General features: G+C 71.9%; 213 protein-coding genes, 2 pseudogenes and 1 riboswitch (2 of these 216 cut by a window edge). Of the genes and pseudogenes, 106 read left to right on the top strand and 109 right to left on the bottom strand.

Annotated elements, in window-relative coordinates:
* The 3 genes in view from CRP56_RS37850 to CRP56_RS37840 are tightly spaced (each overlapping or abutting the next) and all read left to right on the top strand, a layout consistent with a single transcriptional unit that may run on beyond the window.
* A protein-coding gene (locus CRP56_RS37850) for an MFS transporter (RefSeq protein ID WP_097271862.1) crosses the window boundary here: on the top strand, positions 1–472 show its 3' portion. The gene continues 722 nt to the left of window position 1, outside the view; the window shows 472 of its 1,194 coding nt (coding positions 723–1,194); the start codon falls outside the window, past its left edge; it ends in the stop codon at positions 470–472.
* Complete coding sequence (locus tag CRP56_RS37845) at positions 472–2,172, top strand: IucA/IucC family protein (protein ID WP_097271860.1); 1,701 nt, start codon at positions 472–474, stop codon at positions 2,170–2,172. The genes CRP56_RS37850 and CRP56_RS37845 overlap by 1 nt, the downstream gene beginning before the upstream one ends.
* Positions 2,169–3,371: a type III PLP-dependent enzyme gene (locus CRP56_RS37840; RefSeq protein WP_097271858.1), complete on the top strand. Its 1,203-nt coding sequence runs from the start codon at positions 2,169–2,171 to the stop codon at positions 3,369–3,371. The genes CRP56_RS37845 and CRP56_RS37840 overlap by 4 nt, the downstream gene beginning before the upstream one ends.
* On the opposite strand, the gene CRP56_RS37835 is transcribed toward CRP56_RS37840, so the two are convergent.
* Positions 3,368–4,828 carry an aldehyde dehydrogenase family protein gene (locus tag CRP56_RS37835; RefSeq protein WP_097274843.1) on the bottom strand — a complete coding sequence of 487 codons (1,461 nt, stop codon included), beginning with the start codon at positions 4,826–4,828 and terminating at the stop codon, positions 3,368–3,370. The two genes, CRP56_RS37840 and CRP56_RS37835, sit on opposite strands and share 4 nt — an antisense overlap.
* Before the next feature lie 185 nt (positions 4,829–5,013).
* The gene (locus tag CRP56_RS37830) at positions 5,014–5,304 is read right to left on the bottom strand and encodes a hypothetical protein (protein ID WP_097271856.1); all 291 of its coding nucleotides are present in this window, start codon (positions 5,302–5,304) and stop codon (positions 5,014–5,016) included.
* A 169-nt stretch (positions 5,305–5,473) separates the two neighbouring features.
* Between CRP56_RS37830 and CRP56_RS37825 the strand changes: the two genes are divergently transcribed.
* Together CRP56_RS37825 and CRP56_RS37820 are read left to right on the top strand one after the other, a co-directional pair.
* A complete protein-coding gene (locus CRP56_RS37825; RefSeq protein WP_097271854.1) occupies positions 5,474–5,827 on the top strand; it encodes a nuclear transport factor 2 family protein in 354 nt (117 codons plus the stop codon).
* 228 nt (positions 5,828–6,055) lie between these two features.
* Positions 6,056–6,139, top strand: a riboswitch (ZMP/ZTP riboswitch).
* 22 nt (positions 6,140–6,161) lie between these two features.
* The gene (locus CRP56_RS37820) at positions 6,162–7,010 is read left to right on the top strand and encodes a bifunctional 5,10-methylenetetrahydrofolate dehydrogenase/5,10-methenyltetrahydrofolate cyclohydrolase (protein ID WP_097271853.1); all 849 of its coding nucleotides are present in this window, start codon (positions 6,162–6,164) and stop codon (positions 7,008–7,010) included.
* A 1-nt stretch (position 7,011) separates the two neighbouring features.
* On the opposite strand, the gene CRP56_RS37815 is transcribed toward CRP56_RS37820, so the two are convergent.
* Both CRP56_RS37815 and CRP56_RS37810 read right to left on the bottom strand, forming a co-directional pair.
* The gene (locus CRP56_RS37815) at positions 7,012–7,905 is read right to left on the bottom strand and encodes a CU044_5270 family protein (protein ID WP_097271852.1); all 894 of its coding nucleotides are present in this window, start codon (positions 7,903–7,905) and stop codon (positions 7,012–7,014) included.
* The gene (locus CRP56_RS37810; protein WP_097274841.1) at positions 7,898–8,449 is read right to left on the bottom strand and encodes an RNA polymerase sigma factor; all 552 of its coding nucleotides are present in this window, start codon (positions 8,447–8,449) and stop codon (positions 7,898–7,900) included. The genes CRP56_RS37815 and CRP56_RS37810 overlap by 8 nt, the downstream gene beginning before the upstream one ends.
* 106 nt (positions 8,450–8,555) lie before the next feature.
* On the opposite strand from CRP56_RS37810, the gene ctaD reads away from it, so the two are divergent.
* Positions 8,556–10,157, top strand: a complete 1,602-nt coding sequence (gene ctaD / locus CRP56_RS37805) for an aa3-type cytochrome oxidase subunit I (RefSeq protein WP_097271850.1) — start codon at positions 8,556–8,558, stop codon at positions 10,155–10,157.
* A complete protein-coding gene (locus CRP56_RS37800) occupies positions 10,154–10,474 on the top strand; it encodes a hypothetical protein (RefSeq protein WP_097271849.1) in 321 nt (106 codons plus the stop codon). Before ctaD ends, CRP56_RS37800 begins: the two co-directional genes overlap by 4 nt.
* Here CRP56_RS37800 and CRP56_RS37795 read toward each other — a convergent pair.
* On the bottom strand, positions 10,471–12,438 hold the full coding sequence (locus CRP56_RS37795; protein WP_097271847.1) for an RICIN domain-containing protein: 1,968 nt from the start codon (positions 12,436–12,438) through the stop codon (positions 10,471–10,473). The two genes, CRP56_RS37800 and CRP56_RS37795, sit on opposite strands and share 4 nt — an antisense overlap.
* A 203-nt stretch (positions 12,439–12,641) precedes the next feature.
* Here CRP56_RS37795 and CRP56_RS37790 point away from each other — a divergent pair, with 203 nt between their 5' ends.
* On the top strand, positions 12,642–13,871 hold the full coding sequence (locus tag CRP56_RS37790) for a glycosyltransferase (protein WP_097271846.1): 1,230 nt from the start codon (positions 12,642–12,644) through the stop codon (positions 13,869–13,871).
* An 89-nt stretch (positions 13,872–13,960) separates the two neighbouring features.
* Here CRP56_RS37790 and CRP56_RS37785 read toward each other — a convergent pair whose 3' ends face one another.
* Positions 13,961–14,614, bottom strand: coding sequence for a TetR/AcrR family transcriptional regulator (locus CRP56_RS37785; RefSeq protein WP_097274839.1), 654 nt, complete (start codon positions 14,612–14,614; stop codon positions 13,961–13,963).
* Between the two features lie 191 nt (positions 14,615–14,805).
* On the opposite strand from CRP56_RS37785, the gene CRP56_RS37780 reads away from it, so the two are divergent.
* Entirely contained in the window at positions 14,806–16,053 is a 1,248-nt protein-coding gene (locus CRP56_RS37780; RefSeq protein ID WP_097271844.1) for a YncE family protein, read from the top strand.
* Positions 16,054–16,135: 82 nt separating this feature from the next.
* Here the strand turns inward: CRP56_RS37780 and CRP56_RS37775 are convergent, their stop codons facing one another.
* Positions 16,136–17,998 (bottom strand): cellulase family glycosylhydrolase, encoded by a 1,863-nt coding sequence (locus tag CRP56_RS37775; protein ID WP_097274837.1) that lies wholly within the window; start codon positions 17,996–17,998, stop codon positions 16,136–16,138.
* Between the two features lie 87 nt (positions 17,999–18,085).
* Positions 18,086–20,050: an elongation factor G gene (locus CRP56_RS37770; RefSeq protein WP_097271842.1), complete on the bottom strand. Its 1,965-nt coding sequence runs from the start codon at positions 20,048–20,050 to the stop codon at positions 18,086–18,088.
* 226 nt (positions 20,051–20,276) lie between these two features.
* Here CRP56_RS37770 and CRP56_RS37765 point away from each other — a divergent pair, with 226 nt between their 5' ends.
* On the top strand, positions 20,277–21,380 hold the full coding sequence (locus CRP56_RS37765) for an XdhC family protein (protein ID WP_097271840.1): 1,104 nt from the start codon (positions 20,277–20,279) through the stop codon (positions 21,378–21,380).
* Between the two features lie 19 nt (positions 21,381–21,399).
* Here the strand turns inward: CRP56_RS37765 and CRP56_RS37760 are convergent, their stop codons facing one another.
* Together CRP56_RS37760 and CRP56_RS37755 are read right to left on the bottom strand one after the other, a co-directional pair.
* A complete protein-coding gene (locus CRP56_RS37760; RefSeq protein ID WP_097271838.1) occupies positions 21,400–22,320 on the bottom strand; it encodes an aminoglycoside phosphotransferase family protein in 921 nt (306 codons plus the stop codon).
* Between the two features lie 56 nt (positions 22,321–22,376).
* Entirely contained in the window at positions 22,377–22,877 is a 501-nt protein-coding gene (locus tag CRP56_RS37755) for a metallophosphoesterase family protein (protein WP_097271836.1), read from the bottom strand.
* A 159-nt stretch (positions 22,878–23,036) separates the two neighbouring features.
* On the opposite strand from CRP56_RS37755, the gene CRP56_RS37750 reads away from it, so the two are divergent.
* Positions 23,037–24,992, top strand: coding sequence for a glycosyltransferase family 2 protein (locus CRP56_RS37750; RefSeq protein WP_097271835.1), 1,956 nt, complete (start codon positions 23,037–23,039; stop codon positions 24,990–24,992).
* Between the two features lie 70 nt (positions 24,993–25,062).
* Here the strand turns inward: CRP56_RS37750 and CRP56_RS37745 are convergent, their stop codons facing one another.
* From CRP56_RS37745 to CRP56_RS37730, 4 genes are all read right to left on the bottom strand, one after another.
* Positions 25,063–25,881 carry a class I SAM-dependent methyltransferase gene (locus CRP56_RS37745; RefSeq protein ID WP_143664968.1) on the bottom strand — a complete coding sequence of 273 codons (819 nt, stop codon included), beginning with the start codon at positions 25,879–25,881 and terminating at the stop codon, positions 25,063–25,065.
* A gap of 55 nt (positions 25,882–25,936) precedes the next feature.
* Positions 25,937–26,911 carry a dTDP-glucose 4,6-dehydratase gene (gene rfbB / locus CRP56_RS37740; protein WP_097271832.1) on the bottom strand — a complete coding sequence of 325 codons (975 nt, stop codon included), beginning with the start codon at positions 26,909–26,911 and terminating at the stop codon, positions 25,937–25,939.
* Complete coding sequence (locus tag CRP56_RS37735; protein ID WP_097271831.1) at positions 26,908–27,975, bottom strand: glucose-1-phosphate thymidylyltransferase; 1,068 nt, start codon at positions 27,973–27,975, stop codon at positions 26,908–26,910. Before CRP56_RS37735 ends, rfbB begins: the two co-directional genes overlap by 4 nt.
* A gap of 140 nt (positions 27,976–28,115) precedes the next feature.
* Complete coding sequence (locus CRP56_RS37730) at positions 28,116–30,554, bottom strand: SpoIIE family protein phosphatase (protein WP_179851215.1); 2,439 nt, start codon at positions 30,552–30,554, stop codon at positions 28,116–28,118.
* Positions 30,555–30,760: 206 nt separating this feature from the next.
* Between CRP56_RS37730 and lanKC the strand changes: the two genes are divergently transcribed.
* The 4 genes from lanKC (at position 30,761) to CRP56_RS49140 (ending at position 37,193) form a co-directional block, all read left to right on the top strand.
* On the top strand, positions 30,761–33,367 hold the full coding sequence (gene lanKC, locus CRP56_RS37725; protein WP_097271828.1) for a class III lanthionine synthetase LanKC: 2,607 nt from the start codon (positions 30,761–30,763) through the stop codon (positions 33,365–33,367).
* 50 nt (positions 33,368–33,417) lie between these two features.
* Complete coding sequence (locus CRP56_RS37720) at positions 33,418–33,534, top strand: SapB/AmfS family lanthipeptide (protein ID WP_059194604.1); 117 nt, start codon at positions 33,418–33,420, stop codon at positions 33,532–33,534.
* 85 nt (positions 33,535–33,619) lie between these two features.
* On the top strand, positions 33,620–35,320 hold the full coding sequence (locus CRP56_RS37715; RefSeq protein ID WP_097271826.1) for an ATP-binding cassette domain-containing protein: 1,701 nt from the start codon (positions 33,620–33,622) through the stop codon (positions 35,318–35,320).
* A gap of 25 nt (positions 35,321–35,345) precedes the next feature.
* Positions 35,346–37,193: an ATP-binding cassette domain-containing protein gene (locus tag CRP56_RS49140; protein ID WP_306459461.1), complete on the top strand. Its 1,848-nt coding sequence runs from the start codon at positions 35,346–35,348 to the stop codon at positions 37,191–37,193.
* Here the strand turns inward: CRP56_RS49140 and CRP56_RS37705 are convergent.
* Positions 37,116–37,676 (bottom strand): annotated as a pseudogene (locus CRP56_RS37705) (LuxR C-terminal-related transcriptional regulator); the annotation flags it as partial. The gene CRP56_RS49140 and the pseudogene CRP56_RS37705 overlap by 78 nt on opposite strands.
* Positions 37,677–37,943: 267 nt before the next feature.
* Between CRP56_RS37705 and CRP56_RS37700 the strand changes: the two are divergent.
* Positions 37,944–40,088 (top strand): SpoIIE family protein phosphatase, encoded by a 2,145-nt coding sequence (locus CRP56_RS37700; protein ID WP_097271822.1) that lies wholly within the window; start codon positions 37,944–37,946, stop codon positions 40,086–40,088.
* 69 nt (positions 40,089–40,157) lie between these two features.
* Here CRP56_RS37700 and CRP56_RS37695 read toward each other — a convergent pair whose 3' ends face one another.
* On the bottom strand, positions 40,158–41,549 hold the full coding sequence (locus tag CRP56_RS37695) for a S1 family peptidase (protein ID WP_179851214.1): 1,392 nt from the start codon (positions 41,547–41,549) through the stop codon (positions 40,158–40,160).
* Positions 41,550–41,748: 199 nt separating this feature from the next.
* Here CRP56_RS37695 and CRP56_RS37690 point away from each other — a divergent pair, with 199 nt between their 5' ends.
* The 5 genes from CRP56_RS37690 to CRP56_RS37670 all read left to right on the top strand — a co-directional run bounded on the left by CRP56_RS37690 (position 41,749) and on the right by CRP56_RS37670 (position 48,799).
* Positions 41,749–42,162 carry a PaaI family thioesterase gene (locus CRP56_RS37690; RefSeq protein WP_097271820.1) on the top strand — a complete coding sequence of 138 codons (414 nt, stop codon included), beginning with the start codon at positions 41,749–41,751 and terminating at the stop codon, positions 42,160–42,162.
* Positions 42,163–42,622: 460 nt separating this feature from the next.
* Positions 42,623–42,838: a hypothetical protein gene (locus tag CRP56_RS37685; RefSeq protein ID WP_059194609.1), complete on the top strand. Its 216-nt coding sequence runs from the start codon at positions 42,623–42,625 to the stop codon at positions 42,836–42,838.
* Positions 42,839–42,955: 117 nt separating this feature from the next.
* On the top strand, positions 42,956–43,762 hold the full coding sequence (locus CRP56_RS37680) for an HlyD family efflux transporter periplasmic adaptor subunit (RefSeq protein ID WP_097271818.1): 807 nt from the start codon (positions 42,956–42,958) through the stop codon (positions 43,760–43,762).
* Positions 43,759–45,981 carry an NHLP family bacteriocin export ABC transporter peptidase/permease/ATPase subunit gene (locus tag CRP56_RS37675; RefSeq protein WP_097271816.1) on the top strand — a complete coding sequence of 741 codons (2,223 nt, stop codon included), beginning with the start codon at positions 43,759–43,761 and terminating at the stop codon, positions 45,979–45,981. The genes CRP56_RS37680 and CRP56_RS37675 overlap by 4 nt, the downstream gene beginning before the upstream one ends.
* 1 nt (position 45,982) lies before the next feature.
* Complete coding sequence (locus tag CRP56_RS37670; protein WP_097271814.1) at positions 45,983–48,799, top strand: NHLP bacteriocin export ABC transporter permease/ATPase subunit; 2,817 nt, start codon at positions 45,983–45,985, stop codon at positions 48,797–48,799.
* Between the two features lie 3 nt (positions 48,800–48,802).
* Here CRP56_RS37670 and CRP56_RS37665 read toward each other — a convergent pair whose 3' ends face one another.
* The 3 genes from CRP56_RS37665 to CRP56_RS37655 are packed head-to-tail and all read right to left on the bottom strand — an operon-like array spanning position 48,803 to position 50,507.
* Positions 48,803–49,312 carry an SRPBCC family protein gene (locus CRP56_RS37665; protein WP_097271812.1) on the bottom strand — a complete coding sequence of 170 codons (510 nt, stop codon included), beginning with the start codon at positions 49,310–49,312 and terminating at the stop codon, positions 48,803–48,805.
* Between the two features lie 5 nt (positions 49,313–49,317).
* A complete protein-coding gene (locus CRP56_RS37660) occupies positions 49,318–49,650 on the bottom strand; it encodes an ArsR/SmtB family transcription factor (protein ID WP_097271810.1) in 333 nt (110 codons plus the stop codon).
* Positions 49,651–49,706: 56 nt separating this feature from the next.
* Complete coding sequence (locus tag CRP56_RS37655) at positions 49,707–50,507, bottom strand: alpha/beta fold hydrolase (protein ID WP_097271808.1); 801 nt, start codon at positions 50,505–50,507, stop codon at positions 49,707–49,709.
* Between the two features lie 124 nt (positions 50,508–50,631).
* Between CRP56_RS37655 and CRP56_RS37650 the strand changes: the two genes are divergently transcribed.
* Positions 50,632–52,137 carry an MFS transporter gene (locus CRP56_RS37650; protein WP_097271806.1) on the top strand — a complete coding sequence of 502 codons (1,506 nt, stop codon included), beginning with the start codon at positions 50,632–50,634 and terminating at the stop codon, positions 52,135–52,137.
* 140 nt (positions 52,138–52,277) lie between these two features.
* On the top strand, positions 52,278–53,285 hold the full coding sequence (locus tag CRP56_RS37645) for a Ppx/GppA phosphatase family protein (RefSeq protein WP_097271804.1): 1,008 nt from the start codon (positions 52,278–52,280) through the stop codon (positions 53,283–53,285).
* A gap of 91 nt (positions 53,286–53,376) precedes the next feature.
* Here CRP56_RS37645 and CRP56_RS37640 read toward each other — a convergent pair whose 3' ends face one another.
* Together CRP56_RS37640 and CRP56_RS37630 are read right to left on the bottom strand one after the other, a co-directional pair.
* Entirely contained in the window at positions 53,377–53,853 is a 477-nt protein-coding gene (locus CRP56_RS37640; RefSeq protein ID WP_097271802.1) for a hypothetical protein, read from the bottom strand.
* A gap of 388 nt (positions 53,854–54,241) precedes the next feature.
* The gene (locus tag CRP56_RS37630) at positions 54,242–54,664 is read right to left on the bottom strand and encodes a protease inhibitor (protein ID WP_097271800.1); all 423 of its coding nucleotides are present in this window, start codon (positions 54,662–54,664) and stop codon (positions 54,242–54,244) included.
* 324 nt (positions 54,665–54,988) lie between these two features.
* Between CRP56_RS37630 and CRP56_RS37625 the strand changes: the two genes are divergently transcribed.
* From CRP56_RS37625 to CRP56_RS37610, 4 genes and pseudogenes are all read left to right on the top strand, one after another.
* Complete coding sequence (locus CRP56_RS37625) at positions 54,989–55,561, top strand: hypothetical protein (protein ID WP_097271798.1); 573 nt, start codon at positions 54,989–54,991, stop codon at positions 55,559–55,561.
* A gap of 203 nt (positions 55,562–55,764) precedes the next feature.
* A pseudogene (locus CRP56_RS37620) lies at positions 55,765–57,221 on the top strand (purine-cytosine permease family protein).
* Between the two features lie 81 nt (positions 57,222–57,302).
* Positions 57,303–58,472, top strand: a complete 1,170-nt coding sequence (locus CRP56_RS37615) for a lactate 2-monooxygenase (protein ID WP_097271795.1) — start codon at positions 57,303–57,305, stop codon at positions 58,470–58,472.
* Positions 58,473–58,977: 505 nt separating this feature from the next.
* Positions 58,978–59,973, top strand: a complete 996-nt coding sequence (locus tag CRP56_RS37610) for a 2-hydroxyacid dehydrogenase (RefSeq protein WP_097274833.1) — start codon at positions 58,978–58,980, stop codon at positions 59,971–59,973.
* On the opposite strand, the gene CRP56_RS37605 is transcribed toward CRP56_RS37610, so the two are convergent.
* From CRP56_RS37605 to CRP56_RS37595, 3 genes are all read right to left on the bottom strand, one after another.
* Positions 59,948–61,564, bottom strand: coding sequence for an RICIN domain-containing protein (locus tag CRP56_RS37605; protein WP_097271793.1), 1,617 nt, complete (start codon positions 61,562–61,564; stop codon positions 59,948–59,950). The genes CRP56_RS37610 and CRP56_RS37605 overlap by 26 nt on opposite strands.
* A gap of 499 nt (positions 61,565–62,063) precedes the next feature.
* The gene (locus CRP56_RS37600) at positions 62,064–62,441 is read right to left on the bottom strand and encodes a hypothetical protein (RefSeq protein WP_059194623.1); all 378 of its coding nucleotides are present in this window, start codon (positions 62,439–62,441) and stop codon (positions 62,064–62,066) included.
* Between the two features lie 3 nt (positions 62,442–62,444).
* Positions 62,445–62,690 carry a hypothetical protein gene (locus tag CRP56_RS37595; RefSeq protein ID WP_097271791.1) on the bottom strand — a complete coding sequence of 82 codons (246 nt, stop codon included), beginning with the start codon at positions 62,688–62,690 and terminating at the stop codon, positions 62,445–62,447.
* A 135-nt stretch (positions 62,691–62,825) separates the two neighbouring features.
* Here CRP56_RS37595 and CRP56_RS37590 point away from each other — a divergent pair, with 135 nt between their 5' ends.
* Both CRP56_RS37590 and CRP56_RS37585 read left to right on the top strand, forming a co-directional pair.
* A complete protein-coding gene (locus tag CRP56_RS37590; RefSeq protein WP_097271789.1) occupies positions 62,826–63,347 on the top strand; it encodes a methylated-DNA--[protein]-cysteine S-methyltransferase in 522 nt (173 codons plus the stop codon).
* Between the two features lie 13 nt (positions 63,348–63,360).
* Positions 63,361–64,083, top strand: a complete 723-nt coding sequence (locus CRP56_RS37585) for a 2OG-Fe(II) oxygenase (RefSeq protein WP_097271787.1) — start codon at positions 63,361–63,363, stop codon at positions 64,081–64,083.
* On the opposite strand, the gene CRP56_RS37580 is transcribed toward CRP56_RS37585, so the two are convergent.
* Positions 64,080–64,691, bottom strand: a complete 612-nt coding sequence (locus tag CRP56_RS37580; protein ID WP_257041507.1) for a hemerythrin domain-containing protein — start codon at positions 64,689–64,691, stop codon at positions 64,080–64,082. The genes CRP56_RS37585 and CRP56_RS37580 overlap by 4 nt on opposite strands.
* Positions 64,692–64,863: 172 nt before the next feature.
* On the opposite strand from CRP56_RS37580, the gene sigJ (CRP56_RS37575) reads away from it, so the two are divergent.
* Positions 64,864–65,787 (top strand): RNA polymerase sigma factor SigJ, encoded by a 924-nt coding sequence (gene sigJ, locus CRP56_RS37575; protein ID WP_097271785.1) that lies wholly within the window; start codon positions 64,864–64,866, stop codon positions 65,785–65,787.
* Between the two features lie 48 nt (positions 65,788–65,835).
* Here the strand turns inward: sigJ (CRP56_RS37575) and CRP56_RS37570 are convergent, their stop codons facing one another.
* Positions 65,836–68,079, bottom strand: coding sequence for a glycoside hydrolase family 9 protein (locus tag CRP56_RS37570; protein ID WP_097271783.1), 2,244 nt, complete (start codon positions 68,077–68,079; stop codon positions 65,836–65,838).
* Positions 68,080–68,367: 288 nt separating this feature from the next.
* On the opposite strand from CRP56_RS37570, the gene CRP56_RS37565 reads away from it, so the two are divergent.
* A complete protein-coding gene (locus CRP56_RS37565) occupies positions 68,368–70,749 on the top strand; it encodes a SpoIIE family protein phosphatase (protein ID WP_097271780.1) in 2,382 nt (793 codons plus the stop codon).
* Between the two features lie 4 nt (positions 70,750–70,753).
* Here CRP56_RS37565 and CRP56_RS37560 read toward each other — a convergent pair whose 3' ends face one another.
* Positions 70,754–71,341 carry an RNA polymerase sigma factor gene (locus tag CRP56_RS37560; protein WP_179851213.1) on the bottom strand — a complete coding sequence of 196 codons (588 nt, stop codon included), beginning with the start codon at positions 71,339–71,341 and terminating at the stop codon, positions 70,754–70,756.
* 9 nt (positions 71,342–71,350) lie between these two features.
* Between CRP56_RS37560 and CRP56_RS37555 the strand changes: the two genes are divergently transcribed.
* The 3 genes from CRP56_RS37555 to CRP56_RS37545 all read left to right on the top strand — a co-directional run bounded on the left by CRP56_RS37555 (position 71,351) and on the right by CRP56_RS37545 (position 74,795).
* Positions 71,351–72,712 (top strand): serine/threonine-protein kinase, encoded by a 1,362-nt coding sequence (locus CRP56_RS37555; protein WP_097271776.1) that lies wholly within the window; start codon positions 71,351–71,353, stop codon positions 72,710–72,712.
* Positions 72,713–72,790: 78 nt separating this feature from the next.
* Positions 72,791–73,459, top strand: a complete 669-nt coding sequence (locus CRP56_RS37550; protein WP_097271774.1) for a DUF4232 domain-containing protein — start codon at positions 72,791–72,793, stop codon at positions 73,457–73,459.
* A 79-nt stretch (positions 73,460–73,538) separates the two neighbouring features.
* Complete coding sequence (locus CRP56_RS37545; RefSeq protein WP_097271772.1) at positions 73,539–74,795, top strand: arsenic transporter; 1,257 nt, start codon at positions 73,539–73,541, stop codon at positions 74,793–74,795.
* 12 nt (positions 74,796–74,807) lie between these two features.
* Here CRP56_RS37545 and CRP56_RS37540 read toward each other — a convergent pair whose 3' ends face one another.
* A complete protein-coding gene (locus CRP56_RS37540; RefSeq protein ID WP_257041506.1) occupies positions 74,808–76,706 on the bottom strand; it encodes a ricin-type beta-trefoil lectin domain protein in 1,899 nt (632 codons plus the stop codon).
* Between the two features lie 317 nt (positions 76,707–77,023).
* Positions 77,024–77,950 carry a helix-turn-helix domain-containing protein gene (locus CRP56_RS37535; protein WP_097271768.1) on the bottom strand — a complete coding sequence of 309 codons (927 nt, stop codon included), beginning with the start codon at positions 77,948–77,950 and terminating at the stop codon, positions 77,024–77,026.
* A 63-nt stretch (positions 77,951–78,013) separates the two neighbouring features.
* Between CRP56_RS37535 and CRP56_RS37530 the strand changes: the two genes are divergently transcribed.
* Positions 78,014–78,811 (top strand): phytanoyl-CoA dioxygenase family protein, encoded by a 798-nt coding sequence (locus tag CRP56_RS37530; RefSeq protein WP_097271766.1) that lies wholly within the window; start codon positions 78,014–78,016, stop codon positions 78,809–78,811.
* A gap of 7 nt (positions 78,812–78,818) precedes the next feature.
* Here the strand turns inward: CRP56_RS37530 and CRP56_RS37525 are convergent, their stop codons facing one another.
* The 3 genes from CRP56_RS37525 to CRP56_RS37515 form a co-directional block, all read right to left on the bottom strand.
* Positions 78,819–79,790, bottom strand: a complete 972-nt coding sequence (locus tag CRP56_RS37525) for an aldo/keto reductase (RefSeq protein ID WP_097271764.1) — start codon at positions 79,788–79,790, stop codon at positions 78,819–78,821.
* A gap of 70 nt (positions 79,791–79,860) precedes the next feature.
* Positions 79,861–80,376, bottom strand: a complete 516-nt coding sequence (locus CRP56_RS37520) for a flavoprotein (protein WP_097271762.1) — start codon at positions 80,374–80,376, stop codon at positions 79,861–79,863.
* A 9-nt stretch (positions 80,377–80,385) separates the two neighbouring features.
* On the bottom strand, positions 80,386–80,844 hold the full coding sequence (locus CRP56_RS37515) for a nuclear transport factor 2 family protein (RefSeq protein WP_097271760.1): 459 nt from the start codon (positions 80,842–80,844) through the stop codon (positions 80,386–80,388).
* Between the two features lie 122 nt (positions 80,845–80,966).
* Here CRP56_RS37515 and CRP56_RS37510 point away from each other — a divergent pair, with 122 nt between their 5' ends.
* Positions 80,967–81,524 (top strand): TetR/AcrR family transcriptional regulator, encoded by a 558-nt coding sequence (locus CRP56_RS37510; RefSeq protein ID WP_097271758.1) that lies wholly within the window; start codon positions 80,967–80,969, stop codon positions 81,522–81,524.
* Between the two features lie 11 nt (positions 81,525–81,535).
* On the opposite strand, the gene CRP56_RS37505 is transcribed toward CRP56_RS37510, so the two are convergent.
* Positions 81,536–81,724 carry a ferredoxin gene (locus tag CRP56_RS37505; protein WP_097271757.1) on the bottom strand — a complete coding sequence of 63 codons (189 nt, stop codon included), beginning with the start codon at positions 81,722–81,724 and terminating at the stop codon, positions 81,536–81,538.
* Positions 81,725–81,737: 13 nt separating this feature from the next.
* Complete coding sequence (locus CRP56_RS37500; protein ID WP_097271755.1) at positions 81,738–82,952, bottom strand: cytochrome P450; 1,215 nt, start codon at positions 82,950–82,952, stop codon at positions 81,738–81,740.
* Between the two features lie 303 nt (positions 82,953–83,255).
* Here CRP56_RS37500 and CRP56_RS37495 point away from each other — a divergent pair, with 303 nt between their 5' ends.
* Entirely contained in the window at positions 83,256–83,879 is a 624-nt protein-coding gene (locus CRP56_RS37495) for a LysE family transporter (protein WP_097271753.1), read from the top strand.
* A gap of 252 nt (positions 83,880–84,131) precedes the next feature.
* On the opposite strand, the gene CRP56_RS37490 is transcribed toward CRP56_RS37495, so the two are convergent.
* On the bottom strand, positions 84,132–84,566 hold the full coding sequence (locus tag CRP56_RS37490) for a nuclear transport factor 2 family protein (RefSeq protein ID WP_097271751.1): 435 nt from the start codon (positions 84,564–84,566) through the stop codon (positions 84,132–84,134).
* A gap of 157 nt (positions 84,567–84,723) precedes the next feature.
* Between CRP56_RS37490 and CRP56_RS37485 the strand changes: the two genes are divergently transcribed.
* On the top strand, positions 84,724–85,173 hold the full coding sequence (locus CRP56_RS37485; protein WP_097271749.1) for a nitroreductase family deazaflavin-dependent oxidoreductase: 450 nt from the start codon (positions 84,724–84,726) through the stop codon (positions 85,171–85,173).
* Between the two features lie 87 nt (positions 85,174–85,260).
* Here the strand turns inward: CRP56_RS37485 and CRP56_RS37480 are convergent, their stop codons facing one another.
* Positions 85,261–86,178: a cation diffusion facilitator family transporter gene (locus CRP56_RS37480; protein ID WP_257042059.1), complete on the bottom strand. Its 918-nt coding sequence runs from the start codon at positions 86,176–86,178 to the stop codon at positions 85,261–85,263.
* 210 nt (positions 86,179–86,388) lie between these two features.
* Between CRP56_RS37480 and CRP56_RS37475 the strand changes: the two genes are divergently transcribed.
* Positions 86,389–87,417, top strand: a complete 1,029-nt coding sequence (locus CRP56_RS37475) for a glutathione S-transferase family protein (protein WP_097271745.1) — start codon at positions 86,389–86,391, stop codon at positions 87,415–87,417.
* Positions 87,418–87,440: 23 nt separating this feature from the next.
* Positions 87,441–87,749 carry a DUF4235 domain-containing protein gene (locus tag CRP56_RS37470; protein ID WP_097271743.1) on the top strand — a complete coding sequence of 103 codons (309 nt, stop codon included), beginning with the start codon at positions 87,441–87,443 and terminating at the stop codon, positions 87,747–87,749.
* Positions 87,750–87,781: 32 nt separating this feature from the next.
* Here CRP56_RS37470 and CRP56_RS37465 read toward each other — a convergent pair whose 3' ends face one another.
* Entirely contained in the window at positions 87,782–88,174 is a 393-nt protein-coding gene (locus CRP56_RS37465) for a VOC family protein (protein ID WP_097271741.1), read from the bottom strand.
* Positions 88,175–88,403: 229 nt separating this feature from the next.
* On the bottom strand, positions 88,404–89,123 hold the full coding sequence (locus CRP56_RS37455) for a TetR/AcrR family transcriptional regulator (RefSeq protein WP_097271739.1): 720 nt from the start codon (positions 89,121–89,123) through the stop codon (positions 88,404–88,406).
* A gap of 126 nt (positions 89,124–89,249) precedes the next feature.
* On the opposite strand from CRP56_RS37455, the gene CRP56_RS37450 reads away from it, so the two are divergent.
* From CRP56_RS37450 to CRP56_RS37440, 3 genes are all read left to right on the top strand, one after another.
* Positions 89,250–90,752 (top strand): APC family permease, encoded by a 1,503-nt coding sequence (locus tag CRP56_RS37450; RefSeq protein ID WP_097271737.1) that lies wholly within the window; start codon positions 89,250–89,252, stop codon positions 90,750–90,752.
* A 79-nt stretch (positions 90,753–90,831) separates the two neighbouring features.
* Positions 90,832–92,472: an amidohydrolase gene (locus CRP56_RS37445; RefSeq protein ID WP_097271735.1), complete on the top strand. Its 1,641-nt coding sequence runs from the start codon at positions 90,832–90,834 to the stop codon at positions 92,470–92,472.
* A 183-nt stretch (positions 92,473–92,655) separates the two neighbouring features.
* Complete coding sequence (locus CRP56_RS37440) at positions 92,656–94,359, top strand: hypothetical protein (protein WP_257041504.1); 1,704 nt, start codon at positions 92,656–92,658, stop codon at positions 94,357–94,359.
* A gap of 58 nt (positions 94,360–94,417) precedes the next feature.
* Here the strand turns inward: CRP56_RS37440 and CRP56_RS37435 are convergent, their stop codons facing one another.
* The 6 genes from CRP56_RS37435 to CRP56_RS37410 form a co-directional block, all read right to left on the bottom strand.
* Entirely contained in the window at positions 94,418–95,668 is a 1,251-nt protein-coding gene (locus CRP56_RS37435) for a cytochrome P450 (RefSeq protein ID WP_097271733.1), read from the bottom strand.
* Entirely contained in the window at positions 95,665–96,270 is a 606-nt protein-coding gene (locus tag CRP56_RS37430; protein ID WP_097271731.1) for a GTP-binding protein, read from the bottom strand. The genes CRP56_RS37435 and CRP56_RS37430 overlap by 4 nt, the downstream gene beginning before the upstream one ends.
* Complete coding sequence (locus tag CRP56_RS37425) at positions 96,251–96,622, bottom strand: DUF742 domain-containing protein (RefSeq protein WP_059194658.1); 372 nt, start codon at positions 96,620–96,622, stop codon at positions 96,251–96,253. The genes CRP56_RS37430 and CRP56_RS37425 overlap by 20 nt, the downstream gene beginning before the upstream one ends.
* Positions 96,619–97,038 carry a roadblock/LC7 domain-containing protein gene (locus CRP56_RS37420; RefSeq protein ID WP_097271729.1) on the bottom strand — a complete coding sequence of 140 codons (420 nt, stop codon included), beginning with the start codon at positions 97,036–97,038 and terminating at the stop codon, positions 96,619–96,621. Before CRP56_RS37420 ends, CRP56_RS37425 begins: the two co-directional genes overlap by 4 nt.
* A gap of 6 nt (positions 97,039–97,044) precedes the next feature.
* Complete coding sequence (locus tag CRP56_RS37415) at positions 97,045–98,769, bottom strand: ATP-binding protein (protein WP_097271727.1); 1,725 nt, start codon at positions 98,767–98,769, stop codon at positions 97,045–97,047.
* A 222-nt stretch (positions 98,770–98,991) separates the two neighbouring features.
* On the bottom strand, positions 98,992–99,468 hold the full coding sequence (locus tag CRP56_RS37410) for a GNAT family N-acetyltransferase (RefSeq protein WP_097271725.1): 477 nt from the start codon (positions 99,466–99,468) through the stop codon (positions 98,992–98,994).
* A gap of 96 nt (positions 99,469–99,564) precedes the next feature.
* Here CRP56_RS37410 and CRP56_RS37405 point away from each other — a divergent pair, with 96 nt between their 5' ends.
* Both CRP56_RS37405 and CRP56_RS37400 read left to right on the top strand, forming a co-directional pair.
* Complete coding sequence (locus CRP56_RS37405; protein ID WP_097271723.1) at positions 99,565–99,927, top strand: DUF1304 domain-containing protein; 363 nt, start codon at positions 99,565–99,567, stop codon at positions 99,925–99,927.
* Complete coding sequence (locus CRP56_RS37400) at positions 99,924–100,481, top strand: TetR/AcrR family transcriptional regulator (protein WP_097271721.1); 558 nt, start codon at positions 99,924–99,926, stop codon at positions 100,479–100,481. Before CRP56_RS37405 ends, CRP56_RS37400 begins: the two co-directional genes overlap by 4 nt.
* Before the next feature lie 4 nt (positions 100,482–100,485).
* On the opposite strand, the gene CRP56_RS37395 is transcribed toward CRP56_RS37400, so the two are convergent.
* Both CRP56_RS37395 and CRP56_RS37390 read right to left on the bottom strand, forming a co-directional pair.
* A complete protein-coding gene (locus CRP56_RS37395) occupies positions 100,486–101,337 on the bottom strand; it encodes a hypothetical protein (protein WP_097274826.1) in 852 nt (283 codons plus the stop codon).
* A 60-nt stretch (positions 101,338–101,397) separates the two neighbouring features.
* On the bottom strand, positions 101,398–102,354 hold the full coding sequence (locus tag CRP56_RS37390) for a GlxA family transcriptional regulator (RefSeq protein WP_097271719.1): 957 nt from the start codon (positions 102,352–102,354) through the stop codon (positions 101,398–101,400).
* 71 nt (positions 102,355–102,425) lie between these two features.
* Here CRP56_RS37390 and CRP56_RS37385 point away from each other — a divergent pair, with 71 nt between their 5' ends.
* A complete protein-coding gene (locus CRP56_RS37385; RefSeq protein WP_097271717.1) occupies positions 102,426–103,376 on the top strand; it encodes an NADP-dependent oxidoreductase in 951 nt (316 codons plus the stop codon).
* Position 103,377: 1 nt separating this feature from the next.
* Here CRP56_RS37385 and CRP56_RS37380 read toward each other — a convergent pair whose 3' ends face one another.
* Both CRP56_RS37380 and CRP56_RS37375 read right to left on the bottom strand, forming a co-directional pair.
* Positions 103,378–104,484, bottom strand: a complete 1,107-nt coding sequence (locus CRP56_RS37380; RefSeq protein WP_097271715.1) for an NAD(P)-dependent alcohol dehydrogenase — start codon at positions 104,482–104,484, stop codon at positions 103,378–103,380.
* A gap of 40 nt (positions 104,485–104,524) precedes the next feature.
* Positions 104,525–105,979 carry an aldehyde dehydrogenase family protein gene (locus CRP56_RS37375; RefSeq protein ID WP_097274824.1) on the bottom strand — a complete coding sequence of 485 codons (1,455 nt, stop codon included), beginning with the start codon at positions 105,977–105,979 and terminating at the stop codon, positions 104,525–104,527.
* Positions 105,980–106,094: 115 nt separating this feature from the next.
* On the opposite strand from CRP56_RS37375, the gene CRP56_RS37370 reads away from it, so the two are divergent.
* Complete coding sequence (locus tag CRP56_RS37370; protein ID WP_097271713.1) at positions 106,095–106,532, top strand: MarR family winged helix-turn-helix transcriptional regulator; 438 nt, start codon at positions 106,095–106,097, stop codon at positions 106,530–106,532.
* Between the two features lie 205 nt (positions 106,533–106,737).
* Positions 106,738–107,118 (top strand): anti-sigma factor antagonist, encoded by a 381-nt coding sequence (locus CRP56_RS37365; RefSeq protein ID WP_097271711.1) that lies wholly within the window; start codon positions 106,738–106,740, stop codon positions 107,116–107,118.
* Between the two features lie 23 nt (positions 107,119–107,141).
* Here CRP56_RS37365 and tuf read toward each other — a convergent pair whose 3' ends face one another.
* A complete protein-coding gene (gene tuf, locus CRP56_RS37360) occupies positions 107,142–108,335 on the bottom strand; it encodes an elongation factor Tu (RefSeq protein WP_097271709.1) in 1,194 nt (397 codons plus the stop codon).
* Between the two features lie 55 nt (positions 108,336–108,390).
* Complete coding sequence (locus tag CRP56_RS37355; RefSeq protein WP_097271707.1) at positions 108,391–109,344, bottom strand: ribose-phosphate diphosphokinase; 954 nt, start codon at positions 109,342–109,344, stop codon at positions 108,391–108,393.
* Positions 109,345–109,543: 199 nt separating this feature from the next.
* On the opposite strand from CRP56_RS37355, the gene otr(A) reads away from it, so the two are divergent.
* Positions 109,544–111,400 carry a tetracycline resistance ribosomal protection protein Otr(A) gene (otr(A), locus tag CRP56_RS37350; RefSeq protein ID WP_097271705.1) on the top strand — a complete coding sequence of 619 codons (1,857 nt, stop codon included), beginning with the start codon at positions 109,544–109,546 and terminating at the stop codon, positions 111,398–111,400.
* A 9-nt stretch (positions 111,401–111,409) separates the two neighbouring features.
* On the opposite strand, the gene CRP56_RS37345 is transcribed toward otr(A), so the two are convergent.
* Complete coding sequence (locus tag CRP56_RS37345; RefSeq protein WP_097271703.1) at positions 111,410–112,600, bottom strand: cytochrome P450; 1,191 nt, start codon at positions 112,598–112,600, stop codon at positions 111,410–111,412.
* Positions 112,601–112,743: 143 nt separating this feature from the next.
* Here CRP56_RS37345 and CRP56_RS37340 point away from each other — a divergent pair, with 143 nt between their 5' ends.
* Entirely contained in the window at positions 112,744–113,406 is a 663-nt protein-coding gene (locus tag CRP56_RS37340; protein ID WP_097271701.1) for a DUF4230 domain-containing protein, read from the top strand.
* Here the strand turns inward: CRP56_RS37340 and CRP56_RS37335 are convergent, their stop codons facing one another.
* From CRP56_RS37335 to CRP56_RS37310, 6 genes are read right to left on the bottom strand one after another with little or no spacing between them, the layout of a single operon-like run.
* The gene (locus tag CRP56_RS37335; protein WP_097271699.1) at positions 113,407–115,170 is read right to left on the bottom strand and encodes a complex I subunit 5 family protein; all 1,764 of its coding nucleotides are present in this window, start codon (positions 115,168–115,170) and stop codon (positions 113,407–113,409) included.
* Positions 115,170–115,517, bottom strand: coding sequence for a sodium:proton antiporter (locus CRP56_RS37330; protein WP_097271697.1), 348 nt, complete (start codon positions 115,515–115,517; stop codon positions 115,170–115,172). Before CRP56_RS37330 ends, CRP56_RS37335 begins: the two co-directional genes overlap by 1 nt.
* Entirely contained in the window at positions 115,517–116,251 is a 735-nt protein-coding gene (gene mbhE, locus CRP56_RS37325) for a hydrogen gas-evolving membrane-bound hydrogenase subunit E (protein WP_097271695.1), read from the bottom strand. The genes CRP56_RS37330 and mbhE overlap by 1 nt, the downstream gene beginning before the upstream one ends.
* The gene (locus CRP56_RS37320) at positions 116,248–116,508 is read right to left on the bottom strand and encodes a Na(+)/H(+) antiporter subunit B (protein WP_097271692.1); all 261 of its coding nucleotides are present in this window, start codon (positions 116,506–116,508) and stop codon (positions 116,248–116,250) included. The genes mbhE and CRP56_RS37320 overlap by 4 nt, the downstream gene beginning before the upstream one ends.
* On the bottom strand, positions 116,501–116,953 hold the full coding sequence (locus CRP56_RS37315; protein ID WP_097271690.1) for a monovalent cation/H+ antiporter complex subunit F: 453 nt from the start codon (positions 116,951–116,953) through the stop codon (positions 116,501–116,503). The genes CRP56_RS37320 and CRP56_RS37315 overlap by 8 nt, the downstream gene beginning before the upstream one ends.
* Complete coding sequence (locus tag CRP56_RS37310; RefSeq protein ID WP_097271688.1) at positions 116,950–117,132, bottom strand: hypothetical protein; 183 nt, start codon at positions 117,130–117,132, stop codon at positions 116,950–116,952. The genes CRP56_RS37315 and CRP56_RS37310 overlap by 4 nt, the downstream gene beginning before the upstream one ends.
* 218 nt (positions 117,133–117,350) lie before the next feature.
* Here CRP56_RS37310 and CRP56_RS37305 point away from each other — a divergent pair, with 218 nt between their 5' ends.
* Both CRP56_RS37305 and CRP56_RS37300 read left to right on the top strand, forming a co-directional pair.
* On the top strand, positions 117,351–117,890 hold the full coding sequence (locus CRP56_RS37305; RefSeq protein WP_097271686.1) for a VanZ family protein: 540 nt from the start codon (positions 117,351–117,353) through the stop codon (positions 117,888–117,890).
* Positions 117,891–118,045: 155 nt separating this feature from the next.
* Positions 118,046–119,275, top strand: a complete 1,230-nt coding sequence (locus CRP56_RS37300; RefSeq protein ID WP_097271684.1) for a glycoside hydrolase family 16 protein — start codon at positions 118,046–118,048, stop codon at positions 119,273–119,275.
* A gap of 6 nt (positions 119,276–119,281) precedes the next feature.
* Here the strand turns inward: CRP56_RS37300 and CRP56_RS37295 are convergent, their stop codons facing one another.
* Complete coding sequence (locus CRP56_RS37295) at positions 119,282–119,518, bottom strand: hypothetical protein (protein WP_097271683.1); 237 nt, start codon at positions 119,516–119,518, stop codon at positions 119,282–119,284.
* Between the two features lie 141 nt (positions 119,519–119,659).
* Here CRP56_RS37295 and CRP56_RS37290 point away from each other — a divergent pair, with 141 nt between their 5' ends.
* The 3 genes from CRP56_RS37290 (at position 119,660) to CRP56_RS37280 (ending at position 122,672) form a co-directional block, all read left to right on the top strand.
* Positions 119,660–120,700 carry a PHP domain-containing protein gene (locus CRP56_RS37290; protein ID WP_097271682.1) on the top strand — a complete coding sequence of 347 codons (1,041 nt, stop codon included), beginning with the start codon at positions 119,660–119,662 and terminating at the stop codon, positions 120,698–120,700.
* A gap of 40 nt (positions 120,701–120,740) precedes the next feature.
* Complete coding sequence (locus CRP56_RS37285; RefSeq protein ID WP_097271681.1) at positions 120,741–121,415, top strand: HAD family hydrolase; 675 nt, start codon at positions 120,741–120,743, stop codon at positions 121,413–121,415.
* Positions 121,416–121,715: 300 nt separating this feature from the next.
* Complete coding sequence (locus CRP56_RS37280) at positions 121,716–122,672, top strand: SDR family NAD(P)-dependent oxidoreductase (protein ID WP_097271680.1); 957 nt, start codon at positions 121,716–121,718, stop codon at positions 122,670–122,672.
* Positions 122,673–122,678: 6 nt separating this feature from the next.
* Here the strand turns inward: CRP56_RS37280 and CRP56_RS37275 are convergent, their stop codons facing one another.
* Both CRP56_RS37275 and CRP56_RS37270 read right to left on the bottom strand, forming a co-directional pair.
* Complete coding sequence (locus tag CRP56_RS37275; protein ID WP_097271678.1) at positions 122,679–124,178, bottom strand: helix-turn-helix domain-containing protein; 1,500 nt, start codon at positions 124,176–124,178, stop codon at positions 122,679–122,681.
* Positions 124,175–124,480 carry a helix-turn-helix domain-containing protein gene (locus tag CRP56_RS37270; protein WP_079083292.1) on the bottom strand — a complete coding sequence of 102 codons (306 nt, stop codon included), beginning with the start codon at positions 124,478–124,480 and terminating at the stop codon, positions 124,175–124,177. Before CRP56_RS37270 ends, CRP56_RS37275 begins: the two co-directional genes overlap by 4 nt.
* A gap of 103 nt (positions 124,481–124,583) precedes the next feature.
* Between CRP56_RS37270 and CRP56_RS37265 the strand changes: the two genes are divergently transcribed.
* Positions 124,584–125,612: an SDR family oxidoreductase gene (locus tag CRP56_RS37265; RefSeq protein ID WP_097271676.1), complete on the top strand. Its 1,029-nt coding sequence runs from the start codon at positions 124,584–124,586 to the stop codon at positions 125,610–125,612.
* A gap of 70 nt (positions 125,613–125,682) precedes the next feature.
* Here CRP56_RS37265 and CRP56_RS37260 read toward each other — a convergent pair whose 3' ends face one another.
* The 3 genes from CRP56_RS37260 to CRP56_RS37250 all read right to left on the bottom strand — a co-directional run bounded on the left by CRP56_RS37260 (position 125,683) and on the right by CRP56_RS37250 (position 128,266).
* Entirely contained in the window at positions 125,683–125,919 is a 237-nt protein-coding gene (locus tag CRP56_RS37260) for a hypothetical protein (RefSeq protein ID WP_097271674.1), read from the bottom strand.
* A gap of 88 nt (positions 125,920–126,007) precedes the next feature.
* Complete coding sequence (locus tag CRP56_RS37255; protein WP_097271672.1) at positions 126,008–127,297, bottom strand: ROK family transcriptional regulator; 1,290 nt, start codon at positions 127,295–127,297, stop codon at positions 126,008–126,010.
* A gap of 75 nt (positions 127,298–127,372) precedes the next feature.
* Positions 127,373–128,266, bottom strand: a complete 894-nt coding sequence (locus CRP56_RS37250; RefSeq protein WP_097271671.1) for a DUF3626 domain-containing protein — start codon at positions 128,264–128,266, stop codon at positions 127,373–127,375.
* A gap of 103 nt (positions 128,267–128,369) precedes the next feature.
* Between CRP56_RS37250 and CRP56_RS37245 the strand changes: the two genes are divergently transcribed.
* Positions 128,370–128,864: an FBP domain-containing protein gene (locus CRP56_RS37245; RefSeq protein WP_097271670.1), complete on the top strand. Its 495-nt coding sequence runs from the start codon at positions 128,370–128,372 to the stop codon at positions 128,862–128,864.
* A gap of 1 nt (position 128,865) precedes the next feature.
* Here the strand turns inward: CRP56_RS37245 and CRP56_RS37240 are convergent, their stop codons facing one another.
* On the bottom strand, positions 128,866–129,867 hold the full coding sequence (locus tag CRP56_RS37240) for a quinone oxidoreductase family protein (RefSeq protein WP_097271668.1): 1,002 nt from the start codon (positions 129,865–129,867) through the stop codon (positions 128,866–128,868).
* Positions 129,868–129,974: 107 nt separating this feature from the next.
* On the opposite strand from CRP56_RS37240, the gene CRP56_RS37235 reads away from it, so the two are divergent.
* Complete coding sequence (locus tag CRP56_RS37235) at positions 129,975–130,556, top strand: CGNR zinc finger domain-containing protein (RefSeq protein WP_097271666.1); 582 nt, start codon at positions 129,975–129,977, stop codon at positions 130,554–130,556.
* Positions 130,557–130,565: 9 nt separating this feature from the next.
* Here CRP56_RS37235 and CRP56_RS37230 read toward each other — a convergent pair whose 3' ends face one another.
* Positions 130,566–131,150, bottom strand: coding sequence for a TIGR03086 family metal-binding protein (locus tag CRP56_RS37230; RefSeq protein WP_097271664.1), 585 nt, complete (start codon positions 131,148–131,150; stop codon positions 130,566–130,568).
* Between the two features lie 117 nt (positions 131,151–131,267).
* On the opposite strand from CRP56_RS37230, the gene CRP56_RS37225 reads away from it, so the two are divergent.
* Positions 131,268–132,503 (top strand): FUSC family protein, encoded by a 1,236-nt coding sequence (locus CRP56_RS37225; protein WP_097271662.1) that lies wholly within the window; start codon positions 131,268–131,270, stop codon positions 132,501–132,503.
* 82 nt (positions 132,504–132,585) lie between these two features.
* Positions 132,586–133,791, top strand: coding sequence for a lactonase family protein (locus CRP56_RS37220; RefSeq protein WP_097271660.1), 1,206 nt, complete (start codon positions 132,586–132,588; stop codon positions 133,789–133,791).
* Here the strand turns inward: CRP56_RS37220 and CRP56_RS37215 are convergent.
* Complete coding sequence (locus CRP56_RS37215) at positions 133,759–134,484, bottom strand: DUF2470 domain-containing protein (protein WP_097274822.1); 726 nt, start codon at positions 134,482–134,484, stop codon at positions 133,759–133,761. The genes CRP56_RS37220 and CRP56_RS37215 overlap by 33 nt on opposite strands.
* 96 nt (positions 134,485–134,580) lie before the next feature.
* Positions 134,581–135,189 (bottom strand): TetR/AcrR family transcriptional regulator, encoded by a 609-nt coding sequence (locus CRP56_RS37210; protein WP_097271658.1) that lies wholly within the window; start codon positions 135,187–135,189, stop codon positions 134,581–134,583.
* 129 nt (positions 135,190–135,318) lie between these two features.
* Between CRP56_RS37210 and CRP56_RS37205 the strand changes: the two genes are divergently transcribed.
* Positions 135,319–136,935 (top strand): cytochrome P450, encoded by a 1,617-nt coding sequence (locus CRP56_RS37205; RefSeq protein WP_097271656.1) that lies wholly within the window; start codon positions 135,319–135,321, stop codon positions 136,933–136,935.
* Between the two features lie 448 nt (positions 136,936–137,383).
* On the opposite strand, the gene CRP56_RS37200 is transcribed toward CRP56_RS37205, so the two are convergent.
* Positions 137,384–138,199: a pentapeptide repeat-containing protein gene (locus CRP56_RS37200; protein ID WP_097271654.1), complete on the bottom strand. Its 816-nt coding sequence runs from the start codon at positions 138,197–138,199 to the stop codon at positions 137,384–137,386.
* 140 nt (positions 138,200–138,339) lie between these two features.
* On the opposite strand from CRP56_RS37200, the gene CRP56_RS37195 reads away from it, so the two are divergent.
* Positions 138,340–138,540: a DUF5999 family protein gene (locus CRP56_RS37195; protein ID WP_097271652.1), complete on the top strand. Its 201-nt coding sequence runs from the start codon at positions 138,340–138,342 to the stop codon at positions 138,538–138,540.
* Position 138,541: 1 nt separating this feature from the next.
* On the opposite strand, the gene sigJ (CRP56_RS37190) is transcribed toward CRP56_RS37195, so the two are convergent.
* From sigJ (CRP56_RS37190) to CRP56_RS37145, 10 genes are all read right to left on the bottom strand, one after another.
* On the bottom strand, positions 138,542–139,435 hold the full coding sequence (gene sigJ / locus CRP56_RS37190; protein WP_097274820.1) for an RNA polymerase sigma factor SigJ: 894 nt from the start codon (positions 139,433–139,435) through the stop codon (positions 138,542–138,544).
* A gap of 55 nt (positions 139,436–139,490) precedes the next feature.
* On the bottom strand, positions 139,491–140,234 hold the full coding sequence (locus tag CRP56_RS37185) for a PIG-L deacetylase family protein (RefSeq protein WP_097271650.1): 744 nt from the start codon (positions 140,232–140,234) through the stop codon (positions 139,491–139,493).
* A gap of 15 nt (positions 140,235–140,249) precedes the next feature.
* Complete coding sequence (locus CRP56_RS37180) at positions 140,250–141,551, bottom strand: alpha/beta fold hydrolase (RefSeq protein WP_097274818.1); 1,302 nt, start codon at positions 141,549–141,551, stop codon at positions 140,250–140,252.
* A gap of 101 nt (positions 141,552–141,652) precedes the next feature.
* A complete protein-coding gene (locus tag CRP56_RS37175; RefSeq protein ID WP_097271648.1) occupies positions 141,653–142,678 on the bottom strand; it encodes a LacI family DNA-binding transcriptional regulator in 1,026 nt (341 codons plus the stop codon).
* A gap of 79 nt (positions 142,679–142,757) precedes the next feature.
* Entirely contained in the window at positions 142,758–144,170 is a 1,413-nt protein-coding gene (locus tag CRP56_RS37170) for a BNR repeat-containing protein (RefSeq protein ID WP_097271646.1), read from the bottom strand.
* A 23-nt stretch (positions 144,171–144,193) separates the two neighbouring features.
* Positions 144,194–144,514: an L-rhamnose mutarotase gene (locus CRP56_RS37165; RefSeq protein ID WP_097271644.1), complete on the bottom strand. Its 321-nt coding sequence runs from the start codon at positions 144,512–144,514 to the stop codon at positions 144,194–144,196.
* Positions 144,515–144,531: 17 nt separating this feature from the next.
* Positions 144,532–145,611, bottom strand: coding sequence for a rhamnose ABC transporter substrate-binding protein (gene rhaS / locus CRP56_RS37160; protein ID WP_097271642.1), 1,080 nt, complete (start codon positions 145,609–145,611; stop codon positions 144,532–144,534).
* Positions 145,612–145,731: 120 nt separating this feature from the next.
* Positions 145,732–146,706 carry an ABC transporter permease gene (locus CRP56_RS37155; protein WP_097271640.1) on the bottom strand — a complete coding sequence of 325 codons (975 nt, stop codon included), beginning with the start codon at positions 146,704–146,706 and terminating at the stop codon, positions 145,732–145,734.
* The gene (locus tag CRP56_RS37150) at positions 146,699–147,754 is read right to left on the bottom strand and encodes an ABC transporter permease (protein ID WP_097271638.1); all 1,056 of its coding nucleotides are present in this window, start codon (positions 147,752–147,754) and stop codon (positions 146,699–146,701) included. Before CRP56_RS37150 ends, CRP56_RS37155 begins: the two co-directional genes overlap by 8 nt.
* A gap of 40 nt (positions 147,755–147,794) precedes the next feature.
* On the bottom strand, positions 147,795–149,312 hold the full coding sequence (locus CRP56_RS37145; RefSeq protein WP_097271636.1) for a sugar ABC transporter ATP-binding protein: 1,518 nt from the start codon (positions 149,310–149,312) through the stop codon (positions 147,795–147,797).
* 272 nt (positions 149,313–149,584) lie between these two features.
* Between CRP56_RS37145 and rhaI the strand changes: the two genes are divergently transcribed.
* The 6 genes from rhaI (at position 149,585) to CRP56_RS37115 (ending at position 157,322) form a co-directional block, all read left to right on the top strand.
* The gene (gene rhaI / locus CRP56_RS37140) at positions 149,585–150,754 is read left to right on the top strand and encodes an L-rhamnose isomerase (RefSeq protein WP_097271635.1); all 1,170 of its coding nucleotides are present in this window, start codon (positions 149,585–149,587) and stop codon (positions 150,752–150,754) included.
* A 139-nt stretch (positions 150,755–150,893) separates the two neighbouring features.
* Positions 150,894–152,933, top strand: a complete 2,040-nt coding sequence (locus tag CRP56_RS37135; protein ID WP_097271633.1) for a bifunctional aldolase/short-chain dehydrogenase — start codon at positions 150,894–150,896, stop codon at positions 152,931–152,933.
* 8 nt (positions 152,934–152,941) lie between these two features.
* Positions 152,942–154,369: a rhamnulokinase gene (locus CRP56_RS37130; protein WP_097271631.1), complete on the top strand. Its 1,428-nt coding sequence runs from the start codon at positions 152,942–152,944 to the stop codon at positions 154,367–154,369.
* Positions 154,370–154,441: 72 nt separating this feature from the next.
* Positions 154,442–155,197, top strand: a complete 756-nt coding sequence (locus CRP56_RS37125; protein ID WP_097271629.1) for a (Fe-S)-binding protein — start codon at positions 154,442–154,444, stop codon at positions 155,195–155,197.
* Positions 155,194–156,669: a LutB/LldF family L-lactate oxidation iron-sulfur protein gene (locus tag CRP56_RS37120; protein WP_097271627.1), complete on the top strand. Its 1,476-nt coding sequence runs from the start codon at positions 155,194–155,196 to the stop codon at positions 156,667–156,669. Before CRP56_RS37125 ends, CRP56_RS37120 begins: the two co-directional genes overlap by 4 nt.
* Positions 156,666–157,322 carry a LutC/YkgG family protein gene (locus CRP56_RS37115; RefSeq protein WP_097271624.1) on the top strand — a complete coding sequence of 219 codons (657 nt, stop codon included), beginning with the start codon at positions 156,666–156,668 and terminating at the stop codon, positions 157,320–157,322. Before CRP56_RS37120 ends, CRP56_RS37115 begins: the two co-directional genes overlap by 4 nt.
* Here CRP56_RS37115 and CRP56_RS37110 read toward each other — a convergent pair.
* Complete coding sequence (locus CRP56_RS37110) at positions 157,295–160,357, bottom strand: alpha-L-rhamnosidase (protein WP_097271623.1); 3,063 nt, start codon at positions 160,355–160,357, stop codon at positions 157,295–157,297. The genes CRP56_RS37115 and CRP56_RS37110 overlap by 28 nt on opposite strands.
* Before the next feature lie 250 nt (positions 160,358–160,607).
* Between CRP56_RS37110 and CRP56_RS37105 the strand changes: the two genes are divergently transcribed.
* The 3 genes from CRP56_RS37105 to CRP56_RS37095 all read left to right on the top strand — a co-directional run bounded on the left by CRP56_RS37105 (position 160,608) and on the right by CRP56_RS37095 (position 163,632).
* Positions 160,608–161,762 (top strand): ABC transporter ATP-binding protein, encoded by a 1,155-nt coding sequence (locus CRP56_RS37105; RefSeq protein ID WP_097271621.1) that lies wholly within the window; start codon positions 160,608–160,610, stop codon positions 161,760–161,762.
* A 159-nt stretch (positions 161,763–161,921) separates the two neighbouring features.
* Entirely contained in the window at positions 161,922–163,157 is a 1,236-nt protein-coding gene (locus tag CRP56_RS37100; protein WP_097271619.1) for a glycosyltransferase, read from the top strand.
* A gap of 49 nt (positions 163,158–163,206) precedes the next feature.
* Positions 163,207–163,632 carry a DUF3224 domain-containing protein gene (locus CRP56_RS37095; RefSeq protein ID WP_097271617.1) on the top strand — a complete coding sequence of 142 codons (426 nt, stop codon included), beginning with the start codon at positions 163,207–163,209 and terminating at the stop codon, positions 163,630–163,632.
* A 76-nt stretch (positions 163,633–163,708) separates the two neighbouring features.
* Here CRP56_RS37095 and CRP56_RS37090 read toward each other — a convergent pair whose 3' ends face one another.
* From CRP56_RS37090 to CRP56_RS37070, 5 genes are all read right to left on the bottom strand, one after another.
* Entirely contained in the window at positions 163,709–164,593 is an 885-nt protein-coding gene (locus CRP56_RS37090; RefSeq protein WP_257041493.1) for a hypothetical protein, read from the bottom strand.
* A gap of 125 nt (positions 164,594–164,718) precedes the next feature.
* Positions 164,719–165,288, bottom strand: coding sequence for a hypothetical protein (locus CRP56_RS37085; protein WP_097271613.1), 570 nt, complete (start codon positions 165,286–165,288; stop codon positions 164,719–164,721).
* A 30-nt stretch (positions 165,289–165,318) separates the two neighbouring features.
* Positions 165,319–166,254: an ABC transporter substrate-binding protein gene (locus tag CRP56_RS37080; RefSeq protein ID WP_097271611.1), complete on the bottom strand. Its 936-nt coding sequence runs from the start codon at positions 166,252–166,254 to the stop codon at positions 165,319–165,321.
* Positions 166,251–166,922 carry an ABC transporter permease gene (locus tag CRP56_RS37075; protein WP_097271609.1) on the bottom strand — a complete coding sequence of 224 codons (672 nt, stop codon included), beginning with the start codon at positions 166,920–166,922 and terminating at the stop codon, positions 166,251–166,253. Before CRP56_RS37075 ends, CRP56_RS37080 begins: the two co-directional genes overlap by 4 nt.
* On the bottom strand, positions 166,919–167,599 hold the full coding sequence (locus CRP56_RS37070) for an ABC transporter permease (protein ID WP_097271607.1): 681 nt from the start codon (positions 167,597–167,599) through the stop codon (positions 166,919–166,921). Before CRP56_RS37070 ends, CRP56_RS37075 begins: the two co-directional genes overlap by 4 nt.
* 168 nt (positions 167,600–167,767) lie before the next feature.
* Between CRP56_RS37070 and CRP56_RS37065 the strand changes: the two genes are divergently transcribed.
* The 4 genes from CRP56_RS37065 (at position 167,768) to CRP56_RS37050 (ending at position 172,215) form a co-directional block, all read left to right on the top strand.
* Positions 167,768–168,553, top strand: coding sequence for an ABC transporter ATP-binding protein (locus CRP56_RS37065; protein ID WP_179851211.1), 786 nt, complete (start codon positions 167,768–167,770; stop codon positions 168,551–168,553).
* 3 nt (positions 168,554–168,556) lie between these two features.
* Positions 168,557–169,867, top strand: coding sequence for an FtsX-like permease family protein (locus tag CRP56_RS37060; protein WP_097271603.1), 1,311 nt, complete (start codon positions 168,557–168,559; stop codon positions 169,865–169,867).
* A gap of 141 nt (positions 169,868–170,008) precedes the next feature.
* Entirely contained in the window at positions 170,009–170,866 is an 858-nt protein-coding gene (locus CRP56_RS37055; protein ID WP_097271601.1) for an AAA family ATPase, read from the top strand.
* Positions 170,863–172,215, top strand: a complete 1,353-nt coding sequence (locus CRP56_RS37050) for a vWA domain-containing protein (protein ID WP_097271598.1) — start codon at positions 170,863–170,865, stop codon at positions 172,213–172,215. Before CRP56_RS37055 ends, CRP56_RS37050 begins: the two co-directional genes overlap by 4 nt.
* 35 nt (positions 172,216–172,250) lie before the next feature.
* Here CRP56_RS37050 and CRP56_RS37045 read toward each other — a convergent pair whose 3' ends face one another.
* From CRP56_RS37045 to CRP56_RS37030, 4 genes are all read right to left on the bottom strand, one after another.
* Positions 172,251–172,610, bottom strand: a complete 360-nt coding sequence (locus CRP56_RS37045; protein WP_097271596.1) for a cupin domain-containing protein — start codon at positions 172,608–172,610, stop codon at positions 172,251–172,253.
* 74 nt (positions 172,611–172,684) lie between these two features.
* On the bottom strand, positions 172,685–173,665 hold the full coding sequence (locus CRP56_RS37040; RefSeq protein WP_097271594.1) for a threo-3-hydroxy-L-aspartate ammonia-lyase: 981 nt from the start codon (positions 173,663–173,665) through the stop codon (positions 172,685–172,687).
* The gene (locus tag CRP56_RS37035; protein WP_097271591.1) at positions 173,662–174,330 is read right to left on the bottom strand and encodes a helix-turn-helix transcriptional regulator; all 669 of its coding nucleotides are present in this window, start codon (positions 174,328–174,330) and stop codon (positions 173,662–173,664) included. Before CRP56_RS37035 ends, CRP56_RS37040 begins: the two co-directional genes overlap by 4 nt.
* Before the next feature lie 80 nt (positions 174,331–174,410).
* Positions 174,411–175,376, bottom strand: a complete 966-nt coding sequence (locus CRP56_RS37030; RefSeq protein WP_097271589.1) for a pirin family protein — start codon at positions 175,374–175,376, stop codon at positions 174,411–174,413.
* Between the two features lie 108 nt (positions 175,377–175,484).
* On the opposite strand from CRP56_RS37030, the gene CRP56_RS37025 reads away from it, so the two are divergent.
* Genes CRP56_RS37025 through CRP56_RS37015 form a run of 3 tightly spaced genes read left to right on the top strand, consistent with a single transcriptional unit; the run spans position 175,485 to position 176,819 of the window.
* On the top strand, positions 175,485–175,976 hold the full coding sequence (locus CRP56_RS37025) for a MarR family winged helix-turn-helix transcriptional regulator (protein WP_097271587.1): 492 nt from the start codon (positions 175,485–175,487) through the stop codon (positions 175,974–175,976).
* Positions 175,973–176,422, top strand: coding sequence for a winged helix DNA-binding protein (locus CRP56_RS37020; RefSeq protein ID WP_097271585.1), 450 nt, complete (start codon positions 175,973–175,975; stop codon positions 176,420–176,422). Before CRP56_RS37025 ends, CRP56_RS37020 begins: the two co-directional genes overlap by 4 nt.
* A 49-nt stretch (positions 176,423–176,471) precedes the next feature.
* Positions 176,472–176,819, top strand: a complete 348-nt coding sequence (locus CRP56_RS37015; RefSeq protein WP_059194731.1) for a tetratricopeptide repeat protein — start codon at positions 176,472–176,474, stop codon at positions 176,817–176,819.
* 68 nt (positions 176,820–176,887) lie between these two features.
* Here CRP56_RS37015 and CRP56_RS37010 read toward each other — a convergent pair whose 3' ends face one another.
* Positions 176,888–178,273, bottom strand: a complete 1,386-nt coding sequence (locus CRP56_RS37010; protein ID WP_097271583.1) for a PepSY-associated TM helix domain-containing protein — start codon at positions 178,271–178,273, stop codon at positions 176,888–176,890.
* A gap of 136 nt (positions 178,274–178,409) precedes the next feature.
* Here CRP56_RS37010 and CRP56_RS37005 point away from each other — a divergent pair, with 136 nt between their 5' ends.
* Complete coding sequence (locus CRP56_RS37005) at positions 178,410–179,057, top strand: peptide deformylase (protein WP_097271581.1); 648 nt, start codon at positions 178,410–178,412, stop codon at positions 179,055–179,057.
* Between the two features lie 3 nt (positions 179,058–179,060).
* On the opposite strand, the gene CRP56_RS37000 is transcribed toward CRP56_RS37005, so the two are convergent.
* On the bottom strand, positions 179,061–180,476 hold the full coding sequence (locus CRP56_RS37000) for a dihydrolipoyl dehydrogenase family protein (protein WP_097271579.1): 1,416 nt from the start codon (positions 180,474–180,476) through the stop codon (positions 179,061–179,063).
* 122 nt (positions 180,477–180,598) lie between these two features.
* Here CRP56_RS37000 and trxA point away from each other — a divergent pair, with 122 nt between their 5' ends.
* Positions 180,599–180,985 carry a thioredoxin gene (gene trxA, locus CRP56_RS36995; RefSeq protein WP_097274816.1) on the top strand — a complete coding sequence of 129 codons (387 nt, stop codon included), beginning with the start codon at positions 180,599–180,601 and terminating at the stop codon, positions 180,983–180,985.
* A gap of 25 nt (positions 180,986–181,010) precedes the next feature.
* Here trxA and CRP56_RS36990 read toward each other — a convergent pair whose 3' ends face one another.
* Genes CRP56_RS36990 through CRP56_RS36980 form a run of 3 tightly spaced genes read right to left on the bottom strand, consistent with a single transcriptional unit; the run spans position 181,011 to position 183,994 of the window.
* Positions 181,011–182,189, bottom strand: coding sequence for a 4-hydroxybenzoate 3-monooxygenase (locus tag CRP56_RS36990; RefSeq protein ID WP_097271577.1), 1,179 nt, complete (start codon positions 182,187–182,189; stop codon positions 181,011–181,013).
* 39 nt (positions 182,190–182,228) lie between these two features.
* Complete coding sequence (locus CRP56_RS36985) at positions 182,229–183,275, bottom strand: LacI family DNA-binding transcriptional regulator (protein WP_179851210.1); 1,047 nt, start codon at positions 183,273–183,275, stop codon at positions 182,229–182,231.
* Between the two features lie 38 nt (positions 183,276–183,313).
* The gene (locus CRP56_RS36980; RefSeq protein ID WP_097271574.1) at positions 183,314–183,994 is read right to left on the bottom strand and encodes a TetR/AcrR family transcriptional regulator; all 681 of its coding nucleotides are present in this window, start codon (positions 183,992–183,994) and stop codon (positions 183,314–183,316) included.
* A 99-nt stretch (positions 183,995–184,093) separates the two neighbouring features.
* Between CRP56_RS36980 and CRP56_RS36975 the strand changes: the two genes are divergently transcribed.
* Positions 184,094–184,657 (top strand): NAD(P)H-dependent oxidoreductase, encoded by a 564-nt coding sequence (locus CRP56_RS36975; protein ID WP_097271572.1) that lies wholly within the window; start codon positions 184,094–184,096, stop codon positions 184,655–184,657.
* Between the two features lie 210 nt (positions 184,658–184,867).
* On the opposite strand, the gene CRP56_RS36970 is transcribed toward CRP56_RS36975, so the two are convergent.
* Positions 184,868–185,773, bottom strand: coding sequence for a LysR family transcriptional regulator (locus CRP56_RS36970; RefSeq protein ID WP_097274812.1), 906 nt, complete (start codon positions 185,771–185,773; stop codon positions 184,868–184,870).
* Positions 185,774–185,903: 130 nt separating this feature from the next.
* Here CRP56_RS36970 and CRP56_RS36965 point away from each other — a divergent pair, with 130 nt between their 5' ends.
* A complete protein-coding gene (locus CRP56_RS36965; protein ID WP_097271570.1) occupies positions 185,904–186,098 on the top strand; it encodes a hypothetical protein in 195 nt (64 codons plus the stop codon).
* Between the two features lie 13 nt (positions 186,099–186,111).
* Here the strand turns inward: CRP56_RS36965 and CRP56_RS36960 are convergent, their stop codons facing one another.
* Complete coding sequence (locus CRP56_RS36960; RefSeq protein ID WP_097271568.1) at positions 186,112–186,993, bottom strand: LLM class F420-dependent oxidoreductase; 882 nt, start codon at positions 186,991–186,993, stop codon at positions 186,112–186,114.
* Positions 186,994–187,066: 73 nt separating this feature from the next.
* Complete coding sequence (locus CRP56_RS36955) at positions 187,067–188,038, bottom strand: TerC family protein (protein ID WP_097271566.1); 972 nt, start codon at positions 188,036–188,038, stop codon at positions 187,067–187,069.
* A 239-nt stretch (positions 188,039–188,277) separates the two neighbouring features.
* Here CRP56_RS36955 and CRP56_RS36950 point away from each other — a divergent pair, with 239 nt between their 5' ends.
* The 3 genes from CRP56_RS36950 to CRP56_RS36940 all read left to right on the top strand — a co-directional run bounded on the left by CRP56_RS36950 (position 188,278) and on the right by CRP56_RS36940 (position 191,141).
* On the top strand, positions 188,278–189,252 hold the full coding sequence (locus CRP56_RS36950; protein WP_097271564.1) for an alpha/beta hydrolase: 975 nt from the start codon (positions 188,278–188,280) through the stop codon (positions 189,250–189,252).
* Between the two features lie 209 nt (positions 189,253–189,461).
* Positions 189,462–190,511: a helix-turn-helix domain-containing protein gene (locus tag CRP56_RS36945; RefSeq protein ID WP_097271562.1), complete on the top strand. Its 1,050-nt coding sequence runs from the start codon at positions 189,462–189,464 to the stop codon at positions 190,509–190,511.
* Positions 190,512–190,550: 39 nt separating this feature from the next.
* Complete coding sequence (locus CRP56_RS36940) at positions 190,551–191,141, top strand: S1 RNA-binding domain-containing protein (RefSeq protein ID WP_097271560.1); 591 nt, start codon at positions 190,551–190,553, stop codon at positions 191,139–191,141.
* Here the strand turns inward: CRP56_RS36940 and CRP56_RS36935 are convergent.
* A complete protein-coding gene (locus CRP56_RS36935) occupies positions 191,104–191,460 on the bottom strand; it encodes a hypothetical protein (protein WP_097271558.1) in 357 nt (118 codons plus the stop codon). The two genes, CRP56_RS36940 and CRP56_RS36935, sit on opposite strands and share 38 nt — an antisense overlap.
* 160 nt (positions 191,461–191,620) lie before the next feature.
* On the opposite strand from CRP56_RS36935, the gene CRP56_RS36930 reads away from it, so the two are divergent.
* Positions 191,621–192,448, top strand: a complete 828-nt coding sequence (locus tag CRP56_RS36930; protein WP_097271556.1) for an aldo/keto reductase — start codon at positions 191,621–191,623, stop codon at positions 192,446–192,448.
* 118 nt (positions 192,449–192,566) lie between these two features.
* On the top strand, positions 192,567–193,757 hold the full coding sequence (locus CRP56_RS36925) for a CaiB/BaiF CoA transferase family protein (RefSeq protein WP_097274810.1): 1,191 nt from the start codon (positions 192,567–192,569) through the stop codon (positions 193,755–193,757).
* 8 nt (positions 193,758–193,765) lie between these two features.
* Here the strand turns inward: CRP56_RS36925 and CRP56_RS36920 are convergent, their stop codons facing one another.
* Together CRP56_RS36920 and CRP56_RS36915 are read right to left on the bottom strand one after the other, a co-directional pair.
* Positions 193,766–194,341, bottom strand: a complete 576-nt coding sequence (locus CRP56_RS36920; protein ID WP_097271554.1) for a PadR family transcriptional regulator — start codon at positions 194,339–194,341, stop codon at positions 193,766–193,768.
* 25 nt (positions 194,342–194,366) lie between these two features.
* A complete protein-coding gene (locus CRP56_RS36915; RefSeq protein WP_097274808.1) occupies positions 194,367–195,152 on the bottom strand; it encodes an SGNH/GDSL hydrolase family protein in 786 nt (261 codons plus the stop codon).
* 159 nt (positions 195,153–195,311) lie between these two features.
* On the opposite strand from CRP56_RS36915, the gene CRP56_RS36910 reads away from it, so the two are divergent.
* Together CRP56_RS36910 and CRP56_RS36905 are read left to right on the top strand one after the other, a co-directional pair.
* Complete coding sequence (locus CRP56_RS36910; RefSeq protein ID WP_097271552.1) at positions 195,312–196,151, top strand: DUF2182 domain-containing protein; 840 nt, start codon at positions 195,312–195,314, stop codon at positions 196,149–196,151.
* A gap of 152 nt (positions 196,152–196,303) precedes the next feature.
* Positions 196,304–196,963, top strand: coding sequence for a DUF1326 domain-containing protein (locus tag CRP56_RS36905; protein ID WP_097271550.1), 660 nt, complete (start codon positions 196,304–196,306; stop codon positions 196,961–196,963).
* Positions 196,964–196,995: 32 nt separating this feature from the next.
* Here CRP56_RS36905 and CRP56_RS36900 read toward each other — a convergent pair whose 3' ends face one another.
* Positions 196,996–197,775 carry a sulfite exporter TauE/SafE family protein gene (locus CRP56_RS36900; protein WP_097271548.1) on the bottom strand — a complete coding sequence of 260 codons (780 nt, stop codon included), beginning with the start codon at positions 197,773–197,775 and terminating at the stop codon, positions 196,996–196,998.
* A 117-nt stretch (positions 197,776–197,892) separates the two neighbouring features.
* Here CRP56_RS36900 and CRP56_RS36895 point away from each other — a divergent pair, with 117 nt between their 5' ends.
* The 3 genes from CRP56_RS36895 (at position 197,893) to CRP56_RS36885 (ending at position 199,795) form a co-directional block, all read left to right on the top strand.
* Positions 197,893–198,261: a hypothetical protein gene (locus CRP56_RS36895; protein ID WP_097271546.1), complete on the top strand. Its 369-nt coding sequence runs from the start codon at positions 197,893–197,895 to the stop codon at positions 198,259–198,261.
* A gap of 67 nt (positions 198,262–198,328) precedes the next feature.
* Positions 198,329–199,009, top strand: coding sequence for a DUF3105 domain-containing protein (locus CRP56_RS36890; protein ID WP_097271544.1), 681 nt, complete (start codon positions 198,329–198,331; stop codon positions 199,007–199,009).
* 108 nt (positions 199,010–199,117) lie between these two features.
* Positions 199,118–199,795 (top strand): hypothetical protein, encoded by a 678-nt coding sequence (locus CRP56_RS36885; protein WP_097271542.1) that lies wholly within the window; start codon positions 199,118–199,120, stop codon positions 199,793–199,795.
* A 35-nt stretch (positions 199,796–199,830) separates the two neighbouring features.
* Here CRP56_RS36885 and CRP56_RS36880 read toward each other — a convergent pair whose 3' ends face one another.
* On the bottom strand, positions 199,831–200,574 hold the full coding sequence (locus CRP56_RS36880; protein WP_097271540.1) for a class I SAM-dependent methyltransferase: 744 nt from the start codon (positions 200,572–200,574) through the stop codon (positions 199,831–199,833).
* Positions 200,575–200,773: 199 nt separating this feature from the next.
* On the opposite strand from CRP56_RS36880, the gene CRP56_RS36875 reads away from it, so the two are divergent.
* Positions 200,774–201,691, top strand: a complete 918-nt coding sequence (locus CRP56_RS36875) for an NADP-dependent oxidoreductase (RefSeq protein ID WP_097271538.1) — start codon at positions 200,774–200,776, stop codon at positions 201,689–201,691.
* 10 nt (positions 201,692–201,701) lie between these two features.
* Here the strand turns inward: CRP56_RS36875 and CRP56_RS36870 are convergent, their stop codons facing one another.
* Entirely contained in the window at positions 201,702–203,081 is a 1,380-nt protein-coding gene (locus tag CRP56_RS36870) for a glycoside hydrolase family 43 protein (protein ID WP_097271535.1), read from the bottom strand.
* 235 nt (positions 203,082–203,316) lie between these two features.
* Here CRP56_RS36870 and CRP56_RS36865 point away from each other — a divergent pair, with 235 nt between their 5' ends.
* From CRP56_RS36865 to CRP56_RS36850, 4 genes are all read left to right on the top strand, one after another.
* Positions 203,317–204,741: an amidase gene (locus tag CRP56_RS36865; protein WP_097271534.1), complete on the top strand. Its 1,425-nt coding sequence runs from the start codon at positions 203,317–203,319 to the stop codon at positions 204,739–204,741.
* A 26-nt stretch (positions 204,742–204,767) separates the two neighbouring features.
* Entirely contained in the window at positions 204,768–204,986 is a 219-nt protein-coding gene (locus CRP56_RS36860; RefSeq protein ID WP_179851209.1) for a hypothetical protein, read from the top strand.
* Between the two features lie 133 nt (positions 204,987–205,119).
* Positions 205,120–206,604: a flotillin family protein gene (locus tag CRP56_RS36855; protein WP_097271532.1), complete on the top strand. Its 1,485-nt coding sequence runs from the start codon at positions 205,120–205,122 to the stop codon at positions 206,602–206,604.
* A gap of 38 nt (positions 206,605–206,642) precedes the next feature.
* A complete protein-coding gene (locus CRP56_RS36850; RefSeq protein WP_097271530.1) occupies positions 206,643–207,089 on the top strand; it encodes a type II toxin-antitoxin system PemK/MazF family toxin in 447 nt (148 codons plus the stop codon).
* Positions 207,090–207,152: 63 nt separating this feature from the next.
* Here the strand turns inward: CRP56_RS36850 and CRP56_RS36845 are convergent, their stop codons facing one another.
* On the bottom strand, positions 207,153–207,968 hold the full coding sequence (locus CRP56_RS36845) for a TIGR02452 family protein (protein WP_179851208.1): 816 nt from the start codon (positions 207,966–207,968) through the stop codon (positions 207,153–207,155).
* A gap of 277 nt (positions 207,969–208,245) precedes the next feature.
* On the opposite strand from CRP56_RS36845, the gene egtA reads away from it, so the two are divergent.
* Genes egtA through CRP56_RS36820 form a run of 5 tightly spaced genes read left to right on the top strand, consistent with a single transcriptional unit; the run spans position 208,246 to position 212,986 of the window.
* On the top strand, positions 208,246–209,682 hold the full coding sequence (egtA, locus tag CRP56_RS36840) for an ergothioneine biosynthesis glutamate--cysteine ligase EgtA (RefSeq protein ID WP_097271528.1): 1,437 nt from the start codon (positions 208,246–208,248) through the stop codon (positions 209,680–209,682).
* The gene (gene egtB / locus CRP56_RS36835) at positions 209,679–210,989 is read left to right on the top strand and encodes an ergothioneine biosynthesis protein EgtB (RefSeq protein WP_097271526.1); all 1,311 of its coding nucleotides are present in this window, start codon (positions 209,679–209,681) and stop codon (positions 210,987–210,989) included. Before egtA ends, egtB begins: the two co-directional genes overlap by 4 nt.
* The gene (gene egtC, locus CRP56_RS36830; protein WP_097271524.1) at positions 210,989–211,768 is read left to right on the top strand and encodes an ergothioneine biosynthesis protein EgtC; all 780 of its coding nucleotides are present in this window, start codon (positions 210,989–210,991) and stop codon (positions 211,766–211,768) included. The genes egtB and egtC overlap by 1 nt, the downstream gene beginning before the upstream one ends.
* Positions 211,765–212,727 carry an L-histidine N(alpha)-methyltransferase gene (gene egtD / locus CRP56_RS36825; protein WP_097271522.1) on the top strand — a complete coding sequence of 321 codons (963 nt, stop codon included), beginning with the start codon at positions 211,765–211,767 and terminating at the stop codon, positions 212,725–212,727. Before egtC ends, egtD begins: the two co-directional genes overlap by 4 nt.
* Before the next feature lie 43 nt (positions 212,728–212,770).
* Positions 212,771–212,986 carry a dodecin gene (locus tag CRP56_RS36820; RefSeq protein WP_059194767.1) on the top strand — a complete coding sequence of 72 codons (216 nt, stop codon included), beginning with the start codon at positions 212,771–212,773 and terminating at the stop codon, positions 212,984–212,986.
* Between the two features lie 10 nt (positions 212,987–212,996).
* On the opposite strand, the gene CRP56_RS36815 is transcribed toward CRP56_RS36820, so the two are convergent.
* Positions 212,997–213,488 (bottom strand): phosphatase domain-containing protein, encoded by a 492-nt coding sequence (locus CRP56_RS36815; protein WP_097271520.1) that lies wholly within the window; start codon positions 213,486–213,488, stop codon positions 212,997–212,999.
* A 95-nt stretch (positions 213,489–213,583) separates the two neighbouring features.
* Here CRP56_RS36815 and rpmF point away from each other — a divergent pair, with 95 nt between their 5' ends.
* The 4 genes from rpmF to CRP56_RS36795 are packed head-to-tail and all read left to right on the top strand — an operon-like array spanning position 213,584 to position 218,320.
* On the top strand, positions 213,584–213,754 hold the full coding sequence (gene rpmF / locus CRP56_RS36810; RefSeq protein ID WP_097271518.1) for a 50S ribosomal protein L32: 171 nt from the start codon (positions 213,584–213,586) through the stop codon (positions 213,752–213,754).
* A 7-nt stretch (positions 213,755–213,761) separates the two neighbouring features.
* Complete coding sequence (locus CRP56_RS36805; RefSeq protein ID WP_097271516.1) at positions 213,762–214,928, top strand: GTP-binding protein; 1,167 nt, start codon at positions 213,762–213,764, stop codon at positions 214,926–214,928.
* A 42-nt stretch (positions 214,929–214,970) separates the two neighbouring features.
* A complete protein-coding gene (locus tag CRP56_RS36800) occupies positions 214,971–215,978 on the top strand; it encodes an LLM class flavin-dependent oxidoreductase (RefSeq protein WP_097271514.1) in 1,008 nt (335 codons plus the stop codon).
* A gap of 11 nt (positions 215,979–215,989) precedes the next feature.
* Positions 215,990–218,320: an ATP-binding cassette domain-containing protein gene (locus CRP56_RS36795; RefSeq protein WP_097271512.1), complete on the top strand. Its 2,331-nt coding sequence runs from the start codon at positions 215,990–215,992 to the stop codon at positions 218,318–218,320.
* 52 nt (positions 218,321–218,372) lie between these two features.
* On the opposite strand, the gene CRP56_RS36790 is transcribed toward CRP56_RS36795, so the two are convergent.
* From CRP56_RS36790 to CRP56_RS36770, 5 genes are all read right to left on the bottom strand, one after another.
* The gene (locus CRP56_RS36790; RefSeq protein WP_097271510.1) at positions 218,373–219,182 is read right to left on the bottom strand and encodes a lysophospholipid acyltransferase family protein; all 810 of its coding nucleotides are present in this window, start codon (positions 219,180–219,182) and stop codon (positions 218,373–218,375) included.
* Entirely contained in the window at positions 219,182–219,949 is a 768-nt protein-coding gene (locus tag CRP56_RS36785) for a GNAT family N-acetyltransferase (protein ID WP_097271509.1), read from the bottom strand. Before CRP56_RS36785 ends, CRP56_RS36790 begins: the two co-directional genes overlap by 1 nt.
* Positions 219,950–220,105: 156 nt before the next feature.
* Positions 220,106–221,131, bottom strand: a complete 1,026-nt coding sequence (locus CRP56_RS36780; RefSeq protein WP_097271507.1) for a hypothetical protein — start codon at positions 221,129–221,131, stop codon at positions 220,106–220,108.
* A 184-nt stretch (positions 221,132–221,315) separates the two neighbouring features.
* Positions 221,316–222,065 carry a succinate dehydrogenase/fumarate reductase iron-sulfur subunit gene (locus CRP56_RS36775; protein ID WP_097271504.1) on the bottom strand — a complete coding sequence of 250 codons (750 nt, stop codon included), beginning with the start codon at positions 222,063–222,065 and terminating at the stop codon, positions 221,316–221,318.
* Positions 222,062–223,953 carry the 3' portion of a fumarate reductase/succinate dehydrogenase flavoprotein subunit gene (locus tag CRP56_RS36770; RefSeq protein ID WP_097271502.1) on the bottom strand. Its footprint extends 58 nt past the window's final position, so only the last 1,892 of its 1,950 coding nucleotides appear in the window; its start codon lies off the right edge, out of view; it ends in the stop codon at positions 222,062–222,064. Before CRP56_RS36770 ends, CRP56_RS36775 begins: the two co-directional genes overlap by 4 nt.

The following is a 223,953-nucleotide window of genomic DNA, read 5'->3' as shown; positions in this document are numbered from 1 at the left end:
CGACGACCGGCTGCCGGGCACCTCGCCCACCCTGTCCGGAGTGCTGTTCGCCCTCCCCCACCTGTGCTACCTGGTGGGCGCGCTGGCCGTGCACTCCGCCTTCCGGGACCGTCCCCGGGCCGGGATCGTGCTCGGGTTCGTCCTCATCGCCCTCGGTCTCGCCGGACACGGCCTCGCCGCGCATCTGCCCGCGCTGATCGCCGTACGGCTGCTGCTCGGCGCCGGTCTCACCCTCGGCCTGGTGTGTCTTCAGGTGCTGGCCGCGGAGTGCGCCAAAGGGCGGGCGCCCGGCGGCATGTTCGGTTCCCTGGAGTTCTTCTCCAAGGCCGGCGCGGTCCTCGCGGGCCTCGCCGCCGCCGCGGGCAGCGCCCGCTTCGGTCCGGCCGCTCCCGTGCTGACCGGCGCCGCCGCTGCCGCCGTCACCGCCGTGGCGACCCTCCTCCCCTCCATCACCCCCCGCTGGAGCCGCTGATGCCCCCGCTCGCCCCCACCCCCGAGCGCACCGCCCTGCCCACGGCCGACGAGGTGGTGGCCCACACCCTCCTCAACTGCCTGCTGCGCGAGGTGTCCGGGCCCGAACGCCAGAGTGTCGTCGCCGACGGCACGCTTCTGCTGCGGCTGCCGCGCCGCGGGGTCCTGCTGCGCATCGCCCTGCGCCGCACCTCGCTGCTCGGCGCGCACCGCTTCACCGGGCCCGTCCACGAACAGCGCGGCACCGACTGGGCCGAGGTCGACTGGCGGCGCCTCGCCGCGTACACGCACGACGAGTTGTCGCTGCGCACCGGCGTGCGCAACGAGGAGTTCCTGGAGCAGGTCGCCTCCAGCCACGCGTCCGTGACGACCGCGCTCAGCACGCCGAGCGCCGCACCAGCCACCGACGCCTACCTCGCCTCCGAACAGTCCCTGCTGTTCGGCCACCGCTTCCACCCCACCCCCAAGGCCCGCACCGGCGACCCGCGCGCCTGGTCCGCGTACGCGCCGGAGGCCGGGGCCGTCTTCCCGCTGCGGCACCTCGCCGTACGCGACCATCTGATCGCCGAGGAGGCCGTCGAGCCATCGGCCGTCGCTCCCCTGGACCGCCCGCGCGCCGACGTCCCGGACGGCTACCGGCTGCTGCCCGCCCACCCCTGGCAGTACGAGACGCTCCGAGACCAGCCGACCCTGCGCGCGGCCCTCGCGCGCGGCGACGTCCTCGACCTCGGCCCGGGCGGACGCCCGTTCGCCGCCACGGCGTCCGTACGCACGCTGTACGACGGGGAGACCTTCCTCAAGTTCAGCCTGAACGTGCGCATCACCAACTGCCTGCGCAAGAACAGCAGTTACGAGCTGTCCGGCGCGGTCGCCCTGACCCGCGCCCTCGCCCCGGCCCTGGCCGACCTCGCCCACCGCTTCCCCGGCAGCGCCGTGCTCCGTGAGCCCGCCTACCGCACCCTCGCCCTGCCGGGCCCCGACGGCACCCCGGACCAAGCGCTGTTCGAGGGCTTCGGCGTCATCGTCCGCGAGGGCCTGCCCGCCCGGCTCGCACCCGGCACCACACCGCTGCTGGCCGCCGCGGTGGCCGACGAGTACCCGACCAGCGCGGCACAGATCTCCCGCCTCCTCGGCACCCCGGACGCCCGCGCGGCCCTCGACTGGTGGTCGGCCTATCTCGACCTGTTGATCCCCCCGGTCCTGGCCGCCTACTTCGACCACGGCCTGGTCCTGGAACCCCACCTCCAGAACGTCCTGGTCTGCGTGGACCGCGCCGGGCTGCCCGCCCAGGTCCTCTTCCGCGACCTGGAGGGCACCAAGCTGGTCCCCGAGCACCACGCCGACACCCTGGCCGCGCTGCCGCCCGAGGTCGCGGCGCCGATGACGTACGACGCGCGGCGCGGCTGGGACCGGGTCGTCTACTGCCTGCTGGTCAACCATGTGGCCGAGCTGCTCGCCGCCCTCGCCGACCTGCACCCGCAGGCGGAGGCCGCGCTGTGGAACCGTGTGCGGGCGACGCTCCAGGCCTACGCGGACCGCCACGGCTGCCCGCCCCGCCTGGCCGCCCTCCTCGCCGGCGTCCCGCTGCCCGCGAAGGCCAACCTGCTCACCCGCTGGGAGCGCAAGGCCGACCGCGAGGCCGGATACGTCCGCCTGCCGTCCCCGCTCGCCGAGGACATCCTGACCGGGAGCACCCGATGACAACGACCCGGACGGTCCACGACCACGTCCGATCCCTGCCCGCCGAGGAACTCCCCGCCTACGTCTACGACTTGGCGGCCCTCCGCACCCATGCCGCGACCGTCCGGGACGCGCTCCCCGAACGCGTGGAGCTCTACTACGCGGCCAAGGCCAACCCCGAGCCGAAGATCCTCGCCGCGCTCGGTCCGTACGTCGACGGCTACGAGGTCTCCTCGGGCGGCGAACTCGCCCATGTCGCCAAGACCGTGCCCGACCGCCCGCTCGCCTTCGGCGGGCCCGGCAAGACGCCGGACGAGGTGACGGCGGCGCTGGAACAGGGAGTTGACCGCTTCCACGTCGAGAGCGCCTACGAGCTGCGGATGCTGGCCGAGCTGGCACGGAGCAGCGGACGGCGGGTCGCGGTGCTGCCGCGCGTCAACCTGCCCCTCTCGGAGGGCTCGTTGGCAAGCAGCTCGCTGGCGATGGGCGGGCGTCCCACCCCGTTCGGCATGGACCCCGCCCAGGCCGCCGACGTCGTGCGCACGCTCGCCGACGACACCTACCCGCACCTCGAACTCCGAGGCGTCCACGCCCACTTGGCGAGCGGTCTGGAGGCGCCCGAGCTTCTCGCGGCGGCCGAGGCGGTGGTCGCCTGGGCCACCGGCCTCGGTGTCCCGCTCGCCGAGGTCAACGTCGGCGGCGGCATGCACGTCGACTACACCGCCCCCGAGCGCCGCTTCGACTGGACGGCCTACGGCAGCGGGCTCGCCCGACTCACCGAGGCGCACCCGGAGTTGACGCTGCGGATCGAGCCGGGCCGGGCACTGACGGCGTACTGCGGCTGGTACGCCACCGAGGTGCTGGACGTGAAGCGCAGTCACGGCGAGGAGTTCGCCGTGGTCCGGGGCGGCACCCACCACCTGCGGACCCCGGCGACGAAGGGACACGACCAGCCCTGCTCGGTCCTCCCGGTCGAGGCGTGGCCGCATCCCTGGCCGCGCCCCGCCGTCGAGGGCGAACACGTCACGCTGGCGGGGCAGTTGTGCACACCGAAGGACACCCTCGCGCGTCGCGTGCCCGCCGCCGGGCTGCGGGCCGGTGACCGGGTGCTGTTCGCGCTGGCGGGTGCCTACGCCTGGAACATCTCCCACCACGACTTCCTGATGCACCCGCGGCCCGGCTTCCACTTCCTGGATGCCGGGCCGGGGCAGGACCGCTAGAAGGGGTAGTGCGCCTGCTGGGTGGCGATGGTCACCCAGCGGGTGTTGGAGAAGGCCTCGATGCCCCAGCGGCCACCGAAGCGGCCGTACCCGGAGGCCTTGAAGCCGCCGAAGGGGGCCTGCGGCTCGTCGGCCACCGACTGGTCGTTGATGTGCACGATGCCGGTGCGGATCCGACGTGCGACGGCGAGGCCGTGGGTGGCGTTCTCGGTGATGATGCCGCAGGTCAGGCCGTTGTCGGTGTCGTTGGCGATGGCCACCGCGGTGGCGTCGTCGGCGAACGTCTCCACCACGCACACCGGCCCGAACGCCTCCGCGTGATAGAGCTCGGCGTCCTTCGGCACGTCGGTGAGCACGGTCGCCGGGTGGACCGCGCCGTCCGGCTTGCCGCCGCCGGTGAGGACCTTGGCGCCCTTGGCGACCGCGTCCTCGACCAGCCCCGCCACGCGCTGCGCGGCGGAGGCGGCGACCAGCGGACCGACCACGGTGTGCGGGTCGGAGGGGTCGCCGGACGGGAGGGAGGCGGCCTTGGCGGCGAACTTCCGCGTGAACTCATCGGCGAGGGATTCGTGGACGAGGATGCGGTCGCCGGACATGCAGATCTGCCCGGCGTTCATGAACACGCTGAAGGTGACGGCGTCGACGGCGTAGTCCACGTCCGCGTCGGACAGTACGATCACCGCGTTCTTGCCACCCAACTCCAGGACGGCGGGCTTGAGATGACGTGCCGCGTGCTCGCCGATGATGCGGCCCACGTTGGTGGAGCCGGTGAAGTTCACGGCCCGGACCCGCTCGTCGGCTATGAGGGCCTCGGCGATCTCGGCGGCGTCCGCCCGGTCGTTGGTGATCACGTTCAGCACGCCGTCCGGCAGCCCGGCCTCGCGCAGCACGTCGGCCACGAACAGGCCGCAGGCCAGCGGCGCGTCCTCGCTCGCCTTGACCACGACCGTGTTGCCCGCGGCCAGCGGCGCCGCGACCGCCCGTACACCGAGGATGACCGGAGCGTTCCACGGCGCGAACGCGGCGACCACGCCCACCGGTTCGCGCACCGCGAGGCCGAGGGCGCCCTGCTCCTGTGCGGTGAGCACCTCGCCGCGCGGGGCCGTCACGGCGGCCGCCGACTCGCGCAGCATGTTGGCGGCGAGCGCCACGTTGAAGTACGCCCACGGCCGGGTGCCGCCGGCCTCGCCCGCCATGAGTTCGGCGACCTGGTCGCCCTTGCTCTCCAGCAGGTCGGCCGCCTTCAGCAGGATCGCGCGCCGGGCGAAGGGGGCCAGCGCCGCCCACTCCTCGAACGCCGCGTCGGCCGCGTCCACGGCCCGCCGTACGTCCTCGGGGCCCGCCGCCGCGACGGTCGCGTACACCTCCCCGGTGTAGGGGTTGAGGTCCTCGGCCGTCCGGCCGGAGGCGGCGGGCACGTCCTTGCCGCCGATGAGGAGTTCGCGGGTGATGGGCATGATGCGGACCTCTTCGTTCGCCACGACAATGTGTGCACTGCGAGAAATCGTTCGCCAAGTGAAGCAAGATTCACTTGCTACGCGCATGCTCCGCGCGGCTCCGGGCAATGTCAAGGGCCGCCCGGTTTGCCCGGACGGCCCTTGGTGTGGACGTGCGCGTACGACTCCGTACGCGGATCAGACGACTACTGGATGGCCGGCAGCAGCCCGGTGACGGGGGCGGCCAGGTCGGTCACCTGGCTCAGCTGGTTCAGGTCGTTGACGCGGTTGAGCTGGGCCAGCTGCTCGGACGGGCGCGGGATCTCGGCCTTGCGCTCCGCGGGGAGGTCGCTCACGGTCAGCGAGTCGAGCGTGGCCATCGGGCTGAGCCTGGCGGTGTCGGCGTCCGCGGGGGCCGCGCTCGCCATCGGGGCGGCGAGGCCGGTGACACCGGCGGCGAGACCGACGACGGCGACGATACGTCGAGTGGAGATCATGTTGTCTGCAACGGCGCCACGCCGGGCGTGGACACGGGTGCGGGGCGCCTCTCACCCGTCAGGCGCAGTACCGCCCCTGCGCTTGCCGAGACCGGCGGGGCGGAGGAGTCTCGAAGGTGAGACCCAGGCGGCCCCTCCCCTCGGGCCGCGGGCCTCACAGGAGGTCATCATGGGCGCGTTCAGCACGGAGACATTGCGTCAGGGCATCGAGGGAGACAAGGCCGCGAATCTGCTGTCGCTCTACGCGGACGACGCGGAGCTGCGCATCGTGGACCGCAACACCCAGCCCAGCAGTCCAAGGGTCCTGCACGGCCGGAGCGAGATAGGCGAGCTTCTGGAGGACGTCTACAGCCGCGACATCAAGGCGCACAAGCTGGAGAAGTGCATCATGCAGGGCGATCAGGTCGCGTACACCGAGTCCTGCGAGTACGCGGACGGGGTCCGGGTCTTCGCCGAATCCATGATCACGCTGCGCGACGGCAAGATCGCCGAACAGATCATGCTCCAGGCATGGGACGAGTAGGGAGAAGTCTGCCGAAGGTCCAGATCACGTCCAGGGTGACCTGGACCTTCTCGGCGCGTGCGGGCCTCGGCCGATCGTTCCCGGTGCGCTCCCGCCGCACCCTGCCGGCCTCGGCGGCAGCCCGCTTGGTGTCCGCCGCACTGATGCGGTCGGCGCTACGACGCACACGGCACCGCGCGCTGCCTCCGACCCCGCACGGCCTGCGCAGGCGGCGCCGGGGTTAGTCTGGGGGCGGGCCGTGACTGGCGCTGAGGTGGAGCACCACCGGGGAGCGGCCCGTACGACGTGAAGCCGTGCGCCTGGGCGAACCCTACTGTCAGCCCAGGAGTGGATCATGGCCCAGGCACGTCTCATGGACGGCACCGCGCTCGCCCGACGCATCGTCGAGGACACCGCTCAGCGCGCCGCCGACCTCACCGCACGCACCGGCACGACGCCCTGTCTCGCGACCTTCCTGGTCGGCGCGGACCCCGCCTCCGTGACGTACGTCCGCATGAAGCAGAACCGTTCCCGCAAGGCCGGGATCGCCTCCCGGCACGTGGAGCTGCCCGCGGCGACCACCACCGAGGAACTGGTGAACACGCTCCAGGAGCTCTCCGCCGACCCCGCCGTGCACGGCATCCTGCTCCAGCACCCCATGGGCGCCCACATCGACGAGCGCGCCGCGTTCGAGGCGATCGCCCCCGAGAAGGACGTCGACGGCGTCACGTTCGCCTCGTTCGCGACGATGAGCTTCGGCCTGCCGGGCTTCGTGTCCTGCACCCCCGGCGGCATCATGCGGCTGCTCGACGCGTACGACGTCGACCCGTCCGGCAAGCGGGCCGTGGTCGTCGGCCGCAGCGCGATCCTCGGCAAGCCCGCCGGCATGCTGCTGCTCGCCCGGGACGCGACGGTGACGTACTGCCACTCCCGTACGACGGACCTGTCGGCGGTCGTCCGGGAGGCGGACATCGTGGTCGCCGCCGTGGGCCGGCCGCAGCTCATCAAGGGCCAGGACATCAAGCCCGGCGCGGTCGTGATCGACGCCGGCTACAACCCGGGCAACATCGGCGACGTCGACTTCGACTCCGCCGTGGAGCGGGCCTCGCTCATCACCCCGGTGCCGGGCGGCGTCGGTCCGATGACGATCGCGACGCTGCTGGAGCAGACGGTGGACGCGGCCGGCCGGCAGCTCGGGGCGTGAGTCAGCGCGTCCAGGCGCTGTAGTCCATGACGTCACCGGCCTTCACGCCGTACTCGGGCTCCGCCTTCGTGAAGGTGGTCTCCAGGCCGAGTACGGCGCCGGTGGCCGGATCCATGATCAGCATCTTGCGGGTGCCGGACTCCTCGTACACGTACGCCTGTCCGCGCCGCCCCAGCCGGTCCGTCACCTGCCCGACGGGCTTCAACCCGTCGGTGTCCGCGAGGAGTTGGGCGAGCGCCGCCGACTCGCGGGCGCCGAAGTGCCAGGTGTCGAGAACGTAGTCGACGGCGTTCAGGAGCTCGCCCGTGGTGAGCGGCGTCTTGCTGTACGCGGCCTCCTGGAGGTAGGCGCGCAGCCGGGCCACGTCGTGCGGGGGGGGCGACTGCGGCGGGGCGTCGCTCCAACTGGGCGGGTACGTCCGGGTGGTGCGGTCGTGGCCGTCGTCGACGGTCTCCGTGTGGCTGTCGTCGGCGTTCCAGCGGACGATGCGCTCCTCCGGGTAGGTGATCGGCGGCTTGTCGTCACTCATGCCGAGGCTCCAGGTGCGCACGTGGGTGCCCTTGCGGAGCCCGGCCGCCGCACTGTCCACCGCCCGCGCCCGCTCGGCCAGGGTCTCCAGGGGTACGGGGGTGGAGCCGGCCCGCACCACCAGCGGGCGGGGCGCGGCGGCCGCCGGAGCGGTGGTCTGGCCGGTGAACAGCAGCGCCGACACGAGCGCGGTGACGACTCCGGTGGCCGCCAGCCCCCAGTACAGCCGGGGGCGGCGGGCGGTCCGCTGCCGCATCAGCGCGTCGAGCCGGCGCTCGGCGTGGTGGTCGAGGGGGCCGTCGCCGTAGTGGGGGCCGTCGGTGGGCACCGGGTTGGCGCGGCGCAGGAGGTCGAGTTCGTCAGCCATGGCCGTATTCCTTCGCGGGGATCGCGGGGCTCTCGGAGGTCGTGGGGCACAGCCGGTCGATCTCGGTTCTCAGCCGGCGCCGGGCCCGGTGCAGCCGCATCGACGCGGCGCGGCGGCCGCAGCCGAGGACGACGGCGACCTCCTCGATGCCGAGTTCCTCCCACGCGGTGAGCCGCAGCACCTCCTGGTCGGCCGGGGAGAGCCGGGCGAGGGCGTCGTGCACCCAGGCGCCGGGCGTCTCCGCGTCCGGCCCCGCCTCGATGTGCCGCCCGTGGGCCGTGTCGTCGTTGCCCAGCCGGTCCACCAGGCGCCGCCGGCGCCCGTGTCCGCGTACCGCGTTGGCCAGGCAGTTGCGTGCCACGCCGTACAACCAGGGCAGCGGGGTGGGCGGCAGGTCGGTGCGGCGCCGCCAGGCGACGGTGAACACCTCCGCCACCACTTCCTCCACCTCGCTCGGCCGCCCGTCCAGTCGCCGCGCGACATAGCGGCTGACCGCCCAGTAGTGCGCGCGATAGGCAGCGGCGAAGTCGTCGTCGTTGCTCATGTTCCGTTCGTGTCCGGCACCTTCGGGATCGTCACAGCCGTCCTCGGTGATTCTCGTCGCGTCCTCGAAGTGTGACGTCCGGGCGGGGCGCGGACACAGGCGGGGCATGAGACACCTGAAGTGGCTGACGACCACGGACCACAAGACGATCGGAACGCTCTATCTGATCACGTCGTTCGCGTTCTTCTGCATCGGTGGCGTGATGGCGCTGCTCATGCGCGCCGAGCTCGCCCGGCCTGGTCTGCAGATCATGTCGAACGAGCAGTTCAACCAGGCGTTCACGATGCACGGCACGATCATGCTGCTGATGTTCGCGACGCCGCTGTTCGCCGGCTTCGCGAACTGGATCATGCCGCTCCAGATCGGCGCCCCCGACGTGGCCTTCCCGCGTCTGAACATGTTCGCCTACTGGCTGTACCTGTTCGGCTCGCTCATCGCGGTCGGCGGCTTCCTCACCCCGCAGGGCGCGGCCGACTTCGGCTGGTTCGCCTACAGCCCGCTCTCGGACGCCGTGCGCTCCCCGGGTGTCGGCGCCGACATGTGGATCATGGGTCTGGCCTTCTCCGGCTTCGGCACCATCCTCGGCTCGGTCAACTTCATCACCACGATCATCTGCATGCGCGCGCCGGGCATGACCATGTTCCGCATGCCGATCTTCGTGTGGAACGTGCTGCTGACCGCCGTCCTGGTCCTGCTCGCCTTCCCCGTCCTGGCCGCGGCCCTCTTCGCGCTGGAGGCGGACCGCAAGTTCGGCGCCCATGTCTTCGACTCCGCCAACGGCGGGGCGTTGCTATGGCAACACCTCTTCTGGTTCTTCGGCCATCCAGAGGTGTACATCATCGCGCTACCGTTCTTCGGCATCATCTCCGAGGTCATCCCGGTCTTCTCCCGCAAGCCGATGTTCGGCTACATGGGCCTGATCGGCGCGACCATCGCGATCGCCGGCCTGTCCGTGACGGTGTGGGCCCACCACATGTACGTCACCGGCGGAGTGCTCCTGCCGTTCTTCTCCTTCATGACGTTCCTCATCGCCGTGCCAACAGGCGTGAAGTTCTTCAACTGGATCGGAACGATGTGGAAGGGCTCGTTGTCCTTCGAGACACCGATGCTCTGGGCCACCGGCTTCCTGGTCACGTTCGTGTTCGGCGGTTTGACGGGTGTGATGCTCGCGTCGCCGCCCATCGACTTCGCGGTCTCCGACTCCTACTTCGTCGTCGCCCACTTCCATTACGTCGTCTTCGGGACAGTCGTCTTCGCGATGTTCTCCGGCTTCCACTTCTGGTGGCCGAAGTTCACCGGCAAGATGCTCGACGAGCGCCTGGGCAAGATCACGTTCTGGACGCTGTTCATCGGCTTCCACGGCACGTTCCTGGTCCAGCACTGGCTGGGGGTCAACGGCATGCAGCGCCGGATTCCGGACTATCTGGCGGTGGAGGGCCTGACGCCCCTCAACACCCTGTCGAGCATCTTCTCGCTCGTGCTCGGCGCCTCGCTCCTGCCGTTCTTCTACAACATCTGGAAGACGGCCAAGTACGGCAAGCCGGTCACGTCCGACGACCCGTGGGGCTACGGCCGTTCCCTGGAGTGGGCGACCAGCTGTCCCCCGCCCCGGCACAACTTCCTCGCCCTGCCCCGCATCCGCAGCGAGTCCCCCGCGTACGACCTGCACCACGCCCCGGCGCCGGCACGGGAGTTGACCGCGCGATGAGGGAGACGTTCGTCAACGACATCGAGGGCCATCTGCTGCTCGCCGCCACCCGGCAGGAAGGCCGCACGGCCGCCGAGCGGTTCACCGCACCCCTGCACTGGCTGACGGACACTCAGCGGGCCGAGCTGGAGCGCCGCTTCGAGGCGGAGTACCTCGCCCTCGCCCGCACCTCCTGGCAGCACACGGCAGTGCGGGCCGGGAGCCTGCGGGACGAGTACGAGGCGAGATACCGGACGCTGCGCCGACGACTGCTGGCGGGTCTGCTGCTCGCCTGCACGGCGGTCGTCGGCGCCTTCGTCCTCTGTTGTCTGCGCTAGTTCTGCGTCCACTTCTGGTTGCTCTGGCCGTTGCACGTCCACAGCACGATCGGCGTGCCGTTGGCCGTGGCGGCGTCGTAGGCGTCGAGGCAGAGACCGGCGTTGACGTTGGTGAGGGTGCCGTCGCTGTTGACGTTCCACTTCTGGTTGTTCTGGCCGTTGCAGGTCCAGATGATGACCTTGGTGCCGTTGGACGTCCCGCTGTTGTCGGCGTCCAGGCACTTGTTGCCGTACACCACGAGTTCCTTGCGGGAGGTGTACGTCCACTGCTGGTTCTGGCCGCCGTTGCAGTCCCAGAGCTCGGCCTGGGTGCCGTTGGTGAGGGTGTTGTCGTAGACGTCGAGGCAGCGACCGGAGCCGTTCCCCGTCACCAGGGCGCTGTTCGCGCCGGGCAGCGGGCGGACGGTGATGTCGGCGAGCGTGGGCGCGCCCGTGAAGGTCAACGTGTTCGAGGAGCCCTTGGACAGGCCGACCATGACCGAGACCGTGCCCTGGGAGGGGCCGGTGGGCGGGAAGGAGACGGTCGTCGAGCCCTGGCCGTTGACCTTGAGGGTGGCGGTACGGGCACCGCCGGTGTTGTTGGTGTAGGCGACGTCGACGGTCTTGATCCCGGTGCTGTCGGCGACCACACCGGTGAAGCTCGCCGTCCCGGTGTAGGTACTGGCCGACTGCTCGGTGCCGCCGGTGACCGTGAGCATCACGGAGCCGCCCGCCGGAACGCTGGTGGTGTAACTCGTGCCGTACGAGCCGACGTTGGACCGCGCCCACAGGTCTCGGACGGTCGCGTTGGCGTTGGTGAGACCGAGGTCGGACCAGCGGACGGTGATGTTCTGCGCGGAGGCGGTGCGGTTCATGAGCACGACGGCACGGTTGCCCTGGCCGGACAGGACCTTGCCGTACACCTGAAGGCCTGTGGTGTCCTCGGCGACCTTGACGCCCTGCAGGCCCCGCGCGTCCTGGTCGACGGCGATGACCTCGGGGTTCTTGAGGATGTTCGCCGTCTCGGTGGTCACGCCGACGAGGTTGTTGCCCGCGAGGAGGGGTGCGCCGGAGATGGCCCACAGGTTCATGTGGGTGCGGTTCTGGGCGGCGGTGAAGCCGGACATGCCGACCATCAGCATGTCGGGGTCGTTGTAGGAGCCGGTGTGCTGGGCGAGCGGGTGCAGTCCCTGGTCGAAGTTGGACAGCATGTTCGTCTGGGACGGACTGTTGCCCCAGAAGATGATGTCGGTGCTGGTCCGGTACATCGGCGCGAGCCCCGGGGCCCAGTTCCAGGTGTTCTGGTTGCCCCAGTTGCAGATGGAGAGAGTGAGCGGACGCCCGGTGGCGGCCGTCGCCCTGGCCACCGCGTCGCTGATCGACCTGTACGTCGTCGCCGCGTCGAGGCCTTCCGCGTCACCCCCGCACCAGTCGACCTTCACGAAGTCGAAGCCCCACTGCGAGAACTGGAGCATGTCCTGGTCGTAGTGGCCCTCGCTGCCGGAGCCGGGGGCGGCGGGGCGGCCGGTCGGGTAGTAGTAGCCGCAGCCGTCCTTGCCGGCGTCGGTGTAGATGCCCGCCTTCAGGCCCTTGCTGTGGATGTAGTCGGCGGTGGCCTTCATGCCGCCGGGCCACTCGGACTCGTCGACGGTGATGTTCCCGGCGCTGTCCCGGGTGCCCTGCCACCACCCCTCGTCGATGTTGATGTACTTGTAGCCCGCGTCCGGCAGCCCCGCCGCCACGAACGCGTCGACCTGCTGCTTGATCACGTCGTGGTCGATGGCGGCGGCGAAGCTGTTCCAGGAGGCCCAGCCCATCGGCGCGGTGGGCACGGCGATCTGCCGGCTCGTCGCCGCCTGGGCCGGGGTGGGCTGGGCGAAGAGCAGGGCGGCGGTGGCGGTCAGGGCGAGGACGAGGGCGCGTACGGCGGCGGATCTGGCGCGGCGCAGGCGCCCACCGCGGGGCAGGCGAAGTGGGGGATACATGCGGCTCCTTCGGAGGGGGGAACGCCCGGTGCGGTCGACATTTCGAACAAGGACCGAATACCCGAACGTATCGCGCGCCGAAAGTAGAGCCGCGGGAGACGGAAGTCAACGGCCGCGACAGGCGTGAACTTGGCCCTCCGCACGGGTCGTTCACCCTCGCGAGCCGCGATCCCGACATACTGACGCTCGTGCGCGTAGCAATCATGACGGCGGGTTCCCGGGGCGACGTGGCCCCCTTCACCGGCCTGGGGCACGGCCTGCTGCGGGCCGGGCACGAGGTCACCCTGGTCACGCACGGCTCCTTCGAGCCGCTGGTGGCAGGCTCCGGGCTCGGCTTCCACGCCCTGCCGGTGGACCCGCGGACGGTACTGGAGTCCGAGCGCGGGAAAGGGCTGCACCGCAGCGCCACCGGCCCCGGCAAGCTGCTGCGGGCGGTCACGATGGCACGGGCCCTGGCGGGCACGATGGCCGACGACCTGGTGGCGGCGTCCCGCGCCGCCGACATACTCCTCCTCTCGGCCTCCCTCGCCCCGCTCGGCCACACCATCGGCGAGGGCCTGTCCCTGCCGACCCTCGGCCTCAGCCTCCAACCGGTCGCCGCGACAAGGGAGTTCGCCCCGCCCATGCTCGGCGGCGGTTCGTGGGGCACGCTCGGCAACCGGGTGGCCGGACACGGCGTGAGCATGGCCATCGAGCACGTCTTCTCGTCGGTGATCCCGGAGGTGCGCACCCGCCTGGGCCTGGGACAGCTACGGAGCGCCACGGCACTACGCCGCCGCGAGCGCCGCAACTGGCCCGTCCAGCACGGCTTCAGCCCCCTGGTGGTGGCCAGGCCGAGCGATTGGCGGCCCGGGCTGGAGGTTGCGGGCTACTGGTGGCCGTACGACGTGTCGACCGAACTCCCGCCAGAAGTACGGGACTTCCTGGACGCGGGCCCGCCCCCGGTCTTCGTCGGCCTCGGCAGCGCCACCGTCCCCGACCCCGAACGTCTCAGCGCCGACATCGTGCGGGCGCTGCGGCGGGCGGGGCTGCGTGGGGTGTTCCAACAGGGCTGGGCCGGGCTCGCAGCGGACGGCGAGGACATGCTGACCGTCGGCGAGATCGCCCACTCGGCGCTCTTCCCGCACATGGCCGCGGTCGTCCATCACGCGGGCGCGGGCACGACCGGAGCGGGCCTACGGGCGGGGGTGCCGGCGGTGCCGGTACCGATCCAGTTCGACGCGGGCTTCTGGTCACAGCGCCTGGTCGGACTGGGAGTGGCTCCTCACGCGGTACCGCTGCGCCACCTGACAACGGACAGACTGGCATCGGCACTGACGAGGATCACGCGCGACGCAGGGTACCGGGAGCGGGCACGGGAACTGGGGGCACGCATTCGCAAGGAGGACGGGGTAGCCCCTGTACTGGAGGCCGTGAACTGCCTGAGCGACTGAGCGACAACGCCCTACAGGGGCGCGGGGCTGTATCAATGTGCGGCTCCGCCGCGTGGGCGCGACCAGCCCCCACGGCGCCGCACAAGAAGTCAGTCCCCCCACCCCACGGGCCGCAGAATCGCCAACAACTGCCGCACCAACTCCTCCACCACCTCATCCAACGAAGCGTCCACCCACCCCGAACTCCAGTCATGGAGCAACCCGTTGACCGCCCCGATGAACGCCGTCGCCGGCAGCCGATAGTCCCGAGGCGCCGCCTCCCCCCGCGCCACCGCCGCCCCCGCCTCCGCACACACGAGTTCCACCCACCCCGCCCGTCGGGCCAGCCGCTGTTCTTCCATCCGCGGACTGACCCCGATGATCTCGACGAAGGTGATCCGGATCCGGCGCGGGTCGCCGGTGACGTTCGCGGCGTACGCCCGGAAGATCGCAGCAGCGCGCTCGGCCAGCGGCAGCGCCTCGGCGTCGGCGACCGCCGCCATGACAGCCCGTTCCGCCCAGTCGTTGACCTGGAGGTGCAGCGCGGCGAGGACGTCCTCCAGGGTGCGGAACTCCTCGTAGAACTGGCGCGTGGACAAGCCCGCGGCCTCGCTCAGCGCCGCCACCGTCGTGTTGCGGTAGCCCGGCGTGTCGCCGAACAGCTGCAGCGCGGCGTCCAGGAAACGGCGGCGCCGTTCCGCCTGCCGTTCCTCCGCGGTCTTGCCGCCGTAGCGGCCGGTCGGCGCCTTCAGCCTGCCCGCCACGGTCACCTCCGTTGATCGTCCACTGGCTCGCCAATTTTGTCGTGCGCGGAGTCTTGTGGACAGGCCGCCCCTTCCTTACTTTTCAGTAAGTTGACTCTGAAAGCACCCGTATTCAGTTTCCGAGCCGCCTCTTCAGAGTCCCTGTCTTGGCATGTCCTACTCATGAACCCCACTCAGAGGAGAGAGCCGTCATGCCTGCCTTCAGAACCCGGCACCTGTGCGCCCTGGCCGCCGCCGTCGCCCTGACCGCCACCGTCCCGGCGGCGTCCGCCGCCTCCGCGGCCGATTCCGCCGCGCTGCGCGAGGTGCTGTTCGTCGGCAACAACTGGGACGGCACCGCCGACGTCCTCCAGTCCAGCGGAAGTCTGGCCAAGGTCGGCCGGATCAACGTCATCCCCGACAAGGACGCGCGGATGGCGGAGATCAACGCCGACCCGATCAAGTGGATCTACTTCATGGCGATCCGCAACGGCGTCGGCGAGGGCCACGACCAGTTCGCCGACGACATGTACACCACGCCGGACGGCTCCTCGGTCGTCGTCTCCCGGCCGAGCTTCGCCGACGTCGTGTCGATCAACCTGGCCACCGGGAAGATCAACTGGCGTTTCCCGGTGTCGGGTTACCGCTCCGACCACATGGCGGTCTCCCCCGACGGCACCCGGGTCGCGGTGTCCGCCTCGACCGCGAACACCGTGCACGTCCTCGACATCAACACGGGCAAGCAGGTCGGCAAGTTCGCCACCGGCGACAAGCCGCACGAGAACATCTTCACGAAGGACGGCAAGTACATCTACAACATGGCGATCGGTGACGTGAACACCAGCACCGACGCCCCGTGGCTGGACTGGACGAAGGGCGACCGGCACATCACGGTCGTCGACGCGACGACGTACCAGCAGGTCAGGATCATCGACATGCGGCCGAAGCTGGACGCGCTCGGTCTCACCGACTACTCCGACGCGGTGCGCCCGGCCGTGTTCTCGCCGGACGAGTCGAAGCTGTACTTCCAGGTGTCGTTCTTCAACGGCTTCTTCGAGTACGACCTCGCCACGGACACGATCACCCGGATGAAGACCCTGCCGAAGAACCCGGCGACCAGCGACGACCGCACCACGTTCGTCAACGACTCGCGCCACCACGGGCTTTCGATGAGCCCCGACGGCAGCAAGCTGTGCGTCGCCGGGACCATGGACGACTACGCGACCGTCGTCAACCGCAGCACGCTCCAGGAGGGCCCGCTGGTCACCGCGTCCAAGCCGTACTGGGCGACGGTGAGCGGCGACGGCAAGAGCTGCGTCATCTCCGAGAGCGGCGCCGACCAGGTCACGGCGATCGACTTCGCCACCGGCCAGAAGACGGTGTCCGTGCCGGTGGGCGACCACCCGCAGCGGGTGCGGCTCGGGCACGTCGCGGCGAACTGGACGAGCCCGGCGTCCTGAGGGGCGGGTGCGGTCGGGTGTCGGGTGCGGGGTGCGTCGTGGCGAACGGCCACGACGCACCCGCACCCGCCACCCGACCTTCTCAGCTGAACTTTGCCGCCATCCAAGTCGCCAGCTCGGCCTTGGCCGCGTTCAGCACGGTCGCCGACGGTGCCGTCGCCCCGTTGGTGACCAGCGCGTAGTGCAGGGTGCCGGAGTCCGCGTCGGTGAGCAGCAGGCGTCGGCTGCCCGTACCGCCGGGTTCCGGGGCCGTGCCGATCGGGGTCGAGGACGTGTAGGCCGGCGGGGCGTACGCCGTGCCCAGGTCGGAGACGACCGTGGTCGTCGCGGTCGGGAAGGAGGCGGGCAGGTGCAGTTCGGTGGGGGCCGTGCCGCTGCCCGAGCGCCACACCAGCAGGCCGTACTGTCCGGAGCCAACCAGTGCGGACACGTTCGGCAGTGAGCTGGGCACCTGGTTCCAGGTCAGGGTCGTGGAGCCGTCGCGGGAGCGGTCCTCGTAGGTGAAGGCGAGGGTGCTGCCGGAGGTCGCGCTCGGGTAGAGGCGGTCCAGGAGCCTGGCGTCCTGACGGAGCGTCACCACACCATTGTTGTCGAGGCGTACGGCGGACAGGTCCTCGTCGTTCCAGCCGTCCCCGCTGGTCTGCACCTTGTCGGGGTTGCCGTTCATCAGCTCGCTGTGGCGGCCGTTGTAGATGTCCCACTGCCACTGCGAACCGGACAGCACCGGGCCCGAACCGGCGGGCGAGGCCCACCAGTTGGCGCCCTTCACCCGGGAGTCCATGGCCTGGTACATCGCCTTGAGGACGGTCGGCGCCTTGCCGGCGGTGGAGCCGTTGAGGGGGTGGCCGAACTCGCTGACGACGGCCGTGGTGCCGAGCGCCGCGGCGCGGTCGCGGACGGCGCCGAAGTCGCTCACGTACTGGCCGTCCGAGGCGTTGCCCCACATCAGGATGCCGGAGATGGCCTTCTGGTCGTAGAAGTGGGTGTTGAAGACGTACCGGGAGCCGATGGAGCCCGCGTCGAGGAGGCCGCCCTCCTCCTTGCTGACGTTGCCGTTCCAGAAGAGGTTGGGCTCGACCAGGGCGGGCTTGTCCTGCCAGCCCGCCGCGTCCATGCGGGCCCGGAACCTCACATAGAAGGGCCACAGCAGGTCGCGTTCCCAACTGCGGCTGGCCTGGCCGGAGTCGTAGGTGCCGGCGTACGGCTCGTTGTAGGGGTCGAAGCCGAGGACGCCGGCGAACTCCTCGGTGCTCACGTTCTGTTTGATGTACGCCATGACCTTCTGGGCCGTGGTGAGGAAGGCGTCCTGGAGGCCGTGGGCGTTGTGCCAGAAGTCGTACTGGGCGGCCTTCACCGCGCCGTTCTGGGTGATGTTCTGGCCCCACACGAAGCAGATCCCACAGGACTCGTCGGGGTAATTACCCAGGTCCACCGCCCACTTGGGGGCGCCGTCACCCGTGTACCAGCTGTCGTCGTCGAAGAGGTACCGGGAGTAGAGGTCCTGATGGAAGTCGGGGTAGACGCGGATGCCCGCGTCGAGGAAGGCGCGCATCTGGGCGGTGGCGGCGGACAGGTACGCGGTGTCGACCTGGCCCTGCACCGGTTCGGCGTACGCCCAGGAGAGCAGGAAGCGGACGGAGTTGCCGCCGCCGAGGGCACGCAGGGCCTTCGCCGACTTCTGGGCGTCGGCGACGGAGGCGAAGGGCAGGCCGTGGTTCTCGGCGAGCTTGGTCTCGCCGGAGACGTTGTAGCCGCGCAGCACGACCTCGCGGCCGTGTCCGTCGACGAAGCGACCGCCGGAGACCGTGAGCGCCGTGCCGTCGAAGGGGAGGGAGTCGGGGACGGTGGCCGCGGTGGCGGGCGGGGAGCCCGCCACCGTGAGGAAACCGCAGAGTCCGCACAGGACAACCAGAACAGCCAGCAGACGGGCCCGCATATTCGGCATGTTCACTACAGTCCGGTGATATCAGGACACCGTCAATACCTTCTGACTCATGAGTAAGTCTCAGGTTTTCTCGGCCCTTTGACCCCACTAACCCCTTCGACCCGTTACGTTCAGCAGATACTCCTTGCGGTTGAGCGGGTTGTGGTCGGTGCGCGGACGCTCGGGGACGTCGTCCCCGCCCGCCACCGGCGCGTAGTCCTCGAAGGCGCTCTCCCACTCGGCCTCGCCGCGGGTCAGCCCGGGCAGCCGCTGTTCGAGGCCGTGCACCCGGGCCGCCGGGACCACGCCCTCCAGCACGCACAGCGCGCCCCGCGTCTCGGTCGTCTCCGGCACCGCGCGCGCCGCGGACAGCACCGGCAGCAGCGCGCCCAGCGTGTCCGCCGGGGCCTCCAGCCGGAACCGGTGCATCGGCTCGTACACCCGCGTGCCCGCCCGGCGCAGCGCCTCGGCGAGGACCAGCGGGGTCAGTCCGCGGAAGTCGGCGCCGGTGCTGGACATGCTCTTGTCGAAGCCCTGGTGGGCGTGGCTCTGCCGGGGCCAGTAGCCGGAGTGGGTCATGGTGACCGCGCAGTCGGCGACCTGCCAGCCGTGCAGCCCCTGGGCGAGAGTCTCGCGGACGGTGTCCTCGACCGCCCGGAAGAAGGCGTACGGCATCGCGCCCAGCTCCACCTCCAGGCCGAAGGTGACGCCGGTGCCGGGCGGGGCCGGGTCGACGCGCAGCCCGACCGTGGCGAGGAAGGGGTTGGCGTCCTTCTTGATGAACTCGGCGGCCGCGCCCGTCCCCGCCGGGCGTTCGATGCACAGCGGCGTCGTCTCCCGGAAGCCGACGGCGAGCCCGAACTCCTCGGCGAGGGTGGCCTCGATGACCTCCTTCTGGACCTCGCCGTAGAGGGAGACGGAGAGTTCCTGGCGTACCTCGTCGTGGCGCAGGTCGATCAGCGGGTCCTGCTCGGCGAGCTGGGTGAGGGCCAGGTGCAGGTCCCGGCGGTCGGTGCCCGGGCCGGGGACGACGACGGTCTCCAGGGTCGGCGGGGAGAAGAAGTGGCCGTGCCGCTTGCGGGGTTCGCCGATCGTGTCGCCGATGCGGATGTCCCCCAGCCCCCACAGCCGCGCGATCCGGCCCGCCGGGACCGCGTCCGCACGGACGTCCGTCCCGTGGTCGAAGACGCTGACCGCGGTGACCCGGCCCTCCTCGCGCGCGGGACCGAAGGGAACACGGTCACGGGTGCGCAGGGTGCCGGAGAACAGCCGCGCGTACGCGACCTTCTCCCCCGCCGGACCCCGCTCGACCTTGAACACGCTGCCGGAGACGGGCCCTTCGGGGTCGCCGTCGGCGGCGGGCAGCAACTCCTTGATCCCGTCGATCAGTTCGGGCACCCCGGCGCCGGTGACGGCCGAGCCGAAGTACACCGGGTGGACGAGGGCCTGCCGGGTCTGGGCGACGAGAGCGGCCCGCAGCCGCCCGTCCGCGAGAGTCCCGTCGAGGTACGCGGCGAGCAACTCGTCGTCATGGTCGGCGAGGACGTCGGGCGCCACCGCGCGCGGCACGAACCCCGCCTCACGCGTGCCGAGTCCGACGGCCCGGCCCATCGGCACGATCGCGGGTGTGAGCCGCTCGGCGAGGGCGTCGAGGACCCCGTCGTACCGTGCCCCGCGGCGGTCGATCTTGTTGACGAAGACCAGTGTGGGGATGCGCAGCCGCTGGAGCGTCCGCATCAGGACGCGGGTCTGGGCCTGGACGCCCTCGACGGCCGAGACGACCAGCACGGCCCCGTCGAGCACGCCGAGGACGCGCTCCACCTCGGCGATGAAGTCAGGGTGGCCGGGGGTGTCGATGAGGTTGACGGTGATGTCGTCGACCACGAACGAGACGACGGCCGACTTGATGGTGATGCCGCGCCGGCGCTCCAGCGCGAGGGTGTCGGTCTGCGTACTGCCGGCGTCGACGCTGCCGATCTCGTCGATCACCCCGACCGAGTGCAGCAGCCGCTCGGTCAGACTGGTCTTACCGGCGTCGACATGGGCGAGAATCCCGAGGTTGAGCAAGTGCACGAAGCGTCATGTCCTTCGAAGAGGGGGTCATTCCTTCTTGGGTGGACATGCGTGCAGGGCGCACTACTGCTCTCCTTCATCGATCGCCTACGGGTCCCTTGCAGTGCAGCAGATCGGCGCGCGGGGCGGCAACGGATTAACGGCCCACCCTCGGGTGGAGTGTGGCGATACGGAGCTGCCGACGGCCCGGATGCGACGCTTGCGGCGGTCATGAGAGGAGCGGATCGTGCGTGAGATTCTCCCGGCGCTGAGCGCCTGGTACGCGGCGGGAGCGCCGTTCGGGCTGGCGACCGTGGTCGCGGTGAGCCGCAGCGCGCCGCGTGATCCGGGTGCCGCGATGGCGGTCGGGCCCGGGGACGAGGTCGTCGGCAGTGTGTCGGGGGGATGTGTGGAGGGGGCCGTGTTCGAGCTGGCGCAGGAGGTGGTGGCGAGCGGGGAGGCGCAGCTCCAGACCTTCGGGTACAGCGACGAGGACGCCTTCGCGGTCGGGCTCACCTGCGGCGGCGAGATCACGCTGCTGGTGCGGCCCGTCACGCCGGCGCTCGACCCGGCGTTCGGCGAGGTCGCCGCGTCCGTGGCCGCGGGGCGGCCGGTGACCGTGGCCACGGTGACCGACGGTCCGGCGCCGCGCGGCGCGACCCTCGCCGTGTGGCCGGACCGGGTCGCCGGGACCCTCGGCACGACGGGCCTGGACGTGGCGGTCACCGCCGACGCGCGCGGCGAACTCGCCCTCGGGGCGACGGGTCTCAGGCACTACGGTCCGCGCGGCGAGCGTCGGGAGGACGCGGTGAGTGTCTTCCTGCACTCCTTCGCCCCGCCTCCGCGGATGCTGGTCTTCGGTGCCATCGACTACGCCGCCGCGGTCGCCCGGATCGGTGACTTCCTCGGCTATCGGGTGACGGTTTGCGACGCCCGCCCGGTGTTCGCCACCCCCAAGCGCTTCCCGCCGGGCGTGGAGGTCGTCGTGGACTGGCCGCACCGCTACCTCCAGGGCACCGACACCGACGAGCGCACGGTGATCTGCGTCCTCACCCACGACCCCAAGTTCGACGTCCCGCTGCTCCAGGAGGCGCTGCGCCGGCCCGCCGCGTACATCGGCGCGATGGGCAGCCGGCGTACCCACGACGACCGGATGAAGCGGCTGGTCGACGCCGGACTGACCGACCGCGAGCTGTCCCGCCTGCGCTCCCCGGTCGGCCTCGACCTCGGCGCCCGTACGCCCGAGGAGGTGGCCGTCTCCGTCGCCGCGGAGATCGTCGCGCTGCGGTGGGGCGGCACGGGCACCCCGCTGACGGCGACCGGAGGCGCCATCCATCCCCGGGGAACCTGAGGGAGGAAGCCGTGGGGCCTCAGCCGTGTCGCCGGTGATCCTCGAGGACCTGCTCCAGGTGATCGAGGGCCGCCGTCACCCGTGCGGGGTTCTGCTGGAAGAACGGGTCGTCCGGCACCGGCAGCGACCCGGCCAGCGCCCACCCGCGGGCCCGCGCCCAGGTCGCGTCGTCGGCGTCGACCGCCTCGCGGAAGGCGTCGCGGCCCTGCGGCGGCAGGAACATCCACGCGGGCTGGAGGTCGACCGCCGGGTCGGCGACGGCGAGCGTCCCGAAGTCGATGACGGCGCTCAGCCGGCCGTCCCGCATCAGCAGATTGCCCGTCGCCAGGTCACCGTGGATCCACACCGGCGGCTTGTGCCAGGCGGGCGCCGCGAGGGCCGCCTCCCACACCTCCGTCACGGCGTCGATGTCGACCGTCCCCGTCCGCGCCAGCGCCTCCAGCTTGGGCCGGACGCGCGCCTCGGCGGCCAGCGAGTCACGCGGGTCGCCCATGGGGACGCCACGGAAGGCGTTGCTCTGCTCGGGACCGGGACCGCCGGTCGCGTCGATGCCCTTCAGCGCGTTGACGAACCCGGCCAGATCCAGCCCGGCCCGCACCGGGTCGGCGAGTGCCTCGGTGGTCGCCGTCTCGCCGTCCAGCCAGCGGTACACCGACCAGGGGTAGGGGTAGCCCTCGCCCGGTTCGCCGATCTCCAGCGGCTCGGACACGGTCAGCGGCAGCTGCGGGGCCAGCCGGGGCAGCCAGCGGTGCTCGCGGGCCACCTGCCCCGCCCAGTGGGCGTACCGCGGCAGCCGTACGGACAGCTCGTCGCCGAGCCGGAAGGTCGCGTTGTCCATGCCGGACTGCGGCACCGGGGCGAGCGGGAGGTCGGCCCATTGCGGGAACTGGACGGTCAGCAGACGGCGTACGAGCGTGGTGTCGATCAGCACGCCGTCCATCTCAGCGGGGCGACGGCGGCAGCGTCCAACGAATTAGAGGGTTACCGCTCAGGGGGTTACCGCGGAGGCAGCCGGTGCAGCAGCACGTCGTCCAGGCGGCCGTCCTCGACGGTCGCCGTCATGTACGTGCAGTGCGGCTGGCGCCGCCGGTCCGTCGGGGAGCCGGGGTTGAGCAGCCGCAGACCGGTCGGGGCGGTGGTGTCCCAAGGGATGTGACTGTGTCCGAAGACCAGCACGTCGGCGTCGGGGAACCGGGCGGCACAGCGTGCCTCGCGGCCCTGCGCGGGGCCGGTCTCGTGGACCATCGCGAAGCGCAGGCCGCCGAGTTCGGCGTACGCGACCTCCGGCAGCCGGGCCCGCAGTGCCGGTCCGTCGTTGTTGCCGTAGACGCCGACGAGGCGGCGGCTGAGCCGCTCCAGCAGGTCCAGGGTGGCCGTGTCGACCCAGTCGCCCGCGTGGAACACCACGTCGGCGCGCGGGAGTTCCGCCAGCAGCGGGTCCGGCAGCGCCTTGGCGCGCTTGGGCAGATGGGTGTCGGACAGCAGAAGCAGACGCACGCGGTCAGACTATCCGGCGAAGATCGTCAACCTTGACACGATCGGTATGCGATCCGAGCGGTGGTCGCAACATCAACCACTGCGGCGGCGGGTTAGCATCTGGCCACAAGCACCGCACCATGACAGAAACGACAAGCGACCCAAGGGGGACCGAGCCTCATGCCGGTCAAGGTCAGCGTCGTCGTCCCCGTGTACAACCCCGGGGTTTACATCGAGGACTGCATCGCGTCTCTGAAGAGGCAGTCACTGCCTCCCGACGAGTACGAAGTGATCTTCGTCGACGACGGTTCCACCGACTCAACGCCCGGCCGGCTCGATGAGCTCGCTGCCGAGGACCCACGCGTGCGAGTCATCCACCAGGAGAACTCCGGCTGGTCCGGCAAGCCCCGCAACGTCGGGATCGAGGCCGCCCGGGGCGAGTTCGTGATGTTCGTCGACAACGACGACTACCTCGGCGACGAGGCCCTGGAGCGGATGTACGACTACGGCGTGGCCAACGGCGCCGATGTGATCGTGGGCAAGATGGCCGGCAAGGGCCGTCCCGTGCCGGTGGAGCTGTTCCGCCGCAACCGCCCGCACGCGAGCGTCGAGAACGCGCCCCTGATCGACAGCCTCACCCCGCACAAGATGTTCCGCCGGGCCTTCCTCGACGACATCGACCTGCGCTTCCCGGAGGGCAGGCGGCGCCTCGAGGACCATGTCTTCATCGCCGAGGCGTATCTGCGCGCGGAGAACGTGTCCGTGCTCAGCGACTACGTCTGCTACTACCACGTACGCCGGGACGACGCCTCCAACGCCGGTTTCCAGCAGTTCGAGCCGGCCGGGTACTTCAAGAACCTGCGCGAGGCCCTCGACGTCGTCGAGACCTACACCAAGCCGGGCGATCTGCGGGACCGCCTCTTCCGGCGCTGGCTGCGCAACGAGATGGTCGAGCGGATGCGCGGCCGGCGTCTGCTCGGGCTGCCCGAGGACTACCGCCGGGCCCTGTTCGCGGAGATCCACTCGACCGTCGTCGACCGCTTCGGTCCCGGTGTCGCGGCCGGTCTGCCGCCCGCCCAGCGGGTGGTGGCCGCGCTGATCACCGCCGACCGCTACGACGACCTCGTGGCGTTCGCCGAGTGGGAGGCCGGGATCGCCCTGAAGGCCGTGCCGGAGGGCGTCGAGTGGCGGGACGGGGTGCTGGAGGTCTCGCTGAGCGCCGAGTTCACCTCGGGCGGTGAGCCGATGCGGTTCCCCGCGCGGGGCGCCCTGGCGCAGGACGTTCCGCCACTGGACGCGGCCGAGGCGATCGCCTGGGTGTGCGCCGACTCCGTCGCCCGCTTCGACAAGGCCGCGGGCGATCTGCTGCTGCGGGAACGGACCAGCGCCGCCCAGCACTTCCAGCCCGTGCGGGTCGTCCGCGAGACGGTGCCCGACAAGGGCGGCGACCAGGTGCGGCTGGTGCTGCGGGCGACGGCGTCCGTCGATCCCGCCACGGCGGCGGGCGGGGCGGCGCCGGACAACGGTCTGTGGGACGCCTTCGTGCGGGTCCGGCTGGGCGGCTGGACCAAGGAGTCCCGGCTGGGTCCGGCCCCGGCCGAGAACCGGCCCCGGCCGCAGGCCGGTCTGGGCGGCGGGCGCCTGGTCCTGCCGTACTGGACCCATCCGCACGGCAATTTCGCTCTCGACGTGGACCGGGCGACCAAGCGGCTGGGCCTCGACCGGGTCACGCCGGGCACCGTCGCGGTCGACGGCGCCCGGATCAGCACCGCCGTGCCGTTCCAGGTCGCCGAGGAGACCAAGGTGGTGCTGCGGCTCGGCGCGGCCGAGATCGTCGATGTGCCGGGCACCCTCTCCCCCGCCGCGGACGAGCAGCTGGGGTCGGTGCTGGAGGCCGATCTGCCGCTCGCCGAGCTGAGCGGCGCGCGGTGGCGGGTGGCGCTGTGCCCGGTGCCGAACGCGCCCGAGCCGCGCTTCCTCGTGCTGCCGCTCGCCCTGCGCGTCTCCGGGGACACCGTCCGTCCGGTGGCCGCGCCCGGCCACGGCGGTGCGCAGCGGCTGGCCCGCAAGGTCCGGCGCACCCTGGGCAGGGTGCTGCGCGGGGCGGCCCACCGGGTCAGGAACCGCGGCAAGTAGGCGACAGCACATGAGCGCGGCCCCCATGGAGTCCATGGGGGCCGCGCTCATGTGCTGTCGGGGACCGGGATCACTTCTTGGCGTAACGCGCCTTCAGCGCACTGCGCTTGTTGGTGCCCTCGGCGTTCTTGCCCTTCTCGATGATCACCAGGTTGTGGTAGAAGTGCACGCCCACGACGTTGAGGTCGGTGTAGCTGGGCTGGTAGTGCTCGTCCACGAACTCCTCGTAGTTGAGGCCGTCCGTCAGCCGCTTGAGCATCGCCATGCTGGTGTTCGGGTCGTCGAGGTCCTCGCTGCCCATCCACTCGGGCCAGTACGACGACTGGGTGTCCTCGACGACGTAGATGCCGCCGTCCTTGAGGCGCGGGAAGAGCGTGGCGAACGTCGTCAGCACGTGCGGGGGACGGTGGCTGCCGTCGTCGATGATGACGTCGAGGTCACCGATCTTGTCGGCGACGGCGTTCAGCGACGACGGGTCGGACTGGTCGCCGATGAACGTCGTGATGCGGTCCTCGTCGACATGGGACTTGTCCTGGATGTCCATGCCGAAGATCTGCGCCTTCGGGAAGAACGCCTTCCACATGCGCAGCGAGGCGCCGCCCTGGCCGGGCCGGTTGTAGCCGCCGATACCGATCTCCAGCAGGTTGAACTCCTCGTTCTTCAGGTGCTGGAGGTGCCTCTGGTAGTGCTGGGTGTAGCGGTGCGCGCCCCACTTGTCCGTCTTGAAGTGCACGGCGAGTTTGTTGAGGTCGTGGGAGATGGCGTCGATCCCGGTGGGCTTCTTCTTGACCGGCTGGGGCGGCTGACCGGAGATACGTCGCTTCAACTGGCGTACGACACGCACGTTCTTGTCACCCAACACGTTCTTCACAGTTGTTCTGATCGACATAGCTCGACGTATTCCTTTCCTGGGGCCGACGGTCGGGCCCACGGTCGGACCGTGCTTAGTGAGGGGTGATGCGTCGCTTGAGCGGCTCCCACCAGGTGCGGTGGGCGCGGTACCAGGCGACGGTGTCGGCGAGGCCGGCGGCGAAGTCGTGCCGGGGAGCGTAGCCGAGTTCGGTGCGGATCTTGGTCCAGTCGACGGAGTAGCGCAGGTCGTGGCCCTTGCGGTCCTCGACGTACTCGACCATGTCCCAGCCGGCGCCGCAGGCCTGGAGCAGCAGCCCGGTGAGTTCCTTGTTGCTCAGTTCCGTGCCGCCGCCGATGTTGTAGACCTCGCCGGCCCGGCCCGCGGTGCGGACGAGGTCGACGCCCTGGCAGTGGTCGTCGACGTGCAGCCAGTCGCGGACGTTGCGGCCGTCGCCGTACAGCGGGACGTTCCTGCCGTCGAGGAGGTGGGTGATGAAGAGCGGGATCACCTTCTCCGGGAACTGGTGCGGCCCGTAGTTGTTGGAGCAGCGGGTGACGCGGACGTCCAGGCCGTGGGTGCGGTGGTAGGCCAGGGCGAGCAGGTCGGAGGAGGCCTTGGAGGCGGAGTACGGCGAGTTCGGCGCGAGGGGGTGGGTCTCGGGCCAGGAGCCCTCGTCGATGGAGCCGTAGACCTCGTCGGTGGAGACGTGCACGAACGGGCCGGTGCCGTGCCTGAGGGCGGCGTCCAGCAGGGTCTGGGTGCCGACCACGTTGGTGAGCACGAAGTCGCCGGCGCCGGCGATCGAGCGGTCCACATGGGACTCAGCGGCGAAGTGCACGACCTGGTCCGCGTCGGCCATCAGCTTGTCGACCAGCTCCGCGTCCCGGATGTCGCCCTGCACGAACTCCAGGCGGGGATGCTCGAGTTCGAGGTTGTCCAAGGTGCCGGCGTAGGTCAGCTTGTCCAGCACGGTGATCCGGGACGCGTCGGAGTCCGCCGAGGCCAGGAGCCTGCGCACGTATTGGGAGCCGATGAAGCCGGCGGCGCCGGTGACGAGGAGGTTCATGAACGGATCTGCACCTTGCTGTGGTCTCCGAGCACTAGACGATGGGCAGCGGGCACACCGGTCGTCGGGGTCACCTCGACGTGCCGGCCGATGAGGGAGGACTCTATACGCCCCACGCCCCGGATCGAGGAGTCCCGCAGCACGATGGAGAACTCCAACTCGCTGTCGGTGACCCGGCAGTTCTCGGCGAGCGAGGTGAAGGGGCCGATGTAGGAGTCCTCGACGACGGTGCCGGAGGCGATGATCACGGGTCCGACGACACGGGAGTTGACGATCCGCGCGCCTTCTTCGAGGACGACCCGGCCGACGAGCTCGGAGCGTTCGTCCACCTCGCCGTCGATGCGGTGCGCGACGGTCTCCAGGACGGTGCGGTTGACCTCCAGCATGTCGGTGACGTTGCCGGTGTCCTTCCAGTAGCCCTTGATCACCGTGGAGCGGACGTCGGCGCGCGCGTCGATGAGGTGCTGGATGGCGTGGGTGATCTCCAGTTCGCCGCGCCAGGACGGGGCGATGGCCCGGACCGCGTCGTGGATCACGGGCGTGAACAGGTAGACGCCGACCAGGGCGAGATCGCTCTTGGGGGTCTCGGGCTTCTCCTCCAGGCCGATCACCTGGCCCGCGGCGTCGAGCTCGGCGACACCGAAGGCGCGCGGGTCGGGGACGTGGGTGAGCAGGATCTGTGCGTCGGGGCGGTGGGCGCGGAACTCGTCGACGAGGGCGGCGATGCCGCCGACGATGAAGTTGTCGCCGAGGTACATCACGAAGTCGTCGTCGCCGAGGAAATCGCGGGCGATCAGCACCGCGTGCGCGAGGCCGAGGGGGCGTTCCTGGGGGATGTAGGTGACCTCCAGGCCGAACTTCGAGCCGTCGCCGACCGCTTCCTCGATCTCGGCGGCCGTGTCCCCGACGATCATGCCGACCTCGGTGATCCCGGCGGCCGCGATGGACTCCAGGCCGTAGAAGAGGACGGGCTTGTTGGCCACGGGAACGAGTTGTTTGGCCGAGGTGTGGGTGATCGGCCGCAAGCGGGTACCGGCACCGCCAGAGAGGACTAGAGCCTTCATCTGGTTCACCTTAGTCCCGTCCCCCGTGGCCGGCCTTGCGTGATGTGGCTTGCGTGCCACGGAAAGGCCGAGGTGACGCGGGGTGGCTTCGGTCGAACGGTGCCGTGGGCGATCGGTGCACGGTGCACTCGTACGAGTGGTCAGAAGGTGACCTCGCTCCACACCTGTTTGCCGCCGCTGACCGGCAGGCTCCCCCAGGCCGCCGACATGGCCTCGACCAGCAGGATGCCGCGGCCGCCGGTGGCCTCCCAGCCGATGCTGGTGGGCTTGACCGGGGTGCGGGGCGAGGCGTCGGCGACGGCGATGCGCAGCCGGTGGTTGACGAGGGTGAGGTCGAGGCGGACCCGGCCGTCGGTGTGCACAAGGGCGTTGGTGACGAGTTCGGAGACGATGAGCAGGACGGCGTCCTGGGCGTCCTCGGGCACGTTCCAGGAGCGCAGGGTGCGCCGGGTGAAGCGGCGGGCGTGGCCGACGGCCTGCGGGACCCGCCACACCGTCCAGTTCTCGCGCAGCGGGCGGGTGGCCATCCCGTCGTAGCGCACCAGGAGCAGGGCGACGTCGTCGCTGCGGCGGGCGTTGCCGAGCAGGGCGTCGGCGACGAGGCCGAGGTGGGCGGGGTCGGAGGCGGACAGGCCGTGGGCGAAGCGGTCCATGCCCTCGTCGATGTCGGCGTCGGCGGACTCCACCAGCCCGTCGGTGGTCAGGGCGATCAGGGTGCCGGGCCGCAGCCGCAGCGGGGTCATCGGGAAGTCCGCCTGGGCGACGACGCCGAGCGGCGGGCCGCCCTCGGTCTCGGCGATCTCGGTCGTGCCGTCCGGGTGCCGCAGCACCGGCGGGAGGTGGCCGGCCCGGACGCACCAGGCGGAGCCCTCCTCCATGTCGAGGTCGACGTAGGCGCAGGTGGCGAAGAGGTCGGTCTCCATGTCCGTCAGGAGCCGGTTGGCGTGCGAGACGACGACGTCCGGGGGGTGGCCCTCGACGGCGTAGGCGCGCAGGGCGGTGCGCATCTGGCCCATGAGGGTGGCGGCGCCGGCGCTGTGGCCCTGGACGTCGCCGATGACGAGGGCGACGTGGTTGTCGGGCAGCGGGATCACGTCGTACCAGTCGCCGCCGAGCTCCAGTCCGGCCGTGCTCGGCAGATAGCGGGCGACGGCGGTCGCGCCGGGGAGCTTGGGCAGCCGGCGGGGCAGCAGCTGGCGCTGGAGCATGCCGACGAGTTCGTGTTCGGCGTCGAAGGCGTGGGCGCGCATCAGGGCCTGCCCGGCGAGCCCGGCGGAGGCGGTGAGCAGAGCGCGTTCGTCGGGACCGAACTCGTGCGGGGTGTCCCAGCCGATCAGACAGGCGCCGGCCATGCGTCCCGCGGCGGACAGCGGCAGCACGGCGAGGCCGCCGGGGCCGACCTCGGCGAGGGCGGGCTCCAGGGCGGTGCCGGCGGGCCAGATCTGGGCGCGGCCCTCGCTGAGGGCGGCGGCGAGGGTGGGCATGGCGCGCACGGGGGCGTCGGGCCACTCGGTACGCCACTCCAGGCGCCACAGCTCGGGCCAGGACTCGGGGTCGGGCGGGTCGAGGACGGTGACGACGAGCCGGTCGTTCTCCAGCTCGGCCAGCGCGATCCGGTCGGCGCGCAGCGGCTTGCGCAGGGCGGAGACGACGGCCTGGCTGACGTCGCGGACGGTGCCCGCGGTGGCGAGGGCGGCGGCCAGGCGCTGGACGCGGGCCACGTCGGTGACGTCGGAGCGCAGGGTGGAGGCGTCGGCGACGGTGCCGACGAGGCTGGCGGGACGGCCCTCGCCGCCCGGCAGCAGTCGGCCGCGCAGTCTGAGCCACTTGGGTGGCCCGGTGGGCTGCAGGGCCCGGAACTCCAGCTCGCGGTCGCCGAGGGACATGTGGTCGGCCTCGGTGACGGACATCAGGGCGGGCAGGTCCTCGGGCACGGTGAGCGCCAGCAAGGTCTCCACGCGGCCGTCGAAGTCCTCCCTGCGCATCGCGAACAGGTCCAGGATGTCGTCGCCGACCTCGATGCGGCCGGTGTCCATGGCGAGGCTGAACGCGCCCGAGGACAGTTCCCCGCCCTCGGCGGCCGCGGCCGGGGCGGGGCAGGCCACGGCGTCGGCGAGGAGCTCCAGGCACTTGCGGTCATCGGTGTCGAAGCCGTCGCGGCGCTCGCTCACGGCGACGAGACAGCCTCCGCCGTCGCGGCGGGCGGGCAGAGCCGCCAGATGGAAGTCCCGGGACGGCAGGCGGCGCGCCTCGGCGCACTCGGCGAGCTCCTGCGGGCCCAGCCAGGCCGACCGGCCGCCGCGGTGCGCATCGGCCACCGGGGAGCCGCCGGCCAGGGGGTAGGCGTCCCGCAGTCCGAACAGGGTGCGGGGTACCCCGGCCGCGTCCACCAGGCAGAGCAGCTCGCCGTCCTCGCTCGGGGCGTACACGGCGGCGAAGGAGGCCCTGGCGAAGACGAGCACCTGTTCGAGGACGCTCCGCAGCCGTTCGGGTGAGCCGGGACCGGCCGTGACCGCTTTGAGGGCAACTTCGGCACGCAGCGTTCTCGTTCTGCGCCCCGCGGCTCCCTCACTGACCACGTCGCCATTACAGCGCTTATGAGACACGCGCGCAGCCCCTGTGACCGTTCCGTGGAGTGTCCGCGAGCGTCGGACGGGGGTCGGGATCGAAAGTCGCCGAACAAGTCTTTACGCATGCGTTCCGCACGGTGATCTCGTGACACCGGTGACTGTCCGTGGCCACCCCGCCCGATGGAAGCTCGATGCCGGGCCAAGGAGGGGGAGGCATGGACAAGCGGTACGAGGTGTACGCGCTCGCCGACCGGCACTTCTACGACACGCCGGACCGGCTGTCCGCGGGAGCGCGGCAGGCGGCGCCCCTGTTCGAGGCGGCGCGGCGCGAGGTGCCGGCCGGGTGGGACGCGGCGCGCATCGGCGACTGGCTGACGCTGACGCCGCTCGGCCCGGACGGCGGGCCGGTGGCCGGTCCGGCGCAGGGCTGGAAGGTCCATGCCTCGGCCACCCGGGCGAACGCGGAGCGGATCGCGGCGATCGTCTGGGACTACTGCGTGCCGCGGCGCATCCCGTTCAAGTTCGTACCGGGACCGCATCTGCTGCATCTGCGGAACACCAAGTACGCGCCCCGCGACGGCAGCGGCAAGTTCGTGACCCTGTACCCGGCCGACGAGGAGCAGCTGCACACGGTGCTGCGCGAGCTGGGCAGGCTCCTGGAGGGGTTCGAGGGGCCGTACATCCTGACCGACCTGCGCTGGGGCGAGGGGCCGCTCTACGTCCGCTACGGGGCGTTCGCACGTCAGTTCGTGGTCGACGAGCGGGGCTCGCTGGTGCCGGCGGTGCGGGACGGCGAGGGCACCCTGGTGCCGGACCGCCGGGCGCCGTCCTTCCAGGTCCCGGAGTGGGTGACGCTGCCGGCGTTCCTGGCCCCGCACCTGGCGGCGCGCAACACCACGACGGTGGGCGAGCTGCCGTACCGCATCGAGAAGGCGCTGCACTTCTCCAACGGCGGCGGGGTCTACGCGGGCACCGACACCCGGGACGGCGCCAGAGTCGTCCTCAAGGAGGGCCGGCCGCACGCGGGCCTCGCCGCGGACGGGGCGGACGCGATCGCCCGGCTGGAGCGTGAGAAGTACGCGCTGGAGCAACTGGCGGGGACCGGCGTGGTGCCGGAGGTGCGGGACTGGTTCACGCTCGGCGACCACCGGTTCCTGGTCATGGAGTTCCTGGAAGGACGGCCGCTGAACTCGTTCTTCGCCGAGCGGCACCCGCTGCTCACCCCCGATCCCGAACCGGAGGCGGTGGCCGACTACACGGCCTGGGCGCTGCGCGTCCACGCCGGTGTCGAGCGGGCGGTGGCGGCGATCCACGACCGCGGGATCGTCTTCAACGACCTGCACGTCTTCAACATCATGGTCGGGCCGGACGGGGAGTCGGTGTCCCTGCTCGACTTCGAGGCCGCCGCGCCGATCGACCAGCAGGGCCGCCAGGTCGTCGCGCATCCCGGCTTCTTCGCCCCGCCGGACCGCACGGGCGCCGACGTCGACCGTTACGCGCTGGCGTGTCTGCGGATCGCCCTGTTCCTGCCGGTCACCACACTGTTCGTGGTCGACCGCGGCAAGGCGGCCCATCTGGCGGAGGTGATCCTGCGTCAGTTCCCGGACGTGCCGAAGGAGTTCCTGGACGAGGCGGTCACGGAGATCACCCGGGACACCGGAGGGTCGGCCCCCGTACTGGTCAAACCCTTCGTCGAGCCCGCCGACTGGCCCTACAGCCGCGACTCCATGGTGAAGGCGATCCTCGCCTCGGCCACCCCCGAGCGCGAGGACCGGCTCTTCCCGGGCGACATCACCCAGTTCAACGACGGCGGAGGACTCGGCCTCGCGCACGGCGCGGCCGGCGTGCTCTACGCGCTCGACGCGGTCGGGGCCGAGCGGTACGAGGAGGGCGAACGCTGGCTGCTGGCCCGCACCGCGCCCCCGCCGACGGGCACCCCGCTCGGCCTGTACGACGGACTCGCGGGCGTCGCCCACGTCCTGGACCGGCTCGGCCACCGGCAACGCGCCCTCGACCTGGTCGGCTCGATCCTCGCCGAACGCTGGCAGAACCTCTCCTCCGACCTGCACGGCGGCCTTGCAGGCCTTGGCCTGGTCCTCGCCGAACTCGCCCGCACGACCGGCGAGTCGGAGTTGCGGGACCGTGCCGCGGAGGCCGCCGACATCCTCGTACGACGTCTCGAAGAACCCCTCCCGGACAGCACCCGGCGGCGCCGGGCCGGGCTGTTGCGCGGGGCGAGCGGGCCCGCGCTGTTCCTGCTGCGGGAGTACGAACGCACCGGCGAGGAGCGGCTGTTGAAGGCAGCCGGAGTGGCGCTCCAGCGGGACCTCGACGTCTGTGTGACGCACCCGAACGGCTCGCTGGAGGTCGACGAGGGCTGGCGGACGCTGCCGTACCTCGGCGAGGGGAGCGCGGGGATCGGCATGGTGCTGGACGACCATCTCGCCCACACCGGCGGCGAGTTGGCGGACGTCCGGGCCGGCATCCTCACCGCCGCCACCTTCCGCTTCTACGTACAGCCGGGGCTCTTCCAGGGCCGGGCCGGGCTGATCCTGCATCTCGCCCGCACCTCCACGCCCGGAGCCAGGGAACGGCTCGCCGGGCAGATCGACGGACTCGGCTGGTTCTCCATGTCCTACCAGGGCCAACTGGCCTTCCCCGGACACCAGATGATGCGGCTGTCGATGGACCTGGGCACCGGCACGGCCGGCTGTCTGCTCGCGCTCGGCGCGGCCCTCGACGCCGGGGCGGACCCGCATCTGCCCTTCCTGCCGCCGCTCGGGCGGCCCCACAGCGCGGTTCCGCACGTGACGGAGCCGTGATCCGACCCCGTCCCCACGGGTGACGACAACACCGATGAGAGGAAACCGACATGGCACTTCTCGACCTGCAGACCATGGAAGCCGACGAGACGACGGGCGGCGGCGGCAACAGCAGCCTCAGCCTGCTGTCCTGCGTCAGCGCCGCGAGCATCACGCTCTGTCTCTGACGACCGCGTGTGCCTGAGGCTCCGGGCGGTCCGCTCCCGCGAGGGAGGGGCCGCCCGGGGTCCGCACGTCGGAGGGAAGGTTCGCATGACCACGCCACCGGCAGCGCGTACGACGGTGTTCGGGCCCCTCGGGCCGGCGCCCGGACGGTGTGTGGCCCTGTGTCTGGTGAGTACGGCCGCCGTCGGCGCCGGGCTGCTGCTGCCCGCCGCGCTGGGCCGCGCCCTCGACCTGCTGCTGGCCGGGGCACCGGCGACCCGCTGGGTGGCGTACTGCGCCGCCCTCGTGCTGCTGCTCGCCCTGCTCGACGCGGCCGAGACCGTGCTCGGCGGCACCCTCGACGCCCGCACCACCTCCTGGCTGCGCGGCCGGCTGACCGGCCATGTCCTGGCCGTCGGCCCGCGCGCCGCCCAACGCTTCGGGTCCGGCGACCTCGTCGCCCGCCTCGTCGGCAACGCCGCCCAGGCCGGCACCGCGCCGACCGCCCGGGCCGCCCTGCCGGCCGCCCTCGCGGGCCCGGTCGGCGCACTGGTCGCCCTCGCCCTGATCGACCCGTGGCTCGCGGCCGTCCTGCTGGCCGGGGCACCCGTGCTGGCGCTGCTGCTGCGCGCCTTCGCCCGCGACACCCGTGAGTGTGTCGCCCTCTACCAGCACGAGCAGGGCCGGATCGCGGCGGCGCTCGCGGAAGCCGTCGACGGGCACCGCACCATCCGGGCGGCCGGTGCGGCACAGCGGGAGAGCGCCCGTGTCCTCCGGCCGCTGCCCGCGCTGTCCCGGGCCGGACATCGCATGTGGCGGGTGCAGGGGCGGGCCGCCGGCCAGTCCGTCGCGGTGGCCCCGCTGCTCCAGCTCGGTGTCGTCGCCGTCGCCGGTCTGCTGCTCGCCCGGCACCGGGTCACCGTCGGCGAGATGCTCGCCGCCTCGCGGTACGCGGTGCTCGCCGGGGGCGTCGGCATGCTCGTCGGGCAGCTCGCCGGCCTCGCCCGGGCCCGCGCGGCCACCGGCCGGCTCACCGAGGTGCTGGCCGAACCCGCCCCGCCGCACGGCGACCGGACGCTGCCGCCCGGTCCCGGTCGGCTGGAACTGCGCGGGGTGACCGCCCGGCGCGGCGACCGGGTGGTCCTGGACGGCGTCGACCTCGTGGTGCCCGGCGGGACGACCCTCGCCGTGGTCGGCCGGTCCGGCGCCGGAAAGTCCCTGCTCGCCGCGCTCGCCGGACGGCTCGCCGATCCGGACGCCGGGGAGGTGCTGCTCGACGGCGTCCCGCTGCGCGAGCTCACCCACGACGAGCTGCGCGGGGCGGTCCGGCACGCCTTCGACCGGCCCGCGCTGCTGGGCGGCACGCTGGAGGAGGAGATCGGCCTCGGCCCCGCGCCCGCCTCCCCCGCGCGCGTGCGTGCGGCCGCCCGCACCGCGCACGCCGACGACTTCGTGAACCGGCTGCCCGCCGGGTACGCCACGCTCTGCGCCGACGCCCCGCGCTCCGGCGGCGAGGCCCAACGCCTGGGCCTGGCACGGGCGTTCGCCCACGACAGCCGCCTCCTCGTCCTCGACGACGCCCTCTCCAGCCTCGACACCGTGACGGAGGCGCAGATCACCGCGTCCCTGGTCGGCTCCGGCACGCACGACACCCGGCTGCTGATCGCCCACCGCGCGGCGACGGCGGCCCGCGCGGACGCGGTGGCCTGGCTGGACGGCGGCCGGGTCCGCGCGGTGGGACGGCACGAGAAGCTGTGGCAACTGCCGGGCTACCGGGCGGTGTTCGCGGACGGGGAGGACCCGACGTGAGCGCCTGGCCGGCGCGGTGGCCGTCATGATCACCCGGCGCGGGCTGCGCTTTCTCCGGGACCGGTGGCGGGTCGTCGTCTGGCTTGCCGTCTGGTCGCTGCTGGAGACCGGGCAGACGTTCCTCACCGGCTACGCCCCCGCCCGCGCCCTGGACGACGGGTTCCTGGCGGGGCGGACGGGCACCGGGCTGGCCTGGCTCGGGGTGGCCGGGCTCGGGGTGCTCGTCGGGGCGTTCGGCACGGCCCGGGTCCACACGGCGGTGGCCGAGCTGGTGGAACCGCTCAGGGACGGGCTGGTGACGCGGGTCGTCGCGCGCGGGGTCCGGGAGGGGGACCCGGCGGCGCTGTCCGGGCTCACCCAGCAGACCGAGATCGCCCGGGACACCTTCGCCGGGCTGGTGATGGTGTCCCGGTCGTTCGTGTTCACCGCGGCCGGCGCGCTGATCGGCCTGTGCTCGCTCGCCCCGCCCCTCCTCCTGGTCGTCGGCCTCCCCCTGGTCGCCGGGCTGGCCCTCTTCCTGGCGACGCTCCGTCCGCTGGCCCGCCGCCAGGAGGCGTTCCTCGTGGCCGACGAGGCGCTCGCGGAGCGGTACGGCGCGGTCTGCCCGGGGCTGCGGGACATCACCGCGGCCGGGGCGGAGGAACGGGTGGCCGCCGACACCGGGCGCCACATCGAGACCGAGCGACGGGCCGCGGCCTCGCTGGCCCGCTGGGGCGTGCTGCGGGTGGCCGCGCTGACGATCGGCGGCGAGCTCCCGATCGTGCTCCTGCTGGTGGCCGCCCCCTGGCTGCTCGGACAGGGCGTCACCCCGGGCGCCCTGGTCGGCGCGCTGACCTACGTCACCCAGTCCCTGCTGCCCGCCCTGCGCAACCTGGTCCACGGCCTGGGCACCAGCGGCTCACGGCTGGTGGTGGTCCTGCGACGGCTGCTGCGCGAGGACGGCCCGGCCTCCGCCACCCCCACCGGGCAGCTGCAACGCCCCGCCGACACCCCGCCCGGCACCCCCGCCCTCACCCTCAAGTCCGTCACCTTCGCCTACGGCCCCGCCGCGGCCCCCGTCGTCGACGGCCTCGACCTGGAACTGCGGCCCGGCACCCATCTCGCCGTCGTCGGCCCGAGCGGCATCGGCAAGTCCACGCTCACCGCGCTGGTCGCCGGGGTGCTGGAGCCCGGGCACGGCGTCATCCGGGTCTGCGGGTATCCGGTGCCGGGGTCCGAGGCCGCGGCCCGCCGGGTGCTGGTCCCGCAGGAGGCGTACGTCCACTCCGGCACCCTCGCCGAGAACCTGGGGCTGCTGCGGCCCGACCCCGTGCCCGAGACGGAACTCCTCGCCGCCGCCGAGGCGGTGGGGCTGCTCCCGCTGCTCGACGCGCTCGGCGGCCCCGCCGCCACGGTCGACCCGGCGGCGCTCTCCGCGGGGGAACGCCAGCTGATCGCCCTCACCCGGGCCTGGCTGTCGTACGCCCCGCTCGTCCTGCTCGACGAGGCGACCTGCCATCTGGACCCGTCCGCCGAGGAACGCGCGGAGCGGGCCTTCGCCGCACGGCCCGGCGGCACGCTGGTGGTCGTCGCGCACCGCATCAGCTCGGCCCGGCGGGCCGACCGGGTCCTGGTCATGGACGGACGGACGACGGCGTACGGCACCCACGACGAACTGCTGGAGCGCTCGGCGCTCTACCGCGACCTCGTCGGCGGCTGGTCGCCGGTGCCGTCACAGCCAGCCCTCGCCCTGGGAGATCCTGATCGCGTCGATGCGGTTGCGGGCCCCGGTCTTGCGGGTGATGGCCGCCATGTAGTTGCGCACGGTCCCGTGGGACAGGTGCAGGCTGCCGGCGATCTCCGCGACGGAGGCGCCCTCGGCGGCCAGGGATAACACGCTCAGCTCGCGGCGGGTCAGCGGCATCTCGGCGGCCTTGAGGAAGCCGAAGCCCAGCGAGTCGTCGACGAAACGTTTTCCTTCCGCGACCCGGCGGATCCCGCGGACCAGGCGCTCCGGCGACCCCTCCTTGTCCACGTAACCGAGGGCCCCGGCCTCCACGGCCCGTTTCAGCAGGCCGGGCCGGTTCGCGCTGGCGAGGACGAGGAGGCGCGGCGAGGGCGTGCCGGCCGGCCGGGCGCCGAGGTCGCCGAGCGGCGGGAGCGCGTAGCTGTCCGCGCACTCCAGGTCGGCCGCGCAGACGTCCGGCAGCAGGGATCGCAACCGCCCAGGCGCGTTGCGCCACGGGGTGTCGTAGACCCCCAGGTCCGGTTCCCGGCGCAGCCACTCCGCCAGGACCGATCTGACCAGACACTCGTCGTGCACCAGAAGAACCCGGATCACTGCCCGTCCCCTCGCGTTGCCGTTCGCCGGTTCCATGGGTGAGAAACGTCTGCCCCATTGTTCGCGTCCGGCACCTTTCCCGGGCGCGAAGAACCGGCCATCAGGGTGCGCGGGGGCGCACTGGCGGCTCTCGTACGCCGCCCCGCGCTTCGACTGCGGGGGCATGGGCGAGGGTGGACGGGGTAGGGCGCGGCTGCCACCGGGGCCGGTCCGCTCGCCGTGCGCGTCCTGCCGCCAGGGGGCAGATTTGATCCCGGAGCCCGTCGCACGCCGGGCTCCGGGCCCTTCGGGGCGCGCGAGGAGGTGGTCGGCGTGTCCGACGTGCCGAGGGCCGCGCAGGCGCCGGCGACCGCCCGGACACGGGTCGGCCGGCCGCTGCTGTCCCTGGCACTGGCCTCGATGATGGACGAGGTGCACGCCCACTCCGGCGCGGTGTACCTGCTGGCGTCCGGCGAGCCGGTCCTGGAGATGGCGGTGATGGCCGGGCTGCCGCGGGCCTTCGCGGCGCCGTGGGAGCGGGTCGGGCTCAGCGCGCCGATCCCGGTCGCCGAGGCGGTGCGGGAGCGGCGGCTGGTGTGGGTGGGCGGCGAGGAGGAGATGGCCCGCCGCTATCCGCGGATCGCGGTGGTTCTCCCCTACCCCTTCGCGCTGGCCGCGCTGCCGGTGGCGACGGACGCCAAGGTGCACGGCGCGATCTTCGTGACCTGGCCCGGCTCGCATCCGCCGGAGCTGTCCGACCGGGAGCGGGACCATCTGAGCGCGGCCTGCGGGCGGCTCGCGGTACGCCTGGAGCGGGCCGCCGAGGAGAGCCGCCCGGTGTTCCCGGAACCCGATCTGCTGGCGGGGACGCCGGTGGGCGGCCCGGCGGGCACGCTCGGCACGGTGGAGGCGGCCCGGATGGTGTCGCGGCTGCCGTACGGACTGTGCTCGCTCGATCTGCACGGCCGGATCGTGTTCGCCAACGCGGCGGCGGCCGAGCTGATCGGCGTCCCCGTCAGCAGTCTGCTCGGCACCCAGCCCTGGGCGTCGGTGCCCTGGCTCAACGACCCGGTGTACGAGGACCGATACCGGGCCGCGCTGATCAGTCAGCAGACGACGTCCTTCGTGGCGCTGCGGCCGCCCGGCGACTGGCTGTCGTTCCGGCTGTATCCGAGCACGACCGGACTGAGCGTGCGCATCGGCCGGGCGCGGGCGGTGGCGGAGATGAGCCGGAGCGCTCCGCAGGGGGGCGGCGCCCCTTCTCGGCTGGTGACCATCTCGCAGGTGCTGAGCCTGGCCGGGGCGCTCACCGAGGCGGCGGGCGTGGAGGACGTGGTGCAGCTGGTCACGGACGAGATCGTCCCGGCGGTCGGCGGGCAGGCCCTGGCCGTGCTCGCGTCCCGGGCGGGGCGGCTGCATGTGCTGGGCCACCGCGGCTATTCCGACCCGCATGTCGTGGAGCGGTTCGACGGGCTGCCGCTGACCGAGTCGACGCCGGGCACGCAGGTCCTCAACAGCGGGGTGCCGGCGTTCTTCGACTCGCGGCAGGAGCTGGAGCGCCTGTATCCGGCCCGGAACACGACCCCGGACGGGTTCGCCGCCTGGGCGTATCTGCCGCTGATCGCCTCCGGCCGGCCGGTGGGCACCTGTGTACTGGCCTACGCCGAGCCGCACCCCTTCCCGGCGGACGAACGGGCGGTCCTGACGAGCCTCGGCGGGCTGATCGCGCAGGCCCTGGAACGGGCGATGCTGTACGACGCCAAGCACCGGCTCGCCCACGGCCTCCAGGAGGCCCTGCTCCCCCACACGCTCCCGGCGCTGCCCGGCATCCACGCGGCCGCCCGCTATCTGCCGGCCACGCAGGGCATGGACATCGGCGGCGACTTCTACGACCTGGTGCCCTCGCACGGGGCGGCCTCGGCCGTCATCGGGGACGTGCAGGGGCACAACGTCACGGCGGCCGGGCTGATGGGGCAGATCCGGACCGCGGTACGGGCGTACACCACCGTCGGACAGGCCCCGCAGGACGTGATGAGCAGCACCAACCGGCTGCTGATCGACCTGGGTTCGGACCTCTTCGCGAGCTGTCTGTACCTACGGCTCGACCCGGCCCACGGGCGGGCCGTGATGGCACGGGCGGGACATCCCCCGCCGCTGCTGCGCCGCCCGGACGGCAAGGTGCGCGTCCTCGACCTGGCCGGCGGTCCGCTGCTGGGCATCGACGGCTCGGCGACGTATCCGACGACCGAGGTCGAGCTGGCTCCGGGCAGCGTGCTGGTCCTCTACACCGACGGCCTCATCGAGTCCCCGGGCGTCGACATCGAGGACGCTCTCGCCGATCTGGGCCGGCGGCTGGCGGAGGCCGGGGATCTGCCGCTGGACGCGTTGGCGGACGAACTGGTGGGGCAGGGCGGGGCCGCGCAGGAGCGGAGCGACGACGTGGCGTTGCTGCTGCTGCGGGCGCGGTGACACGAACGCGGTCCGGCCCTCCCGCCGGAGGGTCGGACCGCGTGTCCGTGGAGCGCTGGTGAAGCGGGGTCAGTGGGTCTCGGTCAGGCCGGAGTCGCCCTGTTCGGCACCCGCACCGGTGTCCTGGCCGCCGACCTCCTGGCCGGTCTCTTCGCCGCCGACTTCCTGACCGGCACCGGCTTCTTCGCCGCCGCCGACTTCCTGACCGGCACCGGCTTCTTCGCCGCCGCCGGCCTCTTGACCGGCACCGGCTTCCTCGCCCGCGCCCGCCTCGTCGCCGGCACCCGCACCGGCCCCGTCACCCGCGCCCGCCTGCTCGCCGCCGCCCGCCGCGTCGCCCGCGCCGAGGGTCGCGCCGACCGCCTCCAGGGCGGTGGTGACCGGCTGGAAGAAGGTCTCGCCGCCGACCGTGCAGTCGCCGCTGCCGCCGGAGGTCAGGCCGATGGCCAGCCCGTCCTGGGTGAACAGCGAGCCGCCGCTGTCGCCGGGCTCGGCGCAGACGTCGGTCTGGATGAGGCCGGTGACCGTGCCCTCCGGGTAGTTCACCGTGGCGTCGAGTCCGAGGACCTGGCCGTCGTTGAGCCCGGTGGTGCTGCCCATGCGGAAGACCTGGAGGCCCACCTCGGCGTCGGCGGCCTGGGAGATCTGCACGGTCTTGCCGTCGCCGACGTTGACCTCGCTCGGCGCGACGGTGGCCGGGTCGTCGTACTTCACGAGCGCGAAGTCACCGTCGCCGGGGAACGTGGCCTGGTCGACGGTGGCGATCGGCTGGCCGTCCTGCGCGTCGGCCCACTCGGCCGCCGCGACCCCGCAGTGACCGGCCGTCAGGAAGGCCGGGCTGCCGTCGCCCGCGGTGACGTTGAAGCCGGCCGAGCAGCGGGCGCCGCCGCCGAAGATGGCGTCGCCGCCGGAGACGAAGGTCTTGAAGGTACCGGCCGACTTCTTGATGGTCGCCATGCCCGAGCCGAGGGTGTCGACCGTCGACTCCAGCTGGTCCCACTTGGCACCGGTGACCGTGCTGTCGGCGGTGACCAGGATCTTGTTCGTCCTCGGGTCGACGGCCCACGAGGTGCCCGGGATGGTCGCCTTGGCCTTCAGCGTCTGCGCGCCCGCGGCGAGTTCGGCGAGGCTGTTGTCGACCTCGCGTATCTTCGCGCCGGCCTTCTCGGCCTGGACGATCACGTTGTTGTTGTCGCCCGAGACGACGTTGACGACGAGCTGCTTCTGGTCCGTGTCGTAGTACGAACCGGCGAAGGCCTCGCCGAGCAGGTCCTGGAGCTGCGAGGCGAGATCCGATGCGTCCGACGCCTTCAGCGTCTTCGGGGCCGCCGCGGCTCCGTTGGACGAGGAGCCGTCCTGGGAGGCGTTGGCGTTGGGCAGGAGGATCGCCGCCGCTCCGAGCGCCACCACGCCGCCTGCCGCGATCGCGGCCTTGCGCTTGGGGATTCGCTTGTGACTCAAACTTCTCGACCTCCTGAAGGACGGGGTCAGTGCCACCGTTCGTCGGCGGCTGTTCGGGGCGCCTGGATGGCAGTGGGTACGCAGGAGGCACGTGGGGCGTTCAATTCCGTTTGTTGGCAGTCTCTTTGCAGTACCGAATCAGCCACGGGACCGGCCGGGATCCGCGTCCGACGGCGCGGGAGCGGGAACAATCCCCCATATGACGATGACCACCGCCGAAGCCGACAAGATCCTCTCCGCCAACTTCGCCCCTTGGGTGCTCGACCTGGGCCTGTCGGTCGAGTCCCTGGGCGAGGACCGGGCGACCCTGCGCCTTCCCTGGTCGGACCGGCTGTCCCGGGAGGGCGGCGCGCTGTCGGGGCAGGCACTGATGGCCGCCGCGGACACCGCCACCGTGATCGCCGTGGCGGCGGCACGGGGCGGCTACGGGCCGATGACGACCGTGCAGCAGTCGACGTCGTTCCAGCGCGCGGTGTCCGGTGCGGATGTCCTGATCCAGGCGGTGATCACCAAGCTGGGCCGGCGCATGGCGTTCGCCGACATCACGATGACCGACGCGGACTCGGGGGAACTCGCGGCCCGTGCGAGCACGGTCTACGCGCTTCTCGGCTGACAACACCGGACTGACACGGTCCGCGACCGGTCGGCAACGGTCGGTTCCGAAGTTCCCGCGGAATCCCGGCTTCAGCGAATCTGCACATCCAATACCCAACCAAGTCACCGTGCGCGGCGGATCTGCACAAGCGTGCTCCGCCGCGTACGTCATTGGGGCGGGAGTGTCGGATTCGCCTCCCGGGCCGCAAGTCCTTGTGTGAACCGAGGAAGTGCCGGGTGTGAAGAAGTCGGCGTCGAGACGTGCGCACGCCTGCACGGTTCGGTGCCTGTGTGACACAAGTGCCCTGGTGAGGCGGTTGGTTGATTGGAAGCCCGTGCCCGGGGCGTGCTTTTATCCATCGCACCGCGGCAGCCGCCAACGCCTTCCGGAAACGGGGACACGGCGCCTGCGGCACGCGGTCGCCCCAGCCAGGGGTCCGCTCCCCCTTGTGAATATCCATATGAAGGGAAGTTCCACCATGAACTCCACCCCCCAGGTTGAGACCGTCGAGATCTCCGACGCCGAGCTCGACAACGTCTCCGGCGGCCTGCAGCTGAACGCCCTGGGCACCGTCACCGGCCTGGTGGACGGCATCGCCCCGGTCTCCGGCCTGGTCGACACGGTCGTCGGCACGGTCGAGGGCACCACCGGCCTCTCCGTGGCCCCGGTCACGAACCTGGTCGCCGGTCTCTGATCGCACCTCGTGACGTGAGTCCCGGAGCCGCTCCCCGGCTCCGGGACTCACGGATGTCCTGACTCAACCGGCTGCCGTCAGCCGGTCCTTCCTCGTTTTCAGGTGAGGGAAAGTTCCGTGCAGTTCCGCCAACAGGCCCTCGCCAAGCTCCAGTCCCCGGAGGAGCTCGACCTGCCGGTGCGGTTCGCCCGCCCGCAGGGCTGGCTCGCGCTGTCCGTGACGGTGGTCGTGATGGCCGCCGCGTCGGTGTGGGCGGTGACCGGTTCGGTGGCCTCCACCGTGGGCGCGCCCGCCATCCTCACCCACGGGCAGGGCAGTTACATCCTGCAGAGCCCGGTCGCGGGCCAGGTCACGGCCGTCGTGGCGAAGGAGGGCGAGCGGCTGCCCGCCAACTCGCCCGTGCTGAAGGTGCGGACCGCCGACGGCGACACCGTCGTCCGCTCGGTCGCCGCGGGCCGCGTCACCGCGCTCGCCGCCACCATCGGCCAGATCATCCAGACCGGCGCCAACGTGGCCGCGGTCGAGAAGGTCGCGCACACCACTGATCCGTTGTACGCCACCGTGTACGTCCCCGCCGAGAACGCCGCCTCGATCCCCGCGAACGCGGCTGTGGACCTGACGGTGTCGTCGGTGCCGACGCAGGAGTACGGCGTGCTGCGCGGCCATGTGAAGTCGGTGGACCGGTCGGCGCAGTCGGCGCAGCAGATCTCCGCGTTCCTCGGCGACAGCCAGCTCGGCGAGCAGTTCACGAAGGACGGCAGGCCGGTGGCCGTGACGGTGAAGCTGGACAAGTCGTCCGGCACGAAGAGCGGCTACAAGTGGTCGTCCGCGGACGGGCCGCCGTTCGCCCTCACCTCCATGACCGTGGCCCGGGGTTCGATCCGTCTCGCCGACCAGCGTCCCGTCGATTGGCTGCTGCCGTGAGCACCGCACAGGAGACCCGCAGCCGCCGCCGGTCCGCCCCGCCCAAGCGTCCGGTCCCGAAGGGCAAGGGCAAGTCGGTCCGCACGCCCACCGTGCTCCAGATGGAGGCCGTGGAGTGCGGTGCCGCCTCCCTGGCGATGGTGCTGGGCCACTTCGGCAAGCACGTCCCGCTGGAGGAGCTGCGCATCGCGTGCGGGGTCTCCCGCGACGGTTCGCGCGCCAGCAACCTGCTGAAGGCGGCCCGCAGTTACGGCCTGACGGCCAAGGGCATGCAGATGGACACGGCCGCCCTCGCCGAGGTGAAGGCACCGGCGGTGCTGTTCTGGGAGTTCAACCACTACGTCGTCTACGACGGCATGGGCCGCCGCTTCGGCCGCCGCGGGGTCTACATCAACGACCCCGGCAAGGGCCGCCGGTTCGTGCCGATGGAGGACTTCGACTCCAGCTTCACCGGCGTCGTCCTGATCATGGAGCCGGGCGACGGCTTCACCAAGGGCGGCCGTAAGCCCGGGGTGCTGGGCGCGATGCCGGCCCGGCTGCGCGGCACCGCGGGCACCATGCCGGCCGCGGTGCTGGCTAGCCTGCTGCTGGTGCTGGTCGGAGCGGCGGTGCCCGCGCTGAGCCGCGTCTACATCGACATGTTCCTCATCGGGGGCCAGACCTCGCTGCTCGGCGTGCTGTTCGCGTCGATGGGGACGTGTGTGGCGCTCACCCTGGTGCTGACCTGGCTGCAACAGGCGAACCTGCTGCGCGGCCGGATCATCTCCTCCACCCTCTCCAGCGCCCGCTTCCTGCGCCATCTGCTGCGGCTGCCGGTGACGTTCTTCTCCCAGCGCAGCCCGGCCGACCTGGTGCAGCGCCTCCAGTCCAACGACGCGGTGGCCGAGACGCTGGCCCGCGACCTCGCGGCGGCGGGTGTGGACGCGGTGGTCGTCGTCCTCTACGCCGTCCTCCTCTACACCTACGACCCGCAGTTGACGTTCGTCGGCATCGGCGTCGCGCTGCTGAACATCGTCGCCATGCGCGTGGTCATCCGGCTGCGCGCCACCCGCACCGCCAAACTCCGGGCGGACAGCGCCCGGTTGACCAACACCGCCTACACGGGCCTTCAGTTGATCGAGACGATGAAGGCGACCGGCGGCGAGGACGGCTACTTCCGCAAGTGGGCCGGGCAGCACGCCACCACGCTGGAGGAGCAGCAGCGGCTCGGGGTGCCGTCCGCCTGGCTGGGCGTGGTCGCGCCGACGCTGGCCTCGCTGAACAGCGCGGTGATCCTGTGGATCGGCGGCATGCGCGCGGTCGAGGGCGGCATCTCGGTCGGCCTGCTGGTCGCCTTCCAGTCGCTGGTCACCCGGTTCACCGCCCCGATCACCCGACTCAACGGCGTCGCGGGCCGCATCCAGGACTTCGCGGCCGACGTGGCCCGTCTGAAGGACGTGGAGAACTTCCAGGCCGACCCGCTCTACGGCCGCCCCGGCGGCGCCGAGTCGACGCGCCGCCTGCAGGGGCACGTGGAGCTCCAGAACATCTCCTTCGGCTACAACCCACTCGACAAGCCCCTGTTGACCGGCTTCGACCTGACGGTCGGCCCGGGTCAGCAGGTGGCGCTGGTCGGCGGTTCGGGCAGCGGCAAGTCGACGGTCTCCCGGCTGATATCCGGCCTGTACGCGCCGTGGGAGGGCGTCATCCGCATCGACGGCCAGCGCCTGGAGGACATCCCGCGCGGCGCCCTCGCCTCCTCCGTCTCCTTCGTCGACCAGGACGTCTTCCTGTTCGAGGGCTCGGTCCGCGACAACGTGGCGCTGTGGGACCCGTCGATCCCGGACGACGCGGTGGTGGACGCGCTGCGCGACGCCGCCCTGTACGACGTGGTGATGCGCCGCCCGGGCGGCATCAACAGCCGGGTCGAGCAGGACGGCCGGAACTTCTCCGGCGGTCAGCGGCAACGCCTGGAGATCGCACGGGCGTTGGTGCGGCGGCCCAGCATCCTCGTCCTCGACGAGGTGACGAGCGCGCTGGACGCCGAGACCGAGCTGACCGTGATGGACAACCTCCGCAAGCGCGGCTGCGCGTGTGTGGTGATCGCACACCGGCTGAGCACCGTGCGCGACAGCGACGAGATCGTCGTACTCCAGCACGGCACGATCGTGGAACGCGGACGGCACGAGGAGCTGGTGGCGCGCGGTGGCGCGTACGCGGCTCTGGTCAGGGAGCACTGAGATGACGACCGCACCCGAAGGGGACCTCGTCCTCCAGGCCCTCGGCTCGATGGGCACGCCGTACGACCTCGCCGGACACAACCGCCTGGACCTCGAAGGGCCGCAGGTGCTGTGGCTGGTGGCGTCCGGCGCGGTGGACCTGTTCGCGGTGGACGCCGAACAGCAGGGCCACTGGCACCACTTGGGCCGCCTGGAGGCGAGCTCGCTGCTGCTCGGCCCGACGCCGGGGCCCCAACACACCCTGGTGGCCCGCCCGTTGCGGGACTGCGTGGTGCATCGCATCGGGCTGCGCGAGCTGTACCAGCCCGCGAACACCCAGACCTGGTCCTACGACGAGTACGGCAACCCGCAGTACGTGCCGCCGACGACGAGCCCGCTGGAGTACGCCCTCGCCCTCGGCGTCGGCCGCAGCCTGTCCATCCTCTTCCAGGCGCCGATGGCGAGCGAACGCGCCGCGGAGATCACCGACGACGACGTCCTCTGGATGCAGGTCCCGCCGGGCAGTGTGCAGTACGGCTCGCTGTACGGCGCGGAGGCCGCCGCCGATCTGTTGATGGACCCCGCGGTGTGGCAGTCCATGGTCGACCAGCAGTACCGGCTGCTGACCACGCTGGACCGCTGGATCGAGCAGTTGGAGCGCACCCACGAGACCCGCACCGCCGAGGGCATCAGGGCCGGTGAGGCGGTTCGCGCGCAGGCCGACCGGACGCTGCTGGCGTCGATCGGCAAGGCCTCGGGCAAGCGTGCCACGGCCGCCGATGCCGACGCCTCGTACGCGGCGTGCAAGCTGGTGGCGCAGGCGGCCGGGATCACCCTGGCCGACCCGGCGCAGTCCGGCACCGGCAGCGACCGGCTCGACCCGGTGGAGCAGATCGCGCTCGCCTCGCGGGTGCGCACCCGGGCGGTCCGGCTGGACGGAACCTGGTGGCGGGACAACGTCGGCCCGCTGGTGGGTCATCGGGCGTTGTCCGGGGCGCCGGTCGCGCTGCTGTGGCGGCGCGGCGGCTATGTGGCGGTGCATCCGGCGACGGGGCGGGAGACGCCGGTCGAGAAGGCCAACGCGGAGGAGTTCGAGCCACGCGCGGTGATGTTCTACCGCCCGCTGCCCGACCGCGCCCTCAGCCCGCTGCGGCTGCTGCGGTTCAGCATGCAGAACATGGGCAGCGATCTGACGAACCTCCTGCTCAGCGGCCTCGTCACGGTGGCGATCGGCGCGATCGTGCCCATCGCCACCGGCAAGGTGCTGGGTGAGTTCGTGCCGAAGGCGCAGACGCACTTGATCGTCCAGGTCTGTCTGGCGGTGATGGTCGGCAGCCTGGTCGCCGCCACCTTCATGCTGCTGCAGAACCTGACGATCCTGCGCCTGGAGGGCCGGATCGAGGCGACCCTCCAACCGGCGGTGTGGGACCGGCTGTTGAGACTGCCGACGAAGTTCTTCACCGAGCGTTCGACGGGTGAGCTGGCGAGCGCGGCGATGGGCATCAGCGCGATCCGCCGGCTGCTGGCGGGAGTCGGTCCGGTGGTCGCCCAGTCGGTGACCGTCGGCGCGATGAACCTGGGCCTGCTGTTCTGGTACAGCGTGCCGATGGCGTTCGCGGCGATCGGCATGCTGGTCGTGATCGCCGGGGTGTTCCTCGGGCTCGGACTGTGGCAGGTGCGCTGGCAGCGGCGGCTGGTGGTGCTCGGCAACAAGCTCAACAACCAGGCCTTCCAGACCCTGCGCGGACTGCCCAAGCTGCGGGTCGCGGCGGCCGAGAACTACGCCTACGCGGCCTGGGCCGCCCAGTTCGCGCGCAGCCGTGAGCTCCAGCAGAAGGTGGGGCGGATCAAGAACCTCACCACGGTGATGGGCGCGGTGTATCTGCCCATCTGCACTCTGCTGATGTTCATGCTGCTGGCGGGCCCGGCGCGCGGGTCGATGTCGGCGGCGGCGTTCCTCAGCTTCAACACCTCGGTGACGATGGTGCTGACGTCCGTGACCCAGCTGACCGGCGCGTTCGTGTCGGCGGTGGGCGCGCTGCCGCTGTTCGAGGAGATCAAGCCGGTCCTGGAGGCCACCCCGGAGGTGCGCACGGCGAGCACCCGGCCGGGCCCGCTGACCGGCGCGATCGAGGCGCGCCGGCTGTCCTTCCGGTACTCGGACGACGGCCCGCTGATCCTCGACGACGTGTCCTTCGAGGTGCGGCCCGGCGAGTTCGTGGCGATCGTCGGCCCGAGCGGCTGCGGCAAGTCGACGCTGCTCAGGCTGCTGATCGGCTTCGACCCGCCGGTCTCCGGCAGTGTGCTCTACGACGGGCAGGACCTGGCGGCCCTCGACCAGTCGGCGGTGCGCCGGCAGTGCGGGGTGGTGCTCCAGCACGCCCAGCCGTTCACCGGCTCGATCATGGACGTCATCTGCGGCACCGAGCCGTACACCCCGGAGGAGGTGATGGCGGCGGCGCAGATGGCGGGGCTCGCGGAGGACATCCAGCGGATGCCGATGGGCCTGCACACCATCGTCTCCGGCAGCGGTGCCGTCTCCGGCGGCCAGCGTCAACGGCTCATGATCGCCCAGGCGTTGATCCGCCGGCCGCGCATCCTGTTCTTCGACGAGGCGACCAGCGCCCTCGACAACGAGACGCAGCGCACGGTCATCGAGTCCACCAAGGCCCTCAACGCCACCCGCATCGTCATCGCGCACCGCCTGTCCACGGTGCTGGACGCCGACCGCGTGATCGTGATGGAGGACGGCAAGGTCGCCCAGCAGGGCCCGCCCGCGCAACTCCTCGCCGACACGAACGGGCGGCTGCACGAGCTGGTGCGACGGCAGATGGCGTAGGCGTCAGTCGATGCCGGGGACGGGCGCTCCGGACGGGACACCGGCGGCGACGTAGCCCTCGTAGAACTCCTTCCAGGGCGCCTGGCTCCCGGGCGAGCCGTCGGCGTGGCGTTCCAGGGCGGCGAGGCAGACCTCCCAGCCGGCGCCGTTGCGGGCGGCGGTGTTCGCCTCGCTGAGCACGTTGGTGAGCGTGAAGCGGGTGCTCTTGTCGCCCAGCTCCTCCAGGTCGAAGCGCAGTTCGTCGTCGCCCCACGCGAAGGAGAGGTGCCGGGGCGCCTCGACGGCGAGGACGCGGCCGGTGGATTCCGGCATGTTGGGGTCGCCGCTGAACTTGATCTCGCCGCCCGGGCGCAGGTCGATCTCGGCGCGGGACGGGAACCAGTGGGCGAGTTCGTCGGCGTCGGTCACGAACCGCCAGACGCGGTCGATCGGATGGGCGTAGGTGCGGCTGAAGCGGACGGCGGGGCGGCCGTCGTCCAGGGTCAGGTAGGTGCCGGTGAGGTCTGCGGACATCGGGATCAGTCCTTCGAAGGGGGCGGTTCCTCAGCGTCGTCCAGGCGTCGGCCCAGGGTGTCCAGGCTGTCGTTCCACAGCCGGCGGTACGGGGCGAGCCAGGCGTCGAGCGCGGCGATCGGAGCCGGGTCGAGAGCGTAGACGCGGCGCTGCGCGTCCTGCCGGACCCGGACCAGACCGGCCTCTCTGAGCACCTTCAGATGCTTCGAGGTGCTCGGCTGACTCAGGCCGCACGCTTCCACGATCTCCCCGACGGGCCGCGGCCGCTCCAGGAGCAGCGCGACGATGGCCCGGCGGTGGGGGTCGGCGAGGGCGGCCCAGAGCGCGGCGTCGGACATGAGTCCAATATGCCTCCATGGTTATATGCCGGTCAAGGCATGCAAGCTCCGGACCTTCATTCCGCCATCCGCGCGAGCACCGGCCCGAGCGCCGCCGCGAACCGGGCCGGATCCCGCAGGAACTCCATGTGGATGCCGGGGAACTCCACCCAGGGCGCCCCGATCCTGCGGGCGATCTCGACGGAGGGGCGGGCGTAGTAGGTGTCGCGGTCCTCCGCGCCGGCGGCCAGGACGATCGGGAAGGGCGCCGACTTCAGTGCGCCCTCGTCGGGCCGGAAGCCGGCGAAGCCGGGCCACTCGGCGCCGAAGAGATGGTCCTGGTTGCCCAGGAAGCGCCGCCACAGATCGTCCGGCCAGCGATACGTCCCCTCGCCACGGACCGTCTCGGCGAACCGGCGGCCCGCGGCCGGGGCGCCGCCCCGTGCGTAGCGGTCGGCCACGTCGGCGAAGAAGCCGCGCTCCGGATCGTCGGCGGGCAGGACGTTCACGGCGGGCGGTTCATGGGCGATCAGCCCGGCCAGGCACTCGGGATGGAGCGCCGCGAGCGTCAGCCCGATGATCGCGCCCCCGCTGTTGCCGAACACCAGGGCCCGGCCGCCGGCCGTCCCGGCGATGAGCGCGCGGGCGTCGGCCGCCTGTTCGGCGAGGTCCATCGGCGCCCCGGTGCGGCCCGTGCTGCGGGAGTTGCCGCGCCGGTCGTAGGTGATGACCGTGTACGCGTCGGCGAGGTCCGTCGCGACCTGCGTGTAGTAGCCCGCGTCCCCGCCCGCCCCGCTGATCATCAGCAGCGGCGGACCGCTCCCGCGCACCTCGTAGTACAACTCCGCGCCCTCGACCTCGAACGTGCCGCCGGTCACACTCGACCTCCCTCCCCAGCGAAACGTTGCCGTTTCGCTGGAAGTCCTCTAGCCTCGACGTGTACGAAACAGTTTCGTTTACGACTTCGTAAAATCCGAACGACTTCCCTGGAGTGGTTCTGCCATGTCCCAGAAGACCCTGACCAAGAACGCCCAGGCGGGCGCGGTCGAGGCGCCGTCCGACGCCTCCTCGAACAAGCGGTGGTGGATCCTCGCCGTCATCGCCCTCGCCCAGCTGATGGTGGTTCTCGACGCCACCATCGTGAACATCGCCCTGCCCTCGGCGCAGGCCGACCTCGGGTTCTCCGACGGCAACCGGCAGTGGATCGTCACCGCCTACGCGCTGGCCTTCGCCTCCCTCCTGCTGCTCGGCGGCCGTATCGCCGACCTCTTCGGCCGCAAGACGGCGTTCCTGATCGGCGTCGTCGGCTTCGCCGCGGTCTCCGCGCTGGGCGGTGCCGCGACCAACTTCGAGATGCTGGTCACCGCCCGTGCCCTCCAGGGTGCCTTCGGCGCCCTCCTCGCACCCGCCGCGCTGTCGCTGCTGAACACCACGTTCACCGACGCCAGGGAGCGCGCCAAGGCCTTCAGCGTCTACGGCGCCATCGCCGGCGCCGGCGGTGCGGTGGGTCTGCTGCTCGGCGGCATCCTGACCGACGCCTTCGACTGGCGCTGGACGCTCTACGTCAACGTCGTCATCGCCGTCGTCGCCTTCGCCGGCGGCTGGCTCCTGCTGCACAACCACCGTGACGCCGGGAACGCCAAGCTGGACGTCCCGGGCACGGTCCTGGTCGCCGCCGGTCTGTTCTCCCTGGTCTACGGCTTCTCCAACGCCGAGACGCACGACTGGGGTTCGCCCGCGACCTGGGGCTTCCTGATCGCCGGCGGTGTCCTGCTGACCGCCTTCTCCTGGTGGCAGACCAAGGCCGCGCACCCGCTGCTGCCGCTGCGCATCCTGCTCGACCGCAACCGCGCCGCCTCCTTCCTCGCCGTGCTGATCTCCGGCGGCGGCATGTTCGGCGTGTTCCTCTTCCTCACCTACTACCTCCAGCTCAACCTCGGCTTCAGCCCGACGAAGACCGGTCTCGCGTTCCTGCCGATGGTCGCCGCGCTGATGGTCACCGCCCAGGTCGGCACGACCAAGCTGGTGCCGCGGATCGGCCCGAAGGCCGTCATCCCGATGGGCTTCGCCATCGCCGCGGTCGGCATGGCCTGGCTGACCGGCATCGGGGTCGGGTCCTCGTACTCCAGCGCGGTGCTGCCGCAGCTGATCGTGGTCGGCCTCGGACTCGGTCTGGTCATGCCGCCCGCGATGCAGCTGGCCACCGGCGGGGTCGCCGCCGAGGACGCCGGTGTCGCCTCCGCCACCGTCAACGCCATGCAGCAGGTGGGCGGTTCGATCGGTACGGCGCTGCTGAACACCCTGGCCGCGAGCGCCGCGACCGACTACCTGGCGGGCAAGGACCCGAGCAACAAGCTGGTCCAGGCCCAGGCCACCATCGAGAGCTACACCACCGCCTTCTGGTGGTCGGCGGGCCTGTTCGCGGTCGGCACGCTGATCGCGTTCCTGCTCTACCGCCGCGGAGTTCCGGAGCAGGACCCGGACGCCGGACCCGTGGTCCACATGTAGTTCCCCCGAGTTCCCCCGAGCAGAGGGGCCGCCGTCATCAGGGAGACGGCGGCCCCTCTTCGCCGCCGTGCCTGTCTGGTTAGCGCGCATCACACGCCGGCGCGGTGAGGGAAGGCCCCGAAGCGGGTACTCACGGGTCCATGCGAATCAGCGTGGTGGATGTGGGGTCGAAGACGGTCCGGCTGGTGGTGGCGGACGCCGAGGGCGGGGTGCCGCTGCCCGTGCACACCGCGAAATGGCGGCTGCGCCTGTCCGAACAGGTGGAGCCGGGTGGCCCCGTGCCCGAGGAGGCGGTCGACAGACTCGTCGCCGCCGTGGCCGAGGCGGACCGGACGGCGACCGAGTGGGGCTCGGCCCCTCCGCTGGCCTTCGCCACGGCGGTGGTGCGCGGCGCGCCCAACTGCCGTGACGTGCTGCGGGCCGTACGGACCCGCACCGGGGTCGAGCTGTGCACGCTGCCCGGCGAGCTGGAGGCGGAGCTGACCTTCCTCGGGGCACGGCGCTGGATGGGCTGGCGGTCGGGGCCGCTGGCCCTGCTGGACATCGGAGGCGGCTCCCTCGAAGTGGCCTTCGGACGCGGCAGGTTGCCGGACTTCGTGGCCTCGCTGCCGCTGGGCGCGGGCCGGCTGACCCACGAGTTCTTCCGCGGCGAGGACCCGCCGTCGCCGGAGCAGCTGCGGGCGCTGCGGCGCCGGGTCCGGCACCAACTGCGGGACGTCGCGGCCCGGATCCGCTGGGAGAGGCCGCACACGGCGGTGGCCACCTCCCGCACGTTCCAGCAGCTGGGCCGGTTGTGCGGGGCGCGGCCCGGCCGGCACGGACCGTTCGCGGAACGGGAGTTGCGCCGCTCGGACCTGCGGGCGGCGATCACCCGGCTCGCCACCCTGCCCGCCGCCGAGCGCGCCCTGCTCCCCGGTATCTCCGCGCCCCGGGCCACCCAGAGCCTGGCCGGCGCGCTGGTCGGCCACACGGCCCTGAAGCTGACCGGCATCAAGGCCGTCAGCATCTGCCCGTGGGCGATCCGCGAGGGCGTCCTGCTGCGTCACATCGAGGACGGCCCGTCGTGGTGGGCCGGGGTCAGCCGCCGCGGTGAGGAGAACGGCGGCCAGGAACTCGTGCCGCTGCGCATCGCGGCCGCGACGAACTGACAGAGCCCGAGGAACAGCGCCGCCGGCGACGCGAGGCCATCACCCCCAACACCCGCGCCCAGGAGGAGTCCCAGGGCGACCAGGGCAGGCCCTAAGGCACCCTGTCCGGGGCCGCGCTGTCGTCGGGGCCGGTGCGCCAGGCGCCGTGCCAGACCACCCAGACGTGGCCCTCGGGACCGTGGTGGACGTGCAGTCCGTCGACGACTGCCGACACGGGCAGGTCCCGGGTCCCGTCCTCGTCGGCGCGGTCCAGGGTGATCGTCGTGTCGTCGGTGCCCGCGACGGTGATGCCGGTGCGGTCCGCCGTCAGGACGAGCCGGCAGGTCTCGGCCGTCGTACGGGCGAGGAGGCAGCCGCTCACGCGGTGCGCGGCGTCCAGGAGGGCGACGACGAAGGCCGTCGGCGCCTCGATCACGCCGATGACCGCGGCAGCGGCGGCGTCCGAGGCAGCCGTACCGCCTTCTCGCGGGAAATACGCCGTGAACTCCATCTCCAAGGCGGACTCCACGAGCCCGAACTCGGTGAGCAGCGGAGGCTCCTCCGCGCTCGTCCGTACCGGCGTGCCCACGCCCCACCCCTGCGTCGAAGCGGATGCGGCCGGGGACCGGGACCGCACCGCGACTGTACGACGCCGGGGACCACTTGAACAGGGCCCCCCGCAAGGGCTTCCATCAGCCGAAAACCCGAGTCCCGGGCTCGGAAGCGGGGCGGCCGAGTGAGGGTGGTCTCGGAAACTCCGCGTATACGACGGCTGTTGCGGCCCTCGGGGCCGCTCGGCCGGTTTCCGCCGCTGCCCGGCGTCGCCGGGCGGCGGGCTTGACTGCGAGGGCCGGCCGGGTGGCCCCACTCCGCCCGGCCGGCCCTCGGTGCGAGATCACGGGGGTCCTCATGACGGCGCCCGCGCTCCCCAGCCACGGGCGGCCGTCCGGTTGCACGGGAACCCCGCGACCCCGGCTCTAGAAGGTGAAGAGGCTCGACCCGAGGGAGCCCTTCACACACTCGTTGGCGAAGGTGCGCTCGTAAGAGACGCGCTTGCCCTGCCAGACACCGTCGACGGTGACGACCACGGGGTCGTACTGCTTGGTGCACTGCACGCCGTCACGGGCCTGGAACGCGTCGAGGTCGCCGCCCACGCCGCGCAGTTCGGCGCAGGCCAGGGCCGCCGCGGGATGGCTGCCGGAGGCGGTCGGGGCGCAGGTCAGGGTGACCGCGCGGGCCGGTGTGGCGGTGGCGGCGCTGTCGCCGTGGCCCAGGGTGAGGACCAGGGCGGAGGGGGCGTAGAGCGAGTCCGGGGCGGCCAGCGCGGCTCCGGTGAGGGGGCCGCAGACGGCGCCGGCGGTGAGGGCGAGGGTCGCTGCCCAGCGCGCGGTGTTCCGCATGGTGTGCATCCTTCCGCTGATACGAGGGTGGTGCCGCGCCCGGCACGATCGGTGCCGGGGCGGCGAGCGCGAGTCTGCCGAGTCCGCGGCCGGAACACACATCGACCCCACGCGTTTCAGTAACCTTTCGTGTTGAATCAGTGGCGCGAAGTCACGGAACTCGAACACCGGAGCCCAGTAACCACGCGGTTCTTGATCGTCATCACCGACCGAATGGCCGGTTCACACCCACTCAGCAATCGGCCTGAAACATTCCGGTTGAGCTCTCGGCGCACTCCGTCCCGTTCCCTTGCGTTCATGTGTCGGCGGAGTAATCGTCATTACATGATTACGACCGAGCAGCGAGAGAAACTGCGCGGCTGGTTCGCCGGCCGCCTGCCCGACGACCTCTTCGAGGAACTGCCCGAACTGACCGTCGACCGCGAGGAGATCACCGTCATCGGCCGCATCCCCGCACCCCGGCTCACCGAGGGCGCCTCGGCCACCGAGCGGGAGGCGGCCGTGCGCAGCCGGATGCAGGAGTTCCGGGAGCGCACCCGCGAGACCCGGATCGAGGTGGCCCGCGAGGCCGAGCACCGGTTCCGCCGCAAGGTGTCCTGGGGCGTTGAGTGCGCCGGGGAGCGCGCCCTGTTCACGCATGTGGCCGCGCCCGTGATGACCCGGCTGCGACAGCCCGAGCGCCAGGTCCTGGACACGCTCATCGCGGGCGGCGTGGCCCGCAGCCGCAGCGACGCGCTCGCCTGGTGCGTCCGCCTGGTCCAGAAGCACACTGACGACTGGCTCGCCGACCTGCGCGACTCCCTCGAACACGTCCAGCGGGTCCGCGCCCAGGGCCCGGACGCCGAACCGGAGGACGCCCCGACGGACACGAGCGAGGGAGGCACCGAAGCCGAGTGATGGAGGTTTCGCACACCCCTGACACGAACGATGGATGAACCGTCCTCTGGTGCGGCCCTTGCCCCCGGCCTTACCGTCGGCAGACCCCCGAGAGGACGGCCTCCTCTCCCGCCGCACACCCCCGCGGCGACCGGCCGCCCCCGACAAGCCCCTCCCCCGCGCCACGACGCGCTCCACCGCCGGTCCCCCTCGCTGGAGCCCCCTTGCCCTCGCAGTCCCCGCAGCCCGACCTCTCGTCCGCGCCGTCCCTGACCGAGGTCGAGACCCACGGTGTCGACCGCATCCCCGACGCGGACCGCACCGCCACCCCGCTGGACCTGTTCCGGCTCGCCTTCGGCGGCGCCAACACCTTCTCCACCTGTGTGCTGGGCGCCTTCCCGATCCTGTTCGGCCTCTCCTTCTGGCAGGGCCTCGCGGCCACCGTGCTGGGCGTCGTCGCCGGTGCGCTGATCCTGTGTCCGATGGCGGTGTTCGGGCCGGTCAACGGCACCACCGGCTGTTCGGACTGCCGCGCGGCGATCTCAGCTACGTCGTGGCCTACGCGCTGTTCGCCTGTCTGGTCCTCGCGGTGTGCGTGTACGGCTTCCGGTTCATGCTGTTCGTCAACAAGGTCGCGGTGACCTCGGCGAGCGTGCTGTTCGTGGTCGGCGCGATCGCCTTCGCCGGCGACTTCGACCCGTCGTACGCGGGTGTCTTCACGGGCTCGGCGGACGCGGCGACGCAGTCGCTGTTCTGGCCGTCCTTCATCGGCGCCGCCCTGATCGTGCTGTCGAACCCGGTGTCGTTCGGCGCGTTCCTCGGCGACTGGTCGCGCTACATCCCGGCGAGCACCCCGCGCCGCCGCGTCGTCGGCGCGGCGTTCCTGTCGCAGATCGCCACGCTGCTGCCGTTCCTGTTCGGTCTGGGAACCGCGAGCATCATCGCGACCAAGGCCCCGGAGTACGTCGACCCGGCCGCCCCCGACTTCGTGGGCGGGCTGCTCGCCATCTCGCCGGGCTGGTTCTTCCTGCCGGTGTGCCTGCTGGCGCTGATCGGCGGCATGTCGACGGGCACGACCGCGCTGTACGGCACCGGCCTCGACTTCTCCTCGGTGTTCCCGCGGCTGTCCCGGGTGCAGGCGACGCTGCTGGTCGGCGTCGCGTCGATCGCGTTCATCTTCATCGGGCGGTTCGGCCTGAACCTCGTCCAGTCGATCTCGACGTTCGCCACGATGATCATCACCTGCACCACGCCGTGGATGGTCGTGATGATCCTGGGCTTCTGGACCCGGCGCGGCTGGTACGACCCGGAGGCCCTGCAGGTCTTCAACCGCCGTCAGTGTGGCGGCCGTTACTGGTTCGCGCACGGCTGGAACTGGCGCGGCATGACCGCCTGGTGGGTCTCCGCGCTGCTCGGCGTGCTCTTCACCAACATCCCCGGCCAGTTCGTGGGCCCGCTGGGCGACCTCGCCAACGGCGTCGACATCAGTCTGCCGCTGTCGCTGGTGGTCTCCGCGGTGCTGTTCCTGACGCTGCTGCGGGTGTTCCCCGAACCGCGGGCCGTGTACGGGCCGCAGGGCGCGCGGCTGGCGCGGACCGTCGACGTCCCGGTGCCGGCCATCACCGGGCCGGGCGCGAAGGCCGCCGAACCGGCGCCCGTCACCGTGGCCGACGGCGGGTGACCCCGGTGTGCTGACCGGCCCTTACCCGTCAGTATCGTCGGAGCGCAACGCGTTCTCAGCGACGAGAGGCGGAACCCACGGATGGCCAAGCACTGGGCGGACTTCCAGTACGAGATCTATCTCAACGGGCTGTCGGGGGCCGTACCGCGGCTCCCGACCGACCTGACCCGCCTGGAGGAGCTCACCGAGCAGCGGCTCGGGCCGGGGCCGGTCGGGTACGTGGCGGGCAGCGCGGGCGACGGCAGCACGGCCCGCGCCAACCGCGCCGCGCTGGAGCGCCGGCGGATCGTGCCGCGCATGCTTCGGGACGTGCATGAGCGGGACCTCGCCGTCGAGGTCCTAGGCCGGTCCCTGCCCGCCCCGCTGGCCCTGGCACCGGTCGGCGTGCTGTCGATCATGCACCCGGACGCCGAGTCGGCCGCGGCCCGGGCCGCCGCCGCGCAGGGCGTGCCGTTCATCCTGTCCTCCGCCTCCAGCACGCCGATGGAGCAGGTCGCGGAGGCGATGGGGGACGCCGAGCGCTGGTTCCAGCTGTACTGGCCCAAGGACCCGGAGGTCGCCCGGAGTTTCCTGCGGCGGGCCAAGGCGTCCGGGTTCACGGTGCTCGTCGTCACCCTGGACACGCCCCTGCTGGCGTGGCGGCCCCGCGACCTGGACCAGGCGTATCTGCCGTTCCTGCACGGTGTCGGCACCGCCAACTACTTCTCCGACCCGGCGTTCCAGGCGGCTCTGGCCAAGCCGGTGCACGAGGACCCGAACGCGGCGGTGCTGCATTTCGTGGGCATGTTCGCGGACCCCGCGAAGACCTGGCCGGACCTGGCGTTCCTGCGCGAGAACTGGGACGGCCCCATCGTGCTGAAGGGCATCCAGCACCCGGACGACGCCCGGCTGGCCGCCGACGCCGGGATGGACGGCGTGGTCGTCTCCAACCACGGTGGCCGGCAGGTCGCCGGGGCGATCGGCGCGGCCGACGCGCTGCCGCTGGTCGCCGAGGCGGTCGGCGACCGGCTCACCGTCCTGTTCGACAGCGGCGTCCGCACCGGCGACGACGTCTTCAAGGCTCTCGCGCTCGGCGCGCGAGCGGTGCTCGTCGGACGGCCGTACGCCTACGGCCTCGGCCTCGACGGTCAGGCCGGCGTCGAGCATGTGATCCGCTGTCTGCTCGCCGAACTCGACCTCACCCTCGCCCTGTCCGGACACGCCACACCCACCACCGTGGGCCCCGCCGACCTGACCGAGGCCCCCGTATGACCGCCCCGAGGCCGAAGGGCCCGCCGCGACCGCCGCGGAAGCCGAAGGGCCCGCCGCGACCGTCCCCGAAGCCGAAGGACCTGCCGCGACCGCACCCGAAACCCAAGGGCCCGCCATGACCGCCGCCGAACCCGGAGGACCCGCCGCAACCGCCGCCGAAGCCGAAGGGGCCGCCTCGCCCGTCGCCGAAGCCGAAGGGCCCACCGTGGCCATCCCCGGGACCGAAGGGCTCGGCATGACCGCCCCCGAAGCCGAAGGACCCGCCGCGACCGGCCCCGAGACCGAAGGACCCGCGGCGACCGGCCCCGAGACCCAAGGCCCCGCCATGACCGGCCCCGAAGCCGAAGAACCCGCCGTGGCCGTCCCCGGGACCGAAGGGCTCGGCATGACCGCCCCCGAAGCCGAAGGACCCGCAGCGACCGGCCCCGAGACCCAAGGCCCCGCCATGGCCGCCCCCGAATCCGAAGAACCCGCCGTGGCCGTTCCTGAGGTCCAAGGGCCCGCCGTGACCGCTCCGAAGAACGTCCTCGCCGTCATCGCCCCGCATGTCGGCGGCCGGACCGCCGGGGCCGGGCTCGCCGCGCTCTTTCCCGGCGACGCCGAGGTCACCGTCGTCGAGCGGGCCGACGAGAACCCCGGAGCCCTGCGCGCGGCGCACGTCGTCATCACGGCCCTCGCGCCGGTGACCGCCGAACACCTCGCCGCCGCACCCGAGTTGCGGCTGGTGCAGTGTGCGAGCCACGGCTTCGACTACGTCGATGTCGAGGCCGCCCGGGACCTCGCCGTGCCGGTCTGCACCATAGGCTCCAGCGGCGCCGAGGCGCAGAACGTGGCCGAGCAGACCTTCGCCCTGATGCTCGCGCTGGCCAAGCAGCTGGTCCCGGCCCACAACGCCCTCGTCGAGGCCGACTGGGCGCTCCCCCGCCTCCAGCGGTCCCTGACCGAGCTGTCGGGCAAGACGCTGGGCATCGTCGGCCTGGGGCAGATCGGTCGCGAAGTCGCCCGGCGCGCGGTCGCGTTCGACATGCACGTCGTCTACGCGGGACGGCGCCGGGTGCCGCAGGAGACGGAGGCGCGGCTGGGCGGTGCCCGGCATGTGCCGCTCGACGAACTGCTGCGTGTCTCCGACTACGTCTCGCTGCACGCGCCCCTGACCGACGACACCCGCCATCTCCTCGACGCCCCGCGGCTCGCGCTGCTCAAGCCGACCGCGTTCGTCGTCAACACCGCGCGGGGCGCCCTGATCGACCAGGACGCCCTCGCCGACGCCCTGGAGAAGGGCGCCCTGGCCGGGGCGGGCCTCGACGTCTTCGACCCCGAACCGCCCACCCCGGCTCTGCGGTTGCTGCGCGCCCCGAACGTGGTGCTGTCGCCGCACGTCGGGGGCGTCACCCGCGAGACGCTGGTGCGGATCGCCCTGGCCGCCGTCCAGAACGTGGCCGGCTATCTGGCGGGCGATCCGCCCCGGGACATAGTCAGCGGGCCCACCCCTGCTCACTGAGGTCGACGGCGCGCACGGACGGGGCATCGGAGTCGGGGACCGACAGCGCGCCGGTGCCGGGTGACACGGAGTCCGTCACCCAGCGCTGCTGGTCGGAGCCGTCACGGACCTTGACGACGATGTCGGCGCCCGGCTCCCCGCTGGTGGAGGTGACGGCGAGCTGGTCGTCCCAGCGGGTGAGCAACTCGCCCTGCACGGTGATGTCGTAGCGCACGTCGGCCGCCCGCTTGCCCTTGTCGTCGGCGCAGGTGCCGAGGATGACCACGCCGGCGTCGGCGTGCGAGTCGAGGCACAGGTCGGGGTCGGCGGCACTGCGCAGCAGCCCGTCGTCCTCGTCGTACGTCCATTTCTGGGTGTCGTCGTCCGAGCACGCCGCCAGCTCGGTCGCGGCACCCTTCCGCACCGCGCCCCGGATGTCGAGGCAGAGGTCGGAGCCGACGTTGCGCAGCCTGGATCTGCTGGGCGCGAGGGGGAGTTGGGCGGTGCCCGGCGGGGACGCGGAGACGCCGTCCGGAGCCGACTCGCTGCCGGTGGCGCTGGTGGAGGCGGCCGGGTCGGCGCCGCCGTCGTCCGACCACAGGCTCGCGGCGAGCACACTGGCGATCAGCCCGGCGGAGGCGAGGCCCACCCCGGTGAGCAGCACCCGGGAGGGGCGGGAAGCCTCGGGGGGACGGCGGCCGGGCGTGGGGATGCGGGACAGCAGCCGTCGGCGTCCGCCGCCGTGCCGGCCGCCGCTCTGCGCGCGGGAGTCCGGCGCGCCTTGCCCGCGCCGGGAGTCGAGATAGCGGCGGGCTCCCCAGCCGAGCACGGCTTCGGCGAGCAGCATGCCCAACCCGCCCTCGAAATGGCTGAGTTGTTCGGCGGCGAATCGGCAGTAGGAGCACTCGTCCAGATGCTGCTGGACATCCGGCAACAGTGCTCCGCCGCGGCGAATCGGGACGTCGAGGAGACGGTTGTAGAACCGGCAATCCTTGGTCGGCGCGAGTTCCAGATGGGCATGTACACAACCCTCGCGGAATTTGTCACGCGCTTGTTCGAGAGCGGCCGAGGCGCTGACGGTGTCCATACCGAGCAGGGCGGCGGGGACGGCTATCGGCTCGGCCTCGACCTCGGTGTGCCAGAGCAGACAGCGGGCGAGTCCGGGCAACCCGAGGAATGACCGCTCGGCGAGTTTGCGGTTTTCGGGCGTCATGGACTTCGCCGCCCGCATACCGCGACCGCCGGCGGGTTTCGCGAGGTCCGGAAGAACACCGGATATTCGGTCCTCGGCCGACCACTCGCGGACGGTGTCCCGCGCGCGTACGAGGAGGCGGGGGCGCAGCGCGGTGGCGGGCTCGCCGAGGGCGACCCGGTCGAGGACTTGGTGGAAGGCGGCCGCGGTGACCATGGAGGCCACCTCCGAGCGGGCGGCCAGGCAGATGACGGCGTACTCGTGGACCGGCTGCCAGTGACGCGCCATCAAAAGCGCGGCGGACTGGGCCGCTTCGCCGTCCGGACGGCCGCGGAGATGGGCGGCGAGGTCGTCGTCGGATTCCCCCGGAACCCCGCTGGGGGGCGGGTACGGAGGGCGAGGGGGGTGGGGGGTGGGCACTGAGCGGGTTCCTTCCCACGCGCATGTGGTTCTGTGCTTCAACTCGCCGAAAAGGAGCGGGGACGGATGCGTCCTCTCCGGTGATGCGCGAGGAGCGTGAATTCACGGCGGCTCGTCCGGCCCGGTTCCCCACGGGACGAATGAAGACCCGGCCCATACCCCCCGCACGGGTAGTTCACCCTTGCACAGCGGGGTCATGACCAACAAGGCACTTGAGCAACATCAGCATCATTGAAAGATAGTCAGAAACAGGGCCGGAGCAGCTCTCCCCGCCGGGCTTTCGCTATTCCACACGCCCCGTGTGAAACACGCGCACGCGCCGGGGCATCGCGCACGCTCCCGGCGCGCACCACCCCGTAGTGCACTGGTATCGGCCCCTCGGAGGCCACGCACAGGACGGCGGCTCTCCTGTGCGCAACCGGCCGCCGACCCCGATCCTCCCGCCCTCGGTCGGCGGCCCCGAGGGCAGACCGGGGTCGGCCAGGCCGGCCGGTGCGTCTCAGATCTGCCAGGAGCGCAGTCGGTCCGCGGCGCCGTACACGTCGGTCTTGCCGGAGATCAGATCGCGGGCGAGGTCGACCAGGGCGCCGTAGGGCGGGTCGATGCCGACGCCGCTGACGAACATGTACGCCACCGCCGTCGCGCAGGCGAAACGGGCGTTGGCCGCGGGCAGCGGCTTGAGCAGGGCGAGGGTGTGCAGCAGCGCGGCGGCCCGCCAGGCGGGGTCGGAGTCCACGCCGAGCCTCGGCGGGTCGACGCGGTGCCGGGCGACGGCGGCCACCAACGCCGAGAAGTCGTTGATCGTGGGCTGGTCCGGCAGGACCTCTTCATGACGCTGGAGCAGCCAGGGGACGTCGATGTGGACGACGGAGGCCATCGGTCAGCCGGCCCGCCGCTCGCCGTGTCCGGCGGGTTCGTCGTCGGGAAAGGCGGCCGCGAACTCGTCGGCGTGGGTCGCGAAGAAGCGCCGGAACGCCTCGGCGCCCTCCTTCAGGGCGCGGTGCCGCGCGATGTCGGCGGCGGCCGCCTCCCGGACGAGGGCCTTCATCGACGTACCGCGCTCCTTGGCGATCTGCCGCAGGTCCTCTAGTTCACGATCACTGAACTCCACGTTGAGAGCTGGCATGCCCCAACGGTACCGCTGGGGTACTTACCCGTAAATACCCCCAGGTCAAAGCCATTGTCGACGGTACCTCGGGCGCTCAGCACGACGTCCGAATCCCGCCGGTGACGGGCCGCCCGGCGCAGCAGACTCGTAGCCATGGACACGGACACGGACACGACGACCTTCAGCACGACCTTCACGACGTTCGAGAGCCCTCTCGGCGAGCTGCTCCTCGTGGGCCGGGCAGGGGTCCTCACCTCGCTGTCGATGCCGGGGCAGCGCACCGCACCGGCCGTCCGCGCCGACTGGCGGCGCGACGACGACGCCTTCAGCGAGGCCACCGCCCAGCTCACCGCGTACTTCGCGGGCCGGCTCACCCGTTTCGACCTGCGGTGCGCCGCCCACGGCACGGACTTCCAGCGGCGCGTGTGGCAGGCGGTCGACGCGATCCCGTACGGCACCACGACGACGTACGGCGCGCTCGGCGCGCGGCTCGGTGTGGCGCGGGCCGACACCCCGGCCGTGGGCGCGGCGCTCGGCGCCAACCCCCTGCTGATCGTGCGGCCCTGCCACCGGGTGATCGGCGCCGACGGCTCGATGCGCGGGTACGCGGGCGGCGTGGAGCGCAAGGTGCGGCTGCTCACGCACGAGGGCGCGCTGCAACCGACGCTCGTCTGACGGGAGGACCCTCATGACCCTCACCCTGAACCAGGCCCGCCAGCGGGTCGCCGGGACCGACTGGGACGCGCTCGCCACGGAGCTGGACGAGTACGGCAGCGCGCCCACGGGGCCGTTGCTGACGCCCGCCGAGTGCCGTGACCTGACGGCCCTGTACGAGAAGCCTGAACTGTTCCGCACGACCGTCGACCTGGCCCGGCACCGCTTCGGCTCCGGCGAGTACCGGTACTTCACACACGACCTGCCCGCCCCGGTGGCCGCGCTGCGGGCCGCGCTCTACCCGCGCCTGCTGCCGATCGCCCGCGACTGGGCGGCCCTCCTCGGCCGTCCGGCGCCCTGGCCCGACTCCCTCGCGGAGTGGCTGGAGCGCTGCCACGCGGCCGGACAGGACCGGTCGGCGCAGATCCTGCTGCGATACGGGGCGGGCGACTGGAACGCCCTGCACCGGGACGTGTTCGGCGAGCTGGTCTTCCCGCTCCAGGTCGTCGTCGGACTCGATGTGTACGGCACGGACTACACGGGCGGCGAGTTCCTGATGGTGGAGCAGCGGCCCAGGGCGCAGTCCCGGGGCATGTCGACCGTGCTGCGGCAGGGTCACGGCCTGGTCTTCACCACCCGGGACCATCCGGTGCGCACCCGCCGCGGCTGGTCCGCCGGTGCGATGCGGCACGGGGTGAGCACGGTCCGCTCGGGTCACCGGCACACCCTGGGCCTGGTCTTCCACGACGCCGTCTAGGCACGCGCCCACCACCCCTTGCGCCGGTAACCGCCCTGCCAGAACAGCCGGTTGAGGACGCGGACGGGCGGCGGCATGCTGCCGAGGAACCTGGCGCGCTCGGCGGGCGGGGCGCCGTCGACGACCCACGGCACGAACACCGCGGCCCCGCGCACGCCTTGGGTCTCACGGATGCGGCCGATGAAGGCGCCCCAGTCGGCGTCCGTCAGGACGTCCTGGATCAGGGGCAGGGCCTCGTCCTCCTCGTGCTTGAGATGGTCGTCGAGGGTGGCGGTCAACGCCCGGACCAGATCGCCGAGTTCGGGTGCGCCGTCGGCCAGCGCGGTGTCGACGGCGGACAGCAGGGGGTCGATGCGGGAGTGCTCGTCCTCCATCGCGTCGAGCAGCGCGAGCTCGCGCGGCCGTCCGGCGACCCGTTCCCTGACGCGCGGCCACAGCCCGGCGTCCTCGGCGGTGTGGTGGACGTGCAGCTGGTGCTGGAAGTTCTGCCAGCCGGCCCGGACCGCGGGGGTGCCGGCCCGCCCTTCGGCGACGGCGTCGGCCAGCCGGGCCAGATCGCGGCGGAAGGCGTCGTGGGACGCGTACATGGCGGTGAAGTCGATGGCCACGGGTCCTCCTCAGTGCCCACGGATGCGGACTCGCGGTCAAGAGGCCGGGGTGTCGCGGCGGTGTGACACGGCACCCTCCCGGTGAGGCACACGTCACATTCAGGCCGTCCGATGTCACATTCGCGCCTCCGGAAGCCCTCGCAGTAGTGAGCGCGTACCGGGAGGGCCACGCATGTCCAAGATTCGTTTTCCCGAGGCCGACGAGGCGACGGAGGTCTTCGTCGGCCATCGTGAGCTGCTGTTCGGCATCGTCTACAACATGCTGGGCAGCGTCGCCGACACCGAGGACGTCCTGCAGGAGACCTGGCTGTCCTGGACGGCCCGGCGCCGGATCACCGACTCGCCCCTGGACGGGATCGCCAACCCGCGCGCCTATCTCGTCCGTATCGCCGTGAACCACGCCCTCGGCCGCCGTGCCGCGATCAACCGGCGGCGCGAGACGTACGTCGGCCCGTGGCTGCCCGAGCCGCTGGTCGCGGACGACTCCGCCGACGACACCGCGGTGCGCGCGGAGTCGGTCTCCCTGGCGCTGCTGGTGGTCCTGGAGTCCCTGACCCCGCTGGAACGCGCGGTGTTCGTGCTGCACGAGGTGTTCGGGTACCCGCACACCGAGATCGCGGAGATCCTCGACCGCACCCCGGCGGCGGTACGGCAGGTGGCGCACCGGGCCCGGGACCATGTGCAGGCGCGGCGGCCGCTGTACGAGGCGCATCCGCGGGTGCGGCGGGAGGCGACCGAGCGGTTCGTGGCGGCCGCGCTCGGCGGGGACATCGGCGCGCTGATGGAGATCCTCGCGCCGGACGTGACGGTGTGGACGGACGGTGGCGGCAACCGCCGGGGGGCGGGGTCGCGCCCGGTGCGCGGCCGGGACAAGGTCGCGCGCCTCATCGACGGGTTCCGCTCGCGCGGTGCCTCGCTCGGCCTGGAAGTGCGCTACGGGCAGGCCAACGGCGACGCGGCGGCCGTGCTGTTCGAGGGCGGGGCGCCGTACGCGGTGATGGTCATGGACCTCACGCCCGAGGGCGACCAGGTGTCCGACATCTACATCGTCGCCAACCCCGACAAGCTCGGGCACGTCGAGCGGGAGCAGCGATGAGCGGGGGGCTCCATGACCGCATGGAGCCCCCCGCTAACCGTTTTCCTCCTACGTCTGGTCCGCCACGAAGGAGGCCATCCGGGCCAGGGCGGAGTTCCAGTTGATGGTGTGCTCGTTGGTCGACCAGGACTGGATGTCGTCGATGTAGCAGAACTGGCCTACGCAGCCCTGGAGTTTGCTCTGTGCGTAGGGGTCCTGGATGCCCGAGTTCGGGCCGCCGGCGAGGGTGCCCTTGGGTGGGTTCGGGAGGTTGGGGTCGAGCTGGTGGGCGTACCAACGGCTGTGCTGGTTGTGAGAGTTCACCTCGCCGTAGCCGGTCACGTACGACATGTTCAGCGCGTTGCGGCCGAAGAGGTAGTCGACGCTCTCGAGGGCGCCGTCCCGGTACTTCGAGCCGCCCGTGATGTCGTACGCGGTGGCGATGACGATGCCGTTGTGCAGGATCTGGTGGTTGGAGCCCCAGTCGTAGAGGTTGTCGGTGGGCGCGTACGGCATGCCGTACGGCTGTGACTTCAGCGTGGTGAGGTAGCGGTCGGCGCCCTTGACGACCGACTGGCGGACCTTGTCGCGGCCGGGCAGCTTGCTCGGCACGGTCGCGAGGTCGAGGCGGGCCGCGGCGGCCGTGCGGGCCCAGTCGTAGCCGAGCGGGCCGAAGATGTCGGCGGTGTGGACGGGCGAGTTGAGGACGTAGTCCGCGAACTGCTTCTCGCCGGTGGTGAGGTACAGCTCGGCCGCCGCCCAGTAGAACTCGTCACTGGCGTCGGTGTCGGCGTAGGCGCCGCCGCCGATGGCGTCGTTCGGGTCGGCGTGCAGGGCGGGGTGCGCGAGCGCCGCGGTCCAGGCCGTGCGGGCGGCCGCGAGGGTCTTCGCCGCGAACGCCTTGTCGTAAGGCTTGTAGAGGCGGGCCGCCTGCGCCGCCGTGGCGGCGAGGTTCAGGGTCGCCTCGGTGGTCGGCGGGTGCAGTTCACGCTTCTGCGGGTCCTCGCTCGGCAGCAGCGGCAGGCCGGTCCACGCCTCGTCGTGGATCTTGTGGTGGGCCATCCCGGCCAGCGGCTGCCCCGCGGGCACCTGCATCCTCAGCAGGAACTCCAGCTCCCAGCGGCTCTCGTCGAGGATGTCCGGCACCTTGTTGCCGCTCTCCGGGATGGCGAGGGTGCCGTCGCCGAGCTTGCCGGGGCGTCCGGTGCGGGCGTGCAGGGCACGCTCGTAGGTGCTCAGCAGCTCCCAGGTGGAGATGCCGCCGTTGACGACGTACTTGCCGTGGTCGCCGGCGTCGTACCAGCCGCCGGTCACGTCGAGCTTGTAGTCGCAGACGCCGGGCTGGCAGGGGACGGCGGAGTCGCCCTGGTTGGGCGCCACGTCGACATGGCCGGCGGCGCGGCCGTAGCCGGGGCGCAGGTCGTCGCGGATCGGGATGCCGCTGCGCTGGGTGTAGTAGTACTTCAGGGCGTCCAGGCGGAGTCGCCGGTAGGCGTCGGTGCCGATGTCGAAGGGGCGGCTGGTCTCGCCGTCGGCGACCAGCGTGTAGCCGGTGCCCGCCGTCCGGTACGACCCGAAGTCGATCGAGTGGACGTTCTGCCCGGAGGACGCGTCGAGGCCCCGCGGCGTGGTCGAGCCCTTGGCCACGACGGTCCCGGAGGCGTTCTTCAGCTGCCAGGGCAGCTTGCCCGTCGCGTCCGTGACGAGCGTGGCGTTCTTCGGGCCGGAGGGCAGATAGGCGACCTGGTTCACGCGCACGCGCGGCCCGGTGTCGGGCTCGTACACCTCCGGCGGCACCCCGCCGAGCAGGGACACGTCGTCCATGCAGAACTTCCAGGCGTCCGCGCTGCCGCCGAGCTGGAAACCGACCTGCGCCTGGGTGGCGTCCACGGGCGAGGTGAAGGTGTACGAGTACGCGTTGCCGGAGACGCTCAGCTGCGGGCTGACCTCGAAATAGGTGTCGTACGGCGCCACTTGGAGCCCCACGATCGCGCGCACGACATGCCCGTCGGGCGAACCGTTCGCGGTGAAGGCGAACTTGTACGTCTCCCCCTTGACCAGCGTGACGTCGTTCTGGCCGACGGCGGCGTCCCAGCGGTTGGTGGTGCCGCCCGGCACGTCCGCGCACAGCTGCCCGCCGGACAGGCCCGCGGTGACGTTGCTGGTCGCCCACCAGGGCTCGGTGGTGGTGTCGAAGGTGCCGTTCTTGAGCTGCTCGACCTCGTCGGCGGTGGCCGGCGAGGACGGCGCGGCGACAAGCACCGCTCCCAGCAGCGCCGTCAGGGACAGCAGGGTGGTGTTGCGTCTTTTCACGTCCGGGCTCCTCGGTGAGCTACGGGCGGCGCTCGCAGAATGGGAGCGCTCCCAAGAGGCGGTCGGAGGCCATGCTTGTTGCAGGCATGACACCTCGTCAACGGTCCGGACGGGACTGGTTGGTCGGATGGCCCCACCCGTCACATCGGCTGGATTCCTCCTTGACCCCGGGCCGTCCTCGCATCAGGCGGCTGAGGGGGTTCCCGTCCGCGCCGGGGCCCGACGCACTAGGCTGGAACGCAAGTGACGCCCTTGTTCACTGTGAGTGTCCGCAATGGAGTGGGGACGATGAGCCCGGACTACCCGTTCGACGATGCCGCGACGGCTCGGGCTGTCATCGACGAACGGGGCAGAGTCGTGGAGTGGAACGGCGGCGCGGAGCGGCTGCTCGGGCACCCGGCCGCCGACGTCGTGGGCCGCCCCGCCGAGCACCTTCTGGTCGACGACGGCACGGCGGCGCCCTTCGCCCCGGCCGGCCCGCGTTGGGACGGCATGGTCACGCTGCGCCACCGCGACGGCGGCACCGTGCCCGTGTGGCTGCTCGCGCACCACCGCCCCTCCGACAACAGCACGCCGGGCCACTGGCTCGTCGTCACCCCGCTGGAGGGCGACGGCCCCCGCTCCGCCGACGACCCCCTGGCCACCGCGGCGCTCGTGCAGTCGCCGTGCGCCGTGGCGGTCTACGACGACCGGCTGCGGCTCAGCCATCTCAACGACGCCATGGCCGAGGTGATAGGGCTCCCGGAGGAGCGCATCCGCGGCCTCAGGCTGTCGGAGATCGGCGGCAAGCCGCAGAGCGCGGAGCTGGAGGGGCATCTGCTACGGGTACTCACCTCCGGCCGGGCCGAGGACGTCCAGACCTACATGCGCACCGGCGGCGAGGCGCTGGCACACGCCTGGCTGGCCCGGATGGCCCCCGTCACCGACCGCGAGGGACGGGTGCGGGGCGTCTGCCTCGCGGCGCACGACTTCACCGAGAACTACCTCGCCCGCGAGCGGCTGCAACTGGTCAACGAAGCGAGTGTCCGCATCGGCACCACCCTCGACGTCACCCGGACGGCCCAGGAGCTCGCCGACGTCTGCGTGCCCGCGCTCGCCGACTTCGTCAGCGTCGACCTGCTGGACCCGCAGGAGAACGGCGATCCGCTCCCGCCGGTCACCGCCCCGATCGTGCTGCGCCGGGCCGCCCACCAGTCGGTCAACCCGGGCACCCCGGAGGCGGTGGCCAAGCCGGGCCAGGTCGAGATGTACCCCGCCTCCTCGCCGCAGGCCGACTCCCTGGTGGCGGGCCGGACGATCGCCGCCACCGTGGCCTCCGGGCAGCTGGACGAGTGGCTGGCCTGGAACCAGGCGCGCGGCGAGGCCGTCCGGCAGTTCGGCATCCACTCCACGATGTCGGTGCCGATCCAGGCCCGCGGTCTGACCCTCGGGGTCGCGGTGCTGACCCGGTTCCGGCGGCCCGATCCGTTCACGCCGGACGACGTGCTGCTGGCCGAGGAGGTCACGGCCCGCGCGGCCGTCTGCATCGACAACGCCCGCCGGTTCTCCCGCGAGCGGGAGACCGCGCTCGCGCTCCAGCGCAGCCTGCTGCCCCGCTCGCTGCCGCGCACCGCGGCCGTGGCGGCGGCCTCGCGGTATCTGCCGGCCGCGCGGGCGGGCGTGGGCGGCGACTGGTTCGACGTGATCCCGCTGTCCGGGATGCGGGTCGCGATGGTCGTCGGGGACGTGGTCGGCCACGGCATCCAGGCCTCGGCCACCATGGGCCGGCTGCGCACCGCCGTGCGCACCCTCGCCGACATCGACCTGGCCCCGGACGAGCTCCTCACCCACCTCGACGACCTCGTCGTACGGCTGTCCGCGGAGGCCGGTGCCGAGGGCAGTCCGGGCGAGGTCGGGGCGACCTGTGTGTACGCGGTCTACGACCCGGTGTCACGGCGCTGCACGCTGGCTCGGGCCGGGCATCCCGCGCCGATACTGATCCCGCCCGGCGGCGCGCCCGAGCAGCTCGACCTGCCGTCCGGGCCGCCGCTGGGCGTGGGCGGGCTGCCCTTCGAGTCGGCCGAGCTGGAGCTGCGCGAGGGCACCGTGCTGGCGTTCTACACGGACGGGCTGGTCGAGTCCCCGGAGCGCGACATCGACGCCGGGCACGAGCTGCTGAGCCGGTCGCTGGCCGTGTTCTCCGACTCGCTGGACGAGACCTGCGACCGGGTCCTGCACGCCCTGCTGCCGGCCGGCGGCTCCACCGACGACGTGGCCCTGCTGCTGGCCCGCACCCGGGGGCTGCCGTCGTCCCAGGTGGCGACCTGGCACATCCCCGCCGACCCTTCGCTCGTCGCCCCGATCCGCAAGCAGGTCGTCGACCAGCTCGGCACCTGGGGCATGTCGGAGGCGTCGTTCACCGCGGAACTGGTGGTCAGCGAACTCGTCACCAACGCCATCCGGTACGGCGCCCAGCCCATCCGGCTGCGCCTGATCCACGACGCGACCACGCTGATCTGCGAGGTGTCCGACACCAGCCACACGGCCCCGCATCTGCGCCGCGCCAAGACCTGGGACGAGGGCGGTCGCGGTCTGCTGCTGGTCGCCCAGCTCACCCAGCGCTGGGGCAGTCGGCACACCACCGACGGCAAGACGATCTGGGCGGAGATCGACCTGATCGACGAGGAGTGAGCAGTCACGGTGCCTCGGCCAGCCACGGTCTGACCTGGCGGCGGGCCTCGTGCAGGCGGGACTTGAAGGTGCCCAGCGGGACGCCGGCCCGTTCGGCCGCCTCCGCGTACTCCAGTCGGCAGATGTCCCGGTACACCAACGGCGCGACCAGCAGCGGGTGTTCGCGCTCCAGCCGGTCCAGCGCCTCCAGCAGGTCGATCCGCGAACCGGCGATGACGCTGGTGGTGCGCGGGTCGGCGCGGTGGTCGTCGACCGTCGGGGCCGGCTGCTCGGCGGAGCGTCGCTTGAGTTCGCGGTACTTCTGCCGGCAGCAGTTGGCCACCACGGTGTAGAGCCAGGTGCTGAAACGGCTGCGGCCCTCGAACGTGCCGATCTTCCGGGCGACTTGGAGCAGCACGTCCTGCGCGGCCTCCTCCGCGTCCTCCCGGCAGGGCAGGAACCGGCCACAGCGCCGGACGACCTCGGGGCGGACCGCCGCGAGCAGGGCGTCGAGAGCGGCCAGGTCACCGGCGGAGGCGCGCCGGGCGAGGTCCTCGATCGGAGGCTGGTCCGGCACGGCTGCTCCCGTCGGTGTGGTCGGTGCGGCAGGCATGATAGTCGTATGCACTCCGTCGAGCGGATCGGCCGCTACCGGGTCCAACGGCGCCTGGGGACGGGCGCGTTCGGGACGGTGTGGCTCGCGTACGACGACACGCTCGACGCGCCGGTGGCCGTGAAGGTGCTCGCCGACAACTGGTCGCACCGGCTCGACGTCCGCGAACGCTTCCTGGCCGAGGCACGGTTGCTGCGCCGGGCCGCGTCGCGGCGCGTGGTGCAGGTCCACGACATCGGTGAACTCCCGGACGGCAGACCGTACTTCGTGATGGAGTACGCCGACGGCGGCACCCTCGCCGACCTGCTCGACGACGGCCCGCTCCCCGTCGACGAGGCGCTGCGGCTGACGGCGTCGGCGGCGCTCGGGGCCGCCGCACTGCACGAGGCGGGGATCGTGCACCGGGACATCAAGCCGTCCAACCTGCTGCTGCGCACGGGCACCTCCGGCGATGTCGGCGCCCGGCAGGTGCTGCTGGCCGACCTCGGGCTGGCCAAGATCCTGGCCGAGGCGTCCGGCCTGACGCTGGCCGCCGGTTCGGCGGGGTACCGGCCGCCCGAGCAGGCAGAGCCGGGCACCGGCATCGACGCGCGGGCCGACGTCTACAGCCTGGGCGCGGTCGGCTACCACCTGATCACCGGGGTCGTACCGGCCGCACCCGGCAAGGTCGTACGCCCCGACCTGCTGCGCCCGGGCCTGGACCCCGGGGTCCGCCGGGCACTGCTGCGCGCCCTGCGCCCGGACCGTGCGCGGCGCTGGCCCGACGCGCGGACGTTCGCGGCGGAGCTGGAACGGCTCGCGGCGGACCGGCGGCCCCGACGCCGGCCCGCCTTCCTCGCCGGGCCGGCGGTGACGGCGGCCCTGATCGGCGCGACCTTCGCACTGTGGCCGCACGGTTCCGCGCCCACCGACCGGCGGATCGTGGACGTGACAGGGCGGGTGTCGGCCGACGTGCCCGCGGCCTGGGCCGGTCAGGTGCGCGACGCCGGCTGGGACCCGGCCGTCCTCGGTCTGCGCGCCGGGCACGAGCCGGGGTTCGCCGTCGCCGACGACCTGGCGCAGTGGCCGGACCTCGGCGCGGGCGTCAACGGCGTCTTCGTCGGGGTGCTGGAACACGGTGACGTCACGGCCGTGGTGAACCGCCTCGCCCATCCCGGGTGCCACTACGACGGCGCCCGCGACCGCACCCTGACCGTGGGGCACGGCAGGGTCCGCAGCTGGAGCGACTGCCCCGGCGGCGGCTCGGTCGTCGAGGCCGGGCTCACGCCCCCGGACCGGGGCGGGCGGCCGCAGGTGTACGTGCAGATCAGGACGGACGGCGACAGTTCGGCGGCGAGGGACGTCCTCGACTCGGTGCGGGTCAAGGGCTGAAAGCGCGAACTTTTCCGGCCGTAGGTGCATCGGACTCTCATGACGGGGCACAAAGCGCCCTACGAGGAGTGAGACGACATGGTGAACATGTACCGGCCCGGACACCGGGCGGCCCTGCTCGCGGGCGCGGCCACCGTGCTGAGCCTGCTGACCGCCTGCGGCGGTGGCGGTGGCGACGCGGACCAGACGGCGAGCGCGCCTTCTACCCTGCCCGGCACCGCCGCGCCGGCCACCAGCGGCGTGACGTCGGCGACGCCCTCGGCGCCACCGAGCGCCGGCCCGACCTCGCCCACCCCCTCGTCGCCGCCCACCGCGAGCCCGACCGCCGGCGGCCGCTGCCACACCTCCGAACTGGAGGCCGTCCTCGGCCGCAACGACCCGGGGGCCGGGCAGGAGAACTTCCCCGTGATCCTCACCAACACGTCCTCACGGACCTGCACCCTCCACGGCTATCCGGGCGCCGCCTTCGTCGACGCCGCCGGCAAGCAGCTGGGCCCGGACCCGGAGCGCTCCCCCGGCACGCCCACGACCGTGCGGCTGGCGCCGGGGCACAGCGCCTGGTCGGGCATCACGTTCGCCAACCCGAAGATCAGCGGCGCGCGCACCGCCAACCCCGACGCCCTGCTGGTGACACCGCCGGACGAGCGGGAGCCGCTGAAGGTGTCGTGGTCGGCGGGAGAGGTGCCGGTCTCCGGAAACGAGTCCACGGTCTTCCTGACGGTGTTCGACCAGGGCCCCGGCGCCTGACTCCCCTACCACCGGCGTCTCTTACCCGCGCCTGTTCTCATGAGCGGGTACGGCTCGAACACGCTCCGAAGGATCCCCCCTGAACACCCCGCTCGCCGAAGTCCTGTCCATATCCCTGCTCGTCGCCGTACTCGCCTGGGCCGTCATCCGTCCCCGCGGCCTGCCGGAGGCGGTGCTGGCGGTCCCGGCGGCCGGGCTCGCGCTCGCCACCGGAGCGATCTCGCCCGAGCACGCGTGGGCCGAGGCCGAACGGCTGGGACCGGTGGTCGGCTTTCTCGCCGCGGTGCTCGTGCTCGCCCACTTCTGTGACGTCGAGGGGCTCTTCCGGGCGTGCGGGGCGTGGATGTCCCGCCGGGCCGCCGGCCGCCCCGGCACCCTGCTGGCCTCGGTGTTCGTGCTCGCGTCGGCGATCACGGCGGTCCTGAGCCTGGACGCCACCGTGGTGCTGCTCACGCCGGTCGTGCTGGCCACCGCGGCCCGCAGCGGCGTACCGGCCCGCCCGCATCTGTACGCCTGCGCGCACCTGTCGAACACCGCGTCCCTGCTGCTGCCGGTGTCCAACCTCACCAACCTGCTGGCCTTCGAGGCGAGCGGTCTGAGCTTCACCCGGTTCGCGGCCCTCATGGCGCTGCCCTGGCTGGTCGCGATCGGCGCCGAGTACCTGGTGTTCCGGCGCTTCTTCGCGGACGACCTCAAGACCGCCGTCACCGCCCCCGACACCGGTGAGGCGCCCGAGCTGCCCGTGTTCGCGCTCGTCACCGTCGGCTGCACGCTCGCCGGGTTCGTGGTGGCCTCCGCCGTCGGTGTCGAGCCGGCGTGGGTGGCGCTCGTGGGCGCGCTGGTGCTGGCCGGCCGGGCGTTGGTGCGGCGGCGGGCCACGCCGCTCACCGTGGTGAAGGCCGCCGCGCCGGGGTTCCTGGCGTTCGTCCTCGCACTCGGCGTGGTGGTGCGCGCGGTCGTCGACAACGGGCTCGCCGACGCCCTGCGCCAGGTGATCCCGGAGGGGTCCGGGGTGGTGGTGCTGCTCGGGATCGCCGTGCTGGCCGCCGTGCTGGCGAACCTGATCAACAACCTGCCCGCGGTGCTGGTCCTGCTGCCGCTCACCGCGGCGGCCGGGCCGGGTGCGGTGCTCGCGGTGCTGATCGGTGTCAACATCGGCCCGAACCTGACGTACGCCGGTTCGCTGGCGACGCTGCTGTGGCGGCGGATCGTTCAGGGCGACGGTCAGGACGTCGAGCTCGGCGAGTTCACCCGCCTCGGCCTGCTCGCCGTCCCCGCCGCGCTGGTGCCGGCGACGCTGGCCCTGTGGGGTTCGATCCAGCTGATCGGGGCCTGAGCGGCGCCGGGGTCAGCGCCGGCCGCTGCCGTATCCGCCGCCCCCGTACCCGCCGTAGCCCCACCCACCGCCGTACCCGCCGCCGTACTGGCCGTCCCCGCCGCAGGAGTTCGTGTAGTAGCAGGGGACGTCGGTCGGATACGGGCTGCTGGGGGTCGGGGCCGCGGTCGACGGAGTCGGGGACGGCGTCGGGGTCGCCTTCTTCGGGGTGGGCGTGGGGGTCGGGGTCGGGGTGGGGTCGGTCACCGCGTCCCAGTTGACCCACTCCATCTGGAGGTCGGCCTTGGAGGTGTCGAAGACCCAGCGCTGGACGGCGCTGTCGTCCTCGCGGGACTTCAGGACCAGGGCGCCGGTGCCGTCGGTGGCGGCGGGGGTCAGGGCCAGGTCCTGGTCCCAGCGCGGCACCAGGTTGCCGCGCGCCGTGAAGTCGTACCGGACATCCTCGTCCTCGGCCTTCCCGGCGCCGCTGCACTGGGCGAGCTGCACCGAGTAGCCGAGGTGGGAGTCGAGGCAGAGCTCGGGGTCGGCGGAACTGCGCAGCAGTCCGTCGGTCTCGTACGTCCACTGCTGCGCGGCGTCCGAGGAGCAGTCGGTGACCTCGGTCTCGGCGCCCTTGACGGCCTTCTTGCCGGCGACGGCGACACAGAGCCCGGAGTCGACGTTGTGGATCCGGCCGCTCAGGGTGCCCTGCCCCTTCCGGCCCGAGCCCACCAAGGTCGGGTCGGTGGTGGAGTGGTCTGTGCCGGTGCCGGGCGTGTCCGAGGCGCGGGCGCCCGCGGCCGGGGCGGTGTCGTCGCTCTTGCCGATGGACCACAGGACCAGCGGGAGGACGACGAGGGCGCCGGCCGTCGCCACGGCCGCGGTGAGGTTGCGGCGGCGGGCGGCCGCCTTCTTCGCCGAGTGCCGTCTGCGGCTTCTTGGCGTCGGCGCGGGGCCTCCGGCGCGAGCGGCGGGCGGTGCGCCGGGGACGGAGGGGGCGGTACGGGGAAGGGGCGGCGTGTCGAAGAAGGGCTCGCCCGCGATGGTGCGGGCGACGGCCTCCACCGGTGCCTCCGGCGCGGGTGCGTCCGCCGCCTCCTGGGCGGCCCGGGTCTCGGCGTAGGCGCGGCCGCCCCAGCCGAGGACCGCCTCGGCCAGGGCGACACCGAGGCCCTGGTCGTTGAACTGGTTGAGCTGGTCGGCGGTGTGCCGGCAGTGCTTGCAGCGGTCCAGGTGGGCGCGCAGGTCGGGGTCGACGTCGATGCCGCCGCGCCGGTAGGTGACGTCGAGCATCCGCAGGAAGCTGCGGCACTCCTGCTCGGGCGCGAGTTCGCGGTGGACCTGGAGGCACTCCTCGCGCAACCGCTCGCGGGCGCGGCCCAGTTCGACGCGCACGTCCTCCTCGTCCAGGCCCAGCAGGGCGCCGGGTATCTCCAGCGGTTCGCCCTCGACCTCGCTGTGCCACAGCAGCGCGCGGGCGGACTGCGGCAGCCGCTGGAACGCGCCGGACAGCAGCCGCCGGCCGGCGGGCGGCAGCAGCCGGGCCGAGGCCCGCTCCCCGTGGCCGCTCTCGGAGCGCAGTTCGGGGTGGAGCTGTTCGCGTCGGCGGTCGGTGTCCCATTCGGCGGCGATGCGTCGCACGGTGACGAGGATCTGCGGGCGCCAGGCGGCCGTCGGTCCGTTGTGCCGCAGGGATTCGCCGAAGAGCCGGGTGAATGCGGCGGTGGTGAGCATTCCGGCGGAACGCGGTCCGTCGGTGCACAGCCGGGCGTAGACGTAGGCCGCTTCCCAGTGCCGGTCGAGGAGTTCACCGACGGGGTGGAGGGCAGGCGCCGTTCCCGTCCACTTCTTCAGCTCCGCGCTGAGTTGTGCGTCCGTCACGTCGAAGAGGCGGCCCGGGGCGGTGGAATTCGGCAGGCCTGCGTCTTTCACGGCGGCATTCCTCTCGGGGGCTTGCACAAAAGTCCATACCAATAGGCATGGGGTCCCGCCGACGGCAGCTCTTGTGGAGCGTGGGGGGTGTACGGGAGGGGTCGCGCGCGAACCGGAATCTTCTTGTCCGCGTGCCGACAAGGCCCCACCTTTGCACAGGTCAGCGCGATGTAACAAGAGATCCCGCGGTTTTGTGCATTGCGTGCGCACCGTGTGTTTTTGACGTTGAGTCAATACCGGGAGCATGGGCGAAAGGGCTTTCCCGCGGCAAACCATTGAATGGCCACGACAGCCACTGTCCGGCGGGTCCACGCGCGTCACGTGTCAACCATTGGGCCGCCAGAACGGTACGCGCCGGGTGGCAAACCGAATCGCTCACGGAAGACCCGGTGGAAATGGAAGGGACTCACGAACCCCGATGCCCTGGCCACCCGTTCCACCGGCAGGTCGGTGGCCTCCAGCAGCCGTGCGGCGTGCCGCAGCCGCGCCTCGCGCAGGGCACGCATCGGCGACTGTCCGACCTGCCGGGTGAACAGGTGCGCCAGCCGGGAGGGCGACAGCGCGACACGCGCGGCGAGGGAGTCGACGGTGTGGGGCGCGCCGGGGTCGGCGACGATGAGTTCCTGGACGCGGGCGATGCGGGGGTCGAGGCCGGGGGCCGGGGGACGCCGGCGCGCGGCACCGGCCGTGAGCAGGACGACCTCCTCCAGTGCGCCCAGGGCGAGTTCACGCGCGACGGTGTCGTGCGCCACGGCGATGCGGTCGTCCGCGGCCTCGCGTCCCGGTGCCGGTTCCTCGGCGCCGGGCGGGCGGCGGGCGTCCGTGCGCATCCGGTGGAACGCCGACTCGACGCGGGCGCGCAGGGCGGCCGGGGTCGGGGTGACGACGTAGAGGCCGTCGCCGCGGTCGTACTGGCGCAGCCAGGGCAGCCAGGAGGGGCGGGCCTGGCAGTGTGCCCACCAGAACCGCCAGTGCGGGGCGTCCGGTGCGACGCCGTAGCCGTGCGGGGAACCGGGGCCGAGGACGACGAGATCGCCGGCCCCGGCCCGGGTCGCGGCCGAGCCGTGGCGCAGTTCCCCACCGCCGGCCGTGGTCCAGGTGAACAGCCAACTGTCCGAGCCCTGCGGGCGGTTGACGACATAGCCCGGCGACTCGTCGTAGCGGCCGAGCACGACCAGGCCCGCGGGCGGCGCGGGCACGCCCGGGGCAGCAGTCCCGGGCAGTCCGTCAGCGGTCACGGGCATCCTCCTGACATCGCCTCCCACCTAGCGTGACACGCGGACGAACACCGACCGAGGAGGGGATGCATGACCGTCACGGGCAAGGAAGTCGCCGACCGTGTGAGGCAGTTCGAGGAGGCGGGGTTCCTCATCGTCCGCGGGCTGTTCGGGGCGGACGAGATCGACCGGCTGTGCGCGGAGTTCACGGCACTGCACGCGGCCGGGCCGGTGCGCGGGCACTTCGAGCCGCGGCCCGGGGACGACCCGCTGGCGGTGTGGCCGCGGGTGATGCAGCCGCACGAGATCAACGCGCTCGCCCGGCGGACGCTGCTCGACACGCGGCTGCGGGATGTCCTGGAAGGACTGCTCGGCGAGGAGGTGCTGGCCGCGCAGAGCATGTTCTACTTCAAGCCGCCGGGGGCGCGCGGGCAGGCGCTGCACCAGGACAACTTCTATCTGCGGGTCGAGCCGGGGACGTGCGTCGCGGCGTGGGTGGCGTGCGATGTGATCGACCGGGAGAACGGCGGCCTGGAGGTCGTTCCGGGCACGCACCGGATGGACCTGTTCTGCCCGGAGGAGGCGGACGAAGGGGTGTCGTTCGCCCGGGAGTACGTGCCGCCGCCGGCGGGGCTCGCGGCGGTGCCGGTGGACATGGCGCCGGGGGACGTCCTGTTCTTCAACGGCAGTGTGGTGCACGGCTCGCAGCCGAACCGGAGCGCGTCGCGGTTCCGGCGCTCGTTCATCGGGCACTACGTGGGGGCGTCCGCCGAACGGATCGGGGCCTACTACCGGACGCTGTCGATGCGAGGAGAGCGCGTCGCCCTGCGGGAGAGCGAGGGCGCCGGTCCCTGCGGGACGGAGTTCGCACCGCAGGGACCCCACTGAGCAGCGGTTATCCGTGGCCGACGATCGGCCGGGCGGTGTACGACCGCTCCAGCTCCTCGATCTCCTTCTCGCTGAGGGCGAGTTCGACCGCCGCGACCGCGTCCTCGATGTGGTGGGGCTTGCCCGCGCCGACGATCGGGGCCGCCACCGTGTCCTGGTGGAGCAGCCAGGCCAGCGCCACCTGGGCCCGGGGGACGCCGCGGTCACCGGCGATCCGGGTGACCGCCTCGACGATGGTGCGGTCGCCCTCCTGGTAGAGACGGTTGCCGAAGTCGTCGCCCGCGCTGCGGTCGGTGACCGTGCCCCAGTCCCGGGTCAGCCGGCCCCGGGCGAGCGGGCTCCAGGGCAGCGCGCTGACGCCCTGGTCGGCGCAGAGCGGGAGCATCTCGCGCTCCTCCTCGCGGTAGAGGAGGTTGTAGTGGTTCTGCATGGAGACGAACTTCGTCCAGCCGTGCTTCTCCGCCGTGTACTGCATCTTGGAGAACTGCCACGCGTACATCGAACTGGCCCCGAGATAGCGGACCTTGCCGGCCTTGACCAGGTCGTGCAGGGCCTCCATCGTCTCCTCGACCGGGGTGTGCGGGTCGTAGCGGTGGATCTGGTAGAGGTCGACGTAGTCGGTGCCGAGACGGGTCAGGCTGTGGTCGATCTCGGTCATGATCACCTTGCGGGACAGTCCGCCGCCGTTGGGTCCGGGCCGCATCCGGCCGTGCACCTTGGTGGCGAGGACGATCTCGTCGCGGTCGGCGAAGTCCCGCAGCGCCTTGCCGACGATCTCCTCACTGGTGCCGTCGGAGTAGACGTTCGCGGTGTCGAAGAAGTTGATGCCCGCGTCGAGCGCCTGCCGGATCAGCGGCCGGGACGCCTCCTCGTCGAGGGTCCACTCGTGCACGCCGCGGTCGGGCAGTCCGTAGGTCATGCACCCCAGACAGATCCGCGACACGTCCAGGCCGGTCGAACCGAGCTTCACGTACTGCATCGTTGCTGCTCCCGCCTTCCGAGTGGTTACGAAAGGGAGCGTACGGTGTCCGGCCGCGCCCCTCAGCGGGTCACCTTCCGAGCAGGTCCAGCGCCTGTTCCCAGCCGAACTCCGCCCCCGGCTCGCCCGCGAACGGCGGCCCGAACCGCACGCCCATCCCCCGCAGTCGTATCAGGCTGTCCTGATAGGCGGGATGGGCGGCCAGCGCGTCGGCCACACACGGCAGTACGGCTATCGGGACGCCCAGGCCGTGGGCCTCGCACAGGGTGGCCACGGCGAGGGTGTCGGCGAGGCCGGCCGCCCATTTGTTGACGGTGTTGAAGGTGGCGGGCGCTACCACGACGGCGTCCGGCGGCGGGAAGGGACGCGGCTCGCCCGGGGTGCGCCAGGCGGAGCGGATCGGGCGGCCGGTCCGCGCCTCCACAGCAGCCGTGTCGAAGAACCCGTTCGCGGCGACGGGGGTGGCGATGACGCCGACCTCCCAGTCCCGTTCCTGGGCGGCGGTGATGAGTTCGCCGACGTCGGCGGCGATGCCGGCGGCGCAGACGACGACGTAGAGGAAGGATTTCTGAACCTGTTCGGTCACTCCGGAACCCTACTGAAGGGGGAACGACCGCCCGTGCTCGGCCTCGGGTCGCGGGCCGAAGATACGGCGCTCCTTCTCCTCGATCGGGACGTCGTTGATACTGGCCTCGCGCCGGGTCATCAGGCCGTGCTCGTCGAACTCCCAGAGCTCGTTGCCGTAGCTGCGCCACCACTGGCCGTCGGTGTCGAGGGACTCGTACTGGAAGCGGACGGCGATGCGGTTGCCGTCGAACGCCCACAGGTCCTTGCGCAGGGCGTACTCCCGCTCGCGTGCCCACTTCGCGGTGAGGAACGCGACGATCTCGTCCCGGCCGGTGACGAAGGTGTCGCGGTTGCGCCACACCGAGTCCTCGGAGTACGCGAGCGCCACCTTGTGCGGGTCGCGGGTGTTCCAGGCGTCCTCGGCGGCCTGCACCTTCCGGGCGGCGGTCTCGCGGGTGAACGGCGGCAGGGGCGGGCGGTCGGTCATGTCAACCTCCGTGTTCGGTGCGGGAGAACGTGCGTTCTCCCCGCTGCTGCTACCGTAGGAGAACGCACGTTCTCGCGTCAAGGAACGTCAGGAACGCCAGGCATCGTCAAGGAGCGACCCTCATGGACAGCGCGACCGCCCGGGAGCAGGCACTGGACGCCGCGGAGGAGCTGTTCTACGGCCGCGGCATCCGGTCCGTCGGCATGGACGACGTCCGGGGCGCGTCCGGCGTCTCGCTCAAACGGCTCTACCAGCTCTTCCCCGCGAAGGAGCAGCTGGTGGAGGCCTACCTGGAGCGCCGCGACATCCGCTGGCGCGGGCGGCTGGCCGGCCACGTCGAGGGACACCCGGACCCCGAGGAGCGGATCCTCGCCGTCTTCGACTGGCTGGAGTCGTGGTTCGGCGAGGACGGTTTCCGCGGGTGCGCGTGGATCAACTCGTACGGCGAACTGGGCGCGACCTCGGACCGGGTCGCGGCCCAAGTGCGGGCGCACAAAAGGGCGTTCCGGCGGTACCTCGACGGCCTGGTCGCGGACGCGGGACTGCCCGGCGCGGTGGCCGGGCAGCTGTTCCTGCTCGCCGAGGGGGCGATGGTGACGGCGGGGATCACGGGGAGCACCGCGCCCGCGCGGGAGGCGCGCGAGGCGGCGCGGCTGCTGGTGCGGGCCGCGGCCCGCTGACGGTGGGACGGCTATGTCACGGTGATGGCGCCCACGGGGCAGGCCCGGGCCGCCTCGCGGAGCATCGGGTCCCCGGCGCCGTCCTCCCGGCCGGGCAGCAGCGTGCTGAATCCGTCGTCGTCCTGGGTGAACACGGCCGGGGCGGCCAGGGCGCACTGGCCGGCGCCGATGCAGACGTCCTTGTCGATGTCGATGTGCATGGCCTTGAGCCTCTTACCAGGTCACGGGGAGTTCCAGCATCCCCTGGATCGTGTCGCCGGGCTTGAACGGGATCTCGTCCGCGGGGGCGGCGAGACGGAGTGCGGGCAGCCGGGTGAAGAGGGTGCGCAGGGCGATCTCCATCTCGGCGCGGGCCAGGTTCTGGCCGAGGCACTGGTGGATGCCGAAGCCGAAGGCGACGTGGTGGCGGGCGGAGCGGTGCCAGTCCAGCGTGTCGGGGGCGGGGTAGACGTCCTCGTCACGGTTGATGACCGAGGTCGAGAAGACCACTCCGTCGCCCGCCCGGATGGTCTCGCCACCGGCCTCGATGTCCTCGGTGGCCAGCCGCAGCAGCCCGTCGGCGATCGAGAGCATGCGCATCAGCTCCTCGACGGCGGCGGGCAGCAGCTCGGGCCGCTCACGCAACTCGGCCAGCCGCTCGGGGTGTTGGAGCAGGGTGAAGGTACCGAGGGAGATCATGTTGGCGGTCGTCTCGTGTCCGGCGACCAGCAGGATGGTGGCGAGGGAGATGACCTCGACGCGGTCCGACTCCCCCGTGCGCAGCCGTTCGTGGACGAGTTCGTCCAGCACTCCGCCGCCGGGTCGCTCCTCCTTCAGCTTCCGGTCGATCAAGTCCTCGAAGTAGGCGTCCAGTTGATCGCGCGCGTCCTGCGTGTCGGCCGCCCTCGGGCCGCGCAGCAGCCGACGCGACTGCCCCTCGAAGAACTCGTGGTCGGCGTACGGCACGCCCAGCAGGGCGCAGATCACCATCGAGGGCACCGGCAGCGCGAAGGCGCTCACCAACTCGGCGGGCGGGCCCTGCGCGATCATCGCGTCCAGCCGCTCGTCGACGATCCGCTGGATCTGCGGCCGTAGTTCGGCGGCCCGGCGCAGGGTGAAGGCGGGCACCATCATCCGGCGCTGCGTGTGGTGCTTCGGGTCGTCGACGCCGAGCAGCGCCACCCTCCGGTTGCGTACCGCGGCGAAGCGTTCGGTGGGGGCGGGGAAGCCCGGGCGGGTGCGGTCGGTCGACAGGCGTGGGTCGGCGAGGAGGGCGCGGGCGAGGGCGTGCCCGGTCACCAGCCAGGCCGGCCGGCCGTCGTAGAGGGTGATGCGGGCCAGTGGGCGGCCGTCGCGCAGCGGGGCGTAGGCGGTGGGCGTGTGGTAGGGGCAGGTGCGGTCCTGCGGGAAGGCGACGGGTTCCGTTTGCGTGGGGGGCGTTGCCGTCATGGAAGACCTCGCAGACGAAGTGAGCTTCGTGCCCGATGCTTGACGGGACATCGCGCAGATCTTCATTAGATGCCCGGGGCATCTATGTGGCGACGAGAAGTTCGGCCAGATCGGTGGCGCCGGGAGGTTGGCCGGGGATGCTCGCTCGGGAATCGAAAACCGGTTGAAGGCGAAGGCGGCTCCGGCACAGAATCCCGCCATGCCTACGACGCACCACACCCCTCTGCCGCTGACCGCCGCCGCCACGCCGGTGCGGTTCCAGCAGCAGACCGGCCGTCCGGAGGGACCGACACCTCCCGTCTCGTGACCGGGGCGCTCGTCGCGGGCCTGCTCGCGGGCTATGGCATCGCCATGCCCGTCGGCGCGGTCGCGACCTACCTCGTCTCGCTCACCGCCCGTACGTCCCTGCGCACCGGTGTCTGCGCCGCCCTCGGCGTCGCGGCCGCCGACGGGCTGTACGCCCTGGTGGCCACGGTCGGGGGCACCGCCCTGGCCGCCGCGCTGCGCCCGCTGCTCGGGCCGCTGCGCTGGGCCTCGGCACTGCTGCTGTTCGCGCTGGCGGTCCGGGGCGCGGTCGTCGCCGTACGCCAGTACCGCGCCCGTCGCCTCGGCAGCCGCACCGATCCGCCGCCCCCGAGCCCCGCCAGGGCCTTCGTGGCGCTGCTCGGGATCACCCTGCTCAACCCGACCACCGTGATCTACTTCGTGGCCCTGGTACTCGGCACCCGCACCACGGACGCCGTCCGCCCGCTGGAACAGGGCGTGTTCGTCCTGGCGGCGTTCGTCGCGTCCGCGAGCTGGCAGCTACTGCTGGCCGGGGGCGGCGCCCTGCTCGGCCGAACGCTGACCGGACGGCGGGGGCGACTGGTGACGGCGCTGGTGTCGAGCGGGGTGATCGCGGCGCTGGCGGTGCGGATGATGCGGTGAGGCGGGCTACGCGGCGCTCACGGGTCGCGGACCTGGTCGGCGGGCGGTCAGGGGCGAAGGCCCGGGCGGCGGCCGACCACGGGCAAGGACCCAGGCGGCGGCCGACCAGGGGCGGAGACCCGAGCCATAGCCGGTCAGGGTCGGTGGCCCCCGCGGAGGCCGATCAGGGGGCGCGGGCCCGGGCGGTCGCCGGTCAGACGGCGAAGGCCCGGACGGCGGCCCGTCAGCAGCGGGGACCCAGACGACTGCCGGTCAGACGGTGAAGGCTTGGGCGACCGTGAGGCTGTCCTCGTACACGTGGTGTCGGACGATCAGGCCGTCCTCGACGGTCAGGTGGAGGGCGAACCTGGCGCGATAGGCGCGCCCGGTCTCCCGTGCCGTCTGCCGGATCTCGCCGAGGACCACCGCGTCGGCTCCGTCCACCAGGATGCGTTCGATCCGGGTGTCCCCCTCCTCGGGCGCGTGATGCGCGGCCAGCTCGCGGTAGTGGGCGGCGGCGTCCGCGCGGGTCTCGCGGTGGCGGATCCACGGGGTGGCGGCGCGACCGTGCTCGTCCTCTGGCCAGTTCAGTTTCCAGTCGGCGTGTTCGGCGTACAGCTCGGCGATCCGCTCCGGGTCGCCGCGGCCGATGCGCCGCAGCAGTTCCGCGATCACCGCGCGGGTCGTGGTCTCGATGGTGGCGGTCATGGGTACTCCTCCCCTTCGGCGGTTGCCACTGTGCCCCGGGAGGCCCAGGAGAGGCGATTACCTCCTGGGTCATGGCGGGATGGATGAATCCGCAGCACTCCGGTGTTGTCGCCGATGGCAGTCAGCCGCAGGACACGACGACGATAGGACGGATGCCATGCCTCTCGAGGGCGAGTACGAACCCAGCCCGACCGCATGGGTGCGCGAGCAGGTGGAGCTGTACGAGAGCTCCGGCGGTACCGAGGGGACGACCCTGATGGACACCGGAATGCCCGTGATCCTGCTGACGACCCTGGGCGCCAAGAGCGGCAAGATCCGCAAGACGCCGCTGATGCGGGTCGAGCACGACGGCCGGTACGCCGTGGTCGCCTCGCAGGGCGGCGCGCCCACGCACCCGGTCTGGTACCACAACATCAAGGCCGACCCCCGCGTGGAGCTCCAGGACGGACCGGAGAAGCGCGACATGACCGCGCGCGAGGTCACCGGCGCCGAGAAGGCCGAGTGGTGGGAGCGGGCCGTGGCGGCGTATCCCCCGTACGCGGACTACCAGAAGAAGACGGACCGCGAGATCCCGGTCTTCGTCCTGGAACCGTCCACGGAGAACTGAGCGACCAGCTCCGGCGAGCCGGAAAAAGATCTTCGGAAAAAATTCGGGACGGGGTGCATGAAGCCCCGTCGGCCGGGCACCAGCACGTCAGGCCCCGCCGCGCTCCCCCGTCGCGGCGGGGCTTTCTCGTGCCTCGTGCGCGGGCCGGTCGGTGATGTCGAGGAAGATCTGGTCGGCCTCGGTGAAGGTGTCGGCGACGTGCCGCTTGATGCGTACGGCGACCTCCTCGACCTGCTCGCTGTCCAGCCCCGGCACCAGGTCGACGCGTGCCGCCACCAGGACCGATTCCAGGCCCGTCTTCATCGTGAACAGTGCCTCCACGCTGTCGATCTCGGGCTGCTCCCGGAGCACCGCCCGGATCCGGTCGCTCGTCTCCGCGTCGACGGCCTCCCCGATCAGCTGGTCGCGCGCCTCACGGCCCAGCCGGTAGGCGACGTAGACGAGCAGCGCCCCGATCGCCAGCGACGCGGACGCCTCCCACACCACCTGCCGGGTGATCATGTGCAGGGCCATGCCGGCCATGGCCAGGCTGACGCCCAGCACCGCCGTGCCGTCCTCGGCGACGACCGTGCGCAGCGCCGGGTCGCGCAGGCCGTCGCCCATGCCGCCCTGCCGGCGCGTCTGGTAAAGCGCCCGCGCCAGCGACGCGCCCTCGGCGACGAAGGCGACGCCCAGGACGACGAGCCCGGCGATGTATCCGCTGAGTTCCTCCTCGGCTCCGTTGCGCAGTGCCTCGAAGCCCTGGAAGAAGGAGAAGCAGCCGCCCATGACGAAGATCCCCACGGCGGCGAGCAGCGACCAGAAGAAGCGCTCCTTGCCGTAGCCGAAGGGGTGCCGTCGGTCGGCGGGGCGGCGGCTGCGGCGCAGGGCGGCCAGGAGGAAGACTTCGTTGAGGCTGTCGGCGACCGAGTGCGCGGCCTCCGACAGCAGGGCCGGGGAGTGCGCGAGCAGACCGCCGACGGCCTTCGCGACGGCGATGACCAGATTGGCGGCGAGCGCCACCAGGACGGTGACCCGTGTTCTGCGGTCCGCCTTCCCGCCCGCCGCCGCCTCTGCCGGGGCCTGGCGCCGTGTGTTCGGGGATGCGTTCGAGGTCGTGTTCGAAGATGTCCCACTCACCTTCGCCGACTGCCCCGACTGGCGGGGCTCACACGCCGAAATCTGGGAACGCGGTCATGGACACCCGCACGGCGACAGGGCACGACAGGAGGCGGCATGACTGGCTCGGACGGAGGCAACAGCGCGTACGGGAGCAAGGCGTTCCAGCGGTCCAAGGCCCACTTCGCGGACCGGATCACCGCGGACGGCCGCGACGGCTGGCCGGTGGAGCCCGGCCGCTACCGGCTGGTGGTCAGCCGGGCCTGCCCCTGGGCGAGCCGCGCCCTGGTCTCCCGGCGGCTGCTGGGCCTGGAGGGCGCCCTGTCGCTCGCGGTGGCCGACCCGATCCAGGACGACCGCAGTTGGCGCTTCACCCTCGACCCCGACGGCCGCGATCCGGTCCTGGGCATCCGCTACCTCAGCGAGGCCTACGACCGGCGGGAGACCGACTACCCGGGCGGGGTGAGCGTGCCGGCGATCGTGGACGTGCCCAGCGGGAAGCTGGTCACCAACGACTACCAGCAGCTCACCCTCGACCTGGCCACCGAGTGGCGCGCCCTGCACCGGGAGGGCGCCCCCGACTTGTATCCGGAGGCGCTGCGCGACGAGATCGACGCGGTGATGGCGGACGTCTACGAGGACGTCAACAACGGCGTGTACCGGGCGGGCTTCGCCACCGAGCAGGCGGAGTACGAGGCCGCCTGCTCGGCGGTGTTCCGGCGGCTGGAGCTGCTGACGCCGCGGCTCGCCCGGCAGCGCTATCTGGTCGGCGACACGATCACCGAGGCGGACATCCGGCTGTTCACCACGCTGGTGCGTTTCGACGCCGTCTATCACGGCCACTTCAAGTGCAACCGCTGGAAGCTGGCGGAGAACAAGGTGCTGTGGGGGTACGTCCGCGATCTCTACCAGACGCCGGGTTTCGGTGACACCGTCGACTTCGACCACATCAAGCGGCACTACTACCAGGTGCACACCGGCATCAACCCGACGCGGATCGTGCCGCTGGGACCGGATCTGTCGGGCTGGCTGACCCCGCACCACCGCGAGGAGCTGGGCGGCCGGCCGTTCGGCGACGGGACTCCGCCGGGGCCGCCGCCGCCCGACGAGCAGGTGTCGCCCCAGGGCCGGCCCACACCGAAGTAGCGGAACGGACGAAGGAGAGACTCATGGCCAGGAAGAACAAGAAGAAGCTGAAGCTCCCCCTCGCCTACAAGCCCCTGGGTTTCGTGCTGGGTTGGTCGAGCGGGGCGCTGGCCGGGATCGCGTTCCAGAAGACGTGGAAGGTGATCCGGCACGAGGACAATGCGCCCGATGCCCTGGACCGGGACCGGAGTTGGGGCGAGATCCTGTTCGCGGCGGCCGTGCAGGGCGCGATCTTCGCGGTGGTGCGCAGCGCGGTGGACCGCACGGGCGCGAAGGCCATCGAGCGGTCCACCGGCGTCTGGCCGACCGCCGACGACGGCGGCCGGGACTGATGTGACGTCAACTCCGCCTGCGCACCCCGCCGTCAGCCCGTCTTGGGCGCGGTCGGGGTGACGCGGCGCAGGGTGAAGGAGTGGCCCGCCGGGTCGGCGTAGCCGCGCTCCTCGAACGGGCCGGAGGCGTCCTTAGTCTCCAGCGGGCGCCCACCGAGCCCGATGACCCTGCGCTCCGCCTCGTCCAAGTCGTCGACGACGAAGTCGAGATGGGCCTGCAGGGAGTTCTCGGGGCGCGGCCAGCTCGGCGGCGTGGCGTTCATGTCCCGGCGGAACGCCATCCGTATCCCGTCGGCCCCCCTGATCTCCACGCGGTTGGCGGTCGCGTCCGTCTCCTCGCCCTCCAGGAACTCCTTGTAGAACCCGGCGAGCTTCTCCGGCTCGGCGCAGTCGAGCACCACGACGCCCGCTTTCACCAGTGCCATGTCTCCTCCGTACGGTCCGGGGCGCGGGGCGTTCGTGCCCCGCGGCCCTGTACCTCACGGATAACCCGGTCCGCCCGGTTCAGTCGGCGGTCGCGACCCAGACGTCCTCGTCGTGCTCCAGGCGGTAGAGGGTGTCGTGCTTGCGCTGTTTCGCGGGACGTGCGGGCGGGCTCGCCATCGGTGCTCGGCCTCCTGAAGTCATCGGGAAGGGCCGTGGACAGTCTCCCGGTCAGGTGTCCGCCCCGTCCCGGATCTCGGCGAGCCGGGCCGCCGCCGCGCTCAGCAGCAGGTCCAGTGCCATCGGATACGAGCTGCGCGGCATGTCCGTCACGAGGTGGCGGGCGGTCGCGGCGATGTGCGGGTGGGTCTCGGCGGGCAGCCGGGCGTACGTCGCCCGCCACACGGACGCCTCCGCCTCCCGGGCCGACCGGGGCAGGGCCGTGCTCGCCGAGTCCAGGGCGGCGAAGGCGAGCGCCTGGTCGACGAAGGCGTGGTAGATCCGTACCGCGTCGGCGTCCGGGAACCCCGCGTCGCGCAGCACGCCGATGATGGTCTCCACGGCCTGGATCTCGTGGTCGCGCCCGGTCACCCGGTGCGAGCTGAGGACCGCGGCCCGGGGGTGGGCGAGCGCCCCGGCGTGCATGCGCAGGCCCAGGTCCCGCAGGTCGGCGCGCCAGTCGCCGGTGGGCCGCCAGCTGCGCAGGGTGCGGCCGATCAGCTCGTCGGCGACGGCGAGCATCAGGTCGTCGGTGTGCCGGAAGTACCGGTAGAGGGAGCTGGGGTCGGCGCCGAGGGCGCGGCCGAGGCGGCGTACCGAGAGGGCCTCGGCGCCGTGCTCCTCGATCAGCCGCATGGCCGTCTCGACGATCAGCTCCTCGGACAGGACGACGCCCTGCTTGGTGGGCCGTCTGCGCTGCCGCGCGGTGGGCGGGACGACGCGGTCGGTCATGGCGTGCCTCCGGGGGTCCGATGGCCGCACCTTATGACAACACCGTTGACCTGTTAACCCCCCGGCCAGTTTCATGTCGCCTCACCGGGGCCGACCAGGCCCCCCGGTGCGAGCGGAGAACCGGCCATGCCCGACACACCACCACCCCACGCGTCTCCCGCGCAGCCGGTGCTGCGCAAGTCCCTCGGCGTCCTGGACGGCGTCGCCATCGCCGCGTCCAGCACGGCCGCGACCACCAGCATCGGCATCGGCCTCGGGGTCACGGCCGGGGTCGTCGGACTGCACCTCCCGGCGATCATGCTGCTGGCGTTCCTGCCGGTGCTCGGCATCGCCGGCGCCTACGCCCGGCTCAACCGCGTCGAGCCGAACGCCGGCAACGGCTATGTGTGGGTGGGCCGTTCACTCACTCCCTGGCTGGGCTTCCTGGTCGGCTGGGTGAACATCGTGGCGACGGTGGCGTTCCTCGCCTACACCACGGCCGTCACCGGCTCGGCGCTGATCCAGCTGGCCGGGGACGCCGGGGTGCACCGGCTCGGCGGCCTGACGCTGGACCCCGGGTCGACAGCCCAGACGACACTCCTCGGGGTCGTGGTCCTCGCCGCGGTCACCCTGACCGCCGTCACGGGCGTGCGCACCGCGGCCAGGGTGCAGGCCGGACTCCTGGTCTTCGAGTACGTCGTACTGCTGGGCTTCTGCGGATACGGCATCGTCACCGGCCCGCACGCCTTCAGCTGGAGCTGGTTCGACCCGTTCGAGATCCCGTCCGCGACCGCGCTGGCCCAGGGGCTGCTGCTGTCGGTGTTCTGTTACTGGGGTTTCGAGGCCGCGTTCAGTGTCTCCGAGGAGGTCCGCGACCCCCGGGACGCCTCCCGCGCGGGCCTGACGACGCTGTTCACCATGCTCGGGCTGTTCCTCATCGGCTCGATCGCCTTCCAACGCGTGCTGTCCGAGCAGGAGTTGGCCGGGCACGGCGCCGAAGGCCTCGCCTTCTTCGGCGACCGGCTGGCCTCCCAGCCGCTGGCCGCGCTCCCGCTGGTGGCGCTGATGTTCTCCGCGGTCGCCTCGCTCCAGGCCGGCGTGATCCCGACGGCCCGCGGCATGTTCGCGATGAGCCGGGACCGTACGCTCGGTCCGGTGTGGTCCAGGGTCAGCCGCCGGTACGGCACTCCCGCCGCCGGAACCGTGCTGATCGGCGCGCTGGCGGCCGGGGTCGCGCTCCTCGCCCTGGTCATTCCCCGCCTGGCGGACATGATCATGGCGACGGTGAGCGCCATCGGCATCGTGGTGGCCCTGTCGTACGCGCTGACCGCCCTCGCGGCCGCCGTCCGCTTCCGTTCGCTGCTGCGCGAGGACTGGCGGGAGGGCGTACGGGCCGTGGTGCTGCCGACGCTCAGCGCGCTGGCCCTGCTCGGGCTCGGCGGCTATCTCGGCTGGTCCTTCTACACCTCCACCGATCACTTCGCGCTCCGCGCGGACAACGGCTGGTTCCTGCTCAGCACTCCCCTGGCGATGATCGCGTCCGGCTTCGTGGCCGCCGCGTGGGCCAAGTGGGTGCGCGGCTCGGCCTACTTCCGCACCGGCGAGGGCACCGACGCGGACTCCCCACGCCTCATCCCGACACCCCACTGAGCGCTCCGCCGACCGCCTCCCAGACCCCGCGCCCCTTCGAGGCGCGCCGAAGCCCACCCGATCTTCCAGGAAACGGACCATGTACGCAGATCTGCTCTTCACCGGCGGCCCCGTCCTCACCCCCGAGGGCCGCACCGCGACCGCCGTCGCCGTCAGCGGCGGCCGCATCACCGCCGTAGGGCGGGACCAGGTCCTGGACCTGCGGGGGCCTCGGACCGAAGTGGTCGACCTCGCCGGGCGGTTGCTGCTGCCGGGCTTCCAGGACGCGCATGTGCACCCGGTGCCGGCCGGCCTCGAACTGACGCAGTGCGATCTCACCGGCACGAGGACCGCCGCGGAGACGGTCGCCGCCGTGCGCGCCTACGCCGACGCGCATCCCGAGCGGGCGTGGATCACCGGCGGCGGCTGGTCCATGGAGGCCTTCGAGGGCGGCACGCCGACGAAGGAGCTGCTCGACGCGGTCGTCCCCGACCGGCCCGTGTACCTGCCCAACCGGGACCATCACGGCGCCTGGGTCAACAGCCGCGCCCTCGAACTGGCCGGCGTCACCCGCGACACGCCCGACCCGGCCGACGGACGCATCGAGCGGGACGCGTCGGGCTCGGGCGAGCCGAGCGGCACCCTCCAGGAAGGGGCGATGCAGCTCGTCGGACGCCTCGCCCCCGCGGCCACCCCGGCCGACCGGCTGGCCGCCCTGCTGCACGCCCAGCGTCATCTGCACGCGCTCGGCATCACGGCCTGGCAGGACGCTCTCGTCGGGGACTTCCTCGGCATGGACGACCCCGCGGAGGCGTATCTGACGGCGGCCCGGGACGGCTCGCTGACCGCGCGTGTCGTCGGCGCCCTCTGGTGGGACCGGGAGCGCGGGGCCGAGCAGATCCCCGAACTCGTCGAGAGGCGAGCCGCGTTGAGCCACGGCCGGTTCCGGGCGGGCACGGTCAAGCTGATGCTCGACGGGGTCGCCGAGACCGGGACGGCGGCGCTGCTCGACCCGTATCTGGACCGGTGCGGCTGCGCCACCGCCAACCGCGGCACCAGCTTCATCGATCCCGGTCAACTCCCCAAGTACGTGACCGAGTTGGACGAGCTCGGCTTCCAGTGCCACTTCCACGCCCTGGGCGACCGCGCCGTACGCGACGCGCTGGACGCGATCGAGGCCGCGCGCACCGCGAACGGACACCGCGACACGCGGCCCCACCTGGCACATCTTCAGGTCGTTCACCCCGACGACGTACCGCGGTTCGCGCAACTCGGCGCCACCGCCAACATCCAGCCGCTGTGGGCGGCGCACGAACCGCAGATGGACGAGCTGACCATCCCGTTCCTGGGACCCGAACGGGCCGCGTGGCAGTACCCGTTCGGTGCGCTGCTGCGGTCCGGCGCCAGGCTCGCGGCGGGCAGTGACTGGCCGGTGAGCAGCCCCGATCCGCTGGAGGGCATCCATGTCGCGGTCAACCGGCGGGCGCCGGACGCGGACGGCGCGCCGGTGTTCCTGCCGACCGAACGCATCGGTCTCACCGAGGCGTTGACGGCGTACACGGCGGGTTCGGCGTATGTGAACCATCTCGACGACACCGGGGAGGTGCGCGCGGGGGCGCTGGCGGACCTGGTCGTGCTGGACCGCGACCCGTTCGATGCTCCGCCCGCGGAGATCGCCAAGACGCGCGTGGCGCTGACGTACGTCGGGGGCGCGCGAGTATACGCAGCTCAAGAGGCATGAGCAGTAACGGAGATCACGGTCGGGTCACGGCGTAGATCATCTACTCTCTGGGAAGTCTCGTTCCGCTTCTCGATTCAACTTTCGCGCCACGAAGGCGAGTTCGAGTGCATGGGCGGTCTCCCCCTGGACCGCCCACTTCCAGGGGTGGGGGGTTTCTGCGCGCCGTCTCCCGAAAGGAACCACATGCCTCAGGCCGTCACGTCCGACCTGCCCTCCGACGCCCCCACCGGCCACCACCAGTCCACGGAGGCGGGCGACGCCCTGATCCGCCTCCTGACGCGGCACATCAAGGGACTCACCGAGCGACACCGAAGTTCCCAGACCTCCGTTCAGCAGCGGCTGGACGCGCTCCGCTCCCCCCACGCCGGGTCCGCGCTGCGGCTGGAGGGAGCCCTCCAGTCGGCGCGGCCCGCGTTCCTGCCCCCCGATGAGCAGGGCCTCGCCCGGCTGCGGCAGCTGGACGCCGGCCTACGGGTGATAGCGGCCGCCTTCCCCCAGGTCAGCACCGACGTCGAGATATGCCGGCTGACCTGCACGATGCTGGAGGGCGCCTGGCGCAGCCGGGCGCTGACGCCGCCGCGCGAGGAGGAGCAGCCGGCGGTCTGCGACTGTGCGCTGTGCGGCCGGCTGCCCACGCCCCCCGTCCGCACACTGGACGACTACGACTGGCGGCACAGCGCCGGCCGTCCGCTCGCCGTCAAGACCTGGCCCTACCGCCGGGAGCTCGACAGCGTCCTGACCGGGGGCTGGTCCTGGACCCGGCAGATGAACGACCTGGAGCACGACCTCGGCCACCGGAACCGCTACGAGGACGACATCCTCGTCTTCCACGAGTACAAACGCGTGATCGACACCATCGACACCAGCCGCCTCACCCAGCTCATCGAGGACCGCCTGGCGGAGAACTTCAGCATCAACACGGCACGGGCCCTGGTCGCCGGCCTGTTCGCGGCCCACAAACGGGCCGTCGACGAGTACTGGCTCCAGCAGCACAGCACGGGCGCCGTCACGCTCCCCCAGTCCAACCCGCTGAGCCACAGCACCTATTCGGCCCTCCAGATGATGGACTGCCTGTTCTGGCACGTCGCGCCCGACACCGAGCTGTGGCAGGAGGAGAACCTCGCCTCGCTGCTGCTGTGCCGGGTCATCGACGACATGGCCGACGTCCGGGCCGACGCCCTCACCGGCGAGATCAGCAACTTCTGGCTCGCCGGCCTGCCCACCCACACCAAGGCCCTCTACGGCGCCAGTGCCATCGCCCTCGTCAAGTACGGCTGCACGCCCGAGGCGCACGACCCGATGTGGAACACCTGGCTGATGACCACGACCATCGTGTGGATGGGGCTCACCGGCCGCCACGCCCTGTGGTTCGACGGCATCACCGAGGGCCTCCCGCCCGCCGAGGCCTGCCCGCTGTGCGATCTGCAGCCCAACCCGTGCACCGGCATCCTCACCGACGGCACCACGCTCACCGTCGCCCCGCGGGCGACCGTACCGGCGCTGAGCGCCCGGGCCGCCGAGCTGTCCGCACGGTGCCAGGAGCAACACCCGCGGGCCTGGCCCCTGTTCGACGCCGAGCTGCACGCCTTCGAGGCCGTGCACGGCCCGTGGTCCGGCGATGTCGACAACGCGTGGGAGATCCTGCGCCGCACCTTCATAGCCGGAGTGGAGTCCTCCATGGCCCCCTCGCCGGGCCGTGCCCGGGCCGTCCAGGTGGACGCCGGGGTGGTCGGGGCCGAGCGGTTCCACGCCCTGCACGACCCGCGGACCGGCAGGGAGGACATCGCGCTGCTGGCGTACATGTTCGCCTGCGCGCATCCGCATTTCCTGTGGAACGCCATGGGATACGTGCCCACGGACGTGGCCGGGGACTGGCTCGACGGCTGACCCCGCAGACACCGCCGCCGCCCGGGCCGGATTCCCGGCCCGGGCGGCGGTGGTGGTGTCAGACCGAGAACTCGACCGGCAGGCTGTCGAGCCGGGACTCCCAGGTGGAGGCGGTCGAGGAGAGCTCCTCCGGCGGCCCGGCCAGCCGCAGGCCCGGCAGCCGGTGCAGCAGGACGTCGACACCGATCTCGATGATGGACTGGCCGATGCTCTGTCCCGGGCACTCGTGCGGTCCGGAGCTGAACGCCAGGTGCGAGTGGTTGCCCTGCACGGTGACGGCCGCGTCGGGCCGTACCTCCGGGTCGACGTTGCCGGCGGCCAGGCCCAGGATCAGCAGTTCGCCCTCCTGGATGTGATGGCCGCCCAGTTCCAGGTCGGACGCGGCGAACCGGCCCGGCAGCACGGACAGCGGCGGGGTGTCCCACATGACCTCCTCCACCACGGAGGAGATGGTCAACTGCCCGCTGACCAGACCCGACAGCCGGCCTGCGTCGGTGAGGACCAGTTGCAGCACCCGGGCCAGCAGGTTGCTGGTGGTGGTGTGCGCGGCGATCAGCACCAGCCGCAGATGGCTGACGACCTCGTCGTGGTCGAGGCCCGCCGGGTGCTGGATGAGGGCCGTGGCGAAGTCGGAGCCCGGCTCGGCCCGCTTGCGCTCGGCGAGTTCGGAGAGGATCTGCATGATCCGGCCGTTGTGCTCCAGGGCGCCCTCGCCGCCCTTGAGAACCTGGGCGCACGACTCGACCAGCCGGCGCCCTTCGGCCAGGGGAAGGCCCAGGATCCGGGTGAGCACCAGCATCGGCAGGTACTCGGCGTAGTCGGCGACCAGGTCGGCCTGCCCGGTGTCGGCGAACGCGTCGATCTGCTTGTTCGCGAAGAACGTGGCATGGCGCCGCACACCGCGGCTGGACGCCGCGAGCAGCCCTTCGGTGACCGCGCCGCGCAGCCGGCGGTGCGGTTCGCCGTCCTGGGAGATGCAGTCGGGCCGCCAGCCGATCATCGGGATCAGCGGGTGTGTCTCCGGGATGTGTCCCTCGCGCCAGTCCCGCCAGATCCGCGCGTCCCGGCTGAACTGCCGCGGGTTGTCGAGCACCCGCCGGTTGTCCCGGTAGCCGAGGACCAGCCACGCGGGCACGTCGCCCTCCAGCAGCACCGGCGCGACCGAACCGTGCTCCTTGCGCAGCCGCTCGTAGATCCCCTGCGGATCGGTCGCCGCCTCCGGCCCGTACAGCCGGGCGACGTCGGCTCCGCCGTGGGCGACGGGGCAGCCGCGCGGGGTGTCGGCGCCGTTTAAGGGCTGATCGGTCATCGGGACTCCAGAGCGACGGCGGAGCGGTCCTTCAGGTGACGTATCAGGGTGACCAGTACGTCCCGGCTGGAGGCCCGGTCGCGGGCGTCGCAGGCCACGACCGGGATGTGCTCGGGGATGTCGAGGGCGTCGCGGATCTCCTCGACCGGGTAGTCCTTGGAGTCCGGGAAGACGTTCAGGGCGACGACGAAGGGGACGTTCTGCCGCTCCATCTCCTCGATCGCCCGGAAGCTGGAGGCGAGCCTGCGGGTGTCCACCAGCACGACCGCGCCGAGCGCGCCCTTGAACAGGCCGTTCCACAGAAACCAGAACCGCTCCTGGCCGGGGGTGCCGAACAGGTACAGCATCAGGCTGTCGTTGAGGCTGATCTTGCCGAAGTCCAGGCTGACGGTGGTCTCCGTCTTGTCCGCGACGCCGATCAGGTGGTCGACGTCGGCGCTGGCCTGGGTGAGGGTCTCCTCGGTGGTCAGCGGCTTGATGTCGCTGACCGAGCGGACCATCGTGGTCTTCCCGGTGCCGAAGCCGCCGGCGATCATCACCTTCACCGAGCGGGTGCCCTCGTCACCCGGCCCGCCGGGGTGGTCAAAGCCTTTCAAGTCCACTGAGTACCTCCTCAAGCAGCGCGAGGTCGGGCCCGCGGCGGGCGTCGTGCGCCGGGATGGGGTCACGGGCTTCCACGCGGTCTGCCTCCAGCAGGTCCGCCAGCAGCACCGCGAGTATGTTGAACGGCAATCCGAGGTGGGCGCCCAGTTCGGCGACCGACAGCGGATCACGGCAGCGCCGGAGGATCTCCTCGTGCTCGTGCTGCATCCCCGGGGCGGGGGCGGTGCGGGAGACGATGAGGGTCGCCACGTCGAGACTCGACGCCGAACCGCCCGGTCCGCTACGTCCTCCGGTGAGGACGTAGTAACGCTCGAGACCGGACGGGTCCGTGGGCCGGCGGGGAGCACTCATGCAGAGTGCTCCTCCAGCCGCGGAGTGGTGCCGAGGAGCTCGCCCATCCTGCGGGCCAGATCCCTCATCTGGTGCCCGAGCAGGCCCTGGTCGAGGCCTTCCCGGGCGAGCACGCCGAGATACGTCTCCACGCCCGCGCGGACGACGAAGAGGTGGCCGCCGTCGACCTCGATCATCGCCAGCCGCAACTGACCCAGCTGTCCGCTGGGCCGGGCGAACTGCTCCGCGACGGGCTGGGCCAGCGCCTGCAGGCCGGCCACCACCGCCGCGAAGCGGTCCACGTCGTCGGGGTCCTCGGCGCCGAAAGAGGTGATGGCCTTGCCGTCGCTGGAGGCCACGAGGGCGAAACGGATCTCCGGGATGGACTCCACGAGATCGCGGAGCGCCCAGCTCACGTCGGTTCCCTGTTGCGTCATGTCGACTCAGTCGCTCTCTTCAGTGCGGTGCTCGGTGGACTCGCGGCCGTCGGCCGGGGCGCCGTTGCCCCGGGCCGGGTCGGACTCGCGTCCGGCGGTGGCGAAGGCGGCCAGGCCGGCGAAGGACGCGTCCGGCGGGACGGAGGAGACGGCCGACGTCTCCTCCGGGGTCCGCTCGGTGCGCTCGCCCGGCTGGTGCCGGGCCTCCTCGCTCCGCCTGCTTCTTCGCCGGGGCAGTCCGCCGGGCGTGGTCTCCGCGGTCTCACCGACTTCGACGGTCTCCGCCAAGGCGGTCGGGGGCGTCGGGGTCTCCTCCCTGACGGGGGCCGGGGCGGAGGCCTGCACCACCGGGGCCGCCGTGGGCAGCGGGCTGAAGTACTTGTGCGGGACCACCACGACCACCGAGGTGCCGAGCCAGGGCGAGTCCGCGAAGGTGACGCGGATGCCGTAGCGCCGGGCGAGGATGCCGACGACCCGCAGGCCGATGGTGGCGTCCTCGGAGACTCCGCCGAGTCCGGGACCGGAGCCGGTGCCGGCGAGGGCCTGTTCGGCCTCGCGCTTCTTCTCCTCGTTCAGGCCCTTGCCGGAGTCCTGGATCTCGATGCCGACGCCGTTCGGCACCTCCTTGCCGGAGACGAGCACCGGCTCGGTGGGCGGCGAGTAGCGGGCCGCGTTGTCGAGGAGGTGGGCGAAGATCAGCGTCAGGTGGTCCACCAGACCGCCGTCGACGCCGAGTTCGGGCAGCTGGCGTACGTCGACCCGGTGGAAGTCCTTGATCCGGCCGATGCCGCCGCGGACCACGCTGAGCAGCCGCTGCGGTTCCTGCCACTGCCGGCCGGGCCGGTCCGAGCCGCCCAGCACGCCGATGCTGGCGGCGAGACAGTCGGCGGGGCCGATCTCCTGGTCGAGTTCCATGAGTCCCCGCGCCACGGAGGGCAGCCGGCCGTGCTCGCCCTGCATCTCGTGCAGTCGGCCGCGCAGCTTGCTGGTCAGCACGTGGATGCGGTTGCCGATGCCGATGACGGCCTGCTCGGCGGCGGTGGACCGGTCGAACTCGCGCTCGACGCCGATGAGCGCGGTCCGCAGGACCTTGCGCAGCTCGGTCTGGAGCTCGGAACTCACCTTGGCGCACTGGTTGGTGGCCGGCAGCAGGTCGTCGACGGCGTCACCGGCGCGCAGTTGCTCCAGTGCCTCGGGCAGCTGCTCGTCGGCGAGCCGGGCGACGGCGGAGAGCTGGTGGGCCAGCTGATCCTGCCAGACCTCGGCCTGGTCGGCGAGCTGGGCCTCGTACGACGCGGCCTGCTCGGTCAGCCGCCCCTCGTAGGCGCGGGCCTGTTCGGCGAGTCGCTCCTCGTAGCCGGCGACCTGCTCGGCGAGCCGGTCCTCGTAGCCCGCGGCCTGGTCGGCGAGCCGGGCGTCCTGGGCGGCATGCTCGGCGGCGAACTTCCGCTCCAGGCCCGCGACATGCTGCTGCCACTGCTGGGAGTGCTCGGCCTGCGCGTTGCGGAAGCCGCTCTCGGCCCGGTGGAGCTGCTTGCGGGTGCGGACCAGGAGCCGGACGCACACCGTGCTGGCCGCCGTAGCGGCGGCGCCGGCGACGGCCGCGGTTATTCGCTCCGAGCTCATGAACGTGGCGGCAACCGTCCCGCCTCCTAAGGCCAGCGGCATCAGCCACCAGCTGTACCAGGCGACCGGGGCCCGCGCCGCCGGCGGCGGAGTGGCGAGTTCCATCTGCATCCTTCGAGGCAACACGATCGAACAGGGGGGTGTGCAAGGGGGAGCGCACTGTCCAATGCGCACCGCAAGATGACCGATCACGACCGGGTCAACTCGCAGCGCCGCAGGGGAGCTTATCGGGTTTGAACCCGAAAGGATCAACTCCCGGGGCCCGCCGGAGGTGAGGGTTCCGTCACGCTCAGCCAGTATCGAACAGTCGACAAATACCCACTCCGGTCAAAGAGTCCGGCGCAGAGTGAGCAACTGCGGGCCGAAGCCGTTGCGTTCGTAGAAGCGGATCGCGTCCGTGTTGGCGGCGTAGGCGGTCACCTCGACCTGCTCGGCACCCGCACCCTTGGCCCAGGCGAGGAACTCCCCCATCAGGCCGGCCCCGGCCCGCGCCCGCCGGTGCGCCGGGCGGACGTACATGCTGATCAGCGTGGCCGAGGAGACCAGCCGCTTGTCCGTCGGCCCGGTCACCGAGCCCATCAGATGACCGACGACCTGCCCGCCGTGGTCGACCACGAGCACCAGCCGCGTCGGGTCCTCGATGGCGGCGGCGAACGACTCCGCGCCGTGCTCCCGGGGCCAGTTGACGTTGATGGCCGGGTCGCGGGTGCCGCCGTCCTCCGCGAAGAGCCCCGCGCTGGAGGCGACGAGTCCCGGTATGTCCTCCGTGCGGGCCCGCCGCACGATCACGCCCTGATCACTCATGCTCACACCCTAGCGATCACCCCTGACATCCTGGACACCTGTCCAGGTATAGTGGACACCTGTCCAACAAGTAGACGCAGGCAATCGAGGGAGATCATGGAAGCCGTCGCGAACGTTCTGGTGGGCCTGGTGGCCGCGCTGCACGCGTACATCCTGGTGATGGAGATGTTCCTGTGGCAGAAGAAGCCGGGGATGCGCTTCCACGGCTTCGACCGGGACATGGCCAAGGCGACCGCCGCGATGGCCGCCAACCAGGGCCTCTACAACGGCTTTCTCGCGGCCGGCCTGGTCTGGGGCCTGATCGCCGCCGACCCGACCGGCTTCCGCGCCCAGGTCTTCTTCCTGTCCTGCGTGATCGTGGCGGGCGTGTACGGCGCGGTCACCGCCAACGTCCGCATCCTCGTCGCGCAGGCCCTGCCCGGTGCGCTGGCGCTGGGCGCGGTCCTGCTGGCGCGGTGACGGCCGCCGAGGACCCGCGGGCGGCCCGGACGCGACAGAAGCTGCGCCGGGCACTGCTCGCCGAGTGCGCCGAACGCCCGCTCGCCGAGGTCGGGGTGGCCGCCCTGGTGCGCCGGGCGGGGGTCGGCCGGGCCACGTTCTACGTCCACTACGCCGACCTGGAGGCCCTGGCCGTCGACGCCTGCGCCGATGTCGTACGCGAGGCCGTGGAGGCGCTGCACGCCTGGCGCGGCCGGCCCGACCCGGTGCACGCGCCGCCCGCGCTGCCGGAGTTCTTCGCCTCGCTCGCCCCGCACGCCGGGCTGTACCGGGCTCTGTTGAGTCCTGGTGGCGGCGGTCCGCTGGGCCGGGTGCTGCACCGGGACCTGCGGGCCTACAGCCTGCGCGAGCGGGAACTGGCGGGCGCCGCGGACGCCCCGCTGGTGGCCTCGGCGGTCGCCGCGACCTTCGCCGGGGTGCTGGCCGACTGGCTGCACGGCCTGCTGGACGGCGACGCGGGTGACATCGCCGACCAGGTCTGGCAGTTGCTGGTCGCGCTGCACGCGAGCCGGTGAGGGATCAGGCGCAGAGCTTGCCCTGCACCCGCGGCCAGGCCTCCACACCGTCGGGTGTGCGGACGTAGGCCGTGCCCTTGTCTGCCGTCAGCCACAACTGCCAGTCCCCCCGGCGGTATCCGGTGTCCTGGGCCCCGGCGGGCAGGCGGACGTCCCCTTCGTAGGGCGCCGTCAGCATGTCGTCGCCGAGCACCCCGTGCGGATCGCGGGCGTAGATCTTGCCGTCCCTGCCCTCGCCCAGACCCAGGAAGTGCGCGTCCTGCCAGTCGCAGTGGGCGGGGCCGACCGAGCTGCTGATGACGGTGAGCGGCACCCGCTTGCCGCTGCGGTCCGTCCAGACCTCGTAGTCCTGGGTGTCGGTGAAACTCGGATCGAACTCCGCGGGATCGCAGGAGGCGCTGGTCTCGGGTCCCCAACCGGGCCTGTACCGCTGGTCCTTGGCGACGATCACCGCCACCTTGGTCCGGCCGTCGACGTCGTACGAGAACAGGACGCGGCCGCCCTCCTCGCGCTCCACCCGGTAGCCCTCCCGCGGCACGCCGGGCTGCTCGATGTCGAAGTACGCCTTCAGCCCCTCCTCCGGCGTCTCTCCCCCGTCGCCCTCGCTCCACGGCTCGCTGCCGCCGGCGCTGTTGATCGGCCAGTCGCACTCCAGGGCGCGGGCCGCGGCGCCGGTGTTCACGAGGTCGGAACGGTCCCCCTTCTCCTCGTCCCAGGCCTTGCCGGGGATGTGGAGCGGCCCGCTGTAAGGCGTGGGCGGGGCCGTGCCCGCGACCACGAGGTCGTCCTCGGCAGCACCGCATCCCACCGCCGCCACGGCCGCCAGCGCCGTCACGGCCACGAGTCCTCTGCGCATCTCCACCCCTGTTCACCCGCCGCGGTTCCGTTCCTCCGACGCGGCCGTGCGGGGAAACGTTCAGTGGGCCGCCTGGAACGTACGCCGGTACGCCTGCGGCGACACCCCGATCGCCGCGTGCAGATGCTGGCGCAGGGAGGCGCCGGTGGCGAAGCCGACCGCGCCGGCGATCTGGTCCACCGACAGGTCGCTGGACTCCAGCAGGTGACGGGCGCGGGCCACGCGCTGCTGGATCAGCCAGCGGCCGGGGCTGACGCCCACCTCGTCGTGGAAGCGGCGGGCGAAGGTGCGCAGGCTCATCCGGGCATGGGCGGCGAGGTCGGTCAGGGCGAGGGGCTCGTCGAGGCGCTCCAGGGCCCAGGCGCGGGTGGCGGCGGTGCTCGCGGCGCCGCTCGGCGGAACCGGCTGCTCGATGTACTGGGCCTGGCCCCCGTCCCGGAAGGGCGGCACGACACAACGCCGGGCCACCGCGTTGGCCAGCTCGCTGCCGTGGTCGGTGCGGACGATGTGCAGGCAGACGTCCACGCCGGAGGCCGCGCCGGCCGAGGTGAGGATGCGGCCGTCGTGGACGAACAGGACGTCCGGGTCCAGCTCGACGTCCGGGTGGAGCCGCCGGAGCGCCTCGGTCACCTGCCAGTGCGTCGTGGCCCGGCGGCCCTTCAGCAGGCCGGCGGCCGCGAGCACGAAGGCCGCCGTGCAGATGGACACGATGCGGGCGTCCGGGCGGATGAGCGCGAGCGCGGCGGCGACCTCGGCGGGCAGCTCGGTGGGGATGTACTCCGTAGCCATGGAGGCGACCACCACGGTGTCGGCCGTGGCGAGGATCTCCGGGCCGTGCTCGACCCCGATCGTGAAGTCCGCGTTGCTGCGCACCGGCCGGCCGTCGACGCTGCACGTCAGCACCTCGTAGTGCCCGTCGGCGGCGCCGAAGATCCGGCTGGGGATGCCCAGCTCGAAGGGGTAGACGCCCTCCAGGGCCAGGACCACGACTCGTTCGACCCGCCGCTGCGCACTCATGGCACGATTCTATCGGATGTTGGCAATCATGCCATTTTCCGAGAAGGCGGCCCCCGGCAGGCTGGTTGACCATGAGCACTGTGAAGACGATGCGAGCCATCAGCCAGGACGTCCTCGGCGGTCCCGAGGTCCTGAAGGAGATCGAGGTGGAGCGGCCCGAGCCGCGCACCAACGAGGTACTGGTCCGGGTCCGGGCCGCCGGGGTCAACCCCACCGACTGGAAGCACCGCGCCACCGGCGGCTTCCTGGGCGAGCCGCCCTTCGTCCTGGGCTGGGACGTCTCCGGCGTGGTCGAGGCGGTCGGGATCGGCGTCGCCCGGTTCAAGCCGGGCGACGAGGTGTTCGGCATGCTGTCGTACCCGTACGGCCATGGTTCGCACGCCGAGTACGTCACCGGCCCGGCGCGCTGGTTCGCGCACAAGCCGGCCTCGATCGACCACACGGAGGCGGGCGCGCTGCCACTGGTCTCGCTGACCGCCTGGCAGGCGCTGGTGGAGTACGCCGACGTGCAGCCGGGGCAGCGGGTGCTGATCCACGCGGCGGCCGGCGGCGTCGGGCATGTCGCGGCGCAGATCGCCAAGGCGCGGGGCGCGTATGTGATCGGCACGGCGAGCGCGGGCAAGCACGAGTTCCTGCGCGGGCTGGGCGTGGACGAGGCGATCGACTACCGGGAGACGGACTTCGCCGAGGCGGTCAAGGACGTGGATGTCGTCCTGGACACGATCGGCGGTGACACGTCCGTGCGCTCGCTGCGGGTGCTGCGGCCGGGCGGGATCGTGGTGTCGATCCTGCCGGTGGGCTCGAACGACTTCTTCGAGGAGGCCGAGCGGCTCGGTGTCCGGGCGCTGCGCATGCTGGTCGACGCCTCGCACAGCGGGATGGCGGCGATCGCGGAACTGGTCGAGGCGGGGAAGCTGCGCCCCACGATCGCCGGCACCTTCCCGCTGGCCGACGCCGCCGAGGCACACGCCCTCGGCGGCACCGGCCGGACCACGGGGAAGCTGGTCCTGGTGACGGACTGACTCAGAAGGTCAGCACGGGCTTGATCGCCTTGCCCGCGCCCATGTCCCGCACCGCCTGATCGATGTCCGCGAACGCGTACGTGCTGATCAGGCGGTGCAGCGGGAGCCGCCCCTCCTTCACCAGCCGGACCAGGGCGGGGATGAAGGACTGGGTCTCGGCGTCACCCAGGGTCAGACCGACGACCCTCTTGCCGCCGAGCAACCCGTTGACGTCCAGGGCGACTTCGGTGCCGAACGGCGGGGCGCCGACGACGACCAGGGTGCCGCGGGCGCCGAGCGCGTCCACGCCCTGGCGGAGCACGCCGACGTTGCCCGTGGTCTCGACGACCCCGTCGGCGCCCTGGCCGCCGGTGATCTCGGCGAGGGCCTTGCCGAGGTCCTCGTCGACGGCGTTCACGACATGGGTCGCCCCCAACTCCCGCGCCAGCGTGAGACGTTCGCCGACCCGGTCGACGGCGACGATCGTCGTGGCGGGGGTCAGGGCGGCGGCCATGACCGCGGACAGGCCGACCGCTCCGGCGCCGAGGACGACGACCGTGCTGCCGGTGACCGGCTTCAGTACGTTCCAGACCGCGCCGACGCCGGTCTGCACCCCGCAGCCCAGCGGGGCGATCGACGTCAGCGGCACCTCGGGGTCGACCTTGACGAGGCTGCGCTCGTCCACCAACGCCCGTTCGGCGAAGGAGGACTGGCCGAAGAAGTGGCCGCCCAGCGGTTCGCCGCCCCGGCTGATGGTGCTGCTGCCGTCGGCCCGCCGGCCGCCGATGAGGTTGAGCGGCAGCCAGGTGGCGCAGTACGCGGGGTGGCCGCCGTCGCAGTTGCGGCAGGCGCCGCAGGACGTGAAGGACAGCACGACATGGTCGCCCGGCGCGACCCCGGTGACGGCCGGGCCCACGGCCTCGACGACCCCGGCGCCTTCGTGGCCGAGCACCCCGGGCAGCGGGAAGGGCAGACCGCCGCTCGCGACCCCGAGGTCGGTGTGGCACAGCCCGGTGGCCACCATGCGGACGACCGCCTCGCGGGGTCCCGGCTCGTCGAGCTCGACGTCGGCGAGGGTGAAGGGCGCCCCGCCGGACTCGACGACCGCGGCACGGGTGGGGATGGACATCGTACGAACTCCCTTGTCTTTGCAGCCGGTTCGGGGCGGTTCAGCCGAGCGAGACGACGACGGACTTGACCTTGGTGTAGGAGGCGAGCGCCTCGGGGCCGTACTCGCGGCCGAAGCCGGAGTCCTTGACGCCGCCGAAGGGGACCGCGGGGTCGAGCATCGCCCAGTCGTTGACCCAGACGATGCCCGCCTGGAGCCGGTCGGCGACGCGGTGGGCGCGGGCGAGGTTGCTGGTCTGGATGCCCGAAGCCAGGCCGTACGGCGTGGAGTTGGCGAGGCGGACGGCCTCGTCCTCGGAGTCGAAGGGCTGCACGGTGAGGACCGGGCCGAAGATCTCCTCCTGGATCACCCGGGAGTCGTTCGGGAGGTCGGCGATGACGGTGGGCTTGTAGTAGTAGCCACCGTCGAGGTCGAGGCGTTCGCCGCCGCAGACGATGCGGCCGCCTTCCTTGCGGGCGAGTTCGACGTACTCCTCGACCTTCTTGAGGTGCCTCTCCCCCGCCATCGGGCCGACGACCGTCTCCGGCTGCCGCGGATCGCCCAACGGCACGCCGGGCACGGCCTGTTCGAGGATGCCGAGCAGGGTGCTGTGGACGGAGCGGGCGACCAGCAGCCGGGGACCGCCCATGCAGAACTGGCCGGAGTTGAAGACGAAGGCCTTGATGATCGCGCCGACCGCCTGCTCCAGGTCGGCGTCCTCGAAGACGATGTGGGCCGCGTTGCCGCCCAGTTCCATGGTGACGGGCTTGAGGTTCTCGCCGGCGACGCTCGCGGCGTGCCGGCCGACCGCGGTGGAGCCGGTGAAGGCGATCTTGTCGACGCCGCTGTGCCGCAGGAGGGCCTCTCCGGCGACCGGTCCGGCGCCGGTGACGACGTTGACCACGCCGTCGGGGACACCGGCCCGCCGGAACAGCTCGGCCATGTAGAGCGCGCTGAGCGGGGTCTCGTCGGCGGGCTTGTGCACGACCGTGTTGCCGGCCGCGAGCGCCGGGGCGATCTTCGAACCGGCCAGGATCAGCGGGAAGTTGAACGGGGTGATCGCGGCGACCACACCGAGCGGCTCGCGCCGGGTGTAGGCGAGGGCGTTCATCGGGGTGTCGCGGTGGGAGCCGTGCAGGGAGTGGGCGAGGGCGGCGAAGTGCTCGTAGTCGTTGGCCGCGTTGGTGACGTCGACGGCGTGGGCGAGCGTGATCGGCTTGCCGACGTCGAGGCTCTCCAGACGGGCGATGTCGTCGGCGTTCTCCCGGATGAGCTCGGCGACGCGGTGCAGCACCCGGCCGCGCTCCCGGCCGCTGAGTCCGGACCAGGAGCCGTCCTCGTAGGCCTCGCGCGCGGCCCGCACGGCGGCGTCCACGTCGGCGGCGCCCGCCTCGGCGACGGTGGTGACGACCGTACCCCGCGACGGGTCGACCACCTCGGTGCGGGCCCCGTCGGCGGCCTCGCGCCACTGTCCCCCGATGAACAGCCGCCCGGGTTCGATCTCGAAGGTGGTCATCACCACTCCTCAGCCTCATTGCCAAGATTTCAACCAACAGGATTCCTGTTGGTTCGCAGGTATGTCCGCAGTCTCATTACAGACAGGTTTCCTGTCAATGCCCTAGGGTGAAGTCATGCTCGACACCCAGGCGACCAAGACGGCCCCGTCCCTGCTCTACATGGTCAAACAAGTGGAACTCGTCGTCCGGTCCCACCTCGACGAGCTGGTCAGGCCGTCCGGGATCACGGCACTCCAGTACACCGCGCTGACCGTCCTGGAGCGACACGACGGACTGTCGGCCGCGCAGCTCGCGCGCGACTCCTTCGTCACGGCCCAGTCGATCGCCGATCTCGTCCGGTCACTGGAGAACCGCGAGCTGGTGCGCCGGGAGCGCAATCCGCGCAACCGCCGGGAGCTGCTCATCCTGCTGACCGACGCCGGGCGCGAGCTGCTCACGCAGTACGAGGAGCCGGTCCGCGAGCTGGAGGAGCGGATGGTCCGCGAGCTCACCGCGCACCAGACCGAGCAGTTCCGCCAGGCCCTGTCCCGCGCCTGGCACGCCTTGTCCTGAAGCTGGGGCGCAATTCACAGACATATGTCAATCGAACATGCTCAAATTCACTCCATCGAGGGTAACTTGCAGGGCGGGGAAAGAACTTGAACGCACACCGGGGGCGGTGACAGGCGGCGGCTCGTACGCTCGCTGCACGATGTCACCCCAGCCCCCGGTGACCTGCACCCCGTCGCTCGAAGGGCCGGTTGGAGGCGATGTCGTCGTGCAGCAGGAACCTGCGCCGATCGGTCGACACCTGCGCGTCCGCGAGGACCGGGGGCACACCGTGCTGGAGTTCCGCGGCGAGATCGACATCGCGGCCGCCCTGGAGATCGTCCCGCACCTGGACCGGGCGACCGGACGTGAGCACCCCCGGGTCGTGATCGACCTGCGGCAGGTGGAGTTCTTCGACTGCTCCGGCCTGCGGCTGCTCTACCGCGCCCGCAGCAGGGTGCTCGACCACGACGGGCAGCTGCGCCTGGTCTGTGTGCACCCCCTCACCCTGCGCATCATGAAGGTCACCGGACTGCACCGATTACTGCCGCCGCACGCGACGCTGGACGCGGCCCTGGGACAGTCCGAGGCCACGTCCGGGTCGCTGTGACCTCTGGGCCGCTGTGACCGCGCCTACTTGAGGATCCTGGTGACCTGACCGGCGCCGACCGTCCGCCCGCCCTCGCGGATGGCGAACTTCAGCCCCTCCTCCATGGCGACGGGCTGGATCAGCTGCACGTTCATCGTCGTGTTGTCGCCCGGCATGACCATCTCGGTGCCCTTGGGCAGCGTCACCACGCCGGTGACGTCGGTGGTGCGGAAGTAGAACTGCGGGCGGTAGTTGTCGAAGAACGGCGTGTGCCGGCCGCCCTCGTCCTTGGACAGGATGTACGCGCGCGCCTCGAACTCCTTGTGCGGGGTGACCGAGCCCGGCTGGATGACGACCTGTCCGCGTTCGACGTCGTCGCGCTTGATGCCGCGCAGCAGCAGGCCCACGTTCTCGCCCGCCCGGCCCTCGTCGAGGAGCTTGCGGAACATCTCGATGCCGGTGACGGTCGTCCTGGTCTTCGTCTCGTGGATGCCGATGATCTCGACCTCCTTGTTGACGTGCAGGACCCCGCGCTCGATCCGGCCGGTGACGACGGTCCCGCGCCCGGTGATCGTGAAGACGTCCTCGATCGGCATCAGGAACGGCTTGTCCACGTCCCGCTGCGGCTCGGGTACGGCCGTGTCGACGGCGTCCAGCAGCTCCAGCACCGAGCGCGTCCACCGCTCGTCGCCCTCCAGCGCCCTGAGCGCGGAGACCTGGACGACGGGGACGTCGTCGCCGGGGAACTCGTACTCGGTGAGCAGCTCGCGCACCTCCAGCTCGACCAGCTCCAGGATCTCCTCGTCGTCCACCATGTCGGTCTTGTTGAGGGCGACGACGATGTACGGCACCCCCACCTGCCGGGCCAGCAGGACGTGTTCCTTGGTCTGCGGCATCGGCCCGTCGGTGGCGGCGACGACGAGGATCGCGCCGTCCATCTGGGCCGCGCCGGTGATCATGTTCTTGATGTAGTCGGCGTGGCCGGGGCAGTCGACGTGCGCGTAGTGCCGGCGCTCCGTCTGGTACTCGACGTGGGCGATCGAGATGGTGATGCCGCGCTGCCGCTCCTCGGGCGCCTTGTCGATCTGGTCGAAGGGCGTGAACGGGTTCAGGTCGGGAAACCTGTCGTGCAGCACCTTCGTGATGGCCGCGGTGAGCGTGGTCTTGCCGTGGTCGATGTGCCCGATGGTGCCGATGTTCACATGCGGTTTGGTCCGCTCGAACTTCGCCTTCGCCACTGGGGCCTCCAGGTCACCTGAGGGGTGCCGGGCCGAACCCGGCTCTCCCTCCTGTCTATTCGCTCGGCCGCGCGTCGAACAGGGCGCTGACGGACTCGCCGTTGTGAATGCGCCGCACGGCCTCGGCGAGCGCCGGGGCGATGGACAGGATGCGCAGCTTGTCGGTGCGCTCCTCCTCGGGCACCGGCACGGTGTTGGTGCAGACGATCTCCAGCACGTCGGGCTGCTCGCCGATCCGCTTGAGCGCGCCGGCCGCGAACAGGCCGTGCGTGCAGGCAACTCGGATCGAGCGGGGCTTCAACGCGCGCAGCCGGTCGAGGAGTTCGAGGACGGTGCTGCCCTTGGCGATCTCGTCGTCCAGGACGATGACGTCCCGGTCCGTCACCTCGCCGATGACGTCGCTGATGCTGACCCGGTCGTCCGCGAAGCGCTGCTTGGCCCCGGCGGCGACCTGCGCGCCGATGAGCCGGGCGAACGCGGCGGCCTCCTTGGCGTTGCCGAGGTCCGGGGAGACGACGGTGGTGCGCGAGAGGTCGTGGCGCTGGAAGTGCGCGGCCAGTTCCCGCAGCGCGTGCAGATGGTCGACCGGGACCGAGAAGAAGCCGTGGACCTGCGGCGAGTGCAGGGTCATGGCGAGGACCCGGCTCGCGCCGGCCGACACCATCAGGTCGGCGACGAGGCGGCCGCCGAGCGAGATGCGGGGCGCGTCCTTCTTGTCGGAGCGGGCGTAGGAGTAGTGGGGCATGACGACGGTGATCCGGCGGGCGGAGGCGCCGCGGGCCGCGTCGCACATCAGCAGCAGCTCGACGAGGTGCTCCTGGACGGGCTTGACCAGCGGCTGGACCAGGAAGACGTCCCGTTCCCGGCAGTTGGCCTGGAGCTGCACCTCCAGACAGTCGTTGGCGAACCGGCTGACCCGGGTGGGGCTGAGCGGCACACCGAGATGCGCGCAGACCTCCGCCGCCAGCTCGGGGTGGGCACTACCGCTGAACACGGCGATGTCTCGCACGGTCCGCTCCTCGCATGATCATCTCGGGCTGCCGTCCCTCATGCTACTGACCAGCGAAATTCGCTTGCGCGCCGCCCACACCGGCAGGTCATCATGGCGACGTCCGTGTTCCCTCACGTCAGGAAGACCCGCATGCGCCGACTCCTCGGAATCCCCCAGCCCTCCCACAGGCCCACGGTTCTCGAGGACTCACTCACGCATGCACACCCTGAACATCGGCATTCTGGCCCACGTCGACGCCGGTAAGACCAGCCTCACCGAGCGGCTGCTGTTCGACCACGGCGCGATCGACCGGCTCGGCAGCGTCGACGCCGGTGACACCCGTACGGACGACGGGGCGATCGAGCGGCAGCGCGGAATCACCATCCGCTCGGCCGTCGCCGCCTTCACGGTCGGCGACACCCAGGTCAACCTCATCGACACCCCGGGGCACTCCGACTTCATCGCCGAGGTCGAGCGCGCCCTGGCGGTCCTGGACGGCGCGGTCCTGGTGCTCTCCGCCGTGGAGGGCGTCCAGGCGCAGACCCGCGTCCTGATGCGCACCCTGCGCCGGCTGCGGCTGCCCACGCTCGTCTTCGTCAACAAGGTCGACCGCGCGGGCGCCCGCGCGCAGGGCCTGCTCGACGACGTCCGGCGGCTGCTGACGCCGCACATCGCGCAGCTCACCACGGTCGAGGGCATCGGCACCCCGCGGGCCCGCGTGACCGCGGTGCCGCTCGCCTCCCTGGCCGAACCCCTCGCCGACGTGGACCAGGACATCCTCGCTGCGGTCGTCGACGGCCCCGCGCCCACCCCGGCCGACCTGCACAAGGCCCTCGCCGCACACACCGCCGACGGCTCCTTCCACCCGGTCCTCTTCGGTTCCGCGCTCGGCGGCGAGGGTGTCGGCGACCTGGTCGACGCCTTGGTCCGGCTCGTCCCGCCGGCGCCGACAGCCGCGGGCGGCCCGCCGCGCGGCACGGTGTTCGCCGTCCGGCCCGGACCCGACGGCGAGCGCACGGCGTATCTCCGGCTCTACGACGGTGAGGTGACGGAGCGTCAAAAGCTCACGCTGCTGCGGCGCGACGCCGACGGCCGCCCCGGCGAGGTCTCCGGCCGGGTGACCCGCCTGGACGTCATCGGCGGCAGCGGTCCCCTCACCGCCGGGAACATCGCGGCACTGACAGGCGTCCCGGGCGTCCGCGTGGGCGACCGGCTGGGTGAACTCGCGGAGCGGGACGCCCAGTTCGCGCCGCCGACCCTGGAGACCGTGGTCACCGCCCGGCGCCCCGGCCAGGCGGCCCGACTCCGCTCCGCGCTGCTCGCCCTGGCCGACCAGGACCCGCTGATCCACGCCCGCCCTGCGGCCGACGGCGGCACCGCGCTGCTCCTTTACGGCGAGGTCCAGATGGAGGTGCTGGCGGCAACCCTCGCCCAGGACTTCGGCATCGAGGCGGAGTTCGCACCGGGCCGGGTCCGGTATCTGGAGCGCCCGCGCGGCGTCGGCGAGGCCGGGGAGGAGAACCCCTGGCTCGACGGCACCCGGTATTGGGCGACGATCGGCCTGCGCGTGGAACCGGGCGAGCGCGGCTCCGGCGGGGTCTTCACCTACGAGACCGAACTCGGCGCCCTCCCCCGGGCCTTCCACCAGGCCGTCGAGGACACCGTGCACACGAGCATGCGCACCGGGCTGACCGGTGCCGCGGTGACGGACTACCGGGTCACCCTGATCCGCTCCGGTTTCGTCGCCCCGCTCAGCACGGCCGGGGACTTCCGCGCGCTCACCCCGTACGTGCTGCGCCGCGCCCTGCAGCGGGCACGGACACGGCTGTACGAGCCGTACCACGCCTTCGAGACGGAGGTCCCGCTCGACGCGCTGGCGCCGGTGACCGCGCAACTCGCCTCCCTGGGAGCAGAGTTCACCGGCACGACCGGTGGCAGCACGGCGTGGGTGATCACCGGTGAGCTGCCGGCCCGGCGGGTGCGCGAGATGGAACTGCGGCTGCCGGGGCTGACTCACGGGGAGGGGATGTGGTGGTCCCGTACGTCGGGCGACCGCGAACTGCGCCCGCACTGACCGGCGTTGTCACCACGACACCGGCAGTCGCAACGGACTGCGGGTCATCTGGCCCACCCGCCACTCGATCGTCTCCGGCGTGAACTCGGCCCGTAGCTCCGGGAAGCGGGCGGCCAGGTGATGCAGGGCGAGTTCGAGTTCAAGGCGGGCCAGCCAGGCGCCGAGGCAGTGGTGGGGTCCGGCGCCGAAGGCGATGCTGGGTGAGGTGAGGGGCGCGGACAGGTCCGGCGGCCCCGGCGGGAAGACGTCGGGGTCGCGGCCTGCGGAGTTGGTCTGGACGGCGACCACGCCGCCCGCGGGAATCAGCACCCCGCCGACCTCGACGTCCGCGACCGCGCGGCGGAGCAGACCCGGCAGCACCCGCCCCTCGCTGAGCGGCACGGTCCGCAGCAGCTGCTCGGCCGCGGTCGCCGCCGCCTCCTCGTCGCGGGCGAGCAGCGGCCAGCCGTCGCGTCCGTCGGTGAGGAGGTAGACGACGGCGTTGCCGAGGGCGCTCATGGTGGTCTCGTGCCCGGCCACCACCAGGCCCAGCGTGAGGGTGATCAACTGCCTTTCCTCGATGCCGAGTTCGTCGCCGGCCGCGACCAGTCCGCTGACCAGGTCGTCGCCCGGCTCCTTGCGCCGCTCGGCGATCAGTCGGGCGGCGAAGGCGCCGAACTCCGTCATCGCCGCCATGACCTCTTCGGCCGTGTGGGCGCCGCCGGACAGGGCGTGGTCGGCCCAGTGGCGGATGCGGTCGCGGTCGAGGTGGTCGAGCCCCATGAGCCGGCAGATCACGGACACGGGCAGGGGCCGGGTGAACCCCTCGATGATGTCGGCGGGCCGCGGCCGTGCCGCGAAGTCGTCGAGCAGCGAGGCCACCACGGACCCCACCCAGGGCCGCCAGCGGGCGATGGCCCGCGGGGTGAACGCCCGCTGGACGGTGCCGCGCAGCCGTTGGTGGGCGGGGCCGTCCTGGTTGATCAGCCCGTCGGGGTCGTCGAGCAGATTCGGTACGACGAGCAGCGGCGGGGCGTTCTCCGCGTGCAGCGACCGCCGGTCGAACCGGGGGTCCATGAGCACCTGCCGCACCTCGGCGTACCGGGTCACGAGCCACACCGGGGTGCCGGTGGCGAGGGTGACGAGCCGGGGCGGCCCGGCCTCGGGAAGGCTGATGCGGTGCATGGGACGTAACGGCCGGGACGCGCTCTCCGCACTCATCCGGTTCTCCAGAAGCGCCGATGTGGACGGCTTTCCACGCTAGTGCGCCGCCCGTGCCCCCGTCAGCGGCGCCAATCGGCCAACGCCCCGGTCTGCCAAGGGCTTTGGGGGGCATTCGTTGAAGGAGGAAGGAGGGCCGTCGCATGACGACTCCCATCAGGCGCATGTCCAAACGCATGCCCGGCTGGGCGAAGCTGGTGAGTGCCGTCGTTCTGGTGCTCGTCGTGTTCTTCGCCGGTATCCGCTTCAGCCTGCTCCCGGGCCTCAAGGATCTGTTCGGCACCGAGACCCATGACCGTTCGGGGCCCGCTCTGCTCCAGTCCATCCAGGACATGAGCCGTTACGACGCCGCCTCCGGCAACTTCCAGGTCGTCGTGGACCTGGAGAAGGACGCCAAGTACCTGCCCGACGCGATCCGCGGCACCCGCACCCTGTACGTCGGGGCGGGCACCGTCGACGCCTTCGTGGACCTCGGCAAGGTGGGCGAGAACGACGTGCAGGTCAATGACGACCGTACGTCCGCCACGCTGGTGCTGCCGCACGCCCAGCTCGGCAAGCCCGCCCTCGACGCCGACCGCTCCTACGCGGTGTCGAAGCAGCGGGGTCTCCTGGACCGCCTGGGCGACCTGTTCTCGGACAACCCCAACAGCGAGCAGGCCGTGCAGAAGCTCGCGGTCAAGCACATCCGCGACGCGGCGAAGGACAGCGCGCTGACCGGGCGCGCCGAGAAGAACACCACGGACATGCTGGAGGGCCTGCTGCGCTCGCTCGGCTTCAAGGAGGTGAACGTCATCTACAAGGCCTGATCAGGAGGTCAGGATGCCCGGCAGGGCCAGCGCCCCGAGCAGTCCGGCGCCGACCAGCAGCCAGGCCACGTAGTCCCCGATGTGCCCGGACTGCAGCCGGCGCAGCGGCAGTGCCCAGCCCGGGGCGGCGAGCAGCTTCGGGCGGGTGACCGCCACCGCGGCCAGGCCCACGGCCAGCAGCGTGGAGGTGATCCCCAGCAGGACACCGAGCGGCGTCCAGTGCACCGGGGCCACCACGACCCCGCCGGACCCGGCTTCGTTCACGGCGTGGGCGACCACGTCGCCGAAGCCGGGTGCCACGCCGACCGTGAGCGACCCGGCGAGCAGCAGCGCCGGGACCGCCGTCATCGTGCCGGGGACCCAGCGCAGCCGTTGCCCGGTCTCGGGCTCCTCGCCGGTGCCGGTCGTCTCGTAGCCGCCGTCGTCGGACGGCCTGGGCCCGAGCCCGAGGAACACGCGGGCGGCGACGCGCAGGACGGCACCGGCCGTGACGGCGCCGGCGGCGACGTAGAGCACGGTGAGGGGGCCGCCCGCGGCCTCCTCGGTGACGGCCTTGCCGAGTGCCGTGCCGAAGGGCGGCAGCCCGGCGAGTCCGAGGCCGCCCAGGGTGAACAGCACGGCGACACCGCGCAGTCGGCGTGCCCTGCCGTGCAGGGCGTGTTCGTCGACGCTGCCGTAGCGGTCGAGGAGGATGCCGGTGCAGGCGAACAGGGCGGCCTTCACTCCGGCGTGGCCGAGGAGGTACAGGGCGACGCCGTCGTCGGCCTCGGGCTTGAGGAGGCCGATGCCGATGAGGAACAGGCCGGTGTGGGCGACGGTCGAGTAGGCGAGCAGGCGTTTGATGTGGCGCTGGTACCAGCACATGACGGCGCCGACCGCGGCGGTCAGGACGCCGAGCACGACGAGCAGCCGGTGCAGGTCGGCGGCCGGGATGCCGCCGGGTCCGGAGAACACGGTGCCGTACACCCGCCACACGCCGTAGGTGCCGAGTTCGACCATGACGCCGGACAGCAGCATGCACACGGGGGTGGGGGCGACGGCGTGGGCGTCGGGGAGCCAGAAGTGGAAGGGGACGGCGGCGGCCTTGACCAGCAGCGCGGTGAGGACGAGGACGAAGGCGCCGAGGACGAGCGCGTCGGGCGGACCGTGCGCGTCGAGGCCCCGCCCGATCTGGGTCAGCGCCAGCTCGCCGGTACGGGCGTACAGCATCCCGATGCCCATCAGCAGGGCGTACCCGCCCAGTGAGGTGATGACGGCGAAGGTGAGGGCGCCCTGCACCGCCTTGGCCTCCTCCACCCGGTGGCCGGTGAGGGCGTAGGCGCACACGCTCATCAGCTCGAACCACACGAAGGCGTTGAACAGGTCGCCCGCGAGCGCGAAGCCGCACATGCCGGCCTGGAAGAGCAGCATCAGCGCGGGGAACGAGCCGGCGTGCCGGCGCGGCGGTTCGTCGAAGTAGTGCCAGGAGTACGCGAGCGCCGCGAGCGACAGCAGCGAGGCGAGCGCGGCCATGCCGAGCCCGGGCCCGTCGCCGACCAGGACGATGCCGACGCTCTGGCCGTTCACGGGCGTCCAGCCGCCGGCCCACTCGACCATGGGCGGCGAGGAGTCGAGCAGCAGCACGATCGCGAGGGCGGCCGTGCCCGCCGACACCGCGCAGCCGGTGGACTCGGCGACGACACGGGGCAGCCGGCGGCCCCCGGCGACCAGCAGGGCCGCCCCGAGCAGCGGGACGGCGACGAGGAGCGGCAGCAGGTCGTTCATCAGCCGCGCAGCTCCGAGAGCGCGTCGGGGTCGACCGTGCCGTGCCGCTTGGAGACCTGGACGACGAGGGCGAGCAGCAGCGCGGTGACGGTGGCGCCGACCACGACGTCGGTCAGGGTCAGCGCCTGGACGACGGGGTCGACGACCGGTCGGGAGCCGGGCTTCAGATCGGAGAAGACCGGCGCGGTCGCGTCGTCGCGGTAGCCGACGGCCAGCAGCAGGACGTAGGTGGCGGACTGGCACACGGACAGACAGCCGACGGCGTGGATCAGATTGCGGCTGGTGGCGAGGCCGTAACAGCCCACCAGGAAGATCCACCCGGCGACGAGGTACGGCAGGACGCCCATCACTTCCCCTCCTCGATCTCGACGGCCTGGTCCAGGAAGCGGGCGAGCAGCACCACGACCGCGCAGGCGACCTCCATGCCGACGGCGGCGTTCAGCAGCGGGACGGTGCCGCCGGAGGAGAGCGTGTTGAAGGTGCCGTACGGCAGCAGTGTGTTGGCGAGGAAGGCGGTGCCGCCGATGAGGCCCGCGAGGCCGGTGACGAGGTAGGCGGAGACGGCGAGCGCGTCGCCGACCTCGTAGAGGCCGACCGGGCGGATGCGTTCCAGGGCGCGGTAGTCGGCGCCCAGGTAGAGCAGATGCAGGGAGGTCGCGGCGACGACGCCGCCCTGGAAGCCGCCGCCGGGGCTGAGCTGGCCGTGGGCGACGACGTAGAGGCCGGTGAGCAGGGCGACGGGGAGCACGGCGAGGGCGTAGCGGCGGACCGGACGGGCCACCGGCTCGGGTTCCGGGTGGGCGCGGTGTTCGTCGCGGGTCTGGCGCAGCAGGACCACACAGCCGAGGACGGCCGCGAACAGGATGCTCAGCTCGCCGAGGGTGTCGAAGGCCCGCTGGTCGAAGTTGATGGAGGCGATGGTGTTGGCGGTGTGCCGGGCGAGGGACTCGCGCACGGCCCGGTCGCCGTACGGGTGCCGGGTGCCGCCGAAGGCCGGCAGGTCGAGGCAGGCGGCCACGAGCAGCGCGGCGAGAGCGCCACCGCCGACGGCCACGAGCCACAGCCGGACGCGCCGGCTCACTCCTGGCGCTCCTTGCCTCGGGCGCGCCGTCTGACCTTGCGGACCGTCAGCAGCAGCAACAGCGGGGTGAGCGCGGAGCCCACGGCGAGCTGCGACAGGCCCACGTCGGGCGCTTGCAGCACGGTGAACAGGACGGCGAGGGTGACGCCGAGGACGGACAGCACGAGCGCCTGGCGTTGCGGGTCGCGGACCGCGACGGCCGTGGTGGCGGTGGCGCCGACCAGCAGGAGGACGACGACGATCACGGCGTCAGCCACGACCGGCCCCGGGGAATCCGCCGGACAGCGCGCGGGAGGCGATGACGTTTCCGCCGATCAGCAGCGCCCCGATCACGAGGAGTTTCACCATGGCCCGGCTCGGCCCGGTGGACGCGCACACGATCCCGACGACCACGGCGCCGAAGGCGGCGCCGACCCAGGTCACGCCCCAGGCGCGGGGCGGGTCGTCGGCCAGCTCGTCGGCGAGCAGCCGGGCGAAGACGAGGGTGCCGACGGGGCCGAGCAGCGCGAGCACCAGGGCGAGATCGACGTACGACGGCCGGGTGTACCCCTGGGCCAGCAGCAGGAGGGCCGGGCAGACCAGCGCGGTCGACATGTTCTGGGCCACCACCCGGCGGCGCAGCGGACCGGTGGCGACTCCCCACAGGGCGGTGCCCAGGCCCGCGCCGAGTGCGACGGTCGCGGCGAGGATCCAGCCGTTCACCGGGCCCTCACCACCCGCCGGGCGGCGGTGGCCGCGAGCGCCGCCACGCCCGCGGCGCTCGCGCCGACCACGCGTTCCAGAGTGTCCACGGTGCTGATCAGGACCAGCCACAGCGCGGCGAGCGCGCACCACCAGGCCAGTGCCTCGGCAGCGATGAGGAGCGTCGTACGCCGGTTCATGCGCCACCTCCTCGGGACCTGCCGGCACGGCTTGCGCGCCATCCAAACACCGTGCCGGGGACGGGTGGCGGCGGCGCGCGCGGGTCTCAGCCCGGAGTGCCCCGCCCGTACGAAGGGAAACCGCGGGCGTCCGTGACCGGACCGGGCGGCGCCGCATTCTCGGCGGCTTCGGGGGTAACCGCCTTTCGAAGCAGGGAAGTTGAAGACTGGAGGATCGCATGGCCCGAGCAGCGCTACGTCCGCGTTCCGCGTTCCGCCTGCGCACCACCAAGTCCGACAAACCCGAACCCGAGCCGGCAGCCAAACCGCGGCGCAGCCCCCTCGCGGTCGTCCGGCGCGTGGTGGCGATGGTGGCCGCGTTCGCCTTCATGGTCGCCTTCGCGGTGGTGCTGGCCCGGCTGACGCTGGAGCCGTCACCCGCGTCGGAGGCGCTGACCCACACCAATCTGCACCCGGGCCGCTCGCTGCGGGCCTATCTCGACCAGCCCGAACTGCGGGACGCCGTCAAGCAGATCGGTGGCAACATCCTGCTGGGGGTCCCGTTCGGCGTCCTGGTGCCGATCCTCGCGCCGCGGACCCGCGGGGTGCTGCGGGTGCTGCTGTTGACGGCCATCGTGATGCTGCTGGTGGAGTTCGCGCAGGGCGCGCTGATCACGGGGCGGGCCTTCGACATCGACGACGTCATCCTGAACACCACGGGGGCGCTGATCGGCTATCTGCTGCTGGGGCGGCGGCTGAGCCGGGCGGTGCACCGCTGAGAGTGCGCAGGCCCACCGGACACCACCGGTGGGCCTGCAACTTCTGGTCCGTACCAAGGTATTGATGGACTCTTATCTCACTTCTTAAATCAAGAGGCGACGCTTTCACCCCCCACCTCAGTCGGCGCCTCAGCCGCCGTACGGAAGGGAGAGCCGTGGCAGCCCCACGCCTGCTCCGGAAGTGCCTGTTCGCCGCCCTGTCAGCCGCCCTCATGGCCTCCGCCGCCACCGCGCAGGCGCAGCAGGCGCAGCCGACCGCGGCAGCCGCGGCGGTGGTCTTCTCCGACACCTTCGACGGCCCCGCCGGCGCTTCCGTCGACACCTCGAAGTGGCAGATCGAGACCGGCGACAACGTCAACAACCACGAACGGCAGTACTACACGGCGGGCAACCGGAACGCGGCCCTCGACGGCCAGGGCCACCTGGTCATCACGGCCCGCCGCGAGAACCCCGCCAACTACCAGTGCTGGTACGGAACCTGCCAGTACACCTCGGCCCGGCTGAACACCTCGGGGAAGTTCACCGCCCAGTACGGGCACGTCGAGGCGCGTATGAAGATCCCGCGCGGGCAGGGCATGTGGCCGGCGTTCTGGATGCTCGGCACCCCGGTCAACTGGCCGGACTCCGGCGAGATCGACGTCATGGAGAACGTCGGCTTCGAGCCCGCCACCGTGCACGGCACGATCCACGGCCCCGGCTACTCCGGCTCGGGCGGCATCGGCGCGGCGTACTCCCTGCCGGGCGGGCAGGCCTTCGCGGACGCCTTCCACACCTTCGCCGTCGACTGGGCACCGGACTCGATCACCTGGTCCGTCGACGGCACCGTCTACCAGCGGCGCACCCCGGCCGACCTGGGCGGCCGCACCTGGGTGTTCAACAAGCCGTTCTTCCTGATCCTGAACCTCGCGGTCGGCGGCTACTGGCCCGGCGACCCCGACGGCTCCACCGTCCTCCCGCAGCAGCTGGTGGTGGACCACGTCTCGGTGACCACCGGCGACACCGCCACCGGCGCCGCGATCAGGGGTCTCGCCGGCAAGTGCGTCGACGTCGCCGGCGCGAACCCCGCGAACGGCACCCCCGTACAGCTCTACGACTGCAACGGCACCGCCGCCCAGCAATGGACCACCGGCGCCGACGGCACCCTCCGCGCGTTCGGCAAGTGCCTGGACGTGACGGGCGGCGGCACCGCGGACGGGACCGCCGTGCAGCTCTACGACTGCAACGGCACCGCCGCCCAGCGCTGGACCGTCACCGCCGCGCACGACATCGTCAACCCACAGGCCGACAAGTGCCTGGACGTGACCGGCAACAACTCGGCCAACGGCACCCGGCTGCAGATCTGGACCTGCACCGGCGGCGCCAACCAGAAATGGACGGTCGGCTGACCGTCCCTAGTGCCGGGTCCAGGTGAACTTGTCGCCGCCCACCCAGCGGACCACGTCCGGGTCGTCCAGGTCGTGGACCGTGATGCCGAACGCGGCGGCGGCCTCCAGGACGTCGGTGACGGCCTTCGCCTCACCGACCACTTCTCCGTCGATCTCCACGATGCGGAACGGCGGCGTTCCGGGCTGCACCCCGAGCACCAGGATCCGCGGATGGGAGATGTGCGGGCTCGCGACTTCGGTCATGCAATAGAGCGTAGAACGCATTCCGGATCGGCGAACCGTACGAGAACCGTATGAGTTGTCCGGGATGTCCCCAAAGGGCTCGCCGTGCGCTCCCCTCCGGGCCGGGGAACCCTGGAAGGGACCGCGGCCGAGGAGGTGGCGATGGAGCCCGTGGCGGCGCTGGACCGGATCGCCTTCCTGCTGGAGCGGTCCCTCGCGCCCTCCTACCGGGTGCGCGCCTTCCGTACGGCCGCCCGGGTGCTGGCCGGCCTGCCGGAGGCGGAGCTGCGCGAGCGGGCGGCCGCCGGTTCGCTGGAGGCGCTGAAGGGCGTCGGCCCGAAGACCGCGCAGGTGGCGGTCGAGGCGCTGGCCGGGCGAGTGCCGGGATACCTCCAGAAGCTGGAGGACGAGGCGGCGAAACGGCCGGCCGTCCAGGGCGGCGAGGCGCTGCGGGCCCTGCTGCGCGGCGACTGCCACCTCCACTCCGACTGGTCGGACGGGGGCAGCCCGATCGAGGAGATGGGCCGGACGACGGCGGAACTGGGCCACGAGTGGGCCGTGCTCACCGACCACTCCCCGCGCCTGACCGTGGCCCGCGGCCTCTCCCCCGAGCGGCTGCGCGAACAGCTGGACGTGGTGGCGGAGCTGAACGCGACCTGGGCGCCGTTCCGGCTGCTCACCGGCATCGAGTGCGACATCCTCGACGACGGCTCGCTCGACCAGGAGGAGGAGCTGCTGGAGCGGCTCGACGTGGTCGTGGTCTCCGTGCACTCCAAGCTGCGCATGGACGCCCGCTCGATGACCCGCCGCATGGTGGCCGCCGTACGCAATCCGCACGCCGACGTCCTCGGGCACTGCACCGGACGCCTGGTCACCGGGCGCGGGCGGCCGGAGTCGGAGTTCGACGCGGACGAGGTGTTCGCCGCGTGCGCGGCGTCCGGCACGGCGGTGGAGATCAACAGCCGGCCCGAGCGGCTCGACCCGCCCCGTCGGCTGCTGAGCCGGGCCGTGGCCGCGGGCACGCTCTTCTCGATCGACACCGACGCGCACGCGCCCGGCCAGCTCGACTGGCAGATCCTCGGCTGCGCCCGCGCCGAGGAGTGCGAGGTGCCCGCCGAACGGGTGATCACCACCTGGTCGCTGGATGAGCTGCTCACCTGGACCCGGGAGCGCCGGACGCCGTCCCGAGTGATCGGCTCCTGAGGTGGTACCCGTGCGGTGAAGCGAGGAAAGGACGGGGCGCATGGAACGGGCGGCCGTGTTCGACGTCGACGGCACACTCGTCGACACCAACCATCTGCATGTGACGACCTGGTGGGAGGCCTTCCGCCAGGCGGGGCACCAGGTGCCGATGCACGCCGTGCACCGCGCGGTGGGGCTCGGCTCCGAGGACCTCATCGCACATCTGCTCGGCGACGACCGGGACAAGGACGAGGACGAGCAGCTCAGCGCCGCGCACAAGGCCCTCTACGGGCAGTACTTCGACCGGCTGCCCCCGCTGCGGGACGCCGGACGGCTGCTGCGGCACCTGGACCACGACGGCTGGACGGTGGTGCTCGCGACCTCGGCGGGCGGTGCGGAGCTGTCCGCGCTGCGCCGCGCGATCGGCGCGGACGACGCGATCAAGGCGACCGCCAGCGCCGACGACGTCACCGAGGGCAAGCCCGCCCCGGAGCCCGTCGAGCACGCCCTGGAACTGGCGGGCGTCCCCGCCGAGCGGGCGGTCTTCGTCGGTGACACGGTCTGGGACATGAAGGCGGGCAGCCGGGCCGGGGTGCGCTGCGTGGGCGTGCTGTGCGGCGGCATCCCGCGCGCCGACCTCGTCGGGGCGGGCGCGGAGGCGGTCTACGACGACCCCGCCGCCCTGCTCTCCTCGCTCGCGGACAGCCCGTTCGCCCGGCTCCCGTTCGAGCAGTGACGCACCTCACGCCATAACGCGACAGCCCGGGGAACACGCAAGGGTGGTTGCCCGTTGAACGACACGTGGGTACGGACGGGACAGTGTCCCCGGGCCTCACCTTTTGCCCACAGGGACGATCGTTCGGCTGAAGCCCTGTGGAGCCTTTCGCCGAGAGGCGACCGCCGTCCGTGCCCACCACAGGACCGCCCCGACCGTGATTCCCCCGTCCGGTCGGGGCTTTCTCTTACCCGGGCCGCTGAGCGGCTCGCCGGACCCGCGCTTGACTTCGAGCGCACTCCAATTCGTAGCGTTCCGAGCATGAGCACTGCACAGCACAAGATCGGTTCGGGATACGACGCCCACAGCACGGCCGACGACGTCCTCGCCGGCATCGACCTGACCGGGAAGCTCGCCGTCGTCACCGGCGGCTACTCGGGACTCGGCCTGGAGACCACCCGTGCGCTCACCAAGGCGGGCGCCCGCGTGGTCGTCCCGGCCCGCCGCCCCGACACCGCCCGTGAGGCGCTGACGGGCATCGAGGGCGTCGAGGTGGACACCCTCGACCTCGGCGACCTGGACAGCGTCCGCGCCTTCGCCGAGCGCTTCCTCGCCTCCGGCCGCACCATCGACCTGATGATCGACAACGCCGGGATCATGGCCTGCCCCGAGACCCGGGTCGGCCCCGGCTGGGAAGCCCAGTTCGCCACCAACCACCTCGGTCACTTCGCCCTCGTCAACCGGCTGTGGCCGGCGATCGCGCCCGGCGGCGCCCGCGTGGTCTCGGTGTCCTCGCGCGCCCACCACTTCTCCGGGATGCGCTGGGACGACGTCCACTGGCGGCAGGGCTACGACAAGTGGGAGGCGTACGGCCAGGCGAAGACCGCGAACGTCCTGTTCGCCGTCCACCTCGACAAGCTCGCCGCCGACCAGGGCGTGCGCGCCTTCGCCCTCCACCCGGGCGGCATCCACACCCCGCTGCAGCGCCACATCCCCCAGGAGGAGATGATCGAGCGCGGCTGGATGGACGAGGACGGCAACATCGTCAACCCCGGCGCCTTCAAGACCCCGGAGCAGGGCGCGGCCACCCAGGTGTGGGCGGCGACGTCGCCGCAGCTGGACGGCATGGGCGGCGTCTACCTGGAGGACTGCGACATCGCCGAGCCCGCCGTCGACGGCGATGTGAGCGGCGGCGTCAAGGCCTGGGCGACCGACCCGGAGCAGGCGGCGCGCCTGTGGGAGCTGTCGGCGGAGCTGACGGGCGTGAACGCCTTCTAGACGACCTCAGTCGTCCTCTCCCGCGGCCGCGGGGTCGGGTTCCCCGCCGACGGTGTACGTGTCCTTGACCTTCACCTCGGAGACCCCGCGGCCCTCCGGGAAGACCCGCCGCCAGTCACCGATGACATGCAGCTCGTCGGTGCCCATGGCGCGGACGACCGTGAGGCCCTCCTCGTGGGCCTTGAACGCCTTCATCCAGAGGTTGGCGAACGCCTGCGAGCGGATGAGGTGCATCCAGTCGGGGCGGTACAGCTCCCGGTTGTAGTTCGACTCCCCCATGGTGGAGACGAACTTGGAGTACATCGCCTTCACGTACTCCAGCGTCACGTCGTCGCCCTCGGCGATCGCCCGGTCCCGGGCCTCCTTCAGCGCGACCCGGAACTTCTCCAGCAGCCCCTCGGTGGCACCCGAGGTGAACGACTCGTGGATCTCCGGCGGGTCGCACAGCCCGTACTTCGGCCCCGACAGGCGCAGCAGCAGCCGCAAGGTCGGTTCGGTGACCCAGAGCGGGCCCGGCTCGTCGCGGTTGCCGATCGGGTTCGGCAGCTCGGCCTCGTGGTCCCAGGCCGGCGGGGTGATCAGATGGACGCCCGCGCGGCGGCGGTCGTGGTCGAAGCCGGTGGAGTGCTCCAACTGACCGATCGGCAGATGGGTCTTGAGCGCCGACAGATACGCGCCGTTGATGTCGAGCGCGGTCACCTCGTGCAGGCCCGGCGGGAGTTCGGTGCGGGCCCACTTGGGACGGGCCTCCCAGATGCGGTCGGCGCCCCGGGCGGTCTGCTTGCGCAGGATGTCCGGGATCCAGGGGTGCGCGACCACGTCGTACCGGCCGCCCTTGCGGGTCTCGTCCAGCAGCGCCATGGCGTCCGGGATCGCCTTCTTCACCAGCGCCGCGGTCGCGGCCTCCAGGTCCCCGCCGTGCTTGGCGAGGGCGCCGGCGACCGCGGAGGCGATGAGGTCGGGCTCCTGGGAGGCGGCGGCCTGCATACGGCGTCCTACGGGGACGACGCGGACGGGCTTGGTGGCTTGAGCGGGGTCTTTCTCCGGCTCGGGTTCCGGAGCCGGCGCCGCCGGTGTCGTCGTACCGCAGTCGGCCGGGTCGAGGTGCTGCGGGAATCCGGCGACCTGGTGGTGGGCCGGGGCCCCGCACAGAACGCAGGGCTGCGGCACGGCGAGGGCCTCGACCTCGTCGGTCTCGCCCGTCTCAACCTCATCGGTCGCGGGCTCTACGTCCTCCTCGGCAGCCTTCTCCTCCTCCGCCGGGTCCGCCAGCTTGGCCTGGGCGCCCTCCAGGAAGTACGCGTACTTCTCCCGCACCTCCCCGCTCGGGTCCCGCCCCGTCTCCCAGCCGCCGACGGTCGAGGGGCTCACCCCGAGGGCCTGGGCCACCTGGGCGCGGGAGAGGTTGAGGCCTTCGCGCAGGGCGCGCCGTACGTCGACCGGCGGCAGCGGCACTTCCTGGCGGGCGCCGGCCAGGAGGGCGTCGATCGCGTCGAAGTCCGTCATCGGGCCACCGCCCTCGGGCCACCGGAGCGGCGCTTGCGTACGGGCAGGGTCTCGCAGGCCCGGGTGGGTCCGGCGAGGAGGTCGAGGACGTCGATGCCGAAGTGCGCGGCGAGCGCGTCGCAGTCGGCCAGGCTCCAGGCGGCGCTGCCGGACTGGCGGCGGCTCACCTGCGCCTGGCTCACGCCGAGCGCGACGGCGACGTCCGCCTGTGACTCACCCGTCGCGTGCATCAACGCGGCCACCGACGACCTCACCCGTTCTCCCAAGGACAGTCCCACCCCGCCAACCCTACCCGGCCTCATGCGTCCACCGTATGAAGCATGCTGTGTGCGCATGGGCGCGTCGGGTGCGGCCGCCCGGGTACTCGGGTGCTCCCCCGCAGCGCAGGCCCGAGAGGAGCCGAAGGTGAGCAGCACAACGGGCAGCAGGATCGTCGTCACGGGCGCCACCGGCAATGTCGGCACCAGCGTGGTGCGGCTCCTGTCGGAGGATCCGGACGTCGGTTCCGTGGTGGGGCTGGCGCGCCGGGCCCCCGAGTGGTCGCCGCCGAAGACGGACTGGGTCACGGTGGACCTGTCCTCCGAGGAGACGGATCTGGCGGCGGAGTTCACCGGTGCGTCCGCCGTGGTGCATCTGGCCTGGGCGTTCCAGCCGACGCATGATCCGGCCGTGACCTGGCGCACCAACGTCCTCGGGTCCATCCGGGTGTTCGAGGCGGTGGCCGCGGCCAAGGTGCCGACGCTGGTGCACACGTCGTCGGTGGGCGCGTACTCGCCGGGTCCGAAGGACGAGGCCGTGGACGAGTCGTGGCCGACGCACGGCTGGCCGGACGCCGCGTACTGCCGGGAGAAGGCCTATCTGGAGCGGGCCCTGGACACGTTCGAGCGCGACCACCCGGAGGTGCGGGTGGTACGGATGCGGCCGGCGTTCCTGTTCAAGCGGGAGTCGGCGAGCGAGCAGCGCCGTATCTTCGGCGGCCGTTTCCTGCCCGGGCCGCTGGTCCGCCCGGAGCTGCTGCCGTTCCTGCCGGACATCCCGGGCCTGCGGGTGCAGGCCCTGCACACGGACGACGCGGCCAAGGCGTACCGGCTCGCCCTGCGCTCGGAGGCCCGCGGCGCCTTCAACCTGGCGGCGGAGCCGCTGGTGGATGCCGACCTGCTGGGCGAGTTGCTCGGCGCCCGGCCGGTCCGCCTCCCTCGCACCGCGGCCCGCTCGGCGATCGCCGCGGCCTGGGGCCTCCATCTGCTGCCCGCCTCCCCGCACCTCTTCGACGCGGTCCTGCGCCTGCCCCTGATGGACTGCACCCGCGCCCGCACAGAACTGCGCTGGCGCCCGGACCACACGGCGACCGAGGTACTGGAGGAGTTCCTGATGGGGCTCCAGCAGGGGGCCGGGACGGGCACGGAGCCGATGCGGGGGCGGAAGGCGAGCTGATGCGGGGCCGGGTGACAGGCTGACCTTTGAGCCTGTCACCGGCCCCGCGCCGTCGACGGGACGGCTTCCGTCAGCCGGTGGGCTCCTGTGGTTCCGGATGCTCGGGGTGCACGGTGGCGGAGTGGGGCGCGCCCTGGCGGCCCGTGCCCGCCTCGTCCGTGTCGGGTACGTCGGTGGCGGGTTCGCCGTTCTCGTCGGGCGGTTCGGGGGTCGCGTCCCAGCGGTCCTCGCCCTGTCCGGCCTGCTGGTCCGGCAGGTCCCTCGGGACGGGTTCGCCGTCCGGTCCTGGGCGGTGCTTGTCGGCCACGGCGTCCTCCCTTCGCGTCGTACGGAAGACACGCGAGTACCTCCGCCGGTCGCCGGTGAAACCCGCTGACCGGCCGCCATGTGGGCCCTCAGTGCGGGGTCCGCTCCTCCAGGGCCGTACGCCAGGCGGGGTGCGGGCCCTCGGGAGCGGGTTCGGGACGGCGGCCGCCGCGGGCGAAGAAGTCGGCGAGCGGCAGGATCGCGGCGCCGACGGTGACCGCGTCGGGGCCGAGCCGGCCGAGGTCGATGGTGACCTTCTCGGCCGGGTGCCGCAGGGCGTACGAGGCCGCGTGGCGGCGTACGGCGGGCAGGAAGCGGGTGCCCAGCTGGAGGCCCGCCCAGCCGCCGATGAGGATGCGCTCGGGCTGGAAGAGGTTGATCAGATCGGACAGGCCCGCGCCCAGGTACTCGGCGGTCTCCTCCAGCACGGCCAGCGCGACCGGGTCGGCGGCGCTGTCGTCGGCCGGGTAGGCAGCGGCGAGCATCGCGGTCAGCGCCGTCTCCTCGTCGGTGCCCTCGGGAGGCCGGCCGCCCTCCTCGCGCCAGCGGTCGAGCAGCGACTCGGCGCCCGCGTACGCCTCCAGGCAGCCGAGTGCGCCGCACCGGCAGCGGCGGCCCCGCACCCGTACGGTCAGATGCCCCCACTCGACCGCCCGGCCGTTCTCCACCTCGGGCGTGACCAGGCAGGCGCCGACGCCGGAGCCGAAGAGGACGACGACCGCGTTGTGCGCGCCGCGTCCGCCGCCGAACCACATCTCGGCCTGGCCGAGGGTCTTGGCGCCGTTGTCGATGAAGTACCGGACGGTGTCGGGGAGTCGGGAGGTCGAGCGGAGCAGGGCCTCCAGCGGGACCGCGTCCCAGCCGATGGTCTGGCCGTGGACCACGGCTCCGCGCTCCGGGGTGCGCTCCACGATGCCGGGGACACCGATGCCGACGCCGAGGAGCTGTTCGGGGGCGATGTCCGCGTCGGCGAGGACCTCGGCGACACCGTCGCGGATGTGGCCGACGATGACCTCGACGTCGTAGCGCTGCTGGGTCAACGGCCGTTCGGCGCGGGCCAGTTCGGTGAGGGTCAGGTCGAACAGCTCGACGCGGACCCGGGTCTCGCCGACGTCGACGCCGATCATGTGGCCGCTGCCGGGGGCCACGCGCAGCAGGGTGCGGGGGCGGCCGCCGTCGGAGTCGACGCTGCCGGCCTCCTCCAGCAGGCCGTCGGCGACGAGATCGGCGACGACGTTGCTGACCGAGCCGGAGCTGAGGCCGGTCGCCGGGCCGAGTTCGAAGCGGCTGAGGGGTCCGTCGAAGTAGAGCCGTTGCAGCACGGCTGTCCGGTTGGCCCGCCTCAGATCGCGTACCGTGCGCCCGTTCCGCCCCGCCATGTGGCTCCCCTCCGACCCCTGTCCGACCTGCAACATACCGCTGCGGGGGCATGGAAGGCGACTTTCCCCACCCTCTTAATTCACGATGTGAACTATGACGGGGGTCTCCGTGCCGCGATCGGAGTCGCCGACCGGGGCGCCGTAGCGGGCGAGGGTGTGCCAGATCATCTTCAGGTCCTGGAGGTCGTGGCGGCCGGTGCGGGCGGCGTCGCCGAGGACCCTCGGGTCGATGTGGCCGTCCTCGGCGATCCGGGCGCCCAGTTCGGTGTACTCCTCGCCCCGGTAGTCCGCGTGCAGGCGCAGTTCCGGCACGCTCAGCCGGTATCCGGGGTGCCACTCCACGGGGCAGGGCAGCAGCCGGGCCGCCGCCTCGACGGCCGTGCCGCGGTAGCAGGCGTCCAGCACGAGCGCCTCCACGTCCCCGGCGAGGCTGACGCCGTCGTGGATCTGGGCCTCGATGTAGTCGTTGAGGGCGTCCTGGTCGTCCGCCTCGGCCAGGGCGATCAGGGACATCCCGGCGGCCACGCCGAAGTGGGCGGGCTCGGCGGCGCTGTCGGGGTAGCAGAAGGTGGCCCGGGGCAGCGCGGCGGAGGTCAGCCGGAAGTGCGAGGAGCCGAACCTCGGAGCCGCGCCGACGATCTGCCGACGGAAGTTCAGCGCGCCGTACACAGGCCGGTCGTGCGGGGCGGCCTCGTCGTAGGCACCGCCGAAGATGCGGCTCTCCCAGCGCCAGCGGTCGCCGCCGGGGTGCGCGGTCAGGCCGCCGTTGCTCGTGCCCGTCACGAACTGGGAGTGGTAGGCGCCGTCCCGCAGCAGCGCCTCCAAAATGGGCAGCCCGCCGGTCAGCCGGTCCGGGTGGAAGTTCAGCGTGATGCGCACGTCGGGGGCGACGGCCGACCCCGACGACCGTGCCGCCACGTGCCGCAGCGCCGCCCGGGCCCGCGGTGACCGGACGCCCTCGAAATTCACTGGCTCCTCCTCGGTGGGGTCGACTACCCTGGCAGAACCTAGGGACACTAGGTAATTCGCCCACTTGTTTCAGCTGGAGCAAGAATCCCAAGGAGGCTCTTCCATGAGATCACTGACCGAGGCCGACATCCGCAATGCTTTCGTCAATTGCTCCAAAGGAGAGGCCAAGCGCCTGACCGTGCCCCGCGATCTCGACGAACGCCCTTGGGACGACCTGGACTTCCTCGGCTGGCGAGATCCCGGAGCGCCGGACCGCAGCTATCTGGTCACCGAGCGGCGCGGGCGCCCCGTCGGCCTGAGCATGCGACTCGCGTCCGCGCACCGCGGCTTTCTGCACCGCAGCATGTGCTCGCTGTGCCTGACGACCCACCCGGGCGGCGGCGTCGCGCTGATGACCGCCCGCAAGGCGGGCGCGGCCGGGCGCGAGGGCAACTCGGTCGGTCTGTACATGTGCTCCGACCTGGCCTGTTCGCTCTACGTGCGCGGCAAGCTGTCGCCGCAGAGCACCCTGCGGATCGAGGAGAGCCTGACGCTTGACGATCAGATCGCCCGGGCCAGGGGCAATCTGTCCGCCTTCCTCGACAAACTGGACGCCTGATTCAGTCCAGGGCACCCACGGCCAGCACGATCTTGCCGCGGTTCGCCCTGTTCTCCAGCCGCTCGTGCGCGGTGCGCGCCTGCGCGAGCGGCAGCACCGTCTCGACCGGCACGCGATAGACGCCCGCGGCGACCCGGTCGGCCAGTTCCCGCAGGTCGGCCCGGGGGTCGTAGCCCTGGAGCTGCCGGTTGGTGAGCTGGAAGCCGTGGATCGTCACGTTCTTCGGGTAGAAGTCGCGGGTGTCGATCGTGCTCGGCTCCAGCGCCACGTTGGCGAGAGCGACGACCCGGCCGCCCTGCGCGACCTGGCGCAGACTCCGACCGAAGGCCGCGCCCCCGACGGTGTCGAGGACGACCTCGGCGCCGCGCCCGTCCGTCAGCCGCAGCACCTCCTCGACCTCGGCGTCACCGGGGTGCGCGGAGGTGTCGAGCGTGGCGTCCGCCCCGAACTCCCCCGCCCAGGCGGCCTTCTCGGCCGATCCGGCGAGCGCGATCACGCGTGCCCCGGCGTCGGCGGCGATCTGCACGGCCGCGGTGCCGACCCCGCTCGCCGCGGCCTTCACCACCACGGTGTCGCCCTTGCCGACCCGGGCGAGGTGCCGTACGCAGTACCAGGCGGAGAGCCACGCGATGGGCAAGGTGGCCGCCTCGACCAGGCCCACACCCTCGGGCAGCACGGCCACCTGGGTGGCGGGCACCACCGCCAACTCGGCATAGAAACCGGGGGACTTCCCCCCGTCCAGGGCGACGACCCGCTGCCCGACCGCGAGCCCCTCCACCCCCTCCCCCAACTCGGCGATCACACCGGACGCCTCGGCCCCCGGGATCAGCGGGGGCTTGCCGGCGCGGTGGTAGACACCGCGCCTGAGGAGGGCGTCGGCGCGGTTCACTCCGGCCGCCGCGACCCGTACGAGCACCTCCCCCGGCCCCGGCACCGGATCCGGCACCTCGACCTCGACCAGCACCTCGGGCCCGCCGAACTCGTCGATCCGCACCGCACGCATACCCCACCCGCTTTCCCACGCCGTTGACACCACTTGAACAGGTGTCACCTTGCGACACTGGTTCAAGGGGTGTCAAGGTCTGGCCCGTGGCGGGTAGGCTCGATGTCGTGACCGCGACCAGCCCCGACCCCGATCTCTTGTTCCCGTTCATCGGGGGGCGCCCCTGCCTGAACTTCGTCGCCACGCTCGGCAAACGGCACGCCACGCCCAAGGAGCGGCTCCCCGACACCGCCGCCCTGGCGCGCTGGCTGACCCAGGCGGAGCTGGCCGCGGGCGAGGAGCCGGTGCGGGTGACCGCGCGGGAACTCGCGGACGCACGGCTGCTGCGCGAGGCCGTCCATCGCTTTGTGCGGGCCGCCATGGCAGGTGAGACGCCGGACCCGGCCGACGTGGAGCTGATCAACGCCACCGCGGCGCGCCCGGATCTGGCACCCCAGTGGGGCGCGGTGCGCTGGACGGCGAGGCATCCCGCGCGGGCGGCCCTGGCCACCGTCGCGCGGGACGCCGTACTGCTGGCGAGCGGGCCGTCGATGGCGCGGGTCAAGGAGTGCGAGAACCCGGAGTGTTCCCTGCTGTTCCTCGACGACTCCCAGGCCCGGCGGCGGCGTTGGTGCTCGATGGAGCGGTGCGGCAACCTCGCGAAGATCGCCGGTTACCGGTCCCGCAGCCGGGCCGTGGGCAGCGCCTGACCTCAGGGTTCAGGGCTTCCAGTGCGGGTCGCGGCCGAGGAAGGCGAGCAGCGACTCGGCCCGGCCGGCGCCGGCCGGCACCTGCCGGGCGGGGGCGAACACCTGGTAGGAGTCGCGGAGATGGTCCACGAGGCGGTCCGCGAGCGGCCGGATGCCCTCGGCCAGCTCCTCCGTGAGCGGTAGGTCCTGGCCCGTCCCGACGGCGATGTCCCAGGCGTGCACGGCCGCGTCCATCGCGGCCGCCGCGGCGGCGAACGGCAGGGACAGCGGGCCGAGGGGCGTGGGCACCGCCTCGCTGTCCGCGGGCAGCCCCGCGTACGCGGCCGCCACCGCCCGCAGCACCTCGTCGAGCTGCGCCGACGGGTCCGCGGCGAGGGCGTCCTCGGGGTGGAAGGGGTCGGAGTCGGGGCGCCCGCCGGTGATCGCGAGACCGTAGCCCTGCTGGTCGATCCGCGCGTGGTTGAACACCTGGCGTGCCGTCCACTCGCTGCACGGCGTCGCCGCTCCCCAGGCCCCCGCCGGCACCCCCGCGACCACCTCGCGGAGATAGTCGTGCGCACCTGTGAGAACCTCGAACCCTCGGGTGTCCGCCATCACTGGTCTCCCCTCTTGCCGCCGACCTGCTGTTGCCAACAATCTAGGCAGCCTTGCGGACAGTTACGGTCCGCAATGGGTACGCCTCCGCACATGTGGAAGAGGAACAGCCTGAGGATGCTGGATGTACGTGAGTGGATGACGTCCCTGGTGCGCTCCGCGAAGCGACACAGGGACCCCGCGGTCGTCCATGCGCTGCGGTCCGCGGCCGCGGCGACGATCGCGTACGTCATCGCGCTGCACCTGAGCCCGGAGCCGGCCCCGCTCACCGCGCCCCTGACCGCGCTGCTGGTCGTCCAGGTAACCCTCTACGCGACCCTCACCAACGGCATCCGCCGGGTCAACTCCGTGGTGGCCGGCGTGCTGGTCGCCATCGCCTTCAGCCTGCTGGTCGGACTGACCTGGTGGAGCCTCGCACTGCTGATCCTGGCCTCGCTGGGGGTGGGGCATCTGGTGAAGGTCGACGAGTACGTGCCCGAGGTGGCGATCAGCGCGATGCTGGTCCTCGGGGTGACGACGGTCGGGGACACCGCGTGGGCGCGGGTGCTGGAGACGCTGATCGGGGCGGTCGTCGGCCTCGGCTTCAACCTGCTGTTCGCGCCGCCGGTGTGGGTGGACGAGGCGGGCGAGTCGATCGAGGGGCTGGCCCGCCGGGTACGGCAGTTGATGCTGCGCATGGGCGAGGAGGCCGCGAGCCGCACGCCCGTGGAGCGCGCGCGGGAGCGGCTGCACGAGGCACGCCGGCTCGACCACGACATCGTCGAGGTGGACGCCGCCCTGCGGCAGGCCGAGGACAGCCTGCGGCTCAATCCGCGCGTCCGTGAGGGGCTGCTGCACCGGGTGGTGCTGCGCACCGGTCTGGACACGCTGGAGATCTGCACGGTCGTGCTGCGGGTGCTCGCCCGCACCTTCGCCGACCTCGCCAAGGAACGCGACCCCGAGCCGCTGTTCGGCGCGCAGTCGGGCGCCGCCGTGGACCAGCTGCTGTCCGAGATCGCGGACGCCATCGTCAGCTTCGCGGTGCTGGTCACCGCCCATGTCAGCCAGAGCGCCGAGTCGGCCGAGGAGCGGCTCACCTCCGAGCTGCGGCAGGCCGCGGCCACCCGCGACAAGCTCGCCCAGCTGCTCCTGGAGGAGGTGCAGCGCGACGCCCGCCAGTGGCAGCTGCACGGGGCGGTGCTGACCGAGGTGAACCGCATCCTCGACGAGCTGGACACCGAGCACCGCTCGCGCCGGCTGCTGGAGGAGCTGGACCGCACCTCCCAGGAGCAGCGCGAGCGACTGCCGCGGCTGACCAGGTTCCAGGAGAGCGTACGCAGGAACCGGCTAGCTCTCGCGAGGCGTTCCAGGTGACTGGCAGAGGCGCGTGTTTGCGTACGGGACGCCGTCCGGGTCATGGTGGCCGGTGACCGAGCAACCGACCTGAGGTGCGTGCATGGGCAGGGGCGACTGGAGCAGGCGTCGGTTCGTCGGCGCGCTCGCGGGGGCGGCCACGGTGACGGTGCTTTCCTCGTGCGACGACGCCGGGCCCGAGGCAGCCCGGAGCCCTCGGGCCGTGGCACCGGAGGCAGGCCCGAGCACCGCCGACACGGCACCCTCTCCCACCCCGTCCGGCCCGCGGCCCCTGGCCCTCGGCACCTACACCTCCGTCGAGGACGGCGGCACCGGCATCGCCTTCGCCACGTACGACACCGAGACCGGCGAGGTGACCCGGGGCGGCACGCTCACCGGCGTCGGCGACCCGTCGTATCTCGCCCTGCACCCCGACCGGCGCACGCTGTACGCGGTGAACGAGCGCGAGAAGGGCGCCGTGACCGCCGTACGGCTCGCCGACCGCACGGTGCTGGGCAGCCGGAGCACCGGCGGCGGGGCGCCCTGTCATCTGTCGGTGCATCCGGGCGGGCGCTGGCTGCTGAGCGCGAACTACGGGGACGGCAGTGTGGCCGTGCATCCCCTCGACGCCTCGGGGGCGATCGGCGAGCGCGCCGACCTCGTCACGCACTCCACGCCGAAGCCGGGGCCGGGGCAGGAGGGCCCGCACGCCCACCAGTTCGTCACGAGCCCGGACGGCGGTCATCTCCTCGCCGTCGACCTGGGCACGGACACGGTCTACACGTACCGCCTCGACGAGCGGACCGGACAGCTCACCCAGGTCGCGCAGGCCCACACCCGGCCGGGGGCCGGGCCGCGGCATCTCACGTTCCATCCCCGCGGCCGGTACGCGTACCTCGCCAACGAGGTCGACAACACCGTCGCCGTCTGCGCCTACGACGCCGAGACCGGGCACCTCGCCATCGGCGGGGCGCAGTCCACGGGGACCGGCTCGGGGACCAGCTATCCGGCGCAGCTCGTGGTGACGCCGGACGGCCGGTACGCCTACCTCGCCAACCGGGGCCACAACAGCCTCACGCGCTACGCGGTGGAGGCGGACGGCGCCCGGCTCAGGCTGCTCGACACGGTGCCGGTGGCCGGTGACTTCCCGCGGCAGATCGCCCTGTCCCCGGACGGCACCCTGCTGTTCGCGGCGAACCAGCGGTCGGGCACGGTGAGCGTGTTCCGCGTGGACGCGGGCAGCGGTCGGCTGCGGCTCGCGGGCAGGCCGTTCGCGTCACCCGTCGCCGTCTGTGCGCTGCCGCTGTAGCGCCCGCGGGCAGGAGGCCGAGGCGGCCTGGCCGAGCAGGACGTGCATGCGCTCGGTGAGCTGTCCGACGTCGTCGGCGGGCCGGTGGAAGGGCAGGCGTACGTCGCCGTGGGCGCGGGCGCGCTCGATGCGCAGGGTCAGTCCGTGCCGGTCGACCGCGACGGGCCGGACCTTGACGGCGCCGTGCAGGCTGTCGGGTTCGACGAGCCGGGTGAGGCGCTCGACCGCGTCGGCGTGGCAGTCGGCGAGATGCGTCAGCAGCCGGGCCTCGGCGCCGGCCAGCGGGTCGGGCGTGGCGGCGGCGAACTCGTCGAGGCCGACGACGACGGCGCCGGACGGCTGCCGCAGGACGACCCGCGTCGCGGTGAACGCCAGCCGGTCGTCCTCGGGGGCGAACCAGCCGGCGAGCCACAGCCGGGCCCGGACACGGTTGCGTACGGGAACGGGCGAGACGTCGGCGAACTCCAGCACGGCGGACGGCTCTCCGCGCGGTGCGCAGATCGCGGCCGCGAGCAGCGCGCTGTCGTCGGGGACGTCGAGGTGCACCCGGCCGTCCTCGGCGACCGTGTGCGCGCCGACGAGTTCCTCACGACCGCCGTCCGCGGTCACGGCGCACGACCACGCGGTGGCGAGCACCGAGCGCGCCCGCTCCGCCGCGGAAGGCGCGGCCGCCCAGCTGTGGCTGTCACCGATCCCAGCACCCATCCCAGACCTCCTTAGGTAAGCCTTGCCTAACTTATCGGAGTTCGGAGCGCACGCCAACCACCACCCCTGACCCTTCGCGAAAGTTCAGACCCCGAGGACGCCCAGCAGCGCGCGAGCACACAGGTCACGCACCTGCTCCCGGGACAACTCCGAGCCCCTCAGCCACTCCAGACAGACAGCCGTGATGAACGCCAGCCAGCCGCGCACGGCAAGCGTGGTCTCGGGCCGCGCCTCGAAGCCGGCGCCGAACTCGGGGTCCGCGGCCAGTGCCGCCAGGATCTGGCGCTCCTGCGCGGCCAGCGCCTGCTGATAGACCTTGCGCACGGCCTGGTCCCCGGCCGCGTCGGCCCGGTGGAAGGCACGGAAGCCATGCGCGTGGGCCTCGACGTACTCCAGGAACGTGTCGAGTCCCGCGGCCAGTTGTTCGCGCACCGGGACGCCGGGGACCGCCGCGGTCATCCGCAGCATCCGGCCGCTCTCGCGCTCGACGACCGCCGCGAAGAAATCCCGCTTGTTCGGGAAGTAGTGGTAGAGCAGCCCGCGCGAGACACCGGCGATCTCGGCGACGCGCTCGATCCACACGTCGTCGTACGGGCTCTCCGAGAACAGCCGCGCGCCGACGGAGAGGAGTTGCTCCCGGCGCTCCTCGGTGCTGAGCCGGCGGCGGGTGCGCTCCCCCTGGTTGGCGGCCATGACCGCACCTTATCCCGACCACGGTTCCCTCACTTGACGCCGGTTCAACGCCGGGACCAGACTTGAGCGCGTTATTGAACCCACGTACAACACGCCCCAACCCGCCCCCGTACCAAGGGAGATCGCGTCATGGCGGAGACGAGCAACCAGGCGACGCTGCCGAAGGGGTTCCGCAGCGCCGAGCAGGGCTGGCCCGAGCTGCACCGCATCCCGCATCCGCCGCGACGGCTGCCCCTCCTCGGCGATGTGCTGGGGGCGAACCGGCGCACCCCGCTCCAGGACTCCCTCAAGTACGCCCGTCAGCTGGGGCCGATCTACCGGCGCAAGGCCTTCGACCGGGAGTTCGTGTTCGTCTGGGGCGCCAAGCTGGCGGCCGACCTCGCGGACGAGACGCGGTTCGCGAAGCACGTGGGGCTCGGGGTGGCCAATCTGCGGCCGGTCGCCGGGGACGGGCTGTTCACGGCCTACAACCACGAGCCGAACTGGCAGCTGGCGCACGACGTCCTCACGCCGGGCTTCAGCCGGGAGGCGATGGAGGGCTACCACCCGATGATGCTGGCCGTGGCCGGGCAGCTCACGGACCACTGGGACGCGGAGCTGGCGGCGGGCCGCACGGTGGACGTGCCCGGCGACATGACCAAGCTGACGCTGGAGACGATCGCGCGGACCGGTTTCGGCCATGACTTCGGCTCCTTCGAACGCTCGCGCCCGCATCCCTTCATCACCGCGATGGTGGGCACGCTGTCCTACGCCCAGCGGCTCAACTCCGTGCCGTGGCCGGGGCTGTTGCGCCGGGCGGGGCGGCGGAACGAGGCCGACATCGCCTATCTGAACCGCACGGTCGACGACCTGGTGCGGGAGCGCCGGAAGGCCGACGGCGGCGACGGGGACCTCCTCGACCGAATGCTGGAGACCGCCCACCCGGAGACCGGTGAGCGGCTGTCCGCGGAGAACGTCCGGCGCCAGGTGATCACGTTCCTGGTGGCCGGGCACGAGACCACCTCGGGCGCGCTGTCCTTCGCCCTGCACTACCTCTCCCACCACCCGGACGTCGCGGCGCGCGCCCGCGCGGAGGTGGACCGGGTGTGGGGCGACGCGGAGTCACCCGGCTACGACCAGGTGGCCCGGCTCCGCTACGTCCGCCGGGTCCTCGACGAGTCGCTGCGGCTGTGGCCGACTGCGCCCGCCTTCGCCCGGGAGGCCGTCGAGGACACGGTGCTGGCCGGGGAGCACCCGATGCGGCGGGGCGCGTGGACGCTCGTCCTCACGCCGATGCTGCACCGCGACCCCGAGGTGTGGGGCGCGGACGCGGAACGGTTCGACCCGGACCGCTTCGACCCCAAGGCGGTACGGCAGCGTGCCCCGCACACCTTCAAGCCGTTCGGCACGGGCGCCCGGGCCTGCATCGGCCGCCAGTTCGCCCTGCACGAGGCCACGCTGGTGCTGGGGCTGCTGCTACGCCGCTACGACCTGCGCGCCGACCCGGCCTACCGGCTGCGGGTGACGGAGCGGTTGACCTTGATGCCGGAGGGGCTGCGGCTGGGGTTGGAGCGACGGCAACGGGCGGGGGTGGCGGTCGGTTTGGGGGCGGAGGCGGACTCAGGGGCTGGGGCGACCTCCGGGGCCGAGGCGGCTTCAGGGCCTGGGGTGGCCTCGGAGACTGGGGTGGTCTCGAAGGCTGCGGTCGAGGTGGAGGTGGCGCCGGGGGCGGAGGCGCGGTGCCCGGTGCACGGGGTGGCGGACTGAGGCCGGGGCGGGCGCCCAGCGTCCCTCGGCGCCGGGCAGCAGGGCGCCGTCACCCGGTGCACGGGGTGGCGGACCGAGGCCGGGGCGGGCGCCCAGCGTCCCTCGGCGCCGGGCAGCAGGGCGCCGTCACCCGGTGCACGGGGTGACGGACCGAGGCCGAGGCGGGCGCCCAGCGTCCCTCGGCGCCGGGCAGCAGGGCGCCGTCACCCGGTGCACGGGGTGACGGACCGAGGCCGAGGCGGGCGCCCAGCGTCCCTCGGCGCCGGGCAGCAGGGCGCCGTCACCCGGTGCACGGGGTGACGGACCGAGGCCGAGGCGGGCGCCCAGCGTCCCTCGGCGCCGGGCAGCAGGGCGCCGTCACCCGGTGCACGGGGTGACGGACTGAGGCCGGGGCGGGCGCCCGGCGTCCGTTGGCGCCGGGCGGCAGGGCGCCGTCACCCGGCGCGGGTCAGCCCCGCGTCCAGTGCCCCGGGCGCGTGACCGGCGACGGCAACCGGGTGCCCGCGCTGCCCCGTGCCGCGTTCACCTGTGGCTGGGTCAGGAAGAAGGCGTCGGTGAGGTCCGCGTCCGTGAGGTCGGTGTCGCGGAGGTCGGCGCCGATCAGGTCCGCGCCGCGCAGGTCGGCGCCGGTGAGGTCGGCGGCGATGAGGTAGGCGCCGCGGAGGTTGGCGCCGCGCAGGTCGGCGTTGCGGAGGCGGGCGCCCATGAGGTCCGCGCCCCGGCGGTCCTTCTTCTTGCCTCGGGTGCCGGCCCGGACCAGTTCGCTGGTCCGCAGCAGGAGCACGTTGACCTCCTGACGGTGCGCGCCCACGTCCAGCGCACCCAGCTCCTCCGGGGTCCGGAGGGTGAGTTCCTCCGTCCGCTCCAGCATGCGGCGCAGGTCGGCGTGGACCGGGCGGGCGGCGGGGAGGGTGAGCGCCTCCGTGAGATACCAGAGCAGTTCGTGCAGCTGGCGCACGACCGGGAAGACGTCGAACATGCGGCGCGCGTGCTCACGCCCGCCGGTCCGCCAGTCCGCGCCGCCGAAGGTCACCTGCGAGACCTTCTGACCGGCGCCGAAGCAGTCGTAGACCGTACAGCCGGTGAAGCCCTGCTGCCGCAGCCGGGCATGGATGCCGCACCGGTGGTCGTCCTGGAGGTTGGCGCAGGGCTTGCCGGCCGGCTTGTCGACGGCGAAGTCCGTCGAGGCGGTGAACGGCAGGGCGACGCAGCACAGTCCGAAGCAGTTCCCGCAGTCCCCGCGCAGGGCTGTGTGATCTTGCATGTGTCCAGGATACGGAACGAGAACTCACCGATGAATTTCCCCCGGTGTGGGGGTCTCCACATACAGCGGAAAACAAACTCGGCTACCACTGAGATGCAGCCGACGGAAGCAGGAGCCACACCGCATCGAGGAGAGACGTCATGTGCAGCCACCAGCCCGCGTGCCCCGCCGCCGAGAGCCCCGACCACCACGCCGCGGTGATCGTCTCGGCCCACCCCGAACAGGGCTGGAGCCTGCTGTGCAACGGCACCATCGTCTTCGACGACACCGGTGAGCTCCTCCCGGACGGACGGGCGGTGAGCCCGCACCGTCCGGTCGGCGCGGTGCTGGTGGCCGTCTGACTCAGCCCTCCGTGCCCGGCACGTCGAGGCGGGCGAGCCGCTCGGGGTCGGCCAGGATGTGCAGTTCGGTGATCCGGCCGTCCACGACGGTGACGCCCATGACCGAGAGCAGCTGCCCCTCCTGCGCGTTGATCACCCCGATCGCGCCGTTGACCAGCGCCAGCTCCGCGAACTGTGCGAACTGCCGGAAGAGCACGGCCTGTTCGGCCACCGGCTTGGCACCGCGCACCAGCTTGGACACCGCCGCCCCGCCGACCAGCGCACCGGAATCGGCCCGCAGCACGACATCCGGGTCCAGGACCGCGAGCAGGGCCTCGAAGTCCCCGCCGCGGGCGGCGCTCATGAAGGCCTCGACGACCTTCCGCTGCCGGCCGAGGTCGGGCTCGGCGGACGGGGTGGCGCCCTTGACCCGGCGCCGGGCGCGGCTGGCGAGCTGCCGGGTGGCGGCCGGACTCTTCTCCACGATCGCGGCGATGTCGTCGAAGGGCACGGCGAACATGTCGTGCAGCACGAACGCGAGCCGTTCGGCGGGCTCCAGGGTCTCCAGGACCACGAGCAGGGCGAGGCCGACGGAGTCCGCCTGGAGCACCTCCTGCTCGGGGTCGATCCGTGCCAGCGGGGTGAGCACCGGGTCGGGCACGAACGTGTCGTCCAGCGGGTCCTCGCGGCGCGTGGTGCGGGAGCGCAGCATGTCGAGGCAGACCCGGCCGACGACCGTGGTGAGCCAGCCGCCGAGGTTGCGGATGTCGTCCGCCTCGCTCCGGCCGAGCTTCAGCCAGGCCTCCTGCACGGCGTCCTCGGCCTCGGCGAGCGAGCCGAGCATGCGGTAGGCGACCGCCTTGAGCTGCGGCCGGTGCTCCTCGAAGCGGTCGGCCAGGACGTCGGTGTCGGTCATGTTCTCCCCCGTTGTCATCGTCATCCGCCGAACAGCGTCAGCTGCTCAACTGCTGTCATCTGCTGAACAGTTCGAAGGCCACGGCGGGTGTCCCGCCGAAGCGTTCCGCGGTCTGCTCCGCCACGCCGGTGAGGAAACCTCGGGCGTAGGTCTCCGGGTCCTCCGTCGTCAACGCCTCGATGTACGCGCGGTGTTCCAGGAGCGAGCGCACCGCGCGCTCCAGACCGGGCGTCGCGTCCACCGCGTGGGTGGGCGAGGACGAACCGGCCACGGCCACCCAGCGGACGCCGTTCCAGGGCTCCAGGCCCTGTTCCACCAGTTCCGGGAAGATCCAGCGGTTGCCCGCGTCGCCGGCCGCGTCGAGCGTGGCCCGGCCCACCGCGACATGGTCGGGGGTGTTCCAGGCGACACCGCCCCAGGTGTCGCGGTGGTTGAGGGTGATCACCAGCTCCGGCCGATGCCGGCGGATCGCGGCGGCGATGTCCCGCCGCAGCGCGGTGCCGTACTCGATCACGCCGTCCCGGTGGTCCAGGAACTCCACGGCCGACACCCCGACGACCGCGGCACTGGACCGCTGCTCCCGCTCGCGCAGCGGGCCGCACTTCGCCGGCTCCAGGGTGTCGATGCCCGCCTCGCCCCGGCTCGCCAGGACGTAGGCGACCTCACGACCGGTGTCGGTCCAGGCGGCGATCGCCGCCGAGCAGCCGTACTCGAGGTCGTCCGGGTGGGCGACCACGGCGAGCGCACGCTGCCAGTCGTCGGGCATGGGCTGGAGTTGAGTCGTCGTCGGCTCGATCATGCTTGAACAGTAACGTCACACCTCGTCGCGGGTGAGGGCGAGCAGCCGGTCGAGGACGCGCGGGCCGCCGGCCCGGACGCCGTCGTGCTCGAACTCGTCGGTGACCCAGGTGCGCAGGCCGCGGATGGCGCGGGCGGTCTGGAGGGAGTGCGTCGTGTCGACGTACATGTCGTCGTGGTAGACCGCCGCGGCGACCGGGACCGTGTTGGCGGCGAGGCGGGCGCTGTCGTAGAGCGGCTTCCAGTCGGTGCGGGCGGCGAGGAGTTCGGCGGTCTCCCGCAGGGGGCGCAGGGCCGGGTCCGTCTCGAACATCCAGGGGTGGATCGACTCGCCGGTGAACAGCAGCGGTCCGTCGTCCGTGAGCGTCTTGGCCGCGTCGAACTGCGGGAACTCGGCGCGGACGCGTTCCGCGGACCAGGCGGTGGGGCGGTCGTCCTGGCCGTAGATCGCCTCGTGGACGAGCGCGTAGAGCGGGTGTCCGGCGTACGACAGGAGGCCCTGGACCTCTTCCTGGAAGGCGTCGGAGAGAGCCGGGCCCTGCGGGGTGGGCACGAACGCCTCTTCCAGGAGGAAGTGCAGGCGGTGGCTGCCCTCGCCGCCGCCGAGGACGATGCCGAGCGACTGGAAGGCCTCGACGGTGAGGCGGTAGCCGTTGGGGAGGACCACGTCGTGGTGGAGGAGGTGTTCGGCGATGCGGCGGGCGCGCTCGACGTCCTGCGGGTAGCGGGCGTAGTGGGCGGCGACCTTGCGTTCGATGCGCGGGTAGGCCGCCCGGTAGATGTCGTCGGCGTGGGCGTCGAGGGAGGGCAGGCCGCCGGTGATCACGGCGGCGCTGAGGCCCTCGGGGGCGGTCGAGAGGTAGTTGACCGCGCAGAAGCCGCCGAAGCTCTGGCCGAGGACGGTCCAGGGGGCATCGCCGGTGAGCTGCGGGCGGATGGTCTCGCAGTCGCGGACGATCGAGTCGGAGCGGAAGTGCGCGAGGTAGTCGGCCTGTTCGGCGGGGCCGCCGCGCAGCGGGAGCGTCTGCCGGTTGGCGGGCGTGGAGTGGCCGGTGCCGCGCTGGTCGAGGAGAAGGACCCGGTACTCCTTCAGGGCGCGGCCGAGCCAGGCCGGCTTGCCGACGAAACGGTTGGCGCCGAAGCCCGGGCCGCCCTGGAGGTAGACCAGCCACGGCAGATCCTGCCGCGCCTTGTCACCGGCGACCACCTCACGGGCGTAGAGCTCGATCGTCTCCCCCTCGGGGGTGTCGTGGTCGAGCGGCACGGTGAAGTGGTGGTCGGTGAGGACGACGCCGGGCTGGCGGTAGGTCGCGGTCAACGGGGCTCCCGGGACGGACGGACGTGCGGACGCGTCCCAGTTCAGCACATGCCCGTCCGATATCCGATGCCTGGGATCATGAAATCGGACTGAACGGCGGATCAGCGGGCGGACAGGCTGGAGCGGCGTACGACCAGTTCGGGCTGGAGCACGACCCGGCGGTGCTCGTGCCGTCGGGGGGCGGTCTCCGCCTCCGTCTCCTCCAGCAGCAGTTCGGCGGCCAGGGCGCCCATGGTGACGGCGGGCTGGCGGACCGAGGTGAGCGGGACGGCCGCGGCGGCAGCGAACTCGATGTCGTCGTAGCCGACGATGGCGAGGTCGTCGGGGACGTTGATCCCGGCCGCGTACATGGCCTGGAGGACGCCGAGGGCGAGCAGGTCGTTGGCGCAGAAGACGGCGGTGGGGCGGTCGGCGAGGCCGAGCAGACGGGCGCCGGCGTCCCGGCCCGCGGCGACGTCGAGGCGCTCGGTCGGCAGCTCGCGCAGCACGTCGGGGCTCAGGCCTGCCTCGGCGAGGGCGCTCAGGGCGCCGGTGCGGCGGTCGCGGACCTGGTTGAAGCCGGGCGGACCGCTGACGTACGCGATATTGCGATGCCCGGCGTCGATGAGATGCCGTACGGCCAGGGCGCCGCCGGCGACGTCGTCGACGGAGACCGAGCACTCCGTGGTGCCCTCGGCGACCCGGTCGACGAGCACGAAGGGGATGCCGTGGCGCCGGAAGCTCTGGATGTTGCGGCCGGTCGCGTCGGCCGGGGTCAGCAGCACGCCGCGGACCCGCTGCTCGGCGAAGAGCGAGAGGTACTCGGCCTCCTCCGCCGGGCTCTCCGCGCTGTTGCAGACCATCACGCCGAGCCCGGCGTCGCGGGCGGCCCGCTCGGCGCCGCGCGCGACGTCGACGAAGAAGGGGTTGCCCATGTCGAGGACGAGCAGCCCCATGATCCGGCTGCGTCCGGCGCGCAGCTGGCGGGCGGACTCGCTGCGGACGTAGCCGAGCCGGTCGATCGCGGAGAGCACCCGCGCGCGTGTCTCGGTCGCGACGGAGTCCGGGCGGTTGATGACGTTGGAGACCGTGCCCACCGACACTCCGGCGGCGCGGGCCACGTCCTTGATACCCACCGACTGGGCCATCGGACAGGAACCTCCAGGTGAAAGAGGGGCGGCGGGCAGGCCATCACATTACCGGCACTCCGCCCCGAAGCGATCCCGGTCAGGCGGGCAGCGCGAAGTCGACGACATGGAGCGCCGACGGCGTCGTACCGCTGGACTTCTCCTGGTACATCACCGACAGGACGTTGTCCTGGGCGACGCGCGTCTCGTCGATCACGACCTCGCCGAAGGCGTTGAGGCCGCTGCCGTCGTACAGGAGCATCCAGTCGGTGTGGCCGGACGCCTTGGAGGCGCCGGCGATCCGGCCGTACGGGAGGATCGCGTAGGCGTTGTCGTACTTGTCCAGGACCAGTTTGGTGCGCTGACTGGAGTTGAGGGGGACCGGGATCTCGGTCTTCTGCCAGGCACCCGCGGAGTTCTTGCGGACGTGGAAGGCGCGGCCGTTCGCGGTGCGGTCGGCGACGTAGTTGGTGGTGCACTGGCCGAAGCGGCCGGGGACGTAACTGATGATCGCGTGCGGCAGGCCGGCGGAGTCGGTGAACTGGCTCTCCTGGTTCATCAGGGAGTGGTCCGGGTTCAGCGCGTCGATCACCAGGCCGGAGTCGGTGACGGCGACCTTGTCGCTGCCGCCGGTGGTGCCGACGACGGTGCCCGCGTTGTTGCGCCAGGTGCGGCCGCGGTCGTCGGAGTAGACGTAGCCGGTGTCGTGGTTGGTGAGGCCGCCGGAGGAGCACATCACGGCGCCGTTCTGCTCGCGCCAGGTGAAGAACGAGTGCAGCCGGCCGTTCCTGTCGTAGTCGATGCCGTGCAGGTACATGTTGCGGGCCGTCGAGGAGCCGTGCTCGCTGGTGTACGTGCCGGTGGAGCTCGACCACTCCCCGAGGTCGGTCCAGGTCGAACCGTCGTACTCCGCGAGCGCGTTGCGGCCGTTTCCGGAGATCGCCACACGGTAGCTGAGCTGGAGCTTGCCCTCGGGGGTGGCGATGAACTGCGGGTAGGTGAACTGGGGCGTGAGAGCTAGCCCGTCCAGCGTGGACTGGGGAGCGCCGAAGCGGGCGGCCGTCCAGCTCAGTCCGGCCGGGTTGTCCAGGAGCCCGGCGACCGACTTGACGTAGGTGAAGCCGTCGCTGTGGGAGTCCATGTTCAGGTGGAGCCGGCCGTCGGTCCTGGAGACGCCCATGGAGACGACGTTGTGGGAGTCGTCGGCCTTGAGGGTGTGGCCGACCTGGACCGTGGACCAGGTGCTGCCGCCGAGGACGCGGCGGCCGACGACGGCGTTCCTGTCGGCCGTGTACCAGACGGCGTACTGGTGGCCCTTGTAGGTCAGCAGGCCGTTCTTCTGGAACGAGTTGTTGTTGACCAGGCCGTCGTAGGAGACGAAGAAGACGGCCTGGCTGTCGAGCGTGGTGCTGCCCGTCTGCGTGACTGAGGGGCCGGGATCGGCGGCCCGCGCGATGCCCGGTGTTGCCACGGCGGCCAGTATCGCCGACGCGAGGACGGTACGTCTCTTCATGGAGGCGGCTCCTGAGGGGGAGATCAGGCGAGGTGGAACACTTCGGTGAGCGGTTTCATGGCCTCGTCGGGACGGGCGCCGTCCAGCGACTCGAAGAACGGCGCCATCTCCCGCTGCCAGCGGGCGTTGACCTCAGTGGCCTCCATGCCGGCCCGGGCGGCGGCGAAGTCCTCGGTCTCCAAGTAGCCGACCAGCAGGCCGTCCTCTCTGAGGAACAGCGAGTAGTTGTGCCAGCCGGTGGCCGAGAGCGCGTCCAGCATCTCCGGCCACACGGCGGCGTGCCGCTCGCGGTACTCGTCCAGGCGGTCCGCACGGACCTTCAGAAGGAAGCACACGCGCTGCATCAACGACCCTCCAGGGCCTAGAAGTTGAACTGGTCGATGTTCTTGGCGTCGAACACGGTCGGCTTGCCGAGGTTGATCACGCCGTCCTTGCCGATGGTGTACGTGGTGTCGCCGGCCTTGAAGGTCTCGCCCTCCTTGCCGGTGATCTGACCGGACGCCAGGGCGACGGCGGTGCGCGCGGCGAGGTCGCCGAGCTTCGCCGGGTCCCACAGCTCGAAGCCCTCGACGGTGCCGTTCTTGACGTACTTGCGCATGTCGTTGGGGGTGCCGAGGCCGGTCAGCTTGACCTTGCCCTTGTACTTGGAGCCCGACAGGTACTGGGCGGCGGCCTTGATGCCGACGGTGGTCGGGGAGATGATCCCCTTCAGGTTCGGGTACTCCTGGAGCAGGCCCTGGGTCTGCTGGAAGGACTTCTGGGCGTCGTCGTCGCCGTAGGCCACCTTGACGAGCTTGATGTCCTTGTACTTCGGGTCCTTCAGCTCCTCCTTCATGAAGTCGATCCAGACGTTCTGGTTCGTCGCGGTCTGCGCGGCCGACAGGATCGCGATCTCGCCCTTGTAGCCGATCTGTTCGGCGAGCAGCTGCACCTCGGTGCGGCCCAGGTCCTCGGCGGAGGCCTGCGAGACGAAGGCGTTGCGGCACTCCGGCTTGGTGTCGGAGTCGTAGGTGACGACCTTGATGTCGTTCTTCATGGCCTGCTTGGTCGCGGTGCACAGGGCGCCCGGATCCTGCGCGGAGATGGCCATCGCGTCGACCTGCTGCTGGGTGAGCGTATTGACGTACGACACCTGGCCGGCGGTGTCGGTGGCGTTGGAGGGGCCGACCTCCTTGTAGCTGGAGCCCAGCTCCTTCAGGGCCGCCTCGCCGCCCTTGTCGGCGGAGGTGAAGTAGGGGTTGTTGACCTGCTTGGGCAGGAAGCCGACGGTCAGCCCCTTCTTGGTGGCCGCGTTCGGGTCGGCCTTGGCGGTGGTGGCCGCGGAGGCCCCCTCGTTCTCGACGTCCTTCTTGGTGGTGCCGCCACAGGCGGTGAGCGCGAGAGCGAGAGAGGTTCCGGCGGCGAGGGCCGCGCAGGCACGACGGAGGGATGACTTAGGCATGGCGAGGGTTCCTTTGAAAGAAGGGTGAGTGGAGATACCTGAGGGGCGCGGGACAGTGACATTTGCGGCTCCGCCGCGCGGGCGCGAGCAACCACAACGAGCCCGCAGTCTCAAGACGGCCTACGACGTGAGCCTTCGTGCCCTGGCCACTGCAATCTGCTTGGCAACTCGCGGCCCAAGCACAGACAGCACCAGCAACACACCCGTGACGACGATCTGCGACTGCGCCGAGACGTCCTGGAGGCTCATCACGTTCTGCAGTGCCCCCAGCAGGAACACCCCGGCAATGGCCCCACCGAGCGTCCCCTTGCCCCCGTCGAAGTCGATGCCACCGAGCAACACCGCCGCGATGACGGACAGTTCAAGCCCCGTCGCGTTGTCATACCGAGCGGACGCGTAGTGCAGCGCCCAGAAGATGCCGGTGAGCGAGGCCATCAGGCCCGTCACCGTGAACAGGACGAGCTTCTGCCGCTTGACGCGGATGCCGGCGAACCGCGCGGCCTCCTCGCTCGCGCCGATCGCGAACGTGGCCCGCCCGAACGCCGTGGCGTGCAGAACGATCACGGCGATCACGAGCAGCACGAGGAAGGGCACGAAAGCCTGCGGGACGAACGTGTCGCCGATCCGGCCGGCCGCGAAGTCCAGGTACTGGGTGGGGAAGTCGGTCACCGAGTCGGAGCCGAGCACGATCTGCGCGATGCCCCGGTACGCGGCGAGGGTGCCGATGGTGACGGCGAGGGAGGGCAGCCCGAGCCGGGTGACGAGCAGACCGTTGACGAGGCCGCAGACCACGCCGAGCAGCAGGCAGATCGGAATGATCGTCTCGATCGTCATGCCCTGGTTCCACAGGTAGCCCATCACGGCGCCGGAGAGACCGGCGGTGGAGGCGACGGAGAGATCGATCTCGCCCGAGACGACCAGAAGGGTCATCGGAAGGGCGACCAGGGCGATCGGAAGGGTGTTGCCGATCAGGAACGACAGGTTGAGCGCGTTTCCGAAACCGTCGACCGTTGCGAAGGACAGCAGGAGCACGACGATCAGAACGGCGCCGACGACCGTGTCCCAGCGGACGGCTCGCGTCAGAGACTCAGGCATGGCGGGCGTTCCTCTTCTTCAGGGCCGTCTTCTTCAGGGCCGAGGCCACGCGCAGCGCGACGATCCGGTCGACCGCGATGGCCAGGATGAGCAGGATGCCGTTGATGGCGAGCACCCACACGGAGCTGACGCCGAGCGCGGGCAGCATGCTGTTGACGGAGGTCAGCAGCATGGCGCCGAGGGCCGCTCCGTAGACGCTGCCGGAGCCGCCGGTGAAGACGACGCCGCCGACCACGACCGCGCTGACGACGGTCATCTCGTAGCCGGTGCCGGTGCCGGAGTCGACGTTGCCGAAGCGGGCCAGGTACATCGCGCCGGCGAGTCCGGCGAGGGCCCCGCAGAAGGTGTAGGCCGTCAGGATCCGCTTGCGGACCGGGATGCCCGCGAGGCGCGCGGCCTCGGGGTTGGAGCCGAGGGCGTAGAGCTCGCGGCCGCTGCCGAAGTGCTTCAGGTAGTAGGCGGTGACCACCAGCACGGCCAGCGCGATGAGCGCGAGATACGGCACGGCGGAGATGCCGCCGGAGCCGAAGTCGATGAACCCGTCGGGGAGGCCCGCCGCGGTGATCTGTCGCGAGCCGACCCAGATGGAGTCGACGCCTCGGATGACGTACATCGTGCCGAGGGTGACGACGAGCGCCGGTACCTGGCCGAAGCTGACCAGCAGGCCGTTGAGCAACCCGAAGCCGACGCCCAGCAGCACCGCGAGCAGCACGGCCACCCCGGCGTTGCCGCCGTCCTGGAGATGGACACCGGCCGCGAAGGCGCTGATGCCGAGCGTCGAGCCGACCGACAGGTCGACGTTCCGCGTGATCACGACCAGGGACTGTCCGGTGGCGACCAGCACCAGGATCGTCGCGTTGAGCAGCAGGTCCTTGATGCCCTGTTCGGACAGGAACTCGCTGTTGCCGGCCTGGGTGATGACGATCATCACCAGGAAGACGACCAGGATGGCGAGTTCGCGCATCTTGAAGACGCGGTCGACGAGCCGGGTGCCGCTGGACTTGGGCACCTCGGCGACGGGCGCCTTGTCAGGGGTGGTGACCGTCATGCGGCGGCCCTCCGGAGGGCAGGGGACGTCGTGGTGGGCCTCATGCGGCGGCCCTCCCGGTGGCTGCGGCCATCACGGTTTCCTCGGTGGCTTCGGAGCGCGGGATCTCGGCGGTGAGCCGGCCCTCGTGCATCACGAGTACGCGGTCGGCCATGCCGAGGATCTCGGGCAGGTCGGAGGAGATCATCAGTACGGCGACGCCGTCGGCGGCGAGTTCGCTGAGCAGCCGGTGCACCTCGGCCTTGGTGCCGACGTCGATGCCGCGGGTCGGCTCGTCGACGATCAGCACCTTGGGGCCGGTGGCCAGCCACTTGGCGAGGACGACCTTCTGCTGGTTGCCGCCGGACAGGGTGTTGACCGTGTCGGCGATCCGGGCGTACTTGACCTGGAGCTTGACGGCCCAGTCGAGGGACCGGCTGCGTTCGGCGCCGCGGTCCATCAGGCCGGCCTTCACGGTCGTACGAAGTCCGGTCAGGCCGATGTTGCGCTCGATGGACATGTCCATCACCAGGCCCTGGGCGCGCCGGTCCTCGGGGACGAGGGCGAGGCCCGCGGCCATGGCGGCGGAGGGGGCGCCGTTGATCAGTGGCTTGCCGTCCACGGAGACATCGCCCCCGTCCCAGCGGTCGATGCCGAACACCGCCCGGGCGACCTCGGTCCGGCCCGCCCCGACGAGCCCGGCCAGGCCGACGATCTCGCCGCGCCGCACCTGGAAGGAGACGTCGGTGAAGACACCCTCCCGGGTCAGGCGGTTCACCGTCAGGGCGACCTCGCCGGGGCGTACCTCCTGCTTCGGGTACAACTCGTCGAGGTCGCGGCCGACCATGCGGCGCACGAGGTCGTCCTCGGTCATGCCGTCGAGGGGCTCGCCGGCGATCCAGGCGCCGTCTCGGAGGGTGGTGACCCGCCCGCAGATCTGGAAGATCTCCTCCAGGCGGTGGGAGATGAACAGGACGGCCGCGCCCTGTTCGCGCAGGGTGCGCACGACGCCGAAGAGGCGGGCGACCTCGCTGCCGGTGAGGGCGGCGGTCGGCTCGTCCATGATCAGGACGCGGGCCTCGAAGGAGAGCGCCTTGGCGATCTCGACGATCTGCTGGTCGGCGATGGACAGGCCGCGCGCGGGGCGGTCGGGGTCGAGTTCGACGCCGAGGCGCCGCATCAGGGCGGCGGTGGCGGCGTGGGTGGCCTTGTGGTCGATCCGGCCGAGGGCTTTCCGGGGCTGACGCCCCATGAAGATGTTCTCGGCGATCGACAGGTCGGGGAAGAGCGTGGGCTCCTGGTAGATCACGGCGATACCGGCGTCGCGGGCGTCACCGGGGCCGTGGAAGACGACGGGCTCGCCGTCGAGGAGTACCTGACCGGCGTCCGGTCGGTGCACCCCGGCAAGGGTCTTGATGAGAGTCGACTTGCCCGCGCCGTTCTCGCCGGCGAGGGCGTGGACCTCGCCGGGGAACAGCTCCAGGGAGACGTCCCGCAGGGCGCGTACGGCTCCGAAGGACTTCGAGATGTCCTTGAGCGCCAGCACCGGGGCCGGTCCCGTGTCGGACGGGTGGGTCATGAGGGCTCCTCGACAACGCCCGGGGACTGCCCTCACGGCGTCGTGAAAGGTTTCAACTTGGTTGCCGGGACGTTAGGCATGGCGCCCAAGTCACGTCAATGGGTTCGTGTCGAAAAAATTTCGAGACTCATAGGTCACGGCCGGGTCACAGGCAACAGCCTTGGTCGCAGGGCTTGACACCCCATCGGGCGGCTCATACTTTCCCGTCTTGAATCGTTTCACAGTGAAGCTGTTCGGAAACCCTTCGGACCCGACGTCACAGGAGCCCTCAAGTGACCGAGCTCGCCGCGGTGAAGGCCGCGCTCAAGACACAGGCAGTCGAGACGCCGTCGTGGGCGTACGGGAACTCGGGAACGCGCTTCAAGGTGTTCGCGCAACAGGGCGTTCCGCGCGATCCCTGGGAGAAGCTCGACGACGCCGCGCAGGTGCACGCGTTCACCGGGGTCGCGCCGACCGTGGCACTGCACATCCCGTGGGACAAGGTGGACGGCTCCGATGGATACGCAGAGCTGGCGAAGCACGCGGAGGAGCGCGGGGTGCGGCTCGGCGCGATCAACTCCAACACCTTCCAGGACGACGACTACAAGCTGGGCAGCATCTGCCACCCGGATGCGGCGGTGCGCCGTAAGGCCGTCGATCACCTGCTGGAATGCGTCGACATCATGGACGCGACCGGGTCGAAGGACCTGAAGCTGTGGTTCGCGGACGGCACGAACTATCCGGGGCAGGACGACATCCGGGCCCGGCAGGACCGGCTCGCGGAGGGCCTCGCCGAGGTGTACGAGCGGCTGGGTGACGGGCAGCGGATGCTGCTGGAGTACAAGTTCTTCGAGCCGGCCTTCTACACGACGGACGTGCCGGACTGGGGGACGGCGTACGCCCACTGCCTCAAGCTCGGCGAGAAGGCGCAGGTCGTGGTCGACACGGGTCACCACGCGCCGGGGACCAACATCGAGTTCATCGTCGCGACGCTGCTGCGGGAGGGGAAGCTCGGCGGGTTCGACTTCAACTCGCGGTTCTACGCCGACGACGACCTCATGGTCGGGGCCGCCGATCCGTTCCAGCTGTTCCGGATCATGTACGAGGTGGTGCGTGGGGGTGGGTTCACGCCCGAGGTCGCGTTCATGCTCGACCAGTGCCACAACATCGAGGCGAAGATTCCGGCGATCATCCGGTCGGTGATGAACGTGCAGGAGGCCACGGCGAAGGCGCTGCTGGTTGACCGGGGTGCGCTGGCTGCTGCGCAGGCTTCGGGGGATGTCCTTGAGGCGAACGCCGTGATCATGGACGCGTACAACACGGATGTGCGGCCGTTGCTTGCGGAGGTGCGCGAGGAGATGGGACTCGACGCGAACCCCATCGCCGCGTACAAGCGGTCCGGGTGGGGCGAGAAGATCGTGGCTGAGCGGGTGGGTGGGCAGCAGGCCGGGTGGGGGGCGTAAGCGTCTGCCGGTTCTGTTTCGTTGCGGGGTGCGGGCCGGTTGTGGCTGGTCGCGCCCGCGCGGCGGTAGCCGCAAATCAACACAGCCCCGCGCCCCTTGGGGCATGAACTCACCCTCTCTTTAGAAGGAACTGGACATCATGGCTGTACACCCCGAAGCTGCTGCCCTTATCTCCCGCTCCCATCGGCTCGGTGCCGACCCCCGTAACACCAACTACGCCGGTGGCAACGCGTCGGCGAAAGGTATCGACAGTGATCCCGTCACCGGGGGTGATGTGGAGCTGATGTGGGTCAAGGGGTCCGGTGGGGATCTCGGGACGCTGACCGAGGCGGGGCTTGCCGTGTTGCGGCTGGACCGGCTGCGGGCGCTGGTCGATGTCTACCCGGGTGTCGAGCGCGAGGACGAGATGGTCGCCGCGTTCGACTACTGCCTGCACGGCAAGGGCGGGGCCGCTCCCTCCATCGACACCGCGATGCACGGGCTGGTCGACGCCGCCCATGTCGATCATCTGCACCCGGACTCCGGGATCGCGCTCGCCTGCGCCGCCGACGGCGAGAAGCTGACCGCGGAGTGCTTCGGCGACACCGTGGCCTGGGTGCCGTGGCGGCGGCCCGGGTTCCAGCTGGGACTGGACATCGCCGCCATCAAAGCCGCCAACCCGCAGGCCATCGGCGTGGTTCTCGGCGGGCACGGGATCACCGCCTGGGGTGACACCGCCGAGGAGTGCGAGCGGAACTCGCTGCACATCATCCGTACCGCCGAGAAGTTCCTGGAGGAGCGCGGGAAGGCCGAGCCCTTCGGGTCGGTGATCGAGGGGTATCAGGCGCTGGACGAGAGTGAGCGGCGGGAGCGGGCCGCCGCGCTCGCTCCCCATGTACGGGCCATCGCCTCGCAGGACCGGCCCCAGGTCGGGCACTTCAACGACTCGGACGTGGTGCTGGAGTTCCTGTCCCGTGCCGAGCACCCGCGGCTCGCCGCGCTCGGTACTTCCTGCCCGGACCACTTCCTGCGCACCAAGGTGGCCCCGCTCGTCCTGGACCTGCCGCCGGCCGCCCCGCTGGAGGAGGCCATCTCGCGGCTGAAGGAGCTGCACGCCGCCTACCGCGAGGAGTACGCCGCGTACTACCAGCGGCACGCGCTGCCCGACTCCCCCGCGATGCGCGGTGCGGACCCGGCGATCGTGCTGATCCCGGGCGTGGGCATGTTCTCGTTCGGCAAGGACAAGCAGACCGCCCGGGTGGCCGGGGAGTTCTACGTCAACGCCATCAACGTGATGCGGGGCGCCGAGGCCGTTTCGTCGTACGCGCCCATCGAGGAGTCCGAGAAGTTCCGGATCGAGTACTGGGCGCTGGAGGAGGCCAAGCTTCAGCGGATGCCGAAGGCCAAGCCGCTGGCGACCCGGGTCGCGCTGGTGACGGGGGCGGGCAGCGGGATCGGCAAGGCCATCGCGCAGCGGCTGGTCGCCGAGGGTGCGTGTGTCGTCGTTGCCGACCTCAATGCCGAGAACGCCTCCACCGTCGCGGAAGAGCTCGGTGGGCCCGACAAGGCCGTCGCCGTGAGCGTCGACGTGACCTCCGAGGAGCAGATCACCGATGCCTTCAAGGCGGCCGTGCTCGCCTTCGGCGGGGTCGATCTGGTCGTCAACAACGCCGGGATCTCCATCTCCAAGCCGCTGCTGGAGACTTCGGCCAGGGACTGGGACCTCCAGCACGACATCATGGCCCGCGGCTCCTTCCTCGTCTCCCGGGAGGCGGCCCGGGTGATGATCGCGCAGCGACTGGGCGGCGACGTCGTCTACATCGCCTCCAAGAACGCCGTGTTCGCCGGGCCCAACAACATCGCCTACTCCGCCACCAAGGCCGACCAGGCCCATCAAGTGCGGCTGCTGGCCGCCGAGTTGGGTGAGCACGGCATCCGCGTCAACGGGGTCAACCCGGACGGCGTGGTGCGCGGTTCCGGGATCTTCGCCGGTGGCTGGGGTGCGCAGCGGGCGGCCGTGTACGGCGTGGCGGAGGAGAAGCTGGGCGAGTTCTACGCGCAGCGGACCATCCTCAAGCGCGAGGTGCTGCCCGAGCACGTCGCCAACGCCGTTTTCGCGCTGACCGGTGGGGAGTTGACCCACACCACCGGCCTGCATGTCCCCGTCGACGCCGGCGTCGCGGCCGCGTTCCTGCGGTGAGCGCGCTCGTGAAGTCGTACGCCGCGGTCGACCTCGGCGCGTCCAGTGGACGTGTCATGGTCGGCCGCGTCGGTCCCGACAGTCTGGAGCTGGCCGAGGCGCACCGGTTCGTGAACCGGCCGGTGCGGGTGCCGGAGGGGCTGCGGTGGGACGTTCTCGCGCTGTACGCCGGGGTGTTGGACGGGCTGAGGGCGGCTGGGCAGGTCGACTCCGTCGGCATCGACAGCTGGGCCGTGGACTACGGCCTGCTGGACGCCGACGGGGCGCTGCTCGGCAACCCGGTGCACTACCGCGACTCCCGTACCGAGGGTGTCGCGGAGAAGGTGTGGGCGACCGTGCCCGCAGCCGATCTCTACGCCGCGACCGGGCTCCAGTACGCGCCCTTCAACACGCTGTACCAGCTCGTCGCCGAGCAAGTCACCGACGCGGAGCGGCTGTTGCTCATCCCCGACCTGCTCACCTACTGGCTCACCGGCGAGCAGGGCACCGAACTCACCAACGCCTCCACGACCCAGCTCATCGACCCCCGGACGCGCGACTGGTCGTACGACATCGCCTCCCGGCTGGGGATCGACCTCGGGCTGTTCGCGCCGCTGCGGCAGCCCGGTGACCCTGCCGGGGTGCTGCGGCCCGAGGTGCTGGAGGAGACGGGGCTGCGCGGGCCGGTGCCGGTGACGGCGGTCGGTTCGCACGACACCGCGTCCGCGGTGGCCGCCGTCCCGGCCGCGGGCGGTGAGCGGTTCGGGTACATCTGCACCGGCACCTGGTCGCTGGCGGGGCTCGAACTCGACGCGCCCGTGCTGACGGAGGAGAGCCGGGCCGCCAACTTCACCAACGAGCTGGGGCTCGACGGTACGGTCCGGTATCTGCGCAACATCATGGGGCTGTGGCTGCTCCAGGAGTGCGTACGGGCCTGGGGCGAGCCGGAGTTGGGGGCGCTGCTGCTGGAGGCGGCGAAGGCGCCGGCGTTGCGGTCGGTGGTGGACGCCTCCGACCCGGTGTTCCTCGCGCCGGGGCGGATGCCGGAGCGGATCGCCGAGGCGTGCCGTGCCTCGGGGCAGCCGGTGCCTCGGACGCCCGGCGAGATCACGCGCTGCATCCTCGACTCGCTGGCGCTCGCCCACCGCAAGGCGATCGAGGAGGCCAGGCGGCTTGCCGACCGTCCCGTCGACGTCGTCCACGTCGTCGGCGGCGGCACCCGCAACGCGCTGCTGTGCCAGCTGACCGCCGACGCCTGCGGGCTGCCGGTGGTGGCGGGCCCGACGGAGGCCGCGGCCCTCGGGAACGTGCTGGTCCAGGCGCGGACGCACGGGCTGGTCGGCGACCTCGCGGACGGGCGGGCACTGCTCACCCGTACCCAGCCGCTGACCCGGTACGAGCCCCAGGGTGACACGGCACCGTGGCGCGCGGCGCAGGCCCGGCTCGCCACGAGGTGAGCGGAGGTCTCCCCTCGGACGCGCGTCCGCATTACCCTGCACTCATCCGATGATCGATCACAAGGAGCCGCGATGCGTGTCGCCCTGTTCCTGACCTGTGTCAACGACACGCTCTATCCGGACACCGGGCGCGCCGTGGTGAAACTGCTGACCAGGCTGGGCGTCGAGGTCGACTTCCCGATGGCCCAGACCTGCTGCGGGCAGGCGCACTACAACACCGGGTACCGGCATGAGACGGAGCCGATGGCCCGGCATTTCTCCGATGTCTTCGGGGAGTACGAGGCGATCGTCACGCCGTCCGGTTCGTGCGGGGCGATGGTGCGGGAGCTGTATCCGCGGCTGGGTGAGCGGGCGCGGGCGGAGGGGCGCGGGGACGGACTCGCGACCGCGTTGGCGCCCGTGGTGCCGAAGACGTACGAGCTCACCGAGTTCCTGGTGGACGTGCTGGGGGTGACGGACGTGGGCGCCTACTACCCGCACAAGGTGACCTACCACCCGACCTGTCACGGACTGCGCGGCCTCGGGCTCGGCGACCGGCCCCGGCGGCTGCTCCAGGCCGTGAAGGGGCTGGAGTTGGCGGAGCTGCCGGGGGCGGAGGAGTGCTGCGGTTTCGGCGGCACCTTCTCCCTGAAGAACTCCGACGTCTCGGCGGCGATGGGTGCGGACAAGGTGCGCAACGCCGAGTCGACCGGTGCCGAGGTGCTGTGCGCGGCCGACAACTCCTGTCTGATGCACATCGGCGGCACCATGAGCCGACTCAAGGTGAACATGCGGCCGGTGCACATCGCGGAGATCCTGGCGAGCACGGAGGAGGAACCGGCGGCATGAGCGGCACGTTCGTAGGAATGCCGGCCTTTCCGAAGGCCGCGCACGAAGCCGTCAACAACCCGACCCTGCGCGGCAATCTGCGGCACGCCACGCACACCATCCGCGCCAAGCGCGAGAAGGCCGTCGCCGAGGTCTCCGACTGGGCCGAGCTGCGCGAGGCGGGCAAACGGATCAAGGACCACACGCTGCGTCATCTCGACGACTACCTCGTCCAGTTGGAGGAGTCGGTGACCGCGGCGGGCGGCATCGTCCACTGGGCCGCCGACGCCGACGAGGCCAACCGGATCGTCACCGAACTGGTCAAGGCGACAGGCGAGTCGGAGGTCGTGAAGGTCAAGTCGATGGCCACGCAGGAGATCGGTCTCAACGAGGCGCTGGAGGAGGCGGGCATCCACGCCTACGAGACCGATCTCGCCGAGCTCATCGTGCAGTTGGGCAAGGACCGGCCCTCGCACATCCTCGTCCCGGCCATCCACCGCAACCGGGGCGAGATCCGGGACATCTTCGCGAAGGAGATGAGCGAGTGGGGGCGCCCGGCCCCCGAGGGCCTGACCGACACGCCCGCCGAACTCGCCGAGGCCGCCCGCCTGCACCTGCGCGAGAAGTTCCTGCGCGCCAAGGTCGGTGTCTCCGGCGCCAACTTCATGGTCGCCGAGACCGGCACGCTGGTGGTCGTGGAGTCCGAGGGCAACGGACGGATGTGCCTGACCCTGCCCGAGACGCTGATCTCGGTGGTCGGCATCGAGAAGATCGTGCCGACCTGGCAGGACCTGGAGGTCTTCCTCCAGACACTCCCCCGCTCCTCGACGGCCGAGCGCATGAACCCCTACACGTCGACGTGGACCGGCACCACCGACGGCGACGGCCCGAAGACCTTCCACCTGGTCCTCCTGGACAACGGCCGCACCGACACCCTCGCCGACGAGGTCGGCCGCCAGGCCCTGCGCTGCATCCGCTGCTCGGCCTGTCTGAACGTCTGCCCGGTGTACGAACGCGCCGGCGGCCACGCCTACGGCTCGGTGTACCCCGGGCCGATCGGCGCCATCCTCAGCCCTCAACTCCGGGGCACGGCAAGCGAGATCGACGCCTCCCTGCCCTACGCGTCCTCGCTGTGCGGTGCCTGCTACGAGGTGTGCCCGGTCGCCATCGACATCCCCGAGGTGCTGGTGCATCTGCGGGAGCGGGTCGTGCAGGGCGGCGAGGTGACCCGCGAGGGCAACAAGGTGGTCCTCAAGCCGGCCAAGGGGCATGCCGCCGAACGGGCGGCGATGCGGGCGGCCCGCTGGGCGTTCGCGCATCCCGGCGCGGTGCGCGCGGGCCAGCGTCTCGCCTCCCGCACCCGTCGGCTGCACCCGCGCCGCCTGCCGCTGCCGGGTCCCGGCAAGGCGTGGAGCGAGACACGGGATCTGCCACCCGTGCCCGCGGAGCCGTTCCGTGACTGGTGGCAGCGGACTCAGGGCGGTGCCAAGTGAGCAGCAGGGAACGGATTCTGGGCCGGGTGCGGCGCGCGCTGGCCGACGCCCCGAGCGAGGACACGCCGATCGAGCGCACGTATCTGCGTGAACATGGCGATCGCTCCGTCGAGGAGACCACCGACCTCCTCGCCGAGAACCTCGCCGACTACCGTGCGATCGTGAACCGTTGCTCCCCGGACGACCTCGCGGTGACGCTCGCGGGGATGCTGGCCGCGCGCGGCGCCCAGACAGTGCTCGTGCCGTCGGGGCTCGACCCTGCGTGGCTCGCGGACGTCGACGCCGAGCAGGTGCCCGACCGACTGGAGAGCACCCCGCACGAACTGGACCGGATCGACAGCGTGGTCACGGCCTGCGCGGTCGCCGTTGCCGAGACCGGCACGATCGTGCTGGACGGCGGCCCCGACCAGGGCCGCCGCCGGATCACGCTGGTGCCCGACCACCACATCTGTGTCGTCCGGGTCCCGGACCAGGTCGTCGGGTCGGTGCCGCAGGCCCTCGAACGCCTCGACCCGGTCCGCCCGTTGACGTGGATCTCCGGTCCTTCGGCGACCAGTGACATCGAACTGGACCGGGTCGAGGGGGTGCACGGTCCGCGCACCCTGGAGGTGGTGCTGGTCGGCGCTCAGCCCAGCGCGGAGGCCAACTCGTAGCGCCCGGAGGGCAGTCGGTAGGAGGCGGTGCCGTCCGCGAAGTCCAGGTACCGCACACCCCGGACGCGGGACAGCGGGGTGCGGCCCTCGCGGACGGTGTCCGGGTCGGAGGTGGGGATGCGCAGGGTCGCGGTGCTGTTCGCGGGCACCGTGGCCCGATAGGTCAACTCCCGCCCCCGGACCGACCATTGGCTGACGATCTCGCCGTACGGCGACAGGTGCGAGCCGTTGACCCGGGTGATCCTGCCGGTCGGGTCGAGGTGCGGCCTGAGGAAGAAGTGGCGGAAACCCGGGTGGGCGGGGTCCTTGGCGATGCCGGCCATGCTCTCGTACATCCACTCCATGATCGCGCCGTAGGAGTAGTGGTTGAACGAGTTCATCTCGACCGGCCCGAAGCCGTCCTTCGTCGAGTACGAGTTCCAGCGCTCCCAGACCGTGGTGGCGCCGTTCTTCACCGAGAACAGCCAGGACGGCATCGCGTCCTGGTGCAGCAGCTTGTACGCGAGGTCGGCGTGGCCGGTGTCGGTCAGCACGGGTGCGAGCACGTTCACGCCGAGGAAGCCGACGGAGAGGGTGTTCTCGGGGTAGTGCACCCGGGTGCTGTCGGGGTGGGCGGCCTTGTAGGCGGCGTCGTTGCCGATGTTCTCCGCCAGCATGGTGATCAGTTGGCGGCGCTGGGCCTCGGTGTCGTGGAAGCCGAGTTTGAGGATCCACAGCAGCGCGGTCTGCGTGTTGTCCTCGGTCTTGGTGGGGGTGTCGCCGGGGGTGGGCGGCGGGTCGCCGAGGCTGGAGCGGACGGTGAGCGTGCCGTTCTCGGTGCTCAGGTACTTGGCGATGAACGCCCTTTTGATGAGGGCGAACAGGTCGTCGTAGGCGCGGCCTTCGGCGGTGCGGCCGGTGGCGCGGGCCATGTCGGCCATGAGGCGGGCGCTGTAGCCGTAGTAGACGTCGCTGATCAGCTGGGTGCCGGTGTTCTGGAAGGCCAGCCAGTCGCCGAAGACGGCGCCCTGTCCGGCGTAGGTGTCACGGGTGCGCCGCTGGATCCAGTCCAGGTACTTGGTCATCGCCGGCCAACTGCGGTCGATGACGGTCGGGTCGCCGGACATCTGCCACACGGTCCACGGCACGACGACCCCGCAGTCGGCCCAACCGCTCGCCGGTATCGGCTGGTTGTAGCGGTTGCCGGGGGCGACCCAGGTGAACTGGGCGCCGTCCTGGCCGCAGATGCGCTGCGAGTCGATGAGGCTCTCCTCGAAGTGACTGAGGAAATTCACCGCGTCGGCGTTGTAGAGGCCCGTGTTGGAGAACAGCTGGGTGTCGCCGGTCCAGCCGAGGCGTTCGTCGCGCTGGGGGCAGTCGGTGGGCACCCACAGGTAGTTGCCGCGCTGGCCCCAACGGACGTTGCTGATCAGCTGGTTGACATCGGCGTCGTCCGTGGTGACCGCACCGATGTCGCGGAGGGCGGAGGTGGCGACCCGGCCGGTGAAGCCGGTCAGGGTCACGGTGTCGGTCGTGGTGACGGAGACATAGCGGAAGCCGTAGAAGGTCAGGGAGTCCTGGTGGGTCTCGCCCTCCGGGGCACCCTTCAGGATGTAGGTGCTGGTGGCCTTGGCCGAGCGGAGGTTGGCGCGGTAGACGGAGCCGACCGGGCCGTCGGCGCCCGCGCTGTCGTCGTTGAGCATCTCGCCGGGCTTGAAGGCGACTTGGGCACCCTCGGGACCGCGCAGCGAGTAGCGCGGGACGCCGACCATGTTCTGACCGAGGTCGATGACCGCCGTCTCGCCCGGGTGGAGGGTGACGGGCAGGGTGGCGGCCTTGCGGTGCTCGCCGGTGTGCACGGTGACCGACTGCGGGGAGCGGTCCCACTCCGGGATCAGCCGGGCGCTCTCGCCCGGGTAGGCCACGAGCCGGGAGTCGGGGAACTCGGCGGCGAAGCCGTGCTCCTCCACCCCGGCCCAACCGGCGGTGTCGAAGCCGTTGCCCGTCCAGCCGGGCAGTTCCTTGCGGGCGTCGTAGGTCTGCCCGTCGTAGATGTCGTCGGCGCGACAGGGACCGGTGTCCGTGGCCTTCCAGTCGGTGCCGGGGGCGGTCACCACGGTCTGCGTCGAGCCGTCGGCGTACCGGATCAGCAGCTTGGCCTTGAGGGCGAGCCGGTTGCCGTCCGCCGAGTAGTACGAACTCGCCTCCGAGACCCGGCTGTTGTACCAGCCGTTGCCCAGCACGGCGGCGAGGGTGACCTGCCGCTCCCCCGCGACGAGGGACGTGACGTCGTAGGTCAGATAGCTGACGCGGGCGTCATAGTTCGTCCAGCCGGGGGTGAGCAGCTCGTACGTCGATGACGTGCCGTGCGGCACCGCGACCCGGCGGCCGTTGACGTAGGCGTCGTACACGCCGAGCGCGGACACGTAGAGGCGGGCCTCGCGCACCCGGCGTCCGGTCAGCTCCGCCTGTCGTCGGAGGAGCGGCGCGCCGGGGCTGTTCGGGGTCTTGCCGGCCATGGTGATCCAGCGGGCGCCGTCCCATCCGGTGACGCCGTCGGTGCCGAGGAGACCGGTCTCGAAACGGGCGGTCGGGGCGGCCGGGAGCGCGCGGCCGTTCTCGTCCCAGACCCGCACGGTCCAGTGGTAGCGGGTCGAGGGGCGCAGCTCGGGCCCCGCGTAGCGCACGGCCACCGAGTCGGCGGAGGCGACCCGGCCGCTGTTCCACACGTCCGCGCGGCCGGTGGTGAGGCGGTCGGGCGTGGCGGCCACCAGGATCTGATACGCCGTCTGGCGTCGGCCACGGGTGGTGGAGGCGGTGCGCCAGCCGAATCTCGGCCGGGGCGCGTCCACGCCGAGCGGGTCGGTGCGGTGCTCGACCGTGAGGCCCTCGACGGCCTCGCGGTCCCCGGCCGGTGCCGCCGCGGCCGGTCCCGCACCGCCGATCCCGCCCGCCATGGCCACCGGCACGGCCCCCAGCGCCGTGGTGAGCACCGTCCTGCGGCGCACCGCCCCGCCGTTCGTGCCGTCGTTCGTGCTGTCGACTCCGTCTGTCATGCCGTTGTCCCTTCGGCCGTTCGGAGTTGTATCGATTCAGCTCGTTCGGCGGTTGAAGTTAGTGGCGGATGTGGCGGGTGTCTACCGCTTCTGCATCGTGAATTCCTGCCAGATTCCAACAGAACCGCCCAGCGGCAGCGTCTGGCGTGAAGTCGATATTTGAAACCGTTCAAAATCGGAATCATCAATTCACCAGCCGGTGGGACCTTGCTGGAGGGCGTGATCGGACGCACGCCCTTAGCGTGAGGTCATGATCCGGTTCGAGCAGGTCAGCAAGCGGTATCCGGACGGTACGACGGCCGTGGACGACCTCAGTTTCGAGGTGTCCGAGGGCGAACTCGTCACGCTCGTGGGCCCGTCCGGCTGCGGGAAGACGACGACCATGATGATGGTCAACCGGCTGATCGAGCCGACCTCGGGCCGGATCTTCGTGAACGGCGACGACATCGCCACGGTGGACCCGGTCCGCCTGCGCCGCCGCATCGGCTACGTCATCCAGCAGGTCGGACTCTTCCCGCACCGCACGATCCTCGACAACACGGCGACCGTGCCGGCGCTCGTCGGCTGGAAGAAGGCCAAGGCGCGGGCGCGCGCCGCCGAACTGCTCGACCTGGTGGGCCTCGACCCCAAGCGGTACGGGCCGCGCTACCCCGACCAGTTGTCCGGCGGACAGCGACAACGGGTCGGCGTGGCACGGGCGTTGGCCGCCGATCCGCCGGTGCTGCTGATGGACGAACCGTTCGGCGCCGTCGACCCCGTGGTGCGGGAGCAGTTGCAGGACGAGTTCCTGCGGATGCAGGCCGCCGTGCGCAAGACGGTACTGCTGGTCACGCACGACATCGAGGAGGCGGTGCGGCTGGGCGACCGTATCGCCGTGTACGGGCAGGGCCGCATCGAGCAGTTCGACACGCCCGGGGCGGTGCTGGGGGCACCGGCGACGCCGTACGTGGCCGAGTTCGTGGGTGCCGACCGTGGGCTGAAGCGGCTGTCGGTCACCGAGATCGAGGCCGACGACCTGGAGCAGCCGCCGCTGGCCCGCCTCGACGAGCCGACCGGGGCGGCGGCGCGACGGCTCGGGGCGGAGGGGGCGCGCTGGGCCGTCGTGCTGGACGACGACGGCACCCTGCACGGCTGGATCGGCGCCGACGACCTCGCGGCGGACGGGACGGTCGGCGACCACGCGCACCGGATGAACGCCTGGGTGCCGGTCGGAGCGCCCCTGAGGCAGGCCTTCGGCGTGATGCTCCAGCACGATGCCGGGTGGGTCGCGGTCCTGGACGGGGCGCGCTTCCTGGGCGTCCTGACCCCGGCGAAGCTGCATGAGGCACTGCGGCGGTCGGTGGACGCGGACGCGTTGGGGGTGGCGCGGGATCAGGTGCGGTTCGCATCGGTGGCGGACGCGTAGCCGGGCCGACGCGCGGAACCGACATACGAAGGGCGAAGAGTTCAACAACTCCCCGCCACTATCAAGCTATAGCGCACAGGGGGGCTTGCCGCAAGGCCCCCCTCATGCCGCAGAATCTCCGGCCTGACCGCCTGGACCAGCGGAAACGGGAGTGTCGAAGTGCGTGTGTTGCTGATGTCGTACGGGTCGCGCGGGGACGTCGAACCGCTTGCGGGGCTGACGGCGGCGCTGCGGGAGCTCGATGTGGAAGTGCGGGCGTGTGTGCCTCCGGACGAGGAGCTCGCGGCGCTGCTGACCGGTGCCGGTGCGGAGGTGGTGCCGTTCGGTTCGTCGGTGCGGGCGCTGGTGACGGGGGCGCGGGGGCCGTCCCCCGATCTCGCGTTCAAGGTCGCGGCCGAGCTGGTCGCCGGTCATTTCGGGGAGGTCGCCAAGGCGGCCGAGGGGTGTGACGCGCTGCTGGCGACCGGCCTGATGCCGGCCGGCGCGCGGTCGGTGGCCGAGCATCTGGGCATCCCCTACGTGCTCGCCTGCTTCCACCCGTGCGGGCTGCCGTCGTCGCGGTACGCGCCGCTGAAGCGGCCGGGCAAGCCGAACCCGCCCGGCGTGACCGACCTCAAGGAGCTGTGGCGCCTGGACGCGGAGCGCGTGAACGCGCTGTACGGCGAGGCCCTCAACACCCACCGGGCAGCCCTCGGGATGCCGCCGGTGGACAACGTCCGCGACCACGTCCTCACCGAGCGGCCGTGGCTGGCGGCGGACCCGGCGCTGGGCCCGTGGCAGGAGATGACGGACCTCGAACTCGTGCCGACCGGCGCGTGGATCCGGCCGGACGACCGGCCACTGCCGGCCGAGCTGGAGGCGTTCCTGGCCGCCGGTGCGCCGCCGGTGTACGTCGGGTTCGGCAGCATGGCCATGCATGCCGCGAGCGATGTCGGACCGGTGGCGATCGAGGCGGTCCGCGCGCGGGGCCGCCGGGTGCTGCTGGGGCGTGGCTGGGCCGAGCTGGCGCTGGTGGACGGCCAGGACGACTGCTTCGCCGTCGGCGACGTCAACCACCAGTTGCTGTTCCCCCGGGTGGCCGCCGTCGTCCATCACGGTGGCGCGGGTACGACCACGACGGCGGCGCGGGCCGGCGCTCCACAGGTGATCGTGCCGCAGGTCGCGGACCAGCCGCTGTGGGCGGCCCAGGTGGCCGAGCTGGGCATCGGCGTGGCCCACGACGGCCCGAAGCCCACGCTGGAGTCCCTGTCGGCCGCGCTGGAGAAGGCGCTGTCCCCGGAGACCCGCGAGCGGGCCGAGGCCGTGGCGGGCAGGATGCGCACGGACGGGGCGATGGTCGCCGCGAAGCTGCTGATCGAGGAGATCCGCCGGGGAGGGCCGGGCGCGGCCGCGTAGGAGACGTCGGCGCCGGGCCGTTGTCAGTGGCGCGTCCTAGTCTCGGGGCATGAGAGCTTCGGGAACGTTCAAGGTCGCGGACTTCACACCGGCCCCGGTGCCGGCGCCGGGCATCGAGACGGCGGTGCCGGTCGGCGTCGCCACGATGGAGAAGACGTACGAGGGTGAGGTCACGGGGCGCTCGGACACCCTGTTCACGGCCGCGTACGACCAGGGCACCGGGGTCGGTACGTATGTCGCGATGGAGTCCTTCGAGGGCTCGCTCGGCGGCCGGGCGGGCGCGTTCAACTTCGCCCACTCGGCGACGACTCTGGGCACGGACCGGCAGAGCGAGTTCTTCGTGATCGTCCCGGGCAGCGGAACGGGAGCGCTGGCGGGCATCACTGGCTCCGGCGGCATGGCGATCGACACGGACGGCACCCACCGGGCGTGGTTCGAGTACGACCTCGACGCTCAACGGCCTTCTGACGCCTAGCCCTTGCTCGACCGGCGCTCAACGGCCTTCTGACGCCTAGCCCTTGCTCGACCGGCGCCCAACGGCCTTCTGACGCCTAGCTCTTGCTCTGCCGCCGCGCCGCGTCCCGCCCCAGGATGCCGAACGCCCACCGTTCGTTGAAGCCCGCCACGAAACCGACGGCACACCAGAAGCCCCAGAAGTCCGTGCCCTTGACCGGGGACCCCGACCTCCCGGGCGCCGGGCAGATGTCGGCCGCCGTGGCGGGCACCTCGAAGATCGGCACGATGCCGCCGCTGAACAGGAAGTACACGGCCAGGGCGAGCACCCAGCCGACGAACACCCGGTAGAGGCCCTCGTGCCGCATGCTGCGGGCCATCTGCCCCGGGACGGCCACGCCCTCCCGGCCGTCGGTCTGCCGCCGCGCCAGCTGGTCCGCGCTGCCCCGCAGCCGTACCAGCACACTGAGCACCGCGCCGAACGCGCCGACCCCACCGCACACCACGGCACCCAACAGGCTCCAGCGATTGGTGCAGTTGAGGGTGACGCCGAGCGCGCCGAGCAGACCGACGCCGCCCAGCAGCGGCACCGCGAGCAGCACGAGGCTCGCGGCGGAGCCCAGGCCGAGGCCGATGTTGAGGCCCCGGCTGACGGCCGTGGCGCTGTCCTGCGCCAGTCGGCCGCGCAGGTCGGCGATCTCCTGGTCGAGATACTCGGTGAGGTGCTCGTTGGGCTTGGCGTCGCCGAGCCGTGGGTCGCTCAGCGCGTTGCCGAGCACCCGCCGGACGGTGACGCGAGCCGACACTCGCGTGTGCGGCTCGAAGGCGCTCTGCGAGGCGCCGTAGAGCAGTTGAAGCTGAAGCTGCTGTTCGGGATAGAGATCACCGAACTGCACATAGGCCCGGTCCATTCCGACCGGCACCACATTCATGAGTCCCTCGGGCCGCAGCTCGCTGTCCGCCCGGTCGACCAATGCACGCATTCCCCGCCACCGCGGGTGACGGTATCCCCCGTTGTCCCCCATGCACTGGGTGTACCCGCCCGGGCGGGCGTCGGGAAGGCCCGCCGCCGCACCAGTACGGTCACCGACGTCACGGAGCCGTCACGTCAGCTGAAGGTGATCGGGCAGCCGCGGCGCAGGGAGTGCTGGGCGGCGCGGAGGTAGAGGGCGACGTAGAAGGCGGCGTCCAGGTCCTCGGCCCAGGGGCCGGGGCGGGCGGCGGCGGTCTTCTCGGCCTGCCCGTCGAGGAACCAATTGGTCAGGTCGAGGTTCGCGCGCGAGACGGGCAGCGTCGGCGGCAGCCCGATCGCCGCCGCCAACCGCTGGGCGAGGGCGAGGACTTGGGGCGCTCCTGCGACCACGGTCGTATCGGTGTAGGCGGACTCCACGGGCAGTTCGATCGTCTCGTCGAGCGGGACCGGCACCAGCACCGACCAGCCGCAGAGCATCTCCTCCTCGTCTCGGGTCAGATGCGCGCGGCACAGCTCGACGAAGCCGTCCATGGAGGGGCTGAACTTCTCCCCGAACGCCAGACCCCTGCATGCCGCCGGAACCTCGTACGCCGACAGGCCTCGCGCGGTCAGCTTCTCGTCGAGGGCGGAAGCGATCTCGCCGTACCCGCCCTCGTACTCGGCGCGCCAGTCCTCCGCGCCCACATCCACCAGATAGACACCCATGGCGGCAATCTACGACGCCCCACTGACACTTCACTTCAGCAGCCCTTTGTCCGCCAGATAGGCCCGCGCCACGTCCCGTGCCAACCGCCGCCAGCTGTCCACCTGTTGGTTCATCGACGCGAGGTCGGCCGTCGTCAGGACGTCGTTCAGTGCGCCCAGCGCCTTGGTGACGCCCTCGCTGCCGGCGCGGGCGCGGTTGACGACCGGCACCACGTAGTCGGCGTTCTGGAGATGCTTGTCGTCGGCGAGCAGCACCAGCCCGAAGTCGCCCAGCGTGGCGTCGGTCGTGGTGGTCAGCACCATCTGGTCGTCACCGCTCTGCACGGCCCGCTTGGCCTGTGTGGTGCCGACGCCCTTCGGGTCCACGCCGGTGATGTCGATACCGTAGGTCTTCTTCAACCCCGGTTCGCAGTACGGCCGTTGCACGCACTCGTCGCCCGCGGCCAGCCGTACCTCCAGCCCCGAGGCGCCGAGGTCGCTCAGGGTCTTCAGGTCGTGCTCGCGGGCGTACGAGGCGCTCACCGCGAAGGCGTTCTGGTCCACCGCCCGGCCGGGGTCGAGGACCGTCAGACCGCGGGGCGTGGCCAGCCGGCGCAGGGCGGTCATCGTGGCGTCGAGGTCCGGTGAGCCGGCCGGGGCCGCGTCGGCGCCGTGGGTCTTGGCGTTGAGCCAGTCGGCGAAGGTGGCCGCGTACTCGGGGACGACGTCGATCTGGCCGGACTCCAGGGCCGGTTCGTACAGTTCGCGGTTGGCGACGGTCAGCAGGGACGTCTTGTAGCCGGCCTGGTCCAGGAGCAGGGCGTACATCTGGGCGAGCAGGTCGCTCTCGGTGAACCCGGCGGAACCGATGGTCAGATGGTGGCTGTCGCCGGGTGCGGCGGTGACGGCGCCCTGGTTCTCCAGGGACGGGCCGGTGGCACAGCCCGTCAGGAGCAGCGCGACCAGTACGGCCCCCAGCCGCCTCATCGGCTCCCCCTCGCCCAGTGCGGCGCGAACCGTTCCGCGAGCTCGAAGACCCCCTCGACGATCAGTGCGAACGCGGCGACCAGCACCGCCCCGGCCACCACCTGCGGCGTACTGGCGAGGTTGAAGCCGGCCGTGATGATCCGGCCCAGTCCGCCCCCGCCCGCCAGCGCGGCGATCGTGGCGGTCGCGACGAGCTGGACGGCGGCGATCCGGACCCCGTTCAGGATCATCGGGAGCGCGAGGGGCAGTTCCACCTGGACCATCGTCTGCCGCCCCGTCATCCCCATGCCGCGCGCCGCCTGGACGACGCTCCGGTCGACCTCGCGCATGCCGACGTACGCGTTGGTGAGCAGGGGCGGCAGGGCGAACAGGACCAGCGCCACCACCGTGGGGCCTTCTCCCCAGTCGCCGATCGGGGTGAGGAGCAGCAGGACCAGCACGGCGAAGGTGGGGACCGCGCGGCCGATGTTGGAGATGTTGACCGCGAGCGCGCCGCCCTTGCCGAGGTGGCCCAGCACCAGGGCGATCGGCAGGGCGATCAGACAGCTGATCACCAGGCAGACGACCGTGAGGACGAGGTGTTGCAGCAGCCGGTGCCAGATCCCGTCGTCGCCCGCCCAGTGCGCGGGGTCGGTGAGCCAGTCCCAGGCGTCGGTGAGGGTGGTCATCCGCGGGTCGCCCTCGTCCAGGGGGTGAGCAGCCGCTGCACGCCGAGGAGCAGGACGTCGGCGAGGATCGCGATGACGACGCACAGGACGGAGGCGGTCAGGACCTGGGCCTTGAAGTAGGTGTTCATACCGGCGTAGATGAGGTTGCCGAGTCCGCCGTGGCCGACGATCGCGCCGACCGTCACCAGCGACACCGCGGAGACCATGGCGATGCGCAGTCCGGCCATCGCGGCGGGCAGGGCGAGGGGCAGTTCCACGGTGAGCAGGAGGCGGATCGGGCCGTAGCCCATGCCGCGCGCGGCCTGCCGGGTCTCCTCGGGGACGGCCCGCAGGCCGGCCAGGATGTTCCGGACCAGCAGGGTGAGCGAGTAGAGGACGAGACCCGCGACGACCAGGCTCGCGGAGAGCCCGTACACGGGCAGGAGCAGCGAGAACATCGCCAGGGACGGGATCGTGTAGAGGATCGTCGTGACGGCGAGGACGGGTCCGGCCGCCCAGCCCCAGCGGCGCGCCAGGACCGCGAGCGGCAGGGCGATGACGAGGCCGATGAGCACCGAGACGGCGGTCAGCTGAAGGTGCTGGACGACCGCGTCCCAGAGGATCTGGCGACGGGTGCTCAGATACTCGCCGCAGATCCACTCGTTACGCGCGAGGCAGTCGTCCGGGGGCGCGGTCATGGAGTCATTGCATCGGGCAGGGCAGCGGGTCGGCGCGTTCTGGTGACCCGTACGGGGTGGTGCTGAGTACACCCTCGGATACGGGTTCTGCGCCCCGTGTGGCCTGGCCTTCATCTCCGTAGCTTCGTTGGCGGGGCACAGGGGGTGCCCGACCGAGAGGTGATGACGATGTTTCGCACAGGCTCGCGACGCAGGCACGACACGGGACCCGCCGCAGAAGCGCTGCGGCTGGTCAAGGTCAGCAAGACCTACGGCAGCGACGACAGCGCCGTGACCGCACTGGACGGGGTCACGCTCGGGCTGGCCCGGGGCACCTTCACCGCGGTGATGGGGCCCTCGGGGTCCGGGAAGTCCACGCTGCTCCAGTGCGCGGCCGGACTCGACCGGCCCGATCACGGCATCGTGGTCGTGGACGGCACCGAGCTGACCGGCGGCACGGAGGCGGAGCTGACGAAGTTCCGGCGCGGGCGGGTCGGCTTCGTGTTCCAGCAGTACAACCTGCTGGACACGCTGACCGTCGCGCAGAACACGGTGCTGCCGCTGAAGCTGGCCGGGCGGCGCGTCGACCGCGGGCGGGCCCGGGAGATCCTGACCCAGGTCGGGCTCGGCGACCGGCTGGGCCACCGCCCCGACCAGCTCTCCGGCGGTCAGCGGCAGCGGGTCGCGATCGCCCGGGCGCTGGTCTGCGAACCCCGGGTGATCTTCGCCGACGAGCCGACCGGCGCTCTGGACACGCGCAGTGCGCGCACGGTGCTGCGGCTGCTCCAGGAGGCGGTACGGGTGCACGGGCGGACCGTGGTGATGGTGACGCACGACCCGGTCGCCGCCGGCTACGCCGACTCGGTGCTGTTCCTCGCGGACGGCCGGCTGGCCGGTCAGCTGCACGCGCCGACCGCGGACGCGGTCGCCGAACGCCTCGCGCACCTGGGCGACGACGTGACGGCGGGGGTGTGAGCGATGTTCGTACTGGCCCTGCGGTCGATCCGGCAACGGCCCGGACGGTTCCTCGCGACGCTGCTGTCCGCGTTCCTGGGCGCGGCGATCATCATGACGTTCAACTCGATGCACGACACGGCGGCCGGGAGCGGCGTCGACTCGGTCAGCTCGAACACGCTGACGACCGCGGCGAGCGTGGTCGGCGGTTACGGCTCGCTGCTGGTGTTCTTCGCCGTCGCCTCCACGCTGACGGTGAACGTCCGCCGGCGAGCCGCCGAGCTGGAGCTGCTGCGCTGCTCGGGGGCGACTCCGGCGCAGCTGAAGCGGATGGTCGTCGGTGAGGCGCTGGCCGTCGCCCTGGTGGGCGCGGCGCTGGCGATCGGACCCGCGATGCTCGGCGGGCGGGCGCTGCTGGCGGTGTTCCAGGACAGCGGCCAGGTGGCGGACTCGGTGGACTACTCGTTCGGTCCGATCGCGTTGCTGACGGGCGTCGACATCACCCTGATCGCCGCGGTGGGCGCCGCGTTCCTCGCCGTGCGGCGGGCGACGCGGGGGCAGCGGCGGCGGAACGGGGCACGCACGTTCTTCGCGTACGCCGCTCTCGTGACCGGCACCCTGGCGGTGTGCTCCACCTTCCTCATGAAGGCGACGGACGAGGCGCTCATGGCGCCGCCCGCGTACGGGGCGATCCTGCTGTCGGTGGGCTTCGCGCTGCTGTCGCCGCGGCTGCTGAAGGGGCTGCTGGACCGGCTGGCGCTGTCCGGGGCGAGCGGCTGGCTGGCGGTGCGCAATCTGCGGGAGCGGGCCGGGGAGCTCGCCGGGATCCTGATGTCGCTGGTCCTGTTCACGGCGGTGGCCACGACCACGCTCACCGCGCAGGCGGTGGAGAGTGACGAGGTCGCGGCCTCGGGGCTGGTGAAGTCGGTGGACGCGAAGAACCTGGAGACGCTGAACTTCACGGTCGTCGGGATCATCGTCGTCTTCGTCTGCGTGATGCTGGTCAACTCGCTGTACGCGGCGACCACGTACCGCAGCCGGGAGTTCGGCCAGCAGCGGCTGGCCGGCGCGACGCCCGGTCAGGTGCTCGGCATGGTGGGTGCCGAGGGGCTGGTCCTCACGGTCGCCGGGGTCTTCTTCGGCACGGTCGCGGCGCTGGCGGGGATCGTCCCGTTCACCGTGGTCCGCAGCGACGCGGTGCTGCCGGGGCAGGTCGTCGGCATCTGGCTCGCGGTCGTGTCCGTCGCGGCGGCGGTGACGGTGGGGACGGGCCTGGCGACGGCCCGGAAGGTGCTGCGCACACCGGCGACGGAGGCGGTGGCGCTGACGGCGTGAGCGCTCTGCGGGTGCGGAGGGGCGGCTGCTTCGGCGGCCGCCCCTCCTCGGGATACCGGGTGACAGGAGCGGTGAACAAGCGCTTAGATAGGTGAGGTCAAAAGCTCGACCGTATGGATCGCCACCGCCCAGGAGGCCCCGTTGTTCACTTCCGTCGACGACGTCTCCGCACGCCTCGCCGAGACCGGCTACCTCGCCTCGCCCGCGGTCGCCACCACCGTCTTCCTCGCGGACCGCCTCGGCAAGCCGCTGCTGGTCGAGGGCCCCGCCGGGGTCGGCAAGACCGAGCTCGCCAAGGCCGTGGCCGAGATCGCGGGGGCCGAGCTGGTGCGGTTGCAGTGCTACGAGGGCGTCGACGAGTCCCGGGCGCTGTACGAGTGGAACCACGCCAAGCAGCTGCTGCGCATCAGCGCGGGCCGCGACGAGACCTGGGACGAGACCCGCACCGACATCTTCAGCGAGGAGTTCCTGCTCACCCGCCCGCTGCTGACGGCGATCCGGGGCGACGAGCCGAAGGTCCTGCTGATCGACGAGACCGACAAGGCGGACGTCGAGGTGGAGGGCCTCCTCCTGGAGGTGCTCAGCGACTTCCAGGTGACGGTGCCCGAACTGGGCACGATCACCGCCACCCGGCGCCCCTTCGTCGTCCTCACCTCCAACGCGAGCCGCGAGCTGTCCGAGGCGCTGCGCCGCCGCTGTCTGTTCCTCCACATCGGTTTCCCCGAGGAGGAGTTGGAGCGCCGGATCGTCCGCCTGAAGGTGCCCGGCCTCGACGCGGCGCTGGCCGAGTCGGTGGTCCGAGTGGTCGGTGCGCTGCGCGCGATGGACCTGCGCAAGGTGCCGTCGGTCGCGGAGACCATCGACTGGACGCGCACCCTGCTCGCGCTCGGCGCCGACTCGTTGGACGAGACCGTCGTACGGGCCACCCTGGGCGTCCTGCTCAAGCACCAGGACGACGTCCTGAAGGCGGCCGCGAAGCTCGACCTGGACGCGCTGTGACCACGCCCGTCGCCGAGCGCCTCACCTCGCTCGTCGCCGCGCTGCGCGCCCACGGCATCCGCGTCGGGACCGGCGAGACCGTGGACGCGGCCCAGGCCATGGCGGCGCTCGGGTTCGAGGACCGGGAGCTGCTGCGCGAGGGGCTGGCCGCGACGCTGCTGCACGGCAGCGCCCAACGGCCGGTGTTCGACCCGGTCTTCGACCTGTACTTCCCGCGCGGAGTCGGCGCGCCGGAGCCCGGGACGGCGGACCGGGACGACCTGCGCGACCGGCTCGCGGCGGCTCTCGCCGCGAACGACGAGGCGTTGCTGGCCCGGCTCGCGAGCGAGGCCGTCGACGGCTTCGGCGGCTACGGCTCCTCCCCCGGCTCGGACGGCTGGTCGTCGTACCAGACCCTCGACCGGATCCGCCCGCAGACGCTGCTCGCGCGGGTCCGCGCCGACGTCCGGGCGCAGAGCGGGAGTTCGGGGTTCGCGGACCGGCTGCTCGACGACGAGATCCGGCGCCGGATCGAGGCGTTCCGGGGGCTGGTGGCGACGGAGGCGCGGCGGCGGGTCGCCGAGCGGCGCGACCGGGACCAGATCGCCCGCCGCGCGGTGGCGCCGACGGCGGACCGGGTCGACTTCCTGTTCGCCGGGAAGGACCGACTGGCCGAGCTGCGCCGGACGGTTCAGCCGCTCGCCCGGAAGCTGGCGACGCGTCTGGCCGCCCGTCGGCGGCGGGCCGCCCGGGGCAGCATCGATCTGCGGCGGACCCTGCGCGGGTCGCTGTCCACGGGCGGGGTGCCGATGCGGCCGGTGCTGCGCCGGCGCCGCCCGGCCCGGCCCGAACTGGTGCTGCTGTGCGATGTGTCGGGCTCGGTGTCCGGGTTCTCCGACTTCACGATGCTGCTGGTGCAGGCACTGCACGACCAGTTCAGCAAGGTGCGGGTGTTCGCCTTCGTCAACCGCATCGACGAGGTGACGGGTCTCCTGGAGCACGGCGCCGCCGACGCGGCGGGGCTCGGCGCCCGTATCCAGGCGGAGGCGACGCTCACCGGCTGGCACGGCAGCAGTGACTACGGCGTCGCCCTCGGGGAGTTCACGGAGCGGCACGGCGACGCCATCGGGCCCCGTACGACGGTGTTCGTCCTCGGTGACGCCCGGACGAACATGAGCGACCCGAACCTCGCGGCCGTCCGTCACCTCACCGAACGGGCCCGCCGGGTCTACTGGTTGAACCCCGAGCAGCGCTCACTGTGGGGCACCGGCGACTCCGCGGCGCCCGAGTACGCCGAGCTGGTGGAGATGCACGAGTGCCGCAACGTACGACAGTTGGGCGCGCTGGTGGGAAGGCTGCTGCCGATCTAGCCGACAGCAGCCCTTGTCTGCCGTGCCCGCCATCCCTAGGCGGGCTTGGCGTACTCGTTGGCCATGGTTCCCGCGAAGTCGTAGACCACGCACTGTTCGTCGCCGACCACCCAGGCGTCGTGGCCGGGCGAGATCACGAAGACGTCGCCGGGTCCCACCTCGGTCTCGCCGCCGCCGTCCATGACGATGTGCATGCGGCCCTGGACGACATAGCCGTTGTGGTGCACTTCGCAGCTCGTGGTCCCGACGATGGGTGCCACGGACTCGGACCAGCGCCATCCGGGCTCGAAGGTCCCCACCGCGAAGTCGAGGCCGGTGAGGTGGACCGCCTCCAGGTGACCTCGGGGGAAGTCCCGCCGCTCGTCCGGCTTGTCGAGGGTCTTCGTCTCCAGCATGTCGGCTCTCCCTTCACCTCACGCCCCACTCCATCGTCCGCCTGTCCACTCGGCGCCGCCATTCGAGTGCGGCGTCAGTCCCCCGCGGAGCCGCAGAGCGCGGCGAACCGTGCCGCGTCGACGTTCCCACCGGAGACGATCACCCCGACGCGGCGCGGCAGCGCCGCCACCCGGCCGGACAGCAGCGCGGCCAGCGGTGTCGCGCCGCTCGGCTCGACGACGATCTTCAGATGCTCGAAGGCGAAGCGCATCGCGTCCCGGATCTCGTCGTCGGTGACCAGCGCGATCCCGTCGACCAGCCGCTGGTTCACCGGGAAGGTCAGCTCCCCGGGGATGTGCAGCGCCTGCCCGTCGGCGATGGTGCGGGGCACCGGGATCTCGACGCGCCGCCCCGCCTCCAGCGACCTCTTGGTGTCGTCGCCGGCCTCCGGCTCGACACCGACGATCCGGACGCCGGGATACAGGCCCTTGGCCGCCGTGGCACACCCGGCGATCAGCCCGCCCCCGCCGACGGGCACCAGCAGGGCGTCCAGCTCCCCTGTCTCCTCCAGGAGTTCCAGGGCCGCCGTGCCCTGTCCGGCCATGACGTGCGGATGGTCGTACGGCGGGATCAGGGCGAGCCCGCGCTCGGCGGCCAGGGCTCCGGCGATGGCCACGCGGTCGCCGGTGTAGCGGTCGTACGAGACGATCTCGGCGCCGTAGCCGGCGGTGGCGGCCCGCTTCGAGGGCGGGGCGTCCTCGGGCATGACGATCACCGCGGTGCTGCCGAGCTCACGGGCGGCGAGGGCGACCGCCTGGGCGTGGTTGCCGGACGAGTAGGCGGCGATCCCGCGGGCGAGCTGCTCGGGGGTGAGACGGGAGGCCGCGTTGTAGGCGCCGCGGAACTTGAAGGCGCCCACCCGCTGGAAGTTCTCGCACTTGAGGAAGACCTCGGCGCCCACGCGCGCGTCGAGGGTGCGCGAGCGCAGGACCGGGGTGCGGTGGGCGACACCCTTGAGCCGGTCGGCGGCGGAACGGACGTCGTCGAGGGTGACGGGCGGGGGCGTGACGGTCACGCGGATCCTCCGGGAGTCGTGGCGCGGGCCTGGGAGAGGTAGCTGTAGGCGGAGGCGCGGGAGATGCCGAGGCGGGCGGCGACCTGCTCGATGGCGCGGCGCACGGCGAAGACGCCGCGCTCGTCGAGACTGCGGAACAGCGCGAGGCGGCCGGCGCGGTCGAGCGCGCCCCAGGGCTGGTGCCGGTGGGCGTCGAGGATGACGTCGACGACGGAGTCGATGTCGTCGCCGAAGGTGGTGACCGGCAGTTCGGCGGGGGCGGCGACGCCCCCGGCCAGGGCGCCGAGCAGGGCGTGGGCCTCGCTGACGGCGGTCACGTCGACGTTGACGCACAGGGCGCCGAACACGGTGCCCGTGGAATCGCGCAGCACCATCGTGGACGACTTGACGGTGGTGCCGGTACCCGTGCGCGTGACGTAGTTCAACTCGTCGCCTGCCTCGTCACCGCGGGCCACGATCCGCAGGCCGATCTCACTCATCGCCCCGCCGACCGCCCGCCCGGTCACGCAACCGGCGAGGGCGACGACGGACTTCTCGGGCTTCCGGTAGTCGTGCAGCACCACTTCGCACAACGGCCCGAACGTCGCCACCAGCCCGTCGACGACCGGCGTCAAAGCGGCGACGATCGCATCCCGCTCGGCTTCCAGGGCTCGCTCGGACGTCATGACGCACTCCCGACACTCTCGTGACCGACCAGCGCGTCTAGACTACAGATCCAGTCCCTGGACGTACAGTCCAATACGTCTCAGCGCACCCTTCCGCGCGGCTTCAACGGCAGCGGCGGCAGTTCCGGAGCCGGCAGCGGAGCCCCGTCGTACCCCTTCACCTCGCCGAAGCGCGTGCCCGTCATCCAGTCGGCGCGGGCCTGCTCGATCTCCTCCTGGGAGCGTCCGATCCAGTTCCAGAACATGATCAGCTCCTCCTCGAACGGCTCCCCGCCCAGCAGCATCAGACCCGCGTCCGACGCGGCGCGCAGCGGCAGTTCGGTGCGGCCGCAGCCGAGGTAGAGCATGGAGCCGGGCAGGACCGGGACGCCGTCCACGTGGGCCTCGCCGGACATGGACAGCACGGCGTACTCGAAGTCCGGTACCAGCGGGAGGCGTACGTCCGCGCCGGCGGCCAGCGCCAGGTCGGCGCCGACGATCGGGGTGTACGTCGTCCCGGGCGAGGTCGCGCCGTCGAGGTCGCCGAGGATGAGGGTGGCCCTCAGGCCGGGCGCGGTGATCTGCGGCAGCTCGGCGTGGTGCTCGAAGCGCGGGTCGGTGTGGCGGTGGCCGTCCGGGAGGGCGACCCACAGCTGGGCGCCGTGCAGGAAGCGGGCGTGCGACTTGGGGCTCTCCTCGGAGTGGCTGATGGCCCGTCCGGAGGTCATGAGGCCCAGTTCGCGCGGGCGGATCGTCTGGAGGCTGCCGGTCGAGTCGCGGTGCAGGACCTCGCCCTCGTGCAGCCAGCTGACCGTCTGCAGGCCCATGTGCGGGTGCGGGGGCACCTGCATGCCGGGTTCGTCGGCGATGTCGTCGGGGCCGTAGTGGTCGACGAAGCACCAGGCGCCCACCATGCGGCGCCCCAGGTTGGGCAGCAGTCGGCGGACCTCGCTGGACTCGCCGAGTTTGACGGTGCGCGGGCTGAGGAGTTCGCGAACGGGCTCCGCCACCACGAAGCCGCGGCCGCCGCACAGGGCGGGAGCCGCCTCGCGATCAAGATTGCTCATGCCGCCCAACCTAGCCCCGCGGACGGCATCCCGTCAGTCCGTCGTCCGGGCTGTGGCCGCTCCGAAAAATAGTAGCCATGTACATAGTAGCCATGTACTGTATCTGTCATGAGCAAGGGTTACGAGAAGGCGACACCCGGTTTCCTGGTGTGGCGACTGTCGATGAAGTGGCGGACCGCGGTCGACCGCGCGGTGGCCCCACTGGGCCTCACGCACGCGCAGTACTCGCTGACCGCCTCCCTCTACGGCATGCAGCGCGCCGGCGAGCGCCCCAGCCAGCGGCGCCTGGCCGACCAGACCGGCCTGGAGCCGCTGTACGTGTCCAAGCTGGCGCGCTCCCTGGAGTCGGCGGGCCTGATCGAACGCACCCGGGACCCGCGCGACCCGCGCGCCGTCCAGCTGGCGCTGACCGAGCAGGGCCGCGACACCACCCGGCAGGCCATCAAGGTCGTCCAGGGGCTGCTGGAGCAGCTCCTCGCACCGCTCGGCGGGCTCGACAGCCCACGCACCCGGGAGTTCAGCGCCGAACTCGCGACCCTGCTCGACGCACCTCTCGATCCACTCGCCGGCATCAGTGAGTCCGACAAGGAGCAGTCATGACCACCACCACACCTCCCCTGCTGAACCCGCGCGTCATAGCCCTGGCGCACTACGCGGCCCGAGCGGTCCTGGAGCAGGTACTGGCCCGCCACGACGTGACGTTCCAGCAGTCCGTCTCCCTCCGCCTCGCCGCCCTTGCCGACGGGCCGATGGAGCGGGAGCACCTCGTCGACGGTGTCGTCGGCTCGCTGAAGATCGACGCCGCGGAGGCCTCGGCCGTCGTCGACGAGCTGATCGCCGCGCAGCTGCTGGCCCCCCAGGAGCCGTCACGGGTGCGGATCACGGACGCCGGACGGGAGCTGTACGACACGACGTCCGCCGAGACCGCCCCCATCAGCGCCCGCGTCTACGCCGACATCCCCGTGGAGGATCTCGCCGTCGCCGGACGGGTGCTGACGCTCATCACCGAGCGGGCGAACACCGAACTCGCCACCCTGAACGGTTAGTGGAATATTCAATCACCGCGCTCCGTTGACGGCGTCGAAGGAGGTCAGAGTGGACATGACGTACTACGACCACGGAACGCCGGCGGAGCGCTGGGAGCGCGCGAGGATGTTCTTCGACGCCAAGGACTACGCCGCCGCGGCGCGCGTCCTGGGCAAGCTGGTCGAGGAGGTGCCGGAGCAGACCGGACCGCGGCTGCTGCTGGCCCGCTCCTACTACCACTCGGCCCAACTGCGCCGCGCGGAGGCGGAGCTGCGCATCATCGTGGAGCGCGACCCGGTCGAGCACTACGCCCGTCTGATGCTGGGCCGCACGCTGGAGCGGCAGAGCCGGCACGAGGAGGCCGAGCCGCATCTGCGCCTCGCGTCCGCGCTGGCCGGCGACTTCGACGAGCTGTAGACGAACCCGCACCACCAGACCGGGGCCCGGTTCCGCGAAAGGAACCGGGCCCCGTCGTCGTACCCGCGTCAGGCGTGGCGCTGCCGCCGGTGCGCGATCTCGCCCAGCACCACGTCGGCCACGAGGAACGCGGCCAGCGGAATGCCGAGCAGCGGCACGAAGTAGCCGAGGACCGCGATGACCGCGACGCAGGGCAGCAGGATCTGCGGGGGCACCTTCTGCCAGGCGCCGCGCGGGATCGGACGGCCGAAGGCGTTGCCGCGGCCGCGCATCCACCACATGCGGTAGCCCCACACGATCAGCAGGATCAGGGAGAGCGCCACGAGCATGAGGACGATCTGGTTGCCGAGGCCGAACAGGGTGCCGGTGTGCAGGTCGATGCCCCAGCGGGTGAGCTTGGCGAGCACCGGGAAGTCGTCGAACCGCAGCACGTCGGTGACCTGGCCGGTGGCCGGGTCGACGGCGACCGCGTCCTGCTTCTCGGGCCAGCTGCGCTGGATCTGCTTCACGACGTACGCCGACGACGCGTCGGCCGGCGGCACGATCTCGACGGGATCGCCGAGGCCTTCGGCGCGCGCGGCGGCCAGGACCTTGTCGAGGCCTACGCCGTGCTCGGCGTCCCCCGTCGAGGCGGCGGCGCCGTGCCCGGAGTGGTCGCCGCCGGCGGTCGCCGACACCGAGGGCGTGGTCTGGCCGAGCGAGCTGCGCAGGTCGTCGATGCTCGCGCCGGCGTAGGTCGACCAGGTCAGACCGGTCACCGACAGGAAGAAGAAGCCGAGGGCGGCCCAGGCGCCGACGGTGGCGTGCAGCCCGAGCGTGCGGCGCCGCCCTTCGGTGCCGCGTACCTTGCGCCGGGCCCGGCGCCGGGTGAACCACAGCACCAGACCGGCCCCGGCGATGACCCACAGCCAGCTCGCGGCGAACTCCGAGTAGAGGCGGCCGGTTTCGCCGAGGTGCAGATTGCGGTGCAGCTCGGAGATCCAGGTGCGCAGCGGCAACGCGCCTGAGGAGCCGTACTGTTCGAGGGCGCCCTCGACCTTGCCGGTGTACGGGTCGACGAAGACGGCGAGGGTGTGGTCGGGGCCGACGCCCTTGACGCCGGACAGCAGGACCCTGGTGGTCGCGTCGTCCGTCGGGGAGGGCCGGACGGCCGCGACGGATCCTTCGGGGTGGGCCTCGCGGGCGGCGGTGACCTGCTCGGATATCGGCAGCTTGGCGTCGCCGACGGCGGAGACGGTCATCTCGTCGGCGTACAGGATCTTCTCGGCCTGGAACGAGGTGGCGTACAGGAATCCGGTGACCGCGGCCACCAGCAGGAAGGGCGCGACGAACAGCCCGGCGTAGAAGTGCAGACGCAGCACCAGCGGGCGCAGCGGCGCCCAACTGCCGGTTCTTGGCGGCGGGTCGGCGGCTTTCCGGGTCTCGTCGGCGGTCGTCGGAGGAGCGGAGGTCATCGGCGGTGTACTCCGGAGGGTGGGGACGTGCGTGGCTTGTTCCGGTCGGTCCAGTAGTCGGACGGAACCCGCCCCGAGTTCCCGGAGGTCGAAGTGGCCTGCGTCACACGGGCGGACGGCATGGCATCCTGGCGCGATGGCAACTCCCCCGGATCACAAGCCCCTTGCCGAGCTGGTCGAGGAACTCCTCGCCACCGACGGTCCGCTGCCGATCGTGGCGGCCGGCGATCCGGTGCTGCGGCGCGGCACCGAGCGTTTCGAGGGCCAGCTGGACTCCGCGCTGCTGGCCCGGTTCGTCGAGGCGCTGCGCGTCACCATGCACGCGGCCCCCGGCGTGGGCCTCGCGGCGCCGCAGGTGGGGGTGCCGCTGCGGATCGCGGTGATCGAGGACCCGGCGCCGGTGCCGGACGAGATTCGGCTGGCTCGGGGGCGGGTGCCGCAGCCGTTCCGGGTGCTGGTCAATCCGTCGTACGACGGGGTCGGTACCGTGCGGGCCGCGTTCTTCGAGGGCTGTCTCAGCGTGCCGGGCTGGCAGGCGGTCGTGGACCGGTTCGACCGGGTGCGGCTGACGGCCGAGGACGAGCACGGGCGGTCGGTCGACGAGGTGTTCTCCGGGTGGCCCGCGCGGATCGTGCAGCACGAGACGGACCACCTGGACGGCACGCTGTACCTGGACCGGGCGGAGCTGCGCTCACTGTCCTCGAACCAGGCGATGGCGGAGCGCTGGGCGCAGCCGACGCCCAGGGAGGCGGCTGCCGCCCTGGGCTTCCCGCTGCCGGACTGACGCTCAGCTGTCCCGGAACGTCTCCAGCAGGCGCAGCCACACCTCGCTGATCGTCGGGTAGGCCGGGACGGCGTGCCAGAGCCTGCTGATCGGCACCTCTCCGGCTACGGCGACGGTCGCGGAGTGGATGAGCTCACCGACGCCCGGGCCGACGAAGGTGACGCCGAGCAGGATCTCGCGTTCGAGGTCGACGACCATGCGGGCCCGGCCGCGGTAGCCGTCGCCGTACAGGCCGGCGCCGGAGACGTTGGCGAGGTCGTAGTCGACCGCGCGGACCCGGTGGCCGGCCTGTTCGGCCTCCGCGAGGGACAGGCCGACGGCGGCCGCCTCGGGGTCGGTGAAGACGACCTGGGGCACGGCGGAGTGGTCGGCGGTCGCGGTGTGCGCGCCCCACGGGTCGGCCTGGACGTCGGTCCCGGAGGCACGGGCGGCGATGGCGGCTCCGGCGATGCGGGCCTGGTACTTGCCCTGGTGGGTGAGGAGGGCACGGTGGTTGACGTCGCCGACGGCGTAGAGCCAGTCGGTGCCGGTCACGCGAAGGCTGTCGTCGACGTCGAGCCAGGAGCCGGCTTCGAGGCCGACGGTGTCCAGGCCGATGTCGTCGGTGCGCGGGGCGCGGCCGGTGGCGAAGAGGATCTCGTCGGCCTCGATGCGGTCGCCTGCGTCGGTGACGGCCACGACGGTGCCGTTCTCCCGGGTCACCGACCGGACCGAGGTGCCGGTGCGGACGTCGACGCCGGCCTCGGTGAGCGCCTCGGCGACCAGTTCGCCGGCGAAGGGCTCCATGCGGTTGAGCAGCCCCTTGCCGCGCACGAGGAGGGTGACCCGGGAACCGAGGGCCTGCCAGGCCGTGGCCATCTCGGTGGCGACCACTCCCCCGCCGACGACGATCAGCCGGCCGGGCGCGGCCTTGGCGCTGGTGGCCTCGCGGCTGGTCCAGGGCTTGACCGCGTCGAGTCCGGGCAGGCCCGGCAGCACGGCGCGGGTGCCGGTGCAGACGGCGACGGCGTGCCGGGCGGTGAGGACCTTGTCGCCCACGGTCACGGTGCGCGGGCCGGTCAGGCGGCCGTGGCCGCGGTAGAGGTCGGCCCCGATGCTGTCCAGCCACCGGATCTGGCCGTCGTCCTTCCAGTGCGAGGTGTACTCATCACGGCGGGCGAGGACCGCGGCGGTGTCGAGGGGGCCCTGTACGGCGGGGGCGAGGCCGGGCAGTCGGCGGGCGTCGGCCTGGGCGATGACCGGGCGCAGCAGGGCCTTGCTGGGCATACACGCCCAGTACGAACACTCGCCGCCGACCAGTTCGCTCTCCACGACCGCGGTGGAGAGGCCGGCCGCGCGCGTGCGGTCGGCGACGTTCTCCCCCACGGGCCCGGCTCCGAGCACCACGACGTCGTACACAGTGGATTCCGTTTCCGTCATAGGGGTCAGTCTGCTGGGTGGTGTGCGCGCGGGCCACATGGGTACGCGCGCGGAATACCTACCCGGCAGGCCGTGTTTGTGCGCATGGCTAGGCCCCGACATCAGGAAGAGGGATGCGTGCCATGAGCAACACCGTGGAGCTCACCAAGGAGAACTTCGACCAGACGGTCACGGACAACGACTTCGTCCTGATCGACTTCTGGGCGTCCTGGTGCGGGCCGTGCCGTCAGTTCGCGCCCGTGTACGACAAGGCCGCCGAGGAGAACCCGGACCTGGTCTTCGGGAAGGTGGACACCGAGGCGCAGCCGGAGCTGGCCGCGGCCTTCGGTATCCAGTCGATTCCCACGCTGATGATCGTCCGTGACCGGGTGGCCGTTTTCGCGCAGCCGGGCGCGCTGCCGGAGGCGGCACTGACGGATGTGATCGGTCAGGCCCGCAAGCTGGACATGGACGAGGTCCGCAAGGCGGTCGAGGAGCAGCAGGCGAACGCGGAGCCGAACGGCCAGTAGTGGCGCGGGATTTACCCTGGGGTGTTCACCACTCCAGGGGAAGTCCCGTGTAGTTCGCGGCCAGTTCGGCGGCGGCGTACCGGGACGCGGTGATCCGCCGCAGCCGGGCGAGCTGGAGCCGGTCGTCGAAGGGGTCGGCGCCCGGGCGGGTGTGCAGCATCGTCGTCATGTCGTACGAGAACCGGGTGGCCTGCCAGACCCTGGCGAGGCAGGACGCGGAGTAGCGGTCCAGGAGCTGCTCGGAGCCGGTGCGGTGCAGTTCCGCGAAGGCGCGGGCGAGCAGCCGGACGTCGGAGACCGCGAGGTTGAGGCCCTTGGCGCCGGTCGGCGGGACGATGTGAGCGGCGTCGCCCGCGAGCAGGAGCCGGCCGTGCCGCAGGGGTTCGTGGACGTAACTGCGCATCGGGGTCACGGACTTGGCGGTGATCGGGCCGCGGTTCAGCGTCCAGTCGGCGTCGATGGCGAAGCGGGCGGCGAGTTCGTCCCAGATCCGGTCATCGGGCCAGTCGTCGGGGTCGGTGCCGCCCGGCACCTGGAGATACAGGCGGGACACCTGCGCCGAGCGCATGCTGTGCAGGGCGAAGCCGCCCGCGCCGCGCGCGTAGATCAACTCCTCGCAGGACGGGGCGACATCGGCGAGGACGCCGAGCCAGGAGTACGGGTAGTCGTGGGCGTACGTCCGCCCGATCCCGGCCGGGAAGGTGTCGCGGGCGATGCCGTGGAAGCCGTCGCAGCCGACGACCCAGTCGCAGCTCACCGTCTGCTCACGGCCCTCGTGCAGGAACCGTACGACCGGGGTGTCGGACTCCGGCTTCTCGATCGTGAGCGCCTCCGCCTCGAACAACAGCGGCGGCCCGTCGGCCAGTTGGAGCGCGACGAGGTCCTTCACGATCTCGGTCTGGGCGTAGATCGTGACGGTGCGGCCGCCGGTGAGGACCGGGAAGTCGATGTGGTGGCGTTCCCGGTCGAAGCGCAGCTCGATGCCCTGGTGGACCAGGCCCTGTGCCGCCAGCCGGTCGGCCGCGCCGCACTCCCGCAGGGCGTCGACCGTGCCCTGCTCCAGCATTCCGGCCCGCTGGCGCCGCTCGACGTATTCCCGTGTCCTCGCCTCCAGGACGACGCAGTCGATGCCCGCGTGGTGCAGCAGCCGGGCGAGGAGCAGTCCGGCGGGGCCGCCGCCGATGATGCCGACCGTCGTGCGCATGGCCCGTCTCCCCTCGGTGAGCGGTTGCGCGCCAGCCTTTCAGCTCGACTCGCGGTGCACCACCGTGGCTTCCAGCACCTTGTGGGTCTCGGGCGCGGCGGCGGGGTTGCGCACCGCACGGTCGACGAGTTCGGCGAGGTCACGGCCGGAGGGCAGCTCCAGCCGGACCGTGCTGAGCCGGGGGCGCAGCAGCCGGCCGAGCATGAGGTCGTCGGCGCCGATCACGGCGGTCTCGCCGGGGACGTCGATCCCCTGGTCCAGCAGGGCGCGCATGAGCAGCATCGCGTACTCGTCGTTGTACGCGAACACCGCGTCGAGCCCGAGTTCGCGCCAGCGGGCGGCGAGCCGGGCGCCGGCCTCCTCGGTGTACGCGAGCGGCAGGTCGGTGACGGTGGCGTCGGTGCCGCGCAGGGCGGCGCGGACGCCGGCGAGGCGGGGCAGGGAGAAGGCCTCCAGGCCCGTCTCCTCGGGGACGACGACGCCGATGCGGCGCCTGCCGCGCTCGTACAGGTGGCGTCCGGCACGGTGGCCGACGGCCTCGTGGTCCATGAGCAGGGCGTGGGCGCCGTCGACGGTCTCGGGGCCGAGGGTGACGACGGCCCGGGCGCCGGAGCGCTTGAGGACGGCGACGCCCTTCGGACCGAGTCCGGCGCCGGGCACCAGGACGGCGACGGGCCGCAGCTCGGCCCAGGCACGGGCGGCCTCGTCGCCGTGGAGGCCGACGCTGCCGTGCTGGACGACGGTGTAGTCGAGGCGGCTGAGGGCCCACTGGAGCTCGTTGATGAACTGGCCGTAGAGCTGGCCGACGGGGATGGTCGGGGCGGGCATCAGGACCAGGCGGCTGTGTCCGGCGCGCAGGCTGCGGGCGGCCGCGTGCGGCACGTAGCCCAGCTCCTTGGCGGCCTCGTGGACCCGGCGGCGGGTGGGTTCGCTGATCCGGACGGCGCTGGTGTTGTTCAGGACGTAGGAGACGGTCGCGCGCGAGACGCCTGCCAGGCGGGCCACATCGGCGCTCGTGGGCACGGAGCGCGGTGCGGGGGCCCCGGGGGCGGGCGTTTTCGGTATCTGCACCATGACGTACGGCATCTTTGCAGAACCTGTGGAGACCGCTCCCGGCGGGGCTCTCAGGCGGGCGGGGCGGTCCGCGTGACCCGGGCGACGAGGTCGGTCCAGCCGGCCTCCAGCCGCTCCATGGGCATCCCGCACTCCCTGGTCAGGTGATGGATCTGGGCCGGGTCGAGGTACGCGAGCAGCGACCGGGCCAGCAGCTCGCAGTCGGCGTCCGGCACGATCTGGCGCAGCAGGATCGCCACATGCATGCCCATGGCCCGGTAGGTGGGGTGGGAGTACCGGCGGGTGGGCTCCGGCTCGGCGGCCAGCTGGAGGTCGAGCTGCTCCTCCAAGCGGTAGAGCAGGGCCACGCCGAAGGCGCGCAGCCGCTCCAGGGGCGGTGCGCCGGGCCCCAGGGGCGGCGGGCCGCTCATGAAGTCCGCCTGGAGCTGACGCGCCGAGTGGTCCAGCAGTGCCATGAGCAGGCCGGTGCGGTCGCCGAAGCGACGGAAGACGGTGCCCTTGCCGACCTGGGCGGCGGCGGCCACGGCCTCCATGGTGACCCCGGCCGCGCCGTGCTCGGCGATCAGTTTGGCGGCGGCCTCCAGCAGCCGGGCCCGGTTGCGCGCGGCGTCGGCGCGCAGGCACTGCTCCTCCTCGCGGGTACCGAGCTGGAACACCTCGGTCTCTCGAAGAGGATCTTGGGACCGCGGGAGCGGCGGCAGATCGGCGGACATGACGACAGCGTAAAGCATCGGGAATGAAACTGGACCGTGGTCCGGTTAGGGTGATACACAGTAAACGGACCCCGGTCCGGATTGTGACGGCAGTGTTTCAGTATCCCTGGAGTTAGCATGTCTGTTCGTATCCTTGCGCTCGTCGGCAGCCTTCGCGCCGGTTCGCACAACCGCCAGCTCGCCGAGGCGGCCGTCAAGTTCGCTCCCGAGGGTGCGACCGTGGAGCTCTTCGAGGGCCTGGCCGACATCCCGTTCTACAACGAGGACATCGACGTCGAGGGCAACGTCCCCGCCCCCGCCGCCAAGCTGCGTGCCGCCGCCCAGGCCGCCGACGGCTTCCTGTTCTTCGTCCCCGAGTACAACGGCACCATCCCGGCCGTCCTGAAGAACGCCATCGACTGGCTGTCCCGCCCGTACGGCGCCGGCGCCTTCGGCGGCAAGCCGGCCGCCGTGGTCGGCACCGCGTTCGGCCAGTTCGGCGGCGTGTGGGCGCAGGACGAGACCCGCAAGGCCCTGGGCATCGCCGGCGCGAAGGTGCTGGAGGACGTCAAGCTCTCCATCCCCGGCTCCGTGGTCCGCTTCGCCGAGACCCACCCGGCCGACGACACCGAGGTCGCCGAGCAGCTGACCGAGGTCGTCGCCCGTCTGCACGGCCACGCCGGCGAGACCGTCGCCGCCTGATCGTCCGCACCACCTCGCGGGGGCCGGAGCCGCTGAAGCTCCGACCTCCTCCGCAGCACCTCGAAAGGGGCCGGAGCCGTCGAAGCTCCGACCTCCTCCGCAGCACCTCGAAAGGGGCCGGAGCCATCGAAGCTCCGACCTCCTCCGCAGCACCTCGAAAGGGGCCGGAGCCATCGGCGCTCCGGCCCCTTTCGCGTGCCCTTCGGCAGGTCAGGCGACCGCGGTCGGGGCCAGTTCCCTGAGCTCGGTCAACGCGGCCTCCACCGCGGGGCGTTCATGCCCGCCGCGCCGGGTGCAGGTGAGGAACCTGCGGTGCGGGTTGCCCGTGCACGGCACCCGGCTGATGGGCAGGTCCGGGGTGAGCTGGGCCAGCCGCGGGATGAGCGCGACGCCGAGCCGGTGGGCGACGAGCTGGGCGGTGACGTTCCAGTCCACGGCCTGGTGCACCACCTCGGGACTGAACCCGGCCTCCCCGCAGGCGGAGATGATGTGGGTGTGGCAGGGGCTCTCCGGCATGGGCGCGATCCAGTCCTCGTGCGCCGCCTCCGACAGGTCGACGCGTGCCCTGCCCGCCAGCGCATGACCGGCGGGCACGACGAGGTCGAACGGGTCCTCCAGGAGCGGCCGTTGGTCGAACCGGGCGTCGCTCAGCGGCGGGTTGGACGGGGTCGCCTCGACGATCGCCAGCTCGACCTCGCCCTCGAAGAGGAGGTCGAAGCTCTCCGGCACCCCCGCCTCCCGGATGCGGACGGCCAGCCGCGGATACCGCTCCTGGAGCCGGGCCGCCATCGGCGCCAGCAGCACCGAGATCGCCACCGGATACCCGCTCACCCGCAACGGCCCGGCGGGGGCGCCCCGTTCGGCGCGCAGATCGAGCTCCGCCTGCTCCCAGCGGGCCTGGATGGCGTCGGCGTGCGTGAGCAGACTCTCGGCGGCCGGGGTGAGACGTACCCCCCGGCCCTGCGGTTCGAGGAGGTCGACGCCCAGGTCGCGGGCGAGCTGACGGATCTGCTGCGAGGCGGCGGACGGCGTGAAGTGCAGGGCGCGGGCGGCCGCGGTGACCGTGCCGTAGTGCGCGACCGCTCGCAGGACGTGAAGCCGGCGCAGGTCAATCATGAAGCCCACGCTTCAAGGTGCCGTCCAGAAAGTCAACCTGGACGTGTACGAAAGCGATGCCGCACCCTGGATCGTGTCGCGACGGTCCCATCCGCGCCGGCCAACCGGCCACGACGTACGAGGAGTTCCCATGACCAGCACGACCCGCACCGGCTGCCCGCACTGCGGATGGCCGGACGATGCCGAGCCGTTCCAGGTGGTGTCCCGGCACGCGACCGCCGCGGGCAGCACGCTGTGGACGCGGTGCGGCTGCGGTTCCCTGCAGGTCCGCACCGTCGACGACCGCGGGACGCGCATCGTCTCGCGCAGCGGCCCCGCCCAGTAGTGCTTCGAAGGGTTCAGTCGAGCCCGGCCAGCCGCTCGACGGCCGGGGCCGCGAAGCGTTCGATGAACGCCGCCGGTTCGGCGGTGCGGGGCGAGAGGATCACCGTCTCGATGCCGAGCTTGGTGTAGCCGGTGATGTCCCGGGTGAAGGCATCGAGGTCACCGGTCGCGAGCGCCTCGCCGGAGTAGGCGACGGTCTTGCGGATCGTGTCGTAGTCGCGGCCCTCGGTGTCGCAGTGGCCGCGCAGGACGTCCAGCTTGTGCGCGACCTCCTCCGGGGTGGTGGTGAAGAGGTTGCAGGCGTCGCCGTACCGGGCGACCAGCCGGAGCGTCTTCTTCTCACCGCCGCCGCCGATCATGATCTCGGGGCGCGGGCTGCTGACCGGGGCCGGGACGCACAGGGTCTCGGCGAGCCGGTAGTGCTTGCCCTCGAACGGACCGTTGGCCTCCGGATCCCACATCTGGAGGCAGATCCGCAGGGTCTCCTCCAGCCGCTCGAAACGCTCGGCGACCGGCGGGAACGCCACACCGAGGCCCGCGTGCTCCCGGTCGTACCAGGCCGCGCCGATCCCGAGGGTGGCCCGGCCGCCGGACAGCACGTCCAGCGTGGTGGCGATCTTGGCGAGCAGGCCGGGGTGGCGGTAGGTCACCCCGGTGACCAGGGCGCCGAGCTGCACCGTGGAGGTACGGCCGGCGAGGTAGCCGAGCGTCGTGTACGCCTCCAGCATCGGGTCCTCGGCGCCGCCGTTGAACTCCATCTGGAAGTAGTGGTCCATCACCGACAGCCAGCTGACCCCCGCGACCTCAGCGGCGGCGCCCGCCGCGCCGAGTTCGGCGGCCAGCGCCGGGCCGCCTCCGGGGTGGTCGAACCGGTTGATGTGCACGCCGACCCGCATGGCGGTCTCCGTTCCGCTGGACCTTCGTCGTCCTTGCAGACGCTAGAACTTCGAGTGCTCTCGAAGTCAAGCGTCACGGCCGCGCGACGCGCTCCTCTTGCGCCTCCTGCTTCTTGGAGGCGCGCAGGCTCGTGAACGTGGTCACCGCGAGGACGAGCACGATGAAGCCCAGGGAGAAGGGGATGCCGATCTCCGGAACATGTACGCCGGACTCGTGGAGCGCGTGCAGCAGCAGCTTCACGCCGATGAAGCCGAGGATGATCGACAGACCGTAGCTGAGGTGCACGAGCCGCTTCAGCAGGCCGCCGATGAGGAAGTACAGCTGGCGCAGGCCCATCAGGGCGAACGCGTTCGCCGTGAAGACGATGTACGGCTCCTCGGTGAGCCCGTAGATCGCGGGGATGGAGTCGAGCGCGAAGAGCAGGTCCGTGGTGCCGATGGCCAGCATCACCACCAGCATCGGGGTCATGACCCGCTTGCCGTTCTCCACGATCCACAGCCTGGTGCCGTGGTAGCGGTCGGCGACGCCGAAGCGCTGCTCGACCATCCTGAGCATCTTGTTCTCCTCGTACTCCTCCTCGTGGCCCCCTTTGCGGGCGTCCTGGACCAGCTTCCAGGCGGTCCAGATCAGGAAGGCGCCGAACAGGTAGAACACCCAGGAGAACGCCGAGATGATGGCCGCGCCGGCCGCGATGAACCCGGCACGCAGCACCAGGGCGAGCAGGACGCCGACCATGAGCACCCGCTGCTGGTACTGGGAGGGCACCGCGAACTTGGACATGATCAGGACGAAGACGAAGAGGTTGTCGACGCTCAGCGACTTCTCGGTGATGAACCCCGCGAAGAACTCCCCGGCCGGGCCTCCCCCGCTGAAGACGAGCAGGCCGATCCCGAAGAGAGACGCGAGCAGGACCCAGACGCCGGTCCAGACACCGGCTTCCCTGACGGACACGTCGTGCGGTGTGCGGCCGATGAAGAAGTCGACGGCGATCAGCACGCACAGGGCGGCGACGGTCACCAGCCAGGTGGTGAGGGAGACGTTCACGTGGTGCTCCTGGGGCGGGTGGGGCCGCGCGGATGAGGCCTTGACAGCGTTGTCTCAGGTTCGGATCCCTTCCACCTCCGCAAGGTGAACAACGGGTCACGACCTGGCAAGATCGGCGTTCACGCCGGTGCCACCCGCCGTTCGGCGGACAGGTTCCGCCGAACGGCGGCCTCCGGAGCGCGGGACACGGGGCCAATGATGGGCACTCGAGCCGCCGCATCCCCGCGTGAGGAGAAGAAATGAGCCTGGTCCCGCCGCCCTTCGATCCCGAGCTGGCCGCCGCCCTGGAACTGATCAAGGACGTCATCTCCCCCGGCCTCGCACTCGACCAGATCGACGAGATACGCCAGGGGCCCGGGATCGCCCTGCTCGCCGAGCTGGACCTCACCCTCGACGGCTTCTTCGAGGTCGAGGACCGCAAGGTACCGGGCCCCGAGGGCGCCCCCGAGATCTCGCTCCTGATCTGCCGCCCCACCGCTCCGCCCGCCTCGGGTCCGCGGCCCGTCATCTATCACGTCCACGGCGGCGGCATGGTCATCGGCAACAACAGGGTGGGCGTCGACGTCCCGCTGGCCTGGGCGAAGGAGGTGGACGCGGTCGTGGTGTCGGTCGAGTACCGGCTCGCCCCCGAACATCCGCATCCCGCGCCCGTGGAGGACGTGTACGCCGGGCTGGTGTGGACGGCGGAACACGCGGCGGAGCTGGACGCCGATCCGGAGCGGATCGTCATCGCGGGCGCCAGCGCGGGCGGCGGCCTGAGCGCGGCGCTGGCCCTGCTCGCACGGGACCGCAAGGGGCCGGGGGTGATCGGGCAGGTCCTGATGTGCCCGATGCTGGACGACCGCAACGACACTCCGTCCGCCCACCAGATGGCGGGCGTCGGCGTCTGGGACCGTACGGCCAACGAGACCGGCTGGACGGCGCTGCTGGGCGAGGCGCGCGGCGGCCCGGACGTGCCCGCGTACGCCGCACCGGCCCGCGCGGCGGACCTGTCCGGCCTGCCGCCCGCCTTCCTCGACGTGGGCTCCGCGGAGACCTTCCGGGACGAGGTCGTCGCCTACGCGTCCCGCATCTGGCAGGCGGGCGGGGTGGCGGAGCTCCACGTCTGGCCGGGCGGCTTCCACGGCTTCGACGGCTTCGCCCCGCAAGCGGCGGTGTCCCAGGCGGCTCGGGCGGCTCAGCTGCGGTGGCTGCGACGGCTGCTGGGGAGCTGAGGGGGCGGTTCGCCTCTGGTGGGTTGCTCTGATGGGCTGCTGGGCTGCTCTGATGGGCTGCTCTGGTGAGTTGCTCTGGTGGGTTGGGGCGAGGCCAGGTGGGCTGGGGGCGGGGGGCGAGGCCGTCCGCCGTGGGCGCCGGCCCACGCTCCCCCTCCTCACCTCCCCGGCCCTCCCCATTCCCCACCCTCATCCCGCACCATGGACCCATGAAAGAGCTGGCCGGGCGCCTGACCGCGCTGGACCCGGATGCCGGGGCCGCGGTGCAGGTCATCGCCTACTTCGATCGGCTGGCCGAGTCGCGCGCCGGGCTGGAGGCGTTGGTGCGGGGCGCCGCCGTGCTGGCCGGGGTGCCCGCGCGGCTCGTCGACGGGGAGCGGCGGGTGCAGGTGCGCGTGGAGGCCGACGGCACCCGGCGTGACTCCCAGGTGCCGCCCGACCCGGCGTGGCCGTCCGCCGCGCTGTCGCCGGACGGCGTTCCCGCGCTGTGGCTGGAGCGGGCCGGGGCGGAGCCGAGCGTGGTGGACGCGGTGATCCTGGAGCGCGCCGCCGGTGCCGTACGACGGGTGCTCGACCGTACGCGGGGACGGGCCCCGGCGGACGATCCCGCGTTGGTGGAGACGCTGCTCGATGCCACGGCCCCGGAGTCGGCGCGGCTGCACGCGGCACGCCGGCTGGGCCTGACCCCGGCGGCACACGCGCGTGCCCTCGCCCTGGCCGACGGTCCGCCCCAGGTCGTCCCCGAGCAGACGGCGGACGAATCGCCCGCGGGGAGGGTCGGCGCAGGTCCGGGCGTCCCGCCCGCGGAGAGGGTCGGAGCAGGTCCAGGCGTCCCGCCCGCGGGAAGAGTCGGCGTGGGCCCCGCCGTCCCGGTGCTCCGGTTGCCCGAGTCCTGGGCCGCAGCCCGGATCGCGCTGCGGTTCGCCTCGGAGGAGCCCGGCCGTCGTGTCGTGCACGCCGAGGAGCTGGGCAGCCTCGCACTGCTCGCCGACCTCGTGGCACCCGGCGCCGAACCCCCGGCCGACGTACGGGCGTTGGACACGGCCGCGGCGACGACGCCCTGGCTGCTCGCGACGCTGGACGCGGTCGCCTCGACGACGAGCCTCAGGGCTGCCGCCACGGAGATCAACGTCCACCACTCCACGCTCCAGGACCGCTTGGCCCAGGCGGAGCATCTGCTGGGCTGGCCGGTCCGCACCCCGCAGGGCCGCTTCAGACTGCAACTGGCGCTGGCACTGCGGCACTTGGCCCGCGCTTAGTTCTTCCCGGTGCGAAGCTCCTCGTGAAAGGCTGGGAGCATGATGGGCGGACCGGCCGAGCACCCGGAACTCTGGGCCTTCCTGGAGTCACTGCGCCTCGGCGAGTTCCTTTCCGGCACCGTCGCGGCGATCGAACCGTTCGGTGTGTTCGTGGCGTTGGACGACGGCCCCGCCCATCCGGTCTTCCCCGGCGTCGGGTTCATCTCCGTCGCCGAACTGTCCTGGCAACGCTTCGAGGCAGTCTCTGACGTCGTACAGGTGGGACAGCGCGTGTCGTGCGAGTTCCTCCAGTTCGACGATTGGAATCTGGAGGCCCGGCTGTCCTTGAAAGCCGGACAGCCGGACCCCTTTCAGGCCTTCGCCGACACCGTCACCGTGGGACAGACACTGTCCGGCCGGGTCACCAAGCTGATCCCGTTCGGCGCCTTCGTCGAGGTCGCCGCCGGCCTGGAGGGGCTGGTGCACCTGCGGGAGCTCGCCTGGACGCCGGTGGAGACCCCGTCGGACGTCGTGCGGGTCGGTGACGGGATCACGGTGGTCCTCACCGGGATCGACCGGGAGCGACACACGATCACCCTCTCCCGACGACAGGTCACCGGAACTCGTGGACGACCTCGATCTCCCCGATGATGTGGGCGTTGAACTCGTCCAGCTCCTCCGCCGGCACCCACAGCTCCAGGATCGTCCGGCCGCCCGCCTGCTGGACGGGGTAGCGGCGCAGGAACTCCGCGTCGACCTCGAAGCGGGTGACGTATCCGACGCCGCTGTGCTTCACGTTCCAGTCGCGGGCGATCCTCACGGCGTAGTCCTCGTTCAGGACGGGGTAGAAGATCGGCTGCTCGGGCAGCCGGGGCGGCCAGGCGCGCCAGTTCAGCTCGCGCACCAGGGCCAGCTCCTCGGGGCCGGTGGGGCGCCAGAGGGTGGTCGTGGTGGGGCGGGGGCTGGTCATGGGTTCGCTTTCGGTCGGGGCAGAGCGGCGGCGAGTCGGCCGTCGACGCCCGTCGGTCAATGCCATGAACGTATCCGCTGATCAGGCCCCGGGCACATCATTTTCTTCACCCCATACCCGCGTTTGCAATTAACCCGCGCCTGCAACTACAGTCGCCTGCATGAGTCCGACCTTCCCCACCGTGACCCTCAACAACGGCATCGAGATCCCGCAGCTCGGCTTCGGCGTCTTCCAGGTGCCCGACCCCGAGACCGCCGCGGCCGTCACCTCGGCCCTGGAGGCCGGGTACCGCAGCATCGACACGGCGGCGATCTACGGCAACGAGGCGGGCGTCGGCCAGGCGCTCGCCGCGTCCGGCATCGCCCGCGACGAGCTGTTCGTCACCACCAAGCTGTGGAACGCCGACCAGGGCTACGACGCCACCCTCAAGGCCTTCGACGCGAGCCTCGCCAAGCTGGGCCTCGACTTCGTCGACCTCTATCTGATCCACTGGCCCACCCCCGCCCGTGACCTGTACCGCGAGTCGTGGCGGGCCATCGAGAAGCTCGCCGGCGAAGGGCGCATTCGCGCCGCGGGCGTCTCCAACTTCCAGCCCGCCCATCTGCGGCGGCTGCTCGACGACAGCTCGCTCGTCCCGGCCGTCAACCAGATCGAGCTGCACCCCGGCCTCCAGCAGCGCGAACTGCGCGCACTGCACGCCGAACTGGGCATCGCCACGGAGGCCTGGAGCCCGCTCGCGCAGGGCGCGGTGCTGGGTGAGCCGGTGCTGACGTCGATCGCCGAGCGGTACGGCAAGTCGCCCGCCCAGGTGGTGCTGCGCTGGCACCTCCAGCTCGGGAACGTGGTGATCCCGAAGTCCGTCACCCCGTCCCGCATCCGCGAGAACGCCGACGTGTTCGACTTCGCCCTCACCGACGAGGAGATGACGGCGATCGCCGGGCTCGACCGGGGTCTGCGGACGGGTCCGGACCCCGACACCCTCAACTAGGGACGTCCCGACGCGCGGCCCGGACAGGTTCCGGGAGGAGGTTCCGGCCGGTGTGTGGTGTGTGACTCACCTGGGGCGGGTTGGCAGGGGCGGAAAGGTGGCCGTACAAATGGGGCGCATGAGCGTACCGAAGCTGCCCCTCGACGGGATCACGGTCGTCAGCCTGGAGCAGGCCGTCGCCGCGCCCTACGCCACCCGGCAGCTGGCCGACCTCGGGGCCAGGGTCATCAAGGTGGAGCGCCCTGGCGACGGCGACTTCGCCCGCCGGTACGACACGACGGTGCACGGCCACTCCAGCTATTTCGTCTGGCTGAACCGCTCCAAGGAATCCCTCACCCTGGACCTCAAGGACCCCCGGGGACTGGAGATCCTGCACCAACTCCTCGACGGCGCCGACGTCTTCGTACAGAATCTCGCCCCTGGGGCGACCGACCGGCTCGGCCTCGGCACGGACGCGCTCGCCGAGCGGTACCCGCGGCTGATCCCGTGCACGATCTCCGGGTACGGCACCGACGGCCCGTGGGCGGACCGCAAGTCGTACGACCTGCTGGTGCAGTGCCAGACGGGGCTGGTGTCGCTGACCGGGACGCCCGAGGAGTCGGCGCGGGTCGGGATCTCCGTCGCGGACATCGCCGCCGGGATGTACGCCTACACCGGCGTTCTCACCGCCCTCTACACGCGCGCCACCACCGGGAAGGCGCACGCGGTGGAGGTGTCCCTCTTCGAGGCCCTGGCCGAGTGGATGGGCCAGCCGGCCAACTACACCCGCTACGGGGGCTCCCAGCCCCCGCGCCTGGGCACCCAGCACGCCACCATCGCCCCGTACGGCGCCTTCACGGCCGCCGACGGCAAGGACGTGCTGTTCTCGATCCAGAACGAGCGCGAATGGGCCGCCCTGTGCGCCGAGTTCCTCGACGCCTCCGGGCTGACCGAGGACCCGCGCTTCGCCACCGGTTCCGACCGGGTCGCCCATCGCGACGCGATCAACGCGATCGTCGCCGAGCGCTGTGCCCGGTCCGACGCCGCGGAGATCCTCAAGGACCTGGAGGGCATCGGGATCGCGTGCGCCGGGGTCAACGACGTGGCCGCGTTCCTCGACCACCCGGTGCTGGCGGCCCGTGGCCGCTGGCGCGAGGTGGCCGTGCCCGGCGCCACCGTGCAGGCGCTGCTGCCGCCGGCCGACCTCGCGGGGCTGCCCGCGCGCATGGACCCGGTACCGGCCGTGGGTGAGCACACGGAGGCGATCCTGGAGCAGTTGGGCCGCACCGGCGACGACATCGAGGCGCTGCGCGCCGACGGTGTGGTCTGAGTGCAGGCTCAGCCGCGGGCGGCGGTCCGCTGTTCGAGGCGTGCGAGGGCGGTGTCGGCCCACCGGAGGTTGCCACGCTCGAAGGCCATGCCGCCGAGGAGGGTGAGGTAGGGGCCGATGCGGTCGGCCTCGGCGAAGTACTCGTCCTCGGTCCGCCCGGCCAGCATGCGTTCCTGCATGCGCTCGTAGCGGGCCAGCTTGGCGGCGGAGCGTTCCCTGCGCTCGGCGACCGCTTCCCGTACGGCACGGATGTCCTCGCGGTCGGCGATGTCGAGGCACTGGACCTTGACCATGAGCTCGTCGCGGATGGCCGTCGGCTTGGCGGGCGCGTGGGCCACGTAGGACCGCAGGACGTCGAGCCCGGCGTCGGTGAGGGAGAAGAGCCGCTTGTTGGGGCGGCGTTCCTGCTGGACCACGCGGGCGGAGACGAGCCCTTCGCTCTCCATGCGCTCCAGCTCGCGGTACAGCTGCTGCGGGGTGGCCATCCAGAAGTTGGCGACGGAGGCCTCGAAGCCCTTGGCGAGGTCGTATCCGGAGGCCTCGCCCTCCAGGAGGGCCGCCATCACCGCGTTGCGCAGAGCCATGCACTCAACCTAACAGCCGGTTCGATCAGTCCAGGGCGAGGACCGGGAGCAGCTCGGGGCGCTTGGCCTGCCGTCCGTCGCCGGACGAACGGCCGCGCACTCGCCGTACCAGCCACGGCCCCAGGAAGGAACCGGCCCAGCGCAGTTCACCGCCGAGGGACCGCAGCCCGGAGCCCGCGCGCGGGTCGGCGGGCAGGTCCCGGGCCCAGCTGTCGTCGCTGCCCGGCAGGCCGAGCGCGTGGGCGACCGCGGCGGCGATCCGGGCGTGTCCGAGGGGGCTGGCGTGCAGCCGGTCGGGGCTCCACAGGCGGGGGTCGGTGACGACCGGGGGGTCGGCGGTCTCGGCGACCAGGACGCCGTGCCGGGCCGCCGCCTCCCGGATGCGGGCGTTGAGGGCGGCGACGCGGGGGCCGACGGGGCGGGCCAGCGGGGTGATCCGGGAGGCGTCGGGGAAGGTCAGCGTCGCCACGCGGGCGCCCTGGCCGGTGAGCGCGGCGAACATCGCCTCCAGGTGTCCGGCCACCTCGTCGGCGTCGAAGCGGGGCCGCAGCAGGTCGTTCACCCCGGCGACGACCGTGGCCAGGTCGGGCTGCAACGCGAGGGCGGGCGCGAGCTGTTCGGCCCGTACCTGTCCGGCGAGGCGTCCGCGGACGGCGAGGTTGGCGTAGAGCAGCCCCGGCGACTGCCGTACGAGCTGCTCGGCGAGCCGGTCCGCCCACCCGCGCAGTCCCTGTACGTCGTCGCCGTCACCGAGCCCTTCGGTCTGGCTGTCGCCGAGGGCGACGTACCGCGTGTACCGGCTGTCCACCATCGATCGCCCCGCTTCGTCGTCGAGCATCACTGAACTACACACCTACTCGCATTATTGACTATAGAGGGTTGTTGCGGCCACGGAACCGCCCCGTTCGGACGAGGTCGCGTCGCGCGGGGACCTGTGCTGTGCTGGAAGCAGTCGCGGGAGAGCAGGCCGATGCGTCACAGCCGTACGTCCGTCGTCGCCTCCGCTCCGCCGGTCGCGCCGACCGGAGCGGGCGGCGGGCTGCTGCCGGCGAAGGATCTCGCGGCCGCCTGGTTCCTCGTGGTGCTGATCGCGGTGCCCGCCTGGGTGCTGACGATCGGCCAGGCCCAGGACATGGGCGTCGAGCCCGGCACGATGGGGATGGCGCTGCCGCTGTTCCTGCTGCTCTGGGTGACGATGATGGCGGCGATGATGCTGCCGTCCATGGCGCCGGTGGCCATCACCTGGGTCCGGGGCATCGGTCGGCAGTCCTCCGGCTGGGTCCGTACCGCCCGTACCGTCGCGTTCATCGCGGGATACCTGCTGGTGTGGACGGCGTTCGGGCTGCTCGCGTACATGGCGCTCGCCCTCACCGGAAGCCTCGTCGACGACCACCCCACCGCCGGCCGCTGGATCGGCTCGGTCGCCTTCCTGCTCGCGGGCCTGTACCAGCTGGGCCCGCTGAAGTACGTCTGCCTCCGGCACTGCCGCGACCCGCTGAGCCACCTCGTGCGCTACTCGGGCTTCCGGGGGCCGGCCCGCGACCTGCGGGTGGGCCTGCACCACGGCGCCTACTGCGTCGGCTGCTGCGCCGGGCTGATGGTCGTCCTCGTGCCGCTGGGCGTCATGAACGTGGCGGCGATGGCCGGGCTGGCCGTGGTGATCTTCCTGGAGAAGCTGTCGCCGCGGGGTGTGCTGCTGGGGCGCTTCGTGGGTGTCGTGTTCCTCGTCCTGGCGGTGCTCGCGCCCTTCCAGGACTGGCTGCTGCCGGGACTGCAGGACTCGATGCCGGCGATGGACGACGGCATGTGATCCCTCGCGCGTGACCGTGCGGGTTCCCTGCGAGGGGCGGGAGGTGCAAGCTGGAAGGGAGACCGTCTCCCGATCCCGGGACGACCGGACTCGGCACACGCGGTCTCGCCACTCCGAGTGAGCTCCCCGGGGCTCGGCAGGAGGGAAGCGAGATGACTGAACAGGCCACCACCACCGTGCCGCGCTGGCATCTGACCGGCGACTGGTTCGACGTGTGCAAGTGCGCCATCCCCTGCCCGTGCACGTTCGCACAGCCCCCGACGTACGGCGACTGCGAGGGCGTCCTGGCCTGGCACATCCGGGAGGGCAGCTACGGCGACGTCCGGCTCGACGGCCTCAACGTCCTGATGCTCGGCTCCTTCACCGGCAACGCGTGGACCGGCGAGCACACCGACCCCTACGCGGCGGTCTTCCTCGACGAACGCGCCGACGAACAGCAGCGGGCCGCGCTCGGTGCCGTCTTCGGCGGCGAGGCGGGCGGCTGGCCCGCGCAGTTCGGGGAGATGTTCCACCCCGAGATGCGCGGCATGGACGTGGCCCCCGTGCACATCGAGGTCGACGAGGACCTCGCCACCTGGCGGGCCGAGGTGCCGGGCCGGGTCACGGCGGTCGCCGAGGCCCTCGGCGGCCCCACCACCCCTGACGGCGCCCGCGTCCAGGTCCACAACGCTCCCGGCGCCGAGGTCGGTCCGGGCCAGGTCGCCACGTGGGGCCGGGCCACCACCGACCGCGCCAACGCCTTCGGCTTCACCTGGGACCGCTCGGGCAAGTCGAGCAAGCACTTCCCGTTCGACTGGAGCGGTCCGGACTGACCCGGGCGGGCCCACCCGTTCCCTGAATCGGCTCAGCTCAGCGCGGCGATGCCGTACGACGTCCCCAGCGCGGCGGCCAGTGTGCCGAGCAGGAGGCGGAGTGCGGTCTCCGGGACGTGCGGCTGGAGGTGGGCGCCGAGGTAGCCGCCGATCAGGCCGCCGAGGCCGCAGGCCAGGCCGAGGGACCAGTCGGGGGCGACGTCTCCTGAGCCCGTGAGGGACAGCAGTGCGAAGGCCGTGGCGCCGGCCAGCGAGGTCACGAAGGTGGAGGCCAGCGCGGCCGGTGCGACCTGGGCGACCGGCAGACCGCGGCCGACCAGGAGCGGGCCGAGCAGCGAACCGCCCCCGATGCCGTAGACCCCGCCGACGATCCCCACCGCCAGGGCGAGACCCGTCACCGTGCGCGGGGACGGCAGCGCCGCCGCGGTGACCCTGGCCGGACGCAGGGTCCTCATGATCAGCCACAGGCCGAGCGGCAGGAGCAGCAGCGCCACCAGGAGACGGAACACGCCCGGCCCCGGCACCGCGAAGACCCGTACGACAGCACCGATCAGCACCCCGGGCAGTGTGCCGGCCACCAGCAGCCGTGTCAGCGGACCGCGCAGTCGCCCGGCCCGGTGGAAACGCACCAGCGCTCCCGGCCCGGCCACCACGTTGAACAGCAGGTTCGTCGGCGTGACGGCCGGACTGGGCACGCCGAACACGCTCAACTGCACCGGCAGCAGGAACACCGCCCCGGACACCCCCACGGGCGAGGTGACCACCGCGATCAAGAGCCCGGCGACCAGCCCGCCGATCTCCGACTCTCCCAACCGTGCCCCCTGTGCCGAGCCGCGCCCTCCTCTACGAACACCGGACACCCTGCCCCAACTGCCTCCCCCACCGCACCTTCACCTACCCTGAGACCTCGAAAGGGCGGGGAATCGACGATGTGGGCGCGGCGGCGGACCGGAGCCGTGGTGTGGGGCCTGGTGGTGGCCCTGGCCACGCTGCTCGGCGTGGCCTGCCTGTGTGCCCGGGGCGCGCCGCCGTCGGCCGAGCACGCCCCCACGACTGTCGTCCTCGACACGCCGGACCAGCAGGTGCGGGAGCACGTCTGCGTCTCCTCCGGCCACGACCGGTGCGGCGGAAAAGCCGTCGTCGGCAAGCCGAGCACCGCACCCGGCCCGCACCCCCAGCCGCTCGCCCCGCCGAGCCGCGTGGACACCCGGCCGGCCCTCGCCGTGCCCGCCCGCGCCCCGTACACCGCGGAGCCCCGCGCCCCCGACCTCCACGCCCTGCAGGTGCTGCGGACCTAGACCGGACGCCGTTCCCCGTCCGTCCACCGGCGTCCGCCGGTCTCCGCTGCCCCCAAGGGACTTCACCATGGCTTCCGCCAACTCCAAGAGCACCAGAACGAACCCGAAGAAGAAGAACAGGAACTCCGCCGCCTCCAAGGCCGAGGCGCGCCGCGCCCGCGTGGAGGAACAGCGCCGCGCCGAACAGGCCCGCGAGCGCCGCAACCGGATCATCACCGTCACCGTGTCCGCCGCGATCCTCGCCGGGCTCGTCGGCGGCGGCTGGTATCTGCTCGACGCCGCCGACGCGAAGGAACAGGCCCAGGCGGCGCCGGTCTCCGGCGAGAAGACGTGGGCGAAGCTGAGCCAGACCCACGTCGACACCGCGGTGAAGTACCCGATGACACCGCCGGTCGGTGGCGACCACGCGCCCGTCTGGCAGAACTGCAACGGCGACGTCTACACCGACCCGATACAGAACGAGAACGCCGTGCACTCCCTGGAACACGGCGCGGTCTGGATCACGTACAACGACAAGGCCTCGGACGCGGACGTCAAGGCGCTCTCCGACAAGGTCGCCAAGACGCCGTACACGCTGATCAGCCCGTACCCCGACCAGTCCTCGCCGATCACGCTCTCCGCCTGGGGCCACCAGCTGAACGTGACGAAGAGGTCCGATCCCCGGGTGTCCGAGTTCCTGGAGAAGTACGTCCAGGGCAGGCAGACCCCGGAGCCGGGCGCCGCCTGCACGGGCGGCAAGTCCGCGTGAGCACGGCCGCCTGACGACCGGACGGCCGGGTGCCACGACACCCGGCCGCCCGGGCATGCTTGCCCTCTCCTGCGCAACCCGCCACCACCACTCAGGGAGACGACACCGGTGAGCGACGACAGCCCCCGCACATACGCTCCGCTTCCGGACCGCCCGGACGGTCGCCGTGCCGCCTTCCACGGGCACGTGGCGGAGCTCATCGAGTTCCTCGGCGCCGAACCGCCCGCCGCGGCGGGCCCGGACCGGGAGTGGGAGCACGAGGCACGCACGATCGTCCGGCGCGCCCTGCGCGCGGCGGAAGCGCCCCCGGAGGGAGTCTTCGAGCGGCTGGTCCGCACCGGGGTGCACGACCCGAACCCGAGCTTCAATCGGCAGTTCATCGAACCGGCCGTCCGTCTCTACGGCCGTCGACGGGTGAAGGCGGCGCTCATCGACGTGTTGCGCACCGGAAGCGACGCGGAGCGGGCCGGAGCCGCCCGCGCTTGGTACTGGACGGGGGCCCCTGTGCGCTACCTCGACGGGGAGACCCGCGTCATGACGCCCGAGAGCCGGGCCGAGGTCGACTCGGTGGCCGATCTCGAAGCCGAGTGGCAGGAGGCGGCGCTCCGGGAGTTCATCGCCAACGAGGACCTCGGCGTCCGCCGGTGCATCCTCCCTGGCCTCGTCCTGGAGACGCGGCGTCGGCCCGCCGAGCTCCACGGCCTGGTGGCCGAGGCGGTGCGCATCGCCCGCGGCCATTCGGACCCATACCTGCGGGATCGTGTCGAGATCCAGGTCGGAGAGTAGGGGCGGGGGCGGTCCTGCCACCCCGAGGCGGCCGATCAGGCCCGGCAGCGCAGCATCACCAGGGGCGGGTGGGCGAGCAGGTCCGTCCAGAACTCCTCGCCGAACTCGCGGATACCGGCCTCGGACACGCTCAACGGGACCCACTCGATGTCACGGAACCCGGCCACCCGCAGCGACTCCTCGTAGACCTCGCGGCGTGGGACCGTGCCAAGGATGCTGATCGGCTGGGGTTCGAGGAGGGCGGTGACCCGGCACCGCGGACCGGCCTCCGCCTCCTCGCCGGTCGGCTCGCAGCGGAAGCCGTACTTGTCGAGGGATTCGCAGTCGAACCGGTAGTCGGGCCGCTGGCAGAGCACGTAGAACTCGCCGCCCGGCACCAGGTTCCGATGGATGTTGCGGCACATCCGCCGCAACTCGGCGACGCTGTCCGCGTAGTTGAGGCACTGCACGCCGAGAGCGACATCGAACCTCGTCTCCAGCGGACGCAGTTCGGCCACATCTCCCACCTCGTAGCGCACGCCCAGCGGTTCGCGCCGCTCGATGTCCTGCGCGACGGCGATCATCTCGCCGGAGATGTCGACCCCGAAGACATCCGTCGCGCCGCGCCGCTTGAACTCCCGGCTGTAGAAGCCGGTTCCGCACGCCAGATCAAGAACCGACCTGCCGCGTACGTCCCCGACCAGGGCCAGGAAGCTGGGCACTTCCCCGAACCGGATCAACGGCAGGGCCTTGAACCCCTCGAAGGCCTCACCGATCGCGTCGTACTGCTGGACACTCATGTGTCTCCCCCTGCTGCTGCGGATCGTCTGTACGCGGCAGCGAGTCTCCCTCCGTCCGGTCCGGCGCCCGTACTGGCGGATGGCACGAAGAAGCCGGCCGCCGACGCTCGTATCACCCAACACGTCCGGGAACAGGGAGCGGCCCCGCGGGTGTTGAAGGCGTGGTTCTGCTCCGACTCCGAGGTGCGGTGGTCAAGTGATGAAGGCGGTACGGTTCCACGCGTACGGCGAGATCGACGTGCTCCGCGTCGAGGACGTGCCACGCCCGTCACCCGAGCCCGGGCAGGTGCTCGTCGAGGTCCGCGCGGCCGGCATCCAGCCCGGCGAGGTGATGATCCGCAAGGGCGCGCGGCACGGCCGCTGGCCGGCGACGTTCCCCTCCGGGCAGGGCAGCGATCTGGCCGGTGTGGTGGTGGAACTCGGCCCCGAGGTGCGCGGCTTCGCGGTGGGCGACGAGGTGCTGGGGTTCACCCATCGGCGGGCCAGCCACGCGGAGTTCGTCGTGGTCGACGACGTGAACCTGGTCGCGCGTCCGCAGGAACTGTCCTGGGAGGTGGCCGGGTCGCTGTACGTGGCCGGGACGACCGCGTACGCCACCGTGTTCGCCGTGGACCCCGGCCCCGGGGACACCGTCGTGGTGTCCGGCGCGGCGGGCGGCGTCGGATCGCTGGCGGTGCAGTTGGCACGGCGGCGGGGTGCCACGGTGATCGGGCTGGCGAGCGAACGCAACCACGCCTGGCTGAAGGAGCGCGGGGTCGTCCCGGTCGCGTACGGCGAGGGCGTGGCCGATCGGGTGCGGGAGGCGTCCGGCGGGCGGGTCGACGCGTTCATCGACACGTTCGGCGACGGATATGTGGTCCTGGCCGTGGAGTTGGGCGTACCGCCCGAGCGGATCAACACGATCCGCGACTGGCAGGCCGCCGCCAAGGTCGGCGCGCGCACCTACGGCGAAGGCTCGGCGGCCTCCGCGGTCGTCCTCGGCGAACTGGCCCGCCTCGCCGCCCGCGGGGAACTGGAGGTCCCGGTCGCCCGCACCTACCCGCTGGAGCAGGTGCGGGAGGCGTTCCAGGACCTGGAACAGGGGCACACCCACGGCAAGATCGTGCTGCGCCCCTAGGCACCCGCGGTCAGGCCCAGGCCGTCACCGGGGTGAAGGAGCTGTCCTGGCGGAACTGGGCCGTGCCGTCCGAACGCTCCACTCTCAGTTGGTAGTTGTAGTGGCGCAGGTAGTAGCCGGGGTAGTTGTACGACTCGAAGCGGAGCGAGCCGGTCGTCGTGCCTGCGCGGGCGATGAACGTGGCGTCCTTGGCGAAGGTCGAGGTGCCGTCGTTCGCGTCGAAGCGGGCCCGGAAGTCCCAGTGGCGCAGGTAGTTGCCCGCGGAGTCGCGGAAGGAGTAGCCGCCCGCGTCGGCGAGGCCCGCGACGACCGTGAAGGTGGCGGCCGTCTTCTCGGCGGAGGTGCTGGAGCCGGTCACCACCGGCAGGTTGAGCAGGGCGGACTGGTTCTGCCAGTAGCGGGTGGTGTAGTTGGCCGACTGGAAGGAGCGCGTGACGTTCTTCGCGAGCGTCGGGCCGCCCGAGACGGTCTCCTTGACGACCGTGAAGTGCCGTGCCGTACCGGAGATCGCGGGCAGCGCCGTCGGCGCGGACCAGGTGGCGAAGGTGTCGTAGCTGTCGCTGTAGTAGTAGTTGCCGTCGCCGTAGCCGTCGAAGAACAACCGCCAGGCGCCGTTGTCGAGTTGGACCAGCGCCGGGCCCTCGCGGTAGCTGCCCCAGCCCGCCCAGTCGCCGGTCCTCGAGATCGTGTAGGGGCCGGTCAGCGACGAGGCGGTGGCGTACTCGATGTACTTGGTCGTCTCGTTCTTCGTGAAGGCGTGGTAGGTCGAGCCGATCCGCACGATGAACGTGTCGATGTGGTTCGCGCCGATGCCGGACAGGGCCACCGGTGAACTCCACGCCGTGAGGGCCGAGTTGGTGGCCCTCAGCCGGTACGGCGTGAAGATCCACTCGTCGCTGGTGAGCGAGCAGGACACGATGACGTTGACACTGCCGTCGCTGTCGACGAACCACTCCGGCGCCCACGCCCGGGACAGGTTGGCGATCGGGACCGTGTAGTCGTAGAGGAAGGTCCAGTTGACGCGGTCGGAGCTGCGGGCGAAGCCGATGGTGGTGCTGACGTCCTGCCAGGTGTGCGTGGTGTAGGTGAGGTAGTAGTAGCCGTCGGTGTGCTTGAAGACGCTGGCGTCGCGGATCCTGTTGCTCGGCGGGGTGTACGCGGACGCCTGGACGAGCCGGAAGTCGGTGGCGTCGTCGGACTGGTAGACGTTCACCGTGCCGTCGTCGCTGTTGAGGAACGGCACGATCGTGTAGCGGGTGGCGGAGCCGCTCGGCGGGGCCGCGGCGAAGGCCGCGCCGGGCAGTTCACCCAGCAGGACGGCCGAGGCGGGCAGAACCGCCATGGCGCGCAGCAGGGTACGGCGTGACGGCATGGGGGGTCGTGTGGTCACGGGCGGCTCTCTCTCGGACAGGACGCGGCTCAACGTCCGGAATACCGAACAAGGTTCGGAAAGTCGATCAGAAGGTAGGGGTGAGGCTGCGCTGCGTCAATGGGTTGCGCATGACCTGACGGGGACTGTGAGGCGGCTGTGCCGAGCCCCGAACGGCCGTCCCGCCAAAGGGTGTTCCGGCGAAGCGCTTGCAGTCGTTACCGTTCGGTAGGCAACGTCACCGGAGGTGTCCCGTATGACGCACGACCGTTCCGCCGGCCTGGTGGAGACCGCACGCGCCCTGGCCGACGGCACCGTCACGGCACGGGCGCTGGTCGAGCGGACGCTCGCCAGGATCGAGGCCGAGCAGGGCCCGCTGAACGCCTTCCGGATCGTCCGTGCGCAGGCCGCGCTCGCCGAGGCCGACGCGGCGGACAAGGAACTCGCGGCCGGGGTGCGCAAGCCGCTGCTCGGGGTGCCGGTGGCCGTGAAGGACGACATGGACGTGGCGGGCGAGCCCACCGCGTTCGGCTGCCAGGGCGAGTTCCCGCCGGTCGCCGAGGACGGGGAGGCGGTACGGCGGTTGCGGGCCGCCGGGGCCGTCATCGTCGGCAAGACCAACACCTGCGAGTTCGGGCAGTGGCCCTTCACCGAGGGGCCCGCCTTCGGGGCCACCCGCAACCCGTGGAACGCGGACCACACGCCCGGCGGGTCGTCGGGCGGTTCGGCCGCCGCCGTCGCCGCGGGGCTCGTACCGGCCGCGCTCGGCTCCGACGGCGCAGGGTCGGTTCGTATCCCGGCGTCCTGGACCCATCTCATCGGCATCAAGCCGCAGCGCGGCCGTATCTCCACCTGGCCGCGCGGCGAGTCCTTCCAGGGGATCACCGTCAACGGCACCCTGGCCCGTACGGTCGCCGACGCCGCCCTCCTGCTCGACGCGGCGAGCGGCAACCACGCCCTCGACCCGCACCGCCCGCCGTCCGTCGACGCCTCGGGGGCCGCCCGCCGCGACCCCGGCCGTCTTCGCATCGCCCTCGCCCTGAAGCCCCCGTTCACCGCTCTGCCGGCCCGGCTCCAGCCGGCGGTACGGGCGAAGGTCGTCCAACTCGCCGAGCAGCTGGCCGCGTTGGGGCACACGGTCGAGGAGGCCGACCCGCCGTACGGCCAGATCGGGCTCACCTTCATCCCGCGCGCCACCGCCGGTCTCGCCGAGCGCGTCGGCGACGCGCCCTTCCCCGCGCTCCTCGACCGGCGCACCCGCGACGCCGCCCGGCTCGGCCGACTCCTCGGCAGGGCACCGCTGCGGGCGGCACGGCGTGCGGAGCCGGTCCTGCACCGCCGTATCGGCGCCTTCTTCAGGTCGTACGACGTCGTCCTCGCCCCCACCACCGCCGCTCCCCCGCCCCGCATCGGCTCGATGCTCCCGCTCAGCGGCTTCGCCACCGACCGCGCGATGATCGCGGCCTGCCCCTACGCCTGGCCCTGGAACGTGCTGGGCTGGCCCGGCGTCAACGTCCCGGCGGGGTTCGTGGACGGCGGTCTGCCGGTGGGGGCGCAGTTGCTCGGGCCGGCCAACAGCGAGCCGCTGCTGATCTCGCTCGCCGCGCAGTTGGAGGCGGAGCTGCGCTGGCACGAGGCGTGGCCGGCACCGCGGGCGGCCGCCGACTCGCCGGCCGCGTGACGGCGTCGGGCCCGTACCCTGTGACCATGGACGATGCGTCGATGGTCGGGCTCATGGGGCGGGTCACCGGAACGGTCGGGCCGGGGCTCGTCGGCGAGGTGATCGTCCGGGTGCGCGGCGGCGCCGAGCACTTCCTCGCCTATCCGGCCACCGGCGGCGACCGCATCGAGCGGGGCACGGTCGTCATGGTGGTGGAGTACCAGCCGCCGAGAACGGTCTACGTGCAGGCGGCGTACGACAGTTGAGCGGGCTTTGTCGCAGGTGAGAGCCGTTTGCGTCAAGGTTGCGACAAGAGTTCGTCAGGGTCTGTACCCGGGCTGCGCCGAGGCGCACACTCCCTTCGTTCGGTGCCGAAAGGGCACCATGCAAAGGGGGCGTATGCCGATGGTCATCGGCGTCGTTGCGGGGATCGCAGTAGGTGCGGTCCTTGTTCTGATCGGTGTGTTCAAGATGATGTGGCGGGTGGCCGAGCCCAACGAAGCGCTCATCATCTCGGGTTCCAAGCACAGGACCGAAGGCCTCGAAGAGGGCATGGGATTCCGCATCGTCACGGGGCGCGGCACGCTGGTGCTGCCCGGCGTGCAGGCGGTGCGCAAGCTGTCCCTCGACCTCAACGAGACCGAGCTGCACGTGGACTGCGTGACCCACCAGGGCATTCCGCTGAAGGTGCGGGGCGTGGTCATCTTCAAGGTGGGCGACGACTTCGTGTCGATCGCCAACGCGGGGCGCCGCTTCCTCGACCAGCAGAAGCTGATGTCGGAGCGGGTGCACAACGTGTTCGCCGGTCATCTGCGGTCCATCGTCGGCGGGTTGACGGTCGAGGACATGATCCGCGACCGGGAGAAGCTGACCGGGCAGACCCGGGCCGCGTGCGGTACGGAGATGGAGAAGCTGGGGCTGATCGTGGACTCGTTGCAGATCCACGAGATCGAGGACCCGACCGGGTACATCCAGAACCTCGCGATGCCGCACGCCGCGGCCGTCCAGCGGGACGCGCGGATCGCGCAGGCCGAGGCGAACCGGCTGGCCACGGAGGCCGAGCAGCAGTCGTTCGCGCGGATGGCGGAGGCCACCCGGGACAGCGAGATCCTCCAGGCCGGCTACCAGGCCGAGCGCGACAAGGCCGCCGCCAAGGCCCAGCAGGCCGGACCGCTCGCGGACGCCGCGGCCCGGCAGGAGGTCGTCGTGCAGATGACCCGGGTCGCCGAACTGGAGGCACAGCGGACCGAGCAGCAGCTCCAGGCGGACGTGCGCAAGCCCGCGGACGCGAGGGCGTACGAGAAGCGCACCCTGGCCGAGGCCGAGCGTGACGCGCGTATCTCGGCGGCCCAGGCCAAGGCGAAGGAGACCGAGCTGGCCGCCGCGGCCGAGGCGACGCGGGTCAAGACGGCCGCGGCCGCCGAGGCCGAGGCGACCAAGGCGCGCGGTACGGCGACGGCAGCCTCGACCCGCGCCACCGGTGAGGCCGAGGCAGCAGCGGCCCAGGCCAGGGGCCTCGCCGAGGCCGAGGCGACGAAGGCCAAGGGTCTCGCCGAGGCGGAGGCCATCAAGGCGCGGGCCGCCGCCCTCGCCGAGAACCAGGAGGCCGTGGTCGCCCAGCAACTCGCCGAGAACTGGCCGGAGATCGTGCAGGCCGGGGCGTCCGCGTTCGGGAACGTCGACAACATGGTGGTGCTCAACGGCGCCGACGGCGTGGCGGACATGTTCGCCAAGGCGCTCACCATGGGCGGCACGGGCCTCGGTCTGGCCCGCCAGCTGCTCGCGTCCATGAACCAGAACGGTCAGGCACCGGCCGGGACTTCGTCCCTGAACGGGCTCACGCCACAGCCGCCGGCGCAGAAGGTGCCCGTGACGGAGAGCTAGCCGACAGCGGACACGGGGGTACCCCTTAGGGTGCCCCCGTGACTGCGTTTACCGATGAGAACGTCCCCGGCCGCTTCGGCGCCACCGCCACCACCGAGGCCGACCCCCGCGAGGTGGGCCGGGTGCGCACCGAGTACTCGCCCGCGCACGACGGCGACCCGGACCCCGGGGAGATCGTGTGGACCTGGGTGCCCTTCGAGGAGAACGACGGGCGCGGCAAGGACCGGCCCGTGCTGGTGGTGGCCAGGGAGGCGGCCGGGACCTTCCTCGCCGTGCAGCTGTCGAGCAAGCGGCACGACGGCGACCGCGAGTGGGTGGCGATCGGGAGCGGACCCTGGGACCGGACGGGCCGCGACTCCTGGGTGGACGTGGACCGCGTGCTGCGGCTGCACGAGGACGGCATGCGCCGGGAGGCGTGCGCGCTGGACCGCGGCCGGTTCGACCTGGTCAGGAGGCGGCTGCACGAGCGCTACGGCTGGACCTGAAAGCACCTTCACCACGGCTGGGCCTGGAACACCTTCGCTATGGCTGGACCTGAAACACGTTCGCTACGGCTGGACCTGGAACACCTTCTCGAAGGCGCCCCGCACCACACTGCCGGACGTGCGGTCCAGGACCCCGAAGACGACGTGCTCGAACGCCGTGTGGAACCGTCCTCCAGGGGCCAGCAGCGCCTGGAAGGCACCGGCCACCTGCACCGGGTCGTTCTGGAACACCCCGCACCCCCACGCCCCGAGCACCAGCCGCCGGTACCCCTCGGCCGCCGCCGCCTCCAGCACCCGCTCGGCGCGGACGGCGAGGGCCCGCGGCAGCTCGCCGGCCCGCTCCGGCGCCGTACGGCGGACGACACCGGCGTTGGGCGCGGCGGCCGTCAGGAAGCCGCAGCGGTACGGCTCGTCCAGCAGTCGGCCGCGGTCGTCGCGGAAGACGGGGACGGCCGGTGAGTGGATGACCCGGTCCGTGTAGAACGGGTCGCGGTGGGCCCGGTGGTGGTCGTAGAAGTCCCGGGTCTCCCGCACGCACGTGTACAGCGCGGAGGCCCGGCACAGGGCCTCCTCCTGGGCCTGGGCGCCGTTGAGATAGCCACCGCCCGGGTTGCGGGCCGAGGCGAAGTTCAGGACGGCCGGGTCGCCGCCGAGCCGGCGCGCGGCCTCCAGGCTGCTCTCGCCGGTGACCTCGACGAACAGCTCCGCCGGTGTCCAGGACGGCACGGCCACCGGCTCCGGCCCGTACAGCCGCGTCCCGGCCCGGGCCGCCTCGATGTCCGCCGCGAGGGACACCTCACGCCCGTCGGAGGCGCGGTAGCGACCCGCCTCGACGATCTGCTCGGTCTGCTGGGCGATCCCACGCAGGCGCGCGCTCATGGCGCCACCCCCGTGGGCGCCTCGATCGCGCGCCGTGCGCGCTCCCCCGTCGTGCTCATGCACGCATCGTGGGCGATGCTGGTCATACGGTGCAACGGAGTTTCCCCACCTCGAGAACACCCAGGAAACACGCAGGAAACGGAGATCCTCGGCCCCGCACGCGGGAATGTGCACCCTTGTGCGAATCGCCGCGAGGGTTTTGGGTGGGACGAGCAATGCCGACCCGGCCAACATCATCCGGGCCGGTGGCATGGTGGAATCTCAGGAGGATCCCGACATGTCCGATTCGGTTACCGACTGTAGCGACTGTACGGAGCCCCGCACCGCTCTGTCCGCCGCCGAGGTGGAGGCCCTGGTCAGGGGCATCTGCTTCAAGACCGGACCGCCCCGCACCGTCGGCGTCGAGGTGGAATGGCTCGTCCACGAGCTGCGCACCCCGCAGCTCCCCGTCACATCCCAACGACTCGAAGCGGCGTACGCCGCACTGCGGGACGTGCCCCTGAGCTCGGCGCTCACCGTCGAGCCCGGCGGTCAGCTGGAGCTCAGCTCGCCGCCCGCCGCCTCCCTCATGGAGTGCATCGGCACCGTCTCCGCCGACCTCGACGCCGTCCGCACGGCGCTCGCCGGGCACGATCTCGGCCTCGTCGGCCTCGGCCACGATCCCTGGCACCCGCCCCGCCGGTATCTCCACGAACCCCGCTACGACGCCATGGAGGCGTGCCTCGACCGCACCGGCCCGGCCGGCCGGGCCATGATGTGCACCTCCGCGTCCGTGCAGGTCTGTCTGGACGCCGGCCACGAGGAACCGGGTCCGCTCGGGCACGGGCGGCGCTGGTGGCTGGCGCACCAGTTGGGCGCGGTCCTGGTCGCCGCGTTCGCCAACTCCCCGCTGGTCGGCGGCGAGCCCACCGGCTGGCTCTCCACCCGGCAGCTGCTGTGGATGGAGATCGGCGCGGGCCGCGCGGGCGCGCCCCCGCTGGAGGGCGACCCCCGTGCGACCTGGGCGCGGCATGTGCTGGACGCCCCGGTGATGTGTATACGACGCGACGAGGGGGCCTGGGACGTCCCGGACGGCATGACCTTCCGGGAGTGGACCCGCTCCGGGGTGCCGAGGCCGCCGACCCGCGAGGATCTCGACTACCACATCACCACTCTCTTCCCGCCGGTCAGGCCACGGGGCCACATCGAGCTGCGCATGATGGACGCCCAGCCCGGCGAGGACGGCTGGATCGTGCCGCTGGCGGTGACGACGGCGCTGTTCGACGACCCCGAGGCGGCCGAGACCGCCTACCGCGCGGTGAAGCCGCTGGCGGAGCGGGCGCAGGGGCTGCCCGCCCCGCACAACCCGCTGTGGCTGGACGCGGCCCGCACCGGCCTCGCCGACCCGGAGCTGCACGAGGTGGCCGTGGAGTGCTTCACGGCCGCCCTGGACGCCCTGCCGAGGCTCGGCGCGACCGACGAGGTGCAGGACGCCGTCGCCGCGTATCTGGAGCGCTACGTCCGCCGGGGCCGCTGCCCCGCCGACGACCTGCTGGACCAGTTGCACGGCACGGACCCCGCCGACGACCTGCTTGTCGGCGCTTTTGAGGGCCGCGTCGGTCTGAACCGGCCGCACGGCAAGGCCTCCGCCGACGACCCACTGGGCCAGCCGCACGGCAACGACCCCGCCGGCGACCTGCCGGCCCGGCCGCACGGGAAGGACCTCCGCACATGACCGACGACGCCGAGACGCTCCGCGTACGGGCGCTGACCACTCTCACCACGGCCCGCGACCGCACCACGCTGCTGACCAGCTGCGTCGAGGACCCCGACCTCACCGCCCAGCACTCGCCGCTGATGTCCCCGCTGGTGTGGGACCTCGCCCACATCGGCAACCAGGAGGAGCTGTGGTTGCTGCGGGGGGTCGCGGGCCGGGAGGCGATGCGCCCGGAGATCGACGGCCTGTACGACGCCTTCGAGCACCCGCGCGCCGAACGGCCCAAGCTGCCGCTGCTGCCGCCCGTCGAGGCCCGGCGGTACGCGGCGGAGGTGCGCGGCAGGGTCCTGGATCTGCTGGAGTCGACCGCCTTCCACGGCACCCGGCTCACCGAGGCCGGTTTCGCCTTCGGGATGATCGCCCAGCACGAACAGCAGCACGACGAGACGATGCTGATCACCCATCAGCTCCGCAAGGGCCCCCAGGCCCTGACCGCGCCCGACCCGGACCCGGCCCCGCTGTACACCGGTCCGGCCGAAGTCCTCGTCCCCGGCGGCCCGTTCACGATGGGCACCTCCGACGAGCCCTGGGCGCTCGACAACGAACGCCCCGCGCACCGGCGCGAGGTGGCGCCGTTCTGGATCGACACGGCGCCGGTCACGAACGACGCGTTCCAGGAGTTCATCGAGGACGGCGGCTACTGGGTCGACCGCTGGTGGACACCGGCGGGCTGGGCGCACATCCGGGAGCACTCGATCGACGCCCCGCTGTTCTGGCGCCGGGACGGCGACCAGTGGCTGCGGCGGCGGTTCGGCGTCACCGAGGTGGTGCCGCCCGACGAGCCGGTGGTGCACGTGAGTTGGTACGAGGCCGACGCGTACGCCCGCTGGGCCGGGCGCCGGCTGCCGACGGAGGCCGAGTGGGAGAAGGCCGCCCGGCACGACCCGACCACGGGCCGCTCGATGCGCTACCCGTGGGGCGACGCCGACCCGGCGCCCGAGCACGCCAACCTCGGCCAGCGGCATCTGCGCCCGGCCCCCGCGGGCAGCTACCCGGAGGGTGAGTCGCCGCTGGGGGTACGCCAGTTGATCGGGGACGTGTGGGAGTGGACGGCGAGCGACTTCCTGCCGTACCCCGGGTTCCAGGCGTTCCCGTACAAGGAGTACTCGGAGGTGTTCTTCGGCCCCGAGTACAAGGTGCTGCGCGGCGGCTCGTTCGCCGTGGACCCGGTGGCCTGCCGGGGCACGTTCCGCAACTGGGACTACCCGATCCGGCGGCAGATCTTCTCCGGCTTCCGCACCGCCCGGTCCGCGGAGGGCGTCTGATGTGCCGTCACCTGGCCTATCTGGGGCCCGAGGAGCCGCTCGGCAGACTCCTGGTGACGCCGCCGCACGGCCTCTACCGGCAGTCGTGGGCGCCCCGGCGCCAGCGGTACGGCACGGTCAACGCCGATGGTTTCGGGGTCGGTTGGTACGCGCCGGGCGACCCGGTGCCGGCCCGCTACCGCCGGGCGGGCCCGATCTGGGCGGACCAGTCCTTCGCCGACCTCGCGCGGGTGGTCCGCACCGGCGCCCTCCTCGCCGCCGTCCGGGACGCGACGCTCTCGGGCGCGGACGCCGAGGCCGCCGCGGCCCCGTTCGCGAGCGGGCCGTGGCTGTTCAGCCACAACGGCGCCGTCAAGGGCTGGCCCCACTCCCTGGCGCCGTTGACGGAGACCCTTCCGGCAGCGGACCTGCTGGCGATGGAGGCCCGCAACGACTCGGCGTTCGTCTGGGCGCTGGTCCTCGCCCGGCTCCGGGCGGGCGACGAGGAGGGGCAGGCACTGGCGGACACGGTCCTGGAGGTCGCCGAGGCGGCCCCCGGGTCCCGGCTGAACCTGCTGCTCACCAACGGCGAGTCCATCGCCGCGACCGCCTGGGGCGACACGCTCTGGTATCTCGCGAGCCCCGGCCGCAGCACGGTCGTGGCCTCCGAGCCGTACGACGACGATCCGCACTGGCAGGAGGTCCCCGACCGCACCCTGCTCGCGGCCAGCGGCACGGACGTGCTGCTCACGCCGCTCAAGGAACCGTCCATGGAACCGCCGAAGGAGCCCCGCACGTGAGTCCGTTCCTTCTCACCCGCACCCTGCCCGAGGACGCCACCGAGGCCGCCCTGCGCGCCGACGTCCTGCACGGCCTGACCCACACTCCGAAGACGCTCCCGCCGAAGTGGTTCTACGACGCCCACGGCAGCGAACTCTTCGACCGGATCACCGAGTTGGAGGAGTACTACCCCACCCGCGCCGAGCGCGAGATCCTCGTGGCCCGCGCCGGTGAGATCGCCGCCGCGACCGGGGCCCGCACCCTGGTCGAACTGGGCTCCGGCTCCTCGGAGAAGACTCGGTACGTCATCGACGCGCTCACCGAGCTGCACACGTACGTGCCGGTCGACGTCAGCGAGAGCGCGCTCACCCAGGCCGGTCACGCGCTCATCGCCGAGCGGCCGGCGCTGAGCGTGCACGCGCTCATCGCGGACTTCACCGCCGAACTGGCCCTGCCCGAGACGCCGGGACCCCGGCTGGTCGCCTTCCTCGGCGGCACGATCGGCAACCTGCTGCCGGCCGAGCGGGCGGTGTTCCTGGCCTCGGTCCGCGCCCTGCTCTCCCCCGGCGACGCCCTGCTGCTCGGCACGGACCTGGTGAAGGACGAGAAGGTGCTGGTCAGGGCGTACGACGACGCGGCGGGCGTGACGGCCGCGTTCAACAAGAACGTCCTGACCGTCGTCGACCGCGAGCTGGGCGCCGACTTCGACCCCGGCGCCTTCGACCATGTGGCGCTCTGGGACGCGGAGCACGAGTGGATCGAGATGCGGCTGAGGTCCCGTACCGCCCAGACGGTGAAGATCCCGGCGCTGGACCTCGCCGTGGACTTCGCGGCGGGCGAGGAGCTGCACACGGAGATCTCGGCGAAGTTCCGGAAGGAGGGCGTGCGGTCCGAACTGTCCGCCGCGGGGCTGGAGTTGTCCCACTGGTGGACGGACGAGGAGGGCCGCTTCGCGTTGTCGCTGAGCCGGGTGCGGTGACGGACGGCTCGCGCTCTGCCGTCGCCTGGGGCACGGTGGTTCCATGACGAATCACACCTATCGGGTGACCGAGATCGTCGGCACCTCGCCCGACGGCGTCGACCAGGCGATCAGCAACGGGATCAGCCGCGCCTCCCAGACCCTCCGCAACCTCGACTGGTTCGAGGTGACGCAGGTGCGGGGCCAGATCGAGAACGGTCAGGTCGCGCACTGGCAGGTGGGCCTGAAAGTCGGCTTCCGCCTGGAGGAGTCGGACTGACCGACCGCCCTCAGGTCCGCCCCTCCCGCTCCTGCGCGGTCTTCAGCGCGGCGGAAGGGGCGGTCCAGCGGGCCCGTACCACCGTGAAACCGGCCTGCTCGGCGTCCGCGCAGACCAGTTCGTCGTCGTCGACCAGCACCCGGACGTCCCGGGTGCGGTCGAGGCGGCGGAGGGTCTCCAGCTTGGTGCGCCGGGCGGGCCTGCGGTCGTTGTCCCGCCGCATGTAGATACGCCCCTCGGGCAGCCCCTGCGCGGCCAGCCAGTCCCGCGTGTCCTGGCGGCACCGCTCGGGCCGGCCGGTGAGGTAGACGACCTCGCACTCCGCCGCATGCTCCAGGACCAGCGCGATGCCCTCCGGAAGAGGCGGGTCGGCGGGCGCGGCGGCGAAGAACCCGTCCCAGTCACGCGGCTGCCGCTCCAGGAAGTGCTGCCGGTGGGCGGTGTCCGCGAGGGTGTTGTCGAGGTCGAACACGGCCAGGGGGCGCTTGCTGCTGTCGGTCACGTCACTCACCCTAACCAAGAAGCGGCAATTGTTAATGGGATCCATTTTCATGTAGCGTCCTCGGTGCTCGCTGCCCCACCGAGGAGGTCCCTGTCATGGCTGTCCCCAAGCGGAAGATGTCCCGCAGCAACACCCGCCACCGCCGCGCGCAGTGGAAGGCGGCCACGCCGTCGCTGGTGCCCGTCACGATCGACGGCGTACGTCACCTCGTACCGCAGAACCTGGTCAAGGCGTACGAGCGCGGCCTGCTGCGCCCCGAAGGCTGAGCGCCTGATGCCTCCCCACGACCGCCTGCCGGTCACCGTCCTGTCCGGGTTCCTCGGGGCGGGCAAGACCACGCTGCTCAACCATGTGCTGGCCAACCGCGAGGGCCTGCGGGTCGCCGTGATCGTCAACGACATGAGCGAGGTCAACATCGACGCCGCGCTGGTGCGGGGCGGCGAGGCCGCGCTGTCGCGCACCGAGGAACGCCTGGTCGAGATGACCAACGGCTGCATCTGCTGCACACTCCGCGACGACCTCCTGGAGGAGGTCGACCGGCTGGCCCGGGAGGGCAGGTTCGACCACCTGCTCATCGAATCGTCGGGCATCTCCGAACCCCTGCCCGTCGCCGCCACCTTCTCCTTCGCCCGCGACGACGGGGCCACCCTCGGGGACGTCGCCCACCTGGACACCATGGTCACGGTCGTGGACGCGGCCAACTTCCTGCCCGAGCTGGACAGCGGCGACGAACTCGCCGAGCGCGGCCTCGCGCCCTTCGAGGACGACGAACGCACGGTGAGCGATCTGCTCGTGGACCAGATCGAGTTCGCGGACGTCCTGGTCCTCAACAAGCTCGACCTGGTCGACGCGGACGCCGCGGCCCGCCTGCGCGCGGCCCTGCGCCGCCTCAACCCCGTCGCCCGGATCGTCGACGCCCGCCACGCCCGCGTGGACCTCGGACAGGTCCTGGGCACCGGCCTGTTCGACCTGGACCGCGCACAGCAGGCGCCGGGCTGGGTCCAGGAGCTCAACGGCGAACACGTCCCCGAGACCGAGGAGTACGGCGTCTCCTCCACCGTCTTCCGCTCCGAACTCCCCTTCCATCCCACCCGGTTGTGGGACTTCGTGACGCAAGACCTCGACGGCGGCGCCCACGGCCGCGTCCTGCGTTCGAAGGGCTTCTTCACCCTCGCGAGCCGCCCGCTGGTGACGGGCCTGTGGTCCCAGGCGGGCTCGGTGGCCCGCTTCGAGCCGTCGGCGGCCCGCGACGACGAGGCGCCGTACGCGCAGGAGCTGGTGTTCATCGGCACGGGCTTGGACCACGCGGGTCTGCACAGGGCACTGACGGCCTGCCTCATGACGCCGGACGACGGCGCGCCCTTCCCCGACCCCTTCCCGGCATGGGACACGTACGGGATCGACGACGCCTGCGAGCACGAGCACACCCTGACGGCCTGAGACGGAGACGGCTGGCGGAATACCGGACCCCTGCGCAGCGTCATGACAGACGTGAGCCTCAGCCAGCAGACCGTCCGGTTCTCCGTCCTCGACCGTTCCCGCACCCGCGAGGGGCACTCGAACGCCGAGGCCCTGCGGGACACCGTGCGGTTCGCGCAGGAGGTGGAGGCGCTCGGCTATCACCGCTTCTGGGTGTCGGAGCATCACGGTGTGCCCGGTGTCGCCGGTTCCGCGCCGACCGTCCTGGCGGCGGCCGTGGCGGCGGCGACCCGGCGCATCCGGGTCGGTACGGGCGGTGTGATGCTGCCGAACCACCGGCCCCTGGTCGTGGCCGAACAGTTCGGCGTGCTGGAGTCCCTCTTCCCCGGCCGCATCGACATGGGTCTGGGCCGCTCGGTGGGCTTCACCGACGGCGTCCGCAAGGCGCTGGGCCGCGACAAGGACGACGCCGACGACTTCGCCGCCCAGCTCGACGAACTGCTCGGCTGGTTCGCCGGCACCTCCCCGACCGGGGTGCACGCCCGCCCCGCGGAGGGCCTGACCGTCCCGCCCTTCGTCCTCGCGATGGGCGAGGGCGCCGCCATCGCCGCCCGGGCGGGTCTGCCGATGGTCATCGGCGACCTCCGGAACCGCGAGAAGATGCGCCGCGGCATCGACCACTACCGCACGCACTTCCGCCCCTCCCCCTGGGCGAGCGAGCCGTACGTCGTCATCTCGGGCACGATCGCCGTGGCCGCGACCCCCGAGGAGGCCCGGCGCCTCCTCGTCTCCGAGGCCTGGTCGATGGCCCACTCCCGCACCCACGGCACCTTCCCGCCCCTGCCCCCGGCCGACCGCGTCGCCTCCCTCCCGATGTCCGCCAAGGAGCGCGGCTTCTACGAGTCCGGCCTCACCGGCCAGCTCGCGGGCACCGAGGACCAGGTCGCCCACGAGCTGGAGACGGTGCTGAAGGAGACCGGCGCCCAGGAGGTCCTGGTCACGACGAGCACGTACGACCGCGACGCCCTGCTGGACTCCTACCGACGGCTGGCCTCGATCGTCTCCGACTAGAGTTCCCCCTCATGCACACCCCACATGACCCGTATGTCCGTGTCCGCGGTGCCCGGGAGCACAACCTCAGGAACGTGGACGTCGACATCCCCCGGGACGTGCTCGTCGTGTTCACCGGGGTGTCCGGGTCCGGGAAGTCGTCGTTGGCGTTCGGGACCGTGTACGCGGAGGCGCAGCGGCGGTATTTCGAGTCGGTGGCGCCGTACGCGCGGCGGCTGATCCATCAAGTGGGGGCGCCGAAGGTCGGGGAGATCACCGGGCTGCCGCCGGCCGTGTCGCTGGAGCAGCGGCGGGCCGCGCCCACGTCGCGGTCGTCGGTGGGGACGGTCACCAACCTGTCGAACTCGCTGCGGATGCTCTTCTCCCGGGCCGGCGACTACCCGGAGGGGGCCGAGCGGCTCGAGTCGGACGCGTTCTCGCCGAACACGGCCGCCGGGGCCTGCCCAGCGTGTCACGGGCTGGGGCGAGTGCACCGGACCAGTGAGGAGCTGCTCGTCCCCGACCCCTCCCTGTCCGTCCGGGACGGGGCGATCGCCGCCTGGCCCGGGGCCTGGCAGGGCAAGAACCTGCGCGACATCCTCGACGCGCTCGGGTACGACGTGGACCGGCCCTGGCGTGAACTCCCCGCCGAGCAGCGCGAGTGGATCCTGTTCACGGACGAGCAGCCGGTCGTCACCGTGCACCCGGTGCGGGACGCCGACCGCATCCAACGGCCGTACCAGGGCACGTACATGAGCGCGCACCGGTATGTCATGAAGACCTTCTCGGACTCCAAGAGCCCGACCCTGCGGGCGAAGGCGGAGCGGTTCCTGAGCAGTGCGCCCTGTCCGGCGTGCGGGGGCAGCCGGCTGCGGCCGGAGGCGCTGGCGGTGACGTTCGCGGGGCGGACCATCGCCGAGCTCGCCGCCCTGCCGTTGACCGATCTGGCCGGGCATCTCGTCGCGGACGGCGAGACCGCCCGTGTCCTCACCGACGACCTGCGGTCCCGTATCGCGCCCGTCCTCGAACTCGGCCTCGGCTACCTCAGCCTCGACCGGGCCACCCCCACGCTTTCGGCGGGCGAACTCCAACGCCTGCGGCTGGCCACCCAGTTGCGCTCGGGCCTTTTCGGTGTGGTGTACGTCCTCGACGAACCCTCCGCCGGACTCCACCCGGCCGACACGGAGGCCCTGCTCACCGTCCTGGCCCGGCTGAAGGCGGCGGGCAACTCGGTGTTCGTGGTGGAGCACCATCTCGACGTCGTGCGGGGCGCTGACTGGCTGGTGGACGTGGGGCCGCTCGCCGGTGAGCACGGCGGCCGGGTGCTGCACAGCGGCCCGGTGGCGGAGCTGGCCTCGGTCGAGGAGTCGGCCACCGCCCGGTATCTCTTCGGCCGCTCACCGGTCCCGGCGCGTGAAGTACGCACGCCCGGCGGGCAGTTGAAGGTCGGCCCCGTCTCCCGGCACAACCTGCGTGCCGTGACCGCCGAGTTCCCGCTCGGTGTCCTCACCGCCGTGACCGGCGTCTCGGGTTCGGGGAAGTCCACGCTCATCGGGGAGATCACGGAGGAGCTCCCGGGTGTGGGCCGGCTCGTCTCGGTCGACCAGCGGCCCATCGGGCGCACCCCGCGCTCCAACCTCGCCACCTACACCGGTCTCTTCGACGTCGTGCGCAAGGAGTTCGCGGCGACGGAGGAGGCCCGTCGGCGCGGCTTCGGTGTGGGGCGGTTCTCCTTCAACGTCAGCGGCGGGCGCTGCGAGACCTGCCAGGGCGAGGGGTTCGTCAGCGTGGAACTGCTGTTCCTGCCGAGCACCTACGCCCCGTGCCCCGACTGCGGCGGCGCCCGCTACAACCCCGAGACCCTCGAAGTGACGTACCGGGGACGGAACATCGCGCAGGTGCTGGACCTCACGGTGGAGTCCGCGGCGGACTTCTTCACGGACACCCCGGCCGTGGCGCGCAGCCTGCGCACGCTGCTCGACGTGGGCCTCGGCTATCTGCGCCTCGGCCAGCCCGCCACCGAACTCTCCGGCGGGGAGGCCCAGCGCATCAAGCTCGCGAGCGAACTCCAGCGCGGCCGCCGCGGCCACACCCTCTATCTCCTCGACGAGCCCACCACCGGCCTGCACCCCGCCGATGTCGACGTCCTGATGCGCCAGCTGCACGGCCTCGTCGACACCGGGAACACCGTCATCGTCGTCGAGCACGACATGTCGGTCGTCGCGGGCGCGGACTGGGTGATCGACCTGGGCCCGGGCGGCGGCGACCAGGGCGGACGCATCGTCGCGGCCGGACCGCCGACCGAGGTGGCACGCACGGAGGGCAGCACGACGGCCGCCTATCTGGCCCGCGCCCTGGCCTGAACTCCCGGCGCGGGCCGCACCGGCGGTGGCAGCGCGCTGTGCCAGGCGGCGCCTACGCCACCAACGCCGAGTGGATCCACCCCAGTTGGGCCGTCGCCCCCGGCTGCGCGGCCAGCGCGAGCGCGCGCCGGTCGGGGTGGCTGCCGTACGGAATGGCCTCCTGTATCTCCACCTCCGCCACCAGTCCCCGCGTCGACACCACCCGCCACACCGAGGCGAGCAGACTGTCCTCGCCGACGAACGCGGGCGCGGTGCTGGCCGTACCGCCGTCCAAGTGGTAGCGCAGCCGCACCGGTTGGACGGGGACCCGCGCGTCCAGGGCGGCCTGGAAGGCGGCGCGGCGGAAGGTGCCCTGGGCGCGTCCGCACCACGTGCTGCCCTCGGGGAAGACGCCGACCGCCTGGCCGGCGCGCAGCGCGCGGGCGATGTGGTCCACCGTGTCCGGGAGGGTGCGCAGCCGGTCCCGGTCGATGAACAGCACCCCGCCCCTGGCGGCGAGCGCGCCCGCCACCGGCCACCGCCGGATCTCGGCCTTGGCGACCATCCGTGCCGGGCGCACGGCGCCGAGCAGCGGGATGTCCAGCCAGGAGATGTGGTTGGCGACCAGCAGCGTGCCGCCGGTGGGTGCGGCGGTGCCGGTGACACGGACCCGGACCCCCGCGGCCCGTACGATCCACCGGCACCACCGCCGGACCACCTCGGCGGGGATGCGCACGCCGAGCGGCAGCAGCACGACCCCGGCGAGCACCAGGACCGCGACCGCCGTGAGCCGCAGCACGGCACGCGGTACGGCCGTCGCGGACCCCGTCGGCTCCACGCACGTCCCCGGGGTGCAGGGCGCGCTCGGCAGCCAGACGCTCATCAGGCCGGTACGAGGGAGAGGAAGTGCCGCAGATAGCGCGGGTTGACCCGACGCATCGACAGCAGCACGTACAGGTCGGCGACCCCGAAGTCCGGGTCGTGGGCGGGCTCCCCGCAGACCCAGGCGCCGAGCCGGAGGTAGCCGCGCAGCAGGGCCGGCAGCTCACCGCGGCCTGCGGCGGGCTCGCCGGGGACCCACGGCAGCAGCGGGCGCACCCGGTACTCCTCCGGCGCCAGGTGCTTGGCCCGCACCCGCTCCCAGGTCGCGGAGGCCAGCGCACCGCCGTCGGCGAGCGGGAGGGAGCAGCAGCCGGCCAGCCACTCGTGGCCGCGGTCGACCATGTAGCGGGCGATGCCGGCCCAGATGAGCCCGATGACGGCGCCGTCGCGGTGGTCGGGGTGCACGCAGGAGCGGCCGACCTCGACCAGGCCGGGGCGCAGGGCGTCGAGCGGGGCGAGGTCGAACTCGCCCTCGGAGTACAGGCGTCCGGCGATCGCGGCCCGCTCGGGCGGCAGCAGCCGGTAGGTGCCGACGACCTGTCCGGTGCTCGTGTCGGTGACGAGCAGATGGTCGCAGTAGGCGTCGAAGGCGTCGACGTCGAGCCCCGGCTGGGGGCTCGCGAGCAGGGCGCCCATCTCGCCGGCGAACACGTCGTGCCGCAGCCGCTGGGCGGCGCGCACGTCGGCCTCGTCGCGGGCGAGGGAGACGGTGTAGCGGGCGGGGGCGGCGGAGAGGGGCGGGGAGTCCAGAGCGGATACGGCGGTCATGGCTCACTCCAGGTCACGGGCCGGTCGGCCTGAGGGGGAAGAACAGGCCGGCGGGTACGGCCTGCGCGTACCTGTTCTTCCGATGCCGTCTGGCCGGTACGTGACCGGGGGCGGGAGCCGGGATGTGGGGTTGCTGAACGCCGTGGTCCGTGACCGTCACGTGGCCGGAACGCAACCTCCCAGCCAGTAGCGCGTCTCCGCCTCGTCGAGGACGCGCTCGAGGACGAGGTCTCCGGTCATGTTCGGGAAGAACCGGCCGGAGGGCCAGCTGCGCTCGTAGGCCGGCGGGTCCAGGACGAGCAGGCGTACGCCGTCGACGACGGGGATGTCGGCGGGGGTGCCCTCGTTCCACACCCACTCCCCGCCGGGGGTCATGAGGTTGAAGGAGCCCACGGTGTGCACCTGTCCGGGCGCGTCCCGGCACACGGCGACCTCCTGCGGTGACGGGGCGTGGCCGGGCACGTGACCGCCGCCGACGAGGAGGTCCGCGAGAAGGGTGTGCAGCTGGAAGTTGTCGCCTATGCCAGCCATGCGCATCCGGTAGCCGGTGCCGGACGGGCGGTGCAGGACGACGAGCGGTTCGTCGTCGAGGACGAGCAGCGCGTACTTCAGGCACTTGAACTCATGCCCGGTCGTCTCCTCGACCGTCGTGACCGCCCGCACCAGCCGGGCGCGCAGCGAGCCGTCCAGCGCGGTGCGCACGCCGGGGTCGTTGAGCAGAGCGAGACAGGCCATCTCGAACTGGGGCAACGACAGCCAGGCCAGGGCCGGTTCGGGCCCCACCCGCTCGAACAGGGCCGGGTGGGCGTCGCTGTCGTCCGGGTGGGGGTGGTCGCCGCCGCCGGTCGCCTGCCAGCGTTCGCAGAACTCCCCGATCTCGGCGAGCGTTTCGGCCAGCTCCACGAAGACGTACGGGGCGCAGGGCCGCGGGTCGGCGCCGCGCTCCACGCACGCGCCGACGATCACCGCGACGACTCCGCGCGGCCCCGGCGGCACTTCGGGCAGCAGCGCGGCGAGCCGCGGTGCGGCCTGCGCGGTCTCGTGCGGGCCAGCCTCGCCGAGGCTGCGGTGCAGCTCCTGGAACGCGCGCTCGGCCCCGTCCGGGTCCTGTCCGCGCACCGCGGTCTCGAATGCGGTGACGGCATCGAGGAACCGCTCCCCCGTCTGTGTTCCGAAGATCATGCGCACAGGCTATCGAGGCCGGGAAGGCGACAGGCTGTCGAGGTCGGGAAGACGACAGGCCGCCGAGGTCGGAAAGGCGAGACGGGGCCGGGGAGCACCACTCCCGGCCCCGCCCGTCCGCACCCTGTCGGCGAACGTCCTTGTGTGGTCCACCTGTTGGCGACCTGGTGAGTGAGCCGTGGGTCTACCTCCTGGCGACCTTGCGCGTGGCCCGCAGCCACTCCTTGTTCATGCTCGTGATCGACATCAGCGGGATGCCCTTCGGACAGGCGGTCGCGCACTCACCGGTGAGGGTGCAGCCGCCGAAGCCCTCCTCGTCCATCTGCGCCACCATGTCCAGCACCCGCGTCTCCCGCTCGGGCGCCCCTTGCGGCAGCACGTTCAGGTGGTTGACCTTGGCCGAGGTGAACAGCATCGCCGCCCCGTTGGGGCACGCGGCGACACACGCCCCGCAGCCGATGCACTCGGCGTGCTCGAAGGCGAAGTCGGCGTCCGGCTTGGGCACCGGCGTCGCGTGTGCCTCCGGCGCGGCACCCGTCGGCGCGGTGATGTAACCGCCGGCCTGGATGATCCGGTCGAAGGCCGACCGGTCCACGACCAGGTCCTTGATCACGGGGAACGCCGAGGCCCGCCACGGCTCGATGTCGATCGTGTCGCCGTCCTTGAAGGACCGCATGTGCAGCTGGCAGGTGGTGGTGCGCTCGGGCCCGTGGGCGTCGCCGTTGATGACGAGGGAGCACGCGCCGCAGATGCCCTCGCGGCAGTCGTGGTCGAAGGCCACGGGGTCCTCACCGCGCAGGATGAGCTCCTCGTTGAGCGTGTCGAGCATCTCGAGGAAGGACATGTCGGAGGAGATGCCGTCCACCTCGTACGTGGACATGGCGCCTTCGGCGTCGGCGTTCTTCTGCCGCCAGACGCGCAGGGTGAGCTTCATGCGTAGCTCCGCTGGGTGGGGTGGACGTACTCGAAGACCAGGTCTTCCTTGTGCAGGACGGGAGATGAGCCGGTGCTCGTGAACTCCCAGGCGGCCGCGTAGGCGAACTCCTCGTCCCGGCGGGCCGCTTCGCCGTCCGGGGTCTGGGACTCCTCGCGGAAGTGGCCGCCGCAGGACTCGGCACGGTGCAGTGCGTCGAGGCACATCAGCTCGGCGAGCTCCAGGTAGTCGACGACGCGATTCGCCTTCTCCAGCGACTGGTTGAACTCCTCGCCGGTGCCGGGGACCTTGATGCGCCGCCAGAACTCCTCGCGGATCTGCGGGATGCGCTCCAGGGCCTTGCGCAGTCCGGCGTCGGTGCGGGCCATGCCGCAGAACTCCCACATGAGTTCGCCGACCTCGCGGTGGAAGGAGTCAGGGGTGCGGTCGCCGTCGACGGCGAGCAGCAGGTTGAGCCGGTCCTCGGTCTCCGCCAACACCTCCTGGACGACGGGGTGTTCGGCGCTCACCGCGTCCTGGTGGGGGTTGCGGGCGAGGTAGTCGTTGATGGTCGCCGGGAGCACGAAGTAGCCGTCGGCGAGACCCTGCATCAGCGCAGAGGCACCGAGCCGGTTGGCGCCGTGGTCGGAGAAGTTGGCCTCGCCGATCGCGAACAGGCCGGGGACGGTGGTCTGGAGGTCGTAGTCGACCCACAGCCCGCCCATCGTGTAGTGCACGGCGGGGTAGATCCGCATCGGGACCTGGTACGGGTCCTCGTCGGTGATCCGCGCGTACATGTCGAAGAGGTTGCCGTACTTGGCCTCGACCGCCTTGCGGCCCATGCGCTTGATGGCGTCGGCGAAGTCGAGGTAGACGCCCTGCCCGCCGGGTCCGACCCCGCGCCCCTCGTCACAGACGTTCTTCGCGGCGCGGGAGGCGATGTCACGCGGGACGAGGTTGCCGAAGGAGGGGTAGATGCGCTCCAGGTAGTAGTCGCGCTCGTCCTCGGGGATCTTGTTCGGCGGCCGGTCGTCGCCCTTGGCCTTCGGGACCCAGATCCGGCCGTCGTTGCGCAGCGACTCGCTCATCAGCGTCAGCTTGGACTGGTGGTCGCCGGTGCGCGGGATGCAGGTGGGGTGGATCTGGGTGAAGCAGGGGTTGGCGAAGTAGGCGCCGCGCCGGTGGGCCCGCCAGATGGCGGTGGCGTTGGAGTTCATCGCGTTGGTCGACAGGTAGAAGACATTGCCGTAGCCGCCGCTGGCGAGAACGACGGCGTCCGCGAAGTACGTGTCGATCTTCCCGGTGATGAGATCCCTGGCGACGATCCCGCGCGCCCGTCCGTCGACGACGATCAGGTCGAGCATCTCGGTGCGCGGGTGCATCTCGATGTTCCCGGCCGCGATCTGCCGGCTGAGCGCCTGGTAGGCGCCGAGCAGCAGCTGCTGGCCCGTCTGGCCGCGGGCGTAGAAGGTCCGCGAGACCTGGACGCCGCCGAAGGACCGGGTGTCGAGCAGCCCGCCGTACTCGCGGGCGAACGGCACGCCCTGCGCCACGCACTGGTCGATGATCTCGACGGAGATCTGCGCGAGCCGGTGCACGTTCGACTCCCGGGCCCGGAAGTCGCCGCCCTTGACGGTGTCGTAGAACAGCCGGTGGATGGAGTCGCCGTCGTTGCGGTAGTTCTTCGCCGCGTTGATGCCGCCCTGCGCGGCGATGGAGTGGGCGCGGCGCGGGGAGTCCTGGTAGCAGAACTGGACGACGTGGTAGCCCTGTTCGGCGAGCGTGGCCCCGGCGGAACCGCCGGCCAGGCCGGTGCCCACCACGATCACGGTGTGCTTGCGCCGGTTGGCGGGGTTGACCAGCTTGGCCTCGAAACGGCGCTTGTCCCAGCGCTCGTTGACCGGGCCGG

The sequence above is a fragment of the Streptomyces sp. TLI_55 genome (genome assembly GCF_900206255.1).
GTDB lineage: Bacteria > Actinomycetota > Actinomycetes > Streptomycetales > Streptomycetaceae > Streptomyces > Streptomyces aquilus.
The sequence above is the reverse complement of the archived record's forward strand: the minus strand, read 5'-3'. Positions and strand labels throughout refer to the sequence as shown.

Bases quoted from the DNA above. Each gene is read 5' to 3' on its own strand.
- CRP56_RS37845 (WP_097271860.1), top strand. From the start codon at position 472: ATGCCCCCGCTCGCCCCCACCCCCGAGCGCACCGCCCTGCCCACGGCC.
- CRP56_RS37840 (WP_097271858.1), top strand. From the start codon at position 2,169: ATGACAACGACCCGGACGGTCCACGACCACGTCCGATCCCTGCCCGCC.
- CRP56_RS37835 (WP_097274843.1), bottom strand. From the start codon at position 4,828: ATGCCCATCACCCGCGAACTCCTCATCGGCGGCAAGGACGTGCCCGCC.
- CRP56_RS37830 (WP_097271856.1), bottom strand. From the start codon at position 5,304: ATGATCTCCACTCGACGTATCGTCGCCGTCGTCGGTCTCGCCGCCGGT.
- CRP56_RS37825 (WP_097271854.1), top strand. From the start codon at position 5,474: ATGGGCGCGTTCAGCACGGAGACATTGCGTCAGGGCATCGAGGGAGAC.
- CRP56_RS37820 (WP_097271853.1), top strand. From the start codon at position 6,162: ATGGCCCAGGCACGTCTCATGGACGGCACCGCGCTCGCCCGACGCATC.
- CRP56_RS37815 (WP_097271852.1), bottom strand. From the start codon at position 7,905: ATGGCTGACGAACTCGACCTCCTGCGCCGCGCCAACCCGGTGCCCACC.
- CRP56_RS37810 (WP_097274841.1), bottom strand. From the start codon at position 8,449: ATGAGCAACGACGACGACTTCGCCGCTGCCTATCGCGCGCACTACTGG.
- ctaD (WP_097271850.1), top strand. From the start codon at position 8,556: ATGAGACACCTGAAGTGGCTGACGACCACGGACCACAAGACGATCGGA.
- CRP56_RS37800 (WP_097271849.1), top strand. From the start codon at position 10,154: ATGAGGGAGACGTTCGTCAACGACATCGAGGGCCATCTGCTGCTCGCC.
- CRP56_RS37795 (WP_097271847.1), bottom strand. From the start codon at position 12,438: ATGTATCCCCCACTTCGCCTGCCCCGCGGTGGGCGCCTGCGCCGCGCC.
- CRP56_RS37790 (WP_097271846.1), top strand. From the start codon at position 12,642: ATGACGGCGGGTTCCCGGGGCGACGTGGCCCCCTTCACCGGCCTGGGG.
- CRP56_RS37780 (WP_097271844.1), top strand. From the start codon at position 14,806: ATGCCTGCCTTCAGAACCCGGCACCTGTGCGCCCTGGCCGCCGCCGTC.
- CRP56_RS37775 (WP_097274837.1), bottom strand. From the start codon at position 17,998: ATGCCGAATATGCGGGCCCGTCTGCTGGCTGTTCTGGTTGTCCTGTGC.
- CRP56_RS37760 (WP_097271838.1), bottom strand. From the start codon at position 22,320: ATGGACGGCGTGCTGATCGACACCACGCTCGTACGCCGTCTGCTGACC.
- CRP56_RS37750 (WP_097271835.1), top strand. From the start codon at position 23,037: ATGCCGGTCAAGGTCAGCGTCGTCGTCCCCGTGTACAACCCCGGGGTT.
- CRP56_RS37745 (WP_143664968.1), bottom strand. From the start codon at position 25,881: ATGTCGATCAGAACAACTGTGAAGAACGTGTTGGGTGACAAGAACGTG.
- rfbB (WP_097271832.1), bottom strand. From the start codon at position 26,911: ATGAACCTCCTCGTCACCGGCGCCGCCGGCTTCATCGGCTCCCAATAC.
- CRP56_RS37735 (WP_097271831.1), bottom strand. From the start codon at position 27,975: ATGAAGGCTCTAGTCCTCTCTGGCGGTGCCGGTACCCGCTTGCGGCCG.
- lanKC (WP_097271828.1), top strand. From the start codon at position 30,761: ATGGACAAGCGGTACGAGGTGTACGCGCTCGCCGACCGGCACTTCTAC.
- CRP56_RS37720 (WP_059194604.1), top strand. From the start codon at position 33,418: ATGGCACTTCTCGACCTGCAGACCATGGAAGCCGACGAGACGACGGGC.
- CRP56_RS37715 (WP_097271826.1), top strand. From the start codon at position 33,620: ATGACCACGCCACCGGCAGCGCGTACGACGGTGTTCGGGCCCCTCGGG.
- CRP56_RS49140 (WP_306459461.1), top strand. From the start codon at position 35,346: ATGATCACCCGGCGCGGGCTGCGCTTTCTCCGGGACCGGTGGCGGGTC.
- CRP56_RS37690 (WP_097271820.1), top strand. From the start codon at position 41,749: ATGACGATGACCACCGCCGAAGCCGACAAGATCCTCTCCGCCAACTTC.
- CRP56_RS37685 (WP_059194609.1), top strand. From the start codon at position 42,623: ATGAACTCCACCCCCCAGGTTGAGACCGTCGAGATCTCCGACGCCGAG.
- CRP56_RS37670 (WP_097271814.1), top strand. From the start codon at position 45,983: ATGACGACCGCACCCGAAGGGGACCTCGTCCTCCAGGCCCTCGGCTCG.
- CRP56_RS37665 (WP_097271812.1), bottom strand. From the start codon at position 49,312: ATGTCCGCAGACCTCACCGGCACCTACCTGACCCTGGACGACGGCCGC.
- CRP56_RS37660 (WP_097271810.1), bottom strand. From the start codon at position 49,650: ATGTCCGACGCCGCGCTCTGGGCCGCCCTCGCCGACCCCCACCGCCGG.
- CRP56_RS37650 (WP_097271806.1), top strand. From the start codon at position 50,632: ATGTCCCAGAAGACCCTGACCAAGAACGCCCAGGCGGGCGCGGTCGAG.
- CRP56_RS37645 (WP_097271804.1), top strand. From the start codon at position 52,278: ATGCGAATCAGCGTGGTGGATGTGGGGTCGAAGACGGTCCGGCTGGTG.
- CRP56_RS37630 (WP_097271800.1), bottom strand. From the start codon at position 54,664: ATGCGGAACACCGCGCGCTGGGCAGCGACCCTCGCCCTCACCGCCGGC.
- CRP56_RS37625 (WP_097271798.1), top strand. From the start codon at position 54,989: ATGATTACGACCGAGCAGCGAGAGAAACTGCGCGGCTGGTTCGCCGGC.
- CRP56_RS37615 (WP_097271795.1), top strand. From the start codon at position 57,303: ATGGCCAAGCACTGGGCGGACTTCCAGTACGAGATCTATCTCAACGGG.
- CRP56_RS37600 (WP_059194623.1), bottom strand. From the start codon at position 62,441: ATGGCCTCCGTCGTCCACATCGACGTCCCCTGGCTGCTCCAGCGTCAT.
- CRP56_RS37595 (WP_097271791.1), bottom strand. From the start codon at position 62,690: ATGCCAGCTCTCAACGTGGAGTTCAGTGATCGTGAACTAGAGGACCTG.
- CRP56_RS37590 (WP_097271789.1), top strand. From the start codon at position 62,826: ATGGACACGGACACGGACACGACGACCTTCAGCACGACCTTCACGACG.
- CRP56_RS37585 (WP_097271787.1), top strand. From the start codon at position 63,361: ATGACCCTCACCCTGAACCAGGCCCGCCAGCGGGTCGCCGGGACCGAC.
- sigJ (WP_097271785.1), top strand. From the start codon at position 64,864: ATGTCCAAGATTCGTTTTCCCGAGGCCGACGAGGCGACGGAGGTCTTC.
- CRP56_RS37565 (WP_097271780.1), top strand. From the start codon at position 68,368: ATGAGCCCGGACTACCCGTTCGACGATGCCGCGACGGCTCGGGCTGTC.
- CRP56_RS37560 (WP_179851213.1), bottom strand. From the start codon at position 71,341: ATGCCTGCCGCACCGACCACACCGACGGGAGCAGCCGTGCCGGACCAG.
- CRP56_RS37555 (WP_097271776.1), top strand. From the start codon at position 71,351: ATGCACTCCGTCGAGCGGATCGGCCGCTACCGGGTCCAACGGCGCCTG.
- CRP56_RS37550 (WP_097271774.1), top strand. From the start codon at position 72,791: ATGGTGAACATGTACCGGCCCGGACACCGGGCGGCCCTGCTCGCGGGC.
- CRP56_RS37535 (WP_097271768.1), bottom strand. From the start codon at position 77,950: ATGCCCGTGACCGCTGACGGACTGCCCGGGACTGCTGCCCCGGGCGTG.
- CRP56_RS37530 (WP_097271766.1), top strand. From the start codon at position 78,014: ATGACCGTCACGGGCAAGGAAGTCGCCGACCGTGTGAGGCAGTTCGAG.
- CRP56_RS37525 (WP_097271764.1), bottom strand. From the start codon at position 79,790: ATGCAGTACGTGAAGCTCGGTTCGACCGGCCTGGACGTGTCGCGGATC.
- CRP56_RS37515 (WP_097271760.1), bottom strand. From the start codon at position 80,844: ATGACCGACCGCCCGCCCCTGCCGCCGTTCACCCGCGAGACCGCCGCC.
- CRP56_RS37510 (WP_097271758.1), top strand. From the start codon at position 80,967: ATGGACAGCGCGACCGCCCGGGAGCAGGCACTGGACGCCGCGGAGGAG.
- CRP56_RS37505 (WP_097271757.1), bottom strand. From the start codon at position 81,724: ATGCACATCGACATCGACAAGGACGTCTGCATCGGCGCCGGCCAGTGC.
- CRP56_RS37500 (WP_097271755.1), bottom strand. From the start codon at position 82,952: ATGACGGCAACGCCCCCCACGCAAACGGAACCCGTCGCCTTCCCGCAG.
- CRP56_RS37490 (WP_097271751.1), bottom strand. From the start codon at position 84,566: ATGACCGCCACCATCGAGACCACGACCCGCGCGGTGATCGCGGAACTG.
- CRP56_RS37485 (WP_097271749.1), top strand. From the start codon at position 84,724: ATGCCTCTCGAGGGCGAGTACGAACCCAGCCCGACCGCATGGGTGCGC.
- CRP56_RS37475 (WP_097271745.1), top strand. From the start codon at position 86,389: ATGACTGGCTCGGACGGAGGCAACAGCGCGTACGGGAGCAAGGCGTTC.
- CRP56_RS37470 (WP_097271743.1), top strand. From the start codon at position 87,441: ATGGCCAGGAAGAACAAGAAGAAGCTGAAGCTCCCCCTCGCCTACAAG.
- CRP56_RS37465 (WP_097271741.1), bottom strand. From the start codon at position 88,174: ATGGCACTGGTGAAAGCGGGCGTCGTGGTGCTCGACTGCGCCGAGCCG.
- CRP56_RS37455 (WP_097271739.1), bottom strand. From the start codon at position 89,123: ATGACCGACCGCGTCGTCCCGCCCACCGCGCGGCAGCGCAGACGGCCC.
- CRP56_RS37450 (WP_097271737.1), top strand. From the start codon at position 89,250: ATGCCCGACACACCACCACCCCACGCGTCTCCCGCGCAGCCGGTGCTG.
- CRP56_RS37445 (WP_097271735.1), top strand. From the start codon at position 90,832: ATGTACGCAGATCTGCTCTTCACCGGCGGCCCCGTCCTCACCCCCGAG.
- CRP56_RS37440 (WP_257041504.1), top strand. From the start codon at position 92,656: ATGCCTCAGGCCGTCACGTCCGACCTGCCCTCCGACGCCCCCACCGGC.
- CRP56_RS37435 (WP_097271733.1), bottom strand. From the start codon at position 95,668: ATGACCGATCAGCCCTTAAACGGCGCCGACACCCCGCGCGGCTGCCCC.
- CRP56_RS37425 (WP_059194658.1), bottom strand. From the start codon at position 96,622: ATGAGTGCTCCCCGCCGGCCCACGGACCCGTCCGGTCTCGAGCGTTAC.
- CRP56_RS37420 (WP_097271729.1), bottom strand. From the start codon at position 97,038: ATGACGCAACAGGGAACCGACGTGAGCTGGGCGCTCCGCGATCTCGTG.
- CRP56_RS37415 (WP_097271727.1), bottom strand. From the start codon at position 98,769: ATGGAACTCGCCACTCCGCCGCCGGCGGCGCGGGCCCCGGTCGCCTGG.
- CRP56_RS37410 (WP_097271725.1), bottom strand. From the start codon at position 99,468: ATGAGTGATCAGGGCGTGATCGTGCGGCGGGCCCGCACGGAGGACATA.
- CRP56_RS37405 (WP_097271723.1), top strand. From the start codon at position 99,565: ATGGAAGCCGTCGCGAACGTTCTGGTGGGCCTGGTGGCCGCGCTGCAC.
- CRP56_RS37395 (WP_097274826.1), bottom strand. From the start codon at position 101,337: ATGCGCAGAGGACTCGTGGCCGTGACGGCGCTGGCGGCCGTGGCGGCG.
- CRP56_RS37390 (WP_097271719.1), bottom strand. From the start codon at position 102,354: ATGAGTGCGCAGCGGCGGGTCGAACGAGTCGTGGTCCTGGCCCTGGAG.
- CRP56_RS37385 (WP_097271717.1), top strand. From the start codon at position 102,426: ATGAGCACTGTGAAGACGATGCGAGCCATCAGCCAGGACGTCCTCGGC.
- CRP56_RS37380 (WP_097271715.1), bottom strand. From the start codon at position 104,484: ATGTCCATCCCCACCCGTGCCGCGGTCGTCGAGTCCGGCGGGGCGCCC.
- CRP56_RS37375 (WP_097274824.1), bottom strand. From the start codon at position 105,979: ATGACCACCTTCGAGATCGAACCCGGGCGGCTGTTCATCGGGGGACAG.
- CRP56_RS37370 (WP_097271713.1), top strand. From the start codon at position 106,095: ATGCTCGACACCCAGGCGACCAAGACGGCCCCGTCCCTGCTCTACATG.
- CRP56_RS37345 (WP_097271703.1), bottom strand. From the start codon at position 112,600: ATGAGTGCGGAGAGCGCGTCCCGGCCGTTACGTCCCATGCACCGCATC.
- CRP56_RS37340 (WP_097271701.1), top strand. From the start codon at position 112,744: ATGACGACTCCCATCAGGCGCATGTCCAAACGCATGCCCGGCTGGGCG.
- CRP56_RS37335 (WP_097271699.1), bottom strand. From the start codon at position 115,170: ATGAACGACCTGCTGCCGCTCCTCGTCGCCGTCCCGCTGCTCGGGGCG.
- CRP56_RS37330 (WP_097271697.1), bottom strand. From the start codon at position 115,517: ATGGGCGTCCTGCCGTACCTCGTCGCCGGGTGGATCTTCCTGGTGGGC.
- CRP56_RS37310 (WP_097271688.1), bottom strand. From the start codon at position 117,132: ATGAACCGGCGTACGACGCTCCTCATCGCTGCCGAGGCACTGGCCTGG.
- CRP56_RS37305 (WP_097271686.1), top strand. From the start codon at position 117,351: ATGGCCCGAGCAGCGCTACGTCCGCGTTCCGCGTTCCGCCTGCGCACC.
- CRP56_RS37295 (WP_097271683.1), bottom strand. From the start codon at position 119,518: ATGACCGAAGTCGCGAGCCCGCACATCTCCCATCCGCGGATCCTGGTG.
- CRP56_RS37290 (WP_097271682.1), top strand. From the start codon at position 119,660: ATGGAGCCCGTGGCGGCGCTGGACCGGATCGCCTTCCTGCTGGAGCGG.
- CRP56_RS37285 (WP_097271681.1), top strand. From the start codon at position 120,741: ATGGAACGGGCGGCCGTGTTCGACGTCGACGGCACACTCGTCGACACC.
- CRP56_RS37280 (WP_097271680.1), top strand. From the start codon at position 121,716: ATGAGCACTGCACAGCACAAGATCGGTTCGGGATACGACGCCCACAGC.
- CRP56_RS37275 (WP_097271678.1), bottom strand. From the start codon at position 124,178: ATGACGGACTTCGACGCGATCGACGCCCTCCTGGCCGGCGCCCGCCAG.
- CRP56_RS37270 (WP_079083292.1), bottom strand. From the start codon at position 124,480: ATGAGGCCGGGTAGGGTTGGCGGGGTGGGACTGTCCTTGGGAGAACGG.
- CRP56_RS37255 (WP_097271672.1), bottom strand. From the start codon at position 127,297: ATGGCGGGGCGGAACGGGCGCACGGTACGCGATCTGAGGCGGGCCAAC.
- CRP56_RS37245 (WP_097271670.1), top strand. From the start codon at position 128,370: ATGAGATCACTGACCGAGGCCGACATCCGCAATGCTTTCGTCAATTGC.
- CRP56_RS37240 (WP_097271668.1), bottom strand. From the start codon at position 129,867: ATGCGTGCGGTGCGGATCGACGAGTTCGGCGGGCCCGAGGTGCTGGTC.
- CRP56_RS37230 (WP_097271664.1), bottom strand. From the start codon at position 131,150: ATGGCGGACACCCGAGGGTTCGAGGTTCTCACAGGTGCGCACGACTAT.
- CRP56_RS37225 (WP_097271662.1), top strand. From the start codon at position 131,268: ATGCTGGATGTACGTGAGTGGATGACGTCCCTGGTGCGCTCCGCGAAG.
- CRP56_RS37220 (WP_097271660.1), top strand. From the start codon at position 132,586: ATGGGCAGGGGCGACTGGAGCAGGCGTCGGTTCGTCGGCGCGCTCGCG.
- CRP56_RS37210 (WP_097271658.1), bottom strand. From the start codon at position 135,189: ATGGCCGCCAACCAGGGGGAGCGCACCCGCCGCCGGCTCAGCACCGAG.
- CRP56_RS37205 (WP_097271656.1), top strand. From the start codon at position 135,319: ATGGCGGAGACGAGCAACCAGGCGACGCTGCCGAAGGGGTTCCGCAGC.
- CRP56_RS37200 (WP_097271654.1), bottom strand. From the start codon at position 138,199: ATGCAAGATCACACAGCCCTGCGCGGGGACTGCGGGAACTGCTTCGGA.
- CRP56_RS37195 (WP_097271652.1), top strand. From the start codon at position 138,340: ATGTGCAGCCACCAGCCCGCGTGCCCCGCCGCCGAGAGCCCCGACCAC.
- sigJ (WP_097274820.1), bottom strand. From the start codon at position 139,435: ATGACCGACACCGACGTCCTGGCCGACCGCTTCGAGGAGCACCGGCCG.
- CRP56_RS37185 (WP_097271650.1), bottom strand. From the start codon at position 140,234: ATGATCGAGCCGACGACGACTCAACTCCAGCCCATGCCCGACGACTGG.
- CRP56_RS37175 (WP_097271648.1), bottom strand. From the start codon at position 142,678: ATGGCCCAGTCGGTGGGTATCAAGGACGTGGCCCGCGCCGCCGGAGTG.
- CRP56_RS37170 (WP_097271646.1), bottom strand. From the start codon at position 144,170: ATGAAGAGACGTACCGTCCTCGCGTCGGCGATACTGGCCGCCGTGGCA.
- CRP56_RS37165 (WP_097271644.1), bottom strand. From the start codon at position 144,514: ATGCAGCGCGTGTGCTTCCTTCTGAAGGTCCGTGCGGACCGCCTGGAC.
- rhaS (WP_097271642.1), bottom strand. From the start codon at position 145,611: ATGCCTAAGTCATCCCTCCGTCGTGCCTGCGCGGCCCTCGCCGCCGGA.
- CRP56_RS37155 (WP_097271640.1), bottom strand. From the start codon at position 146,706: ATGCCTGAGTCTCTGACGCGAGCCGTCCGCTGGGACACGGTCGTCGGC.
- CRP56_RS37150 (WP_097271638.1), bottom strand. From the start codon at position 147,754: ATGACGGTCACCACCCCTGACAAGGCGCCCGTCGCCGAGGTGCCCAAG.
- CRP56_RS37145 (WP_097271636.1), bottom strand. From the start codon at position 149,312: ATGACCCACCCGTCCGACACGGGACCGGCCCCGGTGCTGGCGCTCAAG.
- CRP56_RS37135 (WP_097271633.1), top strand. From the start codon at position 150,894: ATGGCTGTACACCCCGAAGCTGCTGCCCTTATCTCCCGCTCCCATCGG.
- CRP56_RS37125 (WP_097271629.1), top strand. From the start codon at position 154,442: ATGCGTGTCGCCCTGTTCCTGACCTGTGTCAACGACACGCTCTATCCG.
- CRP56_RS37120 (WP_097271627.1), top strand. From the start codon at position 155,194: ATGAGCGGCACGTTCGTAGGAATGCCGGCCTTTCCGAAGGCCGCGCAC.
- CRP56_RS37110 (WP_097271623.1), bottom strand. From the start codon at position 160,357: ATGACAGACGGAGTCGACAGCACGAACGACGGCACGAACGGCGGGGCG.
- CRP56_RS37105 (WP_097271621.1), top strand. From the start codon at position 160,608: ATGATCCGGTTCGAGCAGGTCAGCAAGCGGTATCCGGACGGTACGACG.
- CRP56_RS37095 (WP_097271617.1), top strand. From the start codon at position 163,207: ATGAGAGCTTCGGGAACGTTCAAGGTCGCGGACTTCACACCGGCCCCG.
- CRP56_RS37090 (WP_257041493.1), bottom strand. From the start codon at position 164,593: ATGCGTGCATTGGTCGACCGGGCGGACAGCGAGCTGCGGCCCGAGGGA.
- CRP56_RS37085 (WP_097271613.1), bottom strand. From the start codon at position 165,288: ATGGGTGTCTATCTGGTGGATGTGGGCGCGGAGGACTGGCGCGCCGAG.
- CRP56_RS37080 (WP_097271611.1), bottom strand. From the start codon at position 166,254: ATGAGGCGGCTGGGGGCCGTACTGGTCGCGCTGCTCCTGACGGGCTGT.
- CRP56_RS37075 (WP_097271609.1), bottom strand. From the start codon at position 166,922: ATGACCACCCTCACCGACGCCTGGGACTGGCTCACCGACCCCGCGCAC.
- CRP56_RS37070 (WP_097271607.1), bottom strand. From the start codon at position 167,599: ATGACCGCGCCCCCGGACGACTGCCTCGCGCGTAACGAGTGGATCTGC.
- CRP56_RS37065 (WP_179851211.1), top strand. From the start codon at position 167,768: ATGTTTCGCACAGGCTCGCGACGCAGGCACGACACGGGACCCGCCGCA.
- CRP56_RS37060 (WP_097271603.1), top strand. From the start codon at position 168,557: ATGTTCGTACTGGCCCTGCGGTCGATCCGGCAACGGCCCGGACGGTTC.
- CRP56_RS37045 (WP_097271596.1), bottom strand. From the start codon at position 172,610: ATGCTGGAGACGAAGACCCTCGACAAGCCGGACGAGCGGCGGGACTTC.
- CRP56_RS37035 (WP_097271591.1), bottom strand. From the start codon at position 174,330: ATGACGTCCGAGCGAGCCCTGGAAGCCGAGCGGGATGCGATCGTCGCC.
- CRP56_RS37030 (WP_097271589.1), bottom strand. From the start codon at position 175,376: ATGAGCAATCTTGATCGCGAGGCGGCTCCCGCCCTGTGCGGCGGCCGC.
- CRP56_RS37025 (WP_097271587.1), top strand. From the start codon at position 175,485: ATGAGCAAGGGTTACGAGAAGGCGACACCCGGTTTCCTGGTGTGGCGA.
- CRP56_RS37020 (WP_097271585.1), top strand. From the start codon at position 175,973: ATGACCACCACCACACCTCCCCTGCTGAACCCGCGCGTCATAGCCCTG.
- CRP56_RS37010 (WP_097271583.1), bottom strand. From the start codon at position 178,273: ATGACCTCCGCTCCTCCGACGACCGCCGACGAGACCCGGAAAGCCGCC.
- CRP56_RS37005 (WP_097271581.1), top strand. From the start codon at position 178,410: ATGGCAACTCCCCCGGATCACAAGCCCCTTGCCGAGCTGGTCGAGGAA.
- CRP56_RS37000 (WP_097271579.1), bottom strand. From the start codon at position 180,476: ATGACGGAAACGGAATCCACTGTGTACGACGTCGTGGTGCTCGGAGCC.
- trxA (WP_097274816.1), top strand. From the start codon at position 180,599: ATGAGCAACACCGTGGAGCTCACCAAGGAGAACTTCGACCAGACGGTC.
- CRP56_RS36990 (WP_097271577.1), bottom strand. From the start codon at position 182,189: ATGCGCACGACGGTCGGCATCATCGGCGGCGGCCCCGCCGGACTGCTC.
- CRP56_RS36985 (WP_179851210.1), bottom strand. From the start codon at position 183,275: ATGCCGTACGTCATGGTGCAGATACCGAAAACGCCCGCCCCCGGGGCC.
- CRP56_RS36980 (WP_097271574.1), bottom strand. From the start codon at position 183,994: ATGCTTTACGCTGTCGTCATGTCCGCCGATCTGCCGCCGCTCCCGCGG.
- CRP56_RS36975 (WP_097271572.1), top strand. From the start codon at position 184,094: ATGTCTGTTCGTATCCTTGCGCTCGTCGGCAGCCTTCGCGCCGGTTCG.
- CRP56_RS36970 (WP_097274812.1), bottom strand. From the start codon at position 185,773: ATGATTGACCTGCGCCGGCTTCACGTCCTGCGAGCGGTCGCGCACTAC.
- CRP56_RS36965 (WP_097271570.1), top strand. From the start codon at position 185,904: ATGACCAGCACGACCCGCACCGGCTGCCCGCACTGCGGATGGCCGGAC.
- CRP56_RS36960 (WP_097271568.1), bottom strand. From the start codon at position 186,993: ATGCGGGTCGGCGTGCACATCAACCGGTTCGACCACCCCGGAGGCGGC.
- CRP56_RS36950 (WP_097271564.1), top strand. From the start codon at position 188,278: ATGAGCCTGGTCCCGCCGCCCTTCGATCCCGAGCTGGCCGCCGCCCTG.
- CRP56_RS36945 (WP_097271562.1), top strand. From the start codon at position 189,462: ATGAAAGAGCTGGCCGGGCGCCTGACCGCGCTGGACCCGGATGCCGGG.
- CRP56_RS36940 (WP_097271560.1), top strand. From the start codon at position 190,551: ATGATGGGCGGACCGGCCGAGCACCCGGAACTCTGGGCCTTCCTGGAG.
- CRP56_RS36935 (WP_097271558.1), bottom strand. From the start codon at position 191,460: ATGACCAGCCCCCGCCCCACCACGACCACCCTCTGGCGCCCCACCGGC.
- CRP56_RS36930 (WP_097271556.1), top strand. From the start codon at position 191,621: ATGAGTCCGACCTTCCCCACCGTGACCCTCAACAACGGCATCGAGATC.
- CRP56_RS36925 (WP_097274810.1), top strand. From the start codon at position 192,567: ATGAGCGTACCGAAGCTGCCCCTCGACGGGATCACGGTCGTCAGCCTG.
- CRP56_RS36920 (WP_097271554.1), bottom strand. From the start codon at position 194,341: ATGGCTCTGCGCAACGCGGTGATGGCGGCCCTCCTGGAGGGCGAGGCC.
- CRP56_RS36915 (WP_097274808.1), bottom strand. From the start codon at position 195,152: ATGGTGGACAGCCGGTACACGCGGTACGTCGCCCTCGGCGACAGCCAG.
- CRP56_RS36910 (WP_097271552.1), top strand. From the start codon at position 195,312: ATGCGTCACAGCCGTACGTCCGTCGTCGCCTCCGCTCCGCCGGTCGCG.
- CRP56_RS36905 (WP_097271550.1), top strand. From the start codon at position 196,304: ATGACTGAACAGGCCACCACCACCGTGCCGCGCTGGCATCTGACCGGC.
- CRP56_RS36895 (WP_097271546.1), top strand. From the start codon at position 197,893: ATGTGGGCGCGGCGGCGGACCGGAGCCGTGGTGTGGGGCCTGGTGGTG.
- CRP56_RS36890 (WP_097271544.1), top strand. From the start codon at position 198,329: ATGGCTTCCGCCAACTCCAAGAGCACCAGAACGAACCCGAAGAAGAAG.
- CRP56_RS36880 (WP_097271540.1), bottom strand. From the start codon at position 200,574: ATGAGTGTCCAGCAGTACGACGCGATCGGTGAGGCCTTCGAGGGGTTC.
- CRP56_RS36875 (WP_097271538.1), top strand. From the start codon at position 200,774: ATGAAGGCGGTACGGTTCCACGCGTACGGCGAGATCGACGTGCTCCGC.
- CRP56_RS36865 (WP_097271534.1), top strand. From the start codon at position 203,317: ATGACGCACGACCGTTCCGCCGGCCTGGTGGAGACCGCACGCGCCCTG.
- CRP56_RS36860 (WP_179851209.1), top strand. From the start codon at position 204,768: ATGGACGATGCGTCGATGGTCGGGCTCATGGGGCGGGTCACCGGAACG.
- CRP56_RS36855 (WP_097271532.1), top strand. From the start codon at position 205,120: ATGCCGATGGTCATCGGCGTCGTTGCGGGGATCGCAGTAGGTGCGGTC.
- CRP56_RS36845 (WP_179851208.1), bottom strand. From the start codon at position 207,968: ATGAGCGCGCGCCTGCGTGGGATCGCCCAGCAGACCGAGCAGATCGTC.
- egtA (WP_097271528.1), top strand. From the start codon at position 208,246: ATGTCCGATTCGGTTACCGACTGTAGCGACTGTACGGAGCCCCGCACC.
- egtB (WP_097271526.1), top strand. From the start codon at position 209,679: ATGACCGACGACGCCGAGACGCTCCGCGTACGGGCGCTGACCACTCTC.
- egtC (WP_097271524.1), top strand. From the start codon at position 210,989: ATGTGCCGTCACCTGGCCTATCTGGGGCCCGAGGAGCCGCTCGGCAGA.
- CRP56_RS36820 (WP_059194767.1), top strand. From the start codon at position 212,771: ATGACGAATCACACCTATCGGGTGACCGAGATCGTCGGCACCTCGCCC.
- rpmF (WP_097271518.1), top strand. From the start codon at position 213,584: ATGGCTGTCCCCAAGCGGAAGATGTCCCGCAGCAACACCCGCCACCGC.
- CRP56_RS36805 (WP_097271516.1), top strand. From the start codon at position 213,762: ATGCCTCCCCACGACCGCCTGCCGGTCACCGTCCTGTCCGGGTTCCTC.
- CRP56_RS36800 (WP_097271514.1), top strand. From the start codon at position 214,971: ATGACAGACGTGAGCCTCAGCCAGCAGACCGTCCGGTTCTCCGTCCTC.
- CRP56_RS36795 (WP_097271512.1), top strand. From the start codon at position 215,990: ATGCACACCCCACATGACCCGTATGTCCGTGTCCGCGGTGCCCGGGAG.
- CRP56_RS36790 (WP_097271510.1), bottom strand. From the start codon at position 219,182: ATGAGCGTCTGGCTGCCGAGCGCGCCCTGCACCCCGGGGACGTGCGTG.
- CRP56_RS36785 (WP_097271509.1), bottom strand. From the start codon at position 219,949: ATGACCGCCGTATCCGCTCTGGACTCCCCGCCCCTCTCCGCCGCCCCC.
- CRP56_RS36780 (WP_097271507.1), bottom strand. From the start codon at position 221,131: ATGATCTTCGGAACACAGACGGGGGAGCGGTTCCTCGATGCCGTCACC.
- CRP56_RS36775 (WP_097271504.1), bottom strand. From the start codon at position 222,065: ATGAAGCTCACCCTGCGCGTCTGGCGGCAGAAGAACGCCGACGCCGAA.